We start from the raw sequence: 208,627 nt of genomic DNA, 5'->3' as shown, positions 1-208,627 counted from the left end.
ACTCACTTCGAGTCCGTGTCTGCAAGTCACGTCGTGGAAACGGGAAGCCTCGGGGCTTGACCCCGAGGCGATTCACCTATCGGGAGACGGAACAGGCCGTGAGACCCGTCGTTCGTCTTAGGAACAGACCCGTCACCCATGAGACATCCGATGAGGATCTCGCGAAGGTACGTGGGAATTTTGGGGTAGTCACAGCTTCCGCGTGCCCAGTGACTACCGACTCGCTTGAACGATTTTCCGCATTCTGGGCACGTTTCCCTAGGAAATTTAGTCGCTCTGAATGCGAGGGGCTAGCATATATGTTGTATGCCCGAGCCCCTCGGCGAACCCGTAGTGGAGCTTGACGGGGAACTCCTCGCCGAGTTCGATGGTAACCTCGGCGTCGCCGGGGATCGCTTTGTTCATGTCCTTGAGGTAGTCGAGGCTGAACAGCGAGTCGGCGGGCCCAGCGGTCAGCGCGATGAGGTCCTCGCGGGCGAGTTCGAGGTCGACGTCGTCGGTGTCGCCCTCGGCCTCGATGAAGAACGCCTCGTCGGCCTCGTCGACGCGCAGGCGGATGTGGTCGGAGACCATGTCGGCAGCCTTGATACCGCGGTTGATCTGGGCGCCCTCGACGACGATCTCGGAGGCGAGATCGAGGTCGGGGATGTCCGGCTCCTGGCGGATTGAGTCGGGGTCGATGAGCGCGAGGGTGTACGAGAGCCCGTCGATCTCGATGTGGAGCTTGCGGGTCTCCTCGTCGAGTTCGAGGTGGATCAGGTCGCCGGAGTTGGCCATCCCGGCGATGTCTTCCAAGCGGGCGAGGTTGACGCCGATGACGCCGCCGTCGGCCTCGTAGGATTCGAACGCCGCCGCTTCGAGGGTGAGGTCGACCATGCCCACGTTGGCGGGATCGACGGCCCGGATGGAGAGCTCCTCCTCGTTGAGGCGGATCTTACACTCGTCGACCAACACGCTCACCGAATCGAGCGCGTCCTGTAGCGTCGACGCGCCCACGATGGCCTTGAACATATACGGTCAGCTAGGGCGGTATCACCTAAAAAGGCACCCGATCGGACCGGCACGGAAACGCTCAAAGCGACCGGATCAGCCGGGCGATGACGACCGCCAGCGTGATCACAGTTCGCAACAGTCGAAGCCGTTCGAGCCGGTACGCGAGGGGTTCCGGGTCGTCGTCGGTTTGGTCTTCCGGTGGCGGGTCGTCGTCGCGCGACCGCGGTCGGTCGTCGACGTCGACGCGCTCGACATCGATACCGTCGGCTCCGGGGATGGATGCATCGTCGGTCATTGGTGGGGCACGGCCAGCTGACAGGCCGTACACGACAATACAGAGTTAATTTATAAGTATCTGAGCCGAACGCAAAGCGAAACTGAAAGTCGTTGGACGCCCGTCCCCCTCTCGACGCTCAGATCAGCGGCTCGACGATCTCCCGTCCCTCGGCGAGGAGGGTCTCGACCGCGGCGTCCGAGTCGGCCTCGGCGTACACCCGGAGCTTCGGCTCCGTGCCCGATGGGCGGACGAGCAGCCACGAGCCGTTCTCCAAGAGGAGCTTGAAGCCGTCGAGGGTCACGACCTTCGCGACGCCGTGCCCGGCGACCGACTCGGGGATGTGGTCTTCAAGTTCGTCGAGGACGCCCGCTTTGCGGTCGTCGGGGCAGTCGAGCGACACCTTGCCGGACGCGATCTGCCCGTGTTCGTCGAGCAGGCGGTCCACTCGGTCGTCGAACGGCTCCGCGGCGTGGGTGCCCGCGGCCAGAAGCGACATCAACACGCCGTCTTTCTCGCGAACGTGGCCGCGGAGGGTGAAGCCGCCCGACTCCTCGCCGCCGAACAACGCGTCGTGGTCGCCCATCGCCTCGGCGACCCACTTGAAGCCGACCGGTGTCTCGTACACCTCCTCGCCGTTGGCTTCGGCGATCCGGTCGACGAGGAACGTCGTCGAGACGGTGCGGACGGCGGGACCGGAGTCGTCCTCCAAGAGCCGGTCGTAGCAGGCGGCGTAGAAGAGGTTGGCGTCGAGGACGCCGCGTTCGGGCGTGACGACCGCGATCCGGTCCGCGTCGCCGTCGTTGGCGATCCCGAGATCGATATCGCTGTCGGGGTCCGTGACGCGGTCGGCCAGCGCGTCGAGGTGTTCGGCCGAGGGCTCGGGCGAGTCGCCGCCGAAGGTCACGTCGCGCTCACAGCGCAGCCGGACGACCTCGGCGCCGGCCGACTCGAGGAGGGCGTCGGTGACGCCGCGCCCGCTCCCGTGCATCGCGTCGTACGCGACCGTGAGTCCGTCCAGATCGGCGCCCACAAGCTCGTGAGCCGCGTCGGCGTGGTCGCTCACGAGGTCGACTCGCGAGATCTCGCCGCGCTCGGCCTCGGGGATGAGGTCGGGCTCCGCGAGCCGGTCGACGATGTCCTCGGTCGCGTCCGGCAGCGCGGGGGCGCCGTCGCTCGGAATGAACTTCACGCCGTTGTACTCGGGCGGATTGTGCGAGGCGGTGACCATGCACGCGCCGGCGAGCCCGCGGTTGACGATGGCGTACGCGATCACGGGCGTCGGCGCGTCGCGCTCGGGGAGGAGCACGTCGAAGCCGTTGCCGGCGAACACCTCGGCGAGGCTCTCGGCGAATCCCTCCGATGTCTCCCGGGCGTCGTAGCCGACCGCGATCGGCTCGTCGTGGCCCGCTGCGTCGAGGTGGTCGGCGACCGCCTGCCCCACGATTCGCACGCGCTCGTCGGTGAAGGTGTCGAGGGTAGCTCGCCAGCCGTCCGTGCCGAAGGCAATCTGATCCATATCCCATTGGTCGGCGGCGGGGACAATAATGCCCGGTGTCCCCTGCCCGGTCGCGAACGTTGCAGGAACGGGCTGGCGGTGGCAGTTTATAAATAAACTGCGGTGGCGCGTGCCTTCGAGCGCCCACCGGGCGCGAGGAGCACGCGCGAGGGAGTCGCGAGCGATGTGGGCGACCGGAGGGAGCCCCGAGTGAGCGACGAGGCTGGGGAGGCGTGAGGCCGCGGTTGCGGTGCGGTTGGGTGGGACTCAAAGGGGCAGTCGCCGGCGCTCCGCGCCGGCTACCAGAGGCGCGAAACGCCTCGCGGCTGGGGCTTTGGAGGAGTTCAGCGCCGATCCACTGTCAGTGGCTTATAAGCGAGCGGTTGAACCGTTGAACACGTTCATCACGGAGCCATCGACCGCCCGCGTTTTTGTCCTCTGACACCGAACGCGACGTATGACCCGAATCGCCGCTATCTCCGGTAGTCGCCGGGAGGCGAGCACCACGCGAGCCGCGTTGGCGGTCGCGCTCGACGCCGCGGCCGATGCCAGCGCCGAGACGGACATGATCGATCTGGGCGCGGTCGACCTCCCGCTGTACCACCCGGACGAAGACGTGCAGGGCGACAGCGAGGCCCTGACGCGACGCGTCCGCGAGGCCGACGGCGTCCTCGCCGGCACCCCCGTCTACCACGGCTCCTACTCCTCGACGTTTAAGAACTTCCACGACTTCTGTGGCTTCGACGAGTACGAGAACACCGCGGTCGGACTCCTCGCGACCGCCGGCGGGGGATCGTACGGCGGGGCGCTCGAACACCTCCGGTCGACGTTCCGGAACGTCCACGCGTGGACGGTTCCCCACGAGGTCGGGATCGAGGGTGCGTCGGGGCGCGTCGAGCCCGGCGAGGATCCGCGGGTCACCGACGACGACCTCCGGGATCGCACCGAGCGGCTGGGCCGGGTCGTCGTCGAACACGCGGAGCGGCTGCGGGAGTGAGCCGTCACCGCGGCGGCGACCGCGAGCGGCAGGGATTTGTGCGACGAGACAAACCTTCCGTCGATGGGTCGTATGCTCCCCGACGAGTTGGCCGAGCGCCTCGGAACCGACGACGAGCCGTTCCTGTTGGACATTCGTCCCGAGTCGGCGTACGAGGACGGCGCGATCGACGCGAGCCGAAACGTGCCCGTGTACGACGACCTCCGGAGCGGCGACGAGTCGGTCCTCCGGAGCCGGCTCGACGACCTCCCGGACGACCGAGAGATCGTCACCGTCTGCAAGATGGGAATCGTCGCCAAGCAAGCGACGAGCGTCCTCGACGAGGCCGGCTACGACGCGTCGACGCTCGCGGGCGGGATGAGCGGGTGGAACGGGTACGAACGCGACTCGCTGGGGTACCGGATCCGGTCGCTGTGGTGGCGGCTTCGGGGATGACGGAACACGGAGCGGCGTCGGGGATGACGCGGCCCGCCTCGACCCGCCGCCCTTTTGACCGGCTCGCGTCTACGACGGGCATGACCGAACCGGGGGACGACGACCGTGTCCGCTAACCGGAAGGGCGACCGCCGCGAGCGCGAGCTGGTGAACGCCCTCGACGACGCCGGATTCGCCGTGATGCGCGCGCCGGCCAGTGGCGCCGCGACGGAACGGGAGCTGCCAGACGTGCTCGCGGGCGACGGCGAGACGTTCTACGCGATCGAGGCGAAATCGAGCGCGGGCGACCCGATCTACCTCACCGGCGAGGAGGTGGAGGCGCTGCTCTTCTTCGCGCGAAACTTCGGCGCGAAAGCGCGGATCGCGGTGCGGTTCGACCGCGAGGACTGGTACTTCTTCCACCCCGGCGACCTGTACACCACCGACGCCGGGTCGTATCGGGTAAAAAAGGAGACCGCGCTGGCTGAGGGGACCGACTTCCCCGAGTTCGTCGGCGAGACCGAGAAGGTGACGCTCGCCGAGATCGGTGCCGACGGTGGGGACGGCGGAGGCGGAGTCGATCCGGAAACGGAGGAGCGCCGGGAGATTCTGGAGGCGGTTCGAGACGGACACATGCCGGTCGAGGACGCGATCGACGTGCTGTGACCTGAGCGCGGAGCGCGGGCGCCCCCGGACCCCCTCGCTTATCCCTCGTGGCGTCGAACCGTTAGGCGAATGAGCGAGGAGTTCGTCCTGCTAGAGCCCGACGAGCAGCCCGGCGACGAGTGGGAACAGCTGGACGTCTCCGACACGGAGGCGGACCGGATCGCCCGCAAGCAGGACCGGGAGTTCGACGAGTTCCGCAAGCGGATCAAAAACACAGAGCAGTTCAAACTGCAGGAGTCGGTGTTCGACGACGCGACGCTGGCGGCGGTGTACAAGCTCGTGCAGGACGGCTACGTCGACGCCTTTGGCGGCCCGGTGTCGACCGGAAAGGAAGCGAGCGTCTTCGAGGCGCTCGGCGGGCAGGCGGGCGAGCGGCCGGAACCGGGCTCGGCCGCGGCCGGAGGCGGTCCCGAGGGCGTCCATCCGGAGCGCGAGGTCGCCGTGAAGGTGTACCGGATCAACTCCTCGAACTTCCGGCAGATGCGCGACTACCTCGAGGGCGACCCGCGGTTCGACGGGATCGCGAGCGACAAGAAGGCGGTCGTGTTGGCGTGGACCCGCAAGGAGTTCGCGAACCTCGAACGCGCGCGCAAGGCCGGCGTTCGGGTGCCCGAGCCGATCGCGGTCCAGCGGAACGTCCTCGTGATGGAGCTGGTCGGGCACGCTGAGGACCGCGCTCGGCGACTGAACGAGGTCGACGTGGAAAACCCTGAGACCGCCTACGAGGTCGTCCGCGAGTACATGCGTCGGCTCTTCCGTGCCGGGCTGATCCACGGCGACCTCTCGGAGTACAACATGATCATCCACGAGGGCGAGCTGGTGATCATCGACATGGGACAGGCCGTGACGGTCCACCATCCGAACGCCGGGGAGTTCTTAGAGCGCGACTGCGAGAACGTGGCGACCTTTTTCACCCGAGAGGGGATCGACGTCGACCCCGACGACCTCTACGAGTACGTGACGGAGGCGGAGTCGGACGGGGAGCTAGAGCCCGAGTCGACCGCGGACTCCGACGCGTAGATCCCGGTGATCTCGTCGTCAAGCCCCCGAAGAACACCGTCACGCGGCCCCACGCCGTTCGCGCCGGAACATGTTTAAAAGGCTTGGACGGGTATTCGCCGTATGCAACACGTGACGGTTCCGCAGGACCGTATCGGCGTCGTCATCGGCGCCGGCGGCGAGACGATGCGGGAGATAGAGGAGCAGGCGAACGTTCGACTCGACATCGACTCGGAGTCGGGCAGCGTCGCTATCGAGGAGCGCGACGACCCGGTCGCCGCGTTGGTGGCCCCGGACATTATCAAGGCGATCGGACGGGGCTTCAAGCCGGAGACCGCGCTGTCGATCCTCGATCACGACCTCCGGACGCTCGACCTGATCGATCTTTCCGAGCACACCCGCAACGACAACGACCTCCAGCGCAAGAAGGGCCGAATTATCGGTGAGAACGGCCGCACTCGGGAGCTCATGGAGGAACTGTCGGGCGCGAACGTCGTCGTCTACGGCTCGACCGTGGGCGCTGTCGGCCAGCCAGAGGAGCTCGAAGTCGTCCGCCGGGCGGTCGGGATGCTGCTGGACGGAGCCCCGCACGGTGCGGTGTACTCGTACTTAGAGCGGAAGTCGAACGAGCTCGACGACGACGTGAACTTTAATGCGCCAAAGTGATCGAACAGGTCTCTTGGAGTCGTCGTCGACGTCGCCGTCGTTGTTCGTTTATAAATGGCCGTTATCGGTGGTGCGGTGAACTCGGCCAAAGCCCCAGTCGCGAGGCGCTATGCGCCCGTCCGACTCCAACGAGGGACCGACGGTCCCGCTGGCAGCCGGCGACTCTGCCGCCGGCGACCTCGCGGGCTCTTCGTCGTCCTTCGGGCGCTCGAAGGCGCGCCACTGGAGTTCATTTATAAATACTTGAGCTCTCAACGCTAGATCTGGAGTTATATAAAAAGGCCCGTGTGAACGTTCCTCATACTGCCCGGTACTCCCCACCGTGTTGCGTTTTCGCACGGACCGAGCAAAGGGTTTATATAGAATCACAAACAATCAATGGTTGTAATGTCACAGCGCCAGCGGATGGGCAATCAGCCCATGATCGTACTTTCCGAGGAGTCACAGCGTACCTCCGGAAAGGACGCTCAGAACATGAATATCACGGCCGGCAAGGCGGTCGCGGAGTCCGTCCGCACCACGCTCGGCCCGAAAGGGATGGACAAGATGCTCGTCGACTCCGGCGGGTCCGTCGTCGTCACGAACGACGGCGTCACCATCCTGAAGGAGATGGACATCGACCACCCGGCGGCCAACATGATCGTCGAGGTCTCCGAGACGCAGGAAGAGGAGGTCGGTGACGGCACCACCTCCGCTGTCGTCGTCGCCGGTGAGCTCCTCGATCAGGCCGAGGAACTCCTCGATCAGGATATCCACGCGACCACGCTCGCACAGGGGTACCGTCAGGCCTCCGAGAAAGCCAAGGAAATCCTCGAAGAGGACGCCATCGACGTCTCCCCGGACGACCGCGACACGCTCGTCCAGATCGCCGAGACGGCGATGACGGGTAAAGGCGCCGAGAACTCCAAGGACCTGCTCGCCGAGCTCGTCGTCGACTCCGTCCTCGCGGTTCAGGACGACGACAGCATCGACACGGACAACGTCTCCGTTGAGAAGGTTGTCGGCAGCTCGATCGACCAGTCCGAGCTCGTCGAGGGCGTCATCGTCGACAAAGAGCGCGTCGACGAGAACATGCCCTTCGCGGTCGAGGACGCCGACGTGGCGCTGTTCGACGGCGCCATCGAAGTGAAAGAGACGGAGATCGACGCCGAAGTCAACGTCACGGACCCCGACCAGCTCCAACAGTTCCTCGACCAGGAAGAAGAGCAGCTCCGCGAGATGGTCGACCACCTCGTCGACATCGGCGCCGACGTTGTCTTCGTCGGTGACGGCATCGACGACATGGCCCAGCACTACCTCGCGCAGGAAGGCATCCTCGCCGTCCGCCGCGCGAAGTCCGACGACCTCAAGCGCCTCGCCCGCGCGACCGGCGGCCGCGTCGTCTCCAATCTCGACGACATCGAGACGGACGACCTCGGCTTCGCCGGCTCCGTCGCCCAGAAGGACATCGGCGGCGACGAGCGCATCTTCGTCGAGGACGTCGAAGAGGCCAAGTCCGTCACCCTCATCCTCCGCGGCGGCACCGAACACGTCGTCGACGAGGTCGAGCGCGCCATCGAGGACTCGCTCGGCGTCGTCCGCACGACGCTGCTCGACGGGCAGGTCCTGCCCGGCGGCGGCGCCCCCGAGGCCGAGCTCGCGCTGCAGCTCCGCGACTTCGCCGACTCCGTCGGCGGCCGCGAGCAGCTCGCCGTCGAGGCGTTCGCCGACGCGCTGGAAGTCATCCCGCGCACTCTCGCCGAGAACGCCGGTCTCGACCCCATCGACTCGCTGGTCGACCTCCGCTCCCGCCACGACGGCGGCGAGTTCGGCGCCGGTCTCGACGCCTACACGGGCGACGTGATCGACATGGAGGCCGAGGGCGTCGTGGAGCCGCTCCGCGTCAAGACCCAGGCCATCGAGTCTGCGACCGAGGCAGCCGTCATGATCCTCCGCATCGACGACGTCATCGCGGCCGGCGACCTCAAGGGCGGCGGCTCCGACGACGGCGGCGACGAGGGCGGCCCCGGCGGCGCGCCCGGCGGCATGGGCGGCATGGGCGGCATGGGCGGTATGGGCGGCGCGATGTAGAGTTCGGAGAGGACACACTCACCCCCCACCGACCGCAACCGCTTCGCTGGACCGACCCGCCGACCGACCGTCGCGCGCCCGTTTCGGGCCTCGACGACACGCACTTTTTATCGACGACCGATCGCGTAGCCGTCGGCTCGCGGTTCGACGGATGAGCGGTCGCTCCGCCGACACGACGATAACACCGATGTAACCACCCGACACGGGTGTTCGCGAGTCGTTAAGTGTCGTCCGCGCCTGCATTCTAGCAACTGGGCGGGCTCGTCGCAAACGTGCACGATGCGGCGCGACCCGTTCACTTTGACACATAATGCCACAGCAGAAAGCGGACTACGCAGACGACACCGAGATCGACGAGGCGCTTGACCAGCCGGCAGACGACGAGACCGTCGAGAAGACGGTCGCGAACCTCGAGGAGCGCGGCTTCGAGGTCGTCGTCGTCGACTCGGCCGACGAGGCGCTCGACGCGGTACAGTCGCAGATCCCCGCGGAGGCCTCCGTGATGAACGGTCACTCGACGACCCTCGAAGAGATCGACTTTGACGAGTATCTCAGCGACGGCGACCACGAGTGGGAAAGTATCCCCGACCAGATCTGGAGCATCGACGACGACGCCGAGCGACAGACCGCGCGGCGGGAGTCGCAGACGGCCGACTACTTCCTCGGCGGCATCAACGCGGTCGCGCAGACGGGCGAGCTCGTCGCCGCCGACCTCTCCGGTAGCCGGATCGGGGCGTACCCGTTCGCCGCCGGCAACGTGGTCATCGTCACGGGGACGAACAAGATCGTCCCGACGCTGTCGGACGCGCTCGACCGGCTGGAGTCGGTCGCCTACCCGCTGGAGAACGAGCGCGCACAGGAGGCGTACGGCGTCGAGTCGTCGATCGCCAAACAGCTCATCTACCGCCGCGAGACCGAGGAGGGCCGGACGACGGTCGTCCTCGTGCGTGAACAGCTCGGGTACTGATCCCGGAACGCGCCTCGCTATCCAAACGGCGAGGCGGCGTGCGCTTTCTCTCCGGTTTTCACGTTTGTGAGCGGCGGCCCTGGCTGCGGTGCTGATCGCGGTGTCGGTTGTAGTATCGCTTGCGGTGACAGTACAGGTCTACGAGACCCTCGCAAGTGGTGAAGCACGGGTCAGTCGGAACCACGCACAAGCAGACAAGTCGGACTCGAACGAGAAAGTCGGACCGCGACTGGGGTAGACGGGTACGCATCGGTACCCCATCCGTTTGAGCGGTACAGTCCCTATAAAACGGTGCTCGCGACGATAGCCGTGGTGATGACGAGCAGTGCGACGAGGAGAACGAATCGGACGTGTCGATGGACACCGGCCCTGTCCTCCGCCGAAAGAGCACTACCCGTTGTCACGAGCGACCGCAACTCCTCTCGTCTCATCGGTCGGGCCGGGAACGCGTGTACGCGGTAGCCAGTCGGTGCATATGCATATTACACACGTTACTATGGTCGATCTACTAATAATTTGGTTCGGTATCTACTAATAGTATCTGACGAGGATCGTGGAACGACCAGTGTGCGCTGGCCCATCCTGACTATCGACCGAACGTTGATGCTAGGAGAAGATTAATGTGAAAATAGATACTACTGGTATCCGTGAAATGAGGTCGGTTCAAGCCTCTCGACGTGCCAGCGCAGATCACGAGCGCATACGGTCACAACCCAGCGGCTTGAACCGGATCCGGGCGGGTCCGATGAACCCGTACCCCTCCCCTCATCGGCTCCGTACACGGCCGCCATGACCTCAACGTGAGGTGGACGATACCGTTGTTTTTGCGAGATACCTTAATAATAATGAATTTCCAAAAACTATTTATGATATCGTTATTATATCTAACACGATGGGTGACAAGGCGGCGCAAAACGGTGATCTGCAGATGACTATCAGCGAGGAGACGGAGCCGGAGCTGGATTGGGCCGTGATCAAGTCCCTCATGAGCGCGCAGTCGAACACGAACACGTCACTCGAACAATACCTGTTGTATGTGACCCACGACGAGTTCGACCTCGACAGACAGAACGTGAAGCACTGTCTCTCGCAGGCGATCGACCACCACGAGCGGGCGCTCGAAGATTTACGAGTCGCCCGCGAACTCGTTTCGGACGAAGACACCTGAGACGTGTCGTTTTGTTGTATATTTTTCGGCGAGAACTCTAGAAGGTTATATATGCATCGAGTCTATTCTTTCGATGATGCGTCTGACTGTACCGACCGATTTCGAGATCTTGCAGATCCTTTCTAACGGGAGACGTAACAACGCGATTAACATCGCGGCCCATCTCGACAAGAATCGGTCATACGTCAACACGCGGCTGCCGGTGTTGGCCGACTACGAGCTGCTCAATCGCGTTGGGCCGGCGCCGAACAGCGGGCTCTACGAGATCACCGACTTGGGGCGGATCGCGGCGCGTCACCGGGAGGAGTACGAGGCCGACGACGTCGACTTCGAGGCGCTGATCGATCGGAAGCTGGCAGCTCGGGAGTAGGTCGGGACTGGCGGCGGCGCGGTTGCGGTGTGCGGTTGGAGCGTGCGGTTGCGGTGTGCAGAAGAGGCGACACGTCGACGCTGAACCGTTCTGCGGACCGAGAGTGGAACGCGAGAGAAGGGTGTCCGCCGGAGGGTTCGATCCGAGCGGCGCCCCGATCGGGTGTCGCGGGGGCGCGCCAGCGCCCGTCGACTCCTGATAGTGAAACCAGATGTTGTATATACCGGTAGTATATACTGTGGCACGTGATACCGATCGCGAACGCGTTCGATCTGATCGTGTTACGGTGTCTCTCGGAGGACGGGGGCGGCAACGCGGCGGCGGTCGCGCGGCGACTCGGTCGGTCGCGCCCGTACGTGCGCACGCGACTAGTCACGCTCGCGGAGACCGGCTACGTGCGGACACACGGTTCAAAGCCGCGGTCTCAGTCGTACGAGCTCACGCCGACGGGCGCGGCCGTGGCCCGACGCGTGGACTCGATGGCGGACGCGTAGCGCCGCGGGGCGAGTGAGCTGGTCGGCGCGTCGATCCGCGGGGCCTCGATCGCGGGTCGGCGGTTTCGGGGCGGCGATCGTCGGGAGGTTCGATCGGCGTCCAGCGGGGCAAAAACGCGTTATTCGGGTGTTAACAGGGCCTTACTGCTGGTTATACTGTCCCTATATACTGACGGTAGATATGAGTGGTTAGCTTAGCAAAGTGACAACTGTAACGTGAAGTGCCAACTACAACTTGACAGAGCGGTACAGAGCGAGGTGATTGAGGATCAGTGGCGATGACAGAGGACACCAACGGGGACGACATCGCGGACCTGACGCGGACGACGATCGAGTTAGATCGCGAGGTCTGGCGGGAGGTTCGCTCCGACGCGGTCGCGGACGGGGCGAACGTCTCCGAGAAGCTCGAGGAAGTCCTCGTGGACTACTACGACTTAGAGTAATGACACGAGGGATCGACGGCCGCGACGTATCAGTCGTGACCCGAACGACCCGGACGTATCGTGCGACGACCGACAGACGACAGACGACAAACACAAACACGAAATGATACACGACGACACACGCAACAAGGCACGCGCCGTGCTCTTGGCGGCGATCATGGTAATCTCTATCTTCGGAGGTTCCATGGCGCTTGCTGGGAGTGCTGCCGCGGCAGTTACAGGCGGAAGCCTGAATGAAAATGTTGTTCAGCCAGGGACGGATGCCACAGTTAGTGGAATTAACGCATATACAGATGGAAACTCGCTGTATATCCTTGCGATCAACGAAACCACCCAAACTGTTAATGGAAGTTCCCAGATTTCGTCTACAGCGATAAGTGACAGTGGGAGTTGGGATGCGACCTTCGATCCTGTTGCTGATCTCGGATTGGAAGATGGAGACCAATTCCAGATCCACATTGCAGAGGGCGGCCAGTCCTACAGTGATGCAGTTGTCAACACTGGCACGCTCACTATCGATGGTACTGGTCCTGAAATCTCACCAGACACGCCCGCTGATGGCGATGTTGTGGGAACTGCAACCCAGTCGATCAAGCTTACCATTTCTGACTCGGTTGCAGATAACACTTCGCTCCAGCTGTCAGTGAATGTTAACAATAACGGGAATACCAACACGTACGAAATCAATCCTGATTCAACGGACCCTGACGGCGTCGATTATGACACAGGAACTGGTACCCTTACCATTAATCCAGGTGATTCGAACATCCCCGAGCTTCAGGATGGCACCGTTGGGGTGACTGTTTCGGCGACTGATGCTGTCGGGAACTCCAACGAAGTCAGTTACAGCTTCGAAGTCGACACCAACGGACCGACGTCCACGTTCGATCTTCCGAACGCTCCGTATTCGCTTAGTGACGGAGACGATTACGTCACTGGCAATGAGAACGAAACCGTCGAGGTAACGCTCAGCTCGAGCAACGAGATCGACGATAGTACCGTTTTGCTCCAAATTGAGGGTCCGAGCACTTACGACAAGTCCTTCGTGTACACCGACAGTCAGTACACGAATAGTTCGAACACGTTCTCGGTGACGCCGGACGGCGGCGAGACCGTGCCATCCTTCTCTAATGAAGGTCCATACACTGTTACAGTGAACGCTGACGACAGTGCCGGACTTAGCATCACAGACAAGACGTACACATTCTATGTCGACAACACCGGACCCGATGCTACGGGAGTTACTGTCGACAACGTTCGTGAGTCCACTGAAACCGCGTACGTCAACGTGACGTTCGCGAATGATGGCACAGTCGGCCAGCAGGACGTCGATCCGAGCACTATCGAAGCTGCGGTCAACGTCGATGGGAACCAGATCGAAACGGTCGACAACTTCGCGTACGACGCGGACAACACTCGCTACTACGGAACGCTTGACCTCTCGTCAGGTAACTACGACGGGATCGAGAACATGACGACCACGCTGCCGTACGTGAACGTTACGGCGGCCCAGGATGACGTCGGAAACGAACTCACGGATCCGGCCAGTGGTGAGAGTGAAGCGACGTTCAACATCGACACTGACGGACCGACCGTTAACGTCGAGAGTCCCGGTCAGGATCTCGGTGGCTACGTGAACTTCACGTCGCTTGTTACGACCAGTGACACGGCTAGTTCCACGGTCGAGGTCTTAGTCGGTGAGGATCCCAATTCGGTCTTCACGATTGGCACTCTCACTGATGCGCGAGATATCGATACAACGGGTCTTCCGGACGGTACCCACACGCTTCGCGTCTCGGTCGACGATGACGCGAACCCGGCCAACAGCGACACGGACACCGCGACCTTCACGCTCGACAACCAGCAGGCTGTCGACGTGCAGCAGCCGTACCTCGCTGGTACGACCGGTGATGCGTACGAGGTTGACGGTCAGTTCAACCTCTCGACGGACGTCTTCGCGACGCCTGCGGACGCTGACGTCACGTACCAAATCGACGATGGTAGTGGCTTTACCGAAGTAAGCGGTTCCGAACTCCAGTTCGACGCTGACGACTACAACGACGGAGATACCGTCACGCTGTCGGCAACTGCGAACGGATTCACGGCAACGACGGAAGTGAAAGTCGTTGCTGTCAAGGAGATTGATTACGGAGTGGCAGTCGGAACTGAAGATGAACCAACCGCCGACAACCCCACGATAATCGCGCTGAAGGTCAACTCCAAACTCAACTCGCTCAGCGCGACAGTCGCGGACACTGATGCGCACTTCAGCGATGAGACCGTCGACGTCTCCGGCATTGGCGAAGGCGGCGACTTCACGTATGTTGGAGAGACTAGCCCCGGTACCTACGTCTACACGGCGTCTATGCCGAGCAGCCTCCGCGACGGACAGTACCAGGTTACGGTTAACGAGGTCAGCTCCGCGACCCAGACGCGGGATCTCGGTGCGACCTCGAGCCTGTTCACTATCGACAACAACACGCCGACCATCACGGACGCCGACATCTCCGGTGTCGGTACCGACGGTCGGACGCAGGTTCGCGTGCAGTTCAGCGAGCCCGTGAACGTGAACGAAGGAACTGTCGAAGGAATCACCGCAAGTGACGGAACGGCCGTCAATGACGGTATCGATGTTGATGGCTCCGACGGCGAAGTCGTCGTCGAGTTCAACGACGTGCTCCAGACCGGCGATGGTCTGAATGTCAGCTACGCTGACGGAACCATCGCTGAGGAGTTCGATGTCGACGACGGTGACGCCGCAGAGACGAACGACGGAGAGATCACGCGGATGGTCGACACGGTCGACCTCCAGCTCTCCGAAGGACAGAACCTCGTCTCCGTGCCCGCGGAAACCGGAACGGTCGCGCTCTCGGACCTCAACACCGAGCACGTCGAGACCGTCTACGCGTGGGACGACGGGAGCTGGACCGGGTACACGCCCGGCGACGACACCAGCGACCTGCAGAACCTCGAAGGCGGTCAGGGTTACGTCTTCACGATGAGCGCCGCGGACGAGATCGCGGTGCAGGCGTACAACAAGCCCGGCGCCGTCGAAGGCGGCGTCGCGCCGATGACCGACGAGCACATCGAAGAGGGATGGAACCTCATCGGTCACTTCCAGGAAGCTCCGCAGGACCGCGGTACGGCCCTGATGGAACTCGACGCTGCGACCTACGATGCGGCACAGGTCCTCGGCGAGGAGTCCGACGGTAGCTACGGGCCGGTCGCGCAGTTCCAGCCCGGCGAAGGCTACTGGCTCCACGCCGACCAGACCGACAACTACGCGGCGACGCCGTTCGACGGTAGCCCGGTGCTGTCGGGCCTGTCCGTGACGGGTTCCGCTGGCACTGCCGATGTTGTTGCCGCTGCGAACACTGAAACGGTCAGTCTGGCGATCGACGCCGACGACGTTGACGGTGTCGACACAGTGGAGTTCGACTCCTCGGTTGACACCACTACTGCAACGCTCACCGACGACGGAACCGGTACGTACACCGCTGACGTCGATATCGACACAACTGGTGAGAGTGGTACGACCACTCTCGGTACGATCACTGTCACGGACATTGTCGGTGACACATCTGAGAGAACCGTGACCGCGACTGTTGACGGGACCGCACCGACAATTGAGAGTCCAACTCCGGCTGACCAAACGACTGTGACGGATGCGTCGCAGACGTACTCGGTCGACATCTCGGACGCCACCTCTGGCGTTGATGCAAGCTCCATCACGGTCAGTACCAGTGATGGACTTAGTTCGGTTGGCACCGATAATGCCAGAGTCAGCTACGACGCTGGAACGAGTACTCTCACGGTCAACGCACCCAGCGGTGGGTACACTGACGGCCAGATTAGTGTGACAGTGAACGCGGATGACAACGCCGGGAACTCCGCAACCAAGTTCTCGTCCACGTTCACCGTTGACACGATCGCGCCGGCGATCAGTAGTCCGACTCCGGCTGACCAAACGACTGTGACGGATGCGTCGCAGACGTACACGGTCGACATCTCGGACGCCACCTCTGGCGTTGATGCAAGCTCCATCACGGTCAGCACTTCGGGTACGACCAGTGGTACCATTCTCGATAGTGCTACTGTGAGTGGATCTGCCAAGGTGGACTACTCCGGTACTACTCTCACTGTCACCGCACCTGACGGTGGGTACGCCTCTGACGAGACGATTACCGTCACCGTGAACGCCGATGACAGCGTTGCGAACTCGGCCCAGTTCTCGTCCACGTTCACCGTCGACACAACGCCTGACGCCACCTCAGCTACTGCCAGTCTGAGTGGTGATGAGACCTCAGGCCAGATCGATATCTCAGCGGATGCTAGCTCCACTGAAGGAGGTACTATCCACTATGTTATTGTCAGCGGTAACGATGCTGATGCGCCCACTGCGAGTGACGTGATAGCTGGTAACGGCGCTTCGGCTGAAAACGTCTACGCTAGCGGGAGTAGTACCGCGCTGAACGCCGGTGAAACGTTCTCCGCTACCAATGTTGCCACTGGACAGAATGGCGCGGACCTAGACGTGTACTTCGTTCAGCAGGCTTCCGACGGTGACACCGGCGACGTGGTCCGAGCTGACGGTACCACTGCCACGTAACGCTCCATAACCACCCTTTCGCACTCTCATTTATTGTGAGCTAAGAAACGATGACACTCAATACATTACGACAGGCACAGGTGGCTAGGGCGCTCGTTGTCGCCATCGTCGCGCTGATGGTGATCGGAGCGGCCGCGCCGGGACTGGCCGTCGCCCAGAGCGACAACCCGCCGCAAACACCGCACCGCTACTTCGGACAGGTCACCGACAGTAGCGGGAACGGCATCGCCGACGCGACGGTCACCGTGACCTACGACGGCGACGAGATCGCGACCACGACGACCAACGCCGACGGCGACTACGGCGTCGACGTCACCGGCGATCAGCTATCGAACGACGACACCGTGACGATCAGCGTCAGTGACCAGAGCCAAGACGAGACCTGGGAGTCCGGCGCCTCGACTGAGGTGAACTTCCAGACCAGCGCCGACGGCGGTGACGGCTCCGACGGCGGTGACGGCTCCGACGGCGGCGATGGCTCCGACGGCGGTGACGGCGCTGACGGCTCCGACGGCTCCGATGGCGGAACCGGCGGCGGTGGCGGCGGCGGTGCTGGCACCGGCGACGGTACCGGTGACGACACTGGTGACGACACCGGTGACGGTACCGGTGACGGCACTGGCGACGATACCGGCGACGACACCGGCGACGACGCTGGTGACGACACTGGTGACGACACCGGCGACGACGCTGGTGACGACACCGGCGACGACGCTGGTGACGACACTGGTGACGGCGCTGGTGACGATACCGGTGACGACACTGGTGACGATACCGCCGGCGACGGCGGAGACGGCGGAGACGGCGGAGACGGCGGTACCGGCGACGGTATCCCCGGCTTCGGCCCGCTCGTCGCGCTCGTCGCGCTCGTCGCGGCCGCGCTGCTCGCGACGCGTCGCAACGACTGAACAGCCCCGTTCGACCACCCGCATTCTCCGTTTTTTCGCGCCCGCGAGCGACCGGTGTGAGAGCGCGAGCGCCCCGGGCTCTGCGCGAGCGACGCGATCGCGGACCGGAGCCGCCTACTCGCTGGTTTAAACCCTCCCGCAGCACGGCACCGCCGCTCGCGGTGGTGCTCGCCCCGAAGAGTACGGGCTGGGAGGGATCCACGCGATCGACGCGAGCGTGAACCGCCTCGGGGTCAAGCCCCGAGGCACTCGCCTTGCTTATCTGTAGAGCCGATCGCGCCCGTGATCGAACGAGGTTAAGGGACGGATACGACGGGATTCGAACCGGAGCCAGAGGTTCCTGCTCGCTCACTCCGTTCGCTGCGCGGGCTGCCTCTGGCAGGGTTCGAATCCCTCCCGACCGGTTCCCTCACCGCCTCGCTGTCGCTCGGCGGTTCGGTGCACGGGCCGGGAGGGATTCGAACCCCCGACCGTCCGGTTAAAAGCCGGACGCTCTCCCTAACTGAGCTACCGGCCCAGACACGAATTAGTAGGACGAGACGACGGATAAACGTTTAGAAACCGCGTGCGGCGAGCGGGTCGCCCGCCGACCCGAAACGGTTTCCCGGGGGGCGCCGTCGCCGACCGCATGGACTTCGACATGCGCGCGTTCGCCGCCGCCCTCTGCCGGTTCGCCTCGACGGCCGGCGAGGAGGCGGCCGCAGCCGACTTCGTCGAGGCCGAACTCGACGCGCTGGGGTTCGAGACGAACGCCTGGGACGCCGACCCGGATCTCCTCGCCGGCCACCCCTCCTTCCCGGACGACCTCGACGAGCGGGACGTGGCTGGCCGACGAAGCGTCGCCGGCGTGCTGGCGCTCGGCGGGGCCGACGAAACCCCCGAAAACGACGCTCCCACTGTCGTGTTGAACGGCCACATCGACGTGGTCCCGGCCGAGCCCGAAGAGTGGTCGAGCGACCCGTTCGAGCCGATCTGGGGAGCGGGAGAGACGGCGAGCGAACACGAGGGCGGAGACGACGACACCGAGACTCTCACCGCCCGCGGCGCCGCGGACATGAAGTCGGGGGTCGCGGCGTGCGTCGGCGCGGCGCTCGACGTGCGGGAGACGGTCGACGCCGGCGTGGTCGACCTCCCGGACGGGGGGCTCCGCGTCGTCGTCGAGGCGGTCGCCGGCGAGGAGGACGGCGGGTACGGCGCGGCCACCGCTGCGCTCTCGAACCCGTACCCGTTTGAGCGCGACGCCGCGATCGTCGCGGAGCCGACCGAGCTGCGCCCCGTGGTCGCCTGCGAGGGGTCGCTGATGGCGCGGCTGGAGGTGACCGGGCGGAGCGCCCACGCCGCCACGCGCTGGCGCGGCGAGGACGTGCTCCCGCGGTTCGAGGCGATCCGCGAGGCGTTCAGCGATCTGGAGACGGAGCGCGGCGCGGCGGTCGACCACCCCCTGTACGGCGAGTTCCCGGTGCCGTGGCCCGTCGTCTGCGGACGAGTCGAGGCCGGCTCGTGGGCGTCGACGGTGCCGGCAACGCTGACCGCGGAGTTCCGGATCGGCGTGGCACCGGGCGAGACGGTCGCCGAGGTGGAGGAGACGTTCCGCGAGCGACTGGACGACGCGATCGCGGACGACCCGTGGCTGCGCGAGCAGCCGCCGACGTTCGAGCGGTTCTCGGTGCAGTTTGAGCCCGCGGAGATCGCCGTCGACGAGCCGATCGTGACGGCCGCGCGAGCGGGGCTCGTCGACGCGGGACTGTCGGACCCGGAGCCGACGGGCGCGACCTACGGCGCCGATTCTCGGCACTACGTCGCGGCGGGGATCCCGACGGTTCTGCTGGGCCCTGGGAGCATCACGGAGGCGCACTACCCGGACGAGACGATCGCGTGGAACGAGGTCGAGCGCGGACGAGAGGCGATCGCGAACACAGTCACCCGGTTCGCGGCGGGCTACGCTGCGTCCGACTCGAAGAAGTAGTCGTCGAGCGCCTCGGCGACGAGGGCGCCGGGCTCGACGTTCTGGTTCGAGGCGCGGCGCCTGAGTTCCACGTAGGCGTCGACCGGGAGCCGGATCCCGACGTGACCGAGTTCGACGCCGGTCTCGCGAACCGCGGTCTCGACGTCACTCCCGTCGTTGACGGCGGAGGCGACGGAGCGTATCTCTCGGACTGTGAGGTCGCCGTCGATGGCCGCCCACGCCAGCAGATAGCGGTCGGTGCCGCCGAGGCGCGCGACGTGCTTCGCCGCGCTCGGCGCGATCTGCCCGCTCGCGACCTGCCTGCGGATCGCCTGCGGGAGGTCGTGGACGCGGGCCCACTTGCGGATGAACGCTACTGAGACGTCGTCACCCGCGCGTTCGGCGGCCGCCTTATAAGAACCGACGCCGCGGACGAGCGCGGCGCAGGCCGCTGCCCCCCGGAGCATTAACACGTGGTCGTCGTCGCCGACGTCGCCGGCCGCGAATCGGGCGACCGTCTCGGCCGCCTCGGCGACGCTGTCGGGGTCGTCGGGGTCGAACCCGACTGCCTCGGTGGCGCGCTCGCCGGTGACGGCCGGGTCCGACCGGACGACGGGCTCGCCGACGGGAGAGCGTCTGTCCGCGGGTGACTCCTCGTTCATACCCTATCTCAGCGGGTCTGCACACATAAGCGACCGGCACCGGGGCAGGTTTCGCTGACGACGGCGACGGACGAGACGAGGTGGAGTTTTCACCGAGTAACCGAAATCCCTCGACATGGACGAACGCGTACGCGAGCACGCCGACGTGCTCGTCGACTGGAGCGCGCGGGTCGAGGCCGGTGACGACGTCGTCGTGAGCGTCGCCGAGGACGCCCACGAGCTGGGCGTCGCGGTCGCCGAGGCGCTCGGCGAGCGCGGTGCGAACGTCACGACGCTGTACGGGTCGGCGGAGCTCTCTCGGGCGTATTTAAAAGGGCACGAACGAGGCGATCGCGACTTCGACGCCGACCCGGCCGTCGAGCGCGCGCTGTTCGAGGCCGCGGACGCCTACCTCCGGATCGGCGGCGGGCGCAACACCACCGCGACCGCGGACGTGTCGAGCGAGACGCGGCAGGCGTACGCGAAAGCGCGGCGGGGCGCGCGCGAGGCGCGGATGGACACCGACTGGGTGTCGACGGTCCACCCTACACGCTCGCTCGCCCAGCAGGCCGGGATGGCCTACGAGGAGTACCAGGAGTTCGTCTACGACGCCGTCCTCCGCGACTGGGAGGCGCTCGCCGACGAGATGGCGGCGATGAAAGAGGCCCTCGACGCGGGCGAGAAGGTCCGGATCGTCACCGAGCGCGACGACGCCCCCGACACCGACATCTCGATGTCGATCGCGGGCCGGACCGCGGTCAACTCCGCCGCCTCCGTGGCGTACGACTCCCACAACCTCCCGAGCGGTGAGGTGTTCACCGCCCCGTACGACACCGAGGGCGAGGCGTTCTTCGACGTGCCGATGACGATCGACGCGACCCGCGTCCGGAACGTCCACCTCGTCTTCGAGGACGGCGAGGTCGTCAACTTCGCGGCGGAGACGGGCGAGGACGCGCTCGCGAGCGTGCTCGACACCGACGCGGGCGCCTGGCGGCTCGGCGAGCTCGGCATCGGGATGAACCGCGGTATCGATCGGTTCACCGACTCGATCCTCTTCGACGAGAAGATGGGCGACACGGTCCACCTCGCGGTCGGACGCGCCTACGACGCCTGCTTGCCCGAGGGCGAGTCGGGCAACGACAGCGCGGTCCACGTCGACATGATCAGCGACGTGAGCGAGAACTCGCGGCTGGAGGTCGACGGGGAGGTCGTCCAGCGAAACGGGACGTTCCGGTGGGAAGAAGGGTTCGAGAGCTGATCGAGGGGACGCCGACTAGCGCCCGTCGAGCAGCCGAACCGGGTGTGCGGGTCGGCGCGTGAGCAGGTCGTCGAGCTGTTCGAGACACGACGTACCGCTGGCGACGACGGTTCGGTCCTCGGTCTCCTCCGTCGTGAACTGGTCGGCGAGCGACTCGCCGACGTCCATGCTCAGGTCGTAGTACTCGGTCTTGTAGCCGAAGCTCCCGGCCATTCCGCAACACTCCACGTCCGAGGTCGCCACGTCGAACCCGGCGTCTTCGAGGACCGCCACCGTGTGGGGTTCCAGCCCGAGCGTGCGCTGTTGACAGTGGCTGTGGTAGGCGACCTCCTCGCCGTCCCCCTCGGGGAGCGCGTCGATGCTTGCGCCGTTCTCCAACAGCCCGTAGACGTACTCCATGATCTCGTAGCTCTGCCCGTTCAGCGCCTCGTAGCTGTCCTCGTCGAGGAGCCGCTCGTACTCCCGGTGGAACATCGCGAGGTCAGACGGCTCGATGACGACGACGTCGCGGCCCGCGGCGACGGCGGGCGCGAGCGCGTCGTAGACGGACTCGGCGTTCGACTGCGCGGTCGCCACCATCCCCTGTGAGAGCGGGGCACGCCCGCTCTCGCCGGCGGCCGGGACGTCGACGCGAACGTCGAGCGCTTCGAGGACCCGGATAGCGGCCTTGCCGCGCTCGGTGCGTACGTAGTTCGTGTAGGCGTCGGGGTAGAGCGCGACCTGCCGGCGCGCTTCGTCGGGGCCCACGCGCGGCCCGCGCGCTTCGAACCAGTCGACGAGGGACTCGCGCTCGAACGCGGGGAGCTCGCGGCGGCTGTCGACGCCGATGGTCCACTCCATCAGCGAGCGGGCGGGGCCGGCCTGTGCGACCCAGTTCGAGAGGGGCGCGAACGCCGATCCGAGCTTCGCCAGCGTGTCGAAGTTCCCGAACAGGCGTTTCTGCAGGTCGACGCCGCCGGGCTCTTCGTCCGGAGTGAGCCCCTCGACGAGGAAGTCGAGGTCGCCGTCCTTCCCGCGGTTGATGCGGTCGCGAACGACGGTGTTGATCCACGGGATGTCGATTTTCACCGGACATTGGTTCACACACCGGCTACACCCCGTACAGAGGTCGTTGAACTCGGCGGCGCTGTCCTGCCCGTGGACGCCGGCCTCCCAGCCGGTGGCGATACCGCCGGAGTACGTCTCGCCGCCGAAGGCGTGGCCGCCGACGTGCTGGAAGTTCGCACAGGAGTTCGCGCACGCGGAACACCGGATGCAGTACAGCGTCTCCCGGAGCTGGTCGTCCTCGCGCATCTCCATGCGCCCGTTGTCGATGAGTACGAGGTGGAAATCGCGGTTGTCGCCGGATTCGAGCTCAGTCTCGCCGAAGGTCGGCGAGTCGCCCGGCGGCGTGAAAAGCGAGAGGTACGAGGTGATGTCCTGTCCGGTTCCGGACCGACCGATGAGCTCCACGAACGGTTGGAGGTCCTCGACGGTCGGCACGACCTTCTCGACGCCCGCGACCGCGACGTGGGTGTCCGTCGACTGCACGCATTTCCGGGCGTTACCCTCGCTCGTGACCAGTGCGAGCGTCCCGGTGTCGGCCGTGATGAAATTCGCGCCCGTCATGCCGACCTCGGCGCCGAGGATCTTCTCGCCGAGGTACTCGCGGGCGAAGTGCGTCAGTTCCTCCGCGGTTTCGGGCGGCTCGTCCGGATCGAACACCTCGTTGAACAAGGTCGCGATCTCTTCGCGAGACTTGTGGATGGCCGGAGCGACGATGTGAGACGGCGCCTCGTCGGCGATCTGCAGGACGAACTCGGCGAGGTCGGTCTCCCAGACGTTCGCTCCGCTGGCCTCGAGCGAGTCGTTGACCTCGATCTCCTCGCTGGTCATCGACTTTGATTTCACCACGTTCCGGCCGTCGACGACCTCGGAGATGTACTGGTTCGCGTCGGCGGCGTCGTCGGCGATGTACACGGTGCCGCCGTTGTCCTCGATCGCCTCGGTGGCTTCGTCGATAAGCTCGGGGAGGCGCTCGATGGCGTCCTCCTTGATACCGCGTGCCTCGTCTTTGAGGGCTTCGTAGTCGTCGAGCTTCGCGGTGGACTCGTAGCGCCCCTCGTTGAACACCTGCGTGTTCTCGTGGACGCTGTCACCTTCGGTGTCGAGGAGATGGCGGATGTGTTCGGCCTTCTGCCGGCGTTTTTCGACGCTCATCTACATGTCCTCCAGAAGAACGACAGTGACGTCCATCGGCCCGTGAGCGCCCTTCACGAGCGCGCCCATGTCCGCGGTGGCGCTCGGACCGGTCGCGATGATGGCCTGTCCGGTGCCGCTGCGGATGTCCTCGGCGAGCCGGTCGAACGCCGTGTCCATGTCCGGGAGGACGTCGCTGGCGGCGACGACGGCGACGTGTTCCTCGGCGTAGAGGCTCACCGGCTCCTCGCCGTCTGCCCCGCCCTGAATGACCACGGAGCCGTAGTCGGCGATCCCGTATCCGGCGCCGGTAACGCCGGTTTTCGCGCCTTCGAGGTCCGATATCGTCGGATTCGTCTCTACGGCCTCCGGTAGCGAAACGCCCTCGAACGGGAGCGGAGCCCCGATCGCCGGGGCGTCGAGAAGCGGGGCGAGCGCCGACTCGAACTGGTCCGAGGTCGTCCGAACGAGTTCGACATCGATCTCGTCGAGGGACGACTCGAAGGTCGTGATTGGCTCGACTGACATAGTTAGACATTACGCAACAGCCTAATGGGTGTTTCCCTCAACGCACTTTCATAATCAGATATATAATGTATATTCATTATTGAATCTCCGTCCCGTATGGCGATCTCTGGTAACTGATATCAGAGAAAAAGAAAATTACAAATACCTCGTTGTTGGAGACCGAAACACGGTCAAGAACTCCAACCATGACAAACGTGATCTCACTGGCGCTCGTCGGCGTCATCCCAATCGGCGTCGCGTTCGTTCTGCTTGCTGGGCTTCGGTGGTCAGCCGCCCGCGCGATGGGGGTCGGGTGGCTGCTCGCCGGCGGAATCGGCTTGACGTACTGGAGTATGGAACTTGACTGGCTGATCGCGTCAGCCGTCTACGGGGCGCTACAGGCTGTCGACATCATCCTCATCGTCTTCGGCGCCATCCTCCTGATGAACTATCTCGAAGGGAGCGGCGCCATCGCCACTATCAGGTGGTACTTCGGACAGATCGAAGAGGACAGGCGCATTCAGGTGCTGCTCATCGGACTCGGCTTTATGACCATCATCGAGGGCGCGGCGGGGTTCGGCACGCCGGGCGCGCTCGCCGCGCCGCTTTTCATCGGCCTCGGGTTCCCGCCGCTGGCCGCCGCGGTGTTCGGCCTCTTCTTTAACGCCCCGAACCCGCCGTTCGGCGCGGCCGGGACACCGGTCATCGGCGGGACCGGAGCGGTCATCGAACCGGCGCTGTCGGGCTCGATGGGCGTCTCCGAGTTCCTCTCGATGGTCTCCGCGTGGACCGGCGTTATCACGGGGGTGACGTACGTGTTCTGGGGGCTGCTCGGTGTGTTCTTCCTGACGTACTGGTTCGGCGACGCCGACGGCGGGCGGAGCGTCGGCGACGCCGTGCGGAACACCCTCCCCATCGCGCCGTTCGCGCTCCTGCTCGGCGCTATCACCGGCGGGACGCAACTGGTGATCGCGTGGTTCATCGGCCCCGCGCTGCCCGACATCGCCGCCGGATTCGTGGTGCTCGCGGTCGGTCTCCTGCTCGCGAACAGAAATATTCTCGTCCCCGAGCGCGAGTGGGACTTCCCCGACGAGTCGACGTGGACCGACACGTGGCTCGGCGGCCTCGATCTCGACGAGATCTCTCGAGACCAGCCGAAAAAGGAGATGTCCGTGTTGTTAGCGTGGACGCCGTACCTGCTCGTCGCGCTCGCGCTGCTCGTCACGCGGTGGCCCGACCTCGCCGTCGCCGGCACCGACGTGCTCACGTGGATCCAGAGCTTCTCCGTGAGCATCGACTCGATCTTCGGGACGGAGCTCGGGTACACGCTCCAGTACCTCTACCTCCCGGGAACGATGCCGTTCATCCCGATCGCGGTTCTCACCGGGCTCCTCCACAAGATGGACACCAGTGAGATGAGTGCGGCGTGGCGGCGGTCGATCCAGCAGGTCGCGCCCGCCGCGCTCACGCTCATCATCGCCGTGTCGATGACGCAGGTGATGATCCAGTCGCAGACGAACACGGCCGGCCTCCTCGGCATGATGGAGGCGCTCAGCCGCGCGCTCGCGATAGGTGCCGGCGGCCTGCTCCCCGTCATCTCGCCGTGGATCGGCGCCATCGGCTCTTTCATGACCGGGAGCAACACGTCCTCGAACATCCTCTTCAGCGTGCTCCAGTACGACGCCGCCCAGACGGTCGAACTCTCTCGGACGATCGTCGTCAGCCTGCAGAACGTCGGCGGCGGTCTCGGGAACATGGTCTCGGTGTTGAACATCGCCGCCATCTGCGGCGTCGTCGGGATCACCGGCCGTGAGGGTGACCTCCTGCGGAAGGCCATCGTTCCGACGGCGCTATTCGCGCTGTTCGCCGGGCTGTTCGGCATGCTGCTGACGTACGTGCTCGTCCCCGGCCTGTTCTGATCGCCGGGCGTTTTTCGATCTGTTGGCCCTGTTGGAATACGCAACTACGGATACATCTCGGCCCTGTGGCGATCGGCACCGGTACAGCGATGGTCGATAGCGGGAGTACGTGTCTCAATTTGGTCGATCGGTTGTTTATAAGTGATCGAGTGGTGCTGCTGTCGGGTGTTTATACGCCGTCGGCGACGTGCTGAAGACCTCCAAAGCCCCAGCCGTGAGGACGACGCACGCTCGCTGCGCTCCTCAGTCACTCACTTCGTTCGCTCCCTGCGGTGCTTACGTCGCCTGCGGCGTCCTCACGGCTGCCCCTTTGAGTCCCACCCCGCCCCGCACAGCACCGCCCCGCACCTCACGCCTCCCCAGCCTCGTCAGTCGTCCTCCGCTCCGCTCCGGACGACTGACTCCCTCGCGCGCGCGCGCCGCTCGCGGCCGCTGGCCGCTCACGGGCACGCGCCACCGTGCGCGGGGTAACATTCAAAAGCTGTCTTCGCTGTCGCTCACAGTCATTTAAATATCGCATCGACACCGTCGAACTGCGACACCCATTCCCGACATCGCGCACAGTTGTTCCGATACTGACCGCAAGCGCGTCGAGACGTGTCACCCGATCGTGGCACAGTGTCGGAGAGAAGACGACCGCGTCCGTCTCAGCGCAGCGCGTCGAGGTGGAACTCGAAGGCGGCGACCGGAACCTCGAGGTCGTGTTCGACGAGCACGGCGGGGTGGACCTCGCCGATCACGCCGACTTCCTCGCCGTCGATCACGACGGCGGCGGTCCGGCCGTCGATGAAGGAGGGATGCTCGGTGCGCGGGGTCTCTAGGTCCGCGCCGAAGTCGTCACACACTGCCTGCAGGCGACCCTTCGCGGCCTCGTAGGAGGCGTCGCGCCGGGCGATCGCGCCGGCGACGTGGCGGCGCTCGGCGACGTTCGTGTTCTCCGAGTCGTCGCGCTCGGCCGCGAAGCCGACCTCCGCGACGTCCTGCGGGTACGCGTTGTGGGTGTTGCGTTCGAGCAGCATGAGAAGCGACGGGACCGCCCACGTCCGGAGCTGGGTGTACTCCTCGCTGTACGGCTCCGTGATCCCGACGGGGTCGCCGCCGCCGAAGGCGTCGGTCCCGGCCTCCAGGTTCAGCCGGTCGTAGTTCTCGGTCCCGCTCGTCATGTGGAAGTTGAGCAGGTCCTCGAAGCCGAGCCCGACGAGGCTCGTCCGGACCGCGTCCTCGAGCCGAGAGCGCTCGTGGCGCCCGCCGACCGTCCCCACGTCGGGGTAGCGCGGCTCCAAGTTGTCGAACCCGTACGCCCGCCCTACGTCGTCGACCAGATCGAGCGGGTGGAGCACGTCGACGCGGTACGGCGGAATCTCCACCTCGTAGGTCACGTCCTCGTCGAGGGTGTAGGAGGCGCCGAGGCCGGCGCGCTCGAAGCAGTCGACGACCTCTTCGGGCTCGAAGTCGACGCCCAGCAAGGTCTCGACGCGGTCGTGGCTCACCGCCTTCTCGTCGGTGTCGAGGTTCGGGCGGACCAGCTCCGCGCCGTACTCGCTCGGGGCGGCCGCGCCGTCGGCGTAGTTCACCTCAACCTGCTCGATCGTCGCGCCGCGGGCGGAGAGCGCGTAACAGATGATGGTACACATCCGGTCGATCGTCCATTGGTCGGTGCCGGTGAGCTCGACGAACAGCTCGCGGGAGCCCGTCGTCACTTCGGTCCGCTTCCCGTTGATGACGGGCGGGAACGAGAAGAGGCCCAGCTCGTCGTAGATCGCCGGGTAGCGGTCGAGGTCCGCGACGAGGTCGGCGTACGTCTGTCCCGTGTCGTGTTCGGCGAGCACCTCGTTCGGCGTCAGCTCGTCGTTCGCGTCCAGCGGGACGAACGACACCCCGTCGGGGTCGACGCCGCGGTAGGTGATCGACGGCTCCGACCCCTCCTGTAGCGGCGCGCCCTTGACCATCGCCAGATCGTGGATGCCGATCGCGCCCTTCGCGCGACCGCGTCCCATCGTCGCGTGGAGCTTCTCCTGCAGCTGGATCAGCGAGTCGAGCGCCCCCTCGTCGAGGTCGACGCCGCGGATCACGGCGCCGGTGACGTACGGTCGCTCGTCCGGGACCGACTCGTCGACTTCGATCGTCCACTCGGGGTCGTTCGTGTCTGGGACGTAGACGCCGCGGTCGTCGCCGTAGTGGTAGCGCAGCGAGCGCGCGACGCCCTCGACGGAGAGCCGGTCGAGCCGGTCGGGCGCGAACTCGAACTGGAGGAGGCCGTCGTCGGTCTCCCCCTCGAACTCTAACCCGAGCCCGAACAGGTCCTCCTTGAACTCCTCGTCGGTCGTGTCGGTGCGGCTGGTGAGCCCGCGCAGCTCGTCGGTGTCAATGTCGACGACGGGCATCAGTAGCTCACCTCCGCGTCACGCAGGAACTCGATGTCGGCAAGGGTTCCGTGGAGGTCGCGGATGTCCTCCGCGCCGGTGGTCAGCATGGCGAGCCGCTCCAGGGCGAGCCCCCACGCCATCACGTCGCAGTCGACCCCGAGCGGACCGGTGACCTCCTCGCGGAAGACGCCCGAGTTCCCGATCTCGATCTCCTCGCCCGTCTCCGGATGCTCTCCGAACAGCTCGAAGGAGGGCTCGGTGTACGGGTTGTAGTGCGGTTTAAACCGGATATCCGTGATTCCGAACTGCCGGTAGAACTCCTCGAAGGTGCCCATCAGATCGCGCACCGAGAGGTCCTCGGCCATCACCCACCCCTCGATCTGGAAGAACTCGAGGAGGTGCGTCGGGTCCAGCGTGTCGTTGCGGTACACCTTCTCGACGGAGAAGTAGCGCTGCGGGGGCGCTATCTCTGCGCCGGCGATTCCAGAGAGGTACCGCATCGACAGCGAGGTCGTGTGGCCGCGGAGGGCGACCTCGCGGGCGAACTCCTCGGACCACGGCGAGTGGTAGCCGTCTCCGTCCTCGCCCCAGCCGTCGCGGTGGGCGGACTCGACGCGGCGAATCAGCTCGTCGGGAATCTCGTCCATCGGGTCCACGTCCAGCGCGAACCGGTCCCAGTGGGTCCGCGCCGGGTGGTCCTGCGGCATGAACAGGCAGTCGTTGATCCAGAAGTCGCTGTCGGCGTGCGGGCCCTCCATCTCCTGAAACCCCATGCCGACCAGCACGTCCTTCACGCGGTCCGCGGTCCGGCGGAGGACGTGTTTCCGGCCGCCGGAGGCCGCCGGCGCGTCGGCCTCGACGTTGTACTCCGAGAACTCCACGTCTTGCCACTCGCCGCTGGCGAGCAGCTCCGGCGTGACCTGCGCGACCGTCTCCGTCGCCTCGACGCCGGTCATCAGCGCGTCGACGCCGTCGTCGGTGAGCGTCACCGAGCGGGTCACCGACTCGCTGCGGTCCACGAGTCCGCGGGAGCCGAGCTGGTCGATCACCGCCTCGTCGGCGTCAGGAGTCTCGCCATCGGCGAGCGCGGCGAGCGCGGCCGCCTCCGGATCGACTTCGGGGTCGGCGTCGGCGTCGACGGTCAGCTCGCCCGAGTCGATCGACCCGAAGCCCTTGCGCGCGAAGTTCGAGAGCGCGATGTCGACCGCGGGACCGTCGAGGTCGGCCTCGCCGATGACCCGTCCCATCGAGACCGCGGCGTCGTCGGCGTCGAGCGTGACCCCGGCGCGGTAGAGTCGCGTCTCTGGGAGTCCGTCGTCGACGTACCGCCGCCCCTCGTCGGTGAGTTCGGCGGTTTCTGCGGTTCGCTCGGCGACGGAGAGCAGCCCCTCGTCGCGGAGATCGAAGGCGGCGCCGGTGACCGTCTCCGGTTTCAGTCCGGTCTCCGTCGCGATCTCGTCTATCGTCCGTTCGTCCGTCGCGCTGGCGGCCTCGAGGACCGCAAGCTGTCGTTCCGGGAGTCGCATTCGAGTTGTCTCTATAGGCGTGTGGCTGGTTGGTAACGGTTCCGGCACGTCGCCGCCGATCCGCCGGTTTCACGCTCCCGGAGCGGGACGGAGCCGCCGCGTGCGACTCGCGCGAACTGAATGCCCGATTCGACCGCGTCACCGTCGGCTCCGGCGGCGATGCTCGCTCCGGCACGTTCGAGTGCCGAGCTACCGTGTGGCTACGCTCGAGTGTCGCTGTTCACTCCTCAGCAAAATCTCAAGATTGATATTTTCAGGTGGGGTTTTATATATAGATCCGACGCCTAAACGAGTATGAGTGACGCAACGTCGAATTCTCGGGGCAATGAGTCGGTCACGGAGGCGGTCGCGGAGGCGGTCAGCATCGAATACGGCGACAACGGGCTGTCGCCGAGCCGCGCCGTTGTTGAGGCCGTCGCCGCCGCCGCCGGCGTCGAGCCGGCCGACCTCAGCGACGAGACGGGGATCGTTCTCTACGACTATGTCGACCCGGACGCGCTGGACGCGCTCGTGGCCAGCCACCGCGAAGCTGGCCTCGACGTTTCGATGTCCCTCGCTGACTACGATGTCAGTGTCAACGCGACGGCGGTCGTCGCCGAGCGCGCCCGATAGCGCTCTCGCTCCCGCCGAGAACCGGACTACGACGCCTCCGACCCTTCTCGCTCCCGTAGCGCCGCGATCCGATCGCCGAGCGGCGGTTGCACCTCGAACCACGTCGACCAGCCGCCGGTCTCCGGTTTGACCCCGCGAACCGCAGCGACGCGCTCGAACGCGTCCGCGACGCGCCCCGCGCCGACCGCGTCCGCGGCGCGGTCGTCGGCCGCGTACTGCACCCGCCGTCCGACCCAGAACGCCGCGAGCCCGACGGCGACGAGCGACGCGAATCCCGCCTCGAACGGGACCGTCGCGGTGACGATCGCCGCCAGCACCCCGATTACAGCCGCGATCGCGACGGCACGGAACTCGCCGTAGTACGTCTCGACGCGACCGGTTTCAGCCGCGAGCAGGCCGATCGCGACATCGTCGTTTACGTCCTCAAGCACGGCCTCCGAGAGAAACAGCACCCGCCGGCGGGGCGGGCCACGGACCGCGACCTCGATGCGACCGACCCCTTCGCTCCCGCGTTCACCTCCGGCTTCGTCCGGACCGCGGCGCTCGATCGCGATCCGATCCACGTCGAGCCCGGCCGTCTCGCGGGCGTAGTCGAGGCGACCGCGCTCGCTGTCGGTCGGCTCCCGAAGGTCTCGGAACCGGTCGGCCGCGTACAGCGGCCCGATCTCGACGGCGAGAACCGTCAGGACGGCGACGCCGACGAGCAGGGCTGCCGTGAGCATCGTCCGCGGGTCCGTCCCGGAGCGATAAAAAGGCGCGACTTCGCGGCCCGTCAGGCGTTCGGCACCCGCCGAGCGAGTTCGCGGACAGCTTCCGTCGCGGCGCTGTCGGGCGCGGCGTCAGTGATCGGCCGCTCCTCGGCGACCGACCGGCCGACGCGCGGGTCGGCGGGAACGACCGACGCGGGCGCTCCGAGCGCGTCGGCGATCGCGTCGGCGGGCGGCTCCTCGGTCACCCGGTTGACCGCACAGCCGACGAGCCCGGCGTCGAGCTCGCGGGCGAGTTCGCGGGTTCGGATGGCGTCGGCCAGCGCGAACGCTCGCGGCGACACGACGAGCAGGCAGGCGTCCGCGACCGCGAGCGGCACGCCGGCGTCCGCGCGCCGCCCCGCCGGACAGTCGAGGACAACCGTGCCGCGCGCTCGCTCGATCCCCGCCACCGCGGACTCGAGCCGCCGGAGGTCCGCCGCTCTCGCGCCGGCGAGGGTCCGACCGCAGGGGACGATGTCGACCGGACCGGCACGCAGCGTCTCGATCGGATCGGCCGCGCCGGCGAGTACGTCGTGGAGGTCGGGCCCGCGCCCGCCGGGCAGGTCCGCCATCCCGAGGTCGGCGTCGACGACGACTGCGTCGAGCGCGGCGGCGACGTTGTACGCGAGCGTCGTCTTCCCGACGCCGCCCTTGCCGCCGGCGACCGCGAGGATCACGCCAGCCGCTCCAGCGCCTCGATCGGCGCGTCGGTCGCCTCCGCGCGCGCCGCGAGCGTCGACGCGCGCTCGCTCAGCGCTCGGAGCCGTTTCGCGTCGGCGGCGACGCGCTCGTCGAGCCCGGAGAACTCCTCGACTCCGTCAGCCTCTGCGACCGCCGCCGTCGCGGTCGCCAGGTCGGCGTCGGTCAGCCGCTCCGCCCGATCGATCCGCGCCTCGACCGCGTCCAGTTGCTGTTCGACCGTTTCGGTCCACCCTTCCGTCCCGGTCGACGACAGCGCGGGACCGTCTGTGTCGCTCTTCGCCGCGTCGGTTCGGGTCACCTCGCCGCTCGCGTCCGCGTCGGGGTTCTCCGTGTCGCTCGCGTCCGCGTCGGGGACGCCGTCCGACCCGCCCAATCCGTCCGACCCAGCCGACCCGCCCGCACCGCCAGTGACCGCGGCCTCCGGCGGGCGGTGGTCCTCGAGTCGTCGGAGGGCGGCGGCCGTCGGCGATTCTGAACCCTCAGACCCCGCCGTCGGGTCGACCGCCGCGATATCGGCGATCTCGACCGGCGGCTCGGCCGGCGAACTGCGGGCCGCAAAGCCGATCGCTCGCCGTTCGCCGGCGTCGAGACGCAGCGTCACGCCCGACTCGTCCCATCCGTCCTCCGGGACGCCGCCCCGTCGAGGCGGGAGGACGGGAGCGTCGAGCCGGCTCTCGATCCGAACCCGCCGCGGGACGGCGGCGTCGTTGCACACGCGACACCGAACCAGCGATGCGTCCCCTTCCCGGTCGATGTCCCACGTGAGGTCCATACGCCGGGTGCCGCGGTATCGCACTTAAACTGCGGGAGGGTGGCCGTACGAACGCGACGGGATCCACGCGAGCGAACGGAGTGAGCGAGCGTGGGGCCAGTCGCGCCCGTGAGTGAGCGAAGCGAACGATACGGGCGCGACGGGAGACCGCTTATTGCCCGGGGGAGCGTCTGCCCGCTATGAACGAGCCGGCGGTGTTCGATCGCGTGGTAACCGCGCTCGACGAGCGGAACTACGAGCCGCTGGTGCACGTGCCGGAGGCCCACAGCGACGCGTACGCGGACGTGCTCGACCGCTGTCGTCGACACCAGATCACGATCCGCGGACGGTACCCCGACGTGCTCGGGTTCACCGAGTCCGACCGCGTGTTCGCGATCGAGGTGAAGGGCTCGACGAACCTCCTTCGGGGTATCGGACAGGCGCTGACCTACCAGCAGGGCGCGCACGTGTCGTACCTCGCCGGGCACGGCGACGCCGTCAGGCCGCACGCCGACCTGCTCCGGGCGAAGGGCGTCGGCGTCATCGGGGTCGACGAGGACGGCACGACCGGGTGGCGCTCGCCCCCGAGCGCGGAATCGACCGCGGCGGTCGCGGATATCGAGGGGCAGCTGTCGCTCCGGCTCCGTGGGAACGAGTTCGGCGGCGACATCACGACGCTGAGCCTCGCACAGCCGCTTAACTACTTCGCGCCGGTCGTCGCGCTCGACCGGTACGGCCCCCTCCCGCGAGACGAACTCGTCGACGCGATTGCCGACGAGTACAGCTTCGGCGCCGGCGGCGAGACCGTCGCGAGCGCGCGTACCCTCGGGCTGGTCACGGTGGGATCGCCACACGAACTGACCGAACAGGGGGAGCTGGCCGCGACGGTCCTCCGCGGCTACGGGATCGAGGACCTTGACGACCTCCGCCTGACAAAGGAGGACGTGAGTCGACGCACCGTCGCCCAGGTCCACCCGCCGCTCGCGGTTCTTCTCAGAAACTCGTTCGTCAGACACCCCGAGTTCGGGCTGCTCCTCGACGCACTCCGGAAGGAGGGGCCGCGCGTACACTTCCTCGATCTCGTCGAGCGGCTGGTCCGCGAGTACCCGAACGTCTTCCTGAGCGCGTTCTGCACGACCCGCGGCGCGGCCCGCGCCCGGGAGCTGATCGAGCGCGGCGAGACCGCTCGGCTCTACCAGGATCGAGGGGTCTGGACCGACGTGATCCGCACCAACGTCCTGTTCAACTTCGTCCAGCAGCTAAAACACGTCGGCGTTCTCGCGTCCGAGACGCGCAGCCACAGCGGCGCGATCGCCGAGTACGACCCCGACGCGAAGCCGTGGATCGTCGCCGACGCGGACTGAGGGGTAGCCGGACTCCGACCTGCTCAGAACTTCTCCAGTAAGTCGCCGTAGAAATCGGTGTCGCGGTCGCCGGCGAGCTTCTCGACGATGAGCTCCGGCGTCGACCGCGCGAGGTGGCCCTTCCGCGGCGAGCGGTTCACCCGGAGCTCGCCGTCGACGAGCCCGGCGGCTTCGATCCCGTCGACGGCCACCTCGAAGTCGGCCGCGTCCCGGATCTCGCGGGCCAGGTGCGAGACGAAGACGGCGGTGGCGTCCTGCTCGTCGAGCGCTTCGAGGATGCCCGCGATGATCTTCGCGGAGGCGCCCGGCTCCGTGATCGACTCCAGCTCGTCGACCAAGACGAGCCGGCCGTCGGCGCCCTCGACGAGGTCGCCGAAGTCCCGGAGCGTCGCCTCGAACGCGCCCGCGTCGAGGGTGCCCTGCGATTTGGCGTAGTAGTGCACTTCCTCGAAGCGTTCGACGGTCGCCGATTCGGCGGGCACCGGCATCCCCATCTGCGCCAAGACGACGACGAGCGCCACGAGATCGAGCGTCGAGGTCTTGCCGCCGGAGTTGACGCCCGAGAGCAGGGTCGCGCCCGACACCGCGTAGTCGATCGGCTCCACGTCTTCGAAATCGACGTCGAGGAGCGGGGAGCGGCCGCCCTCGATGTGGAACCCCGCCGCTTCGTCTCTCGCTTCCGACCCGACCACCTCCGGCATCGTACAGTCGAAGTCGCGCGCGAACCGCGCGATCGCCAGTTCCACGTCGAGTTCGAGGGCGTCCCGGACGAGCGCTTCGACCGGGTCTCGCAGGTCGCCGAGGTCGCTCGCGAGCTCCGCCTTCAGGCGGGCGGATCGGCGGTCCCGCGCCGCCGAGAGCTCGGTGCGGAGCCGCGAGACCGCGGTCTCGTCGTGGTCGACCGGGAAGGAGGGATCGTCGCCGAACACCCGATCGGCGAGCTCCGCCTCCTCGGGCTCCAAGCGGAGCGCGTCCGCGAGGTGTTCGCGGGCGCGAGCCATCGCGGCGTCGTACTCGTCGGCGAGCTCGCGGTCTAGAAGCGAATCGACGCGGGCGCCCTGTTCGACGAGAGAGAGGAAGTCGGTCCCCTCGATGGTCACGTCGCGCTCGCGGATCGCCTCCCGGAGCCGGTCGTCCGCAACCGACTCCGCGGTCGACACCGCGGCGTCCAGATCGTCGACGGCGGCGGTCAGTCGTTCGAGTTCCGCGTCGCCGACGACCGTCCCGTCGTCGTCGAGCCGCGAGAGCGCGTCGCGGAGGCGATCGAGATCGGCGGCCGGGGAGAGGTCGGCGGCCTCATGGACCGCCGCGGCCGCCTCTAACCGCTCGCGGTTCGCGGCGAAAAAGGCGAGCAGGCGCTCCGGGACGGTCTCGGCGGGCTCATCGAGGGCGTCGGGCCGAACGTGCACGTCGCCCTCGACGTCGAGCCCGGCGAACGACTCGTCTAAGACGATCACGGTCGCGTACGAGCGCGCGAGCTCGGAGACGTCGCGGGCGTCCTCGACGGTCTCGACCGACAGCTCCGGGACCGCCGACTCGGCGCGGGCGAGCGTCTCGGCGTCGGCCGTCGCGAGACAGCGGTCGCGCACCCGGACCGTCGGCGGGTCGGTGAGCGGTTCAACCCCGGCGAGCGCCTCCCGGATCGCGGAGTCGGGCTCGCGCTCTGTCGCCGCCTCGACGAACGACTGCGCCTCGTCGATCCGCGAGGCTGAGGCACTCGGGTAGAACGTCTCCAGGCGCTTGGCGGCGTAGTCGGTGACGGTGCGCTCGCGCAGCAGGTCGATCGCCGAGCGGTACACCTCACGGGCGCGGTCGGTCGCCAGCACGCGCCCGTCGTCGCCGTGTCGCCGCCGGATCGCCCCGCGAGCGATGCGGGCCGCGCGCGCCTCGTTGACGCCGGGCGCGCGGGCGATCGCGGCCACGTCGCCGGACTCGACGGTCGCGGCCGGGTCGTCGAGCTCGCGCAGCGCCGCGGCCGTCTTCGCGCCGACGCCGGGGATCGCCTCCAGCTCCATTCACTCGCGGGTATCGCGGCAACGAGCAAAAGGATAGGGGGTCCGGCTCTACACGAAGCCCCGATCGTCCGCGGCCGACGCGCTTTTTCCCGGTGACCGCGAACGCGGGTCCATGAGCCAGCACACCCTCGCCGCCGACGGGAGCGACCTCGCCCCGGAGACGGCGGCGAAAGCGGCGACCGCCCGTGACGCGCTCGCAGAGCGCGAGGGGGTCCTCGTCGCCTTCTCGGGCGGCGTCGACTCCTCGGTCGTCGCGGCGCTCGCGCGCGACGCCCTCGGCGACGACGCGGTCGCGTGTACGGCGCGGAGCGAGACCCTCCCGGCCGCGGAGCTCGACGACGCCGAGCGCGTCGCCGACGAAATCGGGATCCGCCACGAGACGGTCACCTTCTCCGAACTCGACGACCCGAACTTCGTCGCCAACGACGGCGACCGCTGTTACCACTGCCGGACGATGCGGCTCGGGCAGATGTACGAGACGGCCAAAGAGCTGGGAATCGGTACGGTCTGTGACGGGACAAACGCCGACGACCCCGGCGAGGGGCACCGTCCCGGCCTGCGCGCGGTCGAGGAGCTGGACGTGTTCTCGCCGCTTCTGGACGCCGAGATCACGAAAGACGAGGTGCGCGCGATCGCCGACGCCTACGGCCTTTCGGTCGCCGATAAACCCTCGATGGCGTGTCTCTCCTCGCGGATCCCGACCGGACTGGAGGTCACCGAGGAACGGTTGTCTCGCGTCGAGAAGGCCGAGCGGGTGCTCCGCGAGTGGGGGTTCGAGGGGTTCCGCGTCCGTGACCACGACGGGCTCGCGCGCGTCGAGATCTCGCCAGACGAGCTGGAACGCGCGCTCGACCCGGCGTTCGCCGAGGCGGTCCACGAACACCTCACCGACGTGGGGTTCGAGTACGTCACCCTCGACATGGCCGGCTACCGTACCGGCAGCGTGAGCCCGGGCGGCGACGGGAGCGAGGGAGAGGCGGAAAGGGCCGACGACGCGACTGACGGTACGAACGAGGAACCGGCGGTCGATCTCGGCCGTCGGTACCCTCGCTGAGGCGATCGCGGGGCGGACACGACTCTCGACGCGTGTTGCCCGTTATCACCCGAGAGAAACCGACGCGAACGTTTATCTCCCGTGTTGGTGAATCGACACGTATGAGCGAGGCGAAAACGCTCGCGATCATCGCGGGCGGCGTGGGAGGCTCCGTCGGCGCGTTCGTCGGAGTCACCGTCGGTGAGGGCACGTTCGGCGTGATGCTGACGACGCTTGTCGTCGCGATCCTCGTCGGAGCGACGGTGATCGTGAGCGCCGTCATCGCCGGCGACGTAGAGTTCTTCGCGACTGCCGACGGCGAGTGATTTCCCGGCGAGCGACACTCTCGAACGCCGTAGCCGGTGATTCACTCTGGACCGTTGCGGTCAGGGTCGACCCAGTGGCGAGCGACAGCGGAAGTGAGTGTTGCAGCTCGGTGGCGTCGATGCGATATTTAAACGATCGCGAGCGACAGCGACAATCGCCTATAAATGTGGTGCGGTGGCGCGCCCCGGTGAGCGGCCCAGTGCGCCGCTCTCCCGACTGGGGCTTTGCCGGTGTTCACCGCAGAGTCGTTGATCGCTTATAAACAACCGACAGCAACGCCACCCTCTCAGTTATAAACAACCACTCTGTCAACCCGATACACATACTCTCGCAATCGATCAAGACGCAGCCGTCAGCGATCAGCGATGCCGGATGCGGGTACCTCCGAAGAGGGTTCCAACAGAGCCTCGAAAACGGGGTTGAAAAGGTAGCGACGACCGCCCTCAGAACACGCCGGGACCGCCTTCGACCTGCTGTCGGCGACCGCTGATGATGCTCGGGGTCCCGCCCGTCTGAATGATGTTGAACGCGGTCATCAGGTCAGAGCGGGAGATGAGTCCGACCAGCTCCTCGTTCCGGTCGATCACCGGAAGCCGGCCGATGTCGTTCTCCTGCATCGTCTGGAGCGCGGTCATCGCGTCGGTCTCGGGGCCGACGCCGACCAGTTGGGTCTCCATCACGTCGTCGACTCGGTAGGCGTCCCGCTCGACGTCTCGCACCGATCGGGCGTCCTCTAAGGTTACCATCCCGACGAGGTTGTCGCCGTGGAGTACGGGGTAGCCGGTGTGACGCTCCTCGAACATCCGACTCATCAGGTCCGCGACCGACGTGTCTTCGGTGACGGTGTGGAGGTCCTCTCGGCGGGTCATCACGTCGGCGACGGTGACGTCCTCGAAGGCGGCTTTGAGGGTCGTCTGCTGTGCCTCGCCGGAGGCGGCGATGTAGATGAAGAAGGCCAACACGATCAACAGGAGCTGGAAGGTGAACAGCCCGATCAGCCCCATGAGGAAGGCGAACACCTTGCCGATCGCGGCGGCGCGCTGAGTCGCCTGCGCGTGGGGCTGGTTCCGCGCGAGGAGCGCTCGAAGGACGCGCCCGCCGTCCATCGGGAAGGCGGGGAGCATGTTGAACACCGCAAGCACGATGTTCAACAGCGCGAGGTAGCCGAAGACGAACAACACGGCGTTCGAGCCGCCGGGCGCGAGCAGGAACACGCCGAAACAGGCGAGTCCGACCCCGACGCTGACGACCGGTCCCGCGATCGCGATCCAGAACTCGTGTTTCCAGTCTTCGGGGAACTCGGCGAAACTGGCGAGCCCGCCGAGCAGCCACAGGGTGATCGATTCGATCTCGTAACCGTACCGCATGGCGACGATCGAGTGGCCGAACTCGTGGAGGAGAACGCCGCCGAACAGCCCGAGCGCGGCTGCGAGCCCGAGCGCCCACGGCGTGAGTCCCGCACCGAGCGCGGCGGAGTCGATACCGGCGCCGAACGCCTCGTTCATCACCTCGGCGATCGTCCCGACCTGCGACCCGATGAGGTAGGCGAACAGCGGCAACACGATCAGGAACGTCCAGTTGAGCCTGACCGGGATCCCCAGCGCCGTCCCGATCTTGATTCCACGCATACGCGCAGATTGGGTGGGTAGGTGGTTAAACGTCTGGGCGGCGGCGCCGGAGCGACGCCGACTCGCCGTCGTTTATAAGCCGCCGGACGGCGATCGACCGGTATGAGCAACACCACTGACGACGCGACGACGGCCGGCGAGCCCTCTCCCGTCGTGAAGCGTAGCGACGAGATCGGCTACGAAGCGGTCGACGCCGCCGAGGGGCTCCGGAAGGGCGTCCTCCTCGACGAGTCGGACGGCGCCCCGACCTTCGCGATGCGGCGGTTCGAGCTGGCGGCCGGCGCCGAAGTCCCGCGCCACACGAACGCGGTCGAACACGAGCAGTACGTGCTCGCCGGCGAGTACGTGGTGGGAATCGGCGAGGAAGAACACCGTGTGGCGCCCGGTGACGCCCTCCTCATTCCGGCGGGCGTCGAGCACTGGTACCGGAACGAGGGAGCGGACGCGGGGGCGTTCATCTGCGCGGTGCCGAACGGCGACGACGAGATCGAACTGGTCGAGTAGCCCGTCTCGCGCCCGCCCTCACTCGATCGTCCCGACTCGGTCCGCGACGTAGCCGAACTGGTCGCGGTAGCCGTACGGCGACAGCAACACGGGGTAGAAGGGGTCCTCGGCGCGGAGCTGCTCGTCGCCGGCGGCCGCGAAGGCCTCGCCGGCCTCGACGCGCTCGAAGTTGCGCGCGAACACCTCGTACGTCTCGGCGTCCGGCTTGGGGATCTGGTCTCGGAGCCGGAACACCGCCACGTCCTCGCGCCCGCCGGCGTCGACCACGCTCTCCGCGCCGGGCGCGTGGATGACGCCGGTCGCCGCCAGGAAGGCCCGCGCGAGCCAGTAGGCGTTGTCGGCGGCGCCGTCGGAGCCCTGCAGGCCGGCCTCCACTTCGAGGGTGTGCGGGTGTTCGATGAGCCGTCCCTGCGTGAACGCGTCGGTCTGGATCACGGCGTCGACCGGGAGGTGCGGGGCGACCGCGCGAGCGACCTCGTCCATCGAGTCGACGACGGCGAACGGCTCGGCGTACGACTGCGTCGAGTGGATCGCGAGGGTCGAACAGCCGTCGAGCGTGTCGAGCAGCTCGGCGGCGAGTCGCTTCTCGTGTGCCTCCGCGTTCGGGTCGCCGGGGAACGACCGATTGAGGTCGGCGTCGAGATAGCGGACCTCGGCGTCGAGCGCCGCCTCGTTGGCGACGATCAACCGCACCGGTCGCTCCACGTCGAGGTCGGCGTCGAGGAGCCGTCGGACCGCGCGGGCGCCGCAGGGCTCGTCGCCGTGGATCGCGCCGACGACCGCGACCTCCGGCTCCCCCTCGCCCAGATCGTGTACGTCCATACCGGCCTGACGCGCTCTGACGGTAAGTCGGATTCGGATCGCGGGTGCGCTCAGTGCGCCTCGTCAAGCGCCTCGGCGTACTCGTAGTCAGCCGGGTACGCCTCCGGGCGGGCGCCGTCGACGGCGATCTTCCACCCGTCGATCGCGGTCGGATCGTCGAGCGCGACTCGGAGGGTCTCTCGGACCTCGTCGAGGTCGACGCCGTAGAAGTCGCCCGGAAGCCCGCGGAGGTACTCCAGTGCGGTCTCGAACAGCGACCGCATCCCGTCGTCGTTCTCGAAGTCCACGTGCTTGTACGCGCCCGCCGCGACCTGCACCATCCCGTGGAGGAAGGCGCTCTCGGCGGTGCCGCTGCCGTAGTTGTACCACTCGTCCTCGAAGGTTTCGTGTATGGGTGTAAACAATGCGTATTTCATAAGTGAGTGGATCTTGATAGACAACATAGACCCACAGATGGCTAAGTCGATGCGAGAGCGGTACGAAACAGCTCGTGACCGAATCCGTGACGGTGATGAGATTAGCGACGAGGAAAGAAAGCGTATCCTCGAATTTCTGGACGCAAACGACCCACAACGGAATACCTACCAAATGCCAGATGGGGATACTAAGAGCGATGGAACGCTCGCCCGATATGCTCGTGAGATCCGACGTGTTGCGGCTGATGCCGACTTTAACCTAACTGAAGCCACGGAATACGATGTTAACCGCTTGATGGATGCATACCTCAATGGTCGGGTAGACCGTGTGAAAGACGAAGGATTATCCAACGGAACGGTTCGGAACAAGCAGGGGCCGATCCGTCGCTTCTATCTGTACCATGACGATCTTGAGGTTGACCGCGACGAGATTCACTTTGCCGACCAAGACGAATCGCCAGTAGATGAACGTGATATGTTCTCTGCCGATGAGGTACAGGCTATTCGCGATGAAGCAAAACGGCGTGGCTCCCGTGACGCCTGTTTAGTCGACCTGCTTCTCTATACCGGCCAACGACGTAGTGCAATCCTCAACCTTCGGCTAAAAGATGTGAATATTGAAGAGGGGACATTCTATTTGAACGAGGATGCCGGCGATTTGAAAGGTGCCAGCGGTAAGCGTCCACTGCTTGGCGCACAGAAAACTGTCCGTGACTGGAAGCGCCAGCACCCGACCGGAGAACTTGACGACTATCTTATCACGCACAAACACAAGCAAGACAACCGTGACGGCGTTCGGGCCGGTGACAAGCTCAATCCCAGTACTGTGTATCGACAACTTCAGCGGATTGGTGACGCCGTTGGAGTGGATAAGCCGGTTAATGCTCACAACTTCCGGCACTACTTCGTCACTGTCTGTAAGCGGGACTACGGTATGGACAATGACACGATAAAACACCTAATCGGCCACGAACCGGATAGTAAGGTCATGGAACGGACGTATGCTCATCTAACGGACGAGGATTACATCAAAGAGGCTGAAGTTGCTCGTGGTCTTCGAGAACCCGAAGAAGAAAACCCACTAACTCCGCCAGTCTGTGACAGTTGTGGAGAACCGCTAGACGATGACTGGAAATCATGTCCGTACTGTGGTCTCACGTACTCACCTGACGCACATGGAGTTGAAGAGCAAGTACAAGATGACGTGAAATAAGATCTGACTGATACTCTCCTAGGAAGTGACAATCAAGATATAGTCAAGCAATTCGAGAAGAGGGTGGATGAAAACCCCGAATTGAAAGCTCTGCTGCAAGACATTGTCGGGGAAGATTGAGCCGAGCTACAAGTTCATGGTGTAGTGGGAGAGAGCCCGATACTCTTCTTCGTAGGAATTCGTCTCACTTCTACGGTCCTGTTGAAGTCCTATTCTTCAGACATATCTTCGACTGAAACTGCTGTTCAATAAGAGCTGCTACTTGATCGATTGCGCGAATAGGTATCGTACGTCGCGACTGAGGTCGTTTATACGTAATCGAGCGATGTTGCTGTCGGCTGTTTATAAGCGATCGACGGTGCTGCGGTGAACACTTTCAAAGCCCCAGCCGGCGAGGCGGGCGCACGCTCGCTGCGCTCCTCACTCGGTCGCTCACGCGGTTCACTCCCTCGTTGCGGTGCTTACGTCGCCTGCGCCCGCCTCGTCGGCTGCCCCTTTGAGTCCCACCCACCCGCAACCGCACAGCCTCACGCCTCCCCAGCCTCGTCGGTGGTCCTCCGCGTTGCTCCGGACCACCGACTCCCTCGTGCGGGCTGCTCGCGCCCGATGGGCGCTCACAGGCGCACGCCACCGCAGCGTTCTTTATAAGCTATCGTCGCTATCGCTCACACTCTTTTAAATACGCTCTTGCCACCGAGGATCTGCAACACTCACTCCCGTGATCACTCACTGATCGGTCTGTACTGAGCAATGGAGGGCGTGAAACTATCAACCGCTGAGATCTCAATAGGGGCTGTATATCCTAATTTAGCCGCTGCCAGGCTCACTCTAGCCCTTCAGCGTACACAAAGTCTGCTTCTGTGGCTTCGGGAGAATTCCCATCAAGTTCAATGTGCCACCCATGCAGTACCGTAGGATCTTTGAGCGCGTTCGTGACGGTGGTCCGAACATCTAGAACAGCAACCCCATAGTAATCTGCTGGCGTTGCTTGAAGATACTGTAAGGCGGTTCTGAAGAGACTTCTCATCCCATCGTCGTTCTCAAAATCAAAGTGCTTGTACGCGCCCGCGGCGACCTGTACCATTCCGTGGAGGAAGGCGCTCTCCGTCGTTCCGCTCCCGTAGTTGTACCACTCCGCTTCAAAACAATCATGTGATTCGTGAAACTCACCGGAATTATAGAGCCGAACCCCATGAACCACAGCCGCTCGAAGAGTTCCGTGTTTCCACCCGTTTGATTCAGTTCGATCTTCACGCCAGCCGGTTGGATTTCCTGAAATCGGTGGGGCTACATTGTGGTCCCGCGTGTGGTCGTTCATAAGTTGTTTCTTGCCCCGGCTCCTCGGTAGATATCGTTTACACTGGAGCAGTCGTGCGATTTGTGGTACGCGCCGGCGTTGAACAGCCGGACGCCGTGCTCGGTCGCCCGCCGGAGGGTGGCGTGCTCCCAGTGGCCGCCGGCGATCCGCGTGTCGGCGTTCGGTTTTCCGTCCGCCGCGGCGCCCTCACCCGCTGCGTGCCACCCGGCTGGGTCCCCGAGCGGCGGGGCGACGCCGGGATCGCGGGTGTGCCCGTCCATAGGGGCGTGTCGCGTCCGCAGCGACCTAACCGTTTCGTGGAATTCGGTCCTGCCACCGGATCGAACGGTTCTTTCCCCGGCCGGGTGTCAGGTCGGGTAATGGACGCCGGCCTCCTGTCTGCGATCGGCGCTGCGGTCGTCTGGGGGACCTACATCTTCGTGCTCAAGCGCTCGTTCTCGGGGTATCCGCCCGCCGGGCTCACGGTGCTGATCAACGTCTCGGCGCTCGCGTGGTTCCTCCCGGTCACCGTCGCGACGAACGAGTTTCTCACCGACGGAATCGGTGGACTCGCCCAGGCAGCGGCCGGCGTGAACCCTGCCGCCGTCGCCGTCGTCGCCGGAACCGCGACCGCCACGGCGGCCGCTTTCGTGGTGTTTCTCCGGGCGATCGACGAGGGCGACGTCTCCTACGTGACTCCGATCAACAAGGTCGTCCCGATGTTCGTCTTGCCGATGGAGGTGTTGTTGCTCGGCGAGGTGCTCGCGCCGATACAGGTGGCGGGGGTCGTCGTCGCCACCGCCGCGGTGTACGTCGCGAACTACGAGCCCGGGAGCCTGCTTGCACCCCTAGTCAGTGCGGTCCACTCCCGACCCGCCCAGCTCGCGCTCGTGAGCGCGGCGTGTTACGCGATCGCCGACCTCGGGAAGCGGGTGGCGCTTCAAGAGCTCGCGATCCCGGGAACGCTGTGGGTTCCGCTGCTGCTCACGGGCGCCGGACTCGTTCTGCTGCCAGCCGCGGTCCGAAACCCGCCACGCGTGACCCGAGCCGACGTGCCGAAGTTCCTCGCGGCCGGCGCGCTCGTCGCGCTCGGCGAGTACCTGACCACGGTCGCGTTCGCGTCGCTCCCCGCGAGCGTCGCCTCACCGGTGATCAACACGCAGGCCATCATCGCCGTCATGCTCGGCGGAATCGTCCTCGGCGAGCGCTACTTCCGGATCCGGCTCTTGGCCGCGCTCCTCGCGGTCGTCGGCGTCGGAATGATCGCGCTGTGATCCGGTTCGCTCTCTCAGACGGTCGGCGCGAGCGACCCGCAAAACACGTTACACGGGGGGTCGAAGCACACGTATGACCTGCGACGAGGGCGACCGATCCGGACACGCTGCATCGGTCGTCGCCGCGCTCGCCGACGGCGCCTACGTCCTCGATGCGGATCGGAACCGCGTGTTCGTCAACGACCGACTCCGAGAGGTGACGGGCTTCTCCGAGGAGGTGCTCCATGGGAAACACCCGGAGCGCATCGTCGAAGAGGGGTACTGGGACGAGGCGACCGGCGAGCGCTTCCGCGCCGCTGTCGAGCGCGTGCTCGCCGGTGAGTCTGACGACGAGCGCGTCCAGCTGACGACGACGCTCGGTGACGGGTCGACGGTCACGACCGAGACGCGGCTCACGCCGCTGACTGACGACGGGGACGGAAGCGCCGAGGGCGACGACGGCGGCGACGAGGACGGCGAGAGCGACGACGAGGTGGTCGGCGCCGTCGGGGTGATCCGCGACGTGACCGAGCGCGTCGAGCGGGAGCGGGAGCTGACACGGCTCAACGACCGGCTCGAACGCCTCGCGGGATTCCTCTCGCACGACCTCAAGAATCCGCTTTCCGTCGCGCGCGGCTATCTGACACTGGCCCGCGACACCGGAGATCTCGACCGACTCGATCCCGCGGAGGACGCGCTCGATCGGATCGAGACGCTGATCGGCGAGGCGCTCGTGATGGTCAGAGATCCCGACGCGATCGATATCGATTTCGATCCGGTCGACCTCGACGCGCTTGCGACGGACTGCTGGGAGTCGGGCGACTTCGGGGAGCCGCCGGCCGACGCGACGCTCGTCGTCGAGGAGGCCGGTCCGGTCGCGGCCGACCGCGACCTGCTCCGCCGGGCGCTCGGGAATCTGATCGGAAACGCGTTCGACCACGCCGGCGACGCGCCCACGGTTCGGATCGGTATCGACGACCGCGGGATCTACGTCGCCGACGACGGTCCGGGGATTCCGGCGGACGAGCGCGGTGACGTGACCGAGTTCGGCGCCTCACACGGCGGCGGTACGGGGATCGGACTCGCTATCGTCGAGCGCGTCGCGGCCGCGCACGGGTGGACGCTGGAGATCGACGAGTCGGCCGACGGCGGCTTCGAGGCGCGGCTCGGTGGCGCGGAACCGACGACGTAAAGGGGTGGGGTGTCGAACTCAGGGCCGCGTGCGAGGGTAGCCAAGCCCGGAAACGGCGGCGGACTCAAGATCCGCTCCTGTAGAGGTCCGTGGGTTCAAATCCCTCCCCTCGCATGAGCGCGTCACAGCGCGTACATGCGGAAGACGCTCTCGGAGCGCTCTTCCCTCGCAAAACTTCACTCGAACTCGACGAGCGGCAGCCATTTATAAACCCGAGGCGGTGGCGCGTGCCTGCGAGCGGGCCGCAGGCCCGCGAGTCAGCACGCGCGAGGGATGCGGTGAGCGCTCGGAGAGCGCGAACCGCGAGGCTGGGGAGGCGTGAGGTGCGGGGCTGTGCGGTGCGGGGTGGGACTCAAAGGGGCAGTCGCGATTTCCGCGAGCGGAGCGAGCGGAAAGACGAGAGACTTCGTCTCTCGGAAGGGCGAAGACGGGCGACGCAAGGACCGCAGGAGCGAACGCAGTGAGCGACGAGGACCGCAGCGAGCCCATCGAGTCCTCGCGGCTGGGGCTTTGGCGGTGTTCGGTATCGATCCGTTATCGACCACTTATCGGCGATCGAGCCAGCATGAGTATAACGAATAATCGGACCGCTAGCTCGACGCCGACGCCGATCGCGGACAAGAGCGCGGCGAGGCCGTCGCCCGCCTCCCACATCCGTCACCCCGAACCTGACGCTCGATGCACACACCGCCAAAACGTCACGAACGTCCACCCGAAACGGAGGGTCCGAAACGGTTTTGCCGGCCCCTGACGGACGGTCGATATGCCAACGGATCCCGACACTGGGTACGACCCCTCGCTGGGTCGGAAGTTCGTCTTCGTCACGGGCGGGGTGATGTCCGGGCTGGGCAAGGGCATCACCGCCGCCAGCACCGGCCGTCTTCTCGCGAACGCGGGCTTCGACGTCACCGCTGTCAAGGTGGACCCCTATCTCAACGTCGACGCCGGAACGATGAACCCGTACGAACACGGCGAGGTGTACGTCTTAAAGGACGGCGGCGAGGTCGACCTCGATTTGGGTAACTACGAGCGCTTCCTCGGCACCGACATGACGTTCGACCACAACGTCACCACGGGGAAGACCTACCAGCACGTCATCGAGCGCGAGCGCGCCGGCGACTACCTCGGCAAGACCGTCCAGATCATCCCGCACGTCACCGACGACATCAAGCGGCGCATCCGAGAGGCCGCCGAGGGGAGCGACGTCTGTCTGATCGAGATCGGCGGGACGGTCGGCGACATCGAGTCGATGCCCTTCCTCGAAGCCCTCCGCCAGTTTGCCCACGAGGAGGACGACGAGGACATCCTCTTTACCCACGTCACGCTCGTCCCCTACTCGAAGAACGGCGAGCAGAAGACGAAGCCGACCCAACACTCGGTCAAAGAACTGCGGTCGATCGGCCTGCAGCCCGACATCCTCGTCGGGCGCTCCGAGGACCGGCTGGAGCCGAAGACGAAAGAAAAGATCGCCCTGTTCTGCGACGTGCCCACCGACGCCGTCTTCTCGAACCCGGACGTCGAGGATATCTACCACGTTCCGCTGATGGTCGAAGACGAGGGGTTAGACGAGCACGTGATGGAGCGGCTCGGACTCGCCGACGAGGCGCTCCCGAAAGCGGAGCGGTCGACGGAGTGGCGCGAGCTCGTCACCCGCGACCGCGAGGAGGAGATCGACGTGGCGCTCGTCGGCAAGTACGCCTTAGAGGACGCGTACATGTCGATTCACGAGGCGCTGAAACACGCCGGGATCCAGACGGAGACGGAGGTGAACGTGCTGTGGGTCGACGCCGACGAGACCACGGACCGCCACGAGGAACGCCTCGCCGAGGCCGACGCCGTCGTCGTCCCCGGCGGGTTCGGCTCCCGCGGAACGGACGGGAAGATCGAGGCGGTCCGGTACGCCCGCGAGAACGACGTGCCCTTCCTCGGCCTCTGTCTCGGCTTCCAGATGGCGGTCGTCGAGCACGCGCGCAACGTGCTCGAGCTGGAGGGCGCGCACTCAGCCGAGATCGACCCCGACACCCCCTACCCCGTTATCGATCTGCTCCCAGACCAGTACGAAACCGAAGACATGGGCGGGACGATGCGGCTCGGCGCCCACGAGACCGACATCGAGCCCGGCACGCTCGCGGCGCGGGTGTACGACGCCGACTCCTGTACGGAGCGCCACCGCCACCGCTACGAGGTAAACCCCGAGTACATCGACGAGCTGGAAGCGGACGGACTGGCCTTCTCCGGGCGAGCCGACAACCGGATGGAAATCTTAGAGCGCCCGGACCACCCGTTCTTCTTCGGGACGCAGGCCCACCCCGAGTTCCGGTCGCGGCCGGACCGAGCGAGCCCGCCGTTTGTCGCCCTCGTCGAGGCGGCGCTGGGATCGACGGACACAACCGAGCGGAACGCGGACGTGAGACTATAGATGGTCGAGACGGAGGAATTCATCGCGGAGGCGAAAGCGGAGATCCGGGAGGCGATCGGCGACGCGAACGCCGTGATCGCCCTCTCCGGCGGCGTCGACTCCTCGGTGGCGGCGACGCTCGCGTACGAGGCGGTCGGCGACCAGCTCACCCCGGTGTACGTCGACACGGGGCTCATGCGAAAAGGCGAGACGGAGGAGATCCGCGACACCTTCTCGTTCATGGAGTCGCTGCGAGTGATCGAGGCGCAGGACCGCTTCTTCGACCGCCTCGCCGGCGTCACCGACCCCGAGGAGAAGCGCCACGTCATCGGTGAGGGGTTCATCGACGAGTTCGAGACGGTCGCCAACGACGTTGACGCCGACTACCTCGTGCAGGGGACGATCTACCCCGACCGCATCGAGTCGGAGGGGAACATCAAATCGCACCACAACGTCGGTGGGCTCCCCGAGGTCGTCGACTTCGAGGGGATCGTCGAACCCGTCCGGGACCTGTACAAAGACGAGGTCCGCGAGGTCGCCCGCGCGCTCGACTTAGAGGAGATCATCTCCGAGCGGATGCCGTTCCCCGGTCCCGGGCTCGCCGTCCGGATCGTCGGCGAGGTAACGCCGGAAAAGGCGGAAGTCGCCCGCGAGGCGACCCACGTCGTCGAGGAGGAACTCGAGGAGTACGACCCGTGGCAGGCGTTCGCCGCCGTTCTCGGGAAGGCGACCGGCGTCAAAGGCGACAACCGCGTCCACGGCTGGGTCGTCGCCGTGCGCTCGGTCGAGAGCCGCGACGGGATGACCGCACGCGCCCAGGAGCTCGACTGGGGCACGCTCCAGCGCATTCAGAGCCGGATCACCGGCGAGAACGACGACGTGGCGCGCGTCGTCTACGACGTGACCCACAAACCGCCCGCGACGATCGAGTACGAGTGATGGTGGGGACACCCGCTCACACCGACGGCGGTCACGTCGACGGCGGTCGCGTCGACGACGACCGCGTCGCCGTCGTCGCCGGCCCCGACGAGCACGGACTCGGCGAAGAGCTTGAAGCGCTCGGCGTCGAAATCCGCCGGATCGAGGGGCTCGTCACCGCCGACGTGCTCTCCGAGGTCGGAATCGCGGAGGCCACCTACTTCGTCCTCACCGACGTGGAGGAGGCGACCGGGATCCCGATCGCCAAGGAGCTGCATCCGGACGTACTCGCGGTGACGTACGCGGAGCGGTCGCTTCCCGAGTTCGTCGCCGGCGTTGCCGACCTCGCGATCGACCCGGCGCTGATGGGGCCTGAGACGGTCGCAGAAGAGCTGGTCGACGACGCTGCCGACCGGACGGAGTAGTAGTGGTCGCGGAGTAGCAGCAGCGGAGCAGCGGTGTTAACAGAGTATTTGCGGCGCGGTTCCAGTAGCCGAGTCCTTTTCAGGCCGTCTCTATCTCCCGTTCGAGCTCCCGGAGCCGCTCGATCCGGCTCTCCGTCGGGGGGTGCGTCGAGGCGATCTTGCCGACGAATCCGGCCTTGATCGGGATGATGAAGAACGCGTTCATCTCCGCCTCCTCGCGGAGGTCCTCCTTAGGTACCCGGTCCATCCGCCCGTCGATCGTCATCAGCGCGGACGCGAGCGCGCCGGGCTTGCCCGTGATGAGCGCCGCGCCGCGGTCGGCAGAGTACTCGCGGTACCGCGAGAGCGCGCGGATGAGCAGGAACGAGACGATCCAGACGAGGATCGACACGACGATCGCGACGATGACCGGCGCGCCCTGTCGGTTGTTCCCGCCCAACAGCCACCCCCACCGGACGATGAAGAAGGCGATCGTCGAGAGGAACGAGGCGATGGTCATCACCATCACGTCGCGGTTCTTCACGTGCGCGAGCTCGTGGGCGAGCACGCCGTCGAGTTCGTCGTCGTCGAGCGACCGGAGCAGCCCGGTCGTCACCGCGACGGTCGCGTTCTTCTTGTTCCGGCCGGTCGCGAACGCGTTCGGCACCTGCGTGTCGGCGACCGCGACGGTCGGCTTCGGGAGGTCGGCCTGTTGGCTCAGTCGGTCCATCCGTCGGTGGAGGTCCGGATACTCCTCGGGGCTCACTTCGTGGGCGCCCATGCTCCGCAAGGCGAGCTTGTCGCTGAAGAAGTACTGCGCGATCGAGAACCCGCCGAGCATAATCATGGGGAACAGGAAGTTCTGGAAGTACAGAGTCAGAACTCCCACGAACACCACGTAGAGGGCGAAGAGGAGGAACATCGTGAACGCCATCCGTCCACGCAGTCCCCAGTCGGTCTTCCATTCCATACCCGTATTTTACCGCTCAGTCGGTTAAAGACTGCCGGAGACGGCGACGGCAGCGCTTTTCCCCCGCCCCGGATATCCGCACGCATGGAGACCGTTCTCGTCACCGGCGGCCGCGGCGCCTCCGGGCGCTGGGTCGTCGATCGACTCGCGGCCGATTACGAGGTCGTCGTCGTCGACTACGAGCATCCGGGCCTCGACGCCGAGCCCGCCCCGAACGTCTCGTTCCGCGCCGCCGACCTCGCGAAACGGGATGAGGCGCTCGACGTGGTCCACGCTGTCGACCCCGACGCGGTCGTCCACTGGGCCGCGATCCCCGTCGCCGGTACTCACCCCGACGGCCGGGTGTTCGAGACGAACGTCCGCGCCGCGAAGAACGTCCTCGACGCCGCCGGCCGAGCCGACGCCCGGATCGTGCAGGCCTCCAGCGACGGCGCTTACGGCTTCTTCTTCGCGGAGCCGACGCCGCTTCCGGACGAGCTCCCGATCACCGAGGAGCACCCGTTGCGACCCGAGGACCCCTACGGCCTCTCGAAGGTGACCGCGGAGGCGGCGGCCGGTGCGGTCGCCCGCCGTGAGGGCGTCCCAGCCGTGTCGATCCGACCGTCGTGGATCCAGTATCCCGGCGCGTACGCCTGTCGAAGCGACGACTACGTCGACGATCTCGACGCCGGCGCCGGCAACTTCTGGTCGTACGTCGACGCCCGCGACGTCGCCGACCTCGTCGCCGCCGCGCTCGCCGAGACCGCGGGATCGGACCCGGTCGTCGCGCCCGGGACTCACGAGGCCGTCAACTGCGTCGCCGCCGACAACGCGCTCGGTCGCCCCCTGCTCGACCTTCTGCGGGAGTCGTACGGCGCGATTCCGGACGAGTGTGCGGTCGACGAGGGCGACGACCGGGGGGCGTACGCGATCGAGAAGGCCGAGCGGCTGTTCGGGTGGCAACCGAGCCGGTCGTGGCGCGATGCGGCCGACGAGGACGTTTCTGAGCCGGTGCTGTTCAGGCGATAATTCACCGAGAGAGCTCTTTATAAGATATTTATAGATAAACGAGGCGGTGGCGCGCGCCTCCGAGCGCCCTGATAAGGGTGCGAGGAGCGCCGCGCGAGGGACGCGGCGACCGAAGGGAGCCGCGAGGTTGGGGAGGCGTGAGGCTGCGGTGCTGTGCGGTGCGAGGCGGGATTCAAAGGGGCAGCCGCGAGGACGAACTCCGCCGATGTAAGCACCGCAGGGAGCGAGTGGAACGAGCGACCGAGGAGCGCAGCGAGGCGCAGGAGTCCTCGCGGCTGGGGCTTTGGGGGTGTTTACCGACGACCTTTCAGTGGATAATTATAAACGAGCGGCTGGGGCTATGGAGATGTCTGCGGTCAATCTGTAGTAATCAATCGCTCGGCACCGTTGAGATCCTCAGCCAATGATAGTTCGGTGAGTCCGTGCTGAATGCACGGCGCGAATGTGGCACAAACCAAGGTCGGTCTGGGGAGGGGAGCGATCGGTCAGTACAGAGTAGGGGAGTTCCGAGAGGTGTTCGTGTACTTAGCTGGTAGCGGGCGCTCGGTAACGGTGATAGACTTGAGATATTACGGGCATTGTCCACATAAACGCCAATGTGAACTGAAGCATTGTCCCGAGATATTGATGAGGCACGATCAGCCAGACAACGACAGTTGCAACACAGACACAAACGAGTGTAATGATTACCGCCGTCACGTCGTTTACTTCCCGGAAATCAACGTCAGCCAGTCCTACCGCTGCCAAAACACCGAGAAACATCCCCAGACCGACTGCCGCTATTGTCGCCTCCGGTGAGACGATCTGGCGGGTTGACTCAATAAACAGTAGCCACGGGGTTCCAATAAGCGCAGTCAAAAACAAGCGGAGCGTCCTCGCTCGTCCGTCAGTCCCGAGCAACGGATGTGCTCCGGAAGAGGGCAAATTCATAAGATAAATTGAAACCGTACGATCATATCTGTTTCCCCTTTCTCACTAAACGCACTGTAACATTCGCAGGCACGTTCTACCGGTTGGTTCAGGATTATGATGGAGAAAATAACGCAGTTCCATTGCTGACTGCATCCTCTCTATCTCGTACGCCGATTCTGTCAGTTCTTAATCATTTCAACAGAGCCATATAACTGTGCTATTTTTGAGGTTGTTAGAAGCATTCTACGCCCACAAATCAGGTGTTTCAGTCCAAATCACGGCTATTACAACAGTATTGTTGGGCGGCAAACAAGTCCGAACACCGGTCTCGATGGAATAGCCAGCACCCATGGCAGCAAAGACTGTTCGCCTGACAGCATAAGCTGCCATCCGGGGTCAGTCTTGGTCCGAGAGGAAGGGGATAAATCCTGAATCTCTAATGTGAAATCTCCGCCCACTTTTGTAAGAATGCTTATGATAGTTGAAAGCGTCTAACACACATTAATGGCTTCAAAAAGATACAGTTCTGAGCGAGATATGTCGGCAATGGGAACTAGCCGTCGACAGATGCTTACTGCGAGTGGTCTCTTGGCCGTTGGTGCGCTCAGTGGCTGTCTCGGTAGAGTCGCAAGTGCGACGACAAATACAGGAGCATCCCCAGCAGCACCGTTTGCAGGTATTGGTGAGTACACCGGCCCCTCGCCGACGGGCGACCCGACCGTGTACAAACTTACTCCGACAGTGTCCGGTGATTCCGGACTGCTCTCCGGAGAGGTCGAACTCGAAGCGTGGGTGACTGCGCAAGCCCTCGCTGCGGCCAACTACAACAACACGCGCAGTAACAAGGCAGGTATTCAGGCTCCTGATGGAGACGCGGATTCGGATGGCGACGGATTAGGCGACCGTGATTACAATGACCCTCTTGGGGTTGCGTTAGACTTGGAGAATACGCTTCTCTCGCAGACGAAAGCAGCAGCCGACTCCATCAGCAAGCGCTCTGCACGCAAAGGGCCTCGCGGCCTCGCAGACATGGGCGACACCATCGAAGACATACAGGCCACGCTCGAACGCTGCTCCGACGACGTGTGCGTGACCGTGCGAAACCACGCAGACAGCCGAAAACAACTGACTCAGCAGGCAGCAGAGCACGTCGAGAACGGTGAGTGGGAAGCTGCTGCCGAAGACGTTCAAAAGATACGAGGAATCGTCGAAGGTGACATCGAACTGCTCGACTCTTCGTTGAACGACGCAAACACCTCGGGCGTGACCGGTGAAATCATCCTCGGGGAAGACAGAGATATGGTGATGCCGGGAGACAACGTAGGAGCCCTGTACGAGTACCTCGCTGACGAACCCATACTCAACGAGCTGTTTACCATTACGGTCCCCGACGCTCGCGTCCCGGGCCGGGACCTCGCTCTCGTTAACGAACTCACTCCGCGCCGCATCATCGAGTACGTGACCGGCCGAGCCGATACTGAAGGTAAGATATACGCGTGGGGAGAGCTCCGAGCCCGCACGGAAAACGGCGGAGGAAACACCAGCCCGATTTACGAGGGAGACGCGATTGGTGGTGAAAACGTCCTTAACAGGGCAATCATGGGTGACGACATCTCTCTCTCCAACTCGGACGTGTGCCTGTCAGCCCTTTCGGGACCCGTGGACACAGGTATCCATCTCGAAGTCACCGCCGTTGACGGCCGAATCAGGGTTCACGTGGTGAACGACCCACCACAGGCCACGGAGACGACGCCTGCCCTCGCAGTCAGTGCAGATGGGTCGTCAGTCGCCCCCGCTGACTTCGACAGTTGGGGTTCAGAAAATGGGGCGAGCTCGACCACGTCGACACTCGTGTGTCCGATTATGGTCTCCCCGCCGGACTGCCCGACGCCATTCCCCGCGCTGTTGTACGTTCGCCGTTGCAAGAACGCTGACCAGTATCTCTACACAGGTGGGTGGGTTATCGACGTGGGGCACTTCGAGAACTCAGCCACGCTCGTGGATGTGGGAGGACCGACGGAAGTCCTCGGTGTTGGCGCTGGTGACTTGGATGGAGATGGGTACGGAGACGTGGTTGCTCGAAGCCTGTCTGACGACCGAGAGCGACAAGGAGCAAGACTGTTTGATGGGTCGATCTCGGATGCAGTTGCCCAAGGGGTCCTTTCAGAAGCAGAAGGAGACGACCTCATGCTGCGAAAGCGCCCGGGGCGCACCGAGACGGAAGCCCTGACAACCGATGATGTGTCGGTAGTGCTTACGCACCAAGGACGACTCGTCCACTTCACCGAGACAAACGCGTCTGACGATGTGAAATTCAAAGCAGGGGCCGAGCTCTCGAAGAGCGTCAACTAAGCGCCGACTATTCTTGATTTTACTTTTTTGTGTCGTTCGTGGTTAGATAACTCGTGAGATAATTATCTAGATAACTACGTGGATACTCATTATTGGACGACTCGGCCTTGTTGAAACCCTCAATCGATGATAGTTTTCAGCAGTCTTGCTGAATAGAGGGCGCGCATCTCGCACAGAATTATTTCCCGATCCAGTCAGATCGGATCGGTTAGTACAGATAGATCGTTTATTGATTCGGTGTGAGTGGGAAAGCGAGTTCGTTCAGCTAGCGCATCTGTGAAGATGCTCGGTCTGCAGCTTTCTAAGGCGATGATGGGTATTTCGCAATGATGAGCCACGGAATGCGGGCAGATTGTATCAGGATTTATTACCTCAGTCCTATCATCCTATATACTGATGGGCGATCCAACCGCAGAGTTAGAACAGTATCTTTTTGAGACTGTCCTTGACTTGAGCCGAGTCGATTTCATCTCCCTGTTTGGCGATATCTGTACATTCCATGGTTGGTACACAGAAATGGGAATTGGAGATACAGATGTCATCGGTGATCTCCTTGCTATACAGGAGTTCCCAATTCACCAATCAGTTTCTGTCTATTGCTATGATGATGAGCTCACTCAATCACAGTTGAAACAAGATTTCGAGTTGTTCGGAAACGCGGAATCGACTGCAATGGTCGCCTTGATTCAGCGTCCCGCGTCGGGTGAGGCGGTGGTATTTGCAGAGGAACATAATGTGACTATTGTTGATCCAACGGACATCACCACACAACTGCTCCAATTGGCAACACCAGAACTGCTGTCTGATTATGTTGATCCGGAGGAACTCGAGACGAAGTTCGATGACTATCAATCAGATATTGAAAAAACAGCTAAGGAAAGTGTGATAGGGTCCGATTTGGACTTCACCCCATCAGCAAAAACGGAAGATGGAGTTACTGCAGGTATTCTGGGCGTTGCCTACGATGTGGATGTGACAACGATACTGGGCCCATATGTAGACAACAAAAACGTGTCTGGAACGGTCGTTCTCTGGGAGGTAGTCAACGACATGGATGTATCGATAGACGGGGACTGGGAAACGAATTACGTATTAGACAATGGAATGGAGACCGACGTTCTCAACTTGGCACTAAGTGATACGTGGGCAGACGACCAGTGGAAAGTCGCTGGGAGTCGGGCCGATGATGTTCCAGAAACACACCCTGCAACGAGAACACGATGGATAGATGTCGTGAATATACCGGAGGGCAAAGAATTGGATACTGCCATCATTCATTCTGGATATTCAGATAGGAGTATTCTCATTCGACTCTCAATAACTGAAGCTCAAATTATCTCCGCGGAAGCGCTTCCGTTTTGATAGTTGGAGTTCAGTGCTGTTGAGTCTCATCAGTTGCTTCAACTTCTGAACTTTTATGTCGATTAGTATGCAAGCGAATTCTATCGGTTGGTTCAGGATTCAGATGGGAAAAATAACGCAATTCCCGTGCTGAACTCACCCTCTACATTCAGCAACCAGTACCTATCAGTCTCCGAGGATCTCGACAGAGCCAATCGCTTACTAACGAGCGGCTGAAATCTCAAAACTGTTCAACACACCATCAGGAACTGTTTATAAACGATCGACAGACTGAATCAATTCTTAAATCGACAGGATCGCGTTCACCAGCGTCCGCGTCGCGATCGCCGTCGCCGCGCCGAGCCACGTCAGCAACACGAAGTGGATATAGCCGTTCGCGGGGTTGCCGCCGTCGATCCGCCGGATCATCTGCGAGGAAAGGGCGGCGTTGAAAAGGACCACCGTGAGCAGCAGGTATTCGATGAGCGGGATGTCGTACGCCCCGGGGTAGATGATCTTCCCGACGTCCATCTGTTCGAGCTGGAAGTCGGCCGTCAGCTCCGCGAGGATGGCGACAATTTCCAGTCCGATGAAGAAGGCGAACGTCGCCGCCGCCGTGATCCCGTACAGCAGGCCGACGAAGGTCATCGCCGCCTGTCGGCGTTGTTCGCGGAGTTGGTTCACCGCGTTCATGTTCTTCGAGATCAGTTCGCCGAGCATCTTCGGATCCCCGCCCATCTGCCGGCCGACGAGGTACATCTCGGAGAACTTCTGGATGAGGTACGACCGCGTGTCGTAAGTGAACTGCTCCCACGCACCTTCCGTGCTGATACGCATGTTGAGCCGGCGGTAGAGCCGCTCGATCGACGGCGAGAGGTCGCCGAAGTTCTTGTCGCGCAGCGTGGTCAACACGTCTGTCGTCGTCGACTGCTTCGCGCTCTCGGTCGCGCCCAGCGCGCGGATGAAGGAGGGGAACTCGCCGTCGCGGGCCGTGATCGCCTGCTCTTCGGTGCGGAGGACGACGCCGGTGATAATGAGGGGCGAGACCGGCACCGCGATGTACAGCGGGAGCTGTACGTCGTCGATGAACCAGAGCAGGCCGGGAAGCCCCGGTCCGTACCCGTACATCCCGGCGGCCGTGATCCCGATGATGAGGAACGAGAGCCCGCCGCCGATCCCGAGCGACGCCCACAGTTTCAGGTCGCCGGGCGCGCGCTCGTCGGGATGGAACCAGATCGGGTCGTACGGCGAGGTCGCTCGGATCATCGCGTAGAAGCCGAACTGGACGAAGACGAACAGCACGATGACCGCCGCCACCGTCGCGGTCGGGTCGTTACCGGTCAAGATCGGGAGGACGACCGCGAACACGAGGGCGAACGTCATCGAGAGGATCATCGACATGTACAGGTCCTTCATCACCTCCAGATTCGCCAGCGCGGACTCGTACACCGTCTCGTACTTCGCGAGCATGACGTCCTGCTCTGAGACGAGGAACTCCTCTAACGACTGGCCCGCCCCCATCGTGTAGCCGAGGCGGTCGAAGAAGTCAGCCATCGCGTCCGAAGGGACCTCTTCCGCCCGCCGCCGACACGCGTCGTCGAGGCTCTGGTTCCAGGTGTCGACGAGGTGGACGACGCGGGCGATCTCCTCCGCTGCGACGCCGTACTCCTCCTCTTTGGCCAGCGTCCGAAACACCTCCATGCGGTCGATGTTGGTCGTCGACAACACGGTCATGTGGGTCATCACGAGATGCAGCTGGTTGTCGATCTTGCTCTCCAGACTGGAGAGGTAGATCTTCGGATAGATCACCGCCGCCACCAACACGAGCCCGCCGAACATCGGGATGGGAACCCGCGCGGCGAACGGCAGCGGGAGAACGAACAGGCCGACGACGCTCACGGCGAATACGAGCAGCGCCGGAAGCAACACGAACCCGACGTACTTCCGCTTCGAGATGTCGAGCTTGTCGTACGACTCCATGATCGCCGAGGTCAGCTCGGCTGCGGTCGCGAGCCCGTTGCCGACCTCTTTCACCGCCATGACTATCGGACGTTCTGGTGCATATCGAAGGGAAGCCCTTCGACGCCGTCACGCTGGAACGAGTTGATCGCGTCGTTCACCTCGTGATAGCCCAGGATACCCTCCTGAATCATCCGCTCGATAAGCTCCGCGCGGAAGTTGAGGTCGTCGTAGATGTCGCGGGTGTCAGCGTATCCCAGCAGCGTCGCGATCTGCTCTTCGAGGACGTAGGAGTTGTTCATCCCTTGGAAGACGATCTCGTCTTCGACGGGGTCCCAGCTGAACACCTCGCGGGTGACGACCCCCTCCATCTCCTTGGAGTATCCCTCGATCTCTTGGACGCTCGTCACCCGACGGAGCACGTCGTCGCCCTGCTTCACCCGGTTCTGGAACAGCGCCACGTCGGCGTTGTCCATGAACGTCTCCGGGACGTTGATCGGCTCGGAGGTGAACCGCTGGATCATCGAGACGATGTCGGACGCGTGGAACGTTAGCATGACCGGGTGCCCGGTCTGGGCCGCCTGGAACGCCATGCGCCCCTCGGCGCCACGCACCTCGCCCACGATGATGTAGTCGGGACGCGACCGCAGCGCGGCGGCGACGAGGTCGAACATGTCCACGTCCGAGGAGCCTTCGCCACCGCCCTCGCGGGTCAACAGCTGCTGCCAGGTGCTGTGGGGCGGGATGACCTCGGCGGTGTCCTCCGCGGTGTATATCTTCGAGTCGTCGGGGATGTACGATAAGATCGCGTTCAGCGTCGTCGTCTTCCCTGACGCGGTCTCCCCGACGACGAACACCGTCTGCTCGTTTTCGAGACAGAGCCAGAGGTACGCCGCCAGCTCCGGCGAGAGCGTCCCCCAGTTGGTGATCTGGTTGATCGATAGCGGCACCTCTTCGCCCTGTCGGATCGTGAGCGAGGAGCCCTTCAGCGAGACGTCGTCGGAGTAGATGATGTTGATACGCGACCCGTCCGGCAGCGTGGAGTCGACGATGGGGTCGGAGTCGGAGAGCGGGTCGCCGATCCGCTCGCCCATGTTGCGCAGCCAGTTGTCGAACTCCTTCGGCGTGCCGAAGTCGACGGTCGTCTCCAGCATGCCGTAGGTACCGTGGTCGACGTGACACTCGTGCGGACCGATGACGTGAATGTCCTCGTTGGCCGGGTCACGCATGACCGGTTCGAGCGGTCCGAGCCCGACGATGTCCCGGTTGAGCCGGTAGCGGATGTTCTCGTAGGTCTCTTCGGTAACCGAGAGCTTCCCGAAGTTCCGGAACTTCGATATCCCGCGGCGCCAGCCGGTAGCGCCGTCGTCGATGTGAGTTACCTCCTCTAACAGCTCCTCGATGAGGTCGTCGTACTCCGCCTCTGAGTCGGGGGCATTGTGCTGGCCGCTCGCCGAGAGCAGTCGGTTTCTCACCTGATTGAGAATCTCGCCCTCCGGACCCGACACCTCCGGCTCGAGGGCGTAGTACTTCGTGTCCTGCCCGAGGTCGCCGTAGATGTGACTGTAGATCGGCCCGCCAACGGGGTAGATGACGTTCGGGCGGTTCGACTCGTACTCGGATTTCGGCTCCTCGATGTACTGCGGGAACTCTCCGGTAATTTGTTTGAACTCCCGCAGGTGCTCACGGAGGTGCGGCCGACGCATGGCTGCCTTCCGGAGCTCGTCCGACGGTTTTGCTGTGCCGTGTTCGGTCATGTTTTACTCCGCGTCTCCTGTCGGATCGGTCGCGTCCCGACGGACGGGACGGCTGTGCGTCGACTCGTTCATGTGTTCACGCAACGCTGCGGCTCTCGATGACGATTCCGGTTCCCGAGCGAACGGAAAAGCCGATGGTGTCACCGACCTGTTCGCCCATCCCCGCGAAGCGCTTCACGTTGATCTGCCGGCGGATGTCGTTGCCCACTTCGATCATCTCCAACTGAATGAACACGTCGGCGATCGAGCGGAACGGGCCGATCGCCTCGTCGTCGACGGCCGAGGGGTCGACGGTGAGCACCACCACCTTCCCTTGAGAAATGATCTCACGGAAGAAGGAGATGATCTCGAGGGCCGCCTGTCGCTCCTCGTTTTTCCGGACCAACGCCTCGAAGGTCGGGTCGTTCCGAAAGATGGCGTCGAACGTATCGAGGAAGATGACGTCGGAGTTCCACATCGCCTCCGCGTTCATCAGCCGCTTGAGCAGCTCCTTGCGCTCGCCGTCGTCATCGGAGAACGCCCCGCCGGAGTCGAAATCGGCGTGGAGAAAGAGCAGCTCCTCCTGCAGGAGCGGCTTCACCACGTCGTACTCCAGCGAGTGCATCTGGTCGATGAACCCGCGTACGGTGAGCTCCGTTGACATCATTGTCACCGACGCGCCCTCCTCGACGAGCCCGTAGGCGAATCGCTGGGAGATGGCGCTTTTGCCGGCGCCGTAGTCGCCCTCCATGAGGACGATGCTGCCGCGGGGGATCCCCCCGCCGAGCTCTTTGTTCAGCCGATCACGTTCGCCGAGCCCGAGCGAGAGGAGGTTACTGTGCGGCATCCTCAGTTGCCTCCCTCCACGCGGAACTGGAACAGCTCCTCGTCGCCGTTGACGGTAATAAACACCCGGTGGTCGCCGTCATCGAGACCGCTGTTCGTTCCGTCGAGGTCGCTCGCGTTGATCGTGAGCCGCAACACGTCGCCGCGGCTCCAGACCGCGCCGCCGTCGGCGGAGACGACCTCGCCGTTGATCGCGCTCGGTCGAACGTATCGGCCGTCGAAGACGACGTCGAGCCCCGATCCGTCGGGTGCGAGCCGGTAGGTCCCGGTGTTCTTTATTAAGAGGGTCACGTTCTGCTGGTCGCTGGCGTTGTACACCCCCGCGCTCGCGTCGGAGATGATCGTCACGTCGGTGCGGAGCTTCTCGGTCGCGTCCAGCCCGGCGTCGTCGACCGCCGCGCTCACGCGATCGACTCCTGTGGTGATCGTCCCAACCACACCGGCCGCGATCACGAGGCTCGCGATGAACAGGATGAGGTGGGAGATGGGGACGCTAGCCATCTACGCGTTCACCTCCGCGGTGTCACGGACGCCGGATTCGACGACGAGGACGACGCGAGTGCCGTTCCCGATCACCGTCTCCGTGTCGCCCTGTGCGACCGTCACGGTCAGCGTCTCGCCGCCGAGCCACAGCTCGGTGTCGGCGTTGCCGTCGACGGTCGTGGTCGCGTTCGGCCCGCCCACGTCGACGTACTCGTTGCCGACGACCAGCGTTGCGTCACCGGCGACGAGGCCGACGGAGCCGTCGTTGGTGGCGTTGACGGTGAGATTGTTGGTCCCGCCATCGTACGTCGCGTTCGTCACGGAAAACGCCGTGTTCTGCCGTTCGAGCGCGCGCTCGTTTATGCCCTGTTGTGCGTCGCTGACGCGGTCGAACCCGTTCGCCGCGACGGGGTAGAACGTCGTGAACGCGAAGAACAACCCCGCGACGATGATGGCCGTCGACGCAGAGACGCTAACGCCCATCGCCCCACCCTCCGTCGGCCGGGTCGGCGCGGTCGGAACGCGGGTTCGGGTCGTTCATCGGTCGCGGGGAGCCGCCGTTTCGCTCGCGGCCCTCGGACCCGTGGGGGTCGGCGTGGCCGTCCCGCCGCTCACCGTGTCGCTCCGCCTGGCTGTCCCGTCGCTCCGCGTCGCCACCGCGACCGTTCTCGCTCGGGCGCGCGTCGCGGCGATCGTCGGACTGCTCGGGCGCGCGCCGGTCGCGACTGCCCTCGTGCCGCCCGTATCCTCCGCGCCCGCCGCGGCTCGACCCGGCCCGTGGCGGTCCGCCACCGACCAGCGAGCCGCTGGCGAGGTCGTCCCATCGGTCGAGCAACAGGAGGTGACCGCTCGTCCCGTTGAGCTGGGTCACGTACCGGAGGCTGCGGGTGTGATGTTCGCGGACCAGTCGGTCGGTCCCCGGTCGGTCGACGAGGTTGCGGTCGATCGTTCCGAACCCGGAGAGGAAGTCCCGGAGCCGCGCGGCCGCCTCGGGGCCGACCCACTCGATGCGCTCGTAGTAGTTGATCGCGCGCACCGCGTCGGTGACGTCGCTCTCGGAGACGAGGAACTCCAACCACTCCATTACGAGCAGATCCCCGACGTAGTCGCCGGGCAGCTCCGTGAGGTACGGCTTGCCGCGGGTCCCCGAGAGGTCGTCCTTACGGACGTACTCGAAGCCGCCAGCGTTCGCCTCGGCGGGATCGCCGCCGGGCCGCTGGCCGCGTGAGCGCTCCGGTTCCGGCTCGGGCTCTGGTTTCGCCTGGGGTTCCGGTTCCGGCTCGGGCTCTGGTTTCGCTTCGGGTTCCGGCTCCGGTTCGTGACCGTTCGTCGCCCGGCCGTCGTCGACGGGGTCCTCGTCGAACGAGTCCATTCCCTCGTCGAACGATTCGACGGCGTCGTCCGCGGGCCCGTCGTCGAACGGATCTGGCTCGTCGCCGATCTCTTCCTCGAACGGGTCCTCTCCGTCGTCGAATGAATCGCCCGCGTCGTCGAACGGGTCATCGTCCGCGGTCGTGTCCGCGTCCGTTTCGGCGCCGTCCTCGTCGGCCCAGTCGGCCTCCCCGGCGTCGTACTCCTCTTTCAGCTCGCTGAAGCTCTTTCCATCGTCGTTCATATCGTCTCCGTCGTCCGCCACCGCGGTTTCGGACGCGGCGTCGGCGGGGTCGCCGTCGTCCGTGTGCTCGTCTCCCGGTTCCTCGTCCAACTCGGCGAATTCGTCGTCGTCGTCATCTTCGAAGTCATCGTCGAGCAGGTCGTCATCGAAGAACCCGTCGGCGTCCGCGTTCGCGATGTCGTCGTCGAGGTCGTCGTCGCCCGCATTCTCTTCTTCGTCATCGTCGAAGAGACCGAATGACCCTTCTCCGCCGCCGTCAACCCCGCCGAAGCCGCTTGAGTCGTCGACGAACGGGTTGATGCCACGGGTCACCATCTCGTAGATGTCGAGTAAGTTCCGCACGTCTTCCTCGATGTCGTCGACGGCGGCCGAGATCTCCTCGTTCTCCGAGCGGACGGTCGAGACCGTCGACGAGAGCGAAGAGACCTCGTTCTCCAACTCGTCGAGTCGGTTCTCAAGCTCGTCGGTGTTCGACCCGCCGCCGCCACCGTCGTCGAAGTCGTCATCCCACTCGTCCATCCCGTCGAAATCGTCGAAATCGTCACCGCCGCCCATTCCGCCGCCGCCCATTCCGCCGCCACCCCCCATCTCTCCACCGCCGAAGGGGTCGTCTCCGCCGCCCATGCCCCCGGAATCATCGTCGTCGGAGCCGCCATTGTCGAGGAACCTGTCGAGGACGCTCGCACCGACGAGCCCCAGCGTGGCGACTATCCATGCGGCCGTTGGAACATCCCACACCGGTAATTCGAGGCCCATTACCATATATCACCCTCAGAACACACTTCAATTCACCCCTCAAAATATCAGCCGTGAGAAGGCCCGTGACCGGTTACTTCTGTGACGCCGCGCGGCCCTCTCTACTGTTCGGCACTACAGTATCCGTTCGAACCCGTCGGCCGCTCGAACGACCATCCTGCCGTCGGCCCTGAACCTGATGGTCCGACCGACCCCGTCGCCGACGGCGCGCTCGACCACCGGAATCCCAGCCGCGTCGAGGCACTGGTCAGCACGCGCGACGTTCCGCGGCCCGACTGCGTCCGTGAGATTGAGCATCTCTGCGCCCCCGGCGACGCGCGCTTCGAGCCGGTCGGGGGACGCGCCCGCGGCCTCCATCTCTGTGATCAGCGTCTTAATACCGGTGTCGACGTACTTGCCAGGGCGCTCCATGCCGGTGTCGGTCCCGTTACCGTTCGGTAACATCGCGTGTAACAGTCCCCTAGCGCCCGTCGATCGGTCGACGAGCGCCACGGCGACGCACGAGCCCAGCCCACTCGTCGTCAGCGTCTCCCCGCTGTCAGTGACTGACAGATCACTGACACCGACCTTTATCCGGCCGGCATCGGCGGTCTGAGAGAGCGGTTCGTCGCGAGAGGACCGTGGATGGCTCACGACTCAGAGAGCCTGTCGAGTGCCCGGGCCAGTTCGCGCTCGTCCGGGAGCGCGTACACGTCGCACCGCGTCTGTACCCCTTCAGTCTGGATCGCGGCGTCGATCACGAACCCGTAGTCCTGCCGCTGGCTCAGCTTGGCGACCAGCGAGCTGATCGTCGCCGAGCCGATATCGTGGACGAACTCCGGGGGCGAGTGGGTGATCGACGTACCGAGCACGTTCGCCCAGCCGTCGATGAATCCGCTCGTCATCACGTTGCCGAGCTCGCAAAGCGCGTTCTCGGCCATGTCGCCGAGCGGTTCGTCCGGCTCCATCGGGAGCATCGAGGCCGCGATCTTCGCTGCGGACTCTTCCTCGAAGAGGATCGCGAGGTAGCCGCTCGGCTCTCCCTGCAGTTCGAAGACGGTCCCCGCATGCGGCTCGATGCCGACTTCCGCGGGCACGTCGGCGAGCGGGACGAATCGCAGTCGGCTCACGTCGACGCTCGTCTCGAGGCCGGTCATCATCGCGATGTTGTCGGCGGCGTTCGCGGAGCCCTGCTTCGCCAGGGACGCGAACGTCGACAGCGACTCGTAGGGAACCGCGGTGGTGCCGGCGCCGTCGTTTCCCGGCCTGCCGTCTGCGCCCGGCGCCGCGGCCGGCGCGGTCTTGCCCACGATGAGGTCGCGGAACTGCCCGGAGTCGGGAAGCATGTAGATAGAGAAGTCGAGATCCGTCGCCGTCGCGTCCAGTCGGCTCTCGAAGAGGAACACGCCGTCACCGGCGAGCGCGCCGTCGGGGAGGACGGCGGCGCCGTCGGCCTCGAAGTACCGGGGCGGCGTCATATCGATCGCCTTCCCGAGGTAGTTCGCCCACCCGTCGAGGAACCCACCGAGCGCGATATTCCCGACTTCGGTCACCGCGCTGCGTCCCATCGATGCCCCGCCCGGGAGCAGCGAGAGGAGCGCGTCGATGTTGGCCGCGTCGAACGCGAGGACCGCCTCGCCCTCCAGCCCGCCGCGGAGCCCGATGCTCACGCCGATCGACTCGCGACCGGCGAACGCCTCCGCGAGGTCTTCGCCGCTAGCGACGCTAGCGCCCGTGACTTCCACGGAGAGATCCGTCCCCGTCAGGTCCGTGAGCGCGCCGGCGGCCTGTGTGGCCCCCCGCTCTGCCAACCGGTTGCAGGCGCCGAGCGCCCGAACGTCGACGCGCATTATACAGCCGATCCGATGGCGTCGAGCACGTTTGGCTTCTGGAACGGCTTCGTGATGTACCCCTCTGCGCCGGCCTTGATGGCCGCCTTCATCTTCTCTTCCTGTCCGACGCTGGTACACATGATCACCGTCGCCTCCGGGTTCTCCTCGATGATCTCCGTCGTCGCCTCGATACCGTCCCGAATCGGCATCACGATGTCCATCATTACGAGATCGGGTCCGTGTTCCTCGTACATGTTGACCGCTTCCACGCCGTTTTCGGCCTCGCCGACGATCTCAAACTCCCCGTCAAGGATCTCACGGAGCAGATTCCGCATGAACTCCGAATCGTCTGCGATAAGCACGCGCGTTGCCATGATTACCTGAAAAAGGGGTCAGCGTTCACTTAACGACTCCCCCGTGGTTCTCAACGCTGAGAACCAATGTGGCGAGGCCGACCGGCCGGGGCACGACCGCGCTCAGACCCAGTGACCGAGGATATACGTCGCGCCCACGAGGAGGGTCCCGCCGAACGTCTCTCGCGTCCCGATGCCGAAGGGGAGGAACGTCGCCGGCGCGTCGCCGGGCGCCTCGTCGCCGCCACCGCTCTCTGAAGGCCTTCCGTCTCCACCGGCGTCGTCCGAGTCGCCCTCGCCGGCCTCCGTCTCGCCGTCAGCGCCGTCACTTCCCGCTGCTCCGTCGCTTTCCGCTCCGCCGTCGACCGCCGCCGAGCCGTCGGCGGCGGCGTCGGCATCGTCGACGCGCGTCACTGCCGGGTCAGCCTTCACGGTCAGCGTTCCGTTCACGCTGTGGCCGTCGATCGTGAGCACGTACGGATACTCGCCCGGCTCCAACTCGGCGTTGACCTCGCCGAACGTCTCGTTTTTCGAAGCGCTCGGTCCGACCGTCACGTGGCGCTCCGCGATAATCGTCCGACCGTCGACGTCGAGCGACAGCTGCTCTCGGGTCTCCAACTGCCCGACGTTCTGTATCCTTGCCGAGAGATCCGACAGCGACTCGCCCCGAATCACCGTGTGATTCGTCGTCGTCCCGTCGGCCAGCCGCAGCTGGGCGGGGTTTTCGGCGTCGTCGACGACCAGAACGGTTCGGCTGTCCTGCAGCGACTGCCCCCGGTACAGCCGGTAGCTCGCCTTCGTTCCGGGCGTCACGTTGCTGAGTCCGCTGTCGACGGAGAAGTTCCCGTCTTCGATCACCAGATCCGGTTCGGTCCGTGACGGTCCCTCGTCGCCGTCCCTGACGATCGTCGCCGTCAGGTCCGTCACGGGGAGGATCGAGGTCGTTCCGGTGATGGTCTCGTTGCCGGCCTCGACGAGGAGGTCGCCGTCGTCGGTGACGTGGTCGTACCGGAGGTAGCGTTCGCGGACGCTGAACGACGCCTCGGCGCTCACCCGCCCGTCCGCGCTCTCGTGGTACGGGTACTGTTGTGAGATTCGGTCGCTCGTGGCCGACGCCGCATTGAACGCCGCCGGAGGCTCTGGGCCGTCAGCGAACGCGTACCGCTCGCCCTCGGTCCCCTCCAGCGCGAACTCGACCGAGAACTCGTCGCCCGGTTCGATGTCGTCGGTGAAGGGACCGCCGTCGCTCGTGTCTATTGCGAGGTAGAACCGACTCGGTGCCTTGTCGCTGTCCCCGCGTTCGAGCGTCTGCCCCTCCGTGACGTACAGCGTGACGTCGTCCGAGTCCGCGTTCGCGAGGTCGAACGCCGCCGGGCGCTCGTTTCGCCCGGGATTCGTCTCCCGGATCCGCAGCGAGACGCCCTCCTCAGCGTCGAGCAGGTCGGCGAGGACCGTGTGATTGAGCTGGGTCCCGGGTTCGATCGACTGCTGGCCGGCGAAGTGCGACAGAGCGCCCCAGATACCGGTCGATTCGAAGCCGAGGACGACGCGGTCCCCCTTCGTCACCGCCGTGCGGTCGAGCCCGTTCTCCCTGAGCGCGTTGAGCGACTCGGTCCCGCCCTCACCGCCGGTGACGACTTCGCTGTCGGCGGTCGTGAACACCTCGACGCTGTCGTTGAACGTCGGCTTTCGCAACACGAGATCGGACTCCGCGCCCACCTTGACCGGGTCTATCGCGCCGGAGTCCCTGACGATGAACGTCCCGTTCGTGACTGCGAGCCGGTAGCGGTGCGGGACGAGGGGACGAGCGAGGCCGCCCGCACCGGTCGAGCCAGCCTTGGTGAGATTTGCGAGGCTATCCGCGACCACCTCGCCCGCCTCGTTTCTGAACTCAAGATCGCAGTTCACCTCGGAAGCGCTGCAGCTGGCAACGTTGCTCTCGTTCGTCCCGAGGAGACGCGTGTTGATCGTCGTGGACCCGCCGGACGCCTTGACGACGTCGACGAACCCGACCGTTCCGCCCGAATCGGTGAGGCGGTTGCCGCCGATCAGCAGGTACGCCTGGTCGCCACCGGACCCGCCGATGACGTGTCTGATCTCCACCGGATCTCCCGCCGTCCCGGTGTACACCGACCGGCTAAACGATCCCTTGATCTCTCGGTGTGTATCGCCGCTTGCTCCCGCTTTCTCGTCGGTCGCGATCGCTGGAGCGACGCGCTCACCGCCGGACGGCTCGGCGTCTCCTCCCGCGAGTGTCGCCCCGGCGGGGCCCACCACGGCACTACCGACGAACGAGAGGAGCACCGCCGTCGCGACCAGCACGACGCAGAGATCGGCGAGCCGGGTGCCGAACGCGGTTTTCGTCGCGTCCCCCTCGCTACGCCCGCTGTGCCCCGGCTGCGGAGTTGCGTCTCCGCTGGCGTCCCCGCTGTGGAGAGCGGCGGTCGTCGCCCGATCGCGGTCGGCAGCCGCCGTCCGGTCGGACGGATCCGCGTCGTTCGGTGAAGAGCTGGAGGTCATCGTGTGTCGATTTCGTTGTGACGAGGCCGACCCGCCCGCACGGCCCGTCGGTAGTTAGTACACGGTCCGGATCTCAGCGACTAAAGCGTACCCTCCCGATTATCGTGTCGGATAAGCACGCGTCTCGTCACAGCGCAGAACCGAACCGAATCGACAGATGGAAGCGGGGTCTGGCCGTCGGCAAAGCTCCGAAGAGTTAAGTCCGCTCGTGGTGCCTTTTCGATGAAGATGAAGACCTGTCCCCGGTGCGACTCGTCGATCGACGACGAGGCTCGTTACTGCGTCGAGTGCGGCGCCCCGCAGACGGAGGACGCCGCCGAGGAACTCGACGAGTACGTGCAGCGACAGGCCCAGCAGGTGGCCGCCGAGTCCGGCGGCGGGGGCGGCGGAAACGACGGAGGCGGCGATGACGGCTCCCGGTTCCTTCCGACTGAGGAGCTCACCGACCGCGAGCAGCTCTGGCGCCGCGGCTGCTACGTCCTCGGGTACGGCACGATCGTCGTCGCGCTCACCCTCGTCCCGCAGATCGGTTCCTTCCCCCTGATACTCGGCGGGATCGCCATCCTGCCGCCGATCCGCCGGCTGACCGCACAGCCGCTCGGAAGTCCGTTGAAACGCGAGGTGATGGCCGGGCTGTACGCGGTGCTGGCGCTGCTCGGTATCGCGCTGCTCGTTCTTTTATAAGCGCTCTCTCGGCTCTGCTGAACCTCTCACAGGAGAGACACGTTGACCGTGTACAGCCAGTGCAGACACGAGCGATGATTGATGTCGGGAGTGAGTGTTGCAGAGCGACGGCGACGAGTCCTTATAAATGAACCGCGGTGGCGCGTGCCTCTGAGCGCCCATCGGGCGCGAAGAGCACGCGCGAGGGACGCGGCGACCGGAGGAAGCCGCAAGGCTGGGGAGGGGTGAGGTGCTGTGCGGTTGCGGGCGGGTGGGACTCAAAGGGGCAGCTGCGCTCGGCGAACCCCAGCGACGCAAGGACCACAGGGAGCGTAGCGACCGAGGACCGCAGCGAGCTGTGGGAGTCGAGCGCAGCTGGGGCTTTGGAGGCCTTCACCATCGCGCTACCGTCAATCACGTATAAACAGCCGCGAGCAACACGCCAATCCGACTGATAAACGATCGATCCACGGCAGCAGTTCACGCACGTCTGCTACTCAATCCGGAAGCCGCCGGCGTCTTCTGCCGCACGCACGAGGTCGCCGATGCTGTCGCTCGCGGTGAGTCCGTGGCTCGCGGCGAAGCGCTTGATCGCCACCGGCGGGACGTCCACGGTCGTCTCACTCGCGACGAGCAGGAGCCCGAGCGCTTCCGGCGTCGGCGAGCTCGGGCCCGCGTTGGACGCGAACCACGTCACGAGCGAGTCGAACGTCGCCGTCACGTCGTTCGAGACCATCCGCTGACGGGTGGTGTCGCCGTCGACGTGCAGCGTCGCATCGATCCCGTACGTGAAGCCGTCGTTGTCGAACGAGCTCGCCAGCCACCGGCTCACCGCCTGCCGGTCGACCTCGGGGGCGCTGCGGGCGTTCTGTGGGTGGTTCGTGGGGGCGCCCTGCGGCTGGCCGGCGTTCCCGCCCCGCGTCTGACCGCCTGCACCGCGCGGCGCGTTGGCGGCGGCGCCGGCACCTCCCTGCCCGCCGCCTGCACCCCCCGGCCCGCCGCCCGGATTCGACGGTTGCCGTTCCGCCGGGTTCGCCGGGTTCGCGGACGTGAAGCCCGTCTCGTCGGCCGGAGCCTGTTCCGGCTGCGCCCGGCGGACGTTGGGCCGGCCGTTCGTCCCGACGACGTACCGGCTCTCCCCGATCTCGACGACGCTCTCGTCGTCGGTGAAGTCGAGTTCCTCGGGGTCGGCCGGCGGGGCGTCTGGGTCGGCCGCCGGTGCGTCGTGGTCACTCATGGCGTAGTCGTTGTGGCGCGAGAAAATAGGTGTTCCGGGCGGAACGGTCCGCCGGGAGCCTAACAGGGGGCTATTCGACGCTCGTTAGAGCTTGACCGCTTCGCCGTCTGTGGTGAAGAGGTCGGGTGCACGGAGATCGACCTGCGTCGTTGCCGAGGACGGCGAGACGACGTCGAGCGACGACCTGTCGCTTTGACCGAAGATCTCGTCGTTGTAGTCGATTCCATCTCCAGCAGCTTTGTTAACCTCAGTGTCCACATCTGTCACACTGCCGAACGGACTCGCGGCAGGGTTCACGATGATCGTGAACTGTGAATCGCTGTTGAGGACGGCGCTGCCGTCACCGACGACTACACCGTCGCTCGCTACCACGAACTCTCCTTCACTGATGTTGTACGCGTTCAGGTCCTCGATATTGGTGCCAACAAGATCCGTTCCGTTGGCATTCGTGTCGTTGAACACGAGGTTCGCCTGCCCGTTTGGCCCGACGGCCTGTATCGTCGTCTCGCTCAGGTCGATCTGATCAGAACCGGGCGCCCCAGTGACGCTGAGTCGGATCGAGTCCAGCTGGCCAGCAGAAGCATTCCCGACTGTCCCGACCTCACTGGTCACTTCGATGCGCTCGGAGACGAGATCTGTACTCTCTTGGCCGGTCGCTTCTGCCTGCGACTGTAGGAAGCCAGCCGTGTTGATCAGAACGCCGGCGGCGATCGCTGCCACCAGCACCATCGCGATGAACACGATGAGGGTACCGATCCCAACCTGACCGCGGTCTTTGTCGTTATTGATGAATTCGAACATTGTTACAGCCTCACTGTCTTGTCAACAATGGTACTCGGAACGCGGATCTCCGCGGTGGTCGTCGCGCCCGAAGGCGTGGTGAATGTCACTGAGAGAGTGTCTCCCTCCTTAAGAGAGTATCCGAGTGCGGTCGTAGATTCAGACGCGACTGTCCTATTGAGATTGATGTAGACCTCGGCACGGTCGCTGTTGTCTGTCAACACGACATTCCCATCATTGTCGGTGAAGATGTCGACGGTCGCATTCCCGTCGGAGAGTAAGAACGTCTCCTGTCCGTCAGCTCCAATGAGCTCAACTGAGACTTCATTAAGATCGATATTGCTCGCGCCGGGGGCCTTCGCGATAACGAAATCAAGCCCCGTGATCTCTTCCTTAGCGGCACTATCATTGAACGTGCCGGACTGACTCACCACCTGCAGCCGGTCACTGACCTGCGCTGTACTCTCTTCGCCCGTTGCTTCTGCCTGCGTCTGAAGGAAGCCGGCCGTGTTGATCAGGACGCCGGCGGCGATCGCCGCCACCAGCACCATCGCGATGAACACGATGAGGGTCCCGATCCCCACTTGACCGCGCTCTTCCTCATCCAGTATTGTTTCGAACATTGTGTGTTGCGTTGGCCCCCGGCCTGCCCGGCGGGCGTTATCGGTGTGGATGGCGATCACCCTATTAAAGACTCTGTGCCGATTATTCGACCTGATAAAACGCTGCAGTACTGCGGTTTTTGGATTAGTTTTTACACAGTAGTTTATGAAAACATTAACTATACCGGGGTTTGATTATCATTTTTGAATCCTCGATTCCTTCGCCTGATCGTCAGAATACGTCGCGATCGGGACGCGAATCCGCGTCGCTATCGAGTGAGACTCTTGAGATGCGTCGCTTCGGTCTCGTCGATGCCGTTCCCCGCACGGTTCCGACACCCTCTCAGCGGTCCTGTATCCGCGCCAGCTCCGAATCGGGAATTACGAACTCCTGTGTGCCGGGCTCGTACACCGCGAGGCTTCCGGCGACCAGCGCCATCGACGTCGCCAACAGGCCGGTGTTGGCGAGCAGCAGCGCCTGCGGGTTCGCGAACGAGGTCTGGAAGGCAGCGACGGGCGTGCCCACGGCGGCGAGGACGACAAGGCCGAACCCGACCGCGAGGTACGCCATCGCCGTCCGGCCTGACGACCGGTACGCGGAGACCGCGAACGCGAGCAGAATCGCGCTCGCGCCCGCCAGCACGGTGGTCGTCACGAGATACAGCCCTTCGATAAGCTCCATACACTTTCTGACCGGAGTCGACGTATAAACCTACGGTGGTGACTATCACCGGCGATAACATTCGCGATTCACCGAACGCGAGCGAAAAGCCGTCAGGACGGCCGACACGCCACGGGACCGGCACCTCGGCCTGCACCGATCACCGGTATCCTTTTAACTCCCAAAAATCAACAACGATAACGTGAATGGTGGGGGACAATCTGATCACGGTGCTCGGCAACAAGTATAACACGGACATCCTGACGGCGACCGGCGACGCGATGTCCGCGCAGGACCTCAGCGACGAGCTCGATGTCCCAATCGCCACGTGTTACCGCCGGATTAAGGAGCTGGAAGACGCCGACCTCCTCGAGCTTCACGACCGCCCGCTCTCGGACGAGCATCGCCGCGTGAAAGTGTACCGACGGAAAGTCGACGGCGTCGAGGTCGACTTCCGCGACGGGCTCACCGTGGAAGTCGAGGAGCGCTCTGCCGTGAAGAACCGCCTTGACGACGTGTGGCGCGACCTCTCGTCGGGACAGTAACAGTCCGGGCTCGGGTCAGAACGAGGGTTCCTCGGACCGCCCCATCATCGAGAACCCGCCAGCCCGCTCGTGGACGGTGATACCGCCCTGGCCGATCTCCATCGGGAAAATATCGGTGTCGATGTCCTGTTTCCGCATCTTCGCCACCCAGACGTAGCGGTTGACGCCGGAGTCGGTCGGTGTCTGGATGAAGTAGATGTTCCCGTCGGTGAGGAAGTTCTCTAACCCGACCTCGGTGTCGGGAAACACCGCGCCCTGTTCGTTGATGAGCAGCGAAGTCAGCCCGTTGGCCTTGAGGATGTCCGAGAATTTCAGCAGGTACGTCCGCTTCTCTTTTTCGGCGTCGAAGAAGAGCTGGAACATCGACAGCGAGTCGAGGACCAGTCGGTCGAACTCCCCGTCCTCGATCGTGTCGAGGAGCTTGTCGACCGCCGTCGAGAAGTCGGTCTCTCGGAGCATCTCGCGTTTGTCCAAGATCACGATGTCGCCGCTGTCGACGGAGTCGCTGAACCCTTCCAGACCGATGGACTCCGCCGCGCCGCGGATGTCCGCCTCGTCCTCCTCGAAGGAGACGTACACCCCGCGTTCGTCGTGTTCGGTGACGCCGTGATGGAGGTACTGGATCCCGAAGATACTCTTCCCGGTACCGGGGTTCCCGGAGACGAGGACCGTCGATCGCTCCGTGATTCCGCCGGTGAGGATCGAGTCGAGGCCCTCGACCCCGGTGGAGACGAGTTCTGACATTCGTTCCACCCTTTGCAGCGCGAGTATATAAATGACGATCCGACGGACTGATCGCACCGACGGCGACAGGTTTATTCCTCGACACACCACTCATTCCTGTATGTCCGGTGAATCGTCTCCCGTCGACTCCGGCGGTGATCTGCGGTGAGTGATCCCTCGGTTCTCGTCGTCGAAGACGAGCCCGACATTGCTGCGTTGTACGCCGGCTTCCTCGAGGAACGGTACGACGTGGATCTCGCCGAGACCGCCGCCGACGCGATCGATCGGATCGACGGCGCGGTCGACGTGGTGTTGCTCGACCGTCGGCTCCCGGACGGGAGCGGTGACGACGTGCTCGAACACATCCGCGAGGCAGGCTACGACTGCGGCGTCGCGATGGTCACGGCGGTCGAACCCGACTTCGATATCATCGAGATGGGGTTCGACCTGTACCTCACCAAGCCCGTCAGCCGCTCGAAGCTACTGGCGGCGATCGACACGCTGTTGACCCGCAGCGAGTACGACGAGCTCATTCAGGAAACCGCGGCGCTGGCGAGCAAGCGCGCGGTGCTCGACGCCCAGAAGCCCGCCGCCCAGCGCGATGGAAACGACGCGTACGCCGAGCTCGTCGAGCGACTCGAAGACCTCGACGCCGACATCGACGAGCTCGGCGAGTCGCTGTCGTCTGACGATTATCGCGCGATGTTCCGCGACATCGGTAAGGCCTGAGCCGTCGTCGTCTGCGATTCTCTCCTCGCTCGGCCCGTCACTGCGTTACTGTATGGGTTTTCTCCCCGATCTGTTCGGTCTCTCGTACCGTTGTCCTCGACGCCGTCCGACTGCGAAACCCGCTGACCGCGCCCGAATCCCGAACGAAGTTTGAACGGAGTTCGCATCGACTCGGCAACAAGATTGTTCGGACGAGGAGGGAATCGCGCTCTGGCCCGAAGACGGCGAGCCGGTCGACGGTGACGTCACCGACGCCGTGGCGCTGTTCGACGCGGGGACGGAGCCGAACGCGGAGCCCCCCGGAACCGGTCCCGACCAAGCGCCCGCGCAGGACGCGCCCGATCAGGGTGCAGACGAGGGGGACGTCGTGCGGCGCCTGAGTGCCGTCGCCGACGGCCACAAACATCCGGCCGCCGAGGACGTGGTTCAAGTGACTGTAACTCCGACGTAGATCATGATCAGCGTTACCGAACGTCGAGATACGGTTCTCGCGGCGGCGGCCGGGATCGCCGCGGTCGCCGGTTCGTACCTCGTCACGGGGTGGGCCCTGTCGTTCGTCGTCCGGCCCGTCGATCAGGCCATCGTCAACCTGACGCCCGGGCCGATCGTGACGTTCGCGATCGAGACCTTCGGCGACGCGGGACACCTGATCCACATCGGTTTGGCGTTCGCGGTGGTGGTCGGGCTGTTCGGTGCGGTCGCGTTCGCCGGGCTTCGGCTCGCCGCGCGAACCGACCGACGGGCGATCGGCGCCGCGACCGCCGGCGCCGGATCGTGGCTGCTCGCCGCGGGGTTGACCGGAATCTCGACGGGCGCGCTGAGCGCGGCGCTCTCCGCGGCGGCCGTCGTCGCCATCGGCTGGCTCCCCGCGTCCGTGATACCCGCTGCAGACGACACCGCCGCCGCGGGGGACTCGCCGGCGGTCATGGACGCGGTTCGCCGCCGGACTCTCGGGGTCGTCGCCGGGACGCTCGGGTTCGTCGCCGCGACGGCGATCGGTCGCCGGTCGCTCGCGACGGACGACGAACCGCTCGCCGAGGCCCCGCGGTCCGAGGGGGCGACCGCGCGGCTTCGGGAACTCGACTCGGCCTCGCTGGCGTTCAAGAGCGACGACCTCCACGGGATGGTGACCCCGATCGGCGAGTTCTACCACGTCGATATCGCGGAGTTCGAACCGGAGGTCACCGCGAGCGAGTGGTCGCTGACGTTCACCGGCGAGACCGGGTCCGAGCGGACGGTCGCCTTCGACGAGCTAACCGACCGACCGGCCGAACACCGCGCGGTGACGCTGCGGTGCGTCGGCGAGGACCTGAACGGCCGCAAGCTGGACAACGCCGTCTGGACGGGGACCCCGATCCGGCCGCTGCTCGAGTCGGTCGACCCGGAGGGCGACTGTAACTGCGCGATGTTGCGCGGCGAGGACGGGTACTACGTCCAGTTCCCGGTCGACGCCCTCGCCGAGGGGTTCCTCGCGTGGGGGATGAACGGGAAGGAACTGCCCGCCGGCCACGGCCACCCGGTCCGGGTGCTGATCCCGGGCCACTGGGGCGAGACGAACGTGAAGTGGCTCACGGAGATCGAGCTGCTGAACGTCGAGGAGGACGGCTACTGGGAGGAACGTGGCTGGGAGGGCACCGGTGAGGTAAAGACGGTCGCCAAGCTTTGGGACGAGGGAATCACGGAGCGCGACAACGGTCAGATTGAACTGGCTGGGCACGCCTACGCCGGAACGCGCGGAATCGAGCGGGTCGAGGTGTCGACCGACGGCGGCGACTCGTGGACCGACGCGACGCTCTCCGACCCGCTCCCCGACGCCGACGTCTGGCGGCAGTGGCGGCACACCTTCGACCCCGACGCGACCCACGAGGTCGTCGTCCGCGCGATCGACGGCACGGGGGCCCGTCAGATCCGAGAGGAGTCCGGCTCCGTCCCGACCGGCGCGTCCGGCTGGGTCCGTCGAACGGTTGAGGAGTGAGCGGAACGGCGCGTAGACGGCCTCTCACGACAGCTGTTCGCCGACCAACCGGTCCGCCTCGGCGAGGAACTCGTCCCGCTCGTTGATCGGGATTGTGGCGCCCGCGGCAACGTCGTGGCCCCCGCCGTCGCCGCCGACGGCCTGACTCGCCTCGCGCATCACCACCGAGAGGTCGAGCCCCTGCCGGACCAGCGTATGCGACCCGCGGGAGGACACCTTCAGCGCCTCGGCGCTCTCCTCCGCGAACGCGATCACGGGCTTCGAGCGATCGAGAGCCGGTGAGCCGATCGCCATCCCGGCGACGATGCCGACGATCGTCTCGCGGATCCGCGAGCCGGCGTCGAACCACTGGAGGTGTTGTTCCTCGGTGACGCCCTCCGTCTTCACCCACTGCAGCCCCTCGGAGAGGTTCTTGCGGTGGTTCCGAAGGAGCCTGCGCGCCTCGGCGAGCGCGTCGCCCCGGTCGCCGAGACACACCGCGAGTCCCACGTCGGCCCGCTCGTACCGGGCGGTGGCGTTGAGGAGTGTGGAGAACTCGCTTACGTCCCGCAGCTCGGTGCCGGGTTCCTCGTCGACGAGGGTGTAGGAGGTGCCGACGAGCGCCTCGATCCGATCGGCGGGGACGCCGGAGGCGACGGCCCGGCGCATCAGCCCGGACGCGAGCACCTGCCGCTCCCCGCCGTCGAGGTCGACCCAGCGCCGCCACTCCCCGTCGCGTTTCACGTCGATATCGAGATCGCGTAAAAAGGAGATCGCGCCCGCCTCGTCGTTCGAAATCCCCGGGATCTTCACGTCTGAAGCGTACTCCAGAAGCTTCGGGAGCGGGCGGGTCTGTCTGCCGTACAGGTCCAGATCCGTTCGCGTCTCGATGACCTCGGCGTCGACGCCGTCGGTGACGACCGCCTCGTTGGCGCCGACGAGCCCGCCGTCCGAGTCCTGCATGTCGCCGACGGCGCCGACGACCGCCAGCGCGGCGAGGTCGCGGTTGTCGCCGTCCGTCCCCTCCAGCGCACGAGCGAGCACGTAGCTCGCGCCTGCCCCTGATAGCTCGCTCGCGCCGTTTATCCCCTCCAGTAGGGGGTTGAGATGGAACTCCGTCTCGCGATCGGCCGGCTGGTGGTGGTCGGCGATCACGGGAACAAAGTCGCCGTGATCCTCGTGTTCGCCGATCACGTCGAGCTGGCCGGAGCCGAAGTCGGTGAACAGCACCACGTCGAACTCGCGGGCGGCGATCCCGGCGATCGACTCGGCGTCGAGCTGTTTCTCGAAGACGACCTCGTGGTCGATCTCGGCCCGCGCGAGCGCTGTCGAGGCGATCGCGCCGCTGGTGAGCCCGTCGGCGTCGATGTGAGACGTGAGCAGCACGCGATCCGCGGCGCGGAGCCGGTCGGCGCAGGCGTCGGCGCGCTCAGCGAGGGCGGGTACGGGTGTGCTGGCGGCTGCCATTACGACACGTTGGCTCGCGATCGGGGATAAACTCACGCTTCGGTCGGCCGACGGGAGGTGACTTCGCCTCTCGCCGCCGCTCCGACACAGGCCGAGGCATCACTTGCCGTAACTGACGGTTATAGATGTTTGTAGATATATGCACTACACACATGACACGTGGGTTCAACACCCGGAGTCTCCACGCCGGCGCCGAAGCCGATCCGGCGACCGGGTCGCGTGCGACCCCGATCCACCAGACGACCTCCTACGTCTTCGACGACGCGGACGCGGCGGCGGAGATGTACGCGCTCCGGGCGGAGGGCCACATCTACTCTCGGCTCTCCAACCCGACCGTGAACGTCCTCGAAGACCGGCTCGCGGACCTGTCGGGCGGTACCGACGCGGTCGCGACCGGCTCGGGGATGGCTGCCTTCGACGCGATAACGACCGTCCTTGCCAGCGCGGGCGACAACGTCGTCGCCAGCTCTGAGATGTACGGCGGCACGGCCGCGTACCTCACGAGTATCGCGAACCGTCGCGGCGTCGAGGCCCGGCTCGTCGACACGCTCGACGACGAGGCGTACGAAGACGCGATCGACGACGACACCGCGTTCGTCCACGTCGAGACGGTCGCGAACCCCTCGCTCGTCACGCCCGACTTCGAGCGGCTCGCCGAGCTCGCTCACGAGCATGCGGTCCCGCTCGTGGTCGACAACACGTTCGCGACCCCCTATCTCTGCCGGCCCTTCGACCACGGCGCCGACATCGTCTGGGAGTCGACGACGAAGTGGATCACGGGCAACGGCACTACCGTCGGCGGCGTCGTCGTCGACGGCGGGCAGTTTCCGTGGGACCACCCCGACGCCGACTACGACGAGCTCGACGGGCAGTCGCCCGCCTACCCGATCGACTTCGTCGAGCGGTTCGGCGACGCCGCCTTCGCCAACGTCGCCCGCCAACGCGGGGTGCGGCCGACCGGCGGCCAGCAGTCGCCCTTCGACGCGTGGCAGACGATCCAGGGGCTGAACACGCTCCCGCTCCGGATGGAGCGCCACTGCGAGAACGCCCGGACCGTCGCCGAGTTCCTCCGCGACGACGACCGGGTCGACTGGGTGGCGTACCCCGGCTTCGAGGACCACCGGAGCCACGACAACGCCGCAAAATACCTCGACGGCTACGGCGGGATGGTCACCTTTGGCGTCGACGGCGGCTACGAGGTCGCCAAGGCGTTCTGCGAGTCGGTCGATCTCACGAGCTTCCTCGCGAACATCGGGGACGCGAAGACGCTCGTCATCCACCCCGCCTCGACCACCCACGCGCAGATGGACGAGACCCAACAGCGTCTCGCCGGTGTCCACCCGGAGATGCTCCGGCTCTCCGTCGGGATCGAAGACGCTGACGACGTGATCGCCGACCTCGATCAAGGGCTCGCTGCCGGCGAGCGTGCCGCTGCGGAGGGGCGATCCGCATGAGCGCGACGCCGACCGACCACGGCGTCGCTTCGCTCGGGGAGTTCACCTTCGAGTGCGGCCAGTCGGTCCCGGACCTCGAGGTCGCCTACGAGACCCACGGCGAGTTCGACGGCGACAACGTGGTGTTGGTCTGTCACGCGCTCACCGGCAGCCAGAACGTCGCCCGGTCGCCCGCGCCGGAGCGCGACGAGGGAACCCGCGGGGCCGGACAGGCGGGGCAGGCCCGCGCGTGGTGGGACGACATCGTCGGGCCGGGGAAGGCGATCGACACCACGGAGTACTACGTCGTCTGCGCGAACGTCCCCGGCTCTTGTTACGGCACCACGGGCCCGACGAGCGAGCGGCCCGCCGACCTCGACCTCCCCGACGAGCCCGACCACGACCGGTGGGGGACCGCCTTCCCGCCGGTGCAGGTCGAGGACTGGGCGCGCTCGCAGCGCCGCCTCCTGGACCACCTCGGCGTGGGTCGGCTCCGGGCCGTCGTCGGCGGGAGCGTCGGCGGGATGAACGTCTTAGAGTGGGCGAAGCGCTACCCGGACGACGTCGACCGCGTGGTCGCCATCGCGACCGCCGGGCGCCTCGACGCGCAGTGTCTCGCGCTCGACGCGGTCGCCCGCCGCGCGATCCGCGCGGACTCGAACTGGAACGGCGGCGACTACTACGGCGAGAGGCGGCCCTCGCCGGACGAGGGGCTCGCCTTAGCCCGCCAGATCGGGCACATCATGTACCTCTCGAAGGCGTCGATGGAGCGGAAGTTCGGACGACGCTCGGCGGGCCGCGACTCGCTGACCCGCGAGGAGGGGGACCTCGGACTGCCGCCCGAGCCGACGGCGGCGTTCTTCCCGTACCGCGAGGTGGAGTCGTACCTCGACTATCAGGCCGAGGGGTTCAGCGAGCGGTTCGACGCCAACAGCTATCTCTACCTCACGCGCGCGATGGACGAGTACGACCTCTCTGCGGGCCACGGCACCGACGCCGACGCGCTCGCTGCCTTCGAGGGCGAGGCGCTCCTGTTGAGCTTCACCGCCGACTGGCATTTCACCATCGAGCAGTCGTCGTCGCTCGCCGACGCGTTCCGCGCCGGCAACACCCCGGTCGCGCACCACGTGATCGACTCCGATCACGGCCACGACGCGTTCCTCGTCGAGCCCGAACACGTCGGCCCGCCGCTCCGCGACTTCCTCGCCGAGGGGACCGCCGGTCGCGCCGTCTCCGACGACGGCAGCGAGGGCGACGACTCCGCGCGTCCCGAGCCCGACCACGCGCCGGTCCACGCGAGCCTTTTTAAGGGATAGCTGGGGCTTTGGCGGTGTTCGTGGTCGATCCGGTATCAACGATTTATAAGCAATCGCCTGTGTCGCCAGAAACGTCTCCTCAGAACTCTCACGATCAACCATGATAACGTTCATAGTTCTCGACTCCGTGGTGTGTGAGGTATGCCCGGTGGACACTCCCAGACGCTCAAACCGTTCCTGTGGCGCGCCGAACGACTGTACCCGGACACCGAGATCGTCTCCCGGACTCACGAGGGACGGACGCGACACACGTACGCCGAGTACGCCGGCCGAACCGCTCGGCTCGCGAACGCGCTCGACGAGTACGGGATCGAACGCGGCGACAGGGTAGCGACGTTCTGCTGGAACCACACCCGCCACTTCGAGACGTACTTCGGCGTCCCGAGCGTCGGCGCGCAGCTCCACACGATCAACCCCCTGCTGCCCGACGAGCACATTCAGTACATCGTCGACGACGCCGAAGACGAGATCATCTTCGTCGACCCGTCGCTGGCGCCGAAGCTCGCCGCCGCCGCCGAGGGCGCCGAGGAGTTCGCCGACGTCGACTTCGTCGTGATGGGGTCGACGGAAATCGACGAACTCGACGCCACGCCGTACGAGGAGTTCATCGCGGACCAGCCGACCGACTACGACTGGCCCGAACTCGACAGCGACCAGCCGGCCGGCCTTTGTTACACCTCCGGGACGACGGGGAAGCCGAAGGGCGTCGAGTACACCCAGTCGATGCTGTGGGCCCACACGATGGCCTCCCAGACGCCGCAGGGGATCCCGATGGAGGACTCCGACGTCGTCATGCCGGTCGTTCCCATGTTCCACGTCAACGCGTGGGGGATGCCGTTCACCGCGACCGCGGCGGGCGCGAAACACGTCTATCCCGGGCCGTCGCCGGATCCGGCCGACCTCGCCGCCCTCATCGAAGAGGAGGGCGTGACGATCTCCGCGGGCGTGCCGACGGTGTGGCTCGGGCTCCGGGAGTACATCGGCGAGGGGAACGACGTGGACCTCTCGACGCTCGACACCGTGATCGTCGGCGGCGCGGCCGCGCCGCAGTCGCTGATCGAGTGGTACGACGACCGCGGCGTCGAGGTGCTCCACGCGTGGGGGATGACCGAGCTGTCGCCGATCGGCACCGTCTCGCATCTCACCGACGACCTCCGTGACGCCGACTACGACACGCAGGTCGACAAACGAGCGAAACAAGGGCTCGTCGTTCCCGGATTGGAGTTCGAGGTCATCAACGAGGACGGCGAGGAGATCGCGTGGGACGGCGAGGCGTTCGGCGAGCTCCGGATCCGCGGGCCGTGGGTCACCAAGGAGTACTTCGCCCGCCCCGACGCCAGCGAGGAGGAGTTCGTCGACGGCTGGCTGAAGACCGGCGACGTGGTCACCGTCGACGAGGACGGCTACATCCAGCTCGTCGACCGAACGAAGGACGTGATCAAGTCGGGCGGCGAATGGATATCCAGCGTCGAGTTGGAGAACGCGATCATGGCGTACGACGGCGTGAGCGAGGCGACCGTGGTCGGCGTCCCCCACGAGCGCTGGCAGGAGCGCCCGGTCGCGTTCGTCGTCCCGGTCGACGACGTCGATCGCGACGCCTTAGTCGAGGAGATCGAGACGGGACTCCGCGACGAGTACCCGAAGTGGTGGGTCCCGGACGCGGTGGAGTTCATCGACGAGGTACCCAAAACCGCCACCGGGAAGTTCTCGAAGAAGGACCTCCGCGAGCAGTACGCCGACCAGTCGCTCGTCGAGGGGTCCGTGCCGGAAGACGACGCGCCGGAGCAGGAGTAAGTCGCTAGCGAGCCGCTCGCGACGGGTTCACTCGCCGTCCCGGTCGCCGACGATCCACTTGTGCGAGTAGCTCTCGCCGCAGGTGCAGTGGGCGTACGCGTGGATCACGTCGCCTTCGGCGTAGAGCCCGCCGACGTCCTCGTTTTGCGCCTCCGCGAACGCGAAGACGAAGTTGACCGCGTGGTCGTCGTCGGGGCCCTCCTCGGCGAAGGGACACGCCCCGTCGTCGAGCGAGCGGGCGATCCCGCCCTCCGCGCCCATCGCCGTCTTCGCGAACTCCATCGCGCCCATGCCCGTGCCGGCCTCGAACGCGGACCGACCGGTCTCGCCGTCGAGGATCAGTCGAACCCCGTCGTCGGTCTCGGTGCCGACGTTCCGGAGCCGGGAGTCGTCGTCGAGATACGCGTCGCTCAGGTAGAAGACCACGTCGTCGAGCCGCTCGCCCGCGAGGAACTCGTCGAGGTTGCTCATGCCGGCCCGAGGCGCGTGAGCGGTAAAAGGGGTGCGAGTCGCGGTCGAACTGCGCAATCGTCGCCGGTAACGAGGGTCGACGCGCATCGAACCGATGACAGATCATGTGGAATCGGAGTAACTGTTAATACGTCTCACTGAGATCCGTCGCCTAATGAGCCCGCAAACACCATCCGGAGACCGGCTCGCCGAGTGGGCTGAGCTGGTCGACGAAGACGTCCCCGAGAAGCTCCGCGAGGAGCGCTCCGCCGAGCGATAACTTTCACCCCGCTTCGCGAAGGCTTTAGGCCGACGGCGGCGAAGCACCGCCGATGGCGACCGAGGCCGCCGGTATCGACAGACCCCTGCTCGTCGACGACTTCCTCCAGCGGCGTCGCTACCAGCTCCAGTTGGCGGACGCCGCCGCCGACGAACACACCCTCGTCTGTCTCCCGACCGGCCTCGGCAAGACGACGGTCAGCCTGCTCGTCACCGCGGAGCGCCTCCACGAGGCCGGCGGGAAGGCGCTCTTTTTAGCCCCCACCAAACCCCTCGTCCAGCAGCACGCCGACTTCTACCGCGAGGCGCTGGAGATTCCGGACGACGAGATCGTCGTGTTCACCGGCGACGTGAAGCCCGACGACCGCGCCGCGCTCTGGGACGGCGCCCGGATCGTGATCGCGACTCCGCAGGTCGTCGAGAACGACCTGGTCGGCAACCGGATCTCGCTGCGCGACGTGACGCACTGCACCTTCGACGAGTGTCACCGCGCGACCGGCGACTACGCGTACGTCTACATCGCGGAGCGCTACCACGCCGACGCGGCCGACCCGCTCGTAACCGGCATGTCGGCGTCGCCCGGCGGCGACACCGAGGAGATCGAGACGGTCTGTGAGAACCTCGGGCTCTCGAACGTCGAGGTGATGACCGAGGCGGACGCCGACGTTGACGAGTACACCCACGACACCGAGGTGCAGTGGGAGCAGGTCACGCTCCCGGACGAGGTCCTCGACATCCGCGACGCGCTCAACGAGGTGATCACCGACCGGCTGGAGAAGCTCAAGTCGCTGGGCGTGACGAACAAGACGAGCCCCGACCTCTCACAGAAGGACCTCAACAAGATGCGCGGGCAGCTCAAGCAGATGATGGACAACGACCAGTCGGACGGGTACAAGGGGATGTCCACCCACGCCGAGGTGATGAAGCTCCGGCGCGCGACGGAGCTCGTCGAGACGCAGTCGGTCGAGTCCGTCCGGCGCTACTTCGAGCGTCAGCGCGAGGCGGCCAGATCGTCGGGCGCCTCGAAGGCGAGTCAGCGCATGGTCGCGGACCCGAAGGTACGCGAGGCGATGCGGAAAGCGGAGTCGTTCGACGGGCTCCACCCGAAGTTCTCGAAGGCCCGGATCCTCTTGGCCGAAACCCTCGGGATCAACGAGGGCGAGCGCGCGATCCTCTTCACCGAGTCCCGCGACACCGCCGAGGCGCTCGTGGAGTTCCTCTCGGCGAGCTTCGACGTGCGGAAGTTCGTCGGGCAGGGCGACAAGGAGGGCTCCGACGGGATGAGCCAGAAGCAGCAACAGGAGGCGCTCGACGAGTTCAAAGCCGGCGAGTTCGAGGTGCTCGTCTCCACGAGCGTCGCCGAGGAGGGGCTCGACGTCCCCGAGGTCGATCTCGTCTGCTTCTACGAGCCCGTCCCCACCGCGATCCGCTCGATCCAGCGCAAGGGCCGGACCGGCCGACAGGCCGAGGGGAAGGTCGTCGTCCTGATGGCCGAAGACACCCGCGACGAGGCGTTCTTCTGGATCTCCCGGCGGCGCGAGAAGAAGATGGCCAGCCAGCTCGACGAGCTGAAGGAGGCAACCGACGACATCGAGGAGACCGTCGGCGACGACGGGCAGGCGGGGCTCGACGCGTTCGCCGGGGGATCCGCCGCACACGACACCACGCCGGAAGCCGGCGATAGCGCGGCTGACAGTGATGATACCGATAGCAGCGACGCCGACGCCACCACCGACGGCAACACCGCCACCGACGGCGACGCCCCCACCGACACCGACGCCGGCCTCACCGACTTCGCGGCGGAGACGCGAGACGGGGATGCCGACGGAAAGGGCGACGGGGAGAGCGACGACGAGAGCGAGCGGGCCGGCGAGGCAGAAGCGAGCGACGTCGATAACAACGACGACGGCGTCGTCGCCACCGCCGGCGTCGACGACGGCGTCGAGGTCGTCGTCGACCAGCGTGAACTCGACTCCTCGATCGCGAAGGACCTCTCGACGCGCGACGGGCTCGTCACCCGGCTGGAGACGCTCGCGGTCGGCGACTACGTGCTCTCCGACCGGGTCGCCGTCGAGCGCAAGTCGGCGGCCGACTTCGTCGACTCGATGCTCGACGCCGACCGCTCGATGTTCGAGCAGGTCGGCGAGCTCTCGCGGGCGTACGCCCGCCCCGTGATGATCGTCGAGGGGACGAACCTCTACGGCCAGCGCGACATCGATCCCAACGCGATCCGTGGCGCGCTCGCGTCGCTCGCGGTCGACTTCGACGTGAGCGTCCTGCGTACCGAAGACGAGGGAGACACCACGGAGCTGCTCGCGACGATCGCCAAGCGCGAACAGGAGACGCGCGACCGCGAGGTGAGCGTCCACGGCGAGAAAACGACGAAGACCCGCGCGGAACAGCAGGAGTACGTCGTCTCCTCCATCGCCGACATCGGCCCGGTCACCGCGCGCACCCTCCTCGAACACTTCGGCACCGTCGAGGCCGTGATGACCGCGCCCGAGGACGACCTGCTGGCGGTCGATGGGGTCGGCCCGGTGACCGCGGAGCGCATCCGCGAGGTCGTCGGGAGCGACTACGAGTAGCTCCGACGGGACGACCGGAACCGCTCGCCGCGAAAAGCGTCCTCCGTGGGTCTGATCGGCGAAACGGTATTGTATACTGGGTAGTATACGAGATCACATGAGCAAGAGCATCCGCGTCGACGAGGACACGCACGCCGCACTCGCGTCGCTGAAGGGCGATGACGAGACTTTCGATGACCTGCTGACTCGACTGATCCGCGAGCGTCGCGAGGATATCCGGGCCGGGGCCGGCCTGTGGGCAGGGAGCGACGCGCCTGAGCGTGCACGAGAAAAACGCCGAGAGATGAAACGCGGGGTCGACTCGCGGTGACGGTGTACGACAGCAGCGTTCTCATCGATTACCTCGCCGGACGAGACGCGGTCGTCGAGTACGTGCACGAACGTGCCGACGAGCCGGCGAACGCACCGCCGCTCGTGCTGTTCGAGGTGTACCAAGGCGAGGTGTTCCGGTCGGGATCAACGAATCTCGACGCGGTCGACGACGCTCTCGATTGGATACAGGTGGTCGACACGTCGGCGACGGTCGCGCGCGAGGCGGCGGTGCTTCAGGATGCGCTCCGCGACCGAGGTGACCCGCTCGCGGCTCGTGACGCATTTATCGCGGGGAGCGCTGTCGCCCTAAACGAGCGACTCGCCGTGTCTGACGCCGATTTCGATGTCGACGGGCTGCGTGACGTTCTCGATCTCGATCTCGTCTAGGGGGACTCATTCGAACCCGCTCACCAGCGTCACGACCCACTGGCCGAGGTCGTACTCCGCCCGGACCTACACGCGCGTCATCCACTTCACCCACTGGAACCCGCGGCGGTCGGGCGCGACAAGCCGAGCCGGCGCGCCGTGGCCGTGGCTCAGCCGCTCGCCGCCGACGCGGCTCGCGAGCAGGGCGTCCTCGGCCTCGTCGATCGGGAGGCTCCAGCGGTAGCCCGTGACCGACGTGAATCGGACGTAGGCGGCATCGTCGTCGAGCTTTCCCGCCGCGTCGAGCAGGTCGCCGACGCGGATCCCGCCCCACTCCTGCACCGTGTGCCAGCCGCTGGTGCAGTCGAGCAGCGCCTCCGTCTCGTGGCCCGCGGCGAGTTCGTCGGCGGTCAGTTCGACGGGATCGCTCACGAGCCCGCCGACCCGAAGCCGGTAGTCGTCGCGGTCGATCGGATCGGGGTCGTCGGCGACCCACGAGGTGATCGGGAACGCGCCGTTTCCGGCGCCCTCGCGCGGCTGCGACCCGGTGAACCGTCGGTCCGAGCCGGCGGTGTCGAGCGCGTCGTTGATCCCCTGCTGGAGTCGGTACGTCGCCGCGCCCGCGGTCAGCAGGGCCGTGTACCGGAGCGCGGTCCGGCGGCGCTCGAAGTCGACCCGCCGCGGGAGCCGGAACCGGGTCGTCGCGTGCGCCGCCACGAGCGGGACCAAGGCGAGGCCGAACCCGACGTGGACGGAGAGGAGCGTCCAGTAGGAGACCCGCACGTCGAGCCCGAACACCCACGCGATCCCGGTCGCGAGCGCGCCGAGCGCGGCGACGAGCGTCAGGACGGACAGCGCGGTCGACCGCCGCCAGAGGCCGGGATCGGTGAGGCGGTGACGGACCCGGGCGAGCTTCCACGCGAGCAGCGCGACGATCCCGACGCCGAGCGCGCGGTGGAGCCAGAACAGCGGCCACCCCTCGGGGACACCCACCGTGAACGAGGCGAGGCCGGTCGCCGCCTCGGCGACGACGAACGCGAACAGCGACCAGTCGACCGCGCGCGGCGGCGGCTCTAGCCGATCGAGCGCTTCGCCGAGCCGGGATCGCACGTCCATCTCGTCCGTGATACGTGCTACCGAGACAAAAGCGCCGTCACAGTTCGTACACCTCGCCGTCCACCGCGAGCGGCTCTTCGAACGCCTCGTCGGGCGGGTAGTAGTGCGCGAGATGGACGAGCCGGGTGCGGTCGGCGTCCAGTTCGTCGGCGAGCGCGAGCGCCCCCTCCCGAGTCATGTGTTTCGAGCCGAACGTGCGCGGGACGCCGTCCGGGCCCTCGTGGCGCCCGCCGATCGGGTGGTGTTCACAGAGCGAGGCGGGGACGATGGCGTCGGCGAGCAGGAGGTCGGCGTCGGAGAGGGCCTCGCGCGACCGCTCCGGGATGTCGTAGCTCGTGTCGCCCGTAAGCGCGAGCGTCCCGCCCGTCTCCGGATCCTCGATCACGACCCCGTAACACAGGAGCGGCGGGTGGTCGACGGGGACGAACCGGACCTCGAACCCGCACGTCTCGAAGGGATCGAACGGATCGCGGGCGTGGACGCCGATCCGGTCTTCCAGGTAGTCGTACTTGCGCCGGATCGTCTCCGCGACGCTCTCGTCGGTGGCGGGATCGGTCTCGTTCGGCGCGTGGACCGGGAGCCCGTCGACGATCCGGTAGACGTTGCCGAGCCCGTCGAGGTGATCGAAGTGGATGTGCGTCACGAGCCCGGCGTCGGGCGGCGAGACGTCGTGGTCGAGGAACTGGCTCCGGAAGTCGGGACTGAAGTCGACGAGCAGCGATTCGCCGGTGCGCTCGTTGGCGACATGGACCGAGAACCGCGAGCGCGACACCCCTCGCTCGCGCGCCGCGGCGCAGGTGTCACAGTCGCAGCCGACCGTCGGCGTCCCGGTCGTGTCGCCGGTGCCGAGAAGGGTGACCCGCATCTCGGATCGGAGTCGGCTCCCCACCGACTTAGCGTCCGTGATCGACCCGCGGGGTCGGCGGTCGCGAGGGTGACGTTCGTGTCGCCTCCCGCCCCGATTTATAAGCCCATCAGGGACGACGCTCCGGTATGCACGACGCTCGCGACCTCGTCCTCGCGCGGCTCCCCTCGGCGGTCCCGGTCCGCACGACCGTTCACGTCTACGGGGAGGGCCGTCTCGTCGACGGCGCGGACGGCCCCGAACTCGACGTGCCGGCAGACGGCGGTCCCGTCGTCTACGCGCAAGCGGCCCAACACGGCCGAGAGGTGAACGGGACGGCGGTCCTCCGCCGGCTTCACGAGCGGCTGACGGAGACGGGCGAAGACGCGACGAACGCGGAGTTCGCGGGGACTCTCGTGACGGTTCCCGTCGCCGACCCGCTCACCTTTGACCGGGTCTCGTACACCACTCCGGAGCCGATCGACGCGGTCCACTCGAACATGAACCGCTGTTGGCCCGGCGACGCCGACGGGACGCTCCACGAGCGGATGGCGGCCAGCCTCTGGTCGTTCGCGAGCGCGGCGGACGCGGTCGTCGACCTCCACACCGGGTCGCCCGCGATGCTCACGCACGCCGTGTACATGCGCGATGACCCGGCCTGCCGGGCGCTCGCGGAGGCGTTCGGCACCGACCTCCTGCTCGCCGAGGCCGCGGACGAAGAGGCGGACGCGGAGTGGGCGGTGCGCGGCTTCGCGGGCAAGCTCCGCGTCGCCGCTACCCGCGAGGGGATCCCGACGGTCACGCCCGAACTCGCGCACAGCCGTGAGATCGTCGCCGAGGCGGTCGACACCGGCGTCAAGGGGATGCTCGGCGTACTCCGACACGAGGGGCTCTTGCCCGGTGAGCCGGCTTCGTGGAACGGCACGGTCGCGCGGAACCACCTCGGGCGCGTTGAGGCCGCGGAGTCGGGGCTGTTTACTCCCGACCGTGGTCTCTCGGTCGGCGACGACGTCGAGGCCGGCGACAGACTCGGCGTCGTCCACGACCCCGCGACGTTCGAGCCGCTTCAGACCCCGACGGCCGACCGCGACGGGATCGTCTACTCGATCGCCCGCGAGGCGACCGTCACTGCGGGCGCGACGCTCGTGGGCGTGGCTGAACGGCTGGGGGAGTGATCCGACGCGGCCGAGCAGGTCGCTGCCGTCTAGGGCTGCCGTACCCGGATCGTCCCCGCGGCGTCGACGGTGACGAACAGCCGCTTGCGCACCTCGCGGCCGCGGACTGCGTCGCCCGCGCGCTCGCCGATCGTCTTCATCAGGTCGGGCGCGGTCTGGTTCACCTTCACCCCCGCCTCGTCGCAGGCGTCGTACACGCGTTTCGGCGCGTCGTAGAGGTCGGTCCCCGCCTCGATCTCGACGCGGACCGGTGCGGCGAGCGCCTCCGCGAACGCGACCGTCTCGCGGGCGCTCGCCACGTTGTCGCGGGCGCTGGCCTCGACGCTGGAGACGTTCGCGCGCGACGTACCCAGCCGGTCAGCGATGTCAGATTGGCGGAGCCCCCGCTCGCGGAGCGCCAGCACCTCGGCCTGCCGGCGGGTGAGAACGCTCTCGTCCGCGGCGAACCCCGCTCGCTCCAACAGCGCCGCGGCGTCGACGTCGTCGGGATCGGGGTCCGGGCCGGAATCGGGGACCCCGTCGTCTGCCACCATACGTGTCCTCTGGGGACGCGCGGTCAAAAAACGGCGGTTTCGGCGAGCGTGGACGGAATCGGTGAGTGAAACGAGACCTCGAGTCGGTAGCGGATCGGTAGCGTCCGGACTGTCCGTGGGGTGGGGCCGCCCCCGGGACGCGACCTACTTGCCCCAGAAGTTCTCGCGGCTGCCGAGCCGTTCGCGGTCGGGGCGGTCGCGGCGCCGGTCGCCCTCCTCGTCTTCGTCGGCGTCGTCGCCCAACTCCGCTTCGTCGCCGTCGCCGTCTTCCCCCTCCTCGCCGTCCGGATCGTCGGGGAGACGCTCGACGACGTCTCGTGCGGTCGCGTGACTCGACTTCACGCGGTGGATCCGGACCTCCGCGCGTGCCGGGGGGAGCAGGCCGTCGACGAGCACGATGAAGCCGTCGTCGGTGCGCCCCACGCCCGCGCCGCTCTCGTGGATGTCGTCGACCTCGACGACGACTTCCTCGCCGGGCTGGACCGGCTGCTGTTTCAGCTCGTAAATGGGCATGTCGTAGTGGTTACACCACTCCGCGCCGCCCTTGTTGCCGTAGTGTTGACACCCCATCCCCTCGATTCGTTCGTCGAAACTGGGGCAGTCGTCGGCGAGTGGACAGTCCGCCATACCGTAGGGGAGACCGGCCGCCGTTGTAAACGTTTTCGACTGGCCGGGCGAAAGTCCGACGTATCGGCGGCTCATCCGGCTAAGCGGTGGCTGAATCGGTCAGCCGGACTCGTTCCAACGCCGGGTCACAGAAACTCTCGGACCTCCGAGTACCACATGTCGTGGTGGTCGACTGCGTCGACTGCGTCCGCCACGTCGACCGCAATCGCGTGCCAGCACCGCTCGGAGGGGTCCTCGGCGTCGAGGTTGTACGTCGCGTCCGCGCAGGTGCACTCGCCCTCTTCGACGACGTACTCGTCGTCGTGGCCGACGACGACGGTGAAATCGCGGTAGCGTTTCACGCGCTCCTCGCCGACCGCCTCGATGGCGCGCTTCCCACGGTCGCCGTGCTCGTCGACGACGGCCGCCGCGATCGGGCCGGTGAGCTCCCCGGCCTCCGCGATCGCCGCGCGCCAGTCGTCGACCGGTTCCATGTCGCCCCTTTTTCGGGCGTTCGGTTAAACACCGTCGGTCAGGACGGGTCTGCGCGCCTCGACGCGGGTCTCACGCGCTACGCCCGCTGTCGTCCCCGTCGCTCCGTACACTAGTTGGTTATATGATAGCTGGGGCCGTATCATGAACGCATGCCAGAAGAACAACTGTTCAAGACCGAGGAAGCGCTCTCGAGAACGGAGATCGCCGACGAACAGCAGGTCGCGGTTCCGGAACGACCCCGATTCGAAGTCGAACTCGAACGGCTCACCGACTCGGAAACCGGCGAACAGCGGTACGAACTCGAGTACGAGATCCGGTGGACGAAGTAGCGCAGTCGCTGTGCCGCCCGTTATTTTCACCGTGCTATTTAACCGATCTCGAACCGCTGCGGCGATCGTTTATAAACGGGTCCGCTCGCGCTCGACGCCGCGCTACTCCAGAACGATCAGCACGTCGCCCATGTCGACGCTGTCGCCCTCGCCGACGTGGACGCTCGCGACGGCGCCGCCGCGCTCGGCGACCACGTCGTTTTCCATCTTCATCGCTTCGAGGACGCAGACCACGTCGCCGGCGGACACCTCGTCGCCCTCGTCGACGTCGACCGAGAGGATCGTCCCCTGCATCTCCGCCTCGATCGCCTCGCCGCCCTCGGCGATGTCGACGTCGTCGTCGCCCCCGTCGTCGGACTTCGCCTGCGGGGGTCGCTGCTGACCGCTGCTACCGCCGGTGCCGCCCTCCGGTACCGGAATCGCGGGCGCGCCGCGCTCTTCGAGTTCGACCTCAAAGCGCTTGCCGTTCACCTCGACGGTGAACTCGCGTTCGGACACCTCCTCGTCGCCGTCGTCGCCCGTCGACGACGACTCGGTGCCCCACTTCTCCTGTGCCTCTGCGACGAGCGCCTCGTCGAGTTCCTCGTCGAGGTACTTCGTGGTGTGGGTGCCTGCGACGAACCGCTCGTCGTCGAGCATGAGCCGGTGGAACGGGACGATGGTGACGACGCCGTCGAGTTCGTACTCCGCGAGCGCGCGCTTGGACCGAGCGAGACATTCCTCGCGGTCAGCGCCCCACACGATCAGCTTCGCGATCATCGAGTCGTAGTCGGTGACCAGCTCGTCGCCCTGTCGGAGCGCGTCGTCGACGCGGACGCCGATCCCGCCCGGCGGGTCGTACGTCTCCAAGCGCCCCTCGTTGGCGGGCTGGAAGTCGTTCGCGGCGTTCTCGGCGTTGATCCGGAACTCGATCGCGTGGCCGTCCAGCGACACGTCGTCCTGCGAGACGGAGAGCCCCTCTCCGGCGGCGACCCGGAGCTGTTCTTTCACGATGTCGATCCCCGTCAGCTCCTCCGTGACGGTGTGTTCGACCTGAATACGCGTGTTGACTTCGAGGAAATAGAAGGGGGTGTCCGGCCCGAGCAGGTCCGACGAGTCGCGGTCCACGTCCTCCTCGACGAGGAATTCGACGGTGCCGGCGTTGGTGTAGTCGGCGGCGGCGACGCCGCGACGGGCGGCCTCGCCGATCTCCTCGCGCAGTTCGTCGGACAGCGCGGGGGAGGGCCCCTCCTCGATCACCTTCTGGTAGCGGCGCTGGAGCGAACAGTCGCGCTCGCCGAGGTGGACCACGTCGCTCTCGTCGAGGGAGCCGTCACCCTCGGCGTCGTCTGCGACGATCTGGACCTCGATGTGGCGGGGGTTCTGTAGATAGCGTTCGAGGTAGACGGAGTCGTTCGAGAAGTACGCCTCGCCCTCGCGTTTCGCGGATTCGAGGGCCTCCTCGGCCTCGTCGGCGCTCTCGACGACTTTCATCCCGCGGCCGCCGCCGCCGCCCTCGGCTTTGATCGCGACGGGGTAGCCGTGTTCGTCGCCGAACTCGGTCACCGCTTCCACGTCGGTGACGGGCTCCGTCGTCCCGGGGACGATGGGTACGTTGGCGTCGTCCATCACGCGGCGCGCGTGGGTCTTCTCCCCGAGTCGCTCCATCGCGTCGCTGGCGGGGCCGACCCAGGTGATCCCGTCGGCGGCCTCGACGCGGGCCGCGAAGTCGGCGTTCTCGGCGAGGAAGCCGTAGCCGGGGTGGATCGCGTCGGCGTCGGCCGCCCGCGCGGCCTCGACGACGGCCTCCCCGTCGAGGTACGAGTCGGCCGCGCGGGCCGGTCCCACGTTGTACGCCTCGTCCGCGTGCCGGACGTGACCGCCGTGTTTGTCGGCGTCGCTGTAGACGGCGACGGTGTCGACACCCAACTCCGCACAAGCGCGCATCACCCGAACCGCAATCTCTCCACGGTTCGCGACGAGAACCTTGTCGAACATTCTTACACCATCATTCCACCATAACCCACCTCATTCTATCGGTCCGCGACGACGGTCGGTGACGACAGTCGTCGTACTCTGTCCGCGATCTCCGCGACCTCCCGAGATTGTTAAGAGCCTGCCGGCCGCCACATCCGGATATGCTCTCGCCAGGGAACCCCTACGTGTTGCCGTCGGTGTTGGTCGCGGCGGGCGCGTACCTCGCCGCGACCCTGCTGACCGACGCCTCGCTGCTCGTCCGGATCGGCGTCCTCGCGGTTCTCGCGGGCGTCGTGCCAGTCGGTCTCAATCGGCTTCTCGGCGGCGGCTCGACCGACGACTGGCGCGGGGAGTCACGCGAGGGAGCGGGGACAGGCGACGATGACGGTAGCGTCGACGAGTCGCGCGAAGCGTGAACGAGTCGGCTGTAGACACTGTCGATAAACGAGTCGGCTGTAGACACTGTCCATAGTTATATACTCGATCAGACGCATTCTCCGACGCGCCCTGCGAAGGGTTCGCGTGGCGGTCGGGCACCGGGTCCACCGGGACGTATCGGGTCCACCGCCGGGGGAATGCGCGTGACTCGACTCAGAAGCGGTCGGCGCGGCCGGCCGCGGTCCACGGGTCCGTCGGCGCGTCGACGGGGGCGCGGACCGATCGATTCTGCAGCCGATCGACTCGACCCGCGAACGCCCAGCGGTCGCCCTCCCAGTTCGGTTCGTCGTCAGCGGCGGCCGCGGCAGCCGCCGCGGCGCGCTCGCCGTCCCGAACGTGGGCCGCGACCGCGGCGGCGATGGCGGCGGCCTCCGCGTCGTCGGCGTCGTCCGCGATCGACAGCCCGTCGAGGGCGGTTACGGGCGCTTCGCGGCCCTCGACGTCGTCAGATTCGGATGCGTCTGTCGCCATCAGATCGGGATGTTACCGTGCTTCTTCTCGGGCACGTCCGAGCGCTTCCCCTTCAGCATGGTCAGGTCGTCGATCAAGCGCGCACGCGTCTCCGCGGGCTCGATCACGTCGTCGATGAACCCGCGGTCGGCGGCGCTGTACGGGTTCGCGAACTCCTCGCGGTACTCGTCGATGAGCTCCTGTCGGCGCGCGTCGGGGTCGTCCGCCTCGGCCAGCTCCTCGCGGTAGAGGACGTTGACGGCGCCTTTCGGCCCCATCACCGCGATCTCGGCGGTCGGCCACGCGTAGTTCACGTCGCCGCCGATGTGCTTCGACGACATCACGCAGTAGGCCCCGCCGTACGCCTTTCGGGTGATGACGGTGAGCAGCGGGACCGTCGCCTCTGAGAAGGCGTACAGCAGCTTCGCACCGTGGCGGATGATCCCGTTGTGTTCCTGATCGGTGCCGGGCATGAATCCGGGCACGTCCTCGAAGGTGAGAATGGGGATGTTGAAGGCGTCACAGAACCGGACGAATCGGGCGCCCTTCTGGCTCGACTCGATGTCGAGCGTGCCGGCGTTGACACGGGGGTTGTTGGCGACGATTCCGATCGAGTGGCCGTCGAGTCGGCCGAATCCGACGACGATATTCTTCGCGAAGTTCTCCTGCACCTCGAAGAAGGAGCCCTCGTCGACGACGCTGCCGATCACGTCCTTCATGTCGTACGGCTTCCGGGGGGCGTCGGGGACGATATCGCCCAACTCGTCGTCGGCGCGCTCGGGGTCGTCCCACGGCTCGACGCGCGGGGGATCCTCGACGTTGTTGGCGGGGAGATACGACAGGAGGCGGGCGATGCCGTCGAGTGCCGCCTCCTCGCTCTCTTCAGCGAAGTGCGCGACGCCGGAGGTCGAGGTGTGGGTGACCGCGCCGCCCAGCTCCTTGAAGCTCACCTCCTCGCCCGTGACGGTCTCGATGACGTCTGGGCCGGTGATGAACATGTGCGAGGTGTCCTTGACCATGAACGTGAAGTCCGTGATCGCCGGGGAGTACACCGCGCCGCCGGCACAGGGGCCCATGATCGACGAGATCTGCGGGATCACGCCGGACGCCTCCGTGTTGCGCCGGAAGATCTCCGCGAAGCCGCCGAGCGATGCGACGCCCTCCTGAATGCGAGCACCCGCGGAGTCGTTGAGTCCGACGACGGGCGCGCCCACGTCCATCGCCTTGTCCATCACCTTGCAGATCTTCTCGGCGAACACCTCGCCGAGCGATCCGCCGAAGACGGTGAAGTCGTGCGCGAAGACGAACGTCTTCCGCCCGTTCACCTCGCCGTAGCCGGTGACGACGCCGTCGCCGGGGATCTCTTCCATGCCGAACTTGTGGTTCCGGTGGGTGCGGAATCGGTCGAACTCGTGGAACGTCCCGTCGTCGAGGAAGTAGTCGATGCGCTCGCGCGCGGTCATCTTCCCCCGCTCGTGTTGGGACTCGATCCGGTCCTCGCCGCCGCCGAGCGCTGCCCGCTCGCGGCGCTCCCGGAGATCTTCGATACGGTCGTCCATCGTCACGCCGGACCACCCTGAGTCATTACCTCATGGGTCGATGAGCGGCATCAAAAGGGTTCCCCTATGCGACGTTTTCGCCTTCGACGCGTGTCGATCCGTGCGCTCGTATCGCCACCGCTCCCGATCGGTGGCCTCCGCTCTCGACTGGCCGCACGCGCCCTGTCGGCGGTTCACACGCTGACCGGCGGTTCGACGCTTTTAAATCTCCGATGGACCACTTTCCGGTGAGACAGGCTTCGCCTGTTTCACTGACCCGTAGGAGCGACCTGCGTACTACGGAGGTGAAAATGGCAGACACAATACAAGAGGCCGTAACCCTCGCACTCGACGATGCGCCCGAGCGGAACTTCCGCGAGACCGTGGACATCGCGATCAACCTGCGAGACCTCGACCTCAACGATCCGTCGAACCGCATCGACGAGTCCGTCGTGCTGCCGGCTGGAACGGGGCAGGAGACACAGATCGTCGTCTTCGCGGAGGGCGAAACCGCCGTCCGCGCTCAGGAAGTTGCTGATCAAGTGCTTGACAGCGACGACCTCGAGGACCTCGGAGACGACGACGACCGCGCAAAGGACCTGGCCGACGAGACCGACTTCTTCGTCGCAGAGGCCAACCTGATGCAGGACATCGGTCGGTACCTCGGTACCGTCCTCGGTCCGCGCGGGAAGATGCCTACCCCACTACAGCCGGACGACGACATCGTCGACACAGTCAACCGGATGCAAAACACCGTGCAGCTTCGGTCGCGCGACCGGCGCACATTCCACACCCGTGTCGGTGCCGAAGACATGGGCCCCGACGCGATTTCGGACAACATCGACGTCATCATCCGACGACTCGAAGCGAGCCTTGAGAAGGGGCCGCTCAACATCGACGGGATCTACGTGAAGACCACGATGGGTCCCGCCAGGGAGGTGCCCGTATGAGCTCGGTCCGCAAGACCGAGACGATCCCGCAGTGGAAACAGGAGGAGGTCGACGAGCTCGTCGACTTCATCGATTCGTTCAACTCCATCGGGATCGTCGGCGTCTCCGGCATTCCGAGCCGCCAGCTCCAGGCCATGCGCCGCGAGCTGCACGGCTCCGCGGACGTCCGAATGAGCCGCAACACGCTCACCGTCCGCGCGCTCGAAGCGGTAAACGACGGCGTCGAAGAGCTGACCGGGTACGTCTCCGGTCAGGTCGCGCTCATCGGCACGAACGACAACCCGTTCGGCCTCTTCAAGCAGCTGGAAGCCTCGAAGACCCCCGCCCCGATCAACGCGGGCGAGGTCGCCCCCAACGACGTCGTCATCCCCGAGGGTGACACGGGCGTCGACCCGGGACCGTTCGTCGGCGAGCTCCAGACCGTCGGCGCCGCCGCGCGCATCCAGGACGGCTCGATCAAAGTCACCGAGGACTCGAAGGTCCTCGAAGAGGGCGATGTCGTCGACGACGACCTCGCGAACGTCCTGACCGAACTCGGCATCGAGCCGAAGGAAGTCGGACTCGACCTCAAGGGCGTCTACTCCGACGGCGTCCTGTTCGAGCCGGACGAACTCGAAATCGATGTCGACGAGTACGAGGCGGACATCCGCTCGGCGGCCGCCGCCGCGCGGAACCTCTCCGTCAACGCCGCGTATCCGACGGCCGCCACCGCCGGCACCCTTCTCGCGAAGGCGTCCGGCGAGGCGAAGTCCGTCGGGCTGTTCGCGGAGATTGAGAGCCCGGATGTCGTGCCCGACCTCATCGGGAAGGCCGACGCCCAGCTCCGCTCGCTCGCGGCCCAGATCGACGACGAGGAGGCGCTTCCCGAGGAGCTGCAGGGCGTCGAAGCCGCCCCGGCTCCCGAGACGGACGACGCCGACGAGGAGGAGGAGGAACAGGCGAAGGAAGAAGACGAGACGGACGACGCTGAGACGGCCGACGACGACGCCGACGATGACGACGGCGACGACGGCGGCGAGGGTCTCGGCGCGATGTTCGGATAACACCACGAGGACACAACAATGGAATACGTTTACGCTGCGCTCATCCTGAACGAGACTGGCGAAGAGATCAACGAAGACAACGTCACCGGCGTGCTCGAAGCCGCCGGCGTCGACGTCGAGGAATCCCGCGTCAAGGCGCTCGTCGCCGCGCTGGAGGACGTCGACATCGAGGAGGCCATCGAGACGGCCGCCGCGGCTCCCGCCGCCGGCGCCGCCGCGGGCGGCTCCGCGGACGCCGCTGAGGCCGACGAGGCCGACGACGAGGCCGACGACGAGGAGGACGCCGCCGAGGAAGCGGCGGACGACGACGACGACGAGGACGAGGGCGACGGCGGCGAGGGCCTCGGCGAGCTCTTCGGCTAACGCCGGACGACCGCCGAGACTTCGACCGCGTCGACCGCTCTCTCAACACCCGATTTTTATCGAACTCCGCTATCCGAAGTGATAACGCCGTCCGCGAGTTTATATATCGATCTCGGAAACGGAGACGTAATGAATATCGTCGACGGCGATAAGATCGAGTGCGATCGATGCGACTCCGTGTTCCCGATTGAGGACGTCTCGCTGCTCGAGAAGGAGACGAACCGCGACTACGAGCGGGTGCTGTGTGAGGACTGCTTGGGTGCCGTCGGAGTGCCGAAGGGATACACGCTCCGCCGTGACATCAGTCACTTGGCCGGGTGAGCCGGGAGGCCGGGAAGCCGTACCGGTCGCAGTCCGCGACGCTCCGCCCCGGGCGGACCGACTCCGCGTAGACTGCTTCGACGACGGGCTCGTGGGCGCCGTAGTCGGCGTTCGTGGGATAGTCGGCGACGGAGCGCCCCTCGTCGGTCCGGTAGGCGTCGGCTCGCTCGGTCGTGACCGCGACGACGACGAGCCGCTTTCCCGTCTCGCGGTCGCGGACGATCGCTCCCGGTTCGAGGGCGTGTCGGTCACAGAGGTGTGTCCCGCCGGCATCGAACGGAACGAACGTCTCCGCGCCACAAACCGCGCAGACGCCGACGCGCTCGTCGGGGGCGGGGACGGCCCCCGCGGTCACCTCCATCGCGACGCGGCGGAGGTGCTTACAGCGCGAGCCGCGGATCGCGTGGTCCGGACAGGTGCAGGTGCCGGCGTCGAGCGCGACCACGTAGGTGCCGCCGTCGGTCTCGACGACGTATCGGCGGTCGCGGAGCGGGCGAATCGTCATCTCCTCTGTGGCGGCGCGCGCGGATCGGTCGTCGGGCTCGCCGGGCCCGCCGGACTCGCCCGACGATGTCGACGCCGCTAACGACACCGTCGCGGATGACTCTCGCGCCGGGCTCGGTTCGGGGGCTGCTGACGCGGGTGTGTTTCGGATGTGCGTCATAAGTGACCGCGAGGGGGACCCTCGCTTCACGTCGAGATAGAGGACGGAAACGGATAAATTCGCCGCCGAAGCGGGTTGAGAGGTCGATATCTCGTTCTCGGATCGAGAGCGGTGGTCGGACCGCACCGGTCTCGCCGCCCCCATCGAAGTCCTTTTTTAGCGGCGACGGAAACTCGCGGGCATGGAAATCGACGCGGAGCTTCGTCGGCAGATCGCGGTCTCTATGGCGGCGGCCGCGGTCTTCGTCGCCGGACTGATCGGGATCGGGGTCGCGTTCGGCGGTCCCGAGGGGTTGCCGGAGACCGGTGCGATCGCCCTCGTCGCGTTGCTCACCGCGTTCGTGCTGTTGATGGCGCTCGTCGGCGCATACCTCATCCGCGCGGGCGACGACGACGACGCGTAGAACGACTACTCGCTTCGGGCTTCTGCCGCGGTCGCGTTCTGCTCTCTCCAATCGGTGATCTCGTCGGCGTCGGCCACGCGCGTCTCGTAGTACGCGAGCGGGTCGGCCGCGACCTGCATGTGGTCGTCTTCGTTGTGACAGATCCCGTAGTTCGCCAGCGTCTCGCAGGTCGGCGGCGGGTACTGGCTCCCCCGGTCGTCGCTCAGATACTCGGTCTGGTACCGGATTCCCTCGGCGTCGAGGCTCGTGTCGGCGCAGAACGCGACCACCTCGTCCGGACTCATGCCGATCCCGACGAGGAACGCCATCAGCGCGAACGACTCCGGCGGGGTGAGATCCGTACCGCGCTCAGCCTTGTCGATCAAGTTCTGCATGCACGGCGGGAACAGGTCTGGCGCGATCACGTCGACCGGGCCGGCGTAGGTTCGCTCGGAGAGCAGTCGCTTGAGGTCCGCGACGCCGGACTCGAGCTCGGCGGCGATCCCCTCGCCGGCCGCCAGCTCGAACGGGAGCCCCTCGTGGACTCGGTCCTCGACGGCGGCTTCGAGCGCGTCGAGTAGCTCCTCGCGGGAGACGCGCACCTCGCCGTCGGCGAGCGCGCGGTTGACGAGTCGCCACGACTCGCCCCACGAGGGCGACGTGAGCCGGAGGTACGGCCCCACGGCGATCCAGTAATGGTCCGGGTCGCGGTCGGAGCCGGAGGTGGCACCCGTCGCGGTCGCACCGCCGCCTCTCGGGCTCTGTCGGGTGGATTCCGCTCGGACCGCGTCTGCGAGGCCGAACTCGGCGAGTACGTCGCCCAGCGCGACGGTTGGCGTCGACATCGACCGCAGCTCGTCGTCGGTCGCGAGGTCCTCGCGGATCCGATCGATCGCGGTCGCGGCCTCGGCGGCGGCGTACTTCTCGATCGCGGGTTCGGAGTCCAAAAGCGAGACGAGGATCCGCGCGATCGGGTACGAGAGCAGTTCGGCCTGCGCGTCGTAGGCCGACTCGGCGGGAAAAACCCCGCTCTCGGACGTGACAGTTCCCTCCATCAGGGCGCGCTCCACGCGTTCGCGGGCGCGCTCGACTGCCGGCGCGTCGGCCGCGACGAGCTCCGGTAGCGACACCGCGGCGTCGGCGACCGCCTCACGGGCGGTCGCGAAGAACGGGTACTTGGCGTCGAGCGCGTCCATGTCCGGGCCGAGGTAGCAACGGGCGGCGAATAAGCGGTGCGGTCCGCGGCGGCGCGAACCGGTGTCTCCGGCGCGGCCTTATAACTGCCCGCGGAGGTAGTGCCCGAGAATCCCGCCGACGATCCCGGACCCCAGGGTGTAGGCCGCGGCGAGGCCGACCACGAACAGCGCGATGACCCCGAACTCCGCGGGCGCTCCGGCGAACCCGAGGACGAACAGCAGGAAGAACACGACGGCCGCGAACGGCAGCGTCATCACGACGCCGGCGACCGTCCCCGTCTTGAGCGCGTCGCTCGACCGGCCGCCGCAGAGATAGCCGGCGATCCCGCCGCCGAGGACGGTCGCGAAGGGGACGAACGACAGCACCGAGCCGGCGATCCCGCCGACGAGCCCGTAGACGAGTACGTCGCCCAGATCTGCGGCCGTGTCGTCTCCGGGTGCGAGGAAGCCGTTCGAGGGATCGACTCTCGCGTCTGGAGATGCGTCGGGAGCGGCGGTGTCGCCGGTGGAGGCAGTTTCGCCGGTGGAGGCAGTGTCGCCAGTCGAGACGGTGTTATCGGTGCGGACGGTGTCGTCGGCGGAGACGGTGCCGTCAGTGGAGGACGTGTCGTCGGGGACCATCTGCTGATTACTCCTCGCCGTCGACCGTCTCGTCGGCACCAAGCTCTTCGGTGGCGGCGCCGGGCGCGTTCGACTTCACGCTGTTGAGCCCCTGTTTCGCCTTCTGCTTGGAGGCGTACCCCTGTCCGCTGTCGGCGATGACGTTGCCGTTGTCGTGGACGAGCCGCCAGCGGTGGTCGTCCGCTTTGTCTCTGAAGACCTCGAAGGTCGCGTTGCTCCCTCCTTCGTCGGGCGCCTCCTCGTCGCGGGAGACGTCGATCACGTGGGCACCGGGCGCGTTCCGCTGGACGCTCTCGATCCCGAAGTTGGCGTCGCGCTTGTCGGAGTACCCGCCGCCGCCGTCGGCGATGATGTTTCCGTTATCGTGGACGAGCCGCCAGCGCCACTCGTCGGCGTTGTCTGCGTACAGCTCGAAGGCCCCCTTGCTCGCGGCGGCCTCCTCGTCGATCTCGCCCTCCGCTTCCGGCCACTCCATCTCGACCTCGAAGTGGACCGTCCCGTCCCGGCGTTCGAGTTCGACTTCGACCTCCTGTTCAGCCGCCGGGCCAACCGTCACCGTACCGGCGTCGTCGACGGGGACCGGCTCCCCGCGACCGAGGGCCTGCGCGATGCGTCGGAAGTAGGTGGCGAGGGCTTGTCGACTCCGTGACTCTCGTGACTCGTGAACCGTTTCTTCGGGCATACGAGAGTCACGTCACGGCGAGCGCACAAAACGCTATGGCCGATCTCGGTCACTCAGGATTCACTTATAAATCGACGTGCCGGTGGCGCGCCCCGGTGAGCGGCCCACGGGCCGCTCACCGACGGTGCGAGGGACGCGGCGAGCGCTGGCAAGCGCGAGCCGCGAGGCTGGGGAGGTATGAGGCTGCGGTGCTGTGCGGGGTGGGACTCAAAGGGGCAGCCGGCGAGGCGGGCGCAGGCGTTCACGAGAGCGGAGCTCTCGTGAGCCAATCAGAACGCTTCGCGTTCTGATGACGACGTAAGCACCGCAGCGAAGGAGCGGTAGCGACTGAGCGAGGAGCGCAGCGAGCGTGCGCCCGCCTCGCCGGCTGGGGCTTTGGAGGTGTTCGTCGTCGACTCAGCACTAACCGTTTATAAGCGAGCAGCTGGGGATTTGGCGGCATTCACCGCCGATCCGGTGTCAGCCATTTATAAGCGAGCGACAGGGGGTCGACAGTGGTCTCCACAGAGTACCTGATCACGTCTATCTGCGACCGATCGAACACCGCCAGTCGCACCTGCGTCTCGATCGATCCCCATCGCGTAGGGGCTCGGGCGGGTTCGAACCTCACTCACTCCGCTCGCTTCGCTCGCTCCGTTCCCTGCTTCGAACCCGCCCCGCCATACCTGCGGCTCGCGGATTGCTCGCCACAGGTATGGGCTCGGGCGGGTTCGAACCGGAATCAGACGTGCTCGCTCACTGCGTTCGCTGCGCGCGACTGATAGGGTTCGAACCGCGCCCTCAAACAGTCACAACGACGCCGCTCACGAGTTGTTCGCGGCGCCGATTAGTGGGCTCGGGCGGGTTCGAACCGCCGACCTCAGCCTTGTAAAGGCCGCGTCATAACCAGCTAGACCACGAGCCCTCAGGGTTGTAAACCCGCCGGGAGCGGAAAACGGTTTCTTTCTGCGGCGCGAGAAGCGACCGTGAACCGCCGTCTCCTCGCGATCGCCGGCGCCCTCGCCGCCCTCACCCTCCTACTCACAGTCGCAATCGCGACGACCCCGAGCCTGCTGATCGCTGGCTACGACACCGCGACCGTCGAGGCCGTCGACGGCGAGACGGGCGAGTCGCTCGCGACCGTCGAGGCGCGTGTCGCCGACAGCCTCGCGAAACAGTACGTCGGGCTCTCCGCGACCGACGAGCTCGCCGCCGACGAGGGAATGCTGTTCGTCCACGACGAGACGGGCGAACACGCCTACGTGATGCGGGACATGGCGTTCGGACTCGACATCGTCTTCGTCGCTCCGAACGGGACCGTCACCGAGATTCACGAGGCAGCGCCGGACTCGCGCCCGTACACCCGCTACCGGGGCACGGGGCAGTTCGTCCTCGAAGTGCCGCGCGGGTGGAGCGAGCGCAACGGCGTTGAGCCGGGCGACCGGCTCGTCTTCGAACTCGACTAATTCGCGACGGCCCCGCTCCTCCGCGACGAAACCGATTTGCCCCTCGCGGGCGTCACTCAAGCTATGACCGACCTCCCCCGCCGGATCGCGTGGAACGTTCGCCACCGCTGGCGGCGGATCTTCGTCCTCCTCGTCGTCGGCGCCGGCGCCGCCGCGCCGCTCGTCACCGGGCTCTGGTGGTCGCTGCCGCTCGTCTGGTTCTTCGGCCTGTTCGTCGCGCTGCCTGTCCTCCACACGCTGACAAAGCCAGTGCCCGACGCGGACGGCGACGGCGGTGACGCCGACGCCCCCGACGACCCCGCGCTCCGCGCGATCCGCGAGCGCTACGCCCGCGGCGAGATCGACGAGCGCGAGTTCGAACGGAAGCTCGACCGGCTCTTGGAGACCGAAGACGCCGAGACCGTGGACCGCAACGACCCCGAGGACATCGCCGACCGCGTTCGCGACGGCCTCCGACGCGAAGTCGAGCGGGTCCGAGAGTGACCCCGGCCCCGATCCCGAGCGCGACCGCCACCGCTTTGGGCGGCACTAGCGAGAGGATCTGACGTGTTCGTGGACGCGCTCCGGTACCCGCTCGCCGATCGGACGCGGTTCGACGGAACCGCGAAGAGCTTGGCGTCACTCCTGCTCTGCGGAGCGCTGATCCGGTTTTCGGCCCGCCTTTGGCCCGATTGGTCGTTAGTGGTGCCGCTCGTCGTCGCCGTTGCCCCGCTCCTCGCGTGGCTCGGCCTCCTCGGCGGCGTCCTCGCGGGCGACGGGTTTCCCCCGCTGGCGACGACTCTTACGGGACGGCTCGCCGGTCGGCTGCTCGGCGTCGCCGCCGTCTATCTCCTCCCCGCGGCCATCACCGTCGCTGCGGCCGGCTACGTCGTCGCGAGCGGGACGGTTCCGGACGCGTTGGGCGGCGTGACCCTCGCGATGCTCGCGACGGTCGCGCTGCTCGTCACGGTCGTCTGCGGGTACCTCTTTCCGGCGGCGGCCGTCGTGGGCGTTCGAGACGGGCTCCGTGCGGGCCTCCGCCGGGACGCGCTCCGCGGTACGGCGTCGAGTACGTACTTCCTCGCCTGGGTGGGCGCGACAGTCCTCGTCGTCGTCGCGTGGAGCGCGCTCGCGGCGACGACCGCACAGAGCGTCGCCGCGCTCCTCGCGCTCGGGTGGTGCGCCTACGCCCACGTCGTCGCCGCGGCGCTCCTCGCCGAGGGGGTCGATCGAACCGCCTACTGGTGACGGCGATTCAGAAAAGGAAAACGCACGAACCGGTGGGCGACCCGATCAGGTCAGGTCGATCTGATCCGCGGCGTCCTCCATCGACCGGTTGTGAAGCGCCTCGCCCGTGACGCGGTCGAAGAGGTGGATCGCGTCCTCCGGGATCTGTGCAACCACCGAGTCGCCCTCGCTGACCCGCGTGAACCCGTCGATCGTCGCGACGAGCGTCGCGGCGGTCTCGGGGTCGGCATCGGGATCGAAGTGGAGGTACACCGTGTTCTCGTCGCCCATCGGTTCGACGACGTCGACGGTCATCTCGAACTCGTGTGCGTCGCTCTTCCGCTTGACGAGCTTGATCGCCTCGGGACGGATCCCCAACACGAGGTCGGTCGTCTCTCCGAGGTCCACGCGCACGTCGTCGTCGATGGGATACTCGAAGACGTCGCCGACCAGCCGGTCGCCGTCGAGCGTCACGTCGAAGAAGTTCATCGAGGGCTCGCCGAGGAAGCTCGCGACGAACTGGTTGGCCGGCTCGTGGTAGCACTTCAGCGGCTCGGCGATCTGCTGTAGTTCGCCACCGTCGAGGATGGCGATCCGATCGCCCATCGTCATCGCCTCGGTCTGATCGTGGGTGACGTACACCGTCGTCACGCCGAGGTCGTTCTGGAGCCGCTGGAGCTCCGTCCGCATCTCCGCGCGGAGCTTCGCGTCGAGGTTGCTGAGCGGCTCGTCCATTAAGAACACCTCGGGGTCGCGGACGATGGCGCGGCCGAGCGCGACGCGCTGCTGTTGGCCACCGGAGAGGTCGCTCGGCTTTCGATCGAGCAACGGCGAAATACCGAGCATTTCGCCGGTCTCGGACACCATCCCGTTGATTTCGTCGTCGGAGAAGTCTGTCGACTCCTCTAATCCGAACGACATGTTCTGCCGGACGCTCATGTGCGGGTACAGCGCGTACGACTGGAACACCATCGCGATGTCCCGGTCCTGCGATTTCACGTCGTTAACGACGCGATCGTCGATGCTGAGCGTGCCGGCGGTGATCGTCTCCAAGCCGGCGATCATCCGGAGCGTCGTGGACTTCCCGCAGCCGGACGGACCGACGACGACGAGAAACTCGCCGTTGTCGATCGACATCGACACGTCGTCGACCGCGACGATCTCCTCGTCGCCGTCCTGGAACGTCTTCGTTATCGAGTCAAGTTCAAGCGTTGCCATATCTGTGTGTTGTGGTCGGTGTTGTGTGGTCGTTCGCGCGCCGCGCCGCGTCGCATCCCGGACGTCCTCGCCTCGGACGGGTCCCGCCGCCGGACTGAGTTGGCGTGCGGGTCACGCCGCCACCCCCTCGGCGAACTCCTCGCCGAAGATGATGTACACCGCGAGCGTCGGCAGCGCCGCGAAGAACGCTCCGGCCATCCGGAGCGCGAAGTCCTGCCCCTCCAGCGAGCTCCCGAGTCCCGCGAGGATCAACACGACGGGCGCCGCGGGGCTCGATTCCGTCGAGACGATCACCAGCGTAAAGAGGAGATCGTTCCAGATCTGGGTGAACTGATAGATCAAGACGACGGCGAACATCGGTCCCGAGAGCGGGAGGACGATCCGTCGGTACACCCGGCGGAGCGTCGCTCCGTCGAGACGGGCCGACTCGATCATCTCGTCGCTCATCGTCTTGTAGTACGTCCGGAACAGGAGCGTACAGATGGGGAGCCCGTACGCGACGTGGGTGACCACCAACTCGATGATGCCGACGTAGTCGTCGTCGATCCCGAGTGACCAGACGAACCACAGTACCTCGTCGAGCTGAACCCACTGCGACCAGAACTGGGTCAGCGGGACCAGCACGGCCTGGTACGGGATGAAAATCCCGGCGACGATGAGCATGAGTACCACCGCCTTGTACGACTTCTTCCAGGTCGGGATCGTCAGGCCGTACGCCGTGACGCTCCCGATGAACGCCGAGATGACCGTCGCGGGCACGGCGTACAGCAGGCTGTTCCCCATCCCGCGCAACAGGACGTCGATCGCCGTCCGCCACTTCTCGAACGTGAGCCCGGACGGGCCGGGCGGGGCGAACGGCGCCGTCTGGATGATTGCAGTGCCAGTCTTGAACGACGTGACCAGGCCGGACTCGATCGGAACGAGGTAGAACGCCGCCGCGAGTGTCAAGACGATGTACAGGCCGAGGTCCTCGACCGTCAGCTGATCGATGGTCCGGCGCAGTCGCGCCGTCCTTGTCGTCGCGCCGCCGTCGGTTCGAGGTTCTGGGTCACTCATAGGTTGTCCCTCCGGTATTCGTACACGAGGTAGGGGCCGATGACGCTGAGCGCCATCCCGAACAGGACGATGGCGATCGCCGACCCGTACGCCCAGTTGAGATTCGCGTACGCCTCACGCACCATCTTCGTCGCTAAGATGTCGGCGCCGTTCGGCGGCCGATAACCCCCCGACAGCGAGTAGAGGAAGTCGAAGGCCTTCATCCCGAACACCATCAGCACCACGGCGGCGCTGATCGTCGCGCCCTTCAGCTGGGGAATGATCACGCGCCAGTACATCTTCAGGGCCGACGCGCCGTCGACCGTGGCCGCTTCGTAGTGCTCTGTCGGAATGGCTCGGAGCCCGGCGAGGTACACGACCATCGCGTACCCCGAGAACTGCCACATCAGCGCGAAGATGACCGCGTAGAGGACGATATCTTGGTTGCCGAGCCAGTTGACCGGACCGAGTCCAAACGTCCCGACGACGCTGTTGGCGATCCCACGGTTGTAGTTGTAGATCCACAGCCAGAACTGGGCCGTCACCACGAACGAGAGGCTCATCGGCAGGAGGTAGATCGTCCGGAACGTGTTCTCGAACCGGATCCCCCTATCGATCAGGATCGCGAGTAAGAGCCCGACTACGAGCGTCCCTGCGGTGAACGCGATAAGCAGGATCAGCGTGTTGACCGCGGCGTCGATGAATCCGGAGTCCGCGAGCGCCCGCGTGTACATCCCGAAGTCGAGATTCGAGTAGTCCGGCGCGTTCTCGAAGCGCTGGTAGTCGGTCAGCGAGATCAGCAGGTTCCAGATGATCGCACCGTAGACGAACAGCCCCATCAGCAGGAACGGGGGGAGCCAGAAGACGGACGACTCCATGAAGTCGCTCCCGAAGCGCCGGTCCAGGGCCGCCTTGAGACGGGCCGCCCGGTCCCGATCCGGTTCCGGCGCCGGGTCGGTGTCGGAGCTATCGCTCACGACCCCGCCGTCCGTTCGGACCTCGCTGTCGTCGTCCCGCGACGAGGGACTGATCGTCCGGTGCAATCGACGGTAAAAATCGAGCATCGCGCGGAGTTCAGTTCGACACCGCGTCCAGGAAGCCCTGGGTCGCGGCGTCGACGTCGTACGGTCCGGTGAAATCCGAAGAGATGACGTCGTTGAGCGCCGTCATCGTCTCGGAGGGAACACCGAGGCCATGCTGGAGGTTCGGCGGCCGGTACTCCGCGTTTGCGAAGTCCTCGGCCGTCTCCTGGAGGTACGGACCGAACTCGTCCATGCTCACGTCGGTCCGGGTCGGGATCGAGCCCTTGTACTGGTTGAACGCGACTTGGGCCTCCGGACTGCCGGCGAACGCCGCCCAGGTCTTCGAGGCCTCCGGCGTCGGGTTGTCCGACGGGTAGAGGAACGAGTCGAAGTGGAGCGTGTACATCCCTTCCGTGCCGGGGAACGTCTTGAAGCCCCAATCGTCCCCGTACTCGAAGTCCTCGGCGTTCCGGAACGCGCCCGCCGCCCAGTTACCCTGGTGGATGAACGCGGCGTCGCCGTTGATGATGTTCTGGTTCGACTCGGTCAGCCCGATCGAAGAGGCGTCGTCGCTGATGTAGTTCTCCAGCATCTCTGCCGTGGTCTCGAACGCCGACCGGACGGCGCTCTCGTCGCCGTTCCCCTCGAGGAAGTCCATGTACGGCTGGTAGCCGTTGACGCCGAGCATCACGGCGCCCCACAGCTGTGTCGTCGTCCAGGTACCGGCCATCCCGTGGGTCATCGGGATCGCGTCCGTCTCGGTGGAAACCGTCTCGAAGGCATCGATGAGCGCCGAGGGGCTGTTCAGCGACTCGACGTCGATCCCCGCGTCCTCGACGACGGAGACGTTGTAAAAGAGGCAGTTCAGTCGGTGGGAGCCGAGCGGGACGGCGCGGTAGCTGCCGTTCTGCTGGTGGAGCTCGACTGCCTCATCAACCATCGCGTCCTCGAAGCCGTTTTCCTCCCAAACGTCGTCGACGTTACCGAGGACGCCCTGATAGCGGAGGAGGTTCGGGCCGGGCCAGTTAGCGAACGATCCCGGCGGATCGTCACTCTGGAGTCGGTTCGCCACGACGGCGTCGAGGTTCTCGTTGCCGCCGCCGCCGATGGGATTCATCTGGAGGCCCGTGTCCGGATACTCCTCGTTGAACGCCTCTTCAAGCGCCTCGGCCGCCGTGGCGCCGTCGCCGCCGGTCCAGCCGTGGAGCACCTCGACCGGGTCGCCGGAGCCGTCGCCGCCCCCGGAACAACCCGCGATCCCTACGGTCGCAAGGGTGCCGGCGCCGGCCACATAGTGGCGACGGGTGAGTCTACTCTCCGAGTCGGCACTGTTGTCACGTGACATGTACTTGGGGATTCGGATGCACCATACTTAATGATTGATGTTCATTTACTCAAATCCCTATTAATAAACACGGTCCGTGTCAGTGCGCCGTAGGAGGCTTCTACGCGGTAAATTGGAAATATGGGTACGGATCGAGTCCCGTCGGCGACCGACTTCTAGACGACTTGTCAGGGGGCGATCGTAACGAATTGTCGTCGATCGTCGCTGATACAGATGTGAGCGCATACCGTCGCCTTCAGGTGGAGGAGGAGGTCAAGCGCCCTCGACTGCCGAGGAGAACTCGCCGGGGCGGCGCACCGACCGACCGATTCTTGAGCGCCCGGCCCTGACGAACACGACATGGACGGACCGCTGTGGATCGATGCGCACGCTCCCGCGCTCGACGAGATCCGACAGGACGAGGCCCGCGAGCGGCTGGAGCGCGCGGTCGACGAGCCGATGAACCTCGTCGTGCAGGGGCCGCCGGGAGTCGGGAAGACGGCGGCGACGCGGGCGCTGACGCAGGCCGCCCACGAGAGCCCCGAAAGTGACCTGATCGAGATCAACGTCGCCGACTTCTTCGGGCGGACGAAAAAGGAGATCCGAACCGATCCCCGATTCGAGGGGTTCCTGCAGGGCCGCAGTCGAATGGCAAAACGCGACATGATCAACCGCGTCCTGAAGGAGTCAGCGTCGTACGCGCCGATGTCCGGCGAGTACAAGACGGTCCTCCTCGACAACGCCGAATCGATCCGAGAGGACTTCCAGCAGGCGCTCCGGCGCGTGATGGAGCAACACCACCGCACCACGCAGTTCGTGATCGCGACTCGGCAGCCGTCGAAGCTCATCGCGCCGATCCGCTCGCGGTGTTTCCCGATTCGCGTGCGCGCGCCGACGACCGACGAGACGATCGACGTGCTCGAAACGATATGCGACCGGGAAGCCGTCGACTACGACGGCGACGGACTGGAGTTCGTCGCCAGCGCGGCCGGCGGCGACCTCCGGGAGGCGATCCTCTCGGCGCAGGCCACCGCCGTCGAGGGCGGCGAGATAACAATGTCGACCGCCTACGAGACGCTCGGTGAGGTCGGCGACGACGACGCGATCCGGGAGGCGCTGGCCGACGCCCGCGCCGGCGACTTCAAGGACGCGCGGTCGACCCTCGACGACCTCCTCGACGAGGGCGGGTACGACGGCGGGGAGCTCCTCCGGGAGACCCTGCGGGTCGCCCGGGCGGGTTCCGAGTACGGCGGCGACGACCTCGCGCGGCTCCACGTCCTCGCCGGGGAGGCAGATCTCGACCTCGTTGACGGACTCGACGACCGGACCCACCTCGTTCACCTGCTCGCGGCGTGGGCCGCGGGACGCACAGAGCTCCGACCCGCCCTCCGAGATCCCGCGGGGGCCTGACGATGGCCCGGAATCCCCCGCTGGCGACGATGCTCCCGTTCGACGTGGTCGACGAGGCGTGGCGGCTGGCGCTCGCGCCCGCGCTCGCCGCCGCGGTGACGCTCCCGTTCCTGCCGCCGCTCGGGATCGGCCTGTTCGCGCTCGCGCTCGGGGTCCTCTGGTTCCACCGCGACCCCGACCGAGCGACGCCCGAGACCGACGGGACCGTCGTTTCGCCCGCCGACGGGACCGTGAGCGTCGTCCGCGCGGAGGGCGAGCGCCTGCGCGTCGGCGTGTTCATGAACGTCACCGACGTGCACGTGAACCGAGCCCCGCTCGCCGGCGAAGTTCGCGAGGTGCGGCACCGCCCCGGCGCGAACCGGCCCGCCTTCGACAAGGAGTCCGACCGCAACGAGCAGGTCGTGATCGACTTCGGCGAGTACGAGCTGCTGATCATCGCCGGCTGGTTCGCCCGACGGATCCATCCCTCGGTCGAGCCCGGCGACGCCGTCGACCGCGGCGAGCGCGTCGGTCACGTCTCGTTCGGCTCGCGGGCGGACGTGATCCTCCCCGCCGATCTCGACGAGAGCGACCTTCTCGTGCGCGAGGGCGACGCGGTGCGCGCCGGCGAGACGATCATCGCCGAGCGAAACTAACCGTTCGGAGCAGACGCACCTCTCGACCGCTGGTCGACCGTCTCAGACGCCCAGTTCGTCGGCCAGCTCGTGGATCGACTCGATCGTGAGGTCCGGCTCGCCCGCGAACGGCTCCCACGGGGTCCCCTTCCGGTCGACGCGAACCGCTTGCATCCCCGCGTGCGACGCCCCAAGCACGTCGAACCAGCCCGCGGTGACGTGGACGATCCCGTCGATCGGCGTCCCCGTTCGGGCGGCGCCGTGGCGGTACAGCTCCGCGGCCGGCTTGAACGTCTCCACCTCGTCGGCGCTTATGGTCCCCGCGACGAGGTCACCGATCCCGGCGTGTTCGACCATCGAGTCGAGCATCTCCGGGTTCCCGTTCGAAAGTACGTACGGGTCGTAGCCCCCCTTGCGCAGGCGCTCGATCCCCGACCGCACGTCGTCGAACACCTCCAGCTCGTGGTACACCGCGAGGATCTCGTCGCGCGCTTCAGGTGCCAGATCAACACCGTGAGCCCCCAGTGCGTACGTCAACGCGTCGCGGTTCATCTCGTAGAACGGCTGGTAAGCATCGATCGCGTTCGCGACGAACGTGTACGCCAGCGACCGCGAGCGCCAGAGCCGCGACACCGGCTCCGGATCGGGAACCCGGTCGGCGAGCGCCGCCTCCGCCGCCTCCACGTCGACGAGGGTGCTGTACGAGTCGAACGTTACCGTTTGAACGCGGTCAGGGTCGAGCGACATTCGGTCGTGCCTTCGGCGGCCCGCGGTATCATACCCCGTCTTCCCGCAGCGACCGGTTTATAAGACGAACGGTCCCTGCTGGCGGATGGGCTCGCCGTGCGGGCGCCCGGAGACGGCGACGAAGCGGAGCCGCTCTCCCTCATCGCTCTCGACCGTCACGTCCCGCGCGTCCGCGTTCGGAAGCACGTCGCCCGCAGCGAACTCACGGCGGGCGTCGGCTCTGATCCCGTCGCCGGCGTCTGCGCCGGCTTCCCTCACGGTCCCGCTCCCCGCGACCCCGTAGAGGAAGCCGGCCCACCCGTCCGGCACCGTCCACGTCCACGCGTCGCTGACGTGGACGTCGAGGTACTCCATCGGCGTGTGTAGCTCGATCGGCGATCCCTCGCCCACGACGGTCGTGACGGTCGCACCGTCGAGGCCGGTCGTCGGGAGCTCCGCCGCGCTCGCGTCGACGTAGTCCGGGTCCGCCTCCTTCTCCTCGCGCGGGAGGTTCACCCACAGCTGGAGCCCGTTACAGGCCTCGCCGTCGGCGGGGAACTCCGAGTGGCGGATACCGCTCCCGGTCGTGATCCGCATCGCCTCGTTCTCCCGGGCGGTGTGTTCGACGCCCAGCGAGTCGGCGTGGTCCATCCCGCCTTCGATCATGTACGAGACGATCTCGAACCCCTTGTGCGGGTGCATCGGGAACCCCTTCTCGGGGTCGATGTAGAACCGCTCGAACAGCACGAACGGGTCGAGGTTGCCGGGGTGGCCGTTCGTCGGAAACGCGCGATCGGAGTTCACGCCCGTTCCGTGTCGGACCGTCTCGCCGGAGAGCGGCTCGACGCCGCCCGCGGTCGCCTCGTCTGGAGTCATAACTCGATCTGATGAGTCCGGGATTGATAAGGCGCGCGTCGCCGATCGCCGAGCGACAGACTCACCACCGGCCACACGGTCGACACACGGGTCCGTCGATCACCGTTTCCGGCGCCGCTTCGCCGCGATCGGCGATCCAGCCGACTGCAGCCGTCCCAAGCACGACCGGCCCGTCAAGCTCCGCGACTCGGACCGCCGCCAGCGACGCCGCGAGAGACGGGCCGTCGTACGCCGCGGGCTTGCTGCCGGCATCGGCGGGGCCGACACTCGGAATAGCCGACAGCGCGTCGCGGAACGCCGGATACACCTCCCTTGCGAGCTCTTGGCGAGCGTCTCGGCGGCGATTCCGCAGTCGGTCTTGGAGTTCGAGGCGTCGCTCACGGGCATCTCGAGCAGCGGCGGCTCGCTCGCGGGCGCGTTGAAGCGCCTGCTCGGCCGCGATCCGCTCGCTCTGCGCGGCCGACAGCTCGGCGGCCGCGGACTCCAAGTCGCCGAGGGCCTCGTCGGTCTCCGCCTCGACCGCTCTGCGCGCTTGCACGCTCCCGCGGAGGGCCGCGACGCGCTCTTTCAGCCGTTCTTCCTCGCCGCTCGCGGCCGCGACCCGACGCCGGGCCGCATCGAGGTCGACCGGTTCGACCTCGATCGACGCGATCGCATCGCAGACCTCGATCAGCTCGCTCTCGACCGACGACGCCAATCCGCGCGTCCGGGCCGCCGCAGCGAGTTCGCGCCGGAAGCTTGCCGCCGTCGGGACGCGACCGATCACGGCGGCGGGCTCGGGAATCGCCGGCTCGGAGGCGGCAGCGCTCTCGTCGCATCCGTCCGTTTCGCCGGGTCTCTCGGCCTCACCCCATCTGTCCGTACTATTCACAGCTCTTCGCCCTTCAGCTGGTCCGGATCCGGGTGATCGGTCCCGGAGGCGAACGCGGCATACGGCGTCGACTTCGCGTCGCGGTTCGCGTACGCGCTCGCCGCCTCCCGGACCGGTTCGTCGAGTACGACGAACTCGTTGAACGGCTCTGTCCGTTCGATCTGTACGTCCCCGCCGTACGACTCGCGCAGTCGGAGCGCGAGGAACGCGGCGTACACCGTCGCGTCGAGCAGCGCCGCCCGCCCGAACCGTCGCACCACCGTGTCCTCGTGGCGGCGACACAGGTTCCGAAGGCCGGTGCGGGCCGCCGCGGAATACGTTACGACCAGCAGCACGAACGCGGCTGATCGGTTCCGGAACTTATCGGTTCCGAACTGGTACGAGGATCACACTCGTTCCACGTCGAATTCGGGGACAGGGTCGGTTATCACATTTGTCGTATCCTCTAAACGATCGGACCCGGAGAGTGCGAGTACGCGCTCTCGCGCCGCGGGCGCCGACGGCGCGACCACGATCATCCCGTCGACCGGTTCCTCGCCGACCGCACGGAACACGTCGTCGTCGCCGTCGAACTCCGTCGCGTACGTCCGGATGACCGCCGCCACGCGTCGCTCGGTGTCGGCGAGGTCGGCGTCGCCGTCCTCGAACGCGCGGAGCGCGTCTTCGACGTTCCGTATCGCGGAGATTCGGTCCATCTACGTCGTTCTGAGGTGACCCTGCTGGGGCTCGTACACTTCGCCCTTCGTGCGGAGCTTCTCGATCTCCTGTTCGGCCTTCCCCGAGTCCATCCCGATCTCGCCGGCGCGGTCGAGCACCTCGTCGACGGGCGCCCCCTCCTGGTACTCCTCTTCGATATCGGCGATGAGCGCTTTGATGTTCTTGATGCGGTCGCGCTGGCTCTTTGAGGTACCCGTCTCGACCACGTCGGCGTCGAACTGTCCCGTTTCCGGATCGACGCCGATGTCCTTGAGACAGGACTCGACGATGTCGGTCGCGCGGTCAGCGTCCTCGCGCTCGACGGTGTCCGAAAGCCGGAGCCGCGCGCTCGCCTCCGCAAGCCGCACCATCGCCTCCAGCTTTCGGGCGGTGACCGGGACCGGGGCGTCCTCGTCGGCACCCTTCGAGCGCAGGTTGACGTAGAACTCCTCGATCAGCTCTTTCGCCTCCTCCGTCATCGTCGGGTAACAGGAGCGTTTCGCGTGAGCGATGTACTTCCGGAGCAGCTCCGCTTCGATCTCCGGGGCGACCTCCTGTGTCACCTCCGCGACCTGTTCCGGCGTGAACTCCGAACTCGCCAGCTCCTCGCGCTGCGTGTTGATCTCTCCGGCGTAGTTCGTCTTGATGATGTGTTTCGCCAGCCGGGAGTCGTGTTCCGGGTCCGGACTGTCAGTCACCGTGAAGATCAGGTCGAACCGCGAGACGAGCGCGGGTTCGAGGTCGATCTGCTCGCCGATCGGCTCGTACTGATCGAACCGCCCGTACTTGGGGTTGGCCGCACCTAAGAGGGAACACCGCGCCTTCAGCGTCGCGTTGATCCCCGCCTTCGAGATGGAGATTTGCTGTTGTTCGAGGCCCTCGTGCATCGCGGAGCGGTCAGATGAGTTGTGAACGACTAGGCCGTTCGCGACGAAGTTATGTGTCTCCTCAACGGTCAGGTCGTACACCTTCGGGGTCCGCCCGTCTTCGATCCGCGTCAAGAGAGCGCGCAGTTCCTCTTCGATGTCGTCGACTCTGCCCACGACTGCCTCACGTACGTCTCCGAGGCGGTCCGTCTCGACGGCTCCGGACAGCCACCGCGAGACGGTGGCCTGATCCACGTCGAGCGACGACGCGACATCGGCCTGACTGACGCCGTACGCGTCGAGTGCGGCCGCCAATTCCTCTCGCGTCTCGCCGATCGGACCGCGTTCGAGTAGGTCTCGAGCGCGTTTCTCGACGTTCTCGGTTGGGCCACCGATAACGTCGGCGAGCCGCTGTCGAAGCACTTTGCGGCGGTCCTCGGTCGATTCCGGCGGGACGGTTTCGACCGACTCGACCCGACGCCACTTCACGTCCCCGCGGACGAACTCTCGTAAGTCGTCGACATCGGTCTCTGCGACCGCAGTGAGTATATTCCGCAGTCGATTCGTCACGGTTCGGCGAACGTCGTCGCTCTTGCCCCACTCTCGAGATATCTGCTGTTGTGACAGCGCCGTTCCCTCGGCGAGTTCGGACTGAGAGACGTGGTACTGATCGCGCATCTCGGCGAGAGTTTCCCACGGCGGATCGCCGTCGAGTACCGAACGATCCTCAGTCACCGCCTCCAGTCTGTCCTCGAACGCGGCGAGTATCCGACGAGCACGATGGAGCGACACGTTCGCCGCTCCGCTCTCGAAGTCGTGATACGTTCCCGCGTTGAGCCCGCACTCGCTCTGGTGAAGGCGGAGCGATTTACGGCCTCTCGCGAGGACGTCGTCGATGTCCGGAACTACGTCCAGAATCGTGCGGTCGCCGTCGGCAGACTCGACGACTCGGTCGAGCGCCTCCGCCTTCCGAGTCGCGGTGAAGCCGACGAAGCGCCGGAACGCCGCCAGCGAATCCGCGTCGGTCACCGTCAGAATGTACACGTCTCGTCCCTCGTCGCGCTCGCGGTGCTGCAACTGGCTCGACACGCCGAACTGTAGGAGGAGATTTTGCGTGCCTCGAAGCAGGTCGCGACTCGCGGAGAACACCCGCACGTTGCCCGCCGACTCGTCGACGTGGCCCTCGCTGTCGGCCAGCGCGCGGACAAATGCGGCCTTCGCCGCGCGGTCCCCCGTCGAAACAGGGGTCGGGAAGCGCTTCTCGTCGTACCGGCCGAGGTTCATCCCGGCTTCGAGAACGGCGTCGGCGTGTGCTTTTCCGGTAATTCGGACTGTCTCGACGCCGTCTTCGCGCGTTTCACTCGGCGGTCGAGTCGGCTCCGCGCCAAACGCCTCCCGCGCCGATCGCTCGAAGTCGGCCAGCAGTTCGTCGGTGGCGTTGGTGAACCGGACGCCATAAGCGCCCTCCTCGCGGTCGTAGTAGACGTTTCCGTCGCCGGAGAGATACCCGAGAACGCTCGCCATCGCGGCGTCGACTCTCTCGTCGTCGCCGACGAGTTCGCCGTCGACGGTCTCGGCGTCAACGCTACTGCCTGCCGCCGCTACCGCCCCTGCACCGTCCGTAGCCTTCGTCGGAATGCTTCGGGGAACGTACACCCAGTCCCCCTCGCCGAGTGTGGCCGCCTCACGTTCGACGCGCTCCCCGTCGTCCAGCACGAAGAACGGGTGGTCGGCGGTGGCGGACAGCGACTCCCCGGTCTCCATCGTCACTCGAGTCAGCTCCGACGGCGCGTCGTACTCGTGGACCGCAGAGACGGGACGTTCGACCAGCCGCCCGTCCTCACTCATCGTCCAGACGTCGAGGTCGGCGTCGCGGACACGGCGACCGTTCGAGAGCTCCTCGATCTCGCCGTCTTCGGCGGCCTCCCGTGCCAGTTTGCCGATGCGCTCCACGCGCCCGTCGGCCAGCGTGACCAGCGTGTCGCCGGTCACGCAGTCCATCTTGTCGAGCTCGTCGACTGCGGCGATCCCCTTGTCGGCGAGCACGAGCGCGCCGGCTTCGAGCGACCACTGCTGGCCGTCGCCGAAGTCGTCGCGTACAGCTGCTGCGGTGTTGTGTGTCACGAGTCCGTTTCCGAGGAAGTTGTGCGTGTCCGGAACGGTTAGGTCAAACACCTCTTTTTTCCCGGTGTTCTCGGCGTCGACAACCTCGTCCCAGACGAGGTCAGCACTGGCAACTTCTTCAACCAGAGGGCCGACATCGCCGAGATTGAGATCGTCGATCATCGAGAGGGTCCGTTCACGACTCGGATCGTCGCCGCGGTTCAGATTCTGCCAGTACCTGCCTGCGCCCCCATCGGTACGAGCGAGGGTGTTTCCGATAGGAAGTCGTTCGCCGCGTCGAGGTGCATCGCGGACGATCTCATCCAGCGCAGCTGACTTGGTCGTCGACCGGAACCCGATTCGGTCGGCGAATCCGTCGAGCTCCTTCCCGTATATCGCGAGATGCGTTTGGATCGACGTCGACTCGATCTCGTGGCCGTCGGCCCGTTCGTATGTCCCGCGGCGATCGCGCTCACGCGTCCGAGACCGAACGCCGTACGTTTCCAGCATCAGCTGGACCTGTTCGGCGAGTTCGCTACAGACGGTTGAAAACTGAACGCTGGATCCCCCGTTATCGCGCCCACACACGGAGCCGTCAGCATCGAACAGACCCCGTAGGAAGGCGTCGGCGTGTTCGGCGGTTGTGAGCTTCGGATCGAGGGCGATATCGTCTTTCGGCGACTCGACGCCGACGTTGCTGAAGAAGCGGGCAACGGTCGCACTGTGGAGTCGAATGCAGGGGACACGATCGTCTTGATACTCGATATCGACTGACTTGTCGAACTTTGTCTCGACGATGTCCGCGGCGCGTTCCAGCAGCTCTTCGTCGGAGTTCGAGATTCGGACGTGTCCGCGATTTCCGCCTCGTCGGGAAACCATCACGTCACCGTCGCCGAAGACGAGGCCGATCAAGTACATCAGATCCGCGTCAAACTCATCGGGTATCGTAACACCGCCGCCATGGCGGAGCATCACACGATCGATGACAATGTCATCGATATCCGCTCCGATCGCCGTGAGGACCGTATCTAATTTACTAAGTGGAATATGCCGGTTCGAGAGGGTGTCGTACACGAAGTCTTCCGAGAGACCGAGTTCGGCTGCAGCATTGCGGAGCGTTCCGAACTCTTCGGTGAGTTCGGAACGGAGGAACTCGACCGAACCGTCGGTCGGCTTGATCTTTTCCTCCGTGAATTCGACGTACTCACGGACTGGCGGGGACGAGCGATCGATGTCGGTGTACTTCGGTACCCCGACGTGGTCGCCAGCGTCGACGTCCGAGATCGACTTCCACTCGATCCCGTTCTCGCCGCAGACGAGGACGGGCGTGTTGACGGATGCTTCAAGATCCTTTCCGTGCGCCGTCTCGATCCGCCGACACGGCTTCTCCGGCATCCGCCAGACGTGGGAGCTCCCGGTGAGGTCGATCCTTCCAGACGCTCGATCGAAGGTGTAGAGATCGTGGTTCGCGTCAGCACTCGTCTCGGAACCGACCGATTCCGGATGGTACTCTGTCGCGATCTCACGGATCGGAACGAACCCGTTCGAAGTGTGTATCTTCGTGTCTCCGGTGACACACAGGCCCGCTGCAGATGATCCTTTCCCAGAGGTATAAACTGACCTTGGGGCAATATTCTCTACATAACTGATCATTTGTGACTTACCCGTACCCGGGTCACCGATCAGGAGCATATGCAGGTCACCCCGGATCCGCGAGCCGTCGGGGAGGTGTTTGGTGACGCCGGAGAAGAGCTGGAGGATCATCGCGAGCTTCTCCTCCTCGTAGCCGTAGATGGCGGGCGCGATGGAGTCGACCATCGCCTCGTAGATGTCATCGCGGTTGGAGAGCTCGATGATCTCGCGTTTGTCCGCCTCGGTGATGTCCATGTCCTCGAACTCCTCGTCCTCGATGGCGATGGAGACGCCGTCCATGTACAGGTCGAAGATGGCGGACTTCTCGTTTCCCTGCTCGACCTGTTCGATGTGGAGGACGCCGACGCAGGTGACGTGGTCGCCGGGGCTCACCTCTCCGGTGATGTCGTCGACGATGTCGACGTCGATGTTCTGGGGCGTCTCGCCGCCGCGGAGCCCCTCGGGCGACTCCTGGATGCGAAGCTTCTGGGAGTCGATGAACTCCGACTGATCGAAGTTGACGCGGAAGGGGCCCTGTCGCTCACACCCCTGACACTCGTGGGGCTCCTGAAAACCGCCGTCGGACTGCGGAATGTACGTCATCGTGCCGCAGCGCTGGCACTCGAAGGCGGCCTCGGTCACCTTCGGGCGAACGTCCGTCGCCTTGCGAACGATCCCCTTGATCGAGACGAGCTTGCCGATGTGATCGTCGTGGACGCGGATACCGCGGATGTCGATGCTTTCGGGGAGGTTCTCGATCCGAACGTGCGCGCGCCCGAGACTGACGTCTGCGGGGAGGTCGTAGAGCCGCAGCGCCTCCTCGGCGTACTCGCGCATCTGCTCCGGCTTCGTGCGGAAGTCCTCGGCGAGGTCGCGGTCGAACTGGTAGAGGTCGTCGTACTCGACGTACAGCGAGCGCTGTTCGTTGGGATATCGCTGCGCGAGGGTGCCGATCTCCTCGCGGTAGTAGTTGCGGTAGAACTGAATGAACCGCTCCGTGAGGTCCTGATTACCGGCCTGAGCCATTACGAAATCTCTTCGTCGCCACCACGTATGAACCTCATGCTCGGAGCGGAGGTGATCCGTTTCGGGCAGAACACCGGCATATCAGCCCTTCGTCACGAACGTCGCGTCCGCCGAGGTACGCCCCTCGTTGAAGGAGAGCACCTTCGCGCGGATCACGTCGCCTTTCGCCACGTCGCCGGGGATATCCTTGGTGAAGACGACGAATCCCTCCACCTTGCCGACGGCGACCTCTTTGCCCGAGTGGTGATCGGTGAGTTCGGTGACGCCGAACTCGTACGTCTCGCCGATGTCGACCGGCGGGTCGCGCTCCTGGGCGGCCTCGTGGGCGCGCTTCGACTCGCGCGCGCCCGACGAGGGGGCGCGCAGGCGACGGACGACGACCAGCAGGACGAGCAGGACGATCACGGCCGCTCCACCGATGACGGCCGGCGACGACGGTATCATACCGGGCGGTCGACCCGCTGTCACGTAAACGCTCGGGGTCGACGACCGACGCGTTCGCCCGCGGCGACCGACCCGCCCACATGAGAAACGCCTTTGCGCTTGAGGCCCCCGGTTCGACGTGATGCGAACGACTCTCGGTTGCCGTCGAGTCGCCCACGGGCGTGGTGCGGCGTGAAGGTCGCGGACGCGGTGCCGGCGTTCGCCGACGCCTTCGGGTTCGAGGAGTTCAACCGGATGCAACGCGAGGCGCTGCCGGGGATCTTGGAGACTGACCACAACGTGGTCGCTTCCGCCCCGACAGCCTCCGGAAAGACCGCGCTCGCCGAGCTCGCGATCTGTAAGACCCTCTCGGAAGGCGGCACCGCCCTCTTCATCGCCCCGCTCCGCGCGCTCACAAACGAGAAGGAGAGCGAGTGGGAGCGCTTCGAGGAGCTCGGCTACTCCGTGTACGTCGTCTCAGGCGAGCGCGACCTCAACCCCCGCCGCGCGGAGCGCGCGGACGTGCTCGTGACGACCCCCGAGAAGGCCGACAGCGCCACCCGAAAGCACGACTCCGGGCGGTACTCGTTTATTACTGACGTGGACTGCGTCGTCATCGACGAGGTCCACCTGCTCGACAGCGAGAAGCGCGGTGCGGTGCTCGAAGTCACCGTCTCGCGGCTCCGCCGCCTGCAGGACCCTCGCGTCGTCGCGCTCTCGGCGACGATGCCGAACATCGCGGACATCGCCGAGTGGCTCGACGCGCCCGCGGAGACGACCTACGAGTTCGGCGACGAGTACCGGCCGGTCGATCTGGAGACCGGCGTGAAGACCTACTCACACGGCTCGAACGCCTTTGCCGACAAGTACCGGCGGCTCTACCGCGCGCTCGATCTGGCCGAGCCGCACGTCCGCGAGGACGGGCAGACGCTCGTGTTCGTCTCCTCGCGGCAGGATACGGTGCAGGCCGCCAAGAAGGCGCGCGACGAGATCACGGAACGGGACATCCCGATCGACTCGCGGGGCGACTACGACTTCCACAACGAGGCGAAAGAGCTGACCAACGACACGCTCCGGCAGTCGGTTACCGACGGCGTCGGCTTCCACCACGCGGGCCTCGGGAAGGAGGACCGCGACCGCGTCGAAGAGTGGTTCAAACAAGGGAAGATCAAGTTCCTCTTCTCGACGTCGACGCTCGCGTGGGGGGTGAACCTCCCGGCGCGCTGCGTCGTCATCCGCGACACGAAGTACCACGACCCGCTGGAGGGCGAGACGGACATCTCACCGCTCGACGTGCTCCAGATGCTCGGGCGCGCCGGCCGTCCCGGGTACGACGACGTGGGGTACGGCTGGGTGGTCTGTGACCGCGCGGACGCCGACAAATACCGCACGCTGTTGAAGGAGGGCAAAGCAATCGAGTCGCGGCTCGCCGCCGAACTCGAATCGCACCTCAACGCCGAGATCGCGATGGGGACGATCCGCGGGCTCGAAGACGTGATGGAGTGGTTAGAGACCACGTTCTACTACGTCCGCGCCGAGTCGAAGCCCGACGAGTACGAGTTCGCCACCCTGCGCGACCGCGTCCGCGACACCCTCGAATCGCTCGTCGACGACGGGTTCGTCGCGGCCGACGACGACCTCGCGATCGAACCGACCGGGCTCGGGCGGCTCGCCTCCAAGTACTACCTCCGGCTTGACACGGCTCGTCGCTTCCGGCGGCTCGCCGACCGGGAGACGCTGACGGTCGATTCCGTGTTAGAGACGGTCGCATCGGCCGGCGAGTTCGACTCGGTCTCCGCGCGCTCGGCCGAGTCGGACGCGATCGACCGGACCCTCGACGGCCGCGACACCGATCTGGAGGACGGCCACCGCAAGGTGTTCGCCATTCTACTCGCCGGGATGGCCGACTCGATCCCCTCTGACCTGCGCTCGGACGCGTGGGTGATTCGCCAGAACGCGCTCCGCCTGCTCGCCGCGCTCGCGGAGTTCCTCGACCGGTTCGCCGGCCCCCGCGCCGCGAACCTCGCGTGTCGCGTCGAGGCGCGCGTCGAGCACGGCGTCTCCCGCGAGGCCGTCGCGCTCACCGCGATCGACGGGGTCGGCTCCGGTCGCGCCGAGCGGCTCGCGGACGCCGGGCTCACCTCGCCCGCCGCCGTCGTCGACGCCGGCGTGAGCGAACTCGAAACCGCCGGCATGAGCGGCTCGGTCGCCGAGCGCATCGTCGACGCCGCGCGGGGCTGCCCCCGGATCGACGTCGACTGGGGCGACTTCCCCGACGCCATCGCCGTCGGCGAAAACGAGATGTGCGAGGTCGCCGTGACCGCCGTCTCCGGGAGCGCCCGTGCGGGGATCCGAGTCACCGTCAACGACGTGGAGATGACCGCGACGACGACGTATCTGGACGGGGAGACGATGGTCCCAGTCGGCGTGTTCGGCCCGCCCGACACCGACGAGCTGGCGTTCGTCGTCGAGGTCGTCTTCCCCGACCTCCCGCTGATGCCCGTCAGGGCCACGCGAACGGTTCGGGTGGAGTAGACGGGTCGACGTCGGACGTACCCCCGTGCGTCGCCGCCGCCGACCGGGTCCCTATAAAAGCGCCGCTGGGGCAGTTCCGGTCTCGAACGACCGGGAGCGATCGTCAGAACGAGACCCTAGATCCACCCTCCGCCCCGGTTCCGGACGCCGTGCTGCCCCGGTCATCGTAGTATTTGCGCCCGATGAACGTCTCATCGAGATTACCGACGATCGCGGCGTAGAGAGCGTCCGATGTCTGGTAACGGTCTTCCTCGATCGGGTCTAAAATCTCTCGAACAGTCACCGAATCCCCGGAGGGAGACGTTACTTCGACAGTACCGATCTCTTCGACCGCCGTCGTCTGTGTCACCGGAAATTCGAGCGACTGGTCGACGACCTGCTTTGTGTCTGAGTATTCCATATCAAGTGTTCCTGAGCCGGCGTCTCGGTCTCTTCACTGCGTGATAAGCGACGACCACGAATCAACCCCACCAGTTTTCACTCCACACTGAATTTTGATTAAGTGGGTCACAACGTCGAAGCGAGTCAGTTCAACACGCACACAGCCGCCTGTTTCACGTCTCAACCGGACTCTCGTGCCGACCGCTTTTCACCCATACCGCGGCCACCCGTCGTATGCCCGAACGACTCCGCGTGTTCGCCGGCGACTGTCGAGTGACCGAACGCGGCGACCGCTCCCGGACCCACCGGGGGCGCGTCGTCGTCATCATCAAGCCCGACGACACCACCCTCGTCCACGACGCCGACGGCTACCAGCCGGTCGCGTGGCTCACCCGGCCGGACTCGGTCGTCGTCGAGAGCGACGGCGACGGGTTCTCCGTCACCGCCCGCGACGGCACCCGTCGGCTCCGGGTCGTCGCCGAGGAGGCGACCGCCAGCCGCGCGCTACCGATCACTGAGGCCGGGGTCCCAGTCGGTACCTGTCCGGACGACGACGGGGTGCTCGTGCGCTCGCGCGGCGACGTGGTCTGTCTCGACTGCGAGGAGCGATGGGGGCTCCCGGCCGGCGCGAGCGTCACCGACGGGGTCTGTGACGACTGCGGACTCCCGAAGATCCGGGTCGAGCGCGGCGAGCCGTTCCACCTCTGTCTCGACCCCGGGTGCGATCCCATGGAGGCCGCCGTCAGCGACCGGTTCGACCGGGTCTGGGGCTGTCCGGACTGCGAGGGCGACCTCACCGTTCAGTCCGCGCCCGGCCGCGTCTACCTCGGCTGCGAGAACTACCCCGACTGCGAGACGACGTTCTCGATCCCCTCCGGCGTCGTCGTCGACGACTGCGACTGCGGGCTCCCGATCTTCGAAACCGCCGCTGGCCACGGCTGTCTGGACGGGATCTGTGAGTACGAGGGGCACACGGCGAGCGAGTAGCGACGGCAAGTAGAAGCGAGTGAAAACCGACGAAGCCGCCTACTCCGCGAGCTGCTCGCGGCCCGGCGCGATGAGTCGGTCGAGGTACTCCGCGAGCGCGCCCTTCGCGTCGGCGGGGTGGAGTTCGCCGGACTCCAGCTCCGCCTCCAACGCGTCGTACGCGTCGTACTCCAAGTCGCCGCCGTACTCCTCGGGGCGCTCGACGACGACGGTGTCGAACCGCGGGAACACGTGGTACTCGAACACCTGTAGGACGGGGTTCTCGCGCTCGACGCCGTCGTCTGTCGGCTCGGGGTCGGCCGTCCGCGGGCAGTACGCGTCGTTCACCTTCGACTCGATGTCCTCGCGGGAGTCCTCCATCGAGATGGTGACCCCCGTACTGGAGGACATCTTCCCGCGGCCGGTGCCCAGATCGGCGATGAGCGGGGTGTGGAGGCTCGTCGGTGGCTCGCGGTCGATGCTCGGGAGCACGTCGCGCGCGAGCATGTGGACCTTGCGCTGCTCCATCCCGCCGATCGCCAGATCGACGCCGAGGTACGGGATGTCGAGCGCCTGCATCAGGGGGTACACCGCCTGCGACACCTTTACCGAGTCGCCGGAGGTGATCTCGGCCATCGCGCGCTCGGCCCGTGCGAGCGTCGTCTCGAGCTCCAGCGAGTGGAGGTCGAGCGTGTAGTCGTCGTCGAGCTGGAAGTCGGAGCCGAGCACGAACTGCGTGCTCGACTCGTCGAGCCCGTAGGCGATGAACTGGTCGCGCATCCGCTCGGCGGTGTGGCGAATGTCCTCGAACGACCCCTTGTCGTTGAGGTACGCGTGTACGTCGGCGAGCAGCACCGTCACCTCGAACCCGGCGTCTTGGAGGTCGATGAGCTTGTTCGCGGTGAGCATGTGCCCGATGTGGAGGACTCCCGAGGGCTCGTAGCCGACGTACGCCCGCTTTCCGTCGGGGTCGTCGGCCAGCGCCTCGATCTCCTCCTCGGTGACCACCTCGGCCGCGTTCCGGGTGATCCGCTCGTAAGCGTCCATACGCACGACTGTGCGGTTGTCGGTCATATGACTTCTGGATGCGTGCGGACGGGTGGCGAGGGAGAGAGCGCCCGCCGCGAAGGCCGCTGAACTACTCCTCGGTCTCCGGCAGCGTCCGCCCCGCCCGATGCTCCGAGATAATTCGGTCGAGGTGTTCCTGTTTCTCGGCCTTCCGCCGGCGCTCAGCCCGGCGCCCCCAGTCGTCGATGGCGGCCGTCACGGCCTCCTCGCTCGCGACGGCCAGTTCGTCGACCTCGCGGACCGGGACCGCCTCGGCCGGAACGACCGGCACGTCGTGGTCGAAGAGCACCTGATCGGCCACGTCCGAGATGTTCCCGTCGCGGATCACGGCGCGCGGCTCCGTCTCCGCCAGCCGCTCTGCGGTCCGCCGACCGGCGCCGGAGGCGTCCCGCAGATAGACCACGTCGCCGGCGACGAGGCCGTACGCTTCGTCCGCGGCCTCGATCGCGTCGAGCGTGAACTGCTCGACGACCTTCACGCTGGCGAGCCCCTGATCCGCGGCCACGTCGTCGAAGTTCGAGTGGTCGAGCCGCCACAGCTCTTTCAGCGTCTCCACTTTTCCCTCCAGTTCCGTGGCGCGCTCGCGAGCCTCGTCGCGCTCGCGCTCCAGCCGGTCCGTCTCGCGTTCGAGCCGCGAGACCGCGCGCCGGCTCCGCGCCTCGATCCGCTCTTTCCGCCTCGCTTCTTCCAGTTCTCCTTCCAGCTCCGCGATCCGCTCGTCGCGCTCGGTGAGGTCCGCTTCCAGCGACTCCGCGTGCGACTCCAGCCGGTCGACGCGCTCGCGGAGCCGGCGGATCGTCTCCTCCTCCTCGGTGCGTTCGGGCTCGGTGGGATCCGTCTCGTCGGAGTGCTCTCCGTCTTCTCCGCCGCCGCCTCCGTCGTCCTCGCTCAGGTCCTCGATGACGGCCTCCACGGAGTCGCCGCCGGCGACGACGCCAGCGATCACCGCCCCGCGATCGAGCCGGGGCGGGGTCTTCGCCGCGATGCGCTCGAACTGGTTCTCGTGGTCGTCGTAGGCGTACAGCGCGGCCGCCAGCGCGTCGCGCTCGTGGTCGTTGTCGTAGTTGGCCTCGCGGGTCCGGTGGAGCTTCTCGTCGACGGGCAGGTCGGTCGTGGGCTGCCACCCGGCGGCGTCGAACGAGCGCCGGAACTTCTCGACGGTCTCCGGCATCGGTTCCACGTCGGCGGCGACGATGATCGGGCGGCCTTGTTCGATGATCCACTCGGTGACGTCGGCCGTGTCGGCGGTCCGCGAGGAGTACAGCGCGTGGACGGTGCCGTCGAGTCCGATCACGGCGGCCGCGGTGGTCGTCCCCGGGTCGATCCCGACGATCACCCGGTCGCGCCGCTTCACGAGCGGTTCGTACTCGATCCCGTCGCGGCGCTCGCGCTCGACCTCGACGCGGACGTCGCCGGCCCGCGAGTTCGACACCGGAATGTCCTCCGGGCGCGCCTCGACGGTGAACGTCGCGTTCGCGTAGCCGCCGTACTTCTCGGTCACGTCGCGCTCGAAGTCGAGGTTCGTCTCCTTGAGCTTCGACTGGACCTGTCGCGTCCGCTTCCTGACGTTGCCGTGAATCCGTCGGGTGTAGCGGTCCTGACTCCACCCGCCCTTTCCGGTCGAGCGCCCGCGGGACACCTTCACTCGCGTCTCGTCGGTGAACGCGGTCACCTCGTGGCCGACGTTGGCGGCCGCGAGCCGAGCCGACGCTTCGGCCTCCTTCATCGGATCCTTCCCGTACGGGATCCCGTGGCGGGAGGCGACTCGCGAGAGGGGCTCCGGGCGCTCCGCGCCGGTCACCTGTACCAGCCGGGTGCCGTCGGGCAGCGACCGGAGGAACCCGACGAGCTCGTTTTTGTTCGCCGCCAGCTCGTAGGCGTTGTCGGTGGCGACGTACAGGGGCTCGCGGTCGTCAATTAGCCGGCAGAGCTTCCGGAACGACACCACGTCGCGGGTGATCCGGGCCATGGGCTCGTCCGTGTCGGGCGCGTCCGGATCGTCGTCGTCGACGGGGTCCAAGATGACGAGGGCGTAGGAAGGGTCGTCGCCGCGAACGTCGCCGCTGTGCACGTCGACGCCGAACACCGGCCGGTCGCGGGCGCGGATGGTCCGGGTTGTCACGTATTCACGTAGGCCGTTGGCGCGTATATACCCCACGCCGGGTGTGGCGGTTTCGTCGTGGAAGCCGGCTCAGCAGAGCAGCCTCAGTACAGGTCGTCGAGACCCGACTCGACGTGTGAGTGCTCTTCGGCCGGGAACTCGCCGCCCGTCACCGCGTCCTTGTACGCCTCAACGGCCCCGAGCATCTCGCCGCGCACGTCGCCGAACTGCCGGGAGAAGGGAGGCGACCACTCGCCGAGCCCGATCGCGTCGTTGATCACGAGTACCTGTCCGTCGCAGTCCGAGCCGGCGCCGATGCCGATCGTCGGGATCTCCAGCGCCTCCGTCACCGCGCCCGCGAGGTTCGCGGGGACGTGTTCCAACACGAGCGCGAACGCCCCCGCATCGACGTGTTCGCCCGCGAGATCGACGATCTCCTCGGCGGCGGCCTGATCGGTCCCCTGTCGGGTGTAGCCGCCGAGTCGATTGACGTGCTGGGGCGTCAAGCCGAGGTGCGCCATCACCGGGATCCCGATGTCGGTCATCCGTCGGGTCATCTCGACGGTGTGGTGACCGCTCTCTATCTTCACCGCGTCGGCGTTCGCCTCCTTCAGGAGTCGCCCGGCGTTGCGCACCGACTCCGCCTCGTCGACGCCGAAGGAGAGGAAGGGCATGTCGGCGACGACGAGCGCGTCCTCGGTCGCGCGGGCGACCGCCGCGGTCCGGCTCGCGACTTCCTCGAAAGTCACGGGGAGCGTCGAGTCGTAACCGAGAGCGGCGTTGCCCATGCTGTCTCCGACGAGAACGATATCGATCCCGGCCTCGTCGACGACCGCCGCCGTCGGGGCGTCGTAGGCGGTCAGCATCGTGATCGGCTCGTCGCTCTCCCGGAGTCCCCGCGTCGTGGTCATACTCGAACACACCCGGGCGACCGGTTAAAATCGCCGGAATCCGGAACATCGGCGCCTCCTCGGGTCGGTCTCTTCGCGCTCCTGCCGCGCTCGCGGACCGTCACCGATTTGCACGTCCGCCACCGAAGGCTCGCCGTGCAACCTGTCGAGCGGGCCGAGTACGAGGGGATCGACTACGGCTGGGTGATGCAGACGACGTTCGTCGTCACCATCCTCGTCGGCGCGCCGGTCGTCGCGGTCCTCTCCGCGTTCGTCGCCCTCGACTCGTGGGGCGCCCGCGCGGCCTTCGCCGTCCGGGTCGGTGCCCCGATCTGGTTCGTTACCGCCGTCGCCGTCGCGGCCTACGCCCGACGCACCGACGCCGGCGACGGCGGGACGACGGAGGCGGACGACGCTGACGAGGAGGACTCTGAGGCGGACGCCTGAGTACCGACCGAACTCACCGATCGATCAGGTCCGTCGCCCACGCGAACGGGACGCCCGCCCGCTCCGACGTCACGGCGTCGCGCCGCGAGTCACCGACGAACAGCGCGCGTGCCGGCTCGGCGCCGAGTCGATCGACCGCCGCGAGCAGGGACTCCGGCTCCGGCTTGTGCGTGTCGACCGTGTCGCGCCCGACGATCGCGTCCGGATCGAGCACGTCGCCGAGCCCGTGCGTCTCCACCGCGACCCGACACGCGTCCTCGCAGTTGAGCGAGCAGACTCCTGTCGGAGGGCCACGTCGACCGTCCTCGACGGCCTCGCCGCCCTCGATCAGTCGCCGTCCGAGCGGAAGCAGCACGGAGTCGCGCGCGCCGGCCCGCTCGTGGGCCGCGATGGCCTCTTCGACCGGGTCCCGGACCCCGTACTCGTCGGCGGCTTCGAGCAGGCCCCACAGCTCGTCGGTCGGGGGGATCATCGCACGTTCGGCGTACACGTCGAGGACCGACTCCGCGACGGCGCCCCAGTCGACCGCGAGCTCGACGAGGGTCCCGTCCAGATCGTAGACGACGGCGTCGTACGCGGCGAGGTCGATCGGGCGGTCGACGCTCGGGACGGCGCCGGCGGCGCTTTTCGGGGCGTCTCCCTCCGTCTCGTCCACCCGCCCGTCGTCGTCCGTCATTTGTCCAACACCCCCCGAGCGATGATCGTCTTTTGAATCTCCGTCGTCCCCTCGTAGATCTCCGTGATCTTCGCGTCGCGGTAGAACCGCTCGACGTCGAACTCGGTCGTGTAGCCGTACCCGCCGTGGATCTGGACGGCCTCGTTGGTCACGGACATCGCGGTCTCGCTGGCGCGGTACTTCGCCTTCGAGGCCGCGACGCGGTTGTCCTCGCCGGCCTCGGCCTGCCGGCACGCCTCGCGGACAAGGAGGCGGGCCGCCGAGATGTCGGTCGCCATCTCCGCGAATTTGTGACGGATCGTCTGAATGTCGTCGATCGGCCCGCCGAACTGCTCGCGCTCCGCGGCGTACGCCTCCGCCTCGTCGAAGGCCGCCTGCGCGAGCCCGACCGCCTGCGACGCGATCCCGATCCGACCGCCGGTGAGCGTCCGGAACGCGGCCGAGAGCCCCGCCCCCTCCTCGGTGAGCCGGTTCTCGGCCGGGACCCGGCAGTCGTCGAAGGAGATGCCGGTCGTGTCCGACGCGCGCAGCCCGAGCTTCTCCTCTTTTTTACCCACCTCGAACCCCGCGGTGTCGGCGGGGACGAGGAACTGGGTGATCGACCCGCGGTCGTCACTGTCAGCTTTCGCGAAGACGATCGCGACCCCGCCCCGCTTCCCGTTCGTGATCCACTGCTTCTCGCCGTTGAGGACGTACTCGTCCGTCTCCGGGTCGTACTCCGCGGTCGTCGACATCTCGGCCGGGTTCGACCCCGCGTGCGGCTCGGAGAGACAGAACATCCCGACCGGGCGTCCCTCAGCCGCCATCTCCGGGAGCCACCGCTCCCGCTGGGCCTCGCTGCCGAACTCCGCGATACAGGAGGTCGCGAGACAGTGGACGGAGAGCGCGGTCGCGACCGCGAGGTGGCCGTACGCGAGCTCCTCGTTGGCGATCGCGTAGGTCGTCTCGTCGGCCTCGAAGCCGCCGTACGCCTCGGGAACCGTCAGGCCCGTCAGGCCGAGTTCGGCGAGCTCGTCCCAGGCGTCCTCCGGGAACGATTCGGCCTCGTCGGCCTCGCCCGCCCCGGGCCGGAGCGCTTCGACCGCGAACTCCCGGACGAGCTCCCGGATCGCCTCCTGTTCGTCGGTGAGCGACGACCCGACGCGTGCGCCAGTCATGCCTTCCGGTTCGATCTCACACTGAAAAAGGTGAGCGATCGGGGGTGGGGGTCAGCTCGCAGTTCGCGCCGTCCGCTACTCCCAGAAGGGATACAGCTCGTCGCGTGGCGCCTCGTCGAGCCGATCGCCGTCGAGGAGGACCGTGCCGGCGTTGGATCCGTCGCCGTCGTCGGAGCCGTCCCCGTCGCCCTCCGCCGCCCGCACCTCCCCGATCTCGCCGACCGCGATCCCGACGGCCGCCAGCGCGTCGGTCGCCTCGTCGACGCGCTCCGGGGGAACCGCCGCCAGCAGCGCGCCGGAGCCGAACGTCGCCAGCGGGTCGACGCCGAGCGCGTCACAGCAGGCCCGCGTTTCGGGTCGAACCGGGACGCGGTCGCGCTCCACGGACAGGACGGTCCCGCTCGCGCTCGCGCTCGCGGTCTCGACGAGGGCGGTCAACAGCCCGCCCTCGGTCGGATCGTGCATGGCGGTCGCGGCGTCACGCACGGCGGCCGCGTCGGGGACAATGCCCACCTCGTCGAGGAAGCTCGCGGCCGCGTCGAGGGTCTCCTCCGGGACCCCGGCGTCGGCGCATTTCTCGCGGAAGTCGGTCGCGAGGATCGCGGTCGCCTCGATGCCGGCGCCCTTCGTGAGCAGGAGCCGGTCGCCCGGCTCGGCGCCGCCGGTCGACACGAACCGGTCCGTGGTTCCGAGCGCGGTCATCGAGCAGAGCGGGCGCTCCAGCGACGGCAACACCTCGGTGTGGCCGCCGACGATCGCGACCCCGAGGTCTCGGGCGGTCTCGTCCACCTGCTCCGTGACGGTCCGCCGCCGGGCGGGGTCGTCATCGGGGAGAAACAGCGTGTGGGTGAGCCACCGCGGGTCCGCGCCGCTCGCGGCCACGTCGTTACAGGCGACGTGGACCGCCAGCTCACCCACGGCGTCCGCCGCGAGCGACAGCGGGTCGGCGGCGACGACGAGGGTCGACGCCGCACCGTCGAGGTCGATCGCGGCCGCGTCCTCGCCGTAGGCGGGCCCCACGTCGACCGCGGTGTCGTCGGCGCCGGTCGCCGCGAGCACCTCTGCGAGCGCCTCGGGCTCGAGCTTGCCGGTCATCGACTCCGGAGCCACGCGACGACGGCGTCCGGGTCGGCGTCGAGCCCGCCGCCCTGCGCGAACGTCGGGCCGCCGCCGCCCCCGCCGCCGAACTCGTCGGTGACGGCGGCCACGACCGCGCCGGCGTCGGGGGAGTCGTCACCGCTTCCGGCCGCCGCTTCCTCCGCGACCGCGACGACCACGAACGGCGCGTCGCCCGTCCCGACCGCCGCGATCGCGTCGGGCGAGTCCTTCGCGGCGAGGACGCGCTGGGCCGGCTCGCGGAGGTCGTTCGGGTCGGCGTCGTCGACCGTTCCGACCGCCCACGTCGCGCCGTCAGCGTCGTCGCCGGCGTCGGCCTCGCCAGTCGGGAACTCTCGGAGGCGCGCCGCGAGCAGGTCGGCCGTGGCGGCCTGCAGGTCGGCTTCGAGCCGGTCGGTCCGCTCGCGGAGTTGGCCGACCGCGTCCGGGAGGTCCCCGATCCGCGCGTCGAGGGTCGTGGCCGCGTTGAGCGCCGCCGCGTGGACCGCGGCGTCGTGGTCGATCGCGGTCGGGCCCACCGCGAACTCCACGCGGGTCACGCCCTCGCCGGGGTTCGACCGGTCGAGCACGGAGATCGGCCCGATCTCGCTCGTGTTGGAGACGTGGGTCCCGCCGCAGGCGGCCACGTCCCACGTCGGCGCGTCCTCCCCGTCACCCGCCCCGTCGCGCTCCCCGCCGCGCTCGCCGATTGTGACGACGCGGACCGCCTCGCTCCCGCTCATCGCGCCCTCCTCGGTCTTCGTGTTGAACGCGATGCCGTCGAGCGCGCGGGCCTCGTCCTCGGGCAGCGTCTCCCACGACACCGGCAGCGAATCCCAGACGGCCCGATTCGAGAGCCGTTCGAGCTCGACGAGATCGGCGTCGTCGAGCGGCTCCGCGGTCGTCAGGTCGACGCGCACCTTTGTTTCCCCGATGTCGAAGCCGGCGTAGCCGAGGTCCTCGCAGGTCCGTCGCGCCGCCCCGTACAGCACGTGGGAGGCGGTGTGCGCGCGGGTGCAGTAGGTCCGGAACGCGTCGTCGACGATCCCCGAGACCGTCTCGCCCGCCTCGGGGAGCGTCTCTGCGCCCTCGTCGAGGACGTGGACCACCCGCCCGTCGCGCTCGGTCACGTCTTCGACGAGAATTCCGTCGACCGTCCCTCGATCGGCGGGCTGGCCGCCCGACTCGGCGTAGAAGTACGTCTCGTCGAGGACGACCGCTCGGTCGTCGACCGATTCGACCGTCGCTTCGAACTCCCGAACGTCGGGTTCCGTCGGCGCGCGTGACGCGGTCATTGACGGTCCGTGGTGGCGATCGGATAAATAGGTGGGCGCCTCGGGAATTACTAATAAATGACTGTGCGGTCGGCGCGTGCCTGCGAGCGGGCCATCGGCCCGCGAGTCAGCACGCGCGAGGGACGCCGCGAGCGAAGCGAGCGGGAGCACGGAAGTCGCAGCGCCGAGCGGAGCGAGGCGACCGTCTTCCGGCGGTGCTGTGCGGTGCGGGGTGGGCCTCGCGGCTGGGGCTTTGGCGGTCTTCGTCATCGATCCGCTGTCAACTACTCATCAACGAACTCCTCAGACTCTCACACTCCCGACCAACGCTTAAAAAGTCGGACCCGCCGCGTACCGAGACGCGAACCGATCTCAGTTCTCGAGTTCGAACGCGACTTCGACCTCTGCCTGATACTCTCGATCCGCGTCCTTCAGTTCGACGCCGAACTCCTCTACTTCCGCCCAGTAGACGTTTTCTAGCGTGTCTTCGGCGCGATCGATCGCGTTGTCGGCGGCCGCGTCGAAGCTTTCCTCGCTCGTTCCGATCAGCGTGACTTTCTTGAACACCATGTCACGTGCTAGTTGAACGCACATCGATATAAAAGGAGGCGATGGGAACGACGCTACGCCGTCGGGGACGAGGAAGGTCGGTCAGGGGCTGCCGGGCGCGCCTTCCATCACCGCGAAGTCCTTGCCGTCGGCCTCGATGCCGATCACCGCCCAGTCGTACGGAGGCTTCGTGGAGACGAGCTGATCGCGGAGATCGCCCGCCCGGTTACGCCACGTGACGAAACAACGGAGCCGCGGGGTGTCGCTGTCGTCGGCCAGATACGGTTCGAGATCATCGGTCTCCATACACAACACGGTCACGAGCACACGCCGCCATTTCCGCTCCGCGACGAACTCCTGTCCGCCGTCGGGGACGGTGTACCCGAGTTCACGAAAAACGTCTCTGGCCTCCGTCGTCGGTGGAATGCTCGCAGTGGCCATCTACTTCGACATTGGCCGGCTTCCGTGATAAACTTTCTCACGATTTCGGACCCCCGCGATCCCGGCCGCTCGGACCCCGAGACCCCGGCTCTCGGCGATCGCGTCCAGCGGCGACACCCCGATTTTCTCCCGTTTCGCTACTCGTGGGCGGCGTCCCACTCGTCCGGCTTCCGGAAGTTGCTGCACTCCGTACACTGGATCCGCCCCATCGTGTCCATCGCGGTGTCGAACGAGTCGCAGTTGCCGCAGCGGAACCCCCACCGCGAGGAGCCGTCGGCGTCGGAAAACACGACGTAGAACGGTCCTTCAGACCCTCTTTCGATCCGCGTCCGATCGGTGTACACCCGCTCGCCGTCACCCGTCGTCGACGCGTCGAGACTCATACCCGTCCGTATCGGTCGGAACCGGTTAAAAGGACGACTCGATCGCGGGGAGACACAGTCGGTCCGGCTACGTCCGGAACGACTCGCCACAGCCGCACTCGGAGACGACGTTCGGGTTCTCGACCTCGAAGCCGGCGGCCTGCAGGCCGTGTTCGTAGTCGAGTTTGCTCCCGCCGATGTAGTTCCGGCTCGCCGGGTCGACGAACACGCGCAGCCCGTGGTGTTCGACCACGAGGTCGTCGTCTTCCGGCTCCGTATCGAACCGCATCCCGTACGAGAGACCCGCGCAGCCGCCCTGCTGGACGAACAGGCGGAGCCCGGCCACTTCCGTGTCCAGGCCCTCGCCCTCCAAAAGCGAGAGCGCCTCCTCGGCGGCGTCTGCGGTCACCTCGATCGCCGGGTCGCTCCCAGAGTCGACCGTTTCGGTACTCATGCGAACGTGTTCTGTTCGCACGGTAAAAACCCTGCCGGCGTATTCGCGCCCGTCGTTGCCACTGACGGTTACGTTCACCGCGCGATCCGGTCGATCGGTCCCGTCAGCGGTTCCGCCGCCACGGTCGGACTGGACCGACTGTCCTCGCTCACTATGTCCATCCGCCGTCGCCATCGCCACCGCCGCCCCTCGGCGCTCCGCCGTCGACGGCGGGGCGAGTCGTCGCCCGCTCGTCCGGGCCCCTCCTGTCCGCGTCGCTGGCGGTGGTGACCGTCACGTCGCGTTTCGGGTACGGGATCTCGATGTCGGCATCGGAGAGCGCCTTGTACAGGGCGCGATTGAGCTTGTGTTGTGCGCGCCGGCGACGCGTCGGTCCGTTGACCCAACAAAGGAGCTCGTACTGCAGCGCCGAGTCGCCGAACGAGCGGAGCCGAGCCCGCGGCTTCGGCGAGTCGAGGACCAGCGGCTCCGTGAGCAGGACCTCGATCGCGAGCGCCTCGAACGCGTCGATGTCGGTCCCGTAGGCGACGCCGATCGGCACCCGGACGCGGCGCCGGCTCTGTGGCGCGGACTCGTTCGTCACCTTCGCGGCGTTGAGCGCGGCGTTCGGGACCGTCACCAGCACCTCGTCGCGAGTGAGCAGCGTCGTTGAGCGCACGCCGACCTTGATCACAGTCCCCGCGGTCCCGTCGTCGAGGACGATGTAGTCGCTGATCTTGTAGGTGTCGTCGAAGTACAACGCGATGCCACCGAAGAAGTTCGCCACCGTGTCTTTCGCGGCGAAGCCGACCGCGATCCCGGCGACTCCCGCCGCGCCCAGAAGCGGCGTGATCTCGATGCCCCACAGCCACAGCAGCGTCCCGGCGGTCCCGACGAGCACTGCGAGCGTCCAGACGTTCGAGAACACCGGCGCGAAGTCGAATCTGCCTCCCTCGGCGTTAACCGCGGCGACGAGCCGATTCACGACGGCGTTGGCCGCGTGCGCCCACACGAGAATGATGACCGACAGCGACGGTCGACCAAAGACGGCGTCGAGCAGCTGCGGATCGACGAGGACCGACGATCGGATCGCCGGAATCTGCGTGAGTACGTACACCCCGGCGAGCGCGGCGGTGACGACGAGCGGGGCGCGCAGCGAGGAAATGACGATGTCGTCGTACGCGGAGTCAGTGGTCGAGACGTATCGGCGGGCGACTCGCAGGACGACGAACTCCATCCCCACGGCGGCGACGACGGAGACCACGAGAACGGCGATCGTCGCTTCGACCGCCGAGAACCCCTCGAACAGCGGAGTCAGGGACGGGATCATGCCTTCGAGATGCGACTCCGCGAGATAACCGTTTCTCTGGAGACCGGTCGTCTTCGACACCGAAAACGGGAGGATCGACAGGGCGAGGGTCGTCGCTGCTACTCGGTTCGGGTCCGGTCGCTCGCGGCGCCGGCCGCCGAACGGGCGGTTCTCGTTGACGCCTCCGTTCCGACGAGTTCGGTGAGCTCCCGGAGGCTCTCGATTTCGAAGGCCGGCTCGACCTCGAGGTCGAGCGCGGCGTTGTGGTCGCGCCTGAGGAACACCCCGTCGAGGCCGGCGCGCTCGGCGGCGATCATGTCGGTCGCGCGGTCGCCGACGTAGAGCCCGCCCGAGGCGCCCAGGGCGTCGAGCGCCTCGTTCAGATAGTGCGGGTCCGGCTTCCGTCGCCGAAACCCGTCCGGGCCGAGGTCGCGGCCGCGGACGAACGAGAACGCGTCGAGCCGGAAGTGGTCGACAACGAACTCGACGGTCGGGTGGTAGTTGTTGCTCACCAGCCCGACAGAGGCGTGTTCGGCCACCTCGTCGAGGGCGTCGGTGTCCCCGCAGAGCCGCCTCGTCCCGGCCGCGAGCCGGGCGACCGCGCGCTTCGCGCTGCGCTCTTCTCGGGCCCGAAAGAGACCGGCGGGGTCGACGTCAAGTTCCTCGCAGGCGGCCCGGAAGTCGTCGTCGTACTCGTACGTTTCCAGCGGGCGCCGGAGGTCGCCACTCACTCGCATGTCTCGCTCCTCGAGCACGTCGTCGAGTGCGCGGCTGTGAACCGCGTCGTCGGTCCCCCAGCCGTTGAGGATCACGCCGTCCATGTCGAAGAGGACGACTTCGTCGTTCAGTCGGTCGATCCGGGTGTCGGTGTCGTGAAGCGTCGTCATGTGTTTCGTGTGTCGTCGTCGGTTCGCGGGTCGGTCGCGGCGCGGGCCGGCTGTACTCTGTTACCGATGTCTCGGAGGGCCAAAGCGGGGATCGCTCCGTCGAGACGCGGGCGTCAGCGCACCTTCCGGCGGGCGTACGCCGATACCCCCTCGCTCACCAGCACGACGCCGAGGATGGCGACGAGAAGCGCCGACACCGTCCGCCACGCGAACGAGTCGATCGCCTCGAACAGCTGGACGCCGATCCCGCCGGCGCCGACGAACCCGAGGATCGTCGCCGCGCGTACGTTGATGTCCCAGCGATACACGGTGAGCCCGACCAAGGCGGGCTTGATCTGCGGGACGATTCCGTAGATCAGCAGTTGGGCGGGGCCCGCGCCGGTCGCTCGGATGCCCTCCACTTGACCGAAGTCGATCTCCTCGATCTCCTCGCCGAGGAGTTTCGCCACGAACCCGATCGATCGGACCGCGGTCGCGACGGTGCCCGCGAGCGCCCCCGGTCCGAACATCACGACGAACAGCAGGGCCCAGACGATCGTGTGGACCGACCGCGACACCGTGACGATGAGCTTCCCGATCGCGTACGTGGCCCGGTTCGGCGTCGTGTTCTCGGCGGTGATGTACGCGACCGGTGCCGCCATCACCACCGCGCCGATCGTCCCGACGACCGCGATCTGGATCGTCTCGGCGAGCGGCCCGACCGCCCTCGGCAGGTACGCCCAGTCGGGCGGGAACATCCGACCGAACAGATCGCCGAGTTGGGCCGGTGCGGTCGTCACGTACCGGAGGCTCATATCGAGCCACTCCCACGAGACCACCACGACCGCGGCGGCGACGAGGACGGACCCGATCCGGAAGAGCCGCTCTCTCGCATCGAACCGGCTCCACTCGCGCGTGGCGCCCGCCATTACTGCACCCTCCGTCTGACGACGGCGCTCACGAACTCAGCGACCAGCACCACGGCGATGATCGCGATGAGGATCGCCGCCACGTAGTCGTACTCGTACCGGGAGTAGGCCCGCTGCAGCAGCACGCCGATTCCGCCGGCGCCGACGATCCCGACGATCGTCGACGACCGGATATTGATGTCCCAGCGGTACACGGCGAGCCCCGCGAAGCGGGGGACGACCTGCGGGACGACCCCGTAGACGAGCGCCTGAAAGCGGGAGGCACCGGTGGCCTCGACTGCCTCGACGCCGCCCATGTCGATGTCCTCTAAGTCCTCGGCGAAGAGCTTCGAGAAGAAGCCGATCGTCTTGAAGCTGATCGCGACGATCCCCGCGAGCGGGCCGAACCCGAGCGCGATGACGGCGATTATCGCGACGATCAGCCCGTCTATCGCCCGCGAAACGCTGATAATCCCGCGGCTGACGTAGTAGGTCGGTCGCGGCGAGATGTTCTCGGCCGCCCCGAACGCGACGGGAAGGCTCATCGCGATCCCCGCCACGGTCGCGACCATCGCCATCGCGATCGTCTCTATCATCCGATCGGCCAGCCGGAGTACGCTCTCTTGACCGGTCTCGGGCGGCAGCATCGAGTCGATCAGCTCGTAGCCGTATCCGAGTCCCGAAAGGAAGCGACCGGGGGTGATCCGGAGGCTCGCGACCGACCACGCGATCAGCGCGAGGACGATACCGTAGACCAGCCACTTCACGCGCCGGCTCCGGAACGCGGTCGGCCGCTGCCATGTCCGTCGGCCGGCCGCGTCGGGTGTGCCGGTCGCCGTCGACGACTCCGTCGCCACGGGTCAGTCCTCCGCAGGCATGCGGTCGGGACCGGCGTTCGACCCGTTACGGGCGCTCGACTCGTCGTGCGGGCCCGACAGCCAGTCCGGGTCGGTCGCGCCCGACTCCGGCGGTTCCTCGCCGCGGTAGATGACGCCCTTCGACTCCTCGGTGAGGTCGGCCGCCGGCCCGTCGAAGACGAGCTCGCCGGCGTGGAGCCCGAGGATTCGGTCCGCATACGCCTCAGCGAGGTCAACCTCGTGAATGTTGATCAGCACGGGCACGTCGCGGTCGACGGCGATGTCGGTGAGCAGCTCCATCACGTCGCGGGAGGTCTCGGGGTCGAGGCTCGACGTCGGCTCGTCGGCCAGCAGGATCTTCGGCTCCTGGACCACCGCTCGCGCGATGCCGACCCGCTGGCGCTGGCCGCCGGAGAGTTCGTCGACGCGCTTGTTCTCCATGTCGTTGAGGCCGACGAGATCGAGGAGCTCGTAGGCGCGTTCCACGTCCTCCGGCGGGAAGTTCCGTCGGAGCGCGGCCCAGTTCGAGACGTAGCCGAGCCGCCCAGAGAGCACGTTCTCCATCACGGTGAGCCGCTCGACGAGGTTGTACTCCTGGAATACCATCCCGATGTCCCGGCGCGCGTTCCGCAGTCCGTCGTCGTCGAGCGCGGTGAGTTCGGTGCCGTCGAGACGAACGCTCCCCGCGGTCGGCTCCGTCAGCCGGTTGATACACCGCACGAACGTGCTCTTGCCCGCGCCGCTCGGCCCGATCATCGCCACGACTTCGCGGCCGTCGATCGTGACCGAAACGTCCCGAAGCGCCTCGTCGCCGGTCGGGTACGTCTTGCCGAGGTTCTCCGTTTCGAGCATGGCGGTCACAGACTCCCGCTCTCGTACTCGACGCCGTTGTACCGCTGGATAACCATGATGTCGTTGAAGACGGTCTTGTAGTCGATCGGGACGTACTCGGCCTCGCCGGTCGCCTCTGCGTAGTCAGTTCCCGTCCAGTCGGTCCCGATGTAGGCCTCCTTGATCCCTTCGACGATGTCCGGGTGGAGGTTGTAACGGTGGACAACCGGACCCGGCGGGAACGGATTACTGGCCCAGACAATTTTGAACTCGTCGTAACTCATGTCGTCGTTCGCTTGGATGAGATCATCCACGCACGTACTACAGATCGGGCCGCAGTCGTAGTCGCCGACGGAGATCCCGCGTCCGGACTGGTCGTGGCCGCCCGAGAACTCGACCTCGTAGTCCTCTCCGGGGGTCACGTCGAAGTACTGGTCGAACAACGCCGACGGCGCCTGATTCCCGGAGTTCGACGCCGGCTCGGTGTGGGCGACGTCGTAGTCTGGGAAGTCCTTGACGGACTGAATCTCATTCATGTCGGCGCGGGTGATCGCCAGCAGTCGATAGCCGAACTGGCCCGTAGGGCTGACCGGGTCCGCGAACGGAACGGCGCCGCCGAGGTTGACCGCGAACGCCGTCGTCCCCGTCGAGACGTTCCCCAAGTGAGCGCGCCCCGACCGGAGCGCCTCGACTGACGCCGCGTTGGAGTCGACGGGCTGCCACCGAACCGACCGGCCCGTCGTCTCCTCGAGCCGGTCCAGCATCGGCTGAATGGTCTCTTGGAACTGCGCCTCCCCGGACTCTCCGGGTTTGTCGACGAACACGAGCTCGTCGGGGTCGACCCAGTCGCTCTCGTCGTCGGGCAGCTCCCGTGGCGGCTCGCCGTGGGCGACCTCCTCGATGTCGCGGTTCTTCATGTTCTCCAGGTCCGTCGTGCTCCCCTGGAAGTAGTCGTTCTCCGCGACCGCCGTCATCAGGTAGTTGTTCTCCTCCCAGTTGGGGTCCGCGTACTCGAACTCCGAGGCGTCCGTGAGCATCGGGTCGCCCGACCCGCTGTCGCCGCCGTCGTTTCCGTCCCCGCCGTCGAGGCCCGCCCCGGCATCGCCACCGCTGCCACCGGAACACCCAGCCAATCCGGCGATCCCGACCGCTCCGCCGGCCAGGATGAATTTCCGTCTGGAACTCGTCTCCGTCCGTCCGCCGGTGTCTTCCACCATTACGGTCGTACGTGCCTTTTTTCTGGGTATGAAGCCTGCTATGAGCCGTATACTGTCGTCTTAACGGCTCCGGCTCGGTACGGTGAGGAACGGACCGGTCCGCCTCGTTCCGGATCGATATATATTGTTCCGGATCGATCCGTATCTGTCGTCGAATGCGAACCGTCTCGTCCGGTCAAAAAGGCCGTATCGGACCGTCCGTACCGGACGGACCTATTTAAACCGCTTTCGGACGCTCTCGGCGTGCGCCTCCAGCCCCTCGGCCTCCGCGAGCCTCGTGATCGTGTCGGAGAGGCCGTCGAGCGCGTCGCGGTCGAGCCGCTGGACCGTCGACGATCGGAGGAAGGTGTCGACGGAGAGCCCGCCGTAGCGCTTCGCGCCGCCGTTCGTCGGCAGCACGTGGTTCGTCCCGGTCGCGTAGTCGCCGGCGGCGACGGGCGAGTACGCCCCGAGGAACACCGAGCCCGCGTTCGTGATCCGAGTTAAAAGCGCCTCGTCGTCCTCGGCGACGATCGAGAGGTGCTCGGCCGCGTACTCCTCGGTGAACAACACCGCCTCGGGCATCGACCGGGTGTGGAGGACCCCGGAGGCGTCGTTGTCGAGGGCAGCTCGGATCGTCTCCTCGCGCTCGCGGTTCGCGGCCTGCTCGTCGATCGCCTCCGCGACCGCCTCGGCGAGGGCAGCGTCGTCGGTGACCGCGACCACGGAGGCGTTCGGGTCGTGTTCGGCCTGCGCGATCAGGTCGGCGGCGACGAGGTCGGGGTCGGCGGTCCCGTCGGCGAGGACGAGCACCTCGCTCGGCCCCGCGAGGAAGTCGATCTCCACGTCGCCCTGCACGATCGCCTTCGCGGCGGTGACCCACTTGTTGCCGGGCCCCACGACCTTCTGGGCGTTCGTCACGGTCTCCGTCCCGTACGCGAGCGCGGCGATCGCCTGCGCGCCGCCGACCTGGTACACCGCGTCGGCGCCGGCCTCGTGGATCGCCGCGAGCGTCACCGGGTTGATCTCCTCGGCCGGCGGGGTCGCCACCGAGACGTGGTCGACGCCCGCTACCGTCGCCGGGATCACGCCCATCAGCGCGCTGGAGGGGTACGCCGCCGCGCCGCCGGGCACGTACACCCCGGCGCGGTCGAGGGGGCGGAACCGGCGCCCGAGCTCGCGGTCGCCGAACTCGTCGCGCCAGTCCTCCGGGCGCTGTCGCTCGTGGAACTCGCGGATGTTCGCGGCGGCCTCGCGGACCGCGTCGAGGACCGGGTCGTTCGCGTCGTCGAGCTCAGCGTGCGCGCGCTCCGCGTCGTCCGTGATGTCGATGTTGCCGACGGCGACGCCGTCGAACTCCTCGGAGAACTCCCGCAGCGCCACATCTCCCTCCTTTCGCACCCGGCCGACGATCTCGCTCACGTCGTCGCGGACCGCGTCGACGCCCGCGTCGCGCTCGAAAAAGGCGAGACGCTCGGCCGGCGAGAGGTCGGCAACGGTTCGTACGTCCATACTCGTACTCCGGGCCGGGGTCAAAAGGGCGTTCCGACTTTGCTCACTCCGGCAGGCGGATTCGATCGCATCAGCGACGGTATTTAAACCGTAATGAGCGACAGCGACGATCGTTTATAAAGAACGATTGCGGTGGCGCGCGCCTCCGAGCGGGCCATCGGCCCGCGAGGAGCGCGTGCGAGGGAGTCGCTGGCGGCAGTAGCCGCCAGCGACGAGGCTGGGGAGGCGTGAGGCGCGGTGCTGGGGTGGGACTCAAAGGGGCAGTCGCGAGGGCGAAGCACGGCGACGCAAGGACCACAAGGAGGGAGCGTAGCGACCGACTGAGGACCGCAGCGAGCCGCGCGAGTCCTCGCGACTGGGGCTTTGGAAGTGTTCACCGCAGGCCCATCGATCACGTATAAACACCCGCTAGCAACACCAGAATCCGACGTATGAATAACGCCTCAACCGATCTCCATCACCCACTCCCGCAATTGACCGCTGCTGTTCCCGTAGTGACCGCGAGCGGTTCAAACTAACCTGCTGTACCGATTTCAACAGAGCCGATCACTCCAACCGACGGATCCCGGTCACGTCCAGCGTCGCGAGCGCGACCAGCCCGACCAACAGCGCGGCGGCGACGAAGAGGATCGGTGCCGACAGCGCGACGGCGACCTCGTAGGGCGCGACGAGTCGGGTCGTGCCGCGAACGACGAACGACAGGAAGACCAGCCCGAAGGCGGCGAGCGCGAGGCCGACGAATCGGGATCTGTTCACGGCGCCTCCGAGTCAGTCGGACTGGGCGACGCCCGACCCGTGTGACCCGTGTTCGCGGTGTTCGTGGCTCGTGTCGAAGCCGCCGCACATCTCGTAGAACACCGTTTCGGGGTCCTTGTTCCACTGCCACTTCCAGCGGGTCCGGACGAGCAGCGATATCTTGCGGGCGAACGACAGCTCGGGGGTGGTCGACACCGTGTCGTACCCCAGGTCCCGGATGAGCCGGTGGTGGTCCGCGTACAGCACCGCCGCGAGCAACACCGCGAGCTGGCAGTCCTCCGGGAGGTACTTGATCCCGGCGACGCCCTCCTCGTAGAGCCGCTCGGTCCGGGCGAGCTCCTCGCGGACCGCGGCCGCGACGTCGTCGTCGAACTCCAGATTCAGGATCTGCTCCTCGCTCACGCCGTGTCGCCGGAGCGTCTCCAGCGGGAGGTACACCCGGCCGCGCTCGACCACGTCCTCGCGTACGTCCCGGATGAAGTTGGTCATCTGGAACGCCTCGCCGAGCTTCGTCGCGTGGGGGAGCGCCTCCGCCTCGGCCTCCTCGTCGAGCTCCATGATCGCCGTCATCATCCGACCGACGGCGGCCGCGGAGCCGTCCATGTACGACTCCAGCTGCTCGTAAGTCTCGTAGCGGTCGGTGTCGATGTCGCTCGCCATCGCGTCGACGAACGCGTGTACGTCCTCGTCCGGGATGCCGTGCTCGTCACGCACCGAAGCGAACGCCGACAACACCGGATCGTCGGTCTCCATCTTGCCCAGGGCGGCTCGCCGGAGTTGGTCGAGTTCCGCCCGCTGTTCGTCCGGAGGCCCGGTGTCCTCGGCGTCGACGACCTCGTCCGCGATCCGGAAGAAGCCGTACAGCACGTACGTCGGGTGCCGGATCCGCTCCGGAAGCAGTCGGGTCGCGACGTGGAACGTCTTCCCGGTTCGACGTTGGATCCGCTTCCCCCGGGCAACCTGCGTTTTCTCTACCATGCTGACCTCTGACAGTCGGCAGGGAGGATCGAAAGCGGGTCGCCGCTCATAACATACAGGTCGGACCGCAAGAACATAACAGTTCGCACAGCGTAGTCCTGTGTCCGAGTGATGGGCTCAAGACCATCAGTAGAAGGTGTCCGAGCAGTCGTAGACGACCCCGTGTTCCGGACAGACGTACTTGCAGTGGCGGTGATACATCGGCGTCTCGCACAGGGGACAGGGACGTCCACCGGGACCTCCGGTTGACGCGCCCTCGGCATCGCTCATATCGAATTAAACGGGCGCCGCCGACTTGACATCTTCCATAACCGCTGTCCTCGACGGCACGGCGCGTCAGTCAAGCGTCGGCCAGACGTCGGTCAGGCGTCGGCGAGCGAGTCGTACACCGACTGCGCGACCGACTCCTCGCTGAACGGGAGCGTCACGACGCCGCCCCACTCCTCGTCGGTCAGCGCCGACACCGTGGCCTCGTCGAGATCGACCCGCCTGACCTCGGTCCCGTCGAGCGTCATCGACACCGCGAAGCGCTCCGGCTCGTCCGTCGCGCCGGCGTCCGCCAGCCCCGCCTGTAAGGCGTCGACCCCCGCGTCGCCGAGCGAGACGTACACGAGGTGTTCGTCGTCCTTCGCGATCACGCCTTGGACGCGGTCGAGGTCGCCGGCGTCGAAGAGCCGGTGGTCGCCGTCGCCGAGCAGCTGCGCCTCGAACGGGGCGTCCGGATCGACGGGAACGGATCCGGACTCGGCAGTTCCGTCGTCGCCGGTCCCGTCGTTGCCGGTCCCGTCGTCGCTGGTCTCGTCCGTCACCGAGGCGGCGCCGACGAACCCGACACCGCCGACCGCGAGCGCGGCCCCGACTCCGCCCAGCATGCCGCGTCGAGAGAGTTCCATGCGAGAGCCTCCCCGCCGCGGGTAAAAAGGGTTACACGCCGATTCACGCGGCTGATAACGAGCGAGGGTGGTTCACATGCTCGGAATATACGTCTCCGACTTCGATTTGAGGGGTACTTCGAGAAGCGCTTCGAGGAGTTCATCGCCGTTGTATCGGACTGTCTCGGAATGGGTGTCGAGATCGAACGCATCAATTGCGGCGAGTTTGGGAAGGTGGGTGTGGTGGAGGGCTATCGTCACGCGTCTGCAAACGCGATCGACTCGCGGGTCGCCGTCTCGCCGAACAGCCAGTCGGCGTGCTCGACCGCATACTCCCGGTGGTCCTCGGTGATGTACCCGAGCGCGTCCTCGACGACGACGGGCCGGTAGTCACGGAGTCCGGCGCTGCCGGCGGTGTGGAGCACGCAGACGTTCGCGAGCGTCCCGCAGATCAGGAGGTCGTCGACGCCGTGCGCGTCGAGGTACCCCTCCAGATCCGTCTGGTAAAAGGCGTCGTACGTGTGTTTCTCGACGACGTGGTCCGCCTCGCGCACGTCGAGGTCGTCGACGAACTCGGCCTCCCACGACCCCTCGACGACGTGTTCGCCCCACCGGTCGAACTCGTCGTAGTAGTGTGTCCCGTCGAACTGGTCGGGCGGATGCACGTCCCGGGTGTAGACGACGCTCGCGCCGGCGTCGCGGGCGCGGTCGACGAGAGCCGTCACCGGCTCGACGGCCGCCTCGCTCGGCTCGGCGTAGAGGCTCCCGTCGGGGTGACAGAAGCCGTTCTGCATGTCGACGACGATCACCGCGGTCTCGGTCGGCTCGTACGGCATGCGCGAGGGTTGGGCGCCCGGGCCCAAAAACGGCGGCACCGGTCGCGGGCCGGTGTCTCCACGGCGCCGCTCGCAGGCCGCTGCCGTTGCTGTGACCCGACCGACAAACTACTTACCGGGTCGGCCGTAATCGCACTTATGCGACGGGTTCTCACCCTTGCGTTCGTCGCGGCCGCGATCGCCCTCCTCTCGATCGGTGCCGGCGGGGCCGTCGCCGCCGGTCCGGCGGCTGCGATTCAGGGGGATACGCCAGCCAGCGCGACCGCCGCCGAGTGCGACGCCGGCGCCGGGACCGACCTCGTCGGCTGCTGGAACGGGACCCACTACGAGGACGACCTCTCGTTCAATCAGACGGACGGGCTGACCGAGTCGGAGGTAACGGCGCTGACCCACCTGACGATGGCCCGCGTCGAGCACGTCCGCGAGCGCCCCTTCCGCGGGGACGTACCGGTCGAGACGGTCACGCGCTCCGAGTTCATGAACGACTCCGCGAGCGGGGGCGCGGGCGGCTCCGACGCCGAGTTCCAGCGCTGGAACGACCAAGTGTGGAAGGCGCTGTTCGTCGTCGGCGAGGACGAGAACGCGTCCGACGCGATCGACACCGTCTACGGCGGCGCGGTCACCGGATTTTACTCCCCGAACGAGGGTCAGATCGTCCTCGTCGTCCCGGAGGGGGAGGACCCGCAGATCGACCCGTCGACGCTGGCACACGAGCTGGTCCACGCGATGCAAGACCAGTATCACGACCTCACGAGCCCCCGATACGTCGGCGCCACGCAGGACGCCGACCTCGCGGCCAGCGGGATCATCGAGGGCGAGGCGGTCCACATCGAGGAGGTGTACGACGCGCGCTGTGCCGCCAACTGGAGCTGCCTCGGCTCGCCTGACTCCGGCGGCGGGAGCGCATCGGCGTCCGATTACAACTTCGGCATCCTTCAGACCGTGCTGCAGCCGTACGCCGACGGCGCGTTCTACGTCGAGGCGCTCGTCGACGAGGGCGGGTGGAGCGCCGTCAACGAGACGATGAACGCGCCCCCGAACGCGACCTCAGAGGTGATCCACCGCGAGTCCGACTACCGGACCAGCGAGGTTACGTTCGAGGACACGGCGACCGGCGGGTGGGAGACGTACCCAGACCAAGGCGTCGACGGTGCCGAAACTGCCGGCGAGGCGTCGATGTTCGTGATGTTCTGGTACCAGAGCTGGGAGTACGACCACGCGGTGTTGGACCCGGACGCGACCGCTCGGGAGAACGTTCGGATCCACACGCGGCCGGACGAGCAGCTCCGGACCCGCATGAACTACAACTACGCTCACCCGGCCACCGAGGGCTGGGCGGGCGACGAGCTGTATCCCTACCGGAACAACCGAAGCACGGCCGACGGCGAGGACGGCTACGTCTGGGTGACCGAGTGGCAGACACCCGCCGACGCGACCGAGTTCCGCGAGACGTACCTGCGGATGCTGACCGCCCACGGCGGCGACGACTACGCCGCGGGCGAGGTGTACGAGATCGCGGACGGCGACTTCCGCGGGGCCTACGGCGTCGAACGGGACGGGACGACGGTGACGATCGTCCATGCACCCGAGCCGGCCGACGTGCTCGACCTCCGGCCCGGCTCCGACCTCGCACTCCCCTCGACCGACGGCGGGGGGGACGCGAACGGGACCGATGAAGACGGCGTCGACGACGGAACCGATAGAGGCGACGCGGACGGGACCAACGACGGCTCGGCCGCTCCCGACGCCGCCACCGACGACGGCGTGCCCGGGTTCGGTCCCCTCGTCGCGCTCGTCGCCCTACTCGCGGCGGTTAGCCTCGTCGCGCGCCGCGCGCGGCGCTGACCAGCTGGAGGCCGCCGGAAGCCGAACGCCCACCCGCTCGACCCGGGTGGCTTTTCCTCCCCGGCGGTCGAACCGTCGGGTATGACCGAGTTCGACATCGTCGACGCGGCCGCGATCCGTGACGGCCGGGCGACTGACGCGTACTTCGAGCGGACCGAGGCCTCCTTGGAACACGCGGGGCGAAACCCTCGCGTCGTCGTCGAGGTCACTGCCGACCAGTTCCCCGACGGCGAGTTCGAGCTGTTCGCCGGACTGAAGGACGCGATCGCGCTCTTGGAAGGACGCGATGTCGACGTCGACGCGATCCCGGAGGGGCGCCTCTTCGACGGCGGTCCGGTGATGCGGATCGAGGGGCCGTACCTCGCGTTCGCGCGGCTGGAGACCTCGCTTCTCGGCTTCCTGTCGCACGCGTCCGGGATCGCGACCGCCGGCCTCGACTGCCGGGTCGCGGCGCCGGAGACGCAGGTGCTCTCGTTCGGCGCGCGCCACGTCCACCCGTCGATGACCGCGATCGTCGAGCGCTCGGCGCTCGTCGCCGGGTTCGACGGCTTCTCGCACGTCGCCGCCGGCGACCTGATCGGTCGGGACGCGTCGGGGACGATGCCGCACGCCCTCTCCATTTGCTTCGGTCGGGGCGAACAGGAGGCCGCGTGGCGCGCCTTCGACGAGGCCGTCGACCAGTCGGTCCCGCGGATCGCTCTCTGTGACACCTACTCCGACGAGGTCGACGAGACCCTTCGCGCGGTCGACGCGCTCGGCGACCGGCTCGACGGCGTCCGGCTCGATACCACCGGCTCGCGCCGCGGCGACTTCCGGCACATCATTCGGGAGGTGAAATGGGAGCTGGACGCCCGCGGCCACGACGACGTCGACGTGTACGTCTCCGGCGGGCTCGGCCCCGACGACCTCCGCGAGCTCCGCGACGTCGTCGACGGCTTCGGCGTCGGCGGCTACGTCTCGAACGCCGACCCGGTCGACTTCGCGCTCGACATCGTCGAGGTTGAGGGGGAGCCGGCCGCCAAACGAGGCAAGCTCTCCGGCGCGAAAGCGGTCTACCGCACTGCTGACGGCGTCCACGCGGTGGGACTGGCGGACCGCTCGGGTCCCGAGGGCGCCGAGTCGCTCATGGAACCGGTGATCCGCGACGGCGACCTGGTCGCCGACGACCTGTTCGACCTCGACGCCGCGGCGGAGCGCGCGCTCGCCGACGCGGACGCGGTGGGGTACGGGGCGGTGTAGAACGAAACGTAGGACAGATTTGGGGAGGTCCTCCGTTTCCCGTCGTCTGCCCTCAGCGTGGGGGCCCGGTGGGTGTCGCCGGCCCGTCCGGCGACGCCCCGTTCGGTCCCCCTATGTCGCCGTCGAGAGCCTCGGGGTAGTCCTCCCCGAGGGCCGTCGCTGCGTGTTCGCCGCTGATGAGGCACATCGGCATCCCGATTCCCGGGCCCGTGAATGAGCCGACGTAGTAGAGCCCGTCGAGTCCGGCGCGATGGCCGGGGCGGAGCGGCCCCGTCTGGAAGAGGGTGTGCGCCAGCCCGAGCGCCGTGCCGTCCGGGTCGCCGTAGCGCTCGGCGAACTCGCTGACGCAGGCGGTCGTCTCCGAGACGATCCGGCCTCGGAGGTCGACCCCGGCGTGGTCGGCGAGGTCGGCCAACACCTTCTCGCGGTAGCGCTCGCGCACGTCCGGCCCGTCGTCGAGCCCCGGTGCGATGGGGACTAACGCGACGACGGCCTGGTGGCCCTCCGGCGCGACCGTCTCGTCGGTCTTGGAGGCGACGGAGAGGTAGTAGGCGGGGTCCTCGGGCCAGCGCGGCTCCTCGAAGATGGCCTCGAAGTGGTCCGACCAGTCGGTCGGTAGGACGAGCGAGTGGTGCGCGAGCGGGTCCACGTCGCCCTCGACCCCGAGGTACAGCATGTACGCGGAAGGGGCGTACGTGCGGTCGCTCCAGTAGCTCGGGTCGTGGTCGCGGTCGCTCGGGTCGAGCAGTTCCCGCTCGACGTACGCCGGGTTGGCGTTGCTGACCACGAGGTCAGTGTGTCGCGTTCCGGCGTCGGTCGCGAGTTCGAACTCGCCCGCCCGCCCGTCGATCGACTCCACCTCGACGCCGGTCTCGATCGTGACGCCGCGCTCGCGGGCGAGGTCGGCCAGCCCGTCGACGACCCCGGCGATGCCGCCCTCGGGGTAGAAGACGTTGTTGTTCAGGTCGACGTGGCTCATGATGCTGTACAGCGCCGGCGTGTTGTACGGCGACCCGCCGAGGAAGACGAGCGTGTACTCCAACAGCTGTTTGAGCTTCGGGTGATCGACGTACCGACCCACGTAGTCGTCCATGTTCCCGAACAGCCGGTAGCGCGGGGCCAGCGGCAGCAGGTCGGTGTCGACGTAGTCGCGGAGCCGGTCGCGGCCCTCGTACACCACCCGGTCCATCGCCAGTTCGTAGTTGTGCTCGGCGCGGTCGAGGTACGACGCGAGCGCGTCGCCGGCGCCCGCCTCGTACGACTCGAACACCTCGTGGACGTTCTCGCGGTTCGGCTCGATCGTGGCGCGGTCGCCGTCCTTCCAGAACACCCGGTACTGGGGGTCGAGCCGCTCGAGCTCGTAGTAGTCCTCGGGCTCGCGGTCGAAGTGGCCGAAGAAGCGCTCGAACACGTCAGGCATCAGGTACCACGACGGCCCCGAATCGAACCGGAACCCGTCTCGTTCGATGACGCCCGCGTGACCGCCGACCCGCTCGTGTCGTTCGAGCAGTTCGACATCGCCTCCCGCGTCGGCGAGGTACGCGGCCGCCGCGAGGCCGCCGAACCCCCCGCCGACGACGGTTATCGTCTGATCGCCGCGCAGCTGGTCCGCCATACACGATCGTTCGGGCCCCCGCGCCTTGTCAAGCGGTACCGTTCCCGGAGTGTGGGATCGCTCCCGATCGGTTTTTTTATGGAGTCCATACAGTCTATGAGATGTCTCTGACCGTTCGAAAGCGCGTGTGGCGGTCGGTCGGCGGGGCGAGCGCTCACCCGTCTATCGGACTCTCGCGGGCGGCGCTCGCGGCGCTTATCGTCGGATTCGGCGCGCTGGCGCTCGCCGGAGTCGCCGTCCCGATCGAGGCACAGATGATCGTCTATCTCGTGGGGATGATCGCGTTGAACCTCCCCCACGGGGGGTACGAACACTTCGAGAACCTCCGGCGACGGCGCCCGTCCTTCCGCTGGCGGTACGTCGCCACCTATCTGGTCGCGATCGGCGGCTTCGTCGGACTGTTCCTGCTCGCGCCGGTCGCCGGGCTCGCGCTCGCGCTGGTCGTCGCGATGGCGAAAGGCGGGATCGGCGGGGTCCGCGTCCTCGATGCGACCGTCGGGACCGACCACCTTCAGACGCGACCGCAGCGCGCGCTCGCCGCCGCGGTCCGCGGCGGGGCCGTCATGTTGGTCCCAATTGTGTTCCACACCGACACGTTCTACGCGTTCAGTACACTCATGGTCGGGCTCGTAGACTCGGGAGCGCTCGCGGGCGCGGGCGGACGGCTTGAAGCGATCAAAACGGTGATCCTCGTCGGCTACGGCGCCGCGCTCGTCGTGCACATCGGGCTGGGGTACATCCGCGGCGGCGGACGGTCGTGGCTCGTTGACGCGGGCGAGAGCGTCCTCCTCGCGGCGTACTTCGCGGTCGTCCCGGTCCTCGTGGCCGTCGGGCTTTACTTCCCGTTCTGGTACTCCGCCAGACAGGTCGCACGGACGGCGACCGTCGATGCCGAGCCCGTCGGCGACGACGAGTGGGACCTCGTGGGCGGAGACTCCGTCTCGGCGGCCGCGCTGCGCGCGTGGGCGCTGATGGCGGCCGGCGCGTTCGCCACCTTCGTGGTCGTCGCCGCGCTCTACGTGGCGTTCCCGAGCCCGTTCGCGGGGTCGGGGCTGCTCCCCGGCGCGGTGGCGTTTTGGAGCGTCTCGATCAGCATCATCGCGCTCCCACACGTCGTCATCGGCGACCTCTTGGACGCCGATCGAGGTATCTGGTACGTCCCGTGACGGAGCGGTGAGTCTCGGCGAAAAAGGGAATCGGTCTGCCGGTTCGTTCGGCCGTTACAGCTCTTCGACCGCACCGCCGTCGGCGCGCTCTCGGAACACCTGTCCCTCGATGAGCGTCACCATCGTGTCCTCGTCTTCCCACGCGTTCGGCGCGAGCTTGGCCTTTCGGCAGGCGCGCGAGAGGAACTCCGTGCCGGACCAGCCGTTCTCGACGGGGACCGTCGGGTAGAGCCAGCCGTGCGAGTTGCCGCCGTCGACCGCGACGCCGTGGGTGCCGATCTCCAGGTCGGCGAGGGGGTCGTTAGTGAGTACCGTGTTCGAAACGATGAACACGGAGACGGTGATGTTGTCGAGCTCCTTGGGCTCGACCTCGGAGCCGCAGGAGTCGCCGGAGGCGGCCTTGATGGCGGCCTCGACGATCGCGTGACCGAGCTGGTCGGAGGTCTCCCACGCGCCGGCACAGCCGCGGAGCCGGCCGCGTCCCCTGGTGGACTCCAGTCGGACGAACGCTCCGGTTCGGGCGTAGAACGCCTCGCGCATGCTTCCGGGTTGTTCACGTTGTCCGTGTCGGACGAACGACTCGACCGCTTCCCGCGCGAGTTCGACCGCTCGTGCACCGTCGTCATACGACAGCTGAACGGTCTGTGCCTCGGACATGTACATCCATTACGTTGCTGACGACTTGAACGCTTCCCTTGCGAACCGGTAGCACGATACCCCGTCGACGCGCCCGGTCTCACCCCGATCGTGTGGCGGATCGGGACGCGATCTCGTCGGGATCTCCGCTCCCCGAAGCGTCCGACCGAATCGCTTATTCGCCGCCGCGGACAACGCTGACCCGGACAGAGGGAGCCCGACTCCCGTGCCTCTGGCATGAGGAAAGTCCCCCCACCGGCCGGACAGGCGACCGGGCACACGCCCGGAGTCGGAGACGGCTGGCTCTGGAACAGCAACGACACCCCCCACCCCGACCCGTGATTCGTGCGAACCGACCCGCAAGGGAAGGGAGTTAACCCGATGAGGGCGCGTGGCTTCGCCACGTTGGCGTGGCTTCGCCACGTTACAGACGGGTGGGAACGGATGGAACGGCGAATCCTCGCCGGTGCAAGTCCGCGCCATAAGGTAGTCCGGCCACGGCGCGGACGCTTAGCCGAATGTCGGGATGAACCGAAGGGGGCTTACTCCCCTCAGTCCGCTTTCGTCATCGTGAGTTGTGAGTGTCGCTATTGGCGTCTTCAGTTATAAACCGGACCGTGGGTAGGCGTCCGATCTCTCGCGGTCGGCCGGCGGTGGCGTATCGGTGGTGACTTCCAAAGCCCCAGCCGCGACGACTCGCGCGTGCTCCTCGGGGCCGCCGAGGGCGGCCACTCGGAGGCACGCGCCACCGAAGCGTCTCGATCACTTATAAACAACGTGAGATGCCAGAGATGCCGATCGCGGCGTCATCTCCTGCGTTCGTTGCCGACGCCATCGCCCGCCTACAGCCCGAGAAGCGCCGCGCCCGCCTGTCCCGCGCCCTCCATCTCGGGGCCGTAGGTGATGGCGATGTAGGCGATCGTCAGGAGGAGGCTGTTGTACAGCCCGTGCATCGCGGCGACGACGACGAGGTTGTCCGTGTACTCGTACACCACGCCGAAGATCAGGGTCGGGATGAACAGGATACTGATCGACGTTATCACCGCAGTCACGCCCCCGGTGTATGAGATCACGTGAGCGGGCGCGAACACGGACGCCGCGAGGAGGATGGCGGGTACCACGGAGAGCGCTTCCCGGGCGCGACTCTGGATGACGCCGCGGAACAGGATCTCCTCGCACGGTCCCACGACGAGCAGCATGGCCGCGATCATGACCGGGATGATCGACGGGTTCTCCAAGGTCGTCTGGGCGCCCTGGTTAGACGCCGGCTCGGTCCCGAACTGTAACGCGATCGAACCGACGACGAGCACCGTGACGACCAGGACGATCGGCCCAATTACGGCGATCACGGACTCGACGACACTCGGCCGCCGGATGCCGAGGTACGCTGCCATCTCCTTCCGATCCATCCCCCGCCATCGCAGGTAGCCGAGACCGACGCCGACGAACCCGACGGCCTGCCCGACCACGAACGGCAGGACGAACGAGGCCAGGAGCGACGGTTGCCACCCGCTGAACGTCGAGACGACGTAGACGGTGCCCCCGACGACCGTGGTGGCGACGAGTAGGCCCAGAATGCCTGCGATGCCCAGTCCGAAGGCGACGCCGACCGTCCGTAGCGGGGAGGCTCCGTCCTTCTCGTCCGACGGATCGGCGGTGTCGACCATCGTGCGGGCGTCACCGGCCTCGCCGTCGCTGGCAGCGGCGTCCGCCCGGCCGTCGCGCTCTCGCCTGTCGTCACCGGAGTTGGCGTCGAACTCGGAGGGATCGCTCATTGGATCCCGTACGGACCGATCGCCCAAAGACCTGTCCGTCGTTCCCGTCGCCGGGTACCGGTGACCGCTTTCACCCCCGGTCTCGATCCCGGCTCACCGATACAACAGCTCGTACCACAACACGGCGGTCACCGCGCGTCCGTCGCGGAGCCCCTCGTCGACGACGGCTTCGAGCAGGTCGTCGTACGGCACCGTCTCGACGGCGATCGACTCGTTGTGGTCGAGATTCCGCTCGGCGGTCGGCTCACAGCCGGTCGCGAGGAAGTGGTGGTGGACCGCGTTCGCCATCCCGTTCGTCGGCTCCACCGTGGTCAGGCGCTCGAAGGAGTCGGCCTCGTACCCGGTCTCCTCGGCGAGTTCGCGGGCGGCGGCCCGCTCGAGGTCGTCGGCGTCCTCCGGCTCGACCGACCCCGCCGGGAGGCCGCGGTTGACCCGGCCGACGGCCTGTCGCCACTCGTCGATGACGACGACATCGCCGTCGGGCGTCAGGGGGAGCACCACGACCGCCGGCGCCTCGTCGACGTAGTGGTACCCGTCGGCCTCGCCGTCCGGGAAGCGCACCTCGTCGCGGCGCACGTCGAAGCCGGGACAGCGGTAGTCGATGTCGGTGTCGAGCGTCTCCCACGCCAGATCGTCCATGCGTCGGAGTCGGCGCTCGGGCACGTAAATCCCCGGACTCGGCGGTGACGTGCCGGCGACGGACTCCGGGAGCGGTCGGGCGAGCGCTCACGACCAGTCGCCCAGCGACGCCTGGCCGTCGGCGGTGCGCCGGTCGGCCTCCGCCTCGTCGTCTGCGTCGGCGGCGTCCGGCTCCCCATCGACCCAATCGGTGAGCTTTCCACCGTCGCCGTCGGTGGCGGCCGACCGCGTTTCGGACCCCCGGTCGAGGTCGCGTTCATTGCTCCCTCCCCCGTCGAACCCGCCGAGTGTCGCCTGATCGCTCTCGGCGAAGTCGAGCTTCGAGACGCGCACCCCGAGCTTCCGGACCCGGTCGCCGGCGAACTCGTCGAGGAGGTCCAGCGCCACCGACTCCACGAGGTCGGGGTCGTCGACCGGCCCGGGGAGGCTCCGGGCGCGGGTGTTCACCTCGTAGGGGGGCTCGACCGCCTTGATCCCGATGGTGCGGTACAGACACCCTCGCTCGCGGGCGCGGCGGGCCACGTCTGCGGCCAGCGCGCGCACCGTCTCGCGCTTGCGCTCATCGTCGGCCGTCGCCGACAGCGACGACTCCCGCGAGAGGCTCTTCGGGAGTCCCGTCGGCGTGACCTCCCGGTTGTCGTCGCCGCGGGCGCGTCGGTACAGCTCCCGACCGCGCTCGCCCAGCTCGTCGGCGAGCCGGTCGGGGTCGGCGGCGGCGAGGTCACCGGCAGTCTCGATCCCCAACTCTGCTAGCGTCCGCTCTGTCACCGGGCCGACGCCGTGGACGTCGGCGGTCGGCAGCGACGCGAGGAAGGACTCGACCTCGCCCGGGGGCACGACGACCAGCCCGTCCGGCTTGTCGGCGTCGCTGGCGACCTTCGCGGTCGACATGTTCGGCGCGACGCCGACGCTCGCGGGCACCCCGGCCTCGCGCTCGATGCGCTCTTTGACGTGTCTGGCATACCCCTCCGCCAGCGTCCGGACCTCGGCGGGGCCGGCCGCGTCGCTCTCCCCGGCGGCGGCGTCCCACGCCGTTCGATCGGTGACGTCGAGGTACGCCTCGTCGACGCTCACCTCGCGGAGCACGTCGGCGCAGTCGCGGAGGACGGCTTTCACGTCGCCCGCGACCTCCTTATAAAAGTCGAGTTCGACGGGGAGGTAGTGACCCGCCTCGTCGGGATCGGGCGCGTCCGGGTCGTCGGGGTCGGCGTTCGTCCGTCGCGGGAGCAGGTCGAGCGCTTCCGATATCGGCATCGCGCTCTCGACGCCGAACGCGCGGGCCTCGTAGCTCGCGGTCGCGACCGCGCCGATCGTCTCGCCCGCCTCGTACCCCATGCCGACGACGAGGGGCTCGCCTTCGAGCTCGGGCCGCCGCAGGCGTTCACAGGAGGCGTAAAAGCAGTCCATGTCGACGTGGAACACGACGCGGTCGCTCCCCTCGGTGTCGTCGGTGTCGGTCCCGGGGAGCGTGCCGCCCGCCATCGCCCGAGGCTCCGCGCCGCGCGCCCTTAAGAATCAGCCACGCGCGGCGGTAGTGGACCCCGAGCGTTTCGACGCCGACCCTCCAACCGCTGCCGTCGACACCCGATAGTTCTCGCGAGAGATACTCAGGCCGACATTCGTTTATCTGGAGAGATTCAAACCCATGCCATGTCCAAACGGATCGACGTGTTGCACGTCGACGACGACCCCTCCGTGCTGGACCTCACGGAGGCGTACCTCGAACGCGAGCTGGAGTCCGTCTCGGTGACGAGCGTCACGGAGCCGTCGGCCGCGCTCGACGCCCTCGACGGGGACGAGTTCGACTGCGTCGTCAGCGATTACGACATGCCCGGAACAAACGGGTTGGAGCTCTTCGAGACGGTTCACGCGGCGCACCGACGCCTCCCGTTCGTCCTCTACACCGGGAAGGGGTCGGAGGAGATCGCCAGCCAGGCGCTCAACGCGGGCGTCACCGGGTATTTCCAGAAGGGAGGTCCCGAGCAGCTCCGCCGGCTCGCGAACCGGGTCGAGCAGGCGGTCGAAGAGCATCGGACTCGCGAGATCGCGGACCGGTACTCGACCGTCATCGACGCGCTCGGCTACCCCGTCTACGTCGTCGACGAGACGGGGACGTTCGAGTTCGTCAACGAGCCGTTTGCAGAGCTGACCGGCTACGACCGCGAGGAGATCGTCGGAAGCAAGCCGGGACTCATCAAGGACGACGCGACGGTCGACGAGGCCGAAGACCGGCTCGGGCGGATCCTTTCGAGCTCCGGCCCCGACGTGCTGCACTTCTCGGTCGACATCGTCCCGAAGGAGGGAGAGCCGATCCCCTGCCGGGACCACATGGCCGCGCTTCCGTACGAGGGCGATAAGTTCGAGGGGAGCGTCGGGATCCTCCGCGACGTCTCGGACGAGGCGGAGCGGCGCGAGGAGCTGGAGACGAAGACGCGCGCGCTCGACGAGGCCCCCGTCGGCATCACGATCGCCGACCCGGACCTCCCGGACAACCCGATGGTGTACGTCAACGACCGGTTCGTCGAGATGACCGGCTACGACCGCGACGACGCGCTCGGCGTCAACTGCCGGTTCCTGCAGGGAGCGGACACCGAGGAGGAATCGGTTACGAAGCTCCGTGAGGCGATCGACGCCGAGGAGTCGGCAAGCGTCGAGCTGTTGAACTACCGGAAGGACGGCACGCCGTTCTGGAACCGCGTCAGCGTCGCGCCGATCTACGACGGCGACGGGGCGGTCTCGGAGTGGGTCGGCTTCCAAGAGGATATCACGGCGTTCAAACAACGGGAGGCGGCGCTCGAGCGCCAGAATGAACGTCTCGACGCCTTCGCGGGCATCGTCTCGCACGACCTCCGAAACCCGCTCAACGTCGCGCAGGGGAGAGTCGAACTGGCACGGGAGCTGACGGACGACTCCGAACACCTCGACACTGCGGTCGACGCGCTCGATCGGATCGAGACGATCGTCGGGCACACGCTCACGCTCGCCCGCGAGGGCGAGACTGTCGGCGACGCGAAGCCGGTCGCGATCGCCGAGGTCGCCGCCGACGGCTGGGAGACGGTCGACACCGGTTCGGCGTCGCTGTCGGTCGAGGCCGACGGCGAGGTGTTAGCCGACCCGGACCGGCTTCGGAACCTGTTCGAGAACCTCGTCTGCAACAGCGTGGAGCACGGCTCCACTGGCAGCCGGGCGGAGCCCGGCGACAGCGTGGAACACGCCGGCGACGACGTGCAGATCCGCGTCGGCGACCTCCCTGACGGGTTCTACGTCGAGGATGACGGCTCCGGAATACCCGAAGCCATCCGCGACAACCTCTTCGAACCGGGAGAGAGCGGGACCGACGGCAACACCGGCTTCGGGCTGGCGATCGTCCAAGAGATCGCCACGGCTCACGGGTGGACCGTCGAAGCGGTCGACGCGACAGACGGCGGCGCGCGCTTCGAGATCAGCGGCGTCCAGCGCCCCTCGGCGCTGGAGTAGCCTCTCGCGTCGAAACCGCGATACCGCACTCCGCCGCCGCGGAGCGAAAGCGGATCGATCCCCGGCGTTCGCAAACGCCTTTGTGCTCGCGGGTGAACCTAATTCTGATGGGGTTGCTCTCTGGCGTCGCCGACACCGACCGGCGAGTGATCGTGCTCGCGCTCGCTCGGATGGTCGGCGCCGCCGGCAACTCCTTTCTCATCGTCGTCCTGCCGCTGTACATCGCGAGCGACTTGGTCGACATCGAGTCGCTCCTCGGGACGGCGGTCGGCGTCGGCGCGGCCTCGGTGACCCTGACCGAGCCGCTGCTCATCGGGCTCGTGCTCTCGCTGTTCGGCTTTCTCAACAGCCTTTCACAACCCCTCACGGGCCGGCTCTCGGATCGGACTGGCGCGCGCCGCCCCTTCGTGTTGGCCGGGATCCTCCTGTTGGGGACCGCCAGCGGGCTCTACACGATCGCGGACGCCTACTGGCAGCTGATCGCGCTCCGCGCGGCGCAGGGGTTCGGCGCGGCGCTCATCATCCCGGCGACGGTCGCGCTGGTCAACGAGTACGCCGCGAGCGACGCCGACCGCGGCGGGAACTTCGGCGTGTACAACACGTTCCGGCTGATCGGGTTCGGCTTTGGTCCGGTCGTCGCCGGCGTCGTCGTCCAACGAGGCCCCTACGATCTCTCCGCGATCGGACTCCCCGTCCTCGACGGGTTCGACGCCGCGTTCGCGGCGGCCTGTGCCGGCGCGTACCTCAGCTTCGCCCTCGTCTTCCTCCTCGTGCGCGACGCGGCCGAGGCGAGCGAGGCGAGCGACGACCTCTCGATCCGCGTCCGGGGGGAGCGGCACCTGCTTGACCCGGTGTTCGCACTCGGGCTGGCGACGGTCGCGATGGGGATCTGCATCGCGCTGTTCGCGACCCTCCAAGCTCAGCTGAACGCTCGGCTCGACCAGCCGCCGGTGTGGTTCGGCCTTCAGTTCGGGGCGGTCACGGTCGCGAACGTCCTCTTTCAGGTGCCGATCGGACAGGCCAGCGACCGGATCGGGCGCCGGCCCTTCCTCTTGGCCGGGTTCGCGCTGCTCGTACCGACGACGCTCTTGCAGGGGATCGTCACCGGATCGGCCGTGATGGTGCTCGTCCGGTTAGCGCAGGGAATCGCCGTCGCGTGCGTGTTCGCGCCGTCGCTGGCGCTCGCCGGCGACCTCGCGAAGGAAGGCCAGTCCGGGACGACGCTGTCGGTGCTCACGATGGGGTTCGGCTTCGGGGTCGCTGTCGGGCCGCTGGCGTCCGGCTGGCTCGTCGGCTTCGGGTTCGTCGTCCCCTTCGCCGTCGGCGCCGCGCTCGCCGCGATCGCGCTCGTGGCCGTTGTATCGCAGGTGGAGGAGACGCTCGAGACGGACGACGACCCAGCGGACGCGGCAGCGGACTGACGGCGGGCAGTAGATTTTTATAAGCGATAGGCTGTGTCTGTGGAAGCGTTCTCTGCCCGGCACGTGATCGCTTATAAGTCGCCAACGTGCCAACCCCCTCGCGTGTCCCGCGATCGCGTCCACTGCGTCGACTGCCGGGAGCCGATCCCGAGCGACGCGCGGATCTGTCCCCACTGCGAGACCCTCCAGCCGTCGCCGCTCCTCGATGTCGGCGTCGTCGTCGCCGGCGTGTTCGCGTTCGTCATCGGCGTCGTTCTCGCGCTCATGACGCTCGGGACGACCCGCGTGCTCGGGCTCGGGCTGATCGTGGTGGGATTCGGTCTCGCCGTCGGCGGCTACACTCGGTACATCGACCGACAGGCCGGGCGTCGGGGGCGCTGAGGGCGTTAGGGACGGTAAGCGCGCCGGTCCGACTCCGCCGCTACCGACATTCTCGTCTCGCGACCTTTTAAGTCCGGTCGGGCTCCACGTCACGGCATGATCACGCCACTCTCCGCCGGACTCGTCGTCGCGGGGCTCCTCCTCGCGTTCGTCGGCGCCGCGGTCTCCGTCTACGCCGTCACGCTGACCGGGGTCCTCGTCGGCGCCGGCGCGGGCTATCTCGCCGCGCCGAGCCTCGCCGGGCTGATCGCGGTCGACGGGCTGGTGCTGGCCGGCGTGGCCGCTGCGCTCGGCGCCGCGGTCGGCGGGTTCATCGCGTACGCCGGGCTCTCCTTCGCGGTCGTCGCGATCGGCGGGCTCGTCGGCGGCTTCGCCGGGCGGTTCGCGGTCGGACCGATGTACGCGGCCGACGCGGGCGGGATCGAGGGGACTCTCCTCTTGGTCGGCGCCACGCTGGCCGGCGTCGCGGTCGGCGCGCTGTTCGGATTCGTGCTGAGCCGGACGACGCTCGTCGTCTCGACGGCCTTTATCGGCGCGGCGTTCGCGTCGCGGTCGATCACCCCTGCGACGCTGGACGCGACGACCGCGCAGATGTCGGTCGAACCGCTGTTGTTCGACGTGAGCGCGCCCGCGTTCCTGGCCGTGTTCGCCCTCGGTGCGCTCTCGCAGCTCGGGCTGTTCAAGTTCGGCTACGTGACGAAACTCGTCGGTCTGCTCCCCGGCGCCCGCCGGTGGACCGCGAGCAACGACAAGGACGGCAAGGGCGCTGAGGGCGCCTGATCGCGCTCACTCGTACTCGTAGAACCCCGCTCCCGTCTTCTTTCCGAGGTCGCCGGCCTCCACCTTGCGCTTGACGAGGTACGCCGGCTTGTAGCGGTCGCCGAGTTCGGCGTGGAGCGTCTCGCTGGCGTCTAACACCACGTCGAGCCCGATGTGGTCAGCGAGTTCGAGCGGCCCCATCGGGACGTTCGTGCCCAGCGTCATCCCGCGGTCGATGTCCGCCTTGTCGGCCACGCCCTCGTCGAAGGCGCGAACGCCCTCGTTGATCCACGGCATCAGGATCCGGTTCGTGACGAAGCCGGGCTTGTCGTCGGCCTCCCACGTCTCCTTGCCGAGGTCCTCGGCGAGCGCGTGCGCGAAGTCGACGACAGCGTCCGCCGTGCGCTCCCCGACGACGACCTCCACGCCGTCCATGATCGGCACCGGGTTCATGAAGTGGAGCCCGATCACGTCGCTCGCGCGGTCGGTGGCGCTCGCGATGGTCGTGATAGACAGCGTGGAGGTGTTCGTCGCGAGCACCGCGTCGTCGTCGGTCACGTCGTCGAGGTCGGCGAAGATGTCCTTCTTCACGTCGAGGTCCTCGACGGCGGCCTCGACGACCACGTCCGCGGCCGCGAGGGCGTCGAGGTCGGTGGTGCCCTCGATCCGGTCGCGGATCGCCTCGGGCTCCTCGTCGAGTCGGTCCTTCTGGTCGAGCCGGGCGAGGCTGTCGTCGATCCCCTCGAGCCCGCGCTCGACGTACTCCGGCTCGATGTCGCGCATCACGACCTCGTAGCCGGCCGTCGCCGCGACCTGCGCGATCCCGTTGCCCATCGTGCCGGCCCCCACCACGCCGACGACGTCGATCTCGGATAGTTGCCGCATGCGGGACGCTGTCGCGGCGGCGGTGGTAAGTATTGCGACTCCGCTGACGCGGCTTGCGCTCCGTCCAGGGGTGTGCAGAATTAACTATTTGAGTAGTAATTATAGTGGTGATAGATCGGTCGTTAGAGCAGGCGAGGAGGGCCGTATATGCGGTCTCTAACTCGGTGTGGGAGCTTGAACGACCATAGTGTTTTTTACCGATGTAACGGGAGTATGAACTGATGCTTCCCCACGCCGCCGACAACATCTCTCGGGACGGTAAGTCGCTCATCTTGGCGTACGACCATGGACTCGAACACGGACCGGTTGATTTCGATCCGAATCCCGACACAGCAGACCCCGAGCGGATATTCGACCTCGCCACTCACGAGGCGGTCACCGCGCTGGCCGTCCAGAAGGGGCTCGCCGAGGCGTACTACCCGGATTACGAGGACGACGTAAATCTCCTGTTGAAACTCAACGGGACCTCGAACCTCTGGATGGGCGAGCCCGACAGCGCGGTGAACTGCACGGCCGAGTACGCAGCCGGGCTGGGGGCTGACGCGATCGGATTCACCGTGTACGGCGGTTCGAACCACGAAATCGAGATGGCCGAGGAGTTCCGCGAGGCACAGGAGGGCGCTCGCGCACACGACATGGCCGCGGTCATGTGGTCGTACCCCCGTGGACAGGGACTCCGCAACGACGGGAGTCCCGACACGATCTCGTACGCGGCCCGGCTCGGCTTGGAGCTCGGCGCCGACGTGGTGAAAGTGAAATATCCCGGCTCCGCCGAGGCGATGGGGTATGCGGTCGAAATGGCCGCTCCCGCCAACGTCGTGATGTCCGGCGGGACGATGCGCGACGATAAGGCGTTCCTCCGGAACGTCGCGAACGCTATCGACGCGGGTGCGACCGGGCTCGCAGTCGGCCGGAACGTCTTCCAACGCGACGACCCCGAGCGCATCCTCGACGCGCTCGAGGCCGTCGTCTTCCAGGAGGTCGAGCCGGACGAAGCGATTGCGATCGCCGACGACTGATGACGGAGACTAACCCGATCGTCGAGGCGATCTTCGACGCGGTCGCGGCCACGGCTCCCGAGATCCGAGCCGCGCTCCCCGGCCGGCGCGTCGAGAGCGGGACGGAGAACGCCTCCGGCGAGAGCGTGATGGCCGGCGACCTGTACGCCGACGAACTGCTCGCGGACGCGCTGACCGCGGTCGACGGCGTCGGCTCGTTCGTCAGCGAGGAGCGCGAGACGGCCGTCGACGCCGGCGGCGGGGTCGGCGAGGGTGCGTACGCAGTCGCGATCGACCCCCTCGACGGCTCCTCGAACCTCCGGTCGAACAACGCGATGGGGACCGTGGTCGGCGTGTACGACGCCCCGCTCCCCGCCACCGGACGCGACCTCGTCGCCGCCGGCTACGTGCTCTACGGTCCGATCACGACGATGGTCGTCGCCGACGAGAACGGCGTTCGCGAGGAGGTGATCGAGGTAGAATCCGACGGCGACGACGTCTCCCGCTCGGTCGTCGAGGACGACCTGACGCTTCCCGATGACCCGCTCGTGTACGGGTTCGGCGGGCGCGTCCCGGACTGGCCCGGCGAGTTCACCGCCTACGCCCGCGAGATCGAAGACGAGCTGAAGCTCCGGTACGGCGGCGCCATGGTCGGCGACGTGAACCAGGTGCTCACCTACGGCGGGATCTTCGCCTACCCCGCCCTCGTCGACGCGCCAAGGGGCAAGCTCCGGCTCTCCTTCGAGGCGAACCCGATCGCCTACATCATCGAGCGGGCCGGCGGGGCGGCGACCGACGGCAAGATCGACATCCTCGATGTCGAGCCCGAGGGGGTTCACGACCGCGTCCCGCTGTACGTCGGCAACGAGGGGCTGATCGAGCGACTGAAGGCGGCGTTGGACTGATCGGTCGGTTCGTGGCCCTCCGCCCCTGACTCACCGATCCGGCGCCAACCCGCATGGAAAACTGTTTAGGATCTACCGCAAATCTTGCGCCCATGAACGTTCACGTCGGCGCGGCGGCGACGCCGGAGGAGGCCGAGGCGATCGCGAAGTCGCTCGCGGAACACCTCGGCGTCGACGTCGACGTCCACGTCGGCGACGACCCGGAGCCTGCGGCGAGCGCGTCGCCCCCCGAGGTCGAGTACCCCCTCGACGACGACCTCGGTCCCACGGATCGGGAGCGCGACCTCCAGGCTGAGATCGACGACATCCTGGAAGGGGGTCCCGAGAAGTACCGCGCCCGGCTCCCCGAACAGGGGAAGCTGTTCGTCCGCGACCGGCTCGACCTCTGGTTCGGCGGCGAGGGTGGGACGCGCGGCGCGGCCGACGCGAGCGCGGCTGACGGCGACCCGGCCGGCCTCCACTTCGAGGACGGGACGTTCGCCGCGTTCGACGACTGGCACCCGAACGCGCCCGTTGACGAGGACGGCGAGGGCAACGACCCCGGTGGCGACCGCCTCCCCGGCGACGGCCTCCTCACCGGCGCCGCCGAGTTCGAAGGGCGCGACGTGCACTTCATGGCCAACGACTTCACCGTGAAGGCGGGGTCGATGGCGGCGAAGGGCGTCGAGAAGTTCCTCCGGATGCAACAGCGCGCCCTGAAGACGGGCAAGCCCGTGCTCTACCTGATGGACTCTTCCGGCGGGCGGATCGACCAGCAGAGCGGCTTCTTCGCCAACCGCGAGGGGATCGGGAAATACTACTACAACCACTCGATGCTCTCCGGCGCGGTCCCGCAGATCTGTGTCCTCTACGGTCCCTGTATCGCCGGTGCCGCCTACACGCCCGTCTTCGCCGACTTCACCGTGATGGTCGAGGAGATGTCCGCGATGGCGATCGCCTCGCCGCGGATGGTGAAGATGGTCACCGGCGAGGAGATCGAGATGGCCGATCTGGGTGGCCCGCGGGTCCACGCCGAGGAGTCGGGGTCGGCGGATCTGGTCGCCCGCGACGAGGAGCACGCCCGGGAGCTCGTCGCCGACCTGATCGGCTATCTCCCAGACAAAGCCGGCGAGAAGCCCCCGCGACAGGAGACGAAGCCGCCGAAGTTCTCGCCCGAGGGGATCGACGAGCTGATCCCGGCGTCCCCGAACCGCCCCTACGACGTGCGCGACCTGCTCGACCGGATCGCCGACGCGGAGTCCGTCTTCGAGCTGAAGGAGGGGTACGGCCCGGAGATCGTCACGGCGTTCTGCCGTATCGACGGGCGCCCCGTCGGCGTCGTCGCCAACGACCCCGCGGTCCGCTCGGGCGCCATCTTCCCGGACGCGGCCGAGAAGGCCGCCGAGTTCATCTGGACCTGCGACGCCTACGAGATTCCCTTGCTGTACCTCTGTGACACACCCGGCTTTATGGCCGGCTCGCAGGTCGAGAAGGACGCCATCTTGGAGAAGGGGAAGAAGATGATCTACGCCACCTCCTCGGCGACGGTCCCGAAACAGACCGTCGTCGTCCGGAAGGCGTACGGCGCGGGCATCTACGCCATGGGCGGGCCCGCATACGACCCCGAGAGCGTCATCGGCCTCCCCTCCGGCGAGATTGCGATCATGGGTCCCGAGGCCGCGATCAACGCGGTGTACGCCCGGAAGCTCGCTGCGATCGACGACCCCGAGGAGCGCGCCGAGACCGAGGAACGCCTGCGCGAGGAGTACCGCGAGGACATCGATATCCACCGGATGGCGAGCGAGGTCGTCATCGACGAGATCGTTCCGCCGTCGGCGCTCCGTGAGGAACTGGCCGCCCGCTTCGCGTTTTACGAGGACGTGGAGAAGGATCTGCCGGACAAGAAACACGGGACGATTCTGTGAACTCCCCGGACTACAGCGCCGCGACCGCCTCGGCGCCGAGCAGCCCGAGTGCGCCCCCGAACCCGAGCGCCACCGCGATGCCGATTCCCAGCAGCGCGCCGACGTACGCGGCCGAGCCGACCAGCGACGCGGCGGCGAACCGCGGCGTCGACACGGACGAGGCGTTCGCGGTCGGAACGGCGAGCCACCCGCGCGTGCCGGGGACCGCGTTCGAGGCAGCCACCGCCGGAAGTCCCCATCGCTCGAACCAGCGACCCGCGCCGTCGAGCCGCTTCTCGCCGACCGGAACGAGGGGGAGCGACGTGGGGTCCACGTCGAACCGGCGGACGGCCACGAAGACGGCCGACTGGCCGACGGTCGCGCCGACCACCGCCGCGGCGAACACCGGCAGCACCGCGACCGCCTCGACGCCGACGGCGACGACCGCCGCGACGAACAACGTCCGCGCTGGGAGCACCTTCCCGACGAGCGCGCCCTCGAGCGCGAACACGGCGAAGATCGCGACGGCCCCGTAGCTGTCGGCGAGGGCGAGCGCGGTCGCAGCGTGAAAATCGATCACGCCTCACCTCGGTTGCCACCACCTAAAGGTACTCCGTGAACAGTGCTCTCGGGTACCACAGCGGTAGCTAACCGAGTTTTTTTGCGTTTTGGTGTCTCTGATCGGAGCCGGGCGACTGGGGATGGGGTATTTATCAGTTCCACGTGCAGGTGTCATCCATGATCGATGTCGGCGTCAAGGCCCCGGACTTCATCGCGCCCGCGGTCGCCGGAGGGACCGCGATCGAGCTGGAGCTGTTCCGGCTCGTCGACAGCTACGAGGCGGTCGTGCTCTGCTTCGCGCCCGGGAACTACGTCCCGACCTGCACCGCCGCGTTCGCCGCGGTCCGCGATGCGGGCTGGCACGACCGCAACGACCTCGCCGTCGTCGCGCTCACCGGCGACTCGCTGTACGCGGGGTTCGCGTACGCCGACCAGTTCGATCTTTCCTTCCCGATCGTCTCCGACTTCCACGGGGCCATCGCGGAGTCGTACGACCTCCTCGCCGACTCGTGGGAAGGCCACTCGGATATCCCGCGCCGTGCGGTCGTTGCGATCGACAGCGATTGGACCGTCCGGTTCGCCGAGGCGACGACCGACGCGCTCGACCGCTTGGCGCCCTCACCCGTGCAGAACGCGACCGTGGCGCTCCGCGAGGTCGGGGTCGACGTCGACCGGCCGCGGGTGGACTACGAGGGACCGTGGTGAACGGGCCGTTGTGATCGCGCCCTCTTGATTGCTCACCCCCACGTCGCAGGGGTTATTTCACGCCTCCGCGCAGACGTTCCGCTATGGAAGCCGCTTTTGTGGACTACCTCGACGAGTTCACGCGCCGAGACTGGGAGACGCTCGATCCGCAGACCGTCACCGATCCCGTCCGGGTTGCGATCGTCGGCCTCGGCTGGTTCGCCCGCGACTGGGCGCTGCCGGGAATCGCGCGGTCGCCGTACACCGAAGCGACCGTCGTCACCGACATCGACGCCGACGCGGTGGAGGCGGTCGCCGCCGAGCGCGACCTGATCGGCGTCACCCCCGACGAGCTCCGATCGGGCGCCGTCGCGGACGCGTACGACGCGGTGTACGTCGCGACGCCGAACGCGACCCACTTGGAGTACGTCCGGGCCGCCGCGGAGCAGGGGAAGGCCGTCCTCTGTGAGAAGCCGCTGGAGTCGACGCTGGACCGCGCCCGGCAGCTCGTGACCGCGTGTCAGGAGGCCGGTGTGCCCCTGATGGTCGGCTACCGGATGCAGACCGATCCCGCCGTTCGACGGCTTCGCGAACTCCTTGCGGCGGGCGTCGCCGGCGACGTGGTCCACGTCCACGCGACGATGTCGCAGACGATGCTCGGTGAGCTCTCCGGCGACGACGACCAGTGGCGGCTCGACCCGGAGCTGTCCGGCGGCTGCGCGCTCATGGATCTGGGCGTCTACCCGCTCAACACGACTCGGTTCGTGCTCGGCGCCGACCCGGTCCGAGTGTCGGGGCGGACTCACACGCGCCACGAGGCGTTCGCCGGCGTCGACGAACACGCGACCTTCCGGCTGGAGTTCCCCGACGGCGTCGATGCGCTGTGTTCGGTGAGCCAGAACGCCCAACACGCGAGTCGACTGGAGGTCACCGGGACGGAGGCCAGACTACTCTTAGACCCGGCCTTTTACGAGCGGGAGGATCGCGGGTTCGCCGTCGTCCGCGACGGTACCCGCGTCGACGTCGACTTCGATCAGGTCCACCAGATCGAAGAGGAGTTCGCGTACTTCGGCCACCAGCTGCTGGCGGGCGAGCCGTTCCATCCGGACGGCGAGCACGCCCTCGCGGACGTGCGCGCAATCGACGGGATCTACGAATCGGCCGAGAGCGGCCGGCCGGTCGCGCTCGGCGACGACACGGAGTAGTACGGGCCGGCGTCAGTCGCTGACTGCGGGCCGACTCACTGCTCGATCCCGTAGACGTCGTCCGTCCAGTCGCGGGCCGGGGTGTCGTACACCGGCTCGTCGCGGTCCCGCTCGTCGAGTCGCCGCCGGTCGGCCTCGCCGAGTTCCCAGTCGAGGTCGGCGTTAGCCCGGACGTGGTCCGGAGTCGACGACCGCGGCAGCGCGACGACGTCGTTGTCGAGCGCCCACCGGATCACGACCTGCGCGGGGCTTTTCTCGTACTTCTCGGCGAGCTCGACGACGACCTCGTCGTCGAACACGTCCGTCCGCGCGAGCGTCGCCGCCGCCTCGACCACGGTGTCCGACTCGCGGCAGTAGTCGACGACGTCGGGCTGCTGGAACCACGGGTGGAACTCGATCTGGTTGACCGCGATCGGCACGTCCGAGATGTGCTGCGCGCAGCTCAGCTGGTAGGCGCTGAAGTTCGAGACGCCCACGTCGCGGACGAGCCCCCGATCGCGGAGTTCTTCCATCGCTCGGAGCGTCTCGCGCAGCGAGATCGCGGGGTTGGGCCAGTGGATGAGATATAAATCGAGGTAGTCGGTGTCGAGCCGGTCGAGCGACGCCTCGCACGACTCGATCACCGACTCGTAGTTGAGGTGCTTCGCGAGTACCTTCGAGGTGAGAAACACGTCGTCGCGGTCGTACTCCGCGAGCGCGTCGCCGATCGCTTCCTCGTTGTGATACCCCTCGGCGGTGTCGATGTGCGCGTAGCCGGCGTCGAGCGCCGCGCGGACGCTGTCAGCGGTCTGGCCGTCGAGGTCGTACGTTCCCAGTCCGAGCGCCGGTAGCTCGGCGCCGCTCGGGAGCGTTTTTGTGGGGACAGTCACAGGCTACGGGTTCGGCGGATCGCCGATTGAAACTACCGGTCGGGGAATGTCGCGGACGAACAAAGCGAAGCGAACGCTAGTTCGGTGATTTTGCTCACTTCGTTCGCAAAATGCACCGGCCGAGATTTGAACTCGGGTTGCAACCATGGCAAGGTTGCGTGATACCACTACACTACCGGTGCGTGCTTCGTATCTCCACATAGCCCGAGTCGGAGATATAAGGGTTCCGAACGAGGGTCGGCGTGGCGAGATTCCTGCCCGAACTCGACCGCCGGAAGCGTCATCGGCCTCGCGACCAACTCGAACGTAGAGACGACCTCCATGACGCGACAGCTTGCCCCCGCCGCCAACAGACGCACCGTGCTCCGAGCGACCGGCGGCCTCGCCGCCCTCTCGATCGCCGGCTGTCTCGGTGACGGCGGGACGAACGACGGCGGCTCCGCCGGCGGCAACGGCGACGATTCCGATGCCCCGCCTGACGACGGCGCGGACGTCGAGTACGCGGTCGAGCGCGTCGCGGACGGCTTCGAGAACCCGTGGGGGCTCGCCTTCCTCCCGGGGGACGGGCGGCTGCTGGTCACCGAACGCTCTGGCCGACTCTCGCTCGTCGACCCCGAGAACGGTTCTCGCTCGACCGTCGAGGGGGTCCCCGCTGTCCACGCCGCCGGACAGGGTGGGCTCCTTGACGTCGCGGTTCATCCCGAGTACCCGGACGACGCGCGCGTGTACCTCACGTACGCGGCGACGAACGACGCGGGCGAGTCGGCGACACACGTGGGTAGCGGGCGGCTCTCGCTTTCCGGCGACGCCGGCGACTCGCCTGCGATCGACGACTTCGAGACGGTCCACGTCGCGGGACCGTTCGTCGACTCCGATATCCACTTCGGCTCGCGGGCGACGTTCGGTCCCGACGGTGCGCTGTTCGTCACGGTCGGCGACCGGCGTGACACCGACTTCGGTCCGGACCACGTCTCGCAGGACCGATCGAACGAGCTCGGCGCCACGCTCCGGCTGACGCCCGACGGCGACGCTCATCCCGACAACCCGTTCGTCGACGAGTCGAACGCGGCGGACGCGGTCTACAGCTACGGCCACCGAAACCCGCAGGCGATGGCGGTGCGTCCTGAGACGGGGGCGGTCTGGCAGTGCGAGCACGGCGAGGAAGACGGCGACGAGATCAACGTGGTCGAACGCGGCGGCAACTACGGGTGGCCGGTTGCGAGTGAGGCGTGCCGGTACGGCACCGACGAGCCCGTCGCCCCGAGTCACCGCGAGCGCGGCGATGTGATCGCACCGGTCCACTACTGGCCGTGTGGCTCGGGGGGCTTCCCGCCGAGCGGGGCCGTCTTCTACGACGGCGACGCCTTCCCCGAGTGGCGCGGCGACCTGTTCGCGGGAACGCTCGCCGGGCAGTACCTCGGGCGGTTCACGGTCGAGGGCACGGGCGCCGCCGACGCTGCGGTGACCGAGCGCGATCCCTTACTCGCCGACCGCGACTGGCGGATTCGGGCGCTCGCGGTCGAGCCAACCACGGACCACCTCTACGTCGCCGTCGACGACGCGGACGCGCCCGTGGCGCGGATCGTCCCGGCCTGATTTGACCGCCAAAGCGACCGGTGGCTACGGCTGGCCGTGTGACTCTGTCTCTTGGTTCTCGGACCGAAAAACCCCGATAGACCCTATGTGAACGCCCCACAGCCCGGAAACGGGACCGCTATCCTTTTAGGGTGTCGTCCGAAATCGAGGGGTACAGTCTCGCCACGATGCGTACCGAAGATGGACTCACGATCTGCGTTCCGTCTTCGGTCGTCCGGGAAGCCGAGGACGATCGCGAGGCGACTCGCAAACTCGGCTACGTCGCCCGTGCGGCGGCGGTGTTCCGGGCGGATCGACTGGTCGTCTTCCCCGACAGGGACGGCGAGCGGCGACGGGGCAGCGAGTACGTTCGGACCGTGCTGGGGTACGCTGCGACCCCTCCGGAACTCCGCAAGGATCTCTGGGGGGAGCGCGACGAACTCCGGTACGCCGGTGTGCTCCCGCCGCTCCGCGTGCCGTGGCGGACCGGCTCGACCCCTAGCGGGGAAGAGTCGAAAACACAGGGACTCGTGACCGAGGTCGGACCTGAAGGCCGCGTCCGGGTCAATTCCCCGCTGCGGGAACACCCGATCTCCCTGCTCGTTCCCTCCGGAATGGAGGTCGGGCAAGGGGAGCGCGTCACCATCAGGGTCTCTTCGAGAGAACCGGTCCGCGCCCGCATCACCGGGAAGCCCGAGGAGGGCTTCCAGGTCGTGGAAGCGGACCTGTCGGAAGCGCTCGCCGGCGACGGCTTGGCCGTCGCGACGTCGCGACACGGGGAGGAACTCTCCGTCTCGCGGCTCGGCACCATCGTCTCGGACGCGCGGAAGGCCGGCGGCTACACCGTCGCCTTCGGCTCGCCCGAGCGGGGGCTTCCGGAGATGCTCGGGCTTTCGCCCGACGGCATTCGGGCGGCCGTTGCCGACGGCCGCTCGGTCGAACCCGATCCGGGGTTCGACCTCTGGCTGAACACGATCCCGGCACAGGCGAGCGAGGTCGTCCGGACGGAGGAGGCTCTGTTCGTGACTCTCGGCTCGCTCACACTCACGGAGTAAACACATGCCACAACCAAGCCGACCACGAAAAGGCTCGCTGGGCTACGGCCCGCGTACCCGCGCAGACCGAGAGGTCCCGCGCATTCGATCGTGGCCAGACGACGACGGAGCCCCCGCACTGCAGGGGTTCGCCGGCTACAAGGCCGGAATGACGCACGTCGTTATGGTCAACGACGAGGCCAACTCGCCGCGTGAGGGAATGGAAACGTCCGTTCCCGTCACCGTCGTCGAGACGCCGCCGATGTACGCGGTGGCCCTGCGTGCCTACGAACAGACGCCGTACGGAAAGAAGCCGGTCGAAGAGGTCTGGGCGACCGAGTTCCACGAGGAACTCGACCGCGCGCTCGACCTCCCGGCGGAGGACACCTTCGAGGAAGACGCCGACGAGCTGCGCGCGCTGCTCGACGACGGCGCGGTCGACGACGTCCGCGTCATCACGCACACGGCCCCCTCGGAGCTCGCGAATGTACCCAAGAAGAAGCCCGACGTGATGGAGACCCGAGTCGGCGGCGGCTCCCTCGAGGAGCGCGTCGACTTCGGGCTCGACCTCGTCGCTGAGGGCGGCGCCCACGAGTTTGGCGACGTCTTCCGCGCGGGTCAGTACACCGACGTGTCGGGCATCACGAAGGGGAAGGGGACCCAAGGTCCCGTCAAGCGATGGGGCGTTCAAAAGCGGAAGGGCAAACACGCCCGCCAGGGATGGCGGCGCCGGATCGGTAACCTCGGTCCGTGGAACCCCTCCCGCGTTCGCTCCACCGTTCCCCAGCAGGGGCAGACCGGCTACCACCAGCGCACCGAGCTCAACAAGCGCCTCATCGACTTCGGCGAGGGCGACGACGCCTCCGTCGACGGCGGCTTCGTCAACTACGGCGAGGTCGACGGCGAGTACGCGCTCATCAAGGGCTCGCTGCCCGGTCCGGACAAGCGCCTGCTTCGGTTCCGCCCGGCCATCCGGCCGAACGACCAGCCGCGCCTCGATCCCGAGGTCCGGTACGTATCCACCGCATCCAACCAGGGATAATTCATGAACGCAACAGTACACGACCTGGACGGCGGGGATGCCGGGAGCATCGAGCTGCCGGCGATCTTCGAGACCGCGTTCCGACCGGACCTCATCGGTCGGGCGGTCTCCGCCGCACAGGCTAACCGGAAACAGGCCTACGGTGCCGACGAGTTCGCCGGGCTGCGAACCCCCGCGGAGTCGTTCGGCTCCGGACGCGGGCTCGCACACATCCCGCGCTCCGAGAACGTCGCCCGCCGCGTCCCGAGCGCGGTCTCCGGGCGCGCCGCGCACCCGCCGAAGGCCGAGAAAGACCAGACGAAGAGCCTCAACGACAAGGAGCGACAGCTCGCTATCCGGTCGGCCATCGCGGCCACCGCTGACGCCGAGCTGGTCGCCGAGCGCGGACACGCGTTCGACGAGGACCTCGATCTCCCGCTCGTCGTGAGCGACGAGTTCGAGGACCTCGAAAAGACCCAGGAGGCCCTGGGCGTCCTCGAAGCCGTCGGCGCCGACGCCGACATCGAGCGCGCCGAGGACGGTCGCTCCGTTCGAGCCGGCCGCGGCAAGACCCGCGGTCGCAAGTACAGCCAGCCGAAGTCCGTGCTCGTCGTCACCAGCGAGGAGCCGTCCCGCGCCGCCCGCAACCTTTCGGGCGTCGACGTCGCGACCGCGCGAGAGGTCAACGCGGAAGACCTCGCGCCGGGCACGCACCCGGGTCGACTCACGCTGTGGACCGAGAGCGCCGTCGAAGAGGTGGCCGACCGATGAACTCCATCATCGAGCATCCGATCGTCACCGAGCAGGCGATGAACGAGATGGACTTCAAGAATAAGCTGCTGTTCCTCGTCGACATCGACGCGACCAAGCCCGAGGTCCGCGAGGAAGTGCAGGACCGGTACGACGTCTCCGTCGTCGACGTGAACACGCAGGTGACCCCGCAGGGCGGCAAGAAGGCCACCGTCACGCTCTCCGACGACGACGACGCGACCGAGATCGCATCGCGCATCGGGGTGTTCTAAGATGGGACGACGAATTCAAGGACAGCGGCGTGGACGCGGCGGCCCGACGTTCCGGGCCCCCTCCCACCGCTATAAGGCAGAACTGTCGCACAAGAAGCTCGAAGACGTGGACACGATCACCGGCGAAATCGTCGGGATCGAACACGACCCCGCCCGCTCGGCTCCGCTCGCGGAGATCGAGTTCGAGGACGACGACCGTCGGCTCGTGCTCGCGCCGGAAGGCGTGCGCGTGGGCGAGACGATTCAGGTCGGCGTCTCCGCGGAGATCAAGCCCGGGAACACGCTCCCGCTTGCGGAGATCCCCGAGGGTGTTCCGGTCTGTAACGTCGAGAGTAATCGTGGGGACGGCGGGAAGTTCGCGCGCGCCTCCGGCGTGTCGGCGACGCTTCTCACCCACGACCGCGACGTCGCGGTCGTCGAGCTTCCCAGCGGTGAAGTCAAACGGCTCGACCCGCAGTGCCGCGCCACGATCGGCGTGGTCGCCGGCGGCGGTCGGACGGAGAAACCCTTCGTCAAGGCCGGTAACAAGTACCACAAGATGAAAGCGCGTGGGACCAAATACCCGCGCGTGCGCGGCGTCGCGATGAACGCCGTCGACCACCCCTTCGGCGGGGGCGGTCGCCAACACCCCGGCCAGCCGAAGTCGGTCTCGCGGGACGCCCCGCCGGGACGGAAGGTCGGTGACATCGCATCCAAGCGCACCGGACGAGGTAGCAACAAATGAGTTCTGACTACCGAACAGGCCGTGAAGGCAAGGAGTTTGCCTACCGCGGTCACTCGCTCGACGAGTTGCAGGAGATGGACGTAGACGAAGTCGCGGAACTGCTCCCCGCACGCCAGCGGCGAAGCATCGTTCGCGGACTGGGCACCGAACAGCAGAAGCTGTTGGAGACGGCCCGGAGCCGCGACAAGGAGACGACGGCGGACGATCCGATCCGGACGCATCTGCGCGACATGCCGATCCTGCCGGAGTTCGTCGGCGTCACCTTCTCCGTGTACAACGGACACAGCTTCGAGCGCGTGCAGGTCGAACCCGAGATGATCGGTCACTTCCTCGGCGAGTTCCACCTGACTCGAAGCACCGTCGAACACGGTCAGGCCGGCATCGGCGCGACCCGGTCCTCGAAGTTCGTGCCCCTCAAGTAATCCATGGGAATCAACTACAGCGTCGAGGCCGACCCGGAGACCACCGCCAAGGGGATGCTCCGCGACCGGCCCATCAGCGTGAAGGACAGCAAGGAGATCTCCCGGGAGATCAAAGGCGAGACGGTCGCCGACGCCGAGGAGTACCTCCAGGAAGTTATCGACGAGGAGACCTCGGTGCCGATGCGCCAGCACAATGCCGGCGCGGGCCACCGCTCCGACATCGACGGCTGGGACGCGGGGCGCTACCCCGCGAAGGCCGCCAAGGACTTCCTGAAGCTCTTAGAGAACGTCAAGAACAACGCGGACGAACAAGGGTTCGACGGCGACGACATGGTCATCAAGCACATCGCCCCCCACAAGGTCGGCGAACGACCCGGGCGGAACCCGCGAGCCGCGGGCGCCACCCAGTGGAACACCACGCTCGCCGACGTCGAGCTCATCATCGAGGAGCCGGAGGCTGACGAATAATGGCTGACGAACACCAATTCATCGAGGACGGCCTGCGCCGTTCACAGATCAACGAGTTCTTCGCGGACGAGCTCGGCCGCGCCGGCTACGGCGGCATGGATGTCGCCCAGACGCCGATGGGCACGCAGATCGTCCTGAAGGCCGAAAAGCCCGGTATGGTGATCGGGAAGGGCGGGAAGAACATCCGCAAGATCACCACCGAGCTCGAGGACCGCTTCGACATGGACGACCCGCAGATCGACGTTCAGGAGGTCGACGAGCCTGACCTGAACGCCCAGATCGTCGCGGACCGTCTCGCGAACGCACTGGAGCGCGGCTGGTACTTCCGGAAGGCCGGTCACACGACGATCGACCGGATTATGGACGCCGGCGCGCTGGGCGCCGAGATCGTCCTGTCAGGGAAGGTCACCGGCGCGCGTTCCCGCGTCGAGAAGTTCAACCGCGGTTACATCAAGCACAACGGCGAGCCGGCCCAAGAAGTGGTCGACCACGGGCAGGGCGTCGCCGTCATGAAGCTCGGGACGATCGGTGTCAACGTGAAGATCATCCCGCCGGGCGCGCAGCTCCCCGACGACTTCGACATCCTCGAGGACGCCGAGGTCCCGGAGGTCGAGCAGGCTGCCGCGGGCGACGACGAGGGCGTCGAGGCGCTCCTCGAGGAGGAGCCCGAAGAGGTGCCCGCCGCGGGCGCCGACGACGACGTCGAAGTCCCCGACGAGGACCCCGCCGATGTCATCGACGAAGAGGTCGTCGAGGAGGTCGTCGAGGAGTCGCAGGACACGGCCACGGAGGCGACCGACGTCGCCGAAGAGGAACCGGTCGGCGACGCCGACGCGGACGACATCGACGAGCTCGACGAGGAGATCGAATCGGAAGCGGCCGATCTCGTCGCAGAGATGGAAGCCGCGGACGAAGACGAGGAGGACGAATAAATGGCGATCCTCTACACCGACGAGATCCGCGACATGACCGCGGCCGAGCGCCAAGTCGAGCTCGAGGAGCTCGAGACCGAGCTGCTGAACTCGAAGGCGCAGCGGGCCGCCGGCGGAATGCCGGAGAGCCCTGGCCGCGTCAACGAGCTGAAGAAGACGATCGCGCGGATCAAGACGATCCAAGCGGAAGAAGGCGACTTCGACGAATAACGATGATATCCCCCGACACACTCGTTCGGCACGAACTCGTCGGCCTCCCGGTTCGGGTGGCCGACGCCGACAGCGACGCCCACGCGGGTATCGCCGGTCGCGTGCTGTCCGAGACGTTCAGCACCCTCGTGGTGCGAACGGGATCGGGGGACAAACGCGTGCCCAAGTCGGGCGCGACGTTCGAGTTCGCGGTCGTCGATGTCCCGACCGTTCACACAGATGAAGCCGCCGACGACGACGAGTCGTCGGGGTCCACGTCCCAACTCGGGTCGGATACTACGGGGGTTCGCCCCCGTCAGTCTGGCCCGTCCGGGTCCACAAGCGTCGTCACCGGTGACGACGTGGGTCCGGCGAGCCGACGCGGCGAGTGCAAAGACGTGGTCTACGCGACGGTGGATGGCGAACGGTTACGGCATCGACCCGCCGAACGCACCGAACAAGGTGTCACACAATGGCGATAGGAATCGACGTACCCACGCCTCCGGAGCCAGACAACCCGGAGGATTACGACTACGAGAAGTGCCCGTTTTACGGGCAGCTCTCCGTCCGCGGCCAGACCCGTGAGGGAACGGTCGTGTCGACGGACATGGCAAAGACCGTCATCGTCGAGCGAGAGTACGACGTGTTTGTACCGAAATACGACCGGTACATGAAGCGTCGCTCGCGCATCCCGGCTCACGTGCCGGGCGTGCTCGACTCGCTCGAAGTCGGTGACGAAGTGAAAATTGCGGAGACGCGACCGCTCTCGAAGACGAAGTCCCACGTCGTCGTCGAGAACCTGTCGGGTGATCAGTGATGGAGGCGCTCAAGGCCGACGTCACGCAGGGGCTCTCGAAGGGCTCGCTCATCACGTGCGCCGACAACACCGGCGCCCGTGAGCTGAAGGTGATCTCGGTGGCCGGCTACTCCGGCACCAAGAATCGCCACCCGAAGGCAGGTATCGGCGACAAGGTGACCGTCTCGGTCACCAAAGGGACCCCGGAGATGCGGCGGCAGGTGCTGGAGGCGGTCGTCGTCCGCCAGCGCAAGCCGATCCGCCGTCCGAGCGGAACCCGTGTAAAGTTCGAGGACAACGCGGCCGTCATCATCGACGACCTGGAGGAGCCGCGGGGCACAGAGATCAAAGGCCCCGTCGCCCGCGAGGTCGCCGAACGATTCGGGAGCATCGCCTCGACTGCGACGATGATCGTCTAATCATGACGAAACAGCCACGCAAACAACGAAAACGGTCGGAGACCGCGCCGCTCCACGAGCGGCAGAACCAGGTCCGGGCCACCCTCACAGAGGAGCTCCGCGAGGAGTACGGTCAGCGGAACGTCCGCGTCAACGCCGGCGACACCGTCGAGGTGCTTCGCGGCGACGCGGCTGGCACGGAGGCCGAGGTCATCTCGGTCGACCTGTCCGCAGAACGGATCACCGTCGAGGACGTCACCGTCGAGAAGGCGGACGGGGAGGAAGTTCCCCGTCCCATCCCGGCGAGTAACGCCCGGGTGACCGATTTGGACCTGGAAGACGAGCGCCGGGAGGCGCGGCTCCAGGAGGATAACGAATGACGCGACATCAGAAGCGACTGGCAGTACCGAACTCCTGGCCGGTCGAACGCAAGACGAACACGTTCACCGTCAAGGCCGGCGCCGGCCCGCACGGTGAGGCGGGCGTTCCGCTCGTCGTCCTGCTGCGGGACGTGCTCGGCTACGTCGACTCGACCAAGGAGGCGCGCTACGCGCTGAACAACGACTCGGTCCTCGTCAACGGGGACGCGGTCTCGGACGAGCAGCGTCCGATCGGGATGTTCGACATCCTGGCGTTCCCCGAGCGCGGGGAGTTCTTCCGCGTCTTCCCCGACGAGGGCGGTCGGCTCGCGCTGACCCCCGTCGACGAGGAAGCAGCGGGCAGCCGGCTCGGGAAGATCACGAACAAGTCCGTCGTCCCCGGTGGCGACGCGCAGCTGACGCTCCACGACGGGACGAACGTCATCGTGGACGCCGACACCGAGTACGACACGAAGGACTCGATCGTCGTCGACAACGAGTCGAAGGAGATCGTCGCCCACTTCGAGTACGAAGAGGGCGCCCTCGTCACCGCCGTTGCCGGCCAACACGCCGGCCGTATCGGCGAGGTGGCCGACATCGACGTCACGCTCGGCTCCGGCTCGAACACGGTCTTCGTCGGCGACGACGAGGACGGCTACGAGACGGTCGAGGAGTACCTCGTCGTCATCGACGAGAACTTCACCGGCGACGACGCCGACGAGACGGGTGATTCGGATGAGTGAATCCGAGAGCGCGTCGCACGAGATGCGCGAGCCGTACCTGGAGAAGGTCGTCGTCCACATGGGCGTCGGGCAGGGCGGTGAGCCGCTCGCGGACGCCGAGGAAATCATCGAGGAGATCACGGACCAGCAGTCGGTCCGGACCACCTCGAAGCGCACCATCGCCGAGTTCGGGATCCGCAAGGGCGACCCGATCGGCGTCAAGGTGACGCTGCGGGGCGAGGACGCACACGAGTTCCTCGCGACCGCGCTCGACATCGTCGACGTCTCACAGAGTCAGTTCGACGACACGGGCAACCTGAGCTTCGGGGTCGAGGACCACACCGACTTCCCGAGCCAGGAGTACAACCCGAACATCGGCATCTACGGCCTCGACGTGACGACGACCATCGTCCGTCCCGGCTACCGCGTGTCGAAGCGGGACAAGGCGACCGCCTCGATCCCGCACAAACACCGGATGACCGCCGAGGACGCGGCTGCGTTCCTCGAAACGAACTTCGACGTTGAGGTAACGGAATGAGCGAAGCGAACAACGACACGGGCGAACACGCGTCGAAACGCACCGGCTCCCGGCACACGTGCCGGCGGTGCGACCGCGAGCAGGGGCTTGTCGGCAAGTACGACATCAACCTCTGCCGGCAGTGTTTCCGCGAGGTCGCCCGAGATATGGGATTCGAGAAGTACAGCTGATCATGACGGGAAACGATCCATTCACCAACGCGCTGGCCGGCATGGACAACGCCGAGAGCGTTGGCCACCTGTCGTACACGGTTGAGCCCGCCTCTAACATCATCGGCTCCGTCCTCGAGGTCCTCTACGACCGCGGGTACGTCGACGGCTTCGAGTACGTCGACGACGGGAAAGCCGGGAAGTTCGAGGTCGAACTGAAAGGAGCGATCAACGAGTGTGGCGCCGTCAAGCCCCGCTACTCCGCGGGTGCCGACGAGTTCGAGAAGTGGGAGAAGCGATACCTCCCCGCCCGTGACTACGGGACGCTCATCGTCACGACGAGCCACGGCGTCATGAGCCACTACGAGGCCCGCGACGAGGGCATCGGCGGCCAAGTGATCGCATACGTCTACTAACAATGAACAGAGTCGAAATCGAGATTCCGGACGACGTCTCCGCCGAGACCGACCACCTCGAACTCACCGTCGAGGGTCCCAACGGAAGCGTTACGCGACGCCTCTGGTACCCCGACGTCGAGGTCACGGTCGAGGACGGTGTCGTCGCGATCGCTTCCGAGAACGAGGACGCGAAGACGAACGCCACGGTCGGCACCTTCGAGAGCCACGTCGCCAACATGATCCACGGCGTCACCGACGGATGGGAGTACACGATGGAAGTGTACTACGCCCACTTCCCGATGCAGGTGACCGTGGAGGGCGACGAGGTCGTCATCGAGAACTTCCTCGGCGAGCGAGCACAGCGACGCACCCCGATCCGCGGGGACACGGACGTACAGATAGACGGCGAGACGGTCAGCCTCTCGGGCTCCGATAAGGAGGCCGTCGGGCAGACCGCCGCCGACATCGAACAGCTGACGAAGGTGACCGACAAGGACACGCGCGTCTTCCAAGACGGCGTGTACATCGTCGAGAAGCCCACCGGAGGTGCCTAACCAATGGCCGAAGAACTGGAAGACATCAGCGGTGTCGGTCCCTCGAAGGCGGACGCCCTTCGCGAGGCCGGCTACGAGACGGTCGAGGACGTGAAGGCCGCCTCCCAGTCGGAACTCTCCGAGGTCGACGGCGTCGGTAACGCGCTCGCAGCGCGTATCAAGGCCGACGTCGGCGGGTTGGAGGTCGACGAGGAGGCGGACGCGGAGATCGAAGACGAGACGGACGAGGAGGAGGAGGCCGACGAGGCCGACGCCGACGAGGACGTCGAGACGGAGCTTCGCCCCCGCGGTCACGCGGACAAGACGCCGGAACTGGACGACGAGACCGCTCGCGCGCTCGCACAGAAGCACCGCGAGGGGAAACCGCAGTTCAACCGGCAGGACTACCACAAGAAAAAGCGGATCCCGACGTCGTGGCGCAAGCCGCGCGGCGGGCTCTCCAAGCAGCGCCGCCGTATGAAGGCGAAAGGGCCCGTCGTCCAGGCGGGCTTCCGCTCGCCGACGGCGTCCCGCGACCTGCACCCGAGCGGCTTCGAGGAGGTCCGTGTACACAACACGGACGACCTCGACGGCGTCGACGGCGACACGCAGGCGGTGCGGATCGCCTCGAAGGTCGGCGGCCGCAAGCGCGAACTGATCGAAGACGAGGCGGAGGAGCGCGAGATCCGCGTGCTGAACCCGACCTACGTCGAAGTGGAGGTCGACGATGAGTGATCTGAAGGCGCAGAAACGGCTCGCAGCGGACGAGCTGGACGTCGGCAAGGGCCGCGTCTGGCTCGACCCCGAAGCACAGGAGGAGATCGAGGACGCCATCACGCGAGAGGACGTCCGCGAACTCATCGAACAGGGCACCATCCGCGCGAAGGACGCGAAGACGAACTCCCGCGGTCAGGCCCGCGAGCGCGCCGAGAAGCGCTCGTACGGACACAAGTCCGGCGCCGGTACCCGCAAGGGGAAGGCCGGTGCGCGACAGAACACGAAAGACGACTGGAAGGCGCGGATCCGCGCGCAGCGCGCCCGCCTGAAGGAACTTCGCGACGAGGAAGACGTGCTCGACGCCAGCGAATACCGCACGCTCTACAACAAGTCGAGCGGTGGCGAGTTTGAGGACGTCGCGCGACTGGAAGCGTTCATTCAGACGCAGTACGGCTACGAGGTGACCGAGTAATGGCAACAGGACCACGATACAAGGTGCCGATGCGGCGCCGCCGCGAGGTCCGGACGGATTACCATCAGAGGTTGCGCCTGCTGAAATCGGGCAAGCCTCGCCTGGTCGCCCGGGTGAGCAACGCTCACGTCAGGGCGCAGCTGGTGACTCCCGGATCCGACGGCGATGAGACTCACGCGGCCGCCTCCAGCGAGGAGCTCGGCGAGTACGGCTGGGACGCCCCCACGGGCAACCTCCCCAGCGCGTACCTCACCGGGTACCTCGCGGGCGCCCGCGCTGTCGACGCCGGCCTCGACGAGGCCGTCCTCGACATCGGGCTCAACACGGCGACGCCCGGCAACAAGACGTTCGCAGTACAGGAAGGAGCGATCGACGCCGGCCTCGAAATCCCGCACAACGACGACGTGCTGGCCGACTGGTCGCGCACGCGTGGCGAGCATATCGCCGCGTACGCCGAGCAGCTCGACGAGCCGCTGTATGGCGGCGATTTCGACGCGGCCGACGTACCCGAGCACTTCGACGACGTGCTCGCGACAATCCAGGAGAACCATGAGTAGACACAACGACGGCTGGGAACCGCGGACACGACTCGGCCGCAAGGTACAGAACGGCGACATCTCGTCGATGGAACAGGCGCTCGACTCCGGTCTCCCGATGAAGGAGGCCGAAATCGTCGATCAGCTCCTCCCGGGGCTGGAAGACGAAGTGCTGGACATCAACATGGTCCAGCGCATGACCGACTCCGGCCGCCGCGTGAAGTTCCGCTGTGTGGTCGCCGTGGGCAACCGCGACGGCTACCTCGGCTACGCACAGGCCCGAGACGACCAGGTCGGCGGCGCGATCCAGAAGGCGATCGACGTCGCGAAGCTGAACATCATCAAGGTCGACCGCGGCTCCGGGTCCTGGGAGGACCAGCCCGGCGGCATGAACTCCCTCACCCGCAAGGCCGAGGGGAAGGCCGGCTCTGTCACCGTCGAGATCCAGCCCGCCCCGCAGGGGCTCGGGCTGGCCGCGGCGGAGACGGTCCGGAACATCTTGGAGCTCGCCGGCGTCGAGGACGCTTGGACGAACTCCGACGGCAACACCCGGACGACCGTGAACCTCGCGAAGGCCACGTTCAACGCCTTGCAGAACGCGGCGCAGTCCCGCACTCCGCAACACGCGCGTGAGGTCCACTACGACGAGGTGAGCGAGTGATGCAAGCGATCGTACAGCTCCGCGGCGACGTGAATCTCGAATACGGCGTCGAGGACACGCTCGATATGCTGAACATCGGGCGCGTCAACCACGCGACGCTCGTTCCCGAGACGGAGTCGTACCGCGGCATGATCGCCAAGGTAAACGACGTCGTCGCGTTCGGGGAACCGAGCGTCGAGGCCGTCACGACCACTATCGCGCGACGCGGCGAGCCCCTGGAGGGCTCCGCCGACATCGACGACGAGTGGATCGACGACAACACCGAGTACGCCGATCTCGAGGCGCTGGCCGAGGCGCTCGTCGACGAGGAGACGACCCTGCGCGAGCAGGGCCTCTCGCCGACGCTCCGGCTCCACGCCCCCCGCGGCGGTCACGAGGGAATCAAACACCCGGTGATCGAGGGCGGCGAACTCGGGAAACACACCAGCGAGGAGATCGATAGTCTTCTGGAGGCGATGCGATGACGAGCAAGAAACGTCGACAGCGCGGATCTCGAACGCACGGCGGCGGAACGCACAAGAACCGGCGCGGTGCCGGTCACCGCGGCGGCCGCGGCGCGGCCGGTCGCGCGAAACACGAGTTCCACAACTACGGGCCGCTCGGCAAGTACGGATTCAAGCGCCCCGAGAGCGCACAGACCGAAGTCCTCGAAGTGACGGTCCAAAAGCTCGACGAGGACGCGGCGCTGTACGCCGCAGAGGACCTCGCCGAGGAAGACGGCGACGCGTACGTCATCGACGCGCGCGACGTCGTCGAGGACGGCTACGAGGCTGACGTCGTGAAGGTGCTCGGTGGCGGGCAGGTCCGCCGTGAGCTCCGCGTTACCGCTGACGCGTTCACCGCTGGTGCGGTCGAACTCATCGAGGAAGCCGGCGGCGAGGCGGCGCTCTCCGAGCGCGCCGAAGAGGCCGCTGACGAACCGGAAAACACTTCTGACGACGAGGACGACGAGGCGTAACCAATGAGTTGGAAGGAGGTCGCCGAACCGGTGCTCACGCGGATGCCCGTTGTGGAACGACCCGCGGGTCACGTTCCGTTCAAGCGGAAGCTCATGTGGACGGCCGGCATCCTGGTCGTCTACTTCTTCCTGACCAATATCAACCCGTTCGGGTTGGCCGTCGGTCAGGGATCTGACTTCTTCGGGCAGTTCCGGTCGGTGCTCGCCGGCTCGTCCGGCTCGCTGTTGCAGGTCGGTATCGGACCGATCGTCACGGCGTCCATCGTCCTCCAGCTGTTAGGCGGTGCGAACCTGCTGGGGCTCGACACTGACGACCCGCGCGACCAGGTCCTGTACCAGGGCCTCCAGAAGCTGCTGGTGATCATCGTCACGGCGCTGACGGCGGCGCCCATGGTGTTCACTGGCGCGTTTCTCCCCGCGGATCCGGCCGTCGGGGAGGCGCTCGGCATCGGGACGTTCGGTGTCAAGTCGCTGATCTTCGCCCAGATCTTCGTCGGCGGCGTCCTCCTTCTGTTCATGGACGAGATCGTGAGCAAGTGGGGCGTCGGCTCCGGCGTCGGGCTGTTCATCATCGCGGCGGTGAGCCAGCAGATCGTCGGCGGCTTCTTCAGCTTCTCGGCGCTCGGCGCGTCCGGCTTCTTCGCGAGCTGGTACGGCATCATCGTCGGTGACGTGCCGGTGTCGCTGTCGCCGTTCACGGCGGAGGGACTCCAGAACCTGCTGTTCGACCCCGGGAGCATCTTGGCGCTTTTCACCACCGTGTTCATCTTCGGGATCGTCGTCTACGCGGAGTCGGTCCGTGTCGAGATCCCGCTGTCGCACGCGCGGGTGAAGGGCGCTCGCGGGCGCTTCCCGGTGAAGCTCATCTACGCGTCCGTCCTGCCGATGATCCTCGTTCGCGCGCTGCAGGCGAACATTCAGTTCCTCGGGCAGCTCCTCTCCTCGCAGTGGGCGGGGATGCCCGGGTGGCTCGGCGTCTACAGCGACCAGGGGCAGCCGCTCTCCGGGTTCTTCTACTACCTGAACCCGATCCAGCGCCGGACCGACTGGATGTGGTTCCTCGGTGAGATTCCGGCGTCGGTCGAGCCGTGGATGATCGCGGTTCGGCTGGCGATCGACCTCACGTTCATGGTCGTCGGCGGCGCGATCTTCGCCATCTTCTGGGTCGAGACCACCGGGATGGGCCCGGAGGCGACGGCGAAGCAGATCCAGAACTCCGGGATGCAGATTCCCGGCTTCCGCCGGAACCCGCAGGTCGTCGAGAAGGTCATGGAGCGGTACATCCCGCAGGTGACCGTCATCGGCGGCGCCCTCGTCGGGCTGCTCGCCGTCATGGCGAACCTGCTCGGCACTATCGGACAAGTCTCCGGAACCGGGCTGCTGCTTGCGGTCTCCATCACGTACAAGCTGTACGAAGAGATCGCCGAAGAGCAGCTGATGGAGATGCACCCGATGATGCGCCAGATGTTCGGCAACGAGTAACCCCATTGGGGTCCCACACTTTATTTAGTAAGTCCACGTAGCCGCGGGTATGTCCAGCGGCTCACACAGCAAAGTCAAACTCAACGTTCGTGTCCCCCCCTCGAAGAAAGAGGAGTGGAAGGACACACTGGAGGACGGTGAGACTCTCACTTCTCTCGTCCGCCGCGCTGTCGATAGGGAGATCAATAACGAGTACGTGCCAATAGGGGTACTCGATGACGTAGGTGGCACTCAAGAGATAGACTTCTCTGAAGTCACCGAACAACTGGATACCCTCCAGGCACTCGTTGAATCATTACAGCGCCAGATCGATTTGGAATCGATTAGTGAAGAGCAAGCACCAGCAAGGGAAGACACCTCTGACTTGGCAATGGAGGTCGTTGAGTTCATCCCGAGATACAATGATCTCTCTGACGACCTATTGAGAGTAGCTGGGGAGGTAGACGACGAAGTTGAGGCGTATGAGGCTGCTATCGAGTATGCCCAGCAGAACGACCCAGAGAAGCTTCCGGACGGCACTGTAACCGATATCGCTCAGAAAGCGCGACAGGAAGACGATCACATCGTGTGGCAAGCACTTGTCTACCTAGAACGTCGCACTACGGAGGATATTGAGAGTGTGACGGTCGGTGGACAACGGTACTGGGTTCGAGTATGATACAGAGAAACCAGAAAGGGCAATACTCCAGTCCTCCGGACAAACAGATTTCCCCAGATATGGAGGAGTTACTGGGCTTGTATCTGGAGAGTCTTAAACAGCAAAAGGACGGGACGAAAGAATCCACTATCACAACCCGACGCCGTGAAGTGCGCTACTGGTTGGCGTTTTGTGAATCAAATAATATCGATCCCCTCGCCGCTACGACTGACGATGTCAAAGGATACATCCAGGTGAACTCACACCTCGCGGATACAACTCGGGGTTCGTATTACCGTTCCGTCCAGTCTTTCTACAGTATCGTCCAAAACGATGCTGCGGAGGATCGACTTGAACTTGAAAACGGCCACCCGTGTAAGAACCGGGATACGATCGACCTGAAAGACAAGTACAACATCCACGAAAACAAAGCAGAGTACAAACTCCAACACGATTTTGCGCATGAGGATCTCGATGGTGCTCGGGACGATTCCGAAAATATTCTCGCTCTCAAACCGAATCAAATCAAGCTACTGTTCGAGTCGGTCCCAGGTAAGACACCGGAAACGCGCCTTAGAAACGAGATCGCGGTAAGATTAAACTGGTATACCGGATGTCGGAGTGTCGAACTATCGAGATTAGATATCGACCAGATCGACTGGGAGGAGTGTAATATCACTGTTCAAAGTGCCAAGTTGGAACGGAAGGAACATAGCGGCCTAATCAGACGTGATGTTTATTTCCCGGAAGAATTTCGATTCCAACTGAAGCGGTGGTGCCAAAGAGTTCGTCATTCCTTTTCGTCCGCAGTGGAACCCAACTCGGGGAATATCTTGGTCACCACTCAGAGTTCCGAAATGCCGGGACCACAGATAAACAACGTCGTCAAGCAAGCAGCCAAGAATGCTGGAGTACAGCGACCTCTACGTCCGGTCAATCCGGGTCCTAACGATGAAATCAAAGAGTGGTTCGTTACGACTCATCGGATTCGAAGATCCGCTATCTCTCATTGGGTGAACGATTGTGAGTCGCTGGACATTCATCAGGTCAGACGCATCGCAGGGCACGCGCGTATCCAACAGACGATGGACTACGTTGAGGACGACGACGATCAAATCGCCTCGGACTATCAAAAAGCAATGCAATAAACAGCTGATTGTAGACTACTAGTGCGGTTTGGGCTGATTACTCACGCTTCTCTGGGAGTATATTCCAGATGCGGTTGATATTCTTTGCGGTGGTTGCTGCTGGTGTCGGCTCGTTGAGGAGCGCTCCGCCGTTCTCGGTGCTATTGTACACTCGACAGGGGGTGTTAGAAGTCGGGTTTGATCCGGTTATCATATCCCACCACCCGGAAGTTTATACGCGTACTGTCGACAGGATTAGATAAGCCCACAACGACACTCGCCCCTGCTCGGTCATGTGACCGAGTTTCACAAATGGGACGAGCGCGTATAAGCGCATTTGTACGTGTGTGGTGAGGTATCTATGACGACAGACGAAGATAATAATGGACGGCAGTCGAATCAAGCGGCTATTACCGACCTTACCGACATCGACCTCATCGATGCAGAAGATCACGTTATCCCAGACGACAACGAGATCGTGTGTGCAAGCGACGGATCCGTAGACGACGACCCCGCCGACTGCGCGGCCAACGCCAATAGTATCGATGATGGCTATCGGCGCGCACAGTCACGACGCGACAACTACCAGACTGACAATGGGTTCACATTCGGCCCGGAAGACAATCTTCTCGGTCAGGATGTCGTAGGCATCATCCGCCGTCTCGATACACTCAAAGAGGAGATCGATATGACCGATGATACGGTTATCGAGCAGAACAGTAAGCAGGAGTATGTGCGTCTTGCCCGAAAGCTCGATACCCCTGACGACAATTCGAACGCGGGAAGACGATTATAATACGACTGTATTCTCTACATTCCACGATTTAGTAGTTGAACTTTTATATCCCTCTAAAAACAATCATATAGTAGTGGTTTGTAATAGTATATCCGAATTTTCTATATGAATAATAGTACCGGGGGGAGGGGGGTGCCCCGAGTGTAAATTCAAAAACTGGGGGAGGGGGAAGGAGCAGAATAAACTCGTGAAGACGATACAGGTATAAATGCGAGTTTATATTTACCTTACGTTAGTCTATTCATAAGAATAAGTACTTTTACTTCTCTGCCTTTATCTACGAGCTAAGACGTTTATACAGCATATTTATATTATTACTATCTGTCTAATAGTACTACTACTACTATTACTAACCAAAAACTTTATAATAGACGTTAAAGAGCAGTCGATATTCAAATAAAATAGAATATCAAGGTTAACAAATAAACAAAAGAGACATGCTACGATTTTTAATAAATTGACAGAACAATGTATTCTTCCTAAGGACACCACTTCGATATCTGTAAAGCGCGTCATCGAAGCAGAAAGTGTCGAGGCTCGTCCTCGGACGATTCACAAGATCCGGTGAATTCCAGTCGACTGTAGAAACACTGCCTTTTAGCAGAGCAATTTAAGCACTCTTTGAGCAAATAGATGCGTTTTCAGAGGTGTGTTTCATATGGAATAAGACAGGGCCCCCCGTTCTCGCAGATTTACACTCGGGACACCCCCGTCCCCCCGGTACTATTATTTCTCCAGATAATTACTGAATATTATTATGATAAGGTACTCTTGATCGTATTTGATGTGGTTTCAATATTTCAACCAACAAAATTAGAATATAAGAGAGCGAGTATTCCTACAATTAGGTATTAGAGAAAACGCTCTTAGAAACGAACGATATTTTCTCAGAGGTGTGTTTCATATGGAACGAGAGACAGATCCCCAGGTTGTGTGGATCTACACTCGGGCTACTCTCGTCCACCAGATGTTTCAGCTCATTTCGAATCTGAAGAATAGGAGTTCAAGAGGTCCGATTGGATGGAAGTCTATTCGCGCACTGGCTCCACTTCCAGTTTCACTACACGTGTATGGCTCACTCCTTTGAATATCACGAGGCAGACGTTGGATATGGACATGTCTCGACAACAGCCGCGTGTTGAGCTTCCGGAGCTTGATGCAGGACTCACGTTGGTGGACGTCGATTCGGATCTTGGCGCGACACCGGTCCAGTCACTGCTACTCGATTGTGTGTTCGCTGGGTCAGGTGATGCGTACTGGGTTGACGCGGCAGGAACTGCACAGACGACGCGGTTGCGTGAACTGGTCCCCGACCGGCGGTATCTCGATCGGGTACACGTCGCGCGGGGGTTCACCGCATATCAACAGATGTCGTTGCTCGACCGCCTCGCTGGTGAGCATGTGACTAACCCTAGCGTCGTGGTTGCGACTGGGATCGATCGACTGTACCGTGACGGCGATATCTCGACAACCCATGCGAAGGAGTTACTCGTCCGGTCGATTGCCGCGCTTGCGCGCGTCGGGCGTGTCCATGATGTCCCAGTTGTGATGACGCGATCGCGCGACGACGAGTTCACGAAGCCAGTTGGGAACGCGGCGAAGACGCAGCTTCACTGCCAGAACACACAGTTCGGCCCACGATTCACCGACGCAGCTGGCGATGTCGACGCGCTCGTGTACCACCTCGGTGACGGGTGGGTACAGACGACGCTCGCCTACTGGCAGGAAGTGCTTGCCCACCGAGCGCAGATGCATGACACACCAGTAGTGAGTGAGGAGACAGCTCCACAGATCTCCTGATGGGACGGACCAATCCGACGTACCGTGATACGCTGCGAGCGATCGAGGGGCGCTGGGGACCGTATCGCCGGACGCTGCGCCGCCGCGATCAACCCCGATTCGACCAGTTGTTCGTGTACGCACGCAACCATGCGGACGCCGCCGGGATGTTGAATCACGAGGACCGATTCGCGCCCTTGTTGGTGAGCATCGCAATCGAACAGGAACGCCGAATCGATAAGCTCGAAGCGCGCATCAGCGAACTCGAAGGACCCACCAGTCCCGATGGTGCTGACGGTTGATTTCCGCTCCTCTGGTGATGTCGTTCACTGGGAAGTCACAGATAGCGGCGTTGCTCGGACAGTCCACGAGGGCTACACACCGACGTTGTTCGTCGGTGATGCAGTCCGCGACTTGTACGGGCGGCGTGGTGGCCCGACGCCGACGCCGCCAGACCGTGACGTGCTGTCCGACTCATTACTTGAGCTTCGAACATTCCTGTCCGGGCAAGACGCGGTCGCCGACATACAGTGTGAATCCCACCGGCAAACATTCCGGACTGATCCGCAACCGCTCCTCCGGATCGACGCCACGGGTATTGACGCCGTGCGACGCATCGCACAACGCGTTCAGCAGTTCAACCACCCGGCCGAATACACGTGTTACAACGTCGATCTCACCCGGCAGTTCCGGTACTGCCTCGAAACAAATACCTCAGCCAGCCCAGACCAATCTGTCCGGTCGCTGCGATCGCTCACACTCTCGGTCCCAGCGCATAAATCCGGAAACGCTGCCCTGAAGCACCTCACGATCGACGGTGACGCCGCCGGGCCCACACCCGAAGCTGCCGTTAACGCCGTTGACCGCAGCGTCCGTGAACGCGCCCCTGACGTCATTGTCGTGTCCACGGCGGATCTCATCCCACTCCTGTTTGAGGCTGCTGATACACACAATGTCTCAGACTTCATGCTCGGCCGCGCCGCAGGATACACCCAACTCGCAGGGGAATCCACGTACACGAGTTACGGGCAGGTGGGGCACTCCCCAGCCCGGTACACGATTCCTGGCCGTGCGGTGATCGATGAGTCGAATACGTTCTTCTATCACGAAGCGGGGCTAGCTGGGTGCCTTGACCTTGTGGACCGTGCTGGGTTGCCGCTTGAAGAGCTCGGCTGGGCGTCGATTGGGCGCGTCCTCACCGCCCTCCAGATCCGTGCCGCCAGCGACCGTGATGTCCTCGTCCCGTGGCAAGCATGGCGGCCAGAACTGTTCAAATCAGCAGCGACACTCGATGTGGCCGACCGGGGCGGGACAACGTTCGCCCCGACAGTCGGTGTCCACGAAGATGTCCATGAGCTCGATTTTGCGTCGCTGTACCCGAACATCATTCGAACGCGTAACATCTCCCCGGAAACCGTTCGATGCGGCTGTTGCGATAGTGATGATGTCCCCGGTCTCGGGTACTCGATTTGTGAGACCGACGGGTACCTCCCGACAGTACTCGGTCCACTCATCGACGCGCGTAGCCGTATCAAAGACCAGATTGAGGAAACGATCGACGACGCTGAACGCGACCGACTCAAATCAGCGTCGTCAGCGATTAAGTGGATTCTCGTCTCCTGTTTCGGGTACCAGGGCTTCTCGAACGCGAAGTTCGGACGGATCGAATGCCACGAAGCAATCAACGCATTCGCTCGGGAAATCCTCCTCGATGCGAAAACAGCGCTTGAAGACGCCGGATGGCGTGTCCTCCACGGCATCGTTGATTCAATCTGGGTCACTCCGGCCCCGGACCGTGATCAACGCCCCCTTGCGACAGTCGCCGCAGAGATCTCCGCAGACACGGACATCACCCTTGAGCATGAGTCCGTATTCGACTGGGTCGCCTTCTGTCCGATGCGGAACGGTGAGAGTGGCGCGTTAACTCGATACTTCGGGAAGCGACGCCAAGATGAGGAACCGTCGGCTGACGAAATCGGTGACGCGATCAAAATGCGCGGTATCGAAGCTCGGCAGCGAAGCACACCACCGTGGGTCACCACCGTACAGGAAGACGTGCTCCGCGTGTTCGATGCGACACGGTCGCCAGAAGCCGTGTGTGACGTCCTCCACCGGCACCTCACGGCGTTGCGCCGCGGTGACGTGGCAACGGATGACCTCATCGTTGCGAACCGAGTCTCGAAGCGCGCGGATGCCTACACTCAGGAAACACTCACTGTCGCAGCGCTCCGCCGCGCGCAACACCACGAAACCAGCCCCGCACCGGGACAAACCGTCCGGTACGTCGTCGTCAACGACGACGGACGCGGCATTGACCGGGTTTGTCTCCCATTCGAAGACATCGAGTCATACGATGTTGGTTGGTACGAGGACGCCGCTGTCCGCGCCGCTGAGAGTATTGTCTCCTGCGTCGGCTGGGAAAAAGACGATATTACGAACTACCTCGCAGACTCCACTGACACGACGCTTGAGAGTTACCTTGGAGGCGATTAGCTAGTGCCTGCCTTCGAATGAACCATTTCACTCTGTAAGCTCTGTTCTCTCGGGAACGGGGATATACAGGTTATAATCGAAATAATGACTATCTCGATAATGTTTATTCAGAACTGAGCCGAAGAGTTAGCAGTACTCAATAACAGTGTTGAGGCATGCGATCACGAGCCTAGTTCTCTGAACCGATGAGATAGATACTGAGTGGCTGTTTCCTTGTCGATAAACTCCTCAACAGTCATATCAAGAACACACTCAATCACGACCTTCTTTCGCATCGTTCGGTTTTGCCCTACTTCGTGTCCATCACTCGACTGCCGGGAAGAAACACTATGTTCAGTGCCTTGGTCGACAAGGTCTGACATCGAGAATCCCTCATCAACTCCTACTTCAGAGAGTCGAACGGTTTCATGTTCTCCGATAGGGAGATAATGAGGGTCGGAGTGGGTTCGAAAGTATTCCTCGGAGCACATTGGAAGCCAGCGCTCACACGAAAGACAATGTCCTCGGTATTTATTTCCGGCACGGGGCTGCTGTTCTATCTCTTTGTCGAGAACCGGGACCACCTGGTTCTCCTGACAGTATTTGCATTCTTCTATAGACTGTGTCAATAGCGAAGAGCGGCTCTATGGAGAAGTAGAACAACACCACAAACTGCGAATCACTCTAAATCTAAGCACCCTATATCTTCCAACGCGTACCGCTCGACTTCTACCCAGTATCTCACCCTCGACTAGAGGGTGAAGTAGATACATAAGACCAATTACACTACTCTCACTAAGCACCCCACTGGGGCGCTTGATCAGTGCTGCCCGTCCCGCAGCAAGCGGACACTAGGCCCCAAAGGGTAAATCCCCTATTGCCTCTATAACAGTACCCCCTTTGGGACGATATCGGGGGTTATCACGACCGCGCAGAGACCAATCGAGGCGATTAGATTGATGCCAACGGTCTCTAAAGCTCTTAGCTACCCGGGGATATTTTTGGCCAATTTCTGACCCCCCTCGAAAATACCCCTCTGAGTTCAAGAAAAGTACAAAGGTCTGTCAGAATCAACCAGTAGTCGGGATGCGTACCGTATTATTTGTAGCTAAAAATATATCACAATAAAACTATGGTTGATTCGTGATCTTGGCACCGGATCAAGTCTTCAAGATAAGCGTAAAGATCTGTTAGAATCGCCTACTGTGTCCAAAACTGACTTCAAGTAAAGTGTAAAGATTTGTTAGAATCGGATACCGTATTCAATATAATATTCAAAGTTATAATATACGGAACAATATATTTCCTTGGCCGCCTCCAATACATACGCTATTTGACTGTATTACCACAACTCGACTTCAAGAAAAGTACAAAGGTCTGTTAGAATCGGGTACTGTATTTTAGGATCGACTTCAAGGAAAGTGTAAAGATCTGTTAGAATCGGGTAGTTATATCTATTCAAGAAAAGTGTAAAGGTCTGTTAGAATTTAGCGGCTTGAATAGACACATATATTTGATTTCTGTCTGCCTATTCCGCCGCTCAGTACAGAGCAACGCCTCTTATCATAATGTTACTATTCGCACAGATTGCTCTGAGGGCAGCAGTTGGCAATGGTCTGACGGAGCGCAATTGAGGGAGAGCTATGGCCCACTCGATCAAGATTGACTGCTCGAATTAGACTGTAGTAGCACCGGTTGAGAAACCACTCTCAACGCGTAGAGATATCCGATATAGTCTTGTAAATAAAGTAGCGGTTGAGAGTAATGCCGCACAAATCTCACCCTCTAGTAGAAATTCAATTCTGTGCTCTGTGCTAGAAATATACCGCCCATATTGGCACTGATTTCTGCCTATCAGTCACGATCGCGTGTCTCCCAACCCCTGTCCGACCACCCTCATACCGGCATACATTGTGTTGAGTGATTCGTGAGTTCACTACAATCAAAAGAGATGGAGTAGATCGTCTTTCAGTAGGCTATTGAGCCTTCAGAGAAAGTTTCCAGTTTCAGAAGAGGCAGTTCGGATTCAGGTCCTCGACTGTGGCGACTTGGTCAGGCGCTGTGGTCGATGTACTCACTTTCCCATTCAGCTCGTGCCTGAATCTCTCTAGCCCCCCGTCGTGTGGTAGTGTACTCGTTGGTCCGTCTATCGCGTTGACTTTTCTCGACAAGTCCTTTCTCAACCAGCGTGTCGAGATTTGGATAGAGACGACCGTGGTGGATCTCCTTTTCGTAGTAGTTCTCAAGTTCGTCTTTGATTGCGAGCCCGTGCGGATCATCAAGGCCGGCGATTACGTACAGTAAGTCGCGCTGAAAGCCAGTGAGATCATACATACCACCAGCTTTCGTATTCATGATTTGAAATACTACTGATCTCCGAAACGAGATTCTGCTATTAGGTCTGTCGAACTGTTCACTCCGGAAAACTATCTCGTGGAATTCAGCTGGTTCAGAACCTAAGTGCGGCTGTACGAAACAGAACTAGCTCGAATCTGTTGATCGAAATTCAAATCGCGCACCGCCTTCCGAACTGTCCGTGAGAGTGATGTCCCAGTTGTGAGCTTGGGCGATACGTGAGACGATCGTGAGTCCGACCCCGCTTCCGCTGTATTCGGTTGTGTAGCCGTGCTCAAACACGGAATCACGTTCGTTAGGTGGAATTCCCTCACCGGTATCTTCGACATAGAAGCCGTGTTCGAGTGGACCGACGCGAACGGTGACGTCTTCACCACCGTGTCCGACCGCATTCCGGAACAAATTCTCGAAGAGTGCCATGAACTGGCTGGGGTCGCCGGTCATTGTACACGGCTCCGTCGACAGCGTTGCTGACCGCGTCTCGGTCAACTCCCACGCATCGCGGGCTATCTCATGTACCGACACCGGTTCGTGTGTTTCCACAGGGGTGTCATGACGTGCGAGTGTAGTGAGGTCGGTTACGAGGTCTTGGATTCGAGTGAGAGACGTTTCGACCGTCTCAAGGTGTGATTTATCCTCGGTCTCTCGATATAATTCGAGGTTCCCGGTCGCAACAGCCAACGGGTTGCGGAGATCGTGTGAGACCATACTGGCGAACTGTTCGAGTCGCTCGTTTTGTGCTTCTAATTCCGATTCTCGCTCACGTAACGTCTGTTGGGTAGTGACCTGAGAGAGCGCAGTAGTAATGTGACTGGCCAGTATCTCTCCGACCGTCACATCTTGGGTATCGAAATTTGAGCGGGTCGGCGATCCGGCCATCAAAATACCGTACTCACCCAGTGGAAGATGTAACTCGCTACGGATCGGTGATTCTGTGTTATAGATATCTGCGTCACCCTGAACATCATCGATCGCTGTCGCAGTCCCGTCCTTGAAGACTCGCCAGGCGATGCTCTCCCCCTCACGGAACGTCGGCGGCTCACCGATGAGCTCTCGAACTTCATCACTGTATGCAACCGGAGCCAATGTTTCGTTTTCTGCGTCGTAGAGATGAATTGAGTTTGCTTGAAGGTCTAAAATCTCGCGTGCGGCAATAACGCCACGTTCAGCGACTTCTTCGACCGTCTCTGCTGACAATAGCCGCGGAATGGCCCGATTGAGCCCTTCGAGTTGTTGTTCTCGTTTTTTGCGTTCAGTAATCTCCGTGGACACGCCGAACACACCCTCGGCTTCGCCAGCAGTATCCAACACCGGGACTTTCAATGAGAGATATGTCCGGTCGTCACCGTCTACCGTAATCTGCTCTTCAACTTCAAGCGGTTCGCCTGTCTCAAGCACACGGCGATCGTTCGCTTGGACAGTCTCTGCTACTTCGGGAGGGTGGACGCCGTCATCATGTTGACCGACGAGGTCCTCCGTATCGACGTCGAACAAGCGCTCATATTCAGCATTCACAAACACGTACCGCCCCTCTGTATCTTTCAGATACATCACCGCGGTCGTATTTTTGAGGATGAGGTTGAGACGACGGTCTGCCTCTTGTAGATCCGAGAGTACGTGTCGCCGATCAAGGTACGCTGTGACGAGCTGTAGAATGGTGGAGAGCAATTCCTTTTCTTCCGGGAGAAACACATCTCTGTCCGCCTCAGTCAAAGCGTTAGTCGTGTAACCAATTGTCAGCGTAACTTCGTTGCCGGCGGTGGTTACATCGTGGACTGTGAACTGTTCGACCGGTGGTTCGTACTCCGGAGAGGTGAACTCAGTTTCATCGATGGTGAGCGACGCTACGGCTTCCTCAGGAAACTGTAGCGACTGTGGAAGATGTGTGACGACTTGTTGGAGCTGTCCTTCTGACTGACCGTCACTGTCGACAAGGACATCGCTGATTGTTTGAATCGCAGTGAGTTCCTTCACGCGTTCTCGCAGGTCACGTTTCGTTTGGTACTCAGCAACTGCGTGGCGGATGCGTGTGGCGAGTCTATCGTACTGTTCTGTGCCTCGTTTCTGTAGATAATCAGTTACACCGGCAGAGATGGCTTCGCTGGCGATTTCTTCTGAGCCCTTCCCAGTAAAGAGAATAAACGGTAGGTCCGAGTGGGTTTCACGAACCGTGTGGAGGAACTCAAGCCCATTCTGCTCCGGCATTTCATAATCACTCACCACACACACAATCGGCTCAGTTTCGATAATTTCGCGCGCGTCGGCGACACGAGTCGCAGTATGAACCGTCGCTGTAGGGAGCTTCCGTTGTAAATACGTGGCTGTGAGATCTAAGAAGTCTGCCTCGTCATCGACGCAGAGAAGATGCATGGGCGAGTGTCTATTACCTTGCTAAATATTCTTTCTGTGAGTGACCTAGGACAGAAGTCGTGGGTTTCCGCAGTACATCTTTGTGAACTAAACACAAACAGTAACTGATATCGTTGAACGGCTCTGTTGAAATCCCATTCTTCAGACAGACTCTTAATTGTAACAGCCGGTCGCTGAAGAGTACGAACCATCCCATTGCTCGGAGCATAGAACTAATAACAATCCGTCATACCTGATCCTATGACAGGGTATGACGCCCTCAGCCTCCGACAAATCTTGATACTCTTGCTTGGCGTCAGCATGATTGTGAGTGGTGCGGCCGGCCTCGCCGGAGTCTTCTAACTGATTCACTGTACTGAGCGATTCTTGATTCCCCTGTACGGACCAGAACTCAGTTCAGATATCTCACTTTTTGAGGATTTCAACAGAGCCCGTTGAATACCAATATTGACAGACCATCTGACGGAGGGTCGTAGGATCTCATCGATTCGAACAAAACAAAAACAAGGGATCACTCCAAAACTGAGCGCCCCCAACGTTCCGACGTGTACCGCTCGTTTCGGACTCAGTTTCCACCGTCGGTATGGGAATCAAGCGCTTCACACATAACATAAAAAATAAAACATCTCTGCGCCAACCTCCATACCACCTTCAGCCGCTTCCGAAACCGGTCACAAGACTACCTATCCACGGGACATTATAGCGGGGAATAATAGGATAATTCTGGTTCAGCTGAGGATGGAGGTATATTCTTAGCAGATTTAATCACATCTCATGCAATTTTGGGGTGCGTCTCAGCTATCAACCGCACCACATTCGGCCGTAATTTGGAAAAATGTGCTAAGCGCTACTTAGAGAGTCTAAAATAGCCTATCGACCAATAATCAATAGAACTGTCTGAAAGAGCAGTAAATCAGCTAAGACTGATTCTAAGTTGGTTTAATACTGCCCGCAATCTCATCTAAAACAATATATTATTTGAGGTATTCGTTCAAATCGCACCAACTATGAGGCTGATATCCATGCTTTTGCTGGGCGGATTCGGAAGCTTTCTCCGCAAGTTGCGGTACGTGAGAAGAAAATCGAAAGCATCACCAAGAGCACCGCTTTCAGCAAGTTGAGTCTGAACTTCAGACGGTCGATATCCGTCTTTCTTTCGCCTACTGACATCGATGTCAAACTGTTCGATCGCAGAAAGTCGTGATAGAATCGCCGAGAGATGTTTCCCGTTCGGTGTGACAAAGTACCGGTCAATTCGATCGGGAAACGCGGCGAGTTTCTCGACTGTTCCCTGGGCCCCATCTGTATCACCGGATTCCGTTTCGACTTCGGCAACGACGACTGGTTCGCCCTGAGAAAATCCCACGACGTCTAGGCGTTTCTTCGATAGATGAGATACGTCGTCCCAACAGGTAGTCGGCTGTAGCCGCCAGACATCACAGTATCGAACAACGCGGTCAACATCAGACCGAGAAGCAACAAAGAGCGCAACGAGGTCAATCCCGACTCTATGTAGCGTATTTTCTGAAGGCGATCGTTCGCCCCAGCCGTCGTTGCTGACGTTCGGAATTCCGAGCTGCTTACGAACTTTCCACGGCACCGAGTAATATGTTTGAGGAGTATTCGGCTGAGAGAGCAAGCCGAGGCTTTTGAGCCGATCCACATCAACATCAAGTTTCGACCCGTCAGGTTGGTCTCGGAACGACGCCATGCTCTGCGTCAGTGAATACAAACCGATCCGTCGCTCCATTGCTAACCCGATACGCGTGAGAAAGAGTGCCTCGGCAGCCGATATGTCCTCAATCTCGAATGAATCGGTGAGTGGTTGAACATCTTTCACCTCCCTAAATTCGGGGCCCATTTCGCACGCAGCGGCTCGATGTGCGTCTTGGATGGCACTAGCATATTCTTCGGATTGGAACGGTCGATCCAAATCGGAAAGGCCCACTCGAATTGCGTCTGACGGGGGAAGGCCAACGTCCATCTCTCTCAATATAACGAGTTCGTGTCTGTATCGCTCCCAAGGAAGTATTTTTATTCGCGGATAAAATGGAGTAAATTGCGGGGCAGGTACTTCATATGCGTCTCCCGAGTTAGAAGCTGTGAAACCATCGTCAATCGCAGCGTCTAATGCGTTTTCGAGTGTTTGTTTATTCTCGATGTCGTTACCAGGTCGATCAGGCGAAGGAAAGAACTGACAGATCTCATCAAACAGGGTTGTGAGAGGTATTGATTCGTTGAAATTGAGTGTTGAACTCGCACGAATGGTGTCCGTGACTGTGACGAGGCGCTTGTCTGGCCGAGGAAATGGATCATCGGTATCCGGATCAACTAATGGATTGTCCGAATCCGAGCCATAATGGGTGCCATAAGCTTCAGTTTTTCTGTATTTCAACTCGCGTCGAATCCATGATCGGACTTGGGGTGTGATATCGACATATCGCTGAATGTCGTTCTTAGAAAAGATTGCATAAGCAAGGTTGGCTAGTCGGTACCACCCGTGGTACGCATAATTAGCAAGACGCATTAAGACCACATCGTCGGGAACGAAGAGATAGTCACGCTGTCTGGTGAGTGGTGGGGGGTCATCAAAATTGAACTCTGGGAAGAACAGTGGACGATCAAGTGGTCCAATAAAGGTCCGCGCACTTGCGTGGCTCAACGGGATTTTGAAACCATCATCACATCGAATCACGCGGTCCACGTATTGGGATTGTCGTGACTCCACAGATTTATGTTCCGATTGGTAGGTTCGAGCAGCGAGGACTGGGCTCGACGAGGCCTGCTCTGAATCCGGTACCAGCAGTGTAGCTACGATCTCGCGTTGTAATGAATCCGAAATCAGATTTTGAAACGCATGTAGTACATCGTACACGTATTGATCTCGAACGTGTTCCCCCATGAAAGACAGCCCAGGAGAATTCCGGAATGGTCGTGTCATCATCCTGCGTTCAGAACTATGCTCAGGATACTGCTCATACTCATGTGTCCCGCGGAGTGGATCCGCAAATTCGACACGAAGAGCGGTTATCGCGGCGAACGTGGCGATTTCGTGAAAAGACTCGACAGTAGGAGGTGCTTCAATTCCATCTATCGACTTCACCGCCTTCACACCATAATCATCGAGGCGTTTTCCAAATCTCTTGCCAGTATCATCAAATAAGGCGAAGAGTTGCCGCAGCTGCCTTCGCGTACAGTCTAACGGGAGGAGAGTTGCGCGTTGTACGTCGACGTACCGGTCTGGTATCTCAAGCATAGGTTGGGACTGAGACTAGGTCGTTTAGCGTATCGACTCCTTCATCTAGGAATCTCCGCCGAGGGAGAAGCGCCATTCCATCGAGGAGGGGAATCTGTCGAATGAGTTGTTCGTGTAATTTCTGTACGTTCGGAAGCGACCGGTATCTCTCTCTCGACTCTGGGAAGACCCCGGGGCAATCCGTCAGTTTGCTACACTTCAGGAAGTGGAGGAAGTCATAGATTGACTCTCGGTTCGGCAGAACGAGGAGACCTGTGGCTGCGGTTTTCCCGATCTCAGCGGCCTGTAGATACGTCTCGAATGGCGACTCTTCCCACTCTGTGACGACTCCTAGGTATCGGAGTCGCTGACCATCGGTAGTGTATTCGAATCCTGCGACATCAAATCCGAGTACGGGGAGACTCGACGAGGTCTCTTTAGAGGAATCGTAATCTGAGTGCGAGTAGATGAGGTGTGGCGAGATCGCCCAGTCAACGTTCGGCAAGCGGAGTAATTGCGTCTTCATCCGACAGGCCACGAGGTTATGATCTCTATGGGCATCTAGTATGGCCCTTCCATCGAATGGCTTGAAATTAGAGTACGGGTGAGATGCGTTCTCCGGATACGTATCGACCAATTCGATATCCCATATCTGTCTGAACTCTGCCGTCGTACTGTAGACTTTCGAGCGGTCGACACGCCGCTTGACTATCCACTTCGAGTCTAGAGTGTCCGGTTGTACGCCGTAATGATTTGCACAGACCCCACGCAGGTCCTTTGTGAAACCGCGACGAAGTCCACCGTATCCCGGGATTAACCCGTACTGATCGAGAAACACTACGTGGGCAAACACCCTCGCTGGTGTGACCTCCTTTCTTTTTTGTTTGATTCGTTGTTCGCTGGCTTTGATCCCTGCGAGGGGACCGAGAACCAATTCGTCATGTTTCAGCAGTAGGTCTTGGCGGAACGCTTCCGCCAGCCACTCTTGAGGTCGAATGTTGTATGGTGTATTGGAAAAGTATTCGCCGAAGCCTGTCGAATCAGTCTGAATTAATGATCTGAGTGCCGGATACAGAGGCTCGAATGAGAGGCCATCGTTCCCCATAACGTGAGGTTTGATATGTGTCTCAGGAGATCGATGTCTCGGGAGCAGCCATTTTTGCGCAGTAAGCCGCCGCTCAAATGAGACCACTTCTGGGGAATGACAAGGAGTTTCGTTCTCACCGTACTTGCGGCCACAGACAGAGCAAGTTCGCTCTACAAAATCAGTTAGTTGCGGCTGCTCGTTCTGGTTTCCTCCGTTCTCTTCTCTTTCCGTATTGCTCCACATACTGAATCTAAATTTGTGATCGAATTTAAAGGCCTGCCTCGAAATATTGCTATGCTTCTGTTACTGAGCCGCCTATCTAACCGCAAAATTATAAAAATAGATTGAGGGATCTGCCGGCCCTTGGTGAATCATTGGAAATGGGGTCACGCTCCCCGAGCCAGCAGTCCTTGCTGTTACTCTCCCGGCTTCGTCCCAGTCCGCAGGTTCTCCCGATACTCACCCCATGCTTGGTACATCTCTGTCCGTTCCGCTTCCGTCATCGTCTCGTGTTCGGCTTCGTCGTAGAACGGGAGTTCCTCCTTCTCGGGGACCGCCATCACCTGCTTGAGCGGGTAGATTTTCTTGTAGTAGTTCTCCAACACCCAGTCTTCGCCGTGCTCGTCGACAGCTTCTTCGATGAACGGGGCGGCCTCCGGATACTCCGCGGCGAGTGTGTCAGTCATGGTTGTTGTGTTGTGGGTGGATTGGATCGCTCCGATACGCGGACAAATCGACGTTCAGGCGTCGGTGAACTCGGCCAGTGAGTGGTTCGAACTGCTACTGTTCCACTTCCCGATTTGGATGAACTCGAACGTCTCAAGCGAGGCGTCGATCGTCTCGGCGAGCCGCGTCTGAATCGCAGAGGGCAGGCTCTCGATGGGAATCGCCGTGAGCGCGTGCTGGGTAAGGTGGTAACTCGATGCGAGGTTCGTCGGGGCGACAAGAATCACGCGTTCTCCATCGACATCGTCGAGCGCGAGTTGGGCATCCCGGTACTGGTGGACAGTCACATTCAATTCATCCACGGGAAAGAGGTAGTCAGCAGCCCCAAATTCGATACTCGCCCCTGCTGACTCAAAATGCCCTTTGAGCATAACTATGTACAAATATATGTTCTATAGAGATTAACATTGTGGTGAATGAGATGGTGATCTGTCCCACTACGGGCCATGCTCCCCAATTTGAATAGCCCGCCCGATACATCGGACCATGTGTCCCGAGACCTCTACGACTGTACAGCGGCTGAACTCGCAACAGGCTCTGTCGAACACCTCTCATACGACACACCACCAAGTACTGCTGCTGAGTGGCTCGAAACAAACGGGTACGACGCCGCGCCGATCCAAAAGCAGGGCGACGCGGTCGGGTTCATCCACGAAGACGACGTCACTGCTGACGATGACGGCGATACACTCGAGGAGCATCTCACCCCGCTCACAATTGACTATATGATGAGCGGAGACACCGCGTTTGAGGACGTCCTGGCTGCGCTCATTAAAGAGCCGGTTTACTTCCTCGGCGGCCACAGCCGCATTACTGGGATCCTCACCCGTGCCGATCTCAACACGGCCCCAGTACGCATCTACCTATTCGACCGCATCACCTACCTCGAAGAGCACCTCCGCGAACTCATTCTCGAGCACGCACCCAATTGGAAACAGACGCCAGTCACTGTTGATGAACTCGACGACATCGAGGACCGATACACAGACGCACAAACTGCTAACGTTGAGTTAGACGAGATCCACTACGCACAGTTCTCTACGCTAAACACTATCATCTCGAACGTCGAAGCCTGTTGGCAAACCTGCGGTTTCTCAACGACAGCGCAAGCCGACTCTCGACTTCACGAGATCAACGAGCTTCGTAACGATGTCGCTCACGCCAATCTTCTCGTTGAAAATACCGATAGCGAGGGGTTCCTCAATAGCGGTCGTACGACGGAGAACCTGTCCGCCACTCTCGAAAGTATCAACCAAGTCCTCACCAACCTCCAAGGAGCCGGGAACGCTCCGGGGACAGCGGAGGATCGGTTCGAGCACTCAGAGCAGACGGATCAACTGAAGCGGTAGCGCGGAGTCCCGATCCTCAAGGAGCGACCGAAGGGAGCGAGTAGGGAGGGGAGGAGCGCGTTCGTATCTGTCACAAACACTAGCATATAAATAGCCACTTGTCAACATTGAATACGTGGCAGACGACTACGTGCGTCGGACGGCAATCACTCGCCTCTCGGTAGATGATGAGCAACGCGAGTTGCTTGAGGAAACCATCTCCGAGTGGAAGCGTGGGTGCCAACTCGCCACAGACATGGCGTGGGGGAAGTGTAACGCCAAGAGCGACGTACAACCCCTCGCCTACGACAACGTGCGCGAGGAAACCGACCTCGGGAGTCAGCACGCGATCCTCGCAACCCACCAATCCGCACAAGCCATCACCGGCTGTCTCGAACGCCGCTCGAACGGCAAGCAGGTCAGTAAACCCACGTTCACCGCACCCACGGTAACGTACGACACTCGAACGATGACGCTGTTCGATGACGATACAGTGTCACTCTCCACGACGGAGAGTCGCGTCCGATGTGACCTTGCTCTCCCTGAAGCCGAGGATGGCTACCAACGGCAGTACCTCGACTCCGACCACTGGAGCGTCACGGAAAGCACACTCACCGCTCGTGACGGCGACTACTTTTTACACATCGGCTTCCGCCGACCGAAGACTGAAACGGAGCGAGACACCGCCGAGGACGGAACGGTTCTCGGGGTCGATCTCGGTATTGAAAACCTCGCCGTCACCAGCACAGCACGATTCATCAATGGGCGCGAACTCTCACATAACCTCCGCGAGTTCGAGAAAGTCCGTGCAGGACTCCAACAGACAGGCACGCGAAGCGCCCACAGAACGCTCGAGCAATTAAGTGGACGCGAACTACGATACGTTCGTGACGTGGTTCACCAAGCGTCGAACGCGATTGTGGATGAAGCACTTCGATACCAGTGCGACGTGATCGCCTTCGAGGACTTGACTGACATCCGCGACCGAACGGGTGCGTCGTGGGGGCACAAGTGGGCGTTCCGAACGCTGTACGAACAGGTGGAGTACAAAGCCGAAGCAGTCGGCATCTCTGTGAAGCAAGTGGGTTCGGCGTACACGTCGCAACGGTGCGCCGAGTGTGGATTCACGGCAGACGAGAATCGCCGAACTCGCACGGACTTCCGGTGCGTGAAATGTGGGTCGGAAGCGAACGCGGATTACAACGCGGCGAAGAACATCGGGATGCGGTATGTCCGTCGAGGCCAACAGTCGTCTCGGCGGACGGGCGACAGTCAACTCGCCCTAAAGTCTGGAACGGTGACGCCAAGTGGCGGATTCACCGCCCACCCGGACGGGTTTGAGGCCGAGCTCACGGACAAGCCCCACCCTCAACGAGCGAAGTCGGTAGACTGAGCGAAGTAGGGTGGGGTTGTTGACACTCCTGAATATTCTCGTCAGTGGGCTCACCGTACGCCTTCTCCGGCGGGATTGTCAGCGTTCCCGTCTCCCCAGCTTCGAGGCCGATCAGTCCCTCTTCCATCCCGTCGATGACCTGCTCGTCACCGATTTCGACTGTCAACGGCGTGTACTCTCGCTCGGGTTGGGCCTCGGCAAGGCCCGTCTCCTCGGCGACAGACTTCCGGGAGGTGTCGAACACTGTTTCGTCGTCGAGTCGGCCCGTGTACTCAAGCGTCACAGAATCGCCAGTAGCAATCGTCATACGAGGATAAGAAGTCCCACACCGAAAGCCTACGTCCTTGAGTGATGACTGTCTGGCGCGTTCTGAACGCGGTCCACCTTCCTACCGAACACGTCACCAGCGATGCGGTGAAGTCGTATGACCCAAACTCTCAGATTCTCGACCTGATGCACAAGCTATACACGTCACAATAGTCTACTCAGCGGTATCGTATGACAGCACTTCGGAAGCATCTATCGAGTCTCACGGATCCCGACGCTGATGCGGCTGCGCAGACGCGTGATACCCTTCTTTCCGAGGTCGATATTCCGACGGGATGGGACGTCAGTGAGACAGACGTCGAAATAGCACAAGACGGGACGCAAGACTGGTTCCTGGTGGCGTTCGAACATCAGTCGGATCCGGACACGAGAGCATCCGTCTTTCTCCTCGAAGGGTCTCATATGCTCCAACTCTACATCGAATCCGCAGATACTGATGAGTGGACTGACCCCACACAGACTCCCGAAGAGATCACAGAAATCCTCCGTCATCACGCATAGAGCTGTTTATTTGTCGGACAGCGAAAGAGCTCAACCTTGTTGGGCAGTTCGTTAATCACGATAGACGACAATAGTGCTGTATGAGATCAATTACGAAAACGATACTCGTAGGTGGTGGTTTGGTACTTGCCGGCTGGGTTGGGTGGGGACTCTACTCGACTAAGAAGGCAGAGTCAGTCCCGTACGAGCAGCTACGAACCATTAACGGCGCTGAGATTCGGCGCTATCCGCAGACAGTTCTTGTTGAAACGGCAGCACCGACGCAGCGGATTGCGTTTCGACGCCTCTTCGAGTACATCTCCGGAGCCAACCACGGGGATGAGTCGATCTCGATGACGGCCCCTGTCGAAACCCAATCTGGGGACTCAATTGCGATGACGGCTCCTGTTCGATCAGAGGCAACCGAGACCGACGCTGAGACGATCCGGATGGCGTTCTATCTGCCATCCGAGTACACGCCTGAAACGGCACCGGAACCGACGGACACAGCTGTTACACTCGTCACTGAACCACAGAAGACAGTCGCTGTGGACCAGTTTTCGTGGTATGCGCCGGAGTGGCGGGTCGAACGGCGGACGGAGAAGCTGCTTGCTACGCTCGAAGATGAAGACATCGAACCGGACGGTGATCCCTATCTCCTCCGGTATAACGACCCGTGGACACCACCGTTCATGCGACGAAATGAAGTGGCGGTAGAGGTCGCTGAAGAAGAGTGACGGTGGCTGACGCGAAAACCCTACTCTGAACTGAACATCGAGGCGTACGATGATACAGCGCGCACGGGTATGACTCTCGTAGCTCTGTTGAAATTCTTAAGAACTGACAGGATCGGCGTGCGAGATACAGAGCGTACAGTCAGCACAGGAGCAACGTTACTTTCTCCATCTGAATCTTGAATCAGCCGATAGAATGCGCTTGCCTATTGCTCGTTGGAGTACGCCGCGCCTGATATTCAAGAGCGTACGATATATGTTCCCCAGACATCATTTATGCCATCGGAAGTTGTCTCGGACGTATGGAGACTCAATTGCGCATGTATCTGGCAGGAACAATCGCTGCGGTAGCCTCGTTCCTCTTCGTTTCGCTGGCCTTCTCGGGACAATTCAATTTCGTACATGGCGGGGTATTCATCGTGTTCTTCATCGTGGTGATGGTCGTCTTCGCCAATTTCATCACGTGGGCCGAATCACTCGAATCCAACTGACGCAGCCACCCGAAGAGCGCGACGGCAAACTTCTGTAGTTACTGCTCAGTAGACCCTCTGTATCTCGAACAAGGTTTATGTTAGTTCCCGAAGGTTTCAACAGAGCCAATTTCTTTTTCGAAGCGGACGACGGCCCGTCGTCTGCCGGTAGATTGAAGTCCCGCTTTCGAGTTGAAAAATTAATGCCACTTCGACGCCGACAGTTTTTGACGATCGCGGGAAGTCTGTCAATGATAGCGCTTACCGGCTGTTCGGCGAGTTTAAAACGACTCAGCGGGGGTTCGTCTGGAGAATTGAATGCGCAGAAAGCAGTTGTCGACCGATTTATCACCGGCGTGAACGAGAACGACCTCGAAGCAGTGGACGAATCCGTGGGGGTGTGGGCTGCCGGTGCGTTCACAGCGGACAACATCGGAGACTACACGCTCGAGCAAGAGGATTTGCGGAGAACGACTCGAGAGAGGACGTACGTGATGCTTGAGACAGACCTCACAATCACGCATGAAGGGGAATCGCGGACCGAAGAGATTTCGTTTCGATTGTCCGAAGCTAGAGAGGAGTGGTACATCGATCAGATTCTGGTCGTTGGTGGGCTCATCATCGATGGGGAGCCGCTGGGACCGCCGTCCGCCTTCATAGCAGCAGAGTTCGACTCGGCGGTGACCAGCAGCGACGAGACTGGCGTGCTGACGGTTAGACACGAAGGTGGTGGACCGCTTCCCGCGAGGGGACTGGCGTTCCACGGAACGATAGTGGATCCCGAGGGCGCTGACCCCGACATTTCAACCGATGGAGTGACAGTCGCCGAGGCGACGCAGCGCTCACAATTTGTTCCGGGAGACACCCTGACTATTGGGGTCGAAACCGAGTACAATATCAGCGTCAGGTTCAGCAAAGAGGGACTGGACTCAGTAGTGGTTCTGGATGAATTTACCCACTCGTAGCGACAGTTGCATGCCGTGAGTTCTGAGGATCCGTGGCGGCGATTCCAGCGGCGCGTGAGACCCGGATTTACCGACCCGAAAGAGAACTGAGAGCTGCGCTACTGTGTGTGTTCTCCGCGGTATTGAGTCGGGTGCGCTGTTGAGCGTGTCGAAGTCGTTGTAGTACGAGTAGCTGTAGTCGATCAGGGTGTCATAGAAGAGTTGCCACGGTATTTATTTCGTGAGTTTACAGCCGAATCAGCCGGTAGAATTCGCTTGCGTATACATCATTTAGTGATTATGGGGAGCATGTATCGGGGTTTGGTTCGCTGGTGGTTCTGATTACGAGTAGTAGACTCGAAGCATATTAGGCAAAACCAATTGTACAGTAACTACGAAACTCAGAGATGGCGTTTTGAGTAATATCATATTAGAATTAATACGGATCTTGTTACTATGTAGGAGAGTCTCGATAGTGGCTCTATGAGAGGGTCTTCAGAGGAACCGCTCTTGACCATCGCAGAGACTGCTTCCGATGCGTTGAACACGCCGGTAGAGGAGTTGCCTCCACTCTCTCATTCAATTGACGTTGATGCGTTAGAGGCGATCGTTACAGAGAATCGATCCCATAGCGTGACGGTTACGTTTCCCTACGCTGGTCACAGAGTTCTCGTTCACTCAGACAGCACGGTCTACGTTTCCCCGATCCAGAACGACAGGACAGCCCCCAGAGAGGTGGTGAATCTCGACGAATACGATTATGCGTAAGAAAGAACTCATTCAGACTCACGCTCTGCTTCTGGAAGTCACACGAGATTTAATCGAGAATGAAGAGATGCCAGCCGAGATGATTACCACGTATTACACACTGGATGTACATCCGTCAAGTGTCCACAAGTCGAAACAAAACCATGTCGAAGCGATCACGGTTCTCAGCAACTCAATCGAACGGTGGCTCGAACAGACACACTCGAAGAATTTCAACAGAGCCCCATAGTACTGAACAATCTGCGGCCGATGATTCCGGATTTGTGCGGCTGAATCGACTATAAGATCGTGCCTTCGAACTTATCGATGTGATTCGATGTCGATTACGGGATTACCCTGCTCGTCGGCATCGATAGTGACCGTTGTCGTATCTGCCTCAAACCGGAGCGTCATATTCAAATGTCCTTTTTGGAACAGGTTGTCCAACGCATCAGTATTTATGTCGTTATTTATTATCCAGTCCTGCTCAAGAATGTCTTCATCATGAGCCTGTGCGACGGCGCTAACAACGGCCATGCTTAATGAGTCCTCTTCTTCCGCAACGTAGCGAAACGTCTTGCCATCCATAGATGTAATTGTATAATCTATTAAAAAAGAATAACTGACATATAGTCACTCCACACACACTATTTTCTACATACTGTTTACCGGTACTGAGCGTTCCGTGATTCTCCTGTACCGACCGAATCGAGTGACCCTCAATCTCGGCACGCGCCGTACAAGATACGCGCTCTGTATTCAGCGCGGCTCCAAGAAGATATCACCGGGTGAGGCTTTCAACAGGGCCAATCTCGTCGAAACATGAGTCACCGAACAGTTCCGTGAGACGGGGATAGACTGTGCTTGTCTATGGGGGATTGTAGGCATCCGATTACATCTGAGGCGTTTTCCTATCGAACAGAGATGTGTATCTGACCAGAAGAACCAACACGATTGCGAGTCCGAGGGTGGGGTATTCGACCGTGACCACCAGCCATTTCGCCGATTGGGTGGTGTTCATCAAGCTGATGAGAACGGTGGGATAGCT

Annotated in this window: 205 protein-coding genes, 4 tRNA genes, 1 other RNA gene and 5 pseudogenes; 113 read left to right on the top strand and 102 right to left on the bottom strand. The window is 65.1% G+C overall.

Annotation, left to right across the window (positions count from 1 at the left end; all coding sequences use genetic code 11):
• Positions 1-267 precede the first annotated feature (267 nt).
• From ACNS88_RS09770 to ACNS88_RS09760, 3 genes are all read right to left on the bottom strand, one after another.
• Complete coding sequence (locus tag ACNS88_RS09770) at positions 268-1,011, bottom strand: DNA polymerase sliding clamp (protein ID WP_435096544.1); 744 nt, start codon at positions 1,009-1,011, stop codon at positions 268-270.
• Between the two features lie 61 nt (positions 1,012-1,072).
• A complete protein-coding gene (locus ACNS88_RS09765; protein WP_435096541.1) occupies positions 1,073-1,288 on the bottom strand; it encodes a hypothetical protein in 216 nt (71 codons plus the stop codon).
• A 118-nt stretch (positions 1,289-1,406) separates the two neighbouring features.
• A complete protein-coding gene (locus ACNS88_RS09760; RefSeq protein WP_435096538.1) occupies positions 1,407-2,786 on the bottom strand; it encodes a phosphoglucomutase/phosphomannomutase family protein in 1,380 nt (459 codons plus the stop codon).
• A gap of 436 nt (positions 2,787-3,222) precedes the next feature.
• Here ACNS88_RS09760 and ACNS88_RS09755 point away from each other — a divergent pair, with 436 nt between their 5' ends.
• The 15 genes and pseudogenes from ACNS88_RS09755 to ACNS88_RS09685 all read left to right on the top strand — a co-directional run bounded on the left by ACNS88_RS09755 (position 3,223) and on the right by ACNS88_RS09685 (position 17,536).
• Positions 3,223-3,762 (top strand): NADPH-dependent FMN reductase, encoded by a 540-nt coding sequence (locus tag ACNS88_RS09755; RefSeq protein WP_435096535.1) that lies wholly within the window; start codon positions 3,223-3,225, stop codon positions 3,760-3,762.
• 63 nt (positions 3,763-3,825) lie between these two features.
• Entirely contained in the window at positions 3,826-4,197 is a 372-nt protein-coding gene (locus ACNS88_RS09750; protein ID WP_435096532.1) for a rhodanese-like domain-containing protein, read from the top strand.
• A gap of 105 nt (positions 4,198-4,302) precedes the next feature.
• Complete coding sequence (hjc, locus tag ACNS88_RS09745) at positions 4,303-4,842, top strand: Holliday junction resolvase Hjc (RefSeq protein WP_435096529.1); 540 nt, start codon at positions 4,303-4,305, stop codon at positions 4,840-4,842.
• 69 nt (positions 4,843-4,911) lie between these two features.
• Positions 4,912-5,862, top strand: coding sequence for a serine/threonine-protein kinase Rio1 (gene rio1, locus ACNS88_RS09740; protein ID WP_435096526.1), 951 nt, complete (start codon positions 4,912-4,914; stop codon positions 5,860-5,862).
• Between the two features lie 102 nt (positions 5,863-5,964).
• A complete protein-coding gene (locus ACNS88_RS09735) occupies positions 5,965-6,507 on the top strand; it encodes a KH domain-containing protein (protein WP_435096523.1) in 543 nt (180 codons plus the stop codon).
• A gap of 109 nt (positions 6,508-6,616) precedes the next feature.
• Entirely contained in the window at positions 6,617-6,754 is a 138-nt protein-coding gene (locus ACNS88_RS09730; RefSeq protein ID WP_435096520.1) for a hypothetical protein, read from the top strand.
• Between the two features lie 173 nt (positions 6,755-6,927).
• Complete coding sequence (gene thsA / locus ACNS88_RS09725; RefSeq protein ID WP_435096562.1) at positions 6,928-8,577, top strand: thermosome subunit alpha; 1,650 nt, start codon at positions 6,928-6,930, stop codon at positions 8,575-8,577.
• A 310-nt stretch (positions 8,578-8,887) separates the two neighbouring features.
• The gene (locus tag ACNS88_RS09720; RefSeq protein ID WP_435096517.1) at positions 8,888-9,544 is read left to right on the top strand and encodes a lactate utilization protein; all 657 of its coding nucleotides are present in this window, start codon (positions 8,888-8,890) and stop codon (positions 9,542-9,544) included.
• An 892-nt stretch (positions 9,545-10,436) separates the two neighbouring features.
• Entirely contained in the window at positions 10,437-10,712 is a 276-nt protein-coding gene (locus ACNS88_RS09715) for a DUF8103 family protein (protein WP_435096514.1), read from the top strand.
• Between the two features lie 76 nt (positions 10,713-10,788).
• Complete coding sequence (locus tag ACNS88_RS09710; protein ID WP_435096511.1) at positions 10,789-11,082, top strand: ArsR family transcriptional regulator; 294 nt, start codon at positions 10,789-10,791, stop codon at positions 11,080-11,082.
• Between the two features lie 245 nt (positions 11,083-11,327).
• Positions 11,328-11,576 carry a helix-turn-helix domain-containing protein gene (locus tag ACNS88_RS09705; protein WP_435096508.1) on the top strand — a complete coding sequence of 83 codons (249 nt, stop codon included), beginning with the start codon at positions 11,328-11,330 and terminating at the stop codon, positions 11,574-11,576.
• A gap of 278 nt (positions 11,577-11,854) precedes the next feature.
• Positions 11,855-12,019 carry a hypothetical protein gene (locus ACNS88_RS09700; RefSeq protein WP_435096505.1) on the top strand — a complete coding sequence of 55 codons (165 nt, stop codon included), beginning with the start codon at positions 11,855-11,857 and terminating at the stop codon, positions 12,017-12,019.
• Between the two features lie 103 nt (positions 12,020-12,122).
• A pseudogene (locus ACNS88_RS09695) lies at positions 12,123-12,221 on the top strand (surface glycoprotein); the annotation flags it as partial.
• Positions 12,222-13,172: 951 nt separating this feature from the next.
• On the top strand, positions 13,173-16,628 hold the full coding sequence (locus ACNS88_RS09690) for a beta strand repeat-containing protein (RefSeq protein WP_435096565.1): 3,456 nt from the start codon (positions 13,173-13,175) through the stop codon (positions 16,626-16,628).
• 50 nt (positions 16,629-16,678) lie between these two features.
• A complete protein-coding gene (locus ACNS88_RS09685) occupies positions 16,679-17,536 on the top strand; it encodes a PGF-CTERM sorting domain-containing protein (RefSeq protein ID WP_435096502.1) in 858 nt (285 codons plus the stop codon).
• A gap of 443 nt (positions 17,537-17,979) precedes the next feature.
• Here the strand turns inward: ACNS88_RS09685 and ACNS88_RS09680 are convergent.
• Positions 17,980-18,053: transfer RNA gene (locus ACNS88_RS09680), tRNA-Lys, on the bottom strand.
• A 111-nt stretch (positions 18,054-18,164) separates the two neighbouring features.
• Between ACNS88_RS09680 and ACNS88_RS09675 the strand changes: the two genes are divergently transcribed.
• Positions 18,165-19,502 (top strand): M20/M25/M40 family metallo-hydrolase, encoded by a 1,338-nt coding sequence (locus ACNS88_RS09675; protein ID WP_435096499.1) that lies wholly within the window; start codon positions 18,165-18,167, stop codon positions 19,500-19,502.
• Here the strand turns inward: ACNS88_RS09675 and ACNS88_RS09670 are convergent.
• Positions 19,475-20,143, bottom strand: coding sequence for a DUF7119 family protein (locus ACNS88_RS09670; protein ID WP_435096496.1), 669 nt, complete (start codon positions 20,141-20,143; stop codon positions 19,475-19,477). The two genes, ACNS88_RS09675 and ACNS88_RS09670, sit on opposite strands and share 28 nt — an antisense overlap.
• Before the next feature lie 115 nt (positions 20,144-20,258).
• Here ACNS88_RS09670 and ACNS88_RS09665 point away from each other — a divergent pair, with 115 nt between their 5' ends.
• Positions 20,259-21,380, top strand: a complete 1,122-nt coding sequence (locus tag ACNS88_RS09665) for an aminopeptidase (RefSeq protein ID WP_435096493.1) — start codon at positions 20,259-20,261, stop codon at positions 21,378-21,380.
• 15 nt (positions 21,381-21,395) lie between these two features.
• Here the strand turns inward: ACNS88_RS09665 and ACNS88_RS09660 are convergent, their stop codons facing one another.
• Complete coding sequence (locus ACNS88_RS09660; protein WP_435096490.1) at positions 21,396-23,579, bottom strand: LUD domain-containing protein; 2,184 nt, start codon at positions 23,577-23,579, stop codon at positions 21,396-21,398.
• Positions 23,580-24,086, bottom strand: a complete 507-nt coding sequence (locus tag ACNS88_RS09655) for an LUD domain-containing protein (protein ID WP_435096487.1) — start codon at positions 24,084-24,086, stop codon at positions 23,580-23,582. It abuts the gene before it with no gap.
• Positions 24,087-24,271: 185 nt separating this feature from the next.
• Between ACNS88_RS09655 and ACNS88_RS09650 the strand changes: the two genes are divergently transcribed.
• On the top strand, positions 24,272-25,984 hold the full coding sequence (locus tag ACNS88_RS09650) for an L-lactate permease (protein WP_435096484.1): 1,713 nt from the start codon (positions 24,272-24,274) through the stop codon (positions 25,982-25,984).
• Positions 25,985-26,631: 647 nt separating this feature from the next.
• On the opposite strand, the gene pheT is transcribed toward ACNS88_RS09650, so the two are convergent.
• Together pheT and pheS are read right to left on the bottom strand one after the other, a co-directional pair.
• A complete protein-coding gene (gene pheT / locus ACNS88_RS09645; protein ID WP_435096481.1) occupies positions 26,632-28,368 on the bottom strand; it encodes a phenylalanine--tRNA ligase subunit beta in 1,737 nt (578 codons plus the stop codon).
• The gene (gene pheS, locus ACNS88_RS09640) at positions 28,368-29,876 is read right to left on the bottom strand and encodes a phenylalanine--tRNA ligase subunit alpha (RefSeq protein WP_435096478.1); all 1,509 of its coding nucleotides are present in this window, start codon (positions 29,874-29,876) and stop codon (positions 28,368-28,370) included. The genes pheT and pheS overlap by 1 nt, the downstream gene beginning before the upstream one ends.
• A 294-nt stretch (positions 29,877-30,170) precedes the next feature.
• Here pheS and ACNS88_RS09635 point away from each other — a divergent pair, with 294 nt between their 5' ends.
• Positions 30,171-30,488 (top strand): HalOD1 output domain-containing protein, encoded by a 318-nt coding sequence (locus ACNS88_RS09635; RefSeq protein ID WP_435096475.1) that lies wholly within the window; start codon positions 30,171-30,173, stop codon positions 30,486-30,488.
• 26 nt (positions 30,489-30,514) lie between these two features.
• On the opposite strand, the gene ACNS88_RS09630 is transcribed toward ACNS88_RS09635, so the two are convergent.
• From ACNS88_RS09630 to ACNS88_RS09620, 3 genes are read right to left on the bottom strand one after another with little or no spacing between them, the layout of a single operon-like run.
• Positions 30,515-31,210 (bottom strand): M48 family metalloprotease, encoded by a 696-nt coding sequence (locus ACNS88_RS09630; RefSeq protein WP_435096472.1) that lies wholly within the window; start codon positions 31,208-31,210, stop codon positions 30,515-30,517.
• Between the two features lie 50 nt (positions 31,211-31,260).
• Complete coding sequence (locus ACNS88_RS09625; RefSeq protein WP_435096469.1) at positions 31,261-31,914, bottom strand: MinD/ParA family ATP-binding protein; 654 nt, start codon at positions 31,912-31,914, stop codon at positions 31,261-31,263.
• Positions 31,911-32,711, bottom strand: a complete 801-nt coding sequence (locus ACNS88_RS09620) for a DUF7857 domain-containing protein (protein WP_435096466.1) — start codon at positions 32,709-32,711, stop codon at positions 31,911-31,913. The genes ACNS88_RS09625 and ACNS88_RS09620 overlap by 4 nt, the downstream gene beginning before the upstream one ends.
• A gap of 179 nt (positions 32,712-32,890) precedes the next feature.
• Between ACNS88_RS09620 and ACNS88_RS09615 the strand changes: the two genes are divergently transcribed.
• Positions 32,891-34,054, top strand: a complete 1,164-nt coding sequence (locus tag ACNS88_RS09615; RefSeq protein WP_435096463.1) for a hypothetical protein — start codon at positions 32,891-32,893, stop codon at positions 34,052-34,054.
• 23 nt (positions 34,055-34,077) lie between these two features.
• On the opposite strand, the gene ACNS88_RS09610 is transcribed toward ACNS88_RS09615, so the two are convergent.
• Positions 34,078-36,069, bottom strand: a complete 1,992-nt coding sequence (locus tag ACNS88_RS09610) for a MutS-related protein (RefSeq protein WP_435096460.1) — start codon at positions 36,067-36,069, stop codon at positions 34,078-34,080.
• Between the two features lie 112 nt (positions 36,070-36,181).
• Here ACNS88_RS09610 and larE point away from each other — a divergent pair, with 112 nt between their 5' ends.
• Together larE and ACNS88_RS09600 are read left to right on the top strand one after the other, a co-directional pair.
• Positions 36,182-37,123, top strand: coding sequence for an ATP-dependent sacrificial sulfur transferase LarE (larE, locus tag ACNS88_RS09605; protein ID WP_435096457.1), 942 nt, complete (start codon positions 36,182-36,184; stop codon positions 37,121-37,123).
• A 101-nt stretch (positions 37,124-37,224) separates the two neighbouring features.
• Positions 37,225-37,428, top strand: coding sequence for a hypothetical protein (locus tag ACNS88_RS09600; RefSeq protein WP_435096454.1), 204 nt, complete (start codon positions 37,225-37,227; stop codon positions 37,426-37,428).
• Positions 37,429-37,872: 444 nt separating this feature from the next.
• On the opposite strand, the gene ACNS88_RS09595 is transcribed toward ACNS88_RS09600, so the two are convergent.
• Positions 37,873-39,057: a CBS domain-containing protein gene (locus tag ACNS88_RS09595; RefSeq protein WP_435096451.1), complete on the bottom strand. Its 1,185-nt coding sequence runs from the start codon at positions 39,055-39,057 to the stop codon at positions 37,873-37,875.
• Positions 39,058-39,159: 102 nt separating this feature from the next.
• On the opposite strand from ACNS88_RS09595, the gene ACNS88_RS09590 reads away from it, so the two are divergent.
• On the top strand, positions 39,160-39,561 hold the full coding sequence (locus ACNS88_RS09590; RefSeq protein WP_435096448.1) for a cupin domain-containing protein: 402 nt from the start codon (positions 39,160-39,162) through the stop codon (positions 39,559-39,561).
• A gap of 18 nt (positions 39,562-39,579) precedes the next feature.
• On the opposite strand, the gene ACNS88_RS09585 is transcribed toward ACNS88_RS09590, so the two are convergent.
• Positions 39,580-40,383: a M14 family metallopeptidase gene (locus ACNS88_RS09585; protein WP_435096445.1), complete on the bottom strand. Its 804-nt coding sequence runs from the start codon at positions 40,381-40,383 to the stop codon at positions 39,580-39,582.
• A 50-nt stretch (positions 40,384-40,433) separates the two neighbouring features.
• A pseudogene (locus ACNS88_RS09580) lies at positions 40,434-40,772 on the bottom strand (DUF309 domain-containing protein); the annotation flags it as partial.
• A 1-nt stretch (position 40,773) separates the two neighbouring features.
• On the opposite strand from ACNS88_RS09580, the gene ACNS88_RS09575 reads away from it, so the two are divergent.
• Entirely contained in the window at positions 40,774-42,012 is a 1,239-nt protein-coding gene (locus ACNS88_RS09575) for a site-specific integrase (RefSeq protein ID WP_435096442.1), read from the top strand.
• Positions 42,013-42,835: 823 nt separating this feature from the next.
• Here the strand turns inward: ACNS88_RS09575 and ACNS88_RS09570 are convergent.
• Positions 42,836-43,330, bottom strand: a complete 495-nt coding sequence (locus ACNS88_RS09570) for a DUF309 domain-containing protein (RefSeq protein ID WP_435096439.1) — start codon at positions 43,328-43,330, stop codon at positions 42,836-42,838.
• The gene (locus tag ACNS88_RS09565) at positions 43,327-43,590 is read right to left on the bottom strand and encodes a DUF309 domain-containing protein (RefSeq protein ID WP_435096436.1); all 264 of its coding nucleotides are present in this window, start codon (positions 43,588-43,590) and stop codon (positions 43,327-43,329) included. Before ACNS88_RS09565 ends, ACNS88_RS09570 begins: the two co-directional genes overlap by 4 nt.
• 99 nt (positions 43,591-43,689) lie before the next feature.
• Between ACNS88_RS09565 and ACNS88_RS09560 the strand changes: the two genes are divergently transcribed.
• The 6 genes from ACNS88_RS09560 to ACNS88_RS09535 all read left to right on the top strand — a co-directional run bounded on the left by ACNS88_RS09560 (position 43,690) and on the right by ACNS88_RS09535 (position 49,495).
• On the top strand, positions 43,690-44,583 hold the full coding sequence (locus ACNS88_RS09560; protein WP_435096433.1) for an EamA family transporter: 894 nt from the start codon (positions 43,690-43,692) through the stop codon (positions 44,581-44,583).
• A gap of 73 nt (positions 44,584-44,656) precedes the next feature.
• Complete coding sequence (locus tag ACNS88_RS09555; RefSeq protein WP_435096430.1) at positions 44,657-45,754, top strand: PAS domain-containing sensor histidine kinase; 1,098 nt, start codon at positions 44,657-44,659, stop codon at positions 45,752-45,754.
• A gap of 30 nt (positions 45,755-45,784) precedes the next feature.
• Positions 45,785-45,868 (top strand) — tRNA-Leu (locus tag ACNS88_RS09550).
• Between the two features lie 649 nt (positions 45,869-46,517).
• Positions 46,518-48,173, top strand: coding sequence for a CTP synthase (pyrG, locus tag ACNS88_RS09545; RefSeq protein WP_435096427.1), 1,656 nt, complete (start codon positions 46,518-46,520; stop codon positions 48,171-48,173).
• A complete protein-coding gene (gene guaA / locus ACNS88_RS09540; RefSeq protein WP_435096424.1) occupies positions 48,174-49,091 on the top strand; it encodes a glutamine-hydrolyzing GMP synthase in 918 nt (305 codons plus the stop codon). It abuts the gene before it with no gap.
• Positions 49,091-49,495 carry a DUF7126 family protein gene (locus ACNS88_RS09535; RefSeq protein ID WP_435096421.1) on the top strand — a complete coding sequence of 135 codons (405 nt, stop codon included), beginning with the start codon at positions 49,091-49,093 and terminating at the stop codon, positions 49,493-49,495. The genes guaA and ACNS88_RS09535 overlap by 1 nt, the downstream gene beginning before the upstream one ends.
• 79 nt (positions 49,496-49,574) lie before the next feature.
• Here ACNS88_RS09535 and htpX read toward each other — a convergent pair whose 3' ends face one another.
• Positions 49,575-50,444: a zinc metalloprotease HtpX gene (htpX, locus tag ACNS88_RS09530; RefSeq protein WP_435096418.1), complete on the bottom strand. Its 870-nt coding sequence runs from the start codon at positions 50,442-50,444 to the stop codon at positions 49,575-49,577.
• 84 nt (positions 50,445-50,528) lie between these two features.
• On the opposite strand from htpX, the gene ACNS88_RS09525 reads away from it, so the two are divergent.
• The 3 genes from ACNS88_RS09525 to ACNS88_RS09515 all read left to right on the top strand — a co-directional run bounded on the left by ACNS88_RS09525 (position 50,529) and on the right by ACNS88_RS09515 (position 56,078).
• Positions 50,529-51,452, top strand: coding sequence for an NAD-dependent epimerase/dehydratase family protein (locus tag ACNS88_RS09525; RefSeq protein WP_435096415.1), 924 nt, complete (start codon positions 50,529-50,531; stop codon positions 51,450-51,452).
• Positions 51,453-52,910: 1,458 nt separating this feature from the next.
• A complete protein-coding gene (locus ACNS88_RS09520) occupies positions 52,911-54,716 on the top strand; it encodes a hypothetical protein (protein WP_435096412.1) in 1,806 nt (601 codons plus the stop codon).
• A 396-nt stretch (positions 54,717-55,112) separates the two neighbouring features.
• Positions 55,113-56,078, top strand: coding sequence for a hypothetical protein (locus ACNS88_RS09515; RefSeq protein ID WP_435096409.1), 966 nt, complete (start codon positions 55,113-55,115; stop codon positions 56,076-56,078).
• Between the two features lie 282 nt (positions 56,079-56,360).
• On the opposite strand, the gene arlJ is transcribed toward ACNS88_RS09515, so the two are convergent.
• The 10 genes from arlJ to ACNS88_RS09465 form a co-directional block, all read right to left on the bottom strand.
• On the bottom strand, positions 56,361-58,097 hold the full coding sequence (gene arlJ, locus ACNS88_RS09510) for an archaellar assembly protein ArlJ/FlaJ (protein ID WP_435096406.1): 1,737 nt from the start codon (positions 58,095-58,097) through the stop codon (positions 56,361-56,363).
• 2 nt (positions 58,098-58,099) lie between these two features.
• Positions 58,100-59,773: an archaellum flagellar ATPase motor FlaI gene (gene flaI, locus ACNS88_RS09505; RefSeq protein ID WP_435096403.1), complete on the bottom strand. Its 1,674-nt coding sequence runs from the start codon at positions 59,771-59,773 to the stop codon at positions 58,100-58,102.
• Between the two features lie 76 nt (positions 59,774-59,849).
• The gene (gene arlH, locus ACNS88_RS09500) at positions 59,850-60,599 is read right to left on the bottom strand and encodes an archaellum protein ArlH (RefSeq protein WP_435096400.1); all 750 of its coding nucleotides are present in this window, start codon (positions 60,597-60,599) and stop codon (positions 59,850-59,852) included.
• 2 nt (positions 60,600-60,601) lie between these two features.
• The gene (gene arlG / locus ACNS88_RS09495) at positions 60,602-61,099 is read right to left on the bottom strand and encodes an archaellum stator protein ArlG (RefSeq protein WP_435096397.1); all 498 of its coding nucleotides are present in this window, start codon (positions 61,097-61,099) and stop codon (positions 60,602-60,604) included.
• On the bottom strand, positions 61,100-61,564 hold the full coding sequence (gene arlF, locus ACNS88_RS09490) for an archaellum stator protein ArlF (RefSeq protein WP_435096394.1): 465 nt from the start codon (positions 61,562-61,564) through the stop codon (positions 61,100-61,102).
• Complete coding sequence (locus ACNS88_RS09485; RefSeq protein WP_435096391.1) at positions 61,554-63,452, bottom strand: FlaD/FlaE family flagellar protein; 1,899 nt, start codon at positions 63,450-63,452, stop codon at positions 61,554-61,556. The genes arlF and ACNS88_RS09485 overlap by 11 nt, the downstream gene beginning before the upstream one ends.
• A 114-nt stretch (positions 63,453-63,566) precedes the next feature.
• Positions 63,567-64,085, bottom strand: coding sequence for a chemotaxis protein CheD (locus ACNS88_RS09480; protein WP_435096388.1), 519 nt, complete (start codon positions 64,083-64,085; stop codon positions 63,567-63,569).
• Positions 64,082-65,281, bottom strand: a complete 1,200-nt coding sequence (locus ACNS88_RS09475) for a chemotaxis protein CheC (RefSeq protein ID WP_435096385.1) — start codon at positions 65,279-65,281, stop codon at positions 64,082-64,084. Before ACNS88_RS09475 ends, ACNS88_RS09480 begins: the two co-directional genes overlap by 4 nt.
• The gene (gene cheY, locus ACNS88_RS09470; protein WP_435096382.1) at positions 65,281-65,637 is read right to left on the bottom strand and encodes a chemotaxis protein CheY; all 357 of its coding nucleotides are present in this window, start codon (positions 65,635-65,637) and stop codon (positions 65,281-65,283) included. Before cheY ends, ACNS88_RS09475 begins: the two co-directional genes overlap by 1 nt.
• A gap of 102 nt (positions 65,638-65,739) precedes the next feature.
• Positions 65,740-68,136 (bottom strand): BGTF surface domain-containing protein, encoded by a 2,397-nt coding sequence (locus ACNS88_RS09465; protein ID WP_435096379.1) that lies wholly within the window; start codon positions 68,134-68,136, stop codon positions 65,740-65,742.
• Positions 68,137-68,364: 228 nt separating this feature from the next.
• On the opposite strand from ACNS88_RS09465, the gene ACNS88_RS09460 reads away from it, so the two are divergent.
• Positions 68,365-68,820: a zinc-ribbon domain-containing protein gene (locus ACNS88_RS09460; RefSeq protein WP_435096376.1), complete on the top strand. Its 456-nt coding sequence runs from the start codon at positions 68,365-68,367 to the stop codon at positions 68,818-68,820.
• A gap of 472 nt (positions 68,821-69,292) precedes the next feature.
• Here the strand turns inward: ACNS88_RS09460 and ACNS88_RS09455 are convergent, their stop codons facing one another.
• The 4 genes from ACNS88_RS09455 to ACNS88_RS09440 all read right to left on the bottom strand — a co-directional run bounded on the left by ACNS88_RS09455 (position 69,293) and on the right by ACNS88_RS09440 (position 72,100).
• A complete protein-coding gene (locus ACNS88_RS09455; RefSeq protein WP_435096373.1) occupies positions 69,293-70,036 on the bottom strand; it encodes a DUF7500 family protein in 744 nt (247 codons plus the stop codon).
• Between the two features lie 84 nt (positions 70,037-70,120).
• Positions 70,121-70,837 (bottom strand): flagellin, encoded by a 717-nt coding sequence (locus ACNS88_RS09450; protein ID WP_435096354.1) that lies wholly within the window; start codon positions 70,835-70,837, stop codon positions 70,121-70,123.
• A gap of 2 nt (positions 70,838-70,839) precedes the next feature.
• Entirely contained in the window at positions 70,840-71,439 is a 600-nt protein-coding gene (locus ACNS88_RS09445; RefSeq protein ID WP_435096352.1) for a flagellin, read from the bottom strand.
• 322 nt (positions 71,440-71,761) lie between these two features.
• Entirely contained in the window at positions 71,762-72,100 is a 339-nt protein-coding gene (locus ACNS88_RS09440; RefSeq protein ID WP_435096350.1) for a hypothetical protein, read from the bottom strand.
• Positions 72,101-72,285: 185 nt separating this feature from the next.
• Between ACNS88_RS09440 and ACNS88_RS09435 the strand changes: the two genes are divergently transcribed.
• Positions 72,286-72,624 (top strand): ArsR/SmtB family transcription factor, encoded by a 339-nt coding sequence (locus tag ACNS88_RS09435; RefSeq protein WP_435096348.1) that lies wholly within the window; start codon positions 72,286-72,288, stop codon positions 72,622-72,624.
• A gap of 15 nt (positions 72,625-72,639) precedes the next feature.
• Here the strand turns inward: ACNS88_RS09435 and ACNS88_RS09430 are convergent, their stop codons facing one another.
• Entirely contained in the window at positions 72,640-73,368 is a 729-nt protein-coding gene (locus ACNS88_RS09430) for an RAD55 family ATPase (RefSeq protein WP_435096346.1), read from the bottom strand.
• A 144-nt stretch (positions 73,369-73,512) separates the two neighbouring features.
• Between ACNS88_RS09430 and ACNS88_RS09425 the strand changes: the two genes are divergently transcribed.
• The 3 genes and pseudogenes from ACNS88_RS09425 (at position 73,513) to ACNS88_RS09415 (ending at position 76,051) form a co-directional block, all read left to right on the top strand.
• Positions 73,513-74,076: a HalX domain-containing protein gene (locus ACNS88_RS09425; RefSeq protein ID WP_435096344.1), complete on the top strand. Its 564-nt coding sequence runs from the start codon at positions 73,513-73,515 to the stop codon at positions 74,074-74,076.
• 187 nt (positions 74,077-74,263) lie between these two features.
• Positions 74,264-74,527, top strand: a pseudogene (locus tag ACNS88_RS09420) (spondin domain-containing protein); the annotation flags it as partial.
• A gap of 3 nt (positions 74,528-74,530) precedes the next feature.
• A complete protein-coding gene (locus tag ACNS88_RS09415) occupies positions 74,531-76,051 on the top strand; it encodes a molybdopterin-dependent oxidoreductase (RefSeq protein WP_435096341.1) in 1,521 nt (506 codons plus the stop codon).
• Between the two features lie 24 nt (positions 76,052-76,075).
• Here the strand turns inward: ACNS88_RS09415 and recJ are convergent, their stop codons facing one another.
• Positions 76,076-77,497 carry a RecJ family nuclease gene (gene recJ / locus ACNS88_RS09410; protein WP_435096339.1) on the bottom strand — a complete coding sequence of 474 codons (1,422 nt, stop codon included), beginning with the start codon at positions 77,495-77,497 and terminating at the stop codon, positions 76,076-76,078.
• 152 nt (positions 77,498-77,649) lie between these two features.
• On the opposite strand from recJ, the gene ACNS88_RS09405 reads away from it, so the two are divergent.
• The 3 genes from ACNS88_RS09405 to ACNS88_RS09395 all read left to right on the top strand — a co-directional run bounded on the left by ACNS88_RS09405 (position 77,650) and on the right by ACNS88_RS09395 (position 82,040).
• Positions 77,650-78,951, top strand: a complete 1,302-nt coding sequence (locus ACNS88_RS09405; RefSeq protein ID WP_435096337.1) for an O-acetylhomoserine aminocarboxypropyltransferase/cysteine synthase family protein — start codon at positions 77,650-77,652, stop codon at positions 78,949-78,951.
• Positions 78,948-80,246, top strand: a complete 1,299-nt coding sequence (gene metX / locus ACNS88_RS09400) for a homoserine O-acetyltransferase MetX (RefSeq protein WP_435096335.1) — start codon at positions 78,948-78,950, stop codon at positions 80,244-80,246. The genes ACNS88_RS09405 and metX overlap by 4 nt, the downstream gene beginning before the upstream one ends.
• Positions 80,247-80,387: 141 nt before the next feature.
• Positions 80,388-82,040, top strand: a complete 1,653-nt coding sequence (locus ACNS88_RS09395) for a long-chain fatty acid--CoA ligase (protein ID WP_435096332.1) — start codon at positions 80,388-80,390, stop codon at positions 82,038-82,040.
• 27 nt (positions 82,041-82,067) lie between these two features.
• Here the strand turns inward: ACNS88_RS09395 and ACNS88_RS09390 are convergent, their stop codons facing one another.
• A complete protein-coding gene (locus tag ACNS88_RS09390) occupies positions 82,068-82,511 on the bottom strand; it encodes a DUF5807 family protein (RefSeq protein ID WP_435096329.1) in 444 nt (147 codons plus the stop codon).
• A gap of 311 nt (positions 82,512-82,822) precedes the next feature.
• Between ACNS88_RS09390 and ACNS88_RS09385 the strand changes: the two genes are divergently transcribed.
• The 3 genes from ACNS88_RS09385 (at position 82,823) to ACNS88_RS09375 (ending at position 86,053) form a co-directional block, all read left to right on the top strand.
• The gene (locus ACNS88_RS09385) at positions 82,823-85,354 is read left to right on the top strand and encodes a DEAD/DEAH box helicase (RefSeq protein WP_435096326.1); all 2,532 of its coding nucleotides are present in this window, start codon (positions 82,823-82,825) and stop codon (positions 85,352-85,354) included.
• A 97-nt stretch (positions 85,355-85,451) separates the two neighbouring features.
• A complete protein-coding gene (locus tag ACNS88_RS09380) occupies positions 85,452-85,664 on the top strand; it encodes a DUF7557 family protein (RefSeq protein WP_435096323.1) in 213 nt (70 codons plus the stop codon).
• Positions 85,661-86,053, top strand: a complete 393-nt coding sequence (locus tag ACNS88_RS09375) for a PIN domain-containing protein (RefSeq protein WP_435096320.1) — start codon at positions 85,661-85,663, stop codon at positions 86,051-86,053. The genes ACNS88_RS09380 and ACNS88_RS09375 overlap by 4 nt, the downstream gene beginning before the upstream one ends.
• Before the next feature lie 66 nt (positions 86,054-86,119).
• Here the strand turns inward: ACNS88_RS09375 and ACNS88_RS09370 are convergent, their stop codons facing one another.
• Positions 86,120-87,148, bottom strand: coding sequence for a molybdopterin-dependent oxidoreductase (locus ACNS88_RS09370; protein ID WP_435096317.1), 1,029 nt, complete (start codon positions 87,146-87,148; stop codon positions 86,120-86,122).
• A gap of 37 nt (positions 87,149-87,185) precedes the next feature.
• A complete protein-coding gene (locus ACNS88_RS09365; protein ID WP_435096559.1) occupies positions 87,186-88,013 on the bottom strand; it encodes an MBL fold metallo-hydrolase in 828 nt (275 codons plus the stop codon).
• Between the two features lie 128 nt (positions 88,014-88,141).
• Between ACNS88_RS09365 and ACNS88_RS09360 the strand changes: the two genes are divergently transcribed.
• Positions 88,142-89,167, top strand: coding sequence for a succinylglutamate desuccinylase/aspartoacylase family protein (locus tag ACNS88_RS09360; protein ID WP_435096314.1), 1,026 nt, complete (start codon positions 88,142-88,144; stop codon positions 89,165-89,167).
• 29 nt (positions 89,168-89,196) lie between these two features.
• Here the strand turns inward: ACNS88_RS09360 and ACNS88_RS09355 are convergent, their stop codons facing one another.
• From ACNS88_RS09355 to ACNS88_RS09345, 3 genes are all read right to left on the bottom strand, one after another.
• On the bottom strand, positions 89,197-89,700 hold the full coding sequence (locus ACNS88_RS09355; RefSeq protein WP_435096311.1) for a Tfx family DNA-binding protein: 504 nt from the start codon (positions 89,698-89,700) through the stop codon (positions 89,197-89,199).
• A 144-nt stretch (positions 89,701-89,844) separates the two neighbouring features.
• Positions 89,845-90,327 carry a TRAM domain-containing protein gene (locus tag ACNS88_RS09350; protein WP_435096308.1) on the bottom strand — a complete coding sequence of 161 codons (483 nt, stop codon included), beginning with the start codon at positions 90,325-90,327 and terminating at the stop codon, positions 89,845-89,847.
• Positions 90,328-90,452: 125 nt separating this feature from the next.
• A complete protein-coding gene (locus ACNS88_RS09345; protein WP_435096305.1) occupies positions 90,453-90,800 on the bottom strand; it encodes a hypothetical protein in 348 nt (115 codons plus the stop codon).
• Between the two features lie 150 nt (positions 90,801-90,950).
• Between ACNS88_RS09345 and ACNS88_RS09340 the strand changes: the two genes are divergently transcribed.
• Positions 90,951-91,130, top strand: coding sequence for an amphi-Trp domain-containing protein (locus ACNS88_RS09340; RefSeq protein WP_435096302.1), 180 nt, complete (start codon positions 90,951-90,953; stop codon positions 91,128-91,130).
• A gap of 102 nt (positions 91,131-91,232) precedes the next feature.
• Here the strand turns inward: ACNS88_RS09340 and ACNS88_RS09335 are convergent, their stop codons facing one another.
• Positions 91,233-93,107, bottom strand: a complete 1,875-nt coding sequence (locus tag ACNS88_RS09335; RefSeq protein WP_435096299.1) for an acetyl-CoA carboxylase biotin carboxylase subunit — start codon at positions 93,105-93,107, stop codon at positions 91,233-91,235.
• A 140-nt stretch (positions 93,108-93,247) separates the two neighbouring features.
• Here ACNS88_RS09335 and ACNS88_RS09330 point away from each other — a divergent pair, with 140 nt between their 5' ends.
• The gene (locus tag ACNS88_RS09330) at positions 93,248-93,502 is read left to right on the top strand and encodes a DUF7987 family protein (protein WP_435096296.1); all 255 of its coding nucleotides are present in this window, start codon (positions 93,248-93,250) and stop codon (positions 93,500-93,502) included.
• A 175-nt stretch (positions 93,503-93,677) separates the two neighbouring features.
• Here ACNS88_RS09330 and ACNS88_RS09325 read toward each other — a convergent pair whose 3' ends face one another.
• Positions 93,678-93,995 (bottom strand): DUF8022 family protein, encoded by a 318-nt coding sequence (locus ACNS88_RS09325; RefSeq protein WP_435096293.1) that lies wholly within the window; start codon positions 93,993-93,995, stop codon positions 93,678-93,680.
• Positions 93,995-95,533 carry an acyl-CoA carboxylase subunit beta gene (locus ACNS88_RS09320; RefSeq protein ID WP_435096290.1) on the bottom strand — a complete coding sequence of 513 codons (1,539 nt, stop codon included), beginning with the start codon at positions 95,531-95,533 and terminating at the stop codon, positions 93,995-93,997. Before ACNS88_RS09320 ends, ACNS88_RS09325 begins: the two co-directional genes overlap by 1 nt.
• 290 nt (positions 95,534-95,823) lie before the next feature.
• On the opposite strand from ACNS88_RS09320, the gene ACNS88_RS09315 reads away from it, so the two are divergent.
• The 4 genes from ACNS88_RS09315 to ACNS88_RS09300 all read left to right on the top strand — a co-directional run bounded on the left by ACNS88_RS09315 (position 95,824) and on the right by ACNS88_RS09300 (position 98,189).
• The gene (locus ACNS88_RS09315) at positions 95,824-96,462 is read left to right on the top strand and encodes a 50S ribosomal protein L1 (RefSeq protein ID WP_435096287.1); all 639 of its coding nucleotides are present in this window, start codon (positions 95,824-95,826) and stop codon (positions 96,460-96,462) included.
• Positions 96,459-97,505, top strand: a complete 1,047-nt coding sequence (locus ACNS88_RS09310) for a 50S ribosomal protein L10 (protein ID WP_435096284.1) — start codon at positions 96,459-96,461, stop codon at positions 97,503-97,505. The genes ACNS88_RS09315 and ACNS88_RS09310 overlap by 4 nt, the downstream gene beginning before the upstream one ends.
• A gap of 18 nt (positions 97,506-97,523) precedes the next feature.
• Positions 97,524-97,868: a 50S ribosomal protein P1 gene (gene rpl12p / locus ACNS88_RS09305; protein ID WP_435096281.1), complete on the top strand. Its 345-nt coding sequence runs from the start codon at positions 97,524-97,526 to the stop codon at positions 97,866-97,868.
• A 129-nt stretch (positions 97,869-97,997) separates the two neighbouring features.
• Positions 97,998-98,189, top strand: coding sequence for a hypothetical protein (locus ACNS88_RS09300; RefSeq protein WP_435096278.1), 192 nt, complete (start codon positions 97,998-98,000; stop codon positions 98,187-98,189).
• Here the strand turns inward: ACNS88_RS09300 and ACNS88_RS09295 are convergent.
• Complete coding sequence (locus tag ACNS88_RS09295) at positions 98,170-98,853, bottom strand: SWIM zinc finger family protein (RefSeq protein ID WP_435096275.1); 684 nt, start codon at positions 98,851-98,853, stop codon at positions 98,170-98,172. The two genes, ACNS88_RS09300 and ACNS88_RS09295, sit on opposite strands and share 20 nt — an antisense overlap.
• Positions 98,854-99,034: 181 nt before the next feature.
• On the opposite strand from ACNS88_RS09295, the gene ACNS88_RS09290 reads away from it, so the two are divergent.
• Positions 99,035-99,256, top strand: a complete 222-nt coding sequence (locus ACNS88_RS09290; protein WP_435096272.1) for a DUF7472 family protein — start codon at positions 99,035-99,037, stop codon at positions 99,254-99,256.
• Between the two features lie 5 nt (positions 99,257-99,261).
• Here the strand turns inward: ACNS88_RS09290 and ACNS88_RS09285 are convergent, their stop codons facing one another.
• The 4 genes from ACNS88_RS09285 to ACNS88_RS09270 form a co-directional block, all read right to left on the bottom strand.
• Positions 99,262-100,431 carry a DNA primase gene (locus tag ACNS88_RS09285; protein ID WP_435096269.1) on the bottom strand — a complete coding sequence of 390 codons (1,170 nt, stop codon included), beginning with the start codon at positions 100,429-100,431 and terminating at the stop codon, positions 99,262-99,264.
• Positions 100,432-100,509: 78 nt separating this feature from the next.
• Entirely contained in the window at positions 100,510-101,052 is a 543-nt protein-coding gene (locus tag ACNS88_RS09280; protein WP_435096266.1) for a DUF5518 domain-containing protein, read from the bottom strand.
• Positions 101,053-101,059: 7 nt separating this feature from the next.
• Positions 101,060-101,734: an HVO_2922 family protein gene (locus ACNS88_RS09275; protein WP_435096263.1), complete on the bottom strand. Its 675-nt coding sequence runs from the start codon at positions 101,732-101,734 to the stop codon at positions 101,060-101,062.
• 830 nt (positions 101,735-102,564) lie between these two features.
• Positions 102,565-102,638 (bottom strand) — tRNA-Val (locus ACNS88_RS09270).
• A gap of 61 nt (positions 102,639-102,699) precedes the next feature.
• Here ACNS88_RS09270 and ACNS88_RS09265 point away from each other — a divergent pair.
• The 3 genes from ACNS88_RS09265 (at position 102,700) to ACNS88_RS09255 (ending at position 104,406) form a co-directional block, all read left to right on the top strand.
• Positions 102,700-103,179 carry a DUF192 domain-containing protein gene (locus ACNS88_RS09265; protein WP_435096260.1) on the top strand — a complete coding sequence of 160 codons (480 nt, stop codon included), beginning with the start codon at positions 102,700-102,702 and terminating at the stop codon, positions 103,177-103,179.
• 63 nt (positions 103,180-103,242) lie between these two features.
• Positions 103,243-103,662 carry an SHOCT domain-containing protein gene (locus tag ACNS88_RS09260; protein WP_435096257.1) on the top strand — a complete coding sequence of 140 codons (420 nt, stop codon included), beginning with the start codon at positions 103,243-103,245 and terminating at the stop codon, positions 103,660-103,662.
• A 63-nt stretch (positions 103,663-103,725) separates the two neighbouring features.
• Complete coding sequence (locus ACNS88_RS09255) at positions 103,726-104,406, top strand: hypothetical protein (RefSeq protein ID WP_435096254.1); 681 nt, start codon at positions 103,726-103,728, stop codon at positions 104,404-104,406.
• A gap of 45 nt (positions 104,407-104,451) precedes the next feature.
• Here the strand turns inward: ACNS88_RS09255 and ACNS88_RS09250 are convergent, their stop codons facing one another.
• The 4 genes from ACNS88_RS09250 to ACNS88_RS09235 form a co-directional block, all read right to left on the bottom strand.
• A complete protein-coding gene (locus tag ACNS88_RS09250) occupies positions 104,452-105,603 on the bottom strand; it encodes an ABC transporter ATP-binding protein (RefSeq protein WP_435096251.1) in 1,152 nt (383 codons plus the stop codon).
• Between the two features lie 111 nt (positions 105,604-105,714).
• Positions 105,715-106,659, bottom strand: a complete 945-nt coding sequence (locus tag ACNS88_RS09245; protein WP_435096248.1) for a carbohydrate ABC transporter permease — start codon at positions 106,657-106,659, stop codon at positions 105,715-105,717.
• Entirely contained in the window at positions 106,656-107,681 is a 1,026-nt protein-coding gene (locus ACNS88_RS09240) for a carbohydrate ABC transporter permease (RefSeq protein ID WP_435096556.1), read from the bottom strand. Before ACNS88_RS09240 ends, ACNS88_RS09245 begins: the two co-directional genes overlap by 4 nt.
• 31 nt (positions 107,682-107,712) lie before the next feature.
• Entirely contained in the window at positions 107,713-108,870 is a 1,158-nt protein-coding gene (locus tag ACNS88_RS09235) for an ABC transporter substrate-binding protein (protein ID WP_435096553.1), read from the bottom strand.
• A 474-nt stretch (positions 108,871-109,344) separates the two neighbouring features.
• Here ACNS88_RS09235 and ACNS88_RS09230 point away from each other — a divergent pair, with 474 nt between their 5' ends.
• A complete protein-coding gene (locus ACNS88_RS09230; protein ID WP_435096245.1) occupies positions 109,345-110,394 on the top strand; it encodes an AAA family ATPase in 1,050 nt (349 codons plus the stop codon).
• 2 nt (positions 110,395-110,396) lie between these two features.
• Complete coding sequence (locus tag ACNS88_RS09225; protein ID WP_435096242.1) at positions 110,397-111,029, top strand: protein sorting system archaetidylserine decarboxylase; 633 nt, start codon at positions 110,397-110,399, stop codon at positions 111,027-111,029.
• A 42-nt stretch (positions 111,030-111,071) separates the two neighbouring features.
• On the opposite strand, the gene ACNS88_RS09220 is transcribed toward ACNS88_RS09225, so the two are convergent.
• From ACNS88_RS09220 to ACNS88_RS09190, 7 genes are all read right to left on the bottom strand, one after another.
• Entirely contained in the window at positions 111,072-111,755 is a 684-nt protein-coding gene (locus ACNS88_RS09220) for a haloacid dehalogenase type II (protein WP_435096239.1), read from the bottom strand.
• Positions 111,756-111,812: 57 nt separating this feature from the next.
• Entirely contained in the window at positions 111,813-112,610 is a 798-nt protein-coding gene (locus tag ACNS88_RS09215; protein ID WP_435096236.1) for a pirin family protein, read from the bottom strand.
• Positions 112,611-112,671: 61 nt separating this feature from the next.
• Positions 112,672-113,481, bottom strand: a complete 810-nt coding sequence (locus ACNS88_RS09210) for a DUF7856 family protein (RefSeq protein ID WP_435096233.1) — start codon at positions 113,479-113,481, stop codon at positions 112,672-112,674.
• Positions 113,478-113,816, bottom strand: coding sequence for a DUF7855 family protein (locus tag ACNS88_RS09205; RefSeq protein WP_435096230.1), 339 nt, complete (start codon positions 113,814-113,816; stop codon positions 113,478-113,480). The genes ACNS88_RS09210 and ACNS88_RS09205 overlap by 4 nt, the downstream gene beginning before the upstream one ends.
• 51 nt (positions 113,817-113,867) lie before the next feature.
• Positions 113,868-114,176 (bottom strand): DUF7854 family protein, encoded by a 309-nt coding sequence (locus ACNS88_RS09200; RefSeq protein ID WP_435096227.1) that lies wholly within the window; start codon positions 114,174-114,176, stop codon positions 113,868-113,870.
• Positions 114,177-119,804 carry an LAGLIDADG family homing endonuclease gene (locus tag ACNS88_RS09195; protein ID WP_435096224.1) on the bottom strand — a complete coding sequence of 1,876 codons (5,628 nt, stop codon included), beginning with the start codon at positions 119,802-119,804 and terminating at the stop codon, positions 114,177-114,179.
• Between the two features lie 81 nt (positions 119,805-119,885).
• A complete protein-coding gene (locus tag ACNS88_RS09190) occupies positions 119,886-120,248 on the bottom strand; it encodes a hypothetical protein (RefSeq protein WP_435096221.1) in 363 nt (120 codons plus the stop codon).
• Between the two features lie 171 nt (positions 120,249-120,419).
• On the opposite strand from ACNS88_RS09190, the gene ACNS88_RS09185 reads away from it, so the two are divergent.
• Complete coding sequence (locus ACNS88_RS09185; protein WP_435096218.1) at positions 120,420-122,762, top strand: DEAD/DEAH box helicase; 2,343 nt, start codon at positions 120,420-120,422, stop codon at positions 122,760-122,762.
• A 103-nt stretch (positions 122,763-122,865) separates the two neighbouring features.
• Here ACNS88_RS09185 and ACNS88_RS09180 read toward each other — a convergent pair whose 3' ends face one another.
• Positions 122,866-123,162: a DUF5789 family protein gene (locus ACNS88_RS09180; RefSeq protein ID WP_435096215.1), complete on the bottom strand. Its 297-nt coding sequence runs from the start codon at positions 123,160-123,162 to the stop codon at positions 122,866-122,868.
• Between the two features lie 215 nt (positions 123,163-123,377).
• On the opposite strand from ACNS88_RS09180, the gene ACNS88_RS09175 reads away from it, so the two are divergent.
• Positions 123,378-124,130 (top strand): topoisomerase DNA-binding C4 zinc finger domain-containing protein, encoded by a 753-nt coding sequence (locus ACNS88_RS09175; protein ID WP_435096212.1) that lies wholly within the window; start codon positions 123,378-123,380, stop codon positions 124,128-124,130.
• 39 nt (positions 124,131-124,169) lie between these two features.
• Here ACNS88_RS09175 and ACNS88_RS09170 read toward each other — a convergent pair whose 3' ends face one another.
• The 3 genes from ACNS88_RS09170 to panB all read right to left on the bottom strand — a co-directional run bounded on the left by ACNS88_RS09170 (position 124,170) and on the right by panB (position 128,189).
• Entirely contained in the window at positions 124,170-125,156 is a 987-nt protein-coding gene (locus tag ACNS88_RS09170) for a tyrosine--tRNA ligase (RefSeq protein WP_435096209.1), read from the bottom strand.
• A 91-nt stretch (positions 125,157-125,247) separates the two neighbouring features.
• Positions 125,248-127,299, bottom strand: coding sequence for a DUF460 domain-containing protein (locus ACNS88_RS09165; RefSeq protein ID WP_435096206.1), 2,052 nt, complete (start codon positions 127,297-127,299; stop codon positions 125,248-125,250).
• An 83-nt stretch (positions 127,300-127,382) separates the two neighbouring features.
• Positions 127,383-128,189, bottom strand: coding sequence for a 3-methyl-2-oxobutanoate hydroxymethyltransferase (gene panB / locus ACNS88_RS09160; protein ID WP_435096203.1), 807 nt, complete (start codon positions 128,187-128,189; stop codon positions 127,383-127,385).
• 135 nt (positions 128,190-128,324) lie between these two features.
• Between panB and ACNS88_RS09155 the strand changes: the two genes are divergently transcribed.
• Positions 128,325-128,615 (top strand): DUF5822 domain-containing protein, encoded by a 291-nt coding sequence (locus tag ACNS88_RS09155; RefSeq protein WP_435096200.1) that lies wholly within the window; start codon positions 128,325-128,327, stop codon positions 128,613-128,615.
• Between the two features lie 13 nt (positions 128,616-128,628).
• Here ACNS88_RS09155 and ACNS88_RS09150 read toward each other — a convergent pair whose 3' ends face one another.
• The 21 genes and pseudogenes from ACNS88_RS09150 to ACNS88_RS09050 form a co-directional block, all read right to left on the bottom strand.
• The gene (locus ACNS88_RS09150) at positions 128,629-129,291 is read right to left on the bottom strand and encodes an HAD family hydrolase (RefSeq protein WP_435096197.1); all 663 of its coding nucleotides are present in this window, start codon (positions 129,289-129,291) and stop codon (positions 128,629-128,631) included.
• On the bottom strand, positions 129,288-130,448 hold the full coding sequence (locus tag ACNS88_RS09145; protein ID WP_435096194.1) for an acyl-CoA dehydrogenase family protein: 1,161 nt from the start codon (positions 130,446-130,448) through the stop codon (positions 129,288-129,290). Before ACNS88_RS09145 ends, ACNS88_RS09150 begins: the two co-directional genes overlap by 4 nt.
• Positions 130,449-130,523: 75 nt before the next feature.
• Complete coding sequence (locus ACNS88_RS09140) at positions 130,524-131,543, bottom strand: AIR synthase family protein (protein ID WP_435096191.1); 1,020 nt, start codon at positions 131,541-131,543, stop codon at positions 130,524-130,526.
• Positions 131,540-132,838 carry an alanyl-tRNA editing protein gene (locus ACNS88_RS09135; RefSeq protein ID WP_435096188.1) on the bottom strand — a complete coding sequence of 433 codons (1,299 nt, stop codon included), beginning with the start codon at positions 132,836-132,838 and terminating at the stop codon, positions 131,540-131,542. Before ACNS88_RS09135 ends, ACNS88_RS09140 begins: the two co-directional genes overlap by 4 nt.
• 351 nt (positions 132,839-133,189) lie before the next feature.
• Positions 133,190-133,387, bottom strand: coding sequence for a dodecin (locus ACNS88_RS09130; RefSeq protein WP_435096185.1), 198 nt, complete (start codon positions 133,385-133,387; stop codon positions 133,190-133,192).
• An 81-nt stretch (positions 133,388-133,468) separates the two neighbouring features.
• The gene (locus ACNS88_RS09125) at positions 133,469-133,807 is read right to left on the bottom strand and encodes a DUF7116 family protein (RefSeq protein WP_435096182.1); all 339 of its coding nucleotides are present in this window, start codon (positions 133,805-133,807) and stop codon (positions 133,469-133,471) included.
• A gap of 137 nt (positions 133,808-133,944) precedes the next feature.
• The gene (locus ACNS88_RS09120; protein ID WP_435096179.1) at positions 133,945-134,190 is read right to left on the bottom strand and encodes a DUF5816 domain-containing protein; all 246 of its coding nucleotides are present in this window, start codon (positions 134,188-134,190) and stop codon (positions 133,945-133,947) included.
• A gap of 67 nt (positions 134,191-134,257) precedes the next feature.
• Positions 134,258-134,623, bottom strand: coding sequence for a HesB/IscA family protein (locus ACNS88_RS09115; protein WP_435096176.1), 366 nt, complete (start codon positions 134,621-134,623; stop codon positions 134,258-134,260).
• Between the two features lie 151 nt (positions 134,624-134,774).
• The gene (locus tag ACNS88_RS09110) at positions 134,775-135,932 is read right to left on the bottom strand and encodes a mechanosensitive ion channel family protein (protein ID WP_435096173.1); all 1,158 of its coding nucleotides are present in this window, start codon (positions 135,930-135,932) and stop codon (positions 134,775-134,777) included.
• Positions 135,933-136,030: 98 nt separating this feature from the next.
• Positions 136,031-136,798, bottom strand: a complete 768-nt coding sequence (locus ACNS88_RS09105) for an HAD family hydrolase (RefSeq protein WP_435096170.1) — start codon at positions 136,796-136,798, stop codon at positions 136,031-136,033.
• 113 nt (positions 136,799-136,911) lie between these two features.
• Positions 136,912-137,706 carry a phosphonate ABC transporter, permease protein PhnE gene (phnE, locus tag ACNS88_RS09100; protein ID WP_435096167.1) on the bottom strand — a complete coding sequence of 265 codons (795 nt, stop codon included), beginning with the start codon at positions 137,704-137,706 and terminating at the stop codon, positions 136,912-136,914.
• Complete coding sequence (gene phnE, locus ACNS88_RS09095; protein WP_435096164.1) at positions 137,706-138,542, bottom strand: phosphonate ABC transporter, permease protein PhnE; 837 nt, start codon at positions 138,540-138,542, stop codon at positions 137,706-137,708. The genes phnE (ACNS88_RS09100) and phnE (ACNS88_RS09095) overlap by 1 nt, the downstream gene beginning before the upstream one ends.
• A 3-nt stretch (positions 138,543-138,545) precedes the next feature.
• Positions 138,546-139,394 carry a phosphonate ABC transporter ATP-binding protein gene (gene phnC, locus ACNS88_RS09090; protein WP_435096550.1) on the bottom strand — a complete coding sequence of 283 codons (849 nt, stop codon included), beginning with the start codon at positions 139,392-139,394 and terminating at the stop codon, positions 138,546-138,548.
• A gap of 5 nt (positions 139,395-139,399) precedes the next feature.
• Complete coding sequence (gene phnD, locus ACNS88_RS09085) at positions 139,400-140,590, bottom strand: phosphate/phosphite/phosphonate ABC transporter substrate-binding protein (RefSeq protein WP_435096161.1); 1,191 nt, start codon at positions 140,588-140,590, stop codon at positions 139,400-139,402.
• A gap of 213 nt (positions 140,591-140,803) precedes the next feature.
• Positions 140,804-142,081: a histidinol dehydrogenase gene (hisD, locus tag ACNS88_RS09080; protein WP_435096158.1), complete on the bottom strand. Its 1,278-nt coding sequence runs from the start codon at positions 142,079-142,081 to the stop codon at positions 140,804-140,806.
• Between the two features lie 546 nt (positions 142,082-142,627).
• Positions 142,628-142,837 (bottom strand): hypothetical protein, encoded by a 210-nt coding sequence (locus tag ACNS88_RS09075; RefSeq protein ID WP_435096155.1) that lies wholly within the window; start codon positions 142,835-142,837, stop codon positions 142,628-142,630.
• Positions 142,838-142,849: 12 nt separating this feature from the next.
• Positions 142,850-143,815, bottom strand: a complete 966-nt coding sequence (locus tag ACNS88_RS09070; RefSeq protein ID WP_435096152.1) for a phytoene/squalene synthase family protein — start codon at positions 143,813-143,815, stop codon at positions 142,850-142,852.
• A gap of 126 nt (positions 143,816-143,941) precedes the next feature.
• The gene (locus ACNS88_RS09065; RefSeq protein WP_435096149.1) at positions 143,942-144,085 is read right to left on the bottom strand and encodes an HVO_2523 family zinc finger protein; all 144 of its coding nucleotides are present in this window, start codon (positions 144,083-144,085) and stop codon (positions 143,942-143,944) included.
• A 92-nt stretch (positions 144,086-144,177) separates the two neighbouring features.
• Positions 144,178-144,708: a hypothetical protein gene (locus tag ACNS88_RS09060; RefSeq protein WP_435096146.1), complete on the bottom strand. Its 531-nt coding sequence runs from the start codon at positions 144,706-144,708 to the stop codon at positions 144,178-144,180.
• 72 nt (positions 144,709-144,780) lie between these two features.
• Positions 144,781-145,005: pseudogene (locus ACNS88_RS09055) on the bottom strand (DUF7344 domain-containing protein); the annotation flags it as partial.
• Positions 144,945-145,523: a cysteine hydrolase family protein gene (locus tag ACNS88_RS09050; protein ID WP_435096143.1), complete on the bottom strand. Its 579-nt coding sequence runs from the start codon at positions 145,521-145,523 to the stop codon at positions 144,945-144,947. The pseudogene ACNS88_RS09055 and the gene ACNS88_RS09050, both read right to left, overlap by 61 nt.
• Before the next feature lie 138 nt (positions 145,524-145,661).
• Between ACNS88_RS09050 and ACNS88_RS09045 the strand changes: the two genes are divergently transcribed.
• Together ACNS88_RS09045 and ACNS88_RS09040 are read left to right on the top strand one after the other, a co-directional pair.
• A complete protein-coding gene (locus ACNS88_RS09045; protein WP_435096140.1) occupies positions 145,662-147,368 on the top strand; it encodes an Hvo_1808 family surface protein in 1,707 nt (568 codons plus the stop codon).
• Between the two features lie 81 nt (positions 147,369-147,449).
• Positions 147,450-148,607, top strand: coding sequence for a nicotinate phosphoribosyltransferase (locus ACNS88_RS09040; protein ID WP_435096137.1), 1,158 nt, complete (start codon positions 147,450-147,452; stop codon positions 148,605-148,607).
• A 52-nt stretch (positions 148,608-148,659) separates the two neighbouring features.
• Here ACNS88_RS09040 and crtID read toward each other — a convergent pair whose 3' ends face one another.
• Positions 148,660-150,222, bottom strand: coding sequence for a bifunctional phytoene desaturase/3,4-desaturase (gene crtID / locus ACNS88_RS09035; protein WP_435096134.1), 1,563 nt, complete (start codon positions 150,220-150,222; stop codon positions 148,660-148,662).
• Positions 150,223-150,323: 101 nt separating this feature from the next.
• Between crtID and ACNS88_RS09030 the strand changes: the two genes are divergently transcribed.
• Positions 150,324-151,388 (top strand): Brp/Blh family beta-carotene 15,15'-dioxygenase, encoded by a 1,065-nt coding sequence (locus ACNS88_RS09030; RefSeq protein WP_435096131.1) that lies wholly within the window; start codon positions 150,324-150,326, stop codon positions 151,386-151,388.
• A gap of 54 nt (positions 151,389-151,442) precedes the next feature.
• On the opposite strand, the gene ACNS88_RS09025 is transcribed toward ACNS88_RS09030, so the two are convergent.
• Positions 151,443-152,045: a TIGR00296 family protein gene (locus ACNS88_RS09025; protein WP_435096128.1), complete on the bottom strand. Its 603-nt coding sequence runs from the start codon at positions 152,043-152,045 to the stop codon at positions 151,443-151,445.
• 184 nt (positions 152,046-152,229) lie between these two features.
• On the opposite strand from ACNS88_RS09025, the gene rnpB reads away from it, so the two are divergent.
• Positions 152,230-152,581, top strand: an RNA gene (gene rnpB, locus ACNS88_RS09020) — RNase P RNA component.
• A gap of 285 nt (positions 152,582-152,866) precedes the next feature.
• Here rnpB and ACNS88_RS09015 read toward each other — a convergent pair.
• The 3 genes from ACNS88_RS09015 to ACNS88_RS09005 all read right to left on the bottom strand — a co-directional run bounded on the left by ACNS88_RS09015 (position 152,867) and on the right by ACNS88_RS09005 (position 155,920).
• Positions 152,867-153,799 (bottom strand): CPBP family intramembrane glutamic endopeptidase, encoded by a 933-nt coding sequence (locus ACNS88_RS09015; RefSeq protein ID WP_435096125.1) that lies wholly within the window; start codon positions 153,797-153,799, stop codon positions 152,867-152,869.
• Positions 153,800-153,892: 93 nt separating this feature from the next.
• Positions 153,893-154,438, bottom strand: coding sequence for an NUDIX hydrolase (locus tag ACNS88_RS09010; RefSeq protein WP_435096122.1), 546 nt, complete (start codon positions 154,436-154,438; stop codon positions 153,893-153,895).
• An 87-nt stretch (positions 154,439-154,525) separates the two neighbouring features.
• Positions 154,526-155,920 carry a DNA polymerase Y family protein gene (locus ACNS88_RS09005; protein ID WP_435096119.1) on the bottom strand — a complete coding sequence of 465 codons (1,395 nt, stop codon included), beginning with the start codon at positions 155,918-155,920 and terminating at the stop codon, positions 154,526-154,528.
• Positions 155,921-156,088: 168 nt separating this feature from the next.
• Here ACNS88_RS09005 and ACNS88_RS09000 point away from each other — a divergent pair, with 168 nt between their 5' ends.
• The 4 genes from ACNS88_RS09000 to ACNS88_RS08985 all read left to right on the top strand — a co-directional run bounded on the left by ACNS88_RS09000 (position 156,089) and on the right by ACNS88_RS08985 (position 160,497).
• Positions 156,089-157,915 carry a PAS domain-containing protein gene (locus ACNS88_RS09000; protein ID WP_435096116.1) on the top strand — a complete coding sequence of 609 codons (1,827 nt, stop codon included), beginning with the start codon at positions 156,089-156,091 and terminating at the stop codon, positions 157,913-157,915.
• 107 nt (positions 157,916-158,022) lie between these two features.
• Positions 158,023-159,336 (top strand): MFS transporter, encoded by a 1,314-nt coding sequence (locus ACNS88_RS08995; protein ID WP_435096113.1) that lies wholly within the window; start codon positions 158,023-158,025, stop codon positions 159,334-159,336.
• Positions 159,337-159,438: 102 nt separating this feature from the next.
• Positions 159,439-159,717: a zinc ribbon domain-containing protein gene (locus ACNS88_RS08990; RefSeq protein ID WP_435096110.1), complete on the top strand. Its 279-nt coding sequence runs from the start codon at positions 159,439-159,441 to the stop codon at positions 159,715-159,717.
• A 96-nt stretch (positions 159,718-159,813) separates the two neighbouring features.
• Positions 159,814-160,497, top strand: coding sequence for a phosphate ABC transporter permease (locus tag ACNS88_RS08985; protein ID WP_435096107.1), 684 nt, complete (start codon positions 159,814-159,816; stop codon positions 160,495-160,497).
• Between the two features lie 6 nt (positions 160,498-160,503).
• On the opposite strand, the gene ACNS88_RS08980 is transcribed toward ACNS88_RS08985, so the two are convergent.
• Positions 160,504-161,361: a 3-hydroxyacyl-CoA dehydrogenase family protein gene (locus tag ACNS88_RS08980; protein ID WP_435096104.1), complete on the bottom strand. Its 858-nt coding sequence runs from the start codon at positions 161,359-161,361 to the stop codon at positions 160,504-160,506.
• Positions 161,362-161,582: 221 nt separating this feature from the next.
• Here ACNS88_RS08980 and ACNS88_RS08975 point away from each other — a divergent pair, with 221 nt between their 5' ends.
• The 3 genes from ACNS88_RS08975 (at position 161,583) to ACNS88_RS08965 (ending at position 165,168) form a co-directional block, all read left to right on the top strand.
• Complete coding sequence (locus ACNS88_RS08975) at positions 161,583-162,380, top strand: class I fructose-bisphosphate aldolase (protein ID WP_435096101.1); 798 nt, start codon at positions 161,583-161,585, stop codon at positions 162,378-162,380.
• Positions 162,380-163,264: a class 1 fructose-bisphosphatase gene (locus ACNS88_RS08970; RefSeq protein WP_435096098.1), complete on the top strand. Its 885-nt coding sequence runs from the start codon at positions 162,380-162,382 to the stop codon at positions 163,262-163,264. The genes ACNS88_RS08975 and ACNS88_RS08970 overlap by 1 nt, the downstream gene beginning before the upstream one ends.
• A gap of 92 nt (positions 163,265-163,356) precedes the next feature.
• Positions 163,357-165,168 (top strand): acyl-CoA carboxylase subunit beta, encoded by a 1,812-nt coding sequence (locus ACNS88_RS08965; protein WP_435096095.1) that lies wholly within the window; start codon positions 163,357-163,359, stop codon positions 165,166-165,168.
• 10 nt (positions 165,169-165,178) lie between these two features.
• Here ACNS88_RS08965 and ACNS88_RS08960 read toward each other — a convergent pair whose 3' ends face one another.
• Positions 165,179-165,727 (bottom strand): DedA family protein, encoded by a 549-nt coding sequence (locus ACNS88_RS08960; RefSeq protein WP_435096092.1) that lies wholly within the window; start codon positions 165,725-165,727, stop codon positions 165,179-165,181.
• 158 nt (positions 165,728-165,885) lie between these two features.
• On the opposite strand from ACNS88_RS08960, the gene ACNS88_RS08955 reads away from it, so the two are divergent.
• Both ACNS88_RS08955 and gfo6 read left to right on the top strand, forming a co-directional pair.
• Entirely contained in the window at positions 165,886-166,413 is a 528-nt protein-coding gene (locus tag ACNS88_RS08955; protein ID WP_435096089.1) for a redoxin domain-containing protein, read from the top strand.
• An 83-nt stretch (positions 166,414-166,496) separates the two neighbouring features.
• On the top strand, positions 166,497-167,597 hold the full coding sequence (gene gfo6 / locus ACNS88_RS08950; RefSeq protein WP_435096086.1) for a D-xylose 1-dehydrogenase Gfo6: 1,101 nt from the start codon (positions 166,497-166,499) through the stop codon (positions 167,595-167,597).
• A gap of 35 nt (positions 167,598-167,632) precedes the next feature.
• Here gfo6 and ACNS88_RS08945 read toward each other — a convergent pair whose 3' ends face one another.
• Positions 167,633-168,466, bottom strand: coding sequence for an aldo/keto reductase (locus ACNS88_RS08945; RefSeq protein ID WP_435096083.1), 834 nt, complete (start codon positions 168,464-168,466; stop codon positions 167,633-167,635).
• A 111-nt stretch (positions 168,467-168,577) separates the two neighbouring features.
• A tRNA-Gly gene (locus ACNS88_RS08940) sits at positions 168,578-168,648 on the bottom strand.
• A gap of 139 nt (positions 168,649-168,787) precedes the next feature.
• Between ACNS88_RS08940 and ACNS88_RS08935 the strand changes: the two genes are divergently transcribed.
• The 32 genes from ACNS88_RS08935 (at position 168,788) to ACNS88_RS08780 (ending at position 191,404) form a co-directional block, all read left to right on the top strand.
• Complete coding sequence (locus ACNS88_RS08935) at positions 168,788-170,062, top strand: PQQ-dependent sugar dehydrogenase (RefSeq protein WP_435096080.1); 1,275 nt, start codon at positions 168,788-168,790, stop codon at positions 170,060-170,062.
• A 167-nt stretch (positions 170,063-170,229) separates the two neighbouring features.
• Positions 170,230-171,096, top strand: a complete 867-nt coding sequence (locus ACNS88_RS08930; RefSeq protein WP_435096547.1) for a putative RNA uridine N3 methyltransferase — start codon at positions 170,230-170,232, stop codon at positions 171,094-171,096.
• A 4-nt stretch (positions 171,097-171,100) separates the two neighbouring features.
• Positions 171,101-172,117: a 50S ribosomal protein L3 gene (locus ACNS88_RS08925; protein WP_435096077.1), complete on the top strand. Its 1,017-nt coding sequence runs from the start codon at positions 171,101-171,103 to the stop codon at positions 172,115-172,117.
• 3 nt (positions 172,118-172,120) lie between these two features.
• Entirely contained in the window at positions 172,121-172,867 is a 747-nt protein-coding gene (gene rpl4p / locus ACNS88_RS08920) for a 50S ribosomal protein L4 (RefSeq protein WP_435096074.1), read from the top strand.
• On the top strand, positions 172,864-173,118 hold the full coding sequence (locus ACNS88_RS08915; protein WP_435096071.1) for a 50S ribosomal protein L23: 255 nt from the start codon (positions 172,864-172,866) through the stop codon (positions 173,116-173,118). Before rpl4p ends, ACNS88_RS08915 begins: the two co-directional genes overlap by 4 nt.
• Position 173,119: 1 nt before the next feature.
• On the top strand, positions 173,120-173,842 hold the full coding sequence (locus ACNS88_RS08910) for a 50S ribosomal protein L2 (protein ID WP_435096068.1): 723 nt from the start codon (positions 173,120-173,122) through the stop codon (positions 173,840-173,842).
• Positions 173,839-174,264: a 30S ribosomal protein S19 gene (locus tag ACNS88_RS08905; RefSeq protein ID WP_435096065.1), complete on the top strand. Its 426-nt coding sequence runs from the start codon at positions 173,839-173,841 to the stop codon at positions 174,262-174,264. The genes ACNS88_RS08910 and ACNS88_RS08905 overlap by 4 nt, the downstream gene beginning before the upstream one ends.
• Positions 174,265-174,267: 3 nt before the next feature.
• Positions 174,268-174,732 carry a 50S ribosomal protein L22 gene (locus tag ACNS88_RS08900; protein WP_435096062.1) on the top strand — a complete coding sequence of 155 codons (465 nt, stop codon included), beginning with the start codon at positions 174,268-174,270 and terminating at the stop codon, positions 174,730-174,732.
• Positions 174,732-175,664 (top strand): 30S ribosomal protein S3, encoded by a 933-nt coding sequence (locus ACNS88_RS08895; protein ID WP_435096059.1) that lies wholly within the window; start codon positions 174,732-174,734, stop codon positions 175,662-175,664. The genes ACNS88_RS08900 and ACNS88_RS08895 overlap by 1 nt, the downstream gene beginning before the upstream one ends.
• Positions 175,665-175,874 (top strand): 50S ribosomal protein L29, encoded by a 210-nt coding sequence (rpmC, locus tag ACNS88_RS08890; RefSeq protein ID WP_435096056.1) that lies wholly within the window; start codon positions 175,665-175,667, stop codon positions 175,872-175,874. It begins immediately after the preceding gene.
• A 2-nt stretch (positions 175,875-175,876) separates the two neighbouring features.
• A complete protein-coding gene (locus ACNS88_RS08885) occupies positions 175,877-176,335 on the top strand; it encodes a ribonuclease P protein component 1 (protein WP_435096053.1) in 459 nt (152 codons plus the stop codon).
• Complete coding sequence (locus ACNS88_RS08880; RefSeq protein WP_004047221.1) at positions 176,326-176,670, top strand: 30S ribosomal protein S17; 345 nt, start codon at positions 176,326-176,328, stop codon at positions 176,668-176,670. The genes ACNS88_RS08885 and ACNS88_RS08880 overlap by 10 nt, the downstream gene beginning before the upstream one ends.
• Positions 176,670-177,068 (top strand): 50S ribosomal protein L14, encoded by a 399-nt coding sequence (locus ACNS88_RS08875; protein ID WP_094521931.1) that lies wholly within the window; start codon positions 176,670-176,672, stop codon positions 177,066-177,068. Before ACNS88_RS08880 ends, ACNS88_RS08875 begins: the two co-directional genes overlap by 1 nt.
• 2 nt (positions 177,069-177,070) lie before the next feature.
• A complete protein-coding gene (rplX, locus tag ACNS88_RS08870) occupies positions 177,071-177,427 on the top strand; it encodes a 50S ribosomal protein L24 (RefSeq protein WP_435096049.1) in 357 nt (118 codons plus the stop codon).
• Complete coding sequence (locus tag ACNS88_RS08865) at positions 177,424-178,149, top strand: 30S ribosomal protein S4e (protein ID WP_435096046.1); 726 nt, start codon at positions 177,424-177,426, stop codon at positions 178,147-178,149. Before rplX ends, ACNS88_RS08865 begins: the two co-directional genes overlap by 4 nt.
• Positions 178,142-178,666: a 50S ribosomal protein L5 gene (locus ACNS88_RS08860; RefSeq protein WP_435096043.1), complete on the top strand. Its 525-nt coding sequence runs from the start codon at positions 178,142-178,144 to the stop codon at positions 178,664-178,666. Before ACNS88_RS08865 ends, ACNS88_RS08860 begins: the two co-directional genes overlap by 8 nt.
• Complete coding sequence (locus ACNS88_RS08855) at positions 178,663-178,836, top strand: 30S ribosomal protein S14 (RefSeq protein WP_435096040.1); 174 nt, start codon at positions 178,663-178,665, stop codon at positions 178,834-178,836. Before ACNS88_RS08860 ends, ACNS88_RS08855 begins: the two co-directional genes overlap by 4 nt.
• 2 nt (positions 178,837-178,838) lie before the next feature.
• Positions 178,839-179,231, top strand: a complete 393-nt coding sequence (locus ACNS88_RS08850; RefSeq protein WP_435096037.1) for a 30S ribosomal protein S8 — start codon at positions 178,839-178,841, stop codon at positions 179,229-179,231.
• Between the two features lie 2 nt (positions 179,232-179,233).
• Positions 179,234-179,767 (top strand): 50S ribosomal protein L6, encoded by a 534-nt coding sequence (locus tag ACNS88_RS08845; RefSeq protein ID WP_435096034.1) that lies wholly within the window; start codon positions 179,234-179,236, stop codon positions 179,765-179,767.
• Positions 179,768-179,770: 3 nt separating this feature from the next.
• Positions 179,771-180,481 carry a 50S ribosomal protein L32e gene (locus ACNS88_RS08840; protein WP_435096031.1) on the top strand — a complete coding sequence of 237 codons (711 nt, stop codon included), beginning with the start codon at positions 179,771-179,773 and terminating at the stop codon, positions 180,479-180,481.
• On the top strand, positions 180,474-180,935 hold the full coding sequence (locus tag ACNS88_RS08835) for a 50S ribosomal protein L19e (protein ID WP_435096028.1): 462 nt from the start codon (positions 180,474-180,476) through the stop codon (positions 180,933-180,935). Before ACNS88_RS08840 ends, ACNS88_RS08835 begins: the two co-directional genes overlap by 8 nt.
• Positions 180,935-181,492, top strand: a complete 558-nt coding sequence (locus ACNS88_RS08830; protein WP_435096025.1) for a 50S ribosomal protein L18 — start codon at positions 180,935-180,937, stop codon at positions 181,490-181,492. The genes ACNS88_RS08835 and ACNS88_RS08830 overlap by 1 nt, the downstream gene beginning before the upstream one ends.
• Positions 181,485-182,132 carry a 30S ribosomal protein S5 gene (locus tag ACNS88_RS08825; RefSeq protein WP_435096022.1) on the top strand — a complete coding sequence of 216 codons (648 nt, stop codon included), beginning with the start codon at positions 181,485-181,487 and terminating at the stop codon, positions 182,130-182,132. Before ACNS88_RS08830 ends, ACNS88_RS08825 begins: the two co-directional genes overlap by 8 nt.
• A complete protein-coding gene (locus ACNS88_RS08820; RefSeq protein WP_435096019.1) occupies positions 182,132-182,596 on the top strand; it encodes a 50S ribosomal protein L30 in 465 nt (154 codons plus the stop codon). Before ACNS88_RS08825 ends, ACNS88_RS08820 begins: the two co-directional genes overlap by 1 nt.
• On the top strand, positions 182,593-183,090 hold the full coding sequence (locus ACNS88_RS08815; protein WP_435096016.1) for an uL15m family ribosomal protein: 498 nt from the start codon (positions 182,593-182,595) through the stop codon (positions 183,088-183,090). Before ACNS88_RS08820 ends, ACNS88_RS08815 begins: the two co-directional genes overlap by 4 nt.
• Positions 183,091-183,093: 3 nt before the next feature.
• Complete coding sequence (gene secY, locus ACNS88_RS08810; protein ID WP_435096013.1) at positions 183,094-184,572, top strand: preprotein translocase subunit SecY; 1,479 nt, start codon at positions 183,094-183,096, stop codon at positions 184,570-184,572.
• 49 nt (positions 184,573-184,621) lie between these two features.
• Positions 184,622-185,230 (top strand): hypothetical protein, encoded by a 609-nt coding sequence (locus ACNS88_RS08805; protein WP_435096010.1) that lies wholly within the window; start codon positions 184,622-184,624, stop codon positions 185,228-185,230.
• A 59-nt stretch (positions 185,231-185,289) separates the two neighbouring features.
• Positions 185,290-186,357, top strand: coding sequence for a tyrosine-type recombinase/integrase (locus ACNS88_RS08800; RefSeq protein WP_435096007.1), 1,068 nt, complete (start codon positions 185,290-185,292; stop codon positions 186,355-186,357).
• Between the two features lie 340 nt (positions 186,358-186,697).
• Complete coding sequence (locus ACNS88_RS08795) at positions 186,698-187,132, top strand: hypothetical protein (RefSeq protein WP_435096004.1); 435 nt, start codon at positions 186,698-186,700, stop codon at positions 187,130-187,132.
• A gap of 1,110 nt (positions 187,133-188,242) precedes the next feature.
• Positions 188,243-188,932 (top strand): P-loop NTPase family protein, encoded by a 690-nt coding sequence (locus ACNS88_RS08790; protein ID WP_435096001.1) that lies wholly within the window; start codon positions 188,243-188,245, stop codon positions 188,930-188,932.
• Complete coding sequence (locus tag ACNS88_RS08785) at positions 188,932-189,213, top strand: DUF8156 family protein (protein WP_435095998.1); 282 nt, start codon at positions 188,932-188,934, stop codon at positions 189,211-189,213. Before ACNS88_RS08790 ends, ACNS88_RS08785 begins: the two co-directional genes overlap by 1 nt.
• Entirely contained in the window at positions 189,197-191,404 is a 2,208-nt protein-coding gene (locus tag ACNS88_RS08780) for a type B DNA-directed DNA polymerase (protein WP_435095995.1), read from the top strand. The genes ACNS88_RS08785 and ACNS88_RS08780 overlap by 17 nt, the downstream gene beginning before the upstream one ends.
• 2,031 nt (positions 191,405-193,435) lie before the next feature.
• On the opposite strand, the gene ACNS88_RS08775 is transcribed toward ACNS88_RS08780, so the two are convergent.
• The 6 genes from ACNS88_RS08775 to ACNS88_RS08750 all read right to left on the bottom strand — a co-directional run bounded on the left by ACNS88_RS08775 (position 193,436) and on the right by ACNS88_RS08750 (position 201,527).
• Positions 193,436-193,717, bottom strand: a complete 282-nt coding sequence (locus ACNS88_RS08775) for a helix-turn-helix transcriptional regulator (protein WP_142986996.1) — start codon at positions 193,715-193,717, stop codon at positions 193,436-193,438.
• A gap of 147 nt (positions 193,718-193,864) precedes the next feature.
• Positions 193,865-196,108 (bottom strand): PAS domain-containing sensor histidine kinase, encoded by a 2,244-nt coding sequence (locus ACNS88_RS08770; protein WP_435095991.1) that lies wholly within the window; start codon positions 196,106-196,108, stop codon positions 193,865-193,867.
• Positions 196,109-197,099: 991 nt separating this feature from the next.
• Entirely contained in the window at positions 197,100-199,220 is a 2,121-nt protein-coding gene (locus ACNS88_RS08765; RefSeq protein ID WP_435095988.1) for a hypothetical protein, read from the bottom strand.
• 136 nt (positions 199,221-199,356) lie between these two features.
• Entirely contained in the window at positions 199,357-200,673 is a 1,317-nt protein-coding gene (locus ACNS88_RS08760) for a hypothetical protein (RefSeq protein WP_435095985.1), read from the bottom strand.
• 173 nt (positions 200,674-200,846) lie between these two features.
• Complete coding sequence (locus ACNS88_RS08755; RefSeq protein ID WP_435095982.1) at positions 200,847-201,116, bottom strand: DUF8110 family protein; 270 nt, start codon at positions 201,114-201,116, stop codon at positions 200,847-200,849.
• Positions 201,117-201,170: 54 nt separating this feature from the next.
• Positions 201,171-201,527 (bottom strand): DUF8165 family protein, encoded by a 357-nt coding sequence (locus tag ACNS88_RS08750; RefSeq protein WP_435095979.1) that lies wholly within the window; start codon positions 201,525-201,527, stop codon positions 201,171-201,173.
• A 117-nt stretch (positions 201,528-201,644) separates the two neighbouring features.
• Between ACNS88_RS08750 and ACNS88_RS08745 the strand changes: the two genes are divergently transcribed.
• Together ACNS88_RS08745 and ACNS88_RS08740 are read left to right on the top strand one after the other, a co-directional pair.
• Positions 201,645-202,505, top strand: coding sequence for a CBS domain-containing protein (locus ACNS88_RS08745; protein WP_435095976.1), 861 nt, complete (start codon positions 201,645-201,647; stop codon positions 202,503-202,505).
• Positions 202,506-202,620: 115 nt separating this feature from the next.
• A complete protein-coding gene (locus tag ACNS88_RS08740) occupies positions 202,621-203,877 on the top strand; it encodes an RNA-guided endonuclease InsQ/TnpB family protein (protein WP_435095973.1) in 1,257 nt (418 codons plus the stop codon).
• A 25-nt stretch (positions 203,878-203,902) separates the two neighbouring features.
• Here ACNS88_RS08740 and ACNS88_RS08735 read toward each other — a convergent pair.
• Positions 203,903-204,184, bottom strand: a pseudogene (locus tag ACNS88_RS08735) (FKBP-type peptidyl-prolyl cis-trans isomerase); the annotation flags it as partial.
• Between the two features lie 191 nt (positions 204,185-204,375).
• Here ACNS88_RS08735 and ACNS88_RS08730 point away from each other — a divergent pair.
• The 6 genes from ACNS88_RS08730 (at position 204,376) to ACNS88_RS08705 (ending at position 207,829) form a co-directional block, all read left to right on the top strand.
• Positions 204,376-204,705 (top strand): hypothetical protein, encoded by a 330-nt coding sequence (locus tag ACNS88_RS08730; protein ID WP_435095970.1) that lies wholly within the window; start codon positions 204,376-204,378, stop codon positions 204,703-204,705.
• Between the two features lie 80 nt (positions 204,706-204,785).
• A complete protein-coding gene (locus ACNS88_RS08725) occupies positions 204,786-205,421 on the top strand; it encodes an SOUL family heme-binding protein (protein WP_435095967.1) in 636 nt (211 codons plus the stop codon).
• Positions 205,422-205,720: 299 nt separating this feature from the next.
• Positions 205,721-205,909, top strand: a complete 189-nt coding sequence (locus ACNS88_RS08720; protein WP_435095964.1) for a hypothetical protein — start codon at positions 205,721-205,723, stop codon at positions 205,907-205,909.
• 230 nt (positions 205,910-206,139) lie between these two features.
• Positions 206,140-206,853 (top strand): hypothetical protein, encoded by a 714-nt coding sequence (locus ACNS88_RS08715; RefSeq protein ID WP_435095961.1) that lies wholly within the window; start codon positions 206,140-206,142, stop codon positions 206,851-206,853.
• Positions 206,854-207,315: 462 nt separating this feature from the next.
• A complete protein-coding gene (locus ACNS88_RS08710) occupies positions 207,316-207,600 on the top strand; it encodes a HalOD1 output domain-containing protein (protein WP_435095958.1) in 285 nt (94 codons plus the stop codon).
• Positions 207,593-207,829, top strand: a complete 237-nt coding sequence (locus ACNS88_RS08705) for a UPF0058 family protein (RefSeq protein ID WP_435095955.1) — start codon at positions 207,593-207,595, stop codon at positions 207,827-207,829. The genes ACNS88_RS08710 and ACNS88_RS08705 overlap by 8 nt, the downstream gene beginning before the upstream one ends.
• Before the next feature lie 71 nt (positions 207,830-207,900).
• On the opposite strand, the gene ACNS88_RS08700 is transcribed toward ACNS88_RS08705, so the two are convergent.
• A complete protein-coding gene (locus ACNS88_RS08700) occupies positions 207,901-208,167 on the bottom strand; it encodes a HalOD1 output domain-containing protein (RefSeq protein ID WP_317649730.1) in 267 nt (88 codons plus the stop codon).
• Positions 208,168-208,627 lie beyond the last annotated feature (460 nt).

Source organism: Halorubrum shenae (genome assembly GCF_051194165.1).
In the GTDB taxonomy this organism is placed as follows: Archaea; Halobacteriota; Halobacteria; order Halobacteriales; family Haloferacaceae; genus Halorubrum.
This window is presented reverse-complemented; position numbering and strand designations above follow the sequence as displayed.

Excerpts from the sequence above, each read along its gene's own strand:
- ACNS88_RS09575 (WP_435096442.1), top strand. The coding sequence starts at position 40,774 with ATGGGTGTAAACAATGCGTATTTCATAAGTGAGTGGATCTTGATAGAC.
- ACNS88_RS09285 (WP_435096269.1), bottom strand. The coding sequence starts at position 100,431 with ATGGACGCGCTCGACGCCAAGTACCCGTTCTTCGCGACCGCCCGTGAG.
- ACNS88_RS09755 (WP_435096535.1), top strand. The coding sequence starts at position 3,223 with ATGACCCGAATCGCCGCTATCTCCGGTAGTCGCCGGGAGGCGAGCACC.
- ACNS88_RS08800 (WP_435096007.1), top strand. The coding sequence starts at position 185,290 with ATGGAGGAGTTACTGGGCTTGTATCTGGAGAGTCTTAAACAGCAAAAG.
- ACNS88_RS09050 (WP_435096143.1), bottom strand. The coding sequence starts at position 145,523 with ATGCCGTACGAGCCGACCGAGACCGCGGTGATCGTCGTCGACATGCAG.
- ACNS88_RS09665 (WP_435096493.1), top strand. The coding sequence starts at position 20,259 with ATGGACGAACGCGTACGCGAGCACGCCGACGTGCTCGTCGACTGGAGC.
- ACNS88_RS09340 (WP_435096302.1), top strand. The coding sequence starts at position 90,951 with ATGCCAGAAGAACAACTGTTCAAGACCGAGGAAGCGCTCTCGAGAACG.
- ACNS88_RS09465 (WP_435096379.1), bottom strand. The coding sequence starts at position 68,136 with ATGACCTCCAGCTCTTCACCGAACGACGCGGATCCGTCCGACCGGACG.
- ACNS88_RS08910 (WP_435096068.1), top strand. The coding sequence starts at position 173,120 with ATGGGACGACGAATTCAAGGACAGCGGCGTGGACGCGGCGGCCCGACG.
- ACNS88_RS09440 (WP_435096350.1), bottom strand. The coding sequence starts at position 72,100 with ATGGAGCTTATCGAAGGGCTGTATCTCGTGACGACCACCGTGCTGGCG.
- ACNS88_RS09685 (WP_435096502.1), top strand. The coding sequence starts at position 16,679 with ATGACACTCAATACATTACGACAGGCACAGGTGGCTAGGGCGCTCGTT.
- ACNS88_RS09760 (WP_435096538.1), bottom strand. The coding sequence starts at position 2,786 with ATGGATCAGATTGCCTTCGGCACGGACGGCTGGCGAGCTACCCTCGAC.
- ACNS88_RS08930 (WP_435096547.1), top strand. The coding sequence starts at position 170,230 with ATGCGTACCGAAGATGGACTCACGATCTGCGTTCCGTCTTCGGTCGTC.
- ACNS88_RS08925 (WP_435096077.1), top strand. The coding sequence starts at position 171,101 with ATGCCACAACCAAGCCGACCACGAAAAGGCTCGCTGGGCTACGGCCCG.
- ACNS88_RS09105 (WP_435096170.1), bottom strand. The coding sequence starts at position 136,798 with ATGACGACGCTTCACGACACCGACACCCGGATCGACCGACTGAACGAC.
- ACNS88_RS09770 (WP_435096544.1), bottom strand. The coding sequence starts at position 1,011 with ATGTTCAAGGCCATCGTGGGCGCGTCGACGCTACAGGACGCGCTCGAT.
- ACNS88_RS09610 (WP_435096460.1), bottom strand. The coding sequence starts at position 36,069 with ATGGAGCTGGAGGCGATCCCCGGCGTCGGCGCGAAGACGGCCGCGGCG.
- ACNS88_RS09620 (WP_435096466.1), bottom strand. The coding sequence starts at position 32,711 with ATGGACCTCACGTGGGACATCGACCGGGAAGGGGACGCATCGCTGGTT.
- ACNS88_RS08725 (WP_435095967.1), top strand. The coding sequence starts at position 204,786 with ATGAGATCAATTACGAAAACGATACTCGTAGGTGGTGGTTTGGTACTT.
- ACNS88_RS09585 (WP_435096445.1), bottom strand. The coding sequence starts at position 40,383 with ATGGACGTACACGATCTGGGCGAGGGGGAGCCGGAGGTCGCGGTCGTC.
- ACNS88_RS09660 (WP_435096490.1), bottom strand. The coding sequence starts at position 23,579 with ATGAGCGTCGAAAAACGCCGGCAGAAGGCCGAACACATCCGCCATCTC.
- ACNS88_RS09295 (WP_435096275.1), bottom strand. The coding sequence starts at position 98,853 with ATGACGCACATCCGAAACACACCCGCGTCAGCAGCCCCCGAACCGAGC.
- ACNS88_RS09655 (WP_435096487.1), bottom strand. The coding sequence starts at position 24,086 with ATGTCAGTCGAGCCAATCACGACCTTCGAGTCGTCCCTCGACGAGATC.
- ACNS88_RS09365 (WP_435096559.1), bottom strand. The coding sequence starts at position 88,013 with ATGCGGGTCACCCTTCTCGGCACCGGCGACACGACCGGGACGCCGACG.
- ACNS88_RS08975 (WP_435096101.1), top strand. The coding sequence starts at position 161,583 with ATGCTTCCCCACGCCGCCGACAACATCTCTCGGGACGGTAAGTCGCTC.
- ACNS88_RS08850 (WP_435096037.1), top strand. The coding sequence starts at position 178,839 with ATGACGGGAAACGATCCATTCACCAACGCGCTGGCCGGCATGGACAAC.
- ACNS88_RS09700 (WP_435096505.1), top strand. The coding sequence starts at position 11,855 with ATGACAGAGGACACCAACGGGGACGACATCGCGGACCTGACGCGGACG.
- ACNS88_RS09715 (WP_435096514.1), top strand. The coding sequence starts at position 10,437 with ATGGGTGACAAGGCGGCGCAAAACGGTGATCTGCAGATGACTATCAGC.
- ACNS88_RS09215 (WP_435096236.1), bottom strand. The coding sequence starts at position 112,610 with ATGACTCCAGACGAGGCGACCGCGGGCGGCGTCGAGCCGCTCTCCGGC.
- ACNS88_RS09730 (WP_435096520.1), top strand. The coding sequence starts at position 6,617 with ATGCGCCCGTCCGACTCCAACGAGGGACCGACGGTCCCGCTGGCAGCC.
- ACNS88_RS09230 (WP_435096245.1), top strand. The coding sequence starts at position 109,345 with ATGGACGGACCGCTGTGGATCGATGCGCACGCTCCCGCGCTCGACGAG.
- ACNS88_RS09570 (WP_435096439.1), bottom strand. The coding sequence starts at position 43,330 with ATGAACGACCACACGCGGGACCACAATGTAGCCCCACCGATTTCAGGA.
- pheT (WP_435096481.1), bottom strand. The coding sequence starts at position 28,368 with ATGCCCGTCGTCGACATTGACACCGACGAGCTGCGCGGGCTCACCAGC.
- ACNS88_RS09445 (WP_435096352.1), bottom strand. The coding sequence starts at position 71,439 with ATGTTCGAAACAATACTGGATGAGGAAGAGCGCGGTCAAGTGGGGATC.
- ACNS88_RS09460 (WP_435096376.1), top strand. The coding sequence starts at position 68,365 with ATGAAGACCTGTCCCCGGTGCGACTCGTCGATCGACGACGAGGCTCGT.
- ACNS88_RS09750 (WP_435096532.1), top strand. The coding sequence starts at position 3,826 with ATGGGTCGTATGCTCCCCGACGAGTTGGCCGAGCGCCTCGGAACCGAC.
- ACNS88_RS08830 (WP_435096025.1), top strand. The coding sequence starts at position 180,935 with ATGGCAACAGGACCACGATACAAGGTGCCGATGCGGCGCCGCCGCGAG.
- ACNS88_RS09280 (WP_435096266.1), bottom strand. The coding sequence starts at position 101,052 with ATGGTCCCCGACGACACGTCCTCCACTGACGGCACCGTCTCCGCCGAC.
- ACNS88_RS09630 (WP_435096472.1), bottom strand. The coding sequence starts at position 31,210 with ATGCTCACGGCAGCCCTGCTCGTCGGCGTCGCCGTCCTGACGGTTCTC.
- ACNS88_RS09395 (WP_435096332.1), top strand. The coding sequence starts at position 80,388 with ATGCCCGGTGGACACTCCCAGACGCTCAAACCGTTCCTGTGGCGCGCC.
- ACNS88_RS08760 (WP_435095985.1), bottom strand. The coding sequence starts at position 200,673 with ATGTGGAGCAATACGGAAAGAGAAGAGAACGGAGGAAACCAGAACGAG.
- ACNS88_RS08965 (WP_435096095.1), top strand. The coding sequence starts at position 163,357 with ATGAACGTTCACGTCGGCGCGGCGGCGACGCCGGAGGAGGCCGAGGCG.
- ACNS88_RS09650 (WP_435096484.1), top strand. The coding sequence starts at position 24,272 with ATGACAAACGTGATCTCACTGGCGCTCGTCGGCGTCATCCCAATCGGC.
- arlF (WP_435096394.1), bottom strand. The coding sequence starts at position 61,564 with ATGGGCGTTAGCGTCTCTGCGTCGACGGCCATCATCGTCGCGGGGTTG.
- ACNS88_RS09370 (WP_435096317.1), bottom strand. The coding sequence starts at position 87,148 with ATGGACGTGCGATCCCGGCTCGGCGAAGCGCTCGATCGGCTAGAGCCG.
- ACNS88_RS08865 (WP_435096046.1), top strand. The coding sequence starts at position 177,424 with ATGACGCGACATCAGAAGCGACTGGCAGTACCGAACTCCTGGCCGGTC.
- ACNS88_RS08780 (WP_435095995.1), top strand. The coding sequence starts at position 189,197 with ATGGTGCTGACGGTTGATTTCCGCTCCTCTGGTGATGTCGTTCACTGG.
- ACNS88_RS09735 (WP_435096523.1), top strand. The coding sequence starts at position 5,965 with ATGCAACACGTGACGGTTCCGCAGGACCGTATCGGCGTCGTCATCGGC.
- secY (WP_435096013.1), top strand. The coding sequence starts at position 183,094 with ATGAGTTGGAAGGAGGTCGCCGAACCGGTGCTCACGCGGATGCCCGTT.
- ACNS88_RS09150 (WP_435096197.1), bottom strand. The coding sequence starts at position 129,291 with ATGACGGACGACGACGGGCGGGTGGACGAGACGGAGGGAGACGCCCCG.
- pheS (WP_435096478.1), bottom strand. The coding sequence starts at position 29,876 with ATGCGACTCCCGGAACGACAGCTTGCGGTCCTCGAGGCCGCCAGCGCG.
- ACNS88_RS09200 (WP_435096227.1), bottom strand. The coding sequence starts at position 114,176 with ATGGACCGAATCTCCGCGATACGGAACGTCGAAGACGCGCTCCGCGCG.
- ACNS88_RS09595 (WP_435096451.1), bottom strand. The coding sequence starts at position 39,057 with ATGCGTGGAATCAAGATCGGGACGGCGCTGGGGATCCCGGTCAGGCTC.
- ACNS88_RS09380 (WP_435096323.1), top strand. The coding sequence starts at position 85,452 with ATGAGCAAGAGCATCCGCGTCGACGAGGACACGCACGCCGCACTCGCG.
- ACNS88_RS08845 (WP_435096034.1), top strand. The coding sequence starts at position 179,234 with ATGAACAGAGTCGAAATCGAGATTCCGGACGACGTCTCCGCCGAGACC.
- guaA (WP_435096424.1), top strand. The coding sequence starts at position 48,174 with ATGGTCGAGACGGAGGAATTCATCGCGGAGGCGAAAGCGGAGATCCGG.
- ACNS88_RS08860 (WP_435096043.1), top strand. The coding sequence starts at position 178,142 with ATGAGTGAATCCGAGAGCGCGTCGCACGAGATGCGCGAGCCGTACCTG.
- ACNS88_RS08885 (WP_435096053.1), top strand. The coding sequence starts at position 175,877 with ATGATATCCCCCGACACACTCGTTCGGCACGAACTCGTCGGCCTCCCG.
- ACNS88_RS08955 (WP_435096089.1), top strand. The coding sequence starts at position 165,886 with ATGATCGATGTCGGCGTCAAGGCCCCGGACTTCATCGCGCCCGCGGTC.
- ACNS88_RS08705 (WP_435095955.1), top strand. The coding sequence starts at position 207,593 with ATGCGTAAGAAAGAACTCATTCAGACTCACGCTCTGCTTCTGGAAGTC.
- ACNS88_RS08855 (WP_435096040.1), top strand. The coding sequence starts at position 178,663 with ATGAGCGAAGCGAACAACGACACGGGCGAACACGCGTCGAAACGCACC.
- flaI (WP_435096403.1), bottom strand. The coding sequence starts at position 59,773 with ATGACCGAACACGGCACAGCAAAACCGTCGGACGAGCTCCGGAAGGCA.
- ACNS88_RS08980 (WP_435096104.1), bottom strand. The coding sequence starts at position 161,361 with ATGCGGCAACTATCCGAGATCGACGTCGTCGGCGTGGTGGGGGCCGGC.
- ACNS88_RS09600 (WP_435096454.1), top strand. The coding sequence starts at position 37,225 with ATGAGCGAGGCGAAAACGCTCGCGATCATCGCGGGCGGCGTGGGAGGC.
- ACNS88_RS09355 (WP_435096311.1), bottom strand. The coding sequence starts at position 89,700 with ATGGTGGCAGACGACGGGGTCCCCGATTCCGGCCCGGACCCCGATCCC.
- ACNS88_RS09180 (WP_435096215.1), bottom strand. The coding sequence starts at position 123,162 with ATGGAATACTCAGACACAAAGCAGGTCGTCGACCAGTCGCTCGAATTT.
- ACNS88_RS09710 (WP_435096511.1), top strand. The coding sequence starts at position 10,789 with ATGCGTCTGACTGTACCGACCGATTTCGAGATCTTGCAGATCCTTTCT.
- ACNS88_RS09435 (WP_435096348.1), top strand. The coding sequence starts at position 72,286 with ATGGTGGGGGACAATCTGATCACGGTGCTCGGCAACAAGTATAACACG.
- ACNS88_RS09195 (WP_435096224.1), bottom strand. The coding sequence starts at position 119,804 with ATGGCTCAGGCCGGTAATCAGGACCTCACGGAGCGGTTCATTCAGTTC.
- ACNS88_RS08770 (WP_435095991.1), bottom strand. The coding sequence starts at position 196,108 with ATGCATCTTCTCTGCGTCGATGACGAGGCAGACTTCTTAGATCTCACA.
- ACNS88_RS09145 (WP_435096194.1), bottom strand. The coding sequence starts at position 130,448 with ATGACTGGCGCACGCGTCGGGTCGTCGCTCACCGACGAACAGGAGGCG.
- ACNS88_RS08900 (WP_435096062.1), top strand. The coding sequence starts at position 174,268 with ATGGGAATCAACTACAGCGTCGAGGCCGACCCGGAGACCACCGCCAAG.
- ACNS88_RS09565 (WP_435096436.1), bottom strand. The coding sequence starts at position 43,590 with ATGGACGGGCACACCCGCGATCCCGGCGTCGCCCCGCCGCTCGGGGAC.
- ACNS88_RS09475 (WP_435096385.1), bottom strand. The coding sequence starts at position 65,281 with ATGCGCGTCGACGTTCGGGCGCTCGGCGCCTGCAACCGGTTGGCAGAG.
- rpl4p (WP_435096074.1), top strand. The coding sequence starts at position 172,121 with ATGAACGCAACAGTACACGACCTGGACGGCGGGGATGCCGGGAGCATC.
- ACNS88_RS09060 (WP_435096146.1), bottom strand. The coding sequence starts at position 144,708 with ATGGAACTCTCTCGACGCGGCATGCTGGGCGGAGTCGGGGCCGCGCTC.
- ACNS88_RS09260 (WP_435096257.1), top strand. The coding sequence starts at position 103,243 with ATGACCGACCTCCCCCGCCGGATCGCGTGGAACGTTCGCCACCGCTGG.
- ACNS88_RS09140 (WP_435096191.1), bottom strand. The coding sequence starts at position 131,543 with ATGACCGGCAAGCTCGAGCCCGAGGCGCTCGCAGAGGTGCTCGCGGCG.
- ACNS88_RS08880 (WP_004047221.1), top strand. The coding sequence starts at position 176,326 with ATGGCGATAGGAATCGACGTACCCACGCCTCCGGAGCCAGACAACCCG.
- ACNS88_RS09765 (WP_435096541.1), bottom strand. The coding sequence starts at position 1,288 with ATGACCGACGATGCATCCATCCCCGGAGCCGACGGTATCGATGTCGAG.
- ACNS88_RS08790 (WP_435096001.1), top strand. The coding sequence starts at position 188,243 with ATGGACATGTCTCGACAACAGCCGCGTGTTGAGCTTCCGGAGCTTGAT.
- ACNS88_RS09330 (WP_435096296.1), top strand. The coding sequence starts at position 93,248 with ATGCTCTCGCCAGGGAACCCCTACGTGTTGCCGTCGGTGTTGGTCGCG.
- ACNS88_RS08985 (WP_435096107.1), top strand. The coding sequence starts at position 159,814 with ATGATCACGCCACTCTCCGCCGGACTCGTCGTCGCGGGGCTCCTCCTC.
- ACNS88_RS09190 (WP_435096221.1), bottom strand. The coding sequence starts at position 120,248 with ATGATACCGTCGTCGCCGGCCGTCATCGGTGGAGCGGCCGTGATCGTC.
- ACNS88_RS08795 (WP_435096004.1), top strand. The coding sequence starts at position 186,698 with ATGACGACAGACGAAGATAATAATGGACGGCAGTCGAATCAAGCGGCT.
- ACNS88_RS09250 (WP_435096251.1), bottom strand. The coding sequence starts at position 105,603 with ATGGCAACGCTTGAACTTGACTCGATAACGAAGACGTTCCAGGACGGC.
- ACNS88_RS08700 (WP_317649730.1), bottom strand. The coding sequence starts at position 208,167 with ATGGATGGCAAGACGTTTCGCTACGTTGCGGAAGAAGAGGACTCATTA.
- ACNS88_RS09030 (WP_435096131.1), top strand. The coding sequence starts at position 150,324 with ATGTCTCTGACCGTTCGAAAGCGCGTGTGGCGGTCGGTCGGCGGGGCG.
- ACNS88_RS09315 (WP_435096287.1), top strand. The coding sequence starts at position 95,824 with ATGGCAGACACAATACAAGAGGCCGTAACCCTCGCACTCGACGATGCG.
- ACNS88_RS09390 (WP_435096329.1), bottom strand. The coding sequence starts at position 82,511 with ATGAGCAACCTCGACGAGTTCCTCGCGGGCGAGCGGCTCGACGACGTG.
- ACNS88_RS09520 (WP_435096412.1), top strand. The coding sequence starts at position 52,911 with ATGGGAACTAGCCGTCGACAGATGCTTACTGCGAGTGGTCTCTTGGCC.
- gfo6 (WP_435096086.1), top strand. The coding sequence starts at position 166,497 with ATGGAAGCCGCTTTTGTGGACTACCTCGACGAGTTCACGCGCCGAGAC.
- ACNS88_RS09615 (WP_435096463.1), top strand. The coding sequence starts at position 32,891 with ATGAACGAGCCGGCGGTGTTCGATCGCGTGGTAACCGCGCTCGACGAG.
- ACNS88_RS08895 (WP_435096059.1), top strand. The coding sequence starts at position 174,732 with ATGGCTGACGAACACCAATTCATCGAGGACGGCCTGCGCCGTTCACAG.
- ACNS88_RS09320 (WP_435096290.1), bottom strand. The coding sequence starts at position 95,533 with ATGGACGACCGTATCGAAGATCTCCGGGAGCGCCGCGAGCGGGCAGCG.
- pyrG (WP_435096427.1), top strand. The coding sequence starts at position 46,518 with ATGCCAACGGATCCCGACACTGGGTACGACCCCTCGCTGGGTCGGAAG.
- htpX (WP_435096418.1), bottom strand. The coding sequence starts at position 50,444 with ATGGAATGGAAGACCGACTGGGGACTGCGTGGACGGATGGCGTTCACG.
- ACNS88_RS09275 (WP_435096263.1), bottom strand. The coding sequence starts at position 101,734 with ATGCCCGAAGAAACGGTTCACGAGTCACGAGAGTCACGGAGTCGACAA.
- recJ (WP_435096339.1), bottom strand. The coding sequence starts at position 77,497 with ATGGCAGCCGCCAGCACACCCGTACCCGCCCTCGCTGAGCGCGCCGAC.
- rpmC (WP_435096056.1), top strand. The coding sequence starts at position 175,665 with ATGGCGATCCTCTACACCGACGAGATCCGCGACATGACCGCGGCCGAG.
- arlH (WP_435096400.1), bottom strand. The coding sequence starts at position 60,599 with ATGCCGCACAGTAACCTCCTCTCGCTCGGGCTCGGCGAACGTGATCGG.
- ACNS88_RS09115 (WP_435096176.1), bottom strand. The coding sequence starts at position 134,623 with ATGAGTACCGAAACGGTCGACTCTGGGAGCGACCCGGCGATCGAGGTG.
- crtID (WP_435096134.1), bottom strand. The coding sequence starts at position 150,222 with ATGGCGGACCAGCTGCGCGGCGATCAGACGATAACCGTCGTCGGCGGG.
- ACNS88_RS09040 (WP_435096137.1), top strand. The coding sequence starts at position 147,450 with ATGACCGAGTTCGACATCGTCGACGCGGCCGCGATCCGTGACGGCCGG.
- ACNS88_RS09175 (WP_435096212.1), top strand. The coding sequence starts at position 123,378 with ATGCCCGAACGACTCCGCGTGTTCGCCGGCGACTGTCGAGTGACCGAA.
- ACNS88_RS09290 (WP_435096272.1), top strand. The coding sequence starts at position 99,035 with ATGGAAATCGACGCGGAGCTTCGTCGGCAGATCGCGGTCTCTATGGCG.
- ACNS88_RS09675 (WP_435096499.1), top strand. The coding sequence starts at position 18,165 with ATGGACTTCGACATGCGCGCGTTCGCCGCCGCCCTCTGCCGGTTCGCC.
- ACNS88_RS09045 (WP_435096140.1), top strand. The coding sequence starts at position 145,662 with ATGCGACGGGTTCTCACCCTTGCGTTCGTCGCGGCCGCGATCGCCCTC.
- ACNS88_RS09110 (WP_435096173.1), bottom strand. The coding sequence starts at position 135,932 with ATGATCCCGTCCCTGACTCCGCTGTTCGAGGGGTTCTCGGCGGTCGAA.
- ACNS88_RS09065 (WP_435096149.1), bottom strand. The coding sequence starts at position 144,085 with ATGAGCGATGCCGAGGGCGCGTCAACCGGAGGTCCCGGTGGACGTCCC.
- ACNS88_RS08915 (WP_435096071.1), top strand. The coding sequence starts at position 172,864 with ATGAACTCCATCATCGAGCATCCGATCGTCACCGAGCAGGCGATGAAC.
- ACNS88_RS08710 (WP_435095958.1), top strand. The coding sequence starts at position 207,316 with ATGAGAGGGTCTTCAGAGGAACCGCTCTTGACCATCGCAGAGACTGCT.
- ACNS88_RS09485 (WP_435096391.1), bottom strand. The coding sequence starts at position 63,452 with ATGGGCCTCGAATTACCGGTGTGGGATGTTCCAACGGCCGCATGGATA.
- ACNS88_RS09335 (WP_435096299.1), bottom strand. The coding sequence starts at position 93,107 with ATGTTCGACAAGGTTCTCGTCGCGAACCGTGGAGAGATTGCGGTTCGG.
- ACNS88_RS09325 (WP_435096293.1), bottom strand. The coding sequence starts at position 93,995 with ATGGCGACAGACGCATCCGAATCTGACGACGTCGAGGGCCGCGAAGCG.
- ACNS88_RS09560 (WP_435096433.1), top strand. The coding sequence starts at position 43,690 with ATGGACGCCGGCCTCCTGTCTGCGATCGGCGCTGCGGTCGTCTGGGGG.
- hisD (WP_435096158.1), bottom strand. The coding sequence starts at position 142,081 with ATGGACGTACGAACCGTTGCCGACCTCTCGCCGGCCGAGCGTCTCGCC.
- cheY (WP_435096382.1), bottom strand. The coding sequence starts at position 65,637 with ATGGCAACGCGCGTGCTTATCGCAGACGATTCGGAGTTCATGCGGAAT.
- ACNS88_RS09010 (WP_435096122.1), bottom strand. The coding sequence starts at position 154,438 with ATGGACGATCTGGCGTGGGAGACGCTCGACACCGACATCGACTACCGC.
- ACNS88_RS09135 (WP_435096188.1), bottom strand. The coding sequence starts at position 132,838 with ATGACCGCGTCACGCGCGCCGACGGAACCCGACGTTCGGGAGTTCGAA.
- ACNS88_RS09345 (WP_435096305.1), bottom strand. The coding sequence starts at position 90,800 with ATGGAACCGGTCGACGACTGGCGCGCGGCGATCGCGGAGGCCGGGGAG.
- ACNS88_RS09025 (WP_435096128.1), bottom strand. The coding sequence starts at position 152,045 with ATGTCCGAGGCACAGACCGTTCAGCTGTCGTATGACGACGGTGCACGA.
- ACNS88_RS09555 (WP_435096430.1), top strand. The coding sequence starts at position 44,657 with ATGACCTGCGACGAGGGCGACCGATCCGGACACGCTGCATCGGTCGTC.
- ACNS88_RS08875 (WP_094521931.1), top strand. The coding sequence starts at position 176,670 with ATGGAGGCGCTCAAGGCCGACGTCACGCAGGGGCTCTCGAAGGGCTCG.
- ACNS88_RS09125 (WP_435096182.1), bottom strand. The coding sequence starts at position 133,807 with ATGGCCACTGCGAGCATTCCACCGACGACGGAGGCCAGAGACGTTTTT.
- ACNS88_RS09350 (WP_435096308.1), bottom strand. The coding sequence starts at position 90,327 with ATGGCGGACTGTCCACTCGCCGACGACTGCCCCAGTTTCGACGAACGA.
- ACNS88_RS09130 (WP_435096185.1), bottom strand. The coding sequence starts at position 133,387 with ATGGTGTTCAAGAAAGTCACGCTGATCGGAACGAGCGAGGAAAGCTTC.
- phnE (WP_435096167.1), bottom strand. The coding sequence starts at position 137,706 with ATGGCGGGCGCCACGCGCGAGTGGAGCCGGTTCGATGCGAGAGAGCGG.
- ACNS88_RS09535 (WP_435096421.1), top strand. The coding sequence starts at position 49,091 with ATGGTGGGGACACCCGCTCACACCGACGGCGGTCACGTCGACGGCGGT.
- ACNS88_RS09590 (WP_435096448.1), top strand. The coding sequence starts at position 39,160 with ATGAGCAACACCACTGACGACGCGACGACGGCCGGCGAGCCCTCTCCC.
- ACNS88_RS09670 (WP_435096496.1), bottom strand. The coding sequence starts at position 20,143 with ATGAACGAGGAGTCACCCGCGGACAGACGCTCTCCCGTCGGCGAGCCC.
- ACNS88_RS08825 (WP_435096022.1), top strand. The coding sequence starts at position 181,485 with ATGAGTAGACACAACGACGGCTGGGAACCGCGGACACGACTCGGCCGC.
- ACNS88_RS09310 (WP_435096284.1), top strand. The coding sequence starts at position 96,459 with ATGAGCTCGGTCCGCAAGACCGAGACGATCCCGCAGTGGAAACAGGAG.
- ACNS88_RS09415 (WP_435096341.1), top strand. The coding sequence starts at position 74,531 with ATGATCAGCGTTACCGAACGTCGAGATACGGTTCTCGCGGCGGCGGCC.
- ACNS88_RS09220 (WP_435096239.1), bottom strand. The coding sequence starts at position 111,755 with ATGTCGCTCGACCCTGACCGCGTTCAAACGGTAACGTTCGACTCGTAC.
- ACNS88_RS09635 (WP_435096475.1), top strand. The coding sequence starts at position 30,171 with ATGAGTGACGCAACGTCGAATTCTCGGGGCAATGAGTCGGTCACGGAG.
- rpl12p (WP_435096281.1), top strand. The coding sequence starts at position 97,524 with ATGGAATACGTTTACGCTGCGCTCATCCTGAACGAGACTGGCGAAGAG.
- arlJ (WP_435096406.1), bottom strand. The coding sequence starts at position 58,097 with ATGGCGGTGAAAGAGGTCGGCAACGGGCTCGCGACCGCAGCCGAGCTG.
- ACNS88_RS09525 (WP_435096415.1), top strand. The coding sequence starts at position 50,529 with ATGGAGACCGTTCTCGTCACCGGCGGCCGCGGCGCCTCCGGGCGCTGG.
- ACNS88_RS08750 (WP_435095979.1), bottom strand. The coding sequence starts at position 201,527 with ATGCTCAAAGGGCATTTTGAGTCAGCAGGGGCGAGTATCGAATTTGGG.
- ACNS88_RS08835 (WP_435096028.1), top strand. The coding sequence starts at position 180,474 with ATGAGTGATCTGAAGGCGCAGAAACGGCTCGCAGCGGACGAGCTGGAC.
- phnC (WP_435096550.1), bottom strand. The coding sequence starts at position 139,394 with ATGCTCGAAACGGAGAACCTCGGCAAGACGTACCCGACCGGCGACGAG.
- ACNS88_RS09070 (WP_435096152.1), bottom strand. The coding sequence starts at position 143,815 with ATGGTAGAGAAAACGCAGGTTGCCCGGGGGAAGCGGATCCAACGTCGA.
- panB (WP_435096203.1), bottom strand. The coding sequence starts at position 128,189 with ATGACCACGACGCGGGGACTCCGGGAGAGCGACGAGCCGATCACGATG.
- ACNS88_RS09450 (WP_435096354.1), bottom strand. The coding sequence starts at position 70,837 with ATGTTCGAATTCATCAATAACGACAAAGACCGCGGTCAGGTTGGGATC.
- arlG (WP_435096397.1), bottom strand. The coding sequence starts at position 61,099 with ATGGCTAGCGTCCCCATCTCCCACCTCATCCTGTTCATCGCGAGCCTC.
- ACNS88_RS08815 (WP_435096016.1), top strand. The coding sequence starts at position 182,593 with ATGACGAGCAAGAAACGTCGACAGCGCGGATCTCGAACGCACGGCGGC.
- ACNS88_RS08820 (WP_435096019.1), top strand. The coding sequence starts at position 182,132 with ATGCAAGCGATCGTACAGCTCCGCGGCGACGTGAATCTCGAATACGGC.
- ACNS88_RS08970 (WP_435096098.1), top strand. The coding sequence starts at position 162,380 with ATGACGGAGACTAACCCGATCGTCGAGGCGATCTTCGACGCGGTCGCG.
- ACNS88_RS09385 (WP_435096326.1), top strand. The coding sequence starts at position 82,823 with ATGGCGACCGAGGCCGCCGGTATCGACAGACCCCTGCTCGTCGACGAC.
- ACNS88_RS08805 (WP_435096010.1), top strand. The coding sequence starts at position 184,622 with ATGTCCAGCGGCTCACACAGCAAAGTCAAACTCAACGTTCGTGTCCCC.
- ACNS88_RS08905 (WP_435096065.1), top strand. The coding sequence starts at position 173,839 with ATGAGTTCTGACTACCGAACAGGCCGTGAAGGCAAGGAGTTTGCCTAC.
- ACNS88_RS09515 (WP_435096409.1), top strand. The coding sequence starts at position 55,113 with ATGGGCGATCCAACCGCAGAGTTAGAACAGTATCTTTTTGAGACTGTC.
- metX (WP_435096335.1), top strand. The coding sequence starts at position 78,948 with ATGAGCGCGACGCCGACCGACCACGGCGTCGCTTCGCTCGGGGAGTTC.
- ACNS88_RS09225 (WP_435096242.1), top strand. The coding sequence starts at position 110,397 with ATGGCCCGGAATCCCCCGCTGGCGACGATGCTCCCGTTCGACGTGGTC.
- thsA (WP_435096562.1), top strand. The coding sequence starts at position 6,928 with ATGATCGTACTTTCCGAGGAGTCACAGCGTACCTCCGGAAAGGACGCT.
- rio1 (WP_435096526.1), top strand. The coding sequence starts at position 4,912 with ATGAGCGAGGAGTTCGTCCTGCTAGAGCCCGACGAGCAGCCCGGCGAC.
- ACNS88_RS09360 (WP_435096314.1), top strand. The coding sequence starts at position 88,142 with ATGCACGACGCTCGCGACCTCGTCCTCGCGCGGCTCCCCTCGGCGGTC.
- ACNS88_RS09000 (WP_435096116.1), top strand. The coding sequence starts at position 156,089 with ATGTCCAAACGGATCGACGTGTTGCACGTCGACGACGACCCCTCCGTG.
- ACNS88_RS09455 (WP_435096373.1), bottom strand. The coding sequence starts at position 70,036 with ATGAGTGACCACGACGCACCGGCGGCCGACCCAGACGCCCCGCCGGCC.
- ACNS88_RS08785 (WP_435095998.1), top strand. The coding sequence starts at position 188,932 with ATGGGACGGACCAATCCGACGTACCGTGATACGCTGCGAGCGATCGAG.
- ACNS88_RS09005 (WP_435096119.1), bottom strand. The coding sequence starts at position 155,920 with ATGGCGGGCGGCACGCTCCCCGGGACCGACACCGACGACACCGAGGGG.
- ACNS88_RS09170 (WP_435096209.1), bottom strand. The coding sequence starts at position 125,156 with ATGGACGCTTACGAGCGGATCACCCGGAACGCGGCCGAGGTGGTCACC.
- phnD (WP_435096161.1), bottom strand. The coding sequence starts at position 140,590 with ATGGTGGAAGACACCGGCGGACGGACGGAGACGAGTTCCAGACGGAAA.
- ACNS88_RS08995 (WP_435096113.1), top strand. The coding sequence starts at position 158,023 with ATGGGGTTGCTCTCTGGCGTCGCCGACACCGACCGGCGAGTGATCGTG.
- ACNS88_RS08935 (WP_435096080.1), top strand. The coding sequence starts at position 168,788 with ATGACGCGACAGCTTGCCCCCGCCGCCAACAGACGCACCGTGCTCCGA.
- ACNS88_RS09300 (WP_435096278.1), top strand. The coding sequence starts at position 97,998 with ATGAATATCGTCGACGGCGATAAGATCGAGTGCGATCGATGCGACTCC.
- larE (WP_435096457.1), top strand. The coding sequence starts at position 36,182 with ATGAGCCAGCACACCCTCGCCGCCGACGGGAGCGACCTCGCCCCGGAG.
- ACNS88_RS09015 (WP_435096125.1), bottom strand. The coding sequence starts at position 153,799 with ATGAGCGATCCCTCCGAGTTCGACGCCAACTCCGGTGACGACAGGCGA.
- rplX (WP_435096049.1), top strand. The coding sequence starts at position 177,071 with ATGACGAAACAGCCACGCAAACAACGAAAACGGTCGGAGACCGCGCCG.
- ACNS88_RS09405 (WP_435096337.1), top strand. The coding sequence starts at position 77,650 with ATGACACGTGGGTTCAACACCCGGAGTCTCCACGCCGGCGCCGAAGCC.
- ACNS88_RS09430 (WP_435096346.1), bottom strand. The coding sequence starts at position 73,368 with ATGTCAGAACTCGTCTCCACCGGGGTCGAGGGCCTCGACTCGATCCTC.
- ACNS88_RS09720 (WP_435096517.1), top strand. The coding sequence starts at position 8,888 with ATGCCACAGCAGAAAGCGGACTACGCAGACGACACCGAGATCGACGAG.
- ACNS88_RS08775 (WP_142986996.1), bottom strand. The coding sequence starts at position 193,717 with ATGTATGATCTCACTGGCTTTCAGCGCGACTTACTGTACGTAATCGCC.
- ACNS88_RS08755 (WP_435095982.1), bottom strand. The coding sequence starts at position 201,116 with ATGACTGACACACTCGCCGCGGAGTATCCGGAGGCCGCCCCGTTCATC.
- ACNS88_RS08720 (WP_435095964.1), top strand. The coding sequence starts at position 205,721 with ATGGAGACTCAATTGCGCATGTATCTGGCAGGAACAATCGCTGCGGTA.
- ACNS88_RS09245 (WP_435096248.1), bottom strand. The coding sequence starts at position 106,659 with ATGAGTGACCCAGAACCTCGAACCGACGGCGGCGCGACGACAAGGACG.
- ACNS88_RS09120 (WP_435096179.1), bottom strand. The coding sequence starts at position 134,190 with ATGAGTCTCGACGCGTCGACGACGGGTGACGGCGAGCGGGTGTACACC.
- ACNS88_RS08840 (WP_435096031.1), top strand. The coding sequence starts at position 179,771 with ATGGCCGAAGAACTGGAAGACATCAGCGGTGTCGGTCCCTCGAAGGCG.
- ACNS88_RS08730 (WP_435095970.1), top strand. The coding sequence starts at position 204,376 with ATGACAGCACTTCGGAAGCATCTATCGAGTCTCACGGATCCCGACGCT.
- ACNS88_RS08715 (WP_435095961.1), top strand. The coding sequence starts at position 206,140 with ATGATAGCGCTTACCGGCTGTTCGGCGAGTTTAAAACGACTCAGCGGG.